Origin of the sequence: Flavobacterium undicola (assembly GCF_009909155.2) — a bacterium.
Classification (GTDB): domain Bacteria; phylum Bacteroidota; class Bacteroidia; order Flavobacteriales; family Flavobacteriaceae; genus Flavobacterium; species Flavobacterium undicola.
In genome coordinates this window covers 57,672-242,131 of record NZ_JAAAPM020000003.1, presented here as the reverse complement: position 1 = coordinate 242,131, position 184,460 = coordinate 57,672, and the positions used below count along the sequence as shown (strand labels likewise).

General features: G+C 34.2%; 145 protein-coding genes, 2 tRNA genes and 1 pseudogene. 86 read left to right on the top strand and 62 right to left on the bottom strand.

What is annotated here, in order from left to right; all coding sequences use genetic code 11:
* Nucleotides 1-120, top strand: a pseudogene (locus GTZ96_RS03325) (IS1595 family transposase); the annotation flags it as partial.
* 24 nt (nucleotides 121-144) lie between these two features.
* Nucleotides 145-1,095 carry an AbiH family protein gene (locus GTZ96_RS03320; RefSeq protein WP_161641161.1) on the top strand — a complete coding sequence of 317 codons (951 nt, stop codon included), beginning with the start codon at nucleotides 145-147 and terminating at the stop codon, nucleotides 1,093-1,095.
* Nucleotides 1,096-1,502: 407 nt separating this feature from the next.
* Here the strand turns inward: GTZ96_RS03320 and GTZ96_RS03315 are convergent, their stop codons facing one another.
* A complete protein-coding gene (locus GTZ96_RS03315; protein ID WP_161641160.1) occupies nucleotides 1,503-2,795 on the bottom strand; it encodes an aminopeptidase P family protein in 1,293 nt (430 codons plus the stop codon).
* Nucleotides 2,796-3,060: 265 nt separating this feature from the next.
* Nucleotides 3,061-4,422, bottom strand: coding sequence for a hydroxymethylglutaryl-CoA synthase family protein (locus GTZ96_RS03310; RefSeq protein ID WP_161641159.1), 1,362 nt, complete (start codon nucleotides 4,420-4,422; stop codon nucleotides 3,061-3,063).
* Nucleotides 4,423-4,791: 369 nt separating this feature from the next.
* Between GTZ96_RS03310 and GTZ96_RS03305 the strand changes: the two genes are divergently transcribed.
* The 4 genes from GTZ96_RS03305 to GTZ96_RS03290 all read left to right on the top strand — a co-directional run bounded on the left by GTZ96_RS03305 (nucleotide 4,792) and on the right by GTZ96_RS03290 (nucleotide 9,133).
* Entirely contained in the window at nucleotides 4,792-5,457 is a 666-nt protein-coding gene (locus tag GTZ96_RS03305) for a succinate dehydrogenase cytochrome b subunit (protein ID WP_161641158.1), read from the top strand.
* A 12-nt stretch (nucleotides 5,458-5,469) separates the two neighbouring features.
* Nucleotides 5,470-7,470, top strand: coding sequence for a fumarate reductase/succinate dehydrogenase flavoprotein subunit (locus GTZ96_RS03300; protein WP_161641157.1), 2,001 nt, complete (start codon nucleotides 5,470-5,472; stop codon nucleotides 7,468-7,470).
* A gap of 53 nt (nucleotides 7,471-7,523) precedes the next feature.
* Entirely contained in the window at nucleotides 7,524-8,270 is a 747-nt protein-coding gene (locus GTZ96_RS03295) for a succinate dehydrogenase/fumarate reductase iron-sulfur subunit (protein ID WP_161641156.1), read from the top strand.
* A gap of 98 nt (nucleotides 8,271-8,368) precedes the next feature.
* Nucleotides 8,369-9,133: an amidohydrolase gene (locus tag GTZ96_RS03290; RefSeq protein WP_161641155.1), complete on the top strand. Its 765-nt coding sequence runs from the start codon at nucleotides 8,369-8,371 to the stop codon at nucleotides 9,131-9,133.
* Here GTZ96_RS03290 and GTZ96_RS03285 read toward each other — a convergent pair.
* Nucleotides 9,130-10,743: an Ig-like domain-containing protein gene (locus GTZ96_RS03285; protein ID WP_317168872.1), complete on the bottom strand. Its 1,614-nt coding sequence runs from the start codon at nucleotides 10,741-10,743 to the stop codon at nucleotides 9,130-9,132. The two genes, GTZ96_RS03290 and GTZ96_RS03285, sit on opposite strands and share 4 nt — an antisense overlap.
* Nucleotides 10,744-10,936: 193 nt before the next feature.
* On the opposite strand from GTZ96_RS03285, the gene mce reads away from it, so the two are divergent.
* From mce to GTZ96_RS03270, 3 genes are all read left to right on the top strand, one after another.
* The gene (gene mce / locus GTZ96_RS03280; protein ID WP_161641153.1) at nucleotides 10,937-11,335 is read left to right on the top strand and encodes a methylmalonyl-CoA epimerase; all 399 of its coding nucleotides are present in this window, start codon (nucleotides 10,937-10,939) and stop codon (nucleotides 11,333-11,335) included.
* Between the two features lie 140 nt (nucleotides 11,336-11,475).
* A tRNA-Ile gene (locus GTZ96_RS03275) sits at nucleotides 11,476-11,549 on the top strand.
* A 164-nt stretch (nucleotides 11,550-11,713) separates the two neighbouring features.
* On the top strand, nucleotides 11,714-11,926 hold the full coding sequence (locus tag GTZ96_RS03270) for a hypothetical protein (protein WP_161641152.1): 213 nt from the start codon (nucleotides 11,714-11,716) through the stop codon (nucleotides 11,924-11,926).
* A gap of 19 nt (nucleotides 11,927-11,945) precedes the next feature.
* On the opposite strand, the gene GTZ96_RS03265 is transcribed toward GTZ96_RS03270, so the two are convergent.
* Complete coding sequence (locus GTZ96_RS03265; protein WP_161641151.1) at nucleotides 11,946-12,536, bottom strand: riboflavin synthase; 591 nt, start codon at nucleotides 12,534-12,536, stop codon at nucleotides 11,946-11,948.
* 56 nt (nucleotides 12,537-12,592) lie between these two features.
* Here GTZ96_RS03265 and pdxA point away from each other — a divergent pair, with 56 nt between their 5' ends.
* The 6 genes from pdxA to accC all read left to right on the top strand — a co-directional run bounded on the left by pdxA (nucleotide 12,593) and on the right by accC (nucleotide 17,593).
* A complete protein-coding gene (pdxA, locus tag GTZ96_RS03260) occupies nucleotides 12,593-13,636 on the top strand; it encodes a 4-hydroxythreonine-4-phosphate dehydrogenase PdxA (RefSeq protein ID WP_161641150.1) in 1,044 nt (347 codons plus the stop codon).
* Nucleotides 13,637-13,726: 90 nt separating this feature from the next.
* Nucleotides 13,727-14,269: a YceD family protein gene (locus GTZ96_RS03255; protein WP_161641149.1), complete on the top strand. Its 543-nt coding sequence runs from the start codon at nucleotides 13,727-13,729 to the stop codon at nucleotides 14,267-14,269.
* 9 nt (nucleotides 14,270-14,278) lie between these two features.
* Nucleotides 14,279-14,476: a 50S ribosomal protein L32 gene (rpmF, locus tag GTZ96_RS03250; protein WP_073242095.1), complete on the top strand. Its 198-nt coding sequence runs from the start codon at nucleotides 14,279-14,281 to the stop codon at nucleotides 14,474-14,476.
* A 176-nt stretch (nucleotides 14,477-14,652) separates the two neighbouring features.
* Entirely contained in the window at nucleotides 14,653-15,651 is a 999-nt protein-coding gene (locus GTZ96_RS03245; RefSeq protein ID WP_161641148.1) for a beta-ketoacyl-ACP synthase III, read from the top strand.
* Between the two features lie 24 nt (nucleotides 15,652-15,675).
* Nucleotides 15,676-16,155, top strand: coding sequence for an acetyl-CoA carboxylase biotin carboxyl carrier protein (accB, locus tag GTZ96_RS03240; RefSeq protein ID WP_161641147.1), 480 nt, complete (start codon nucleotides 15,676-15,678; stop codon nucleotides 16,153-16,155).
* 91 nt (nucleotides 16,156-16,246) lie between these two features.
* Nucleotides 16,247-17,593, top strand: coding sequence for an acetyl-CoA carboxylase biotin carboxylase subunit (gene accC, locus GTZ96_RS03235; RefSeq protein WP_161641146.1), 1,347 nt, complete (start codon nucleotides 16,247-16,249; stop codon nucleotides 17,591-17,593).
* A gap of 65 nt (nucleotides 17,594-17,658) precedes the next feature.
* On the opposite strand, the gene GTZ96_RS03230 is transcribed toward accC, so the two are convergent.
* Nucleotides 17,659-19,512 carry a S9 family peptidase gene (locus GTZ96_RS03230; RefSeq protein WP_161641145.1) on the bottom strand — a complete coding sequence of 618 codons (1,854 nt, stop codon included), beginning with the start codon at nucleotides 19,510-19,512 and terminating at the stop codon, nucleotides 17,659-17,661.
* Between the two features lie 243 nt (nucleotides 19,513-19,755).
* Here GTZ96_RS03230 and mtgA point away from each other — a divergent pair, with 243 nt between their 5' ends.
* The 16 genes from mtgA to GTZ96_RS03150 all read left to right on the top strand — a co-directional run bounded on the left by mtgA (nucleotide 19,756) and on the right by GTZ96_RS03150 (nucleotide 49,948).
* A complete protein-coding gene (gene mtgA, locus GTZ96_RS03225) occupies nucleotides 19,756-20,499 on the top strand; it encodes a monofunctional biosynthetic peptidoglycan transglycosylase (RefSeq protein ID WP_161641144.1) in 744 nt (247 codons plus the stop codon).
* The gene (locus GTZ96_RS03220; RefSeq protein ID WP_161641143.1) at nucleotides 20,500-21,450 is read left to right on the top strand and encodes a lipid A deacylase LpxR family protein; all 951 of its coding nucleotides are present in this window, start codon (nucleotides 20,500-20,502) and stop codon (nucleotides 21,448-21,450) included.
* A gap of 128 nt (nucleotides 21,451-21,578) precedes the next feature.
* On the top strand, nucleotides 21,579-23,225 hold the full coding sequence (locus tag GTZ96_RS03215) for a DUF6377 domain-containing protein (protein WP_161641142.1): 1,647 nt from the start codon (nucleotides 21,579-21,581) through the stop codon (nucleotides 23,223-23,225).
* A gap of 257 nt (nucleotides 23,226-23,482) precedes the next feature.
* Nucleotides 23,483-25,597 (top strand): glycoside hydrolase family 97 protein, encoded by a 2,115-nt coding sequence (locus GTZ96_RS03210; protein ID WP_161641141.1) that lies wholly within the window; start codon nucleotides 23,483-23,485, stop codon nucleotides 25,595-25,597.
* 725 nt (nucleotides 25,598-26,322) lie between these two features.
* Nucleotides 26,323-29,280 carry a SusC/RagA family TonB-linked outer membrane protein gene (locus GTZ96_RS03205; protein ID WP_235972834.1) on the top strand — a complete coding sequence of 986 codons (2,958 nt, stop codon included), beginning with the start codon at nucleotides 26,323-26,325 and terminating at the stop codon, nucleotides 29,278-29,280.
* A gap of 17 nt (nucleotides 29,281-29,297) precedes the next feature.
* Nucleotides 29,298-30,887 (top strand): RagB/SusD family nutrient uptake outer membrane protein, encoded by a 1,590-nt coding sequence (locus GTZ96_RS03200; RefSeq protein WP_161641140.1) that lies wholly within the window; start codon nucleotides 29,298-29,300, stop codon nucleotides 30,885-30,887.
* 21 nt (nucleotides 30,888-30,908) lie between these two features.
* On the top strand, nucleotides 30,909-31,652 hold the full coding sequence (locus GTZ96_RS03195; protein ID WP_161641139.1) for a SusE domain-containing protein: 744 nt from the start codon (nucleotides 30,909-30,911) through the stop codon (nucleotides 31,650-31,652).
* 65 nt (nucleotides 31,653-31,717) lie between these two features.
* Entirely contained in the window at nucleotides 31,718-35,062 is a 3,345-nt protein-coding gene (locus GTZ96_RS03190; RefSeq protein ID WP_161641138.1) for an alpha-amylase family glycosyl hydrolase, read from the top strand.
* Nucleotides 35,063-35,065: 3 nt separating this feature from the next.
* Nucleotides 35,066-35,761 (top strand): glycoside hydrolase family 78 protein, encoded by a 696-nt coding sequence (locus GTZ96_RS03185; protein ID WP_161641137.1) that lies wholly within the window; start codon nucleotides 35,066-35,068, stop codon nucleotides 35,759-35,761.
* A 23-nt stretch (nucleotides 35,762-35,784) separates the two neighbouring features.
* Nucleotides 35,785-37,662: a glycoside hydrolase family 13 protein gene (locus tag GTZ96_RS03180; protein ID WP_235972832.1), complete on the top strand. Its 1,878-nt coding sequence runs from the start codon at nucleotides 35,785-35,787 to the stop codon at nucleotides 37,660-37,662.
* Nucleotides 37,663-37,753: 91 nt separating this feature from the next.
* On the top strand, nucleotides 37,754-38,818 hold the full coding sequence (locus tag GTZ96_RS03175; protein ID WP_161641136.1) for a formylglycine-generating enzyme family protein: 1,065 nt from the start codon (nucleotides 37,754-37,756) through the stop codon (nucleotides 38,816-38,818).
* Between the two features lie 78 nt (nucleotides 38,819-38,896).
* Complete coding sequence (locus GTZ96_RS03170) at nucleotides 38,897-42,904, top strand: hybrid sensor histidine kinase/response regulator transcription factor (RefSeq protein WP_161641135.1); 4,008 nt, start codon at nucleotides 38,897-38,899, stop codon at nucleotides 42,902-42,904.
* Between the two features lie 412 nt (nucleotides 42,905-43,316).
* On the top strand, nucleotides 43,317-44,654 hold the full coding sequence (locus GTZ96_RS03165) for a glycoside hydrolase family 43 protein (protein WP_161641134.1): 1,338 nt from the start codon (nucleotides 43,317-43,319) through the stop codon (nucleotides 44,652-44,654).
* Between the two features lie 17 nt (nucleotides 44,655-44,671).
* A complete protein-coding gene (locus GTZ96_RS03160) occupies nucleotides 44,672-46,024 on the top strand; it encodes a glycoside hydrolase family 43 protein (protein WP_161641133.1) in 1,353 nt (450 codons plus the stop codon).
* A gap of 233 nt (nucleotides 46,025-46,257) precedes the next feature.
* On the top strand, nucleotides 46,258-47,295 hold the full coding sequence (locus GTZ96_RS03155; protein ID WP_161641132.1) for an IS5 family transposase: 1,038 nt from the start codon (nucleotides 46,258-46,260) through the stop codon (nucleotides 47,293-47,295).
* Between the two features lie 184 nt (nucleotides 47,296-47,479).
* The gene (locus GTZ96_RS03150) at nucleotides 47,480-49,948 is read left to right on the top strand and encodes a glycoside hydrolase family 31 protein (RefSeq protein ID WP_161641131.1); all 2,469 of its coding nucleotides are present in this window, start codon (nucleotides 47,480-47,482) and stop codon (nucleotides 49,946-49,948) included.
* Between the two features lie 283 nt (nucleotides 49,949-50,231).
* On the opposite strand, the gene GTZ96_RS03145 is transcribed toward GTZ96_RS03150, so the two are convergent.
* The 3 genes from GTZ96_RS03145 to GTZ96_RS03135 all read right to left on the bottom strand — a co-directional run bounded on the left by GTZ96_RS03145 (nucleotide 50,232) and on the right by GTZ96_RS03135 (nucleotide 51,980).
* A complete protein-coding gene (locus tag GTZ96_RS03145; RefSeq protein ID WP_161641130.1) occupies nucleotides 50,232-50,987 on the bottom strand; it encodes a hypothetical protein in 756 nt (251 codons plus the stop codon).
* A gap of 22 nt (nucleotides 50,988-51,009) precedes the next feature.
* Nucleotides 51,010-51,657, bottom strand: a complete 648-nt coding sequence (locus tag GTZ96_RS03140; protein WP_181033129.1) for a DUF4145 domain-containing protein — start codon at nucleotides 51,655-51,657, stop codon at nucleotides 51,010-51,012.
* A 249-nt stretch (nucleotides 51,658-51,906) separates the two neighbouring features.
* Nucleotides 51,907-51,980 (bottom strand) — tRNA-Ala (locus GTZ96_RS03135).
* Nucleotides 51,981-52,081: 101 nt separating this feature from the next.
* Here GTZ96_RS03135 and GTZ96_RS03130 point away from each other — a divergent pair.
* From GTZ96_RS03130 to GTZ96_RS03120, 3 genes are all read left to right on the top strand, one after another.
* Nucleotides 52,082-52,849, top strand: coding sequence for an enoyl-CoA hydratase/isomerase family protein (locus GTZ96_RS03130; protein ID WP_161641129.1), 768 nt, complete (start codon nucleotides 52,082-52,084; stop codon nucleotides 52,847-52,849).
* A 169-nt stretch (nucleotides 52,850-53,018) separates the two neighbouring features.
* Complete coding sequence (locus tag GTZ96_RS03125; protein ID WP_071184587.1) at nucleotides 53,019-53,471, top strand: 6-pyruvoyl trahydropterin synthase family protein; 453 nt, start codon at nucleotides 53,019-53,021, stop codon at nucleotides 53,469-53,471.
* Nucleotides 53,472-53,550: 79 nt separating this feature from the next.
* Nucleotides 53,551-54,294, top strand: a complete 744-nt coding sequence (locus GTZ96_RS03120; protein WP_161641128.1) for a UDP-2,3-diacylglucosamine diphosphatase — start codon at nucleotides 53,551-53,553, stop codon at nucleotides 54,292-54,294.
* On the opposite strand, the gene GTZ96_RS03115 is transcribed toward GTZ96_RS03120, so the two are convergent.
* From GTZ96_RS03115 to GTZ96_RS03080, 8 genes are all read right to left on the bottom strand, one after another.
* The gene (locus tag GTZ96_RS03115) at nucleotides 54,291-54,647 is read right to left on the bottom strand and encodes a hypothetical protein (protein WP_161641127.1); all 357 of its coding nucleotides are present in this window, start codon (nucleotides 54,645-54,647) and stop codon (nucleotides 54,291-54,293) included. The two genes, GTZ96_RS03120 and GTZ96_RS03115, sit on opposite strands and share 4 nt — an antisense overlap.
* A gap of 90 nt (nucleotides 54,648-54,737) precedes the next feature.
* Nucleotides 54,738-55,784 (bottom strand): glycosyltransferase family 9 protein, encoded by a 1,047-nt coding sequence (locus tag GTZ96_RS03110; RefSeq protein ID WP_161641126.1) that lies wholly within the window; start codon nucleotides 55,782-55,784, stop codon nucleotides 54,738-54,740.
* A 154-nt stretch (nucleotides 55,785-55,938) separates the two neighbouring features.
* Nucleotides 55,939-57,222, bottom strand: coding sequence for an MFS transporter (locus GTZ96_RS03105; protein ID WP_161641125.1), 1,284 nt, complete (start codon nucleotides 57,220-57,222; stop codon nucleotides 55,939-55,941).
* A gap of 2 nt (nucleotides 57,223-57,224) precedes the next feature.
* Nucleotides 57,225-58,922, bottom strand: coding sequence for a single-stranded-DNA-specific exonuclease RecJ (gene recJ, locus GTZ96_RS03100; RefSeq protein WP_161641124.1), 1,698 nt, complete (start codon nucleotides 58,920-58,922; stop codon nucleotides 57,225-57,227).
* 57 nt (nucleotides 58,923-58,979) lie between these two features.
* Nucleotides 58,980-60,170 (bottom strand): ATP-binding protein, encoded by a 1,191-nt coding sequence (locus tag GTZ96_RS03095; RefSeq protein WP_161641123.1) that lies wholly within the window; start codon nucleotides 60,168-60,170, stop codon nucleotides 58,980-58,982.
* 133 nt (nucleotides 60,171-60,303) lie between these two features.
* Nucleotides 60,304-60,648 carry a HopJ type III effector protein gene (locus tag GTZ96_RS03090; protein ID WP_161641122.1) on the bottom strand — a complete coding sequence of 115 codons (345 nt, stop codon included), beginning with the start codon at nucleotides 60,646-60,648 and terminating at the stop codon, nucleotides 60,304-60,306.
* A 102-nt stretch (nucleotides 60,649-60,750) separates the two neighbouring features.
* Nucleotides 60,751-61,470: a 16S rRNA (cytidine(1402)-2'-O)-methyltransferase gene (gene rsmI / locus GTZ96_RS03085; RefSeq protein WP_161641121.1), complete on the bottom strand. Its 720-nt coding sequence runs from the start codon at nucleotides 61,468-61,470 to the stop codon at nucleotides 60,751-60,753.
* A 44-nt stretch (nucleotides 61,471-61,514) separates the two neighbouring features.
* Nucleotides 61,515-62,540, bottom strand: coding sequence for a hypothetical protein (locus GTZ96_RS03080; protein WP_161641120.1), 1,026 nt, complete (start codon nucleotides 62,538-62,540; stop codon nucleotides 61,515-61,517).
* 215 nt (nucleotides 62,541-62,755) lie between these two features.
* Between GTZ96_RS03080 and GTZ96_RS03075 the strand changes: the two genes are divergently transcribed.
* Both GTZ96_RS03075 and GTZ96_RS03070 read left to right on the top strand, forming a co-directional pair.
* Nucleotides 62,756-63,346 (top strand): thymidine kinase, encoded by a 591-nt coding sequence (locus GTZ96_RS03075; protein ID WP_161641119.1) that lies wholly within the window; start codon nucleotides 62,756-62,758, stop codon nucleotides 63,344-63,346.
* A 124-nt stretch (nucleotides 63,347-63,470) separates the two neighbouring features.
* On the top strand, nucleotides 63,471-63,899 hold the full coding sequence (locus tag GTZ96_RS03070) for a glycine zipper family protein (protein ID WP_161641118.1): 429 nt from the start codon (nucleotides 63,471-63,473) through the stop codon (nucleotides 63,897-63,899).
* A 76-nt stretch (nucleotides 63,900-63,975) separates the two neighbouring features.
* On the opposite strand, the gene rpoN is transcribed toward GTZ96_RS03070, so the two are convergent.
* Nucleotides 63,976-65,436 (bottom strand): RNA polymerase factor sigma-54, encoded by a 1,461-nt coding sequence (gene rpoN, locus GTZ96_RS03065; RefSeq protein ID WP_161641117.1) that lies wholly within the window; start codon nucleotides 65,434-65,436, stop codon nucleotides 63,976-63,978.
* Nucleotides 65,437-65,575: 139 nt separating this feature from the next.
* Nucleotides 65,576-67,009, bottom strand: a complete 1,434-nt coding sequence (asnS, locus tag GTZ96_RS03060) for an asparagine--tRNA ligase (protein ID WP_161641116.1) — start codon at nucleotides 67,007-67,009, stop codon at nucleotides 65,576-65,578.
* 770 nt (nucleotides 67,010-67,779) lie between these two features.
* Between asnS and GTZ96_RS03055 the strand changes: the two genes are divergently transcribed.
* A complete protein-coding gene (locus tag GTZ96_RS03055; RefSeq protein ID WP_161641115.1) occupies nucleotides 67,780-68,520 on the top strand; it encodes a hypothetical protein in 741 nt (246 codons plus the stop codon).
* Between the two features lie 86 nt (nucleotides 68,521-68,606).
* Here the strand turns inward: GTZ96_RS03055 and GTZ96_RS03050 are convergent, their stop codons facing one another.
* The 4 genes from GTZ96_RS03050 to GTZ96_RS03035 all read right to left on the bottom strand — a co-directional run bounded on the left by GTZ96_RS03050 (nucleotide 68,607) and on the right by GTZ96_RS03035 (nucleotide 76,349).
* Nucleotides 68,607-71,225 carry an MGH1-like glycoside hydrolase domain-containing protein gene (locus GTZ96_RS03050; RefSeq protein ID WP_161641114.1) on the bottom strand — a complete coding sequence of 873 codons (2,619 nt, stop codon included), beginning with the start codon at nucleotides 71,223-71,225 and terminating at the stop codon, nucleotides 68,607-68,609.
* A gap of 217 nt (nucleotides 71,226-71,442) precedes the next feature.
* A complete protein-coding gene (locus tag GTZ96_RS03045; protein ID WP_161641113.1) occupies nucleotides 71,443-72,654 on the bottom strand; it encodes an MORN repeat-containing protein in 1,212 nt (403 codons plus the stop codon).
* Nucleotides 72,655-73,072: 418 nt separating this feature from the next.
* The gene (locus tag GTZ96_RS03040) at nucleotides 73,073-73,909 is read right to left on the bottom strand and encodes a mechanosensitive ion channel family protein (protein ID WP_181033128.1); all 837 of its coding nucleotides are present in this window, start codon (nucleotides 73,907-73,909) and stop codon (nucleotides 73,073-73,075) included.
* Between the two features lie 16 nt (nucleotides 73,910-73,925).
* Nucleotides 73,926-76,349, bottom strand: coding sequence for an efflux RND transporter permease subunit (locus GTZ96_RS03035; RefSeq protein WP_161641112.1), 2,424 nt, complete (start codon nucleotides 76,347-76,349; stop codon nucleotides 73,926-73,928).
* A gap of 193 nt (nucleotides 76,350-76,542) precedes the next feature.
* On the opposite strand from GTZ96_RS03035, the gene GTZ96_RS03030 reads away from it, so the two are divergent.
* The 5 genes from GTZ96_RS03030 (at nucleotide 76,543) to GTZ96_RS03010 (ending at nucleotide 82,992) form a co-directional block, all read left to right on the top strand.
* The gene (locus GTZ96_RS03030) at nucleotides 76,543-78,813 is read left to right on the top strand and encodes a cation:proton antiporter domain-containing protein (RefSeq protein WP_161641111.1); all 2,271 of its coding nucleotides are present in this window, start codon (nucleotides 76,543-76,545) and stop codon (nucleotides 78,811-78,813) included.
* Nucleotides 78,814-78,815: 2 nt separating this feature from the next.
* Nucleotides 78,816-79,145 (top strand): DMT family transporter, encoded by a 330-nt coding sequence (locus GTZ96_RS03025; RefSeq protein WP_161641110.1) that lies wholly within the window; start codon nucleotides 78,816-78,818, stop codon nucleotides 79,143-79,145.
* Between the two features lie 21 nt (nucleotides 79,146-79,166).
* The gene (locus GTZ96_RS03020) at nucleotides 79,167-79,925 is read left to right on the top strand and encodes a sensor histidine kinase (protein WP_161641109.1); all 759 of its coding nucleotides are present in this window, start codon (nucleotides 79,167-79,169) and stop codon (nucleotides 79,923-79,925) included.
* A complete protein-coding gene (locus GTZ96_RS03015) occupies nucleotides 79,891-80,610 on the top strand; it encodes a LytR/AlgR family response regulator transcription factor (RefSeq protein ID WP_161641108.1) in 720 nt (239 codons plus the stop codon). Before GTZ96_RS03020 ends, GTZ96_RS03015 begins: the two co-directional genes overlap by 35 nt.
* Nucleotides 80,611-80,721: 111 nt before the next feature.
* Nucleotides 80,722-82,992: a cation:proton antiporter gene (locus GTZ96_RS03010; protein ID WP_161641107.1), complete on the top strand. Its 2,271-nt coding sequence runs from the start codon at nucleotides 80,722-80,724 to the stop codon at nucleotides 82,990-82,992.
* A 92-nt stretch (nucleotides 82,993-83,084) separates the two neighbouring features.
* Here GTZ96_RS03010 and GTZ96_RS03005 read toward each other — a convergent pair whose 3' ends face one another.
* The 4 genes from GTZ96_RS03005 to GTZ96_RS02990 all read right to left on the bottom strand — a co-directional run bounded on the left by GTZ96_RS03005 (nucleotide 83,085) and on the right by GTZ96_RS02990 (nucleotide 87,883).
* On the bottom strand, nucleotides 83,085-85,577 hold the full coding sequence (locus GTZ96_RS03005; RefSeq protein ID WP_161641106.1) for a DUF5686 family protein: 2,493 nt from the start codon (nucleotides 85,575-85,577) through the stop codon (nucleotides 83,085-83,087).
* A 115-nt stretch (nucleotides 85,578-85,692) separates the two neighbouring features.
* Nucleotides 85,693-86,256, bottom strand: a complete 564-nt coding sequence (gene frr / locus GTZ96_RS03000) for a ribosome recycling factor (RefSeq protein WP_161641105.1) — start codon at nucleotides 86,254-86,256, stop codon at nucleotides 85,693-85,695.
* A gap of 72 nt (nucleotides 86,257-86,328) precedes the next feature.
* Complete coding sequence (gene pyrH / locus GTZ96_RS02995; protein ID WP_161641104.1) at nucleotides 86,329-87,036, bottom strand: UMP kinase; 708 nt, start codon at nucleotides 87,034-87,036, stop codon at nucleotides 86,329-86,331.
* 61 nt (nucleotides 87,037-87,097) lie between these two features.
* On the bottom strand, nucleotides 87,098-87,883 hold the full coding sequence (locus tag GTZ96_RS02990; RefSeq protein WP_161641103.1) for a patatin-like phospholipase family protein: 786 nt from the start codon (nucleotides 87,881-87,883) through the stop codon (nucleotides 87,098-87,100).
* A 107-nt stretch (nucleotides 87,884-87,990) separates the two neighbouring features.
* On the opposite strand from GTZ96_RS02990, the gene GTZ96_RS02985 reads away from it, so the two are divergent.
* Nucleotides 87,991-88,617 (top strand): thioredoxin family protein, encoded by a 627-nt coding sequence (locus GTZ96_RS02985; RefSeq protein ID WP_161641102.1) that lies wholly within the window; start codon nucleotides 87,991-87,993, stop codon nucleotides 88,615-88,617.
* A gap of 13 nt (nucleotides 88,618-88,630) precedes the next feature.
* On the opposite strand, the gene GTZ96_RS02980 is transcribed toward GTZ96_RS02985, so the two are convergent.
* The 12 genes from GTZ96_RS02980 to GTZ96_RS02925 form a co-directional block, all read right to left on the bottom strand.
* Entirely contained in the window at nucleotides 88,631-89,113 is a 483-nt protein-coding gene (locus tag GTZ96_RS02980) for a hypothetical protein (RefSeq protein WP_161641101.1), read from the bottom strand.
* A 305-nt stretch (nucleotides 89,114-89,418) separates the two neighbouring features.
* Entirely contained in the window at nucleotides 89,419-90,120 is a 702-nt protein-coding gene (gene truB, locus GTZ96_RS02975) for a tRNA pseudouridine(55) synthase TruB (RefSeq protein ID WP_161641100.1), read from the bottom strand.
* Nucleotides 90,120-90,905: an undecaprenyl-diphosphate phosphatase gene (locus GTZ96_RS02970; RefSeq protein ID WP_161641099.1), complete on the bottom strand. Its 786-nt coding sequence runs from the start codon at nucleotides 90,903-90,905 to the stop codon at nucleotides 90,120-90,122. The genes truB and GTZ96_RS02970 overlap by 1 nt, the downstream gene beginning before the upstream one ends.
* Nucleotides 90,906-90,989: 84 nt before the next feature.
* Nucleotides 90,990-91,223 carry a DUF3098 domain-containing protein gene (locus tag GTZ96_RS02965; protein WP_161641098.1) on the bottom strand — a complete coding sequence of 78 codons (234 nt, stop codon included), beginning with the start codon at nucleotides 91,221-91,223 and terminating at the stop codon, nucleotides 90,990-90,992.
* A gap of 126 nt (nucleotides 91,224-91,349) precedes the next feature.
* Nucleotides 91,350-92,225: a cell division protein FtsX gene (locus GTZ96_RS02960; RefSeq protein ID WP_161641097.1), complete on the bottom strand. Its 876-nt coding sequence runs from the start codon at nucleotides 92,223-92,225 to the stop codon at nucleotides 91,350-91,352.
* A 105-nt stretch (nucleotides 92,226-92,330) separates the two neighbouring features.
* The gene (locus GTZ96_RS02955) at nucleotides 92,331-93,206 is read right to left on the bottom strand and encodes an ABC transporter ATP-binding protein (protein ID WP_161641096.1); all 876 of its coding nucleotides are present in this window, start codon (nucleotides 93,204-93,206) and stop codon (nucleotides 92,331-92,333) included.
* The gene (modB, locus tag GTZ96_RS02950; RefSeq protein WP_181033127.1) at nucleotides 93,203-93,880 is read right to left on the bottom strand and encodes a molybdate ABC transporter permease subunit; all 678 of its coding nucleotides are present in this window, start codon (nucleotides 93,878-93,880) and stop codon (nucleotides 93,203-93,205) included. The genes GTZ96_RS02955 and modB overlap by 4 nt, the downstream gene beginning before the upstream one ends.
* Nucleotides 93,873-94,277, bottom strand: coding sequence for a TOBE domain-containing protein (locus GTZ96_RS02945; protein WP_161641095.1), 405 nt, complete (start codon nucleotides 94,275-94,277; stop codon nucleotides 93,873-93,875). Before GTZ96_RS02945 ends, modB begins: the two co-directional genes overlap by 8 nt.
* 458 nt (nucleotides 94,278-94,735) lie before the next feature.
* Nucleotides 94,736-95,494 (bottom strand): molybdate ABC transporter substrate-binding protein, encoded by a 759-nt coding sequence (modA, locus tag GTZ96_RS02940; protein ID WP_181033126.1) that lies wholly within the window; start codon nucleotides 95,492-95,494, stop codon nucleotides 94,736-94,738.
* 25 nt (nucleotides 95,495-95,519) lie between these two features.
* Entirely contained in the window at nucleotides 95,520-96,914 is a 1,395-nt protein-coding gene (locus tag GTZ96_RS02935) for an alginate export family protein (protein WP_161641093.1), read from the bottom strand.
* 220 nt (nucleotides 96,915-97,134) lie between these two features.
* Nucleotides 97,135-99,702: a TonB-dependent receptor gene (locus GTZ96_RS02930; RefSeq protein WP_161641092.1), complete on the bottom strand. Its 2,568-nt coding sequence runs from the start codon at nucleotides 99,700-99,702 to the stop codon at nucleotides 97,135-97,137.
* Between the two features lie 143 nt (nucleotides 99,703-99,845).
* Nucleotides 99,846-100,193 carry a winged helix-turn-helix domain-containing protein gene (locus tag GTZ96_RS02925; RefSeq protein WP_161641091.1) on the bottom strand — a complete coding sequence of 116 codons (348 nt, stop codon included), beginning with the start codon at nucleotides 100,191-100,193 and terminating at the stop codon, nucleotides 99,846-99,848.
* A gap of 239 nt (nucleotides 100,194-100,432) precedes the next feature.
* On the opposite strand from GTZ96_RS02925, the gene GTZ96_RS02920 reads away from it, so the two are divergent.
* Together GTZ96_RS02920 and GTZ96_RS02915 are read left to right on the top strand one after the other, a co-directional pair.
* Nucleotides 100,433-103,918 carry a leucine--tRNA ligase gene (locus GTZ96_RS02920; RefSeq protein WP_161641090.1) on the top strand — a complete coding sequence of 1,162 codons (3,486 nt, stop codon included), beginning with the start codon at nucleotides 100,433-100,435 and terminating at the stop codon, nucleotides 103,916-103,918.
* Nucleotides 103,919-104,234: 316 nt separating this feature from the next.
* A complete protein-coding gene (locus tag GTZ96_RS02915) occupies nucleotides 104,235-104,924 on the top strand; it encodes a zinc metallopeptidase (protein ID WP_161641089.1) in 690 nt (229 codons plus the stop codon).
* A gap of 212 nt (nucleotides 104,925-105,136) precedes the next feature.
* Here GTZ96_RS02915 and GTZ96_RS02910 read toward each other — a convergent pair whose 3' ends face one another.
* The 3 genes from GTZ96_RS02910 to GTZ96_RS02900 all read right to left on the bottom strand — a co-directional run bounded on the left by GTZ96_RS02910 (nucleotide 105,137) and on the right by GTZ96_RS02900 (nucleotide 107,057).
* Complete coding sequence (locus tag GTZ96_RS02910; protein ID WP_161641088.1) at nucleotides 105,137-105,493, bottom strand: hypothetical protein; 357 nt, start codon at nucleotides 105,491-105,493, stop codon at nucleotides 105,137-105,139.
* A 128-nt stretch (nucleotides 105,494-105,621) separates the two neighbouring features.
* Nucleotides 105,622-106,371: a uroporphyrinogen-III synthase gene (locus GTZ96_RS02905; protein ID WP_161641087.1), complete on the bottom strand. Its 750-nt coding sequence runs from the start codon at nucleotides 106,369-106,371 to the stop codon at nucleotides 105,622-105,624.
* Nucleotides 106,372-106,385: 14 nt separating this feature from the next.
* Entirely contained in the window at nucleotides 106,386-107,057 is a 672-nt protein-coding gene (locus tag GTZ96_RS02900) for a DUF4271 domain-containing protein (protein ID WP_161641086.1), read from the bottom strand.
* A gap of 105 nt (nucleotides 107,058-107,162) precedes the next feature.
* Between GTZ96_RS02900 and GTZ96_RS02895 the strand changes: the two genes are divergently transcribed.
* The 3 genes from GTZ96_RS02895 to GTZ96_RS02885 are packed head-to-tail and all read left to right on the top strand — an operon-like array spanning nucleotide 107,163 to nucleotide 109,804.
* Nucleotides 107,163-107,888 (top strand): polyprenol monophosphomannose synthase, encoded by a 726-nt coding sequence (locus GTZ96_RS02895; protein WP_161641085.1) that lies wholly within the window; start codon nucleotides 107,163-107,165, stop codon nucleotides 107,886-107,888.
* Between the two features lie 11 nt (nucleotides 107,889-107,899).
* Nucleotides 107,900-109,240 (top strand): dihydroorotase, encoded by a 1,341-nt coding sequence (locus tag GTZ96_RS02890; RefSeq protein WP_161641084.1) that lies wholly within the window; start codon nucleotides 107,900-107,902, stop codon nucleotides 109,238-109,240.
* A 3-nt stretch (nucleotides 109,241-109,243) separates the two neighbouring features.
* Entirely contained in the window at nucleotides 109,244-109,804 is a 561-nt protein-coding gene (locus GTZ96_RS02885) for a DUF4296 domain-containing protein (RefSeq protein WP_161641083.1), read from the top strand.
* Here GTZ96_RS02885 and GTZ96_RS02880 read toward each other — a convergent pair.
* Nucleotides 109,797-110,789: an NAD-dependent epimerase/dehydratase family protein gene (locus tag GTZ96_RS02880; RefSeq protein WP_161641082.1), complete on the bottom strand. Its 993-nt coding sequence runs from the start codon at nucleotides 110,787-110,789 to the stop codon at nucleotides 109,797-109,799. The two genes, GTZ96_RS02885 and GTZ96_RS02880, sit on opposite strands and share 8 nt — an antisense overlap.
* Nucleotides 110,790-110,953: 164 nt before the next feature.
* On the opposite strand from GTZ96_RS02880, the gene tyrS reads away from it, so the two are divergent.
* The 11 genes from tyrS (at nucleotide 110,954) to GTZ96_RS02825 (ending at nucleotide 136,203) form a co-directional block, all read left to right on the top strand.
* A complete protein-coding gene (gene tyrS / locus GTZ96_RS02875; RefSeq protein WP_161641081.1) occupies nucleotides 110,954-112,246 on the top strand; it encodes a tyrosine--tRNA ligase in 1,293 nt (430 codons plus the stop codon).
* Between the two features lie 361 nt (nucleotides 112,247-112,607).
* Complete coding sequence (locus GTZ96_RS02870) at nucleotides 112,608-116,279, top strand: hybrid sensor histidine kinase/response regulator transcription factor (protein ID WP_161641080.1); 3,672 nt, start codon at nucleotides 112,608-112,610, stop codon at nucleotides 116,277-116,279.
* A 170-nt stretch (nucleotides 116,280-116,449) separates the two neighbouring features.
* Nucleotides 116,450-117,043 carry a DUF4062 domain-containing protein gene (locus GTZ96_RS02865; RefSeq protein ID WP_161641079.1) on the top strand — a complete coding sequence of 198 codons (594 nt, stop codon included), beginning with the start codon at nucleotides 116,450-116,452 and terminating at the stop codon, nucleotides 117,041-117,043.
* Nucleotides 117,033-118,514 carry an ATP-binding protein gene (locus GTZ96_RS02860; RefSeq protein ID WP_161641078.1) on the top strand — a complete coding sequence of 494 codons (1,482 nt, stop codon included), beginning with the start codon at nucleotides 117,033-117,035 and terminating at the stop codon, nucleotides 118,512-118,514. Before GTZ96_RS02865 ends, GTZ96_RS02860 begins: the two co-directional genes overlap by 11 nt.
* 352 nt (nucleotides 118,515-118,866) lie before the next feature.
* Nucleotides 118,867-121,884 carry a glycoside hydrolase family 2 protein gene (locus GTZ96_RS02855; protein WP_161641077.1) on the top strand — a complete coding sequence of 1,006 codons (3,018 nt, stop codon included), beginning with the start codon at nucleotides 118,867-118,869 and terminating at the stop codon, nucleotides 121,882-121,884.
* 389 nt (nucleotides 121,885-122,273) lie between these two features.
* Nucleotides 122,274-126,347 carry a hybrid sensor histidine kinase/response regulator transcription factor gene (locus GTZ96_RS02850; protein ID WP_161641076.1) on the top strand — a complete coding sequence of 1,358 codons (4,074 nt, stop codon included), beginning with the start codon at nucleotides 122,274-122,276 and terminating at the stop codon, nucleotides 126,345-126,347.
* Nucleotides 126,348-126,861: 514 nt separating this feature from the next.
* Nucleotides 126,862-129,822 carry a SusC/RagA family TonB-linked outer membrane protein gene (locus GTZ96_RS02845; protein ID WP_161641172.1) on the top strand — a complete coding sequence of 987 codons (2,961 nt, stop codon included), beginning with the start codon at nucleotides 126,862-126,864 and terminating at the stop codon, nucleotides 129,820-129,822.
* A gap of 11 nt (nucleotides 129,823-129,833) precedes the next feature.
* Nucleotides 129,834-131,429: a RagB/SusD family nutrient uptake outer membrane protein gene (locus GTZ96_RS02840; protein ID WP_161641075.1), complete on the top strand. Its 1,596-nt coding sequence runs from the start codon at nucleotides 129,834-129,836 to the stop codon at nucleotides 131,427-131,429.
* Nucleotides 131,430-131,460: 31 nt separating this feature from the next.
* Nucleotides 131,461-132,606, top strand: coding sequence for a SusE domain-containing protein (locus GTZ96_RS02835; RefSeq protein WP_161641074.1), 1,146 nt, complete (start codon nucleotides 131,461-131,463; stop codon nucleotides 132,604-132,606).
* 12 nt (nucleotides 132,607-132,618) lie between these two features.
* Entirely contained in the window at nucleotides 132,619-133,692 is a 1,074-nt protein-coding gene (locus tag GTZ96_RS02830) for a glycoside hydrolase family 53 protein (RefSeq protein ID WP_161641073.1), read from the top strand.
* An 84-nt stretch (nucleotides 133,693-133,776) separates the two neighbouring features.
* On the top strand, nucleotides 133,777-136,203 hold the full coding sequence (locus tag GTZ96_RS02825; protein ID WP_161641072.1) for a DUF4982 domain-containing protein: 2,427 nt from the start codon (nucleotides 133,777-133,779) through the stop codon (nucleotides 136,201-136,203).
* Between the two features lie 225 nt (nucleotides 136,204-136,428).
* On the opposite strand, the gene GTZ96_RS02820 is transcribed toward GTZ96_RS02825, so the two are convergent.
* The 4 genes from GTZ96_RS02820 to GTZ96_RS02805 form a co-directional block, all read right to left on the bottom strand.
* Nucleotides 136,429-137,430: a LuxE/PaaK family acyltransferase gene (locus tag GTZ96_RS02820; RefSeq protein ID WP_181033132.1), complete on the bottom strand. Its 1,002-nt coding sequence runs from the start codon at nucleotides 137,428-137,430 to the stop codon at nucleotides 136,429-136,431.
* A 209-nt stretch (nucleotides 137,431-137,639) separates the two neighbouring features.
* Entirely contained in the window at nucleotides 137,640-137,978 is a 339-nt protein-coding gene (locus GTZ96_RS02815) for a T9SS type A sorting domain-containing protein (protein ID WP_161641071.1), read from the bottom strand.
* Between the two features lie 109 nt (nucleotides 137,979-138,087).
* Nucleotides 138,088-139,272, bottom strand: a complete 1,185-nt coding sequence (locus GTZ96_RS02810; protein WP_161641070.1) for a hypothetical protein — start codon at nucleotides 139,270-139,272, stop codon at nucleotides 138,088-138,090.
* Between the two features lie 191 nt (nucleotides 139,273-139,463).
* Nucleotides 139,464-142,259, bottom strand: a complete 2,796-nt coding sequence (locus tag GTZ96_RS02805) for a TonB-dependent receptor (RefSeq protein WP_161641069.1) — start codon at nucleotides 142,257-142,259, stop codon at nucleotides 139,464-139,466.
* 177 nt (nucleotides 142,260-142,436) lie between these two features.
* Here GTZ96_RS02805 and GTZ96_RS02800 point away from each other — a divergent pair, with 177 nt between their 5' ends.
* From GTZ96_RS02800 to phoU, 8 genes are all read left to right on the top strand, one after another.
* Nucleotides 142,437-143,123: a response regulator transcription factor gene (locus GTZ96_RS02800; protein WP_161641068.1), complete on the top strand. Its 687-nt coding sequence runs from the start codon at nucleotides 142,437-142,439 to the stop codon at nucleotides 143,121-143,123.
* 42 nt (nucleotides 143,124-143,165) lie between these two features.
* The gene (locus GTZ96_RS02795; RefSeq protein ID WP_161641067.1) at nucleotides 143,166-144,239 is read left to right on the top strand and encodes a sensor histidine kinase; all 1,074 of its coding nucleotides are present in this window, start codon (nucleotides 143,166-143,168) and stop codon (nucleotides 144,237-144,239) included.
* Nucleotides 144,240-144,483: 244 nt separating this feature from the next.
* A complete protein-coding gene (locus GTZ96_RS02790) occupies nucleotides 144,484-145,824 on the top strand; it encodes a porin (RefSeq protein WP_161641066.1) in 1,341 nt (446 codons plus the stop codon).
* A 32-nt stretch (nucleotides 145,825-145,856) separates the two neighbouring features.
* A complete protein-coding gene (locus tag GTZ96_RS02785; RefSeq protein ID WP_161641065.1) occupies nucleotides 145,857-146,690 on the top strand; it encodes a PstS family phosphate ABC transporter substrate-binding protein in 834 nt (277 codons plus the stop codon).
* A 77-nt stretch (nucleotides 146,691-146,767) separates the two neighbouring features.
* Nucleotides 146,768-148,009, top strand: a complete 1,242-nt coding sequence (pstC, locus tag GTZ96_RS02780; protein WP_161641064.1) for a phosphate ABC transporter permease subunit PstC — start codon at nucleotides 146,768-146,770, stop codon at nucleotides 148,007-148,009.
* 3 nt (nucleotides 148,010-148,012) lie between these two features.
* On the top strand, nucleotides 148,013-148,957 hold the full coding sequence (pstA, locus tag GTZ96_RS02775; protein WP_161641063.1) for a phosphate ABC transporter permease PstA: 945 nt from the start codon (nucleotides 148,013-148,015) through the stop codon (nucleotides 148,955-148,957).
* A gap of 44 nt (nucleotides 148,958-149,001) precedes the next feature.
* A complete protein-coding gene (gene pstB / locus GTZ96_RS02770) occupies nucleotides 149,002-149,760 on the top strand; it encodes a phosphate ABC transporter ATP-binding protein PstB (RefSeq protein WP_161641062.1) in 759 nt (252 codons plus the stop codon).
* A gap of 75 nt (nucleotides 149,761-149,835) precedes the next feature.
* Nucleotides 149,836-150,504, top strand: a complete 669-nt coding sequence (phoU, locus tag GTZ96_RS02765) for a phosphate signaling complex protein PhoU (protein WP_161641061.1) — start codon at nucleotides 149,836-149,838, stop codon at nucleotides 150,502-150,504.
* Nucleotides 150,505-150,903: 399 nt separating this feature from the next.
* Here the strand turns inward: phoU and GTZ96_RS02760 are convergent, their stop codons facing one another.
* The 3 genes from GTZ96_RS02760 to GTZ96_RS02750 form a co-directional block, all read right to left on the bottom strand.
* Entirely contained in the window at nucleotides 150,904-151,965 is a 1,062-nt protein-coding gene (locus GTZ96_RS02760) for a glycosyltransferase (protein ID WP_161641060.1), read from the bottom strand.
* A gap of 186 nt (nucleotides 151,966-152,151) precedes the next feature.
* Nucleotides 152,152-153,408, bottom strand: a complete 1,257-nt coding sequence (locus GTZ96_RS02755; protein ID WP_161641059.1) for an aspartate kinase — start codon at nucleotides 153,406-153,408, stop codon at nucleotides 152,152-152,154.
* 192 nt (nucleotides 153,409-153,600) lie between these two features.
* On the bottom strand, nucleotides 153,601-154,080 hold the full coding sequence (locus tag GTZ96_RS02750; protein WP_161641058.1) for a GNAT family N-acetyltransferase: 480 nt from the start codon (nucleotides 154,078-154,080) through the stop codon (nucleotides 153,601-153,603).
* A gap of 171 nt (nucleotides 154,081-154,251) precedes the next feature.
* Here GTZ96_RS02750 and fbp point away from each other — a divergent pair, with 171 nt between their 5' ends.
* Nucleotides 154,252-155,262 (top strand): class 1 fructose-bisphosphatase, encoded by a 1,011-nt coding sequence (gene fbp, locus GTZ96_RS02745; protein ID WP_161641170.1) that lies wholly within the window; start codon nucleotides 154,252-154,254, stop codon nucleotides 155,260-155,262.
* 80 nt (nucleotides 155,263-155,342) lie between these two features.
* Here fbp and GTZ96_RS02740 read toward each other — a convergent pair whose 3' ends face one another.
* Nucleotides 155,343-155,774, bottom strand: coding sequence for a TerB family tellurite resistance protein (locus GTZ96_RS02740; protein WP_161641057.1), 432 nt, complete (start codon nucleotides 155,772-155,774; stop codon nucleotides 155,343-155,345).
* Nucleotides 155,775-155,958: 184 nt separating this feature from the next.
* On the opposite strand from GTZ96_RS02740, the gene GTZ96_RS02735 reads away from it, so the two are divergent.
* The 4 genes from GTZ96_RS02735 to GTZ96_RS02720 are packed head-to-tail and all read left to right on the top strand — an operon-like array spanning nucleotide 155,959 to nucleotide 158,871.
* Complete coding sequence (locus GTZ96_RS02735) at nucleotides 155,959-156,552, top strand: HupE/UreJ family protein (RefSeq protein ID WP_161641169.1); 594 nt, start codon at nucleotides 155,959-155,961, stop codon at nucleotides 156,550-156,552.
* A 3-nt stretch (nucleotides 156,553-156,555) separates the two neighbouring features.
* Nucleotides 156,556-156,987, top strand: a complete 432-nt coding sequence (locus GTZ96_RS02730) for a deoxycytidylate deaminase (protein ID WP_161641056.1) — start codon at nucleotides 156,556-156,558, stop codon at nucleotides 156,985-156,987.
* Nucleotides 156,988-156,989: 2 nt separating this feature from the next.
* Entirely contained in the window at nucleotides 156,990-158,564 is a 1,575-nt protein-coding gene (locus tag GTZ96_RS02725; protein ID WP_161641055.1) for a S41 family peptidase, read from the top strand.
* Nucleotides 158,565-158,568: 4 nt separating this feature from the next.
* Entirely contained in the window at nucleotides 158,569-158,871 is a 303-nt protein-coding gene (locus GTZ96_RS02720) for a hypothetical protein (protein ID WP_161641054.1), read from the top strand.
* 17 nt (nucleotides 158,872-158,888) lie between these two features.
* Here GTZ96_RS02720 and GTZ96_RS02715 read toward each other — a convergent pair whose 3' ends face one another.
* Nucleotides 158,889-159,494 carry an FAD-dependent oxidoreductase gene (locus GTZ96_RS02715; protein WP_161641053.1) on the bottom strand — a complete coding sequence of 202 codons (606 nt, stop codon included), beginning with the start codon at nucleotides 159,492-159,494 and terminating at the stop codon, nucleotides 158,889-158,891.
* 6 nt (nucleotides 159,495-159,500) lie between these two features.
* Nucleotides 159,501-159,704 carry a hypothetical protein gene (locus tag GTZ96_RS02710; protein WP_161641052.1) on the bottom strand — a complete coding sequence of 68 codons (204 nt, stop codon included), beginning with the start codon at nucleotides 159,702-159,704 and terminating at the stop codon, nucleotides 159,501-159,503.
* Nucleotides 159,705-160,038: 334 nt separating this feature from the next.
* On the opposite strand from GTZ96_RS02710, the gene GTZ96_RS02705 reads away from it, so the two are divergent.
* The 6 genes from GTZ96_RS02705 (at nucleotide 160,039) to GTZ96_RS02680 (ending at nucleotide 165,836) form a co-directional block, all read left to right on the top strand.
* Nucleotides 160,039-160,617: a DUF3109 family protein gene (locus tag GTZ96_RS02705; protein WP_161641051.1), complete on the top strand. Its 579-nt coding sequence runs from the start codon at nucleotides 160,039-160,041 to the stop codon at nucleotides 160,615-160,617.
* Nucleotides 160,618-160,869: 252 nt separating this feature from the next.
* Complete coding sequence (locus GTZ96_RS02700) at nucleotides 160,870-161,847, top strand: ribonucleotide-diphosphate reductase subunit beta (protein WP_161641050.1); 978 nt, start codon at nucleotides 160,870-160,872, stop codon at nucleotides 161,845-161,847.
* 205 nt (nucleotides 161,848-162,052) lie between these two features.
* Nucleotides 162,053-164,440, top strand: coding sequence for a ribonucleoside-diphosphate reductase subunit alpha (locus GTZ96_RS02695; RefSeq protein ID WP_161641049.1), 2,388 nt, complete (start codon nucleotides 162,053-162,055; stop codon nucleotides 164,438-164,440).
* Between the two features lie 173 nt (nucleotides 164,441-164,613).
* A complete protein-coding gene (locus GTZ96_RS02690) occupies nucleotides 164,614-164,832 on the top strand; it encodes a hypothetical protein (protein WP_161641048.1) in 219 nt (72 codons plus the stop codon).
* On the top strand, nucleotides 164,829-165,113 hold the full coding sequence (locus GTZ96_RS02685; protein ID WP_161641047.1) for a type II toxin-antitoxin system RelE/ParE family toxin: 285 nt from the start codon (nucleotides 164,829-164,831) through the stop codon (nucleotides 165,111-165,113). Before GTZ96_RS02690 ends, GTZ96_RS02685 begins: the two co-directional genes overlap by 4 nt.
* Before the next feature lie 225 nt (nucleotides 165,114-165,338).
* A complete protein-coding gene (locus tag GTZ96_RS02680) occupies nucleotides 165,339-165,836 on the top strand; it encodes an RDD family protein (RefSeq protein WP_161641168.1) in 498 nt (165 codons plus the stop codon).
* Between the two features lie 5 nt (nucleotides 165,837-165,841).
* On the opposite strand, the gene GTZ96_RS02675 is transcribed toward GTZ96_RS02680, so the two are convergent.
* Nucleotides 165,842-167,590, bottom strand: a complete 1,749-nt coding sequence (locus GTZ96_RS02675) for an ABC transporter ATP-binding protein (RefSeq protein WP_161641046.1) — start codon at nucleotides 167,588-167,590, stop codon at nucleotides 165,842-165,844.
* Nucleotides 167,591-167,713: 123 nt separating this feature from the next.
* Between GTZ96_RS02675 and GTZ96_RS02670 the strand changes: the two genes are divergently transcribed.
* The 3 genes from GTZ96_RS02670 (at nucleotide 167,714) to GTZ96_RS02660 (ending at nucleotide 169,477) form a co-directional block, all read left to right on the top strand.
* The gene (locus GTZ96_RS02670) at nucleotides 167,714-168,001 is read left to right on the top strand and encodes an ArsR/SmtB family transcription factor (protein ID WP_161641045.1); all 288 of its coding nucleotides are present in this window, start codon (nucleotides 167,714-167,716) and stop codon (nucleotides 167,999-168,001) included.
* Between the two features lie 75 nt (nucleotides 168,002-168,076).
* Entirely contained in the window at nucleotides 168,077-168,826 is a 750-nt protein-coding gene (locus tag GTZ96_RS02665; protein WP_161641044.1) for an SDR family oxidoreductase, read from the top strand.
* A gap of 174 nt (nucleotides 168,827-169,000) precedes the next feature.
* Nucleotides 169,001-169,477: a hypothetical protein gene (locus GTZ96_RS02660; RefSeq protein ID WP_161641043.1), complete on the top strand. Its 477-nt coding sequence runs from the start codon at nucleotides 169,001-169,003 to the stop codon at nucleotides 169,475-169,477.
* Between the two features lie 244 nt (nucleotides 169,478-169,721).
* Here GTZ96_RS02660 and metE read toward each other — a convergent pair whose 3' ends face one another.
* The gene (metE, locus tag GTZ96_RS02655; protein ID WP_161641042.1) at nucleotides 169,722-172,046 is read right to left on the bottom strand and encodes a 5-methyltetrahydropteroyltriglutamate--homocysteine S-methyltransferase; all 2,325 of its coding nucleotides are present in this window, start codon (nucleotides 172,044-172,046) and stop codon (nucleotides 169,722-169,724) included.
* A gap of 155 nt (nucleotides 172,047-172,201) precedes the next feature.
* Here metE and GTZ96_RS02650 point away from each other — a divergent pair, with 155 nt between their 5' ends.
* From GTZ96_RS02650 to GTZ96_RS02640, 3 genes are all read left to right on the top strand, one after another.
* A complete protein-coding gene (locus tag GTZ96_RS02650; protein ID WP_161641041.1) occupies nucleotides 172,202-172,663 on the top strand; it encodes an Lrp/AsnC family transcriptional regulator in 462 nt (153 codons plus the stop codon).
* A gap of 78 nt (nucleotides 172,664-172,741) precedes the next feature.
* Nucleotides 172,742-173,218: an RDD family protein gene (locus GTZ96_RS02645; RefSeq protein ID WP_161641040.1), complete on the top strand. Its 477-nt coding sequence runs from the start codon at nucleotides 172,742-172,744 to the stop codon at nucleotides 173,216-173,218.
* Nucleotides 173,219-173,280: 62 nt separating this feature from the next.
* A complete protein-coding gene (locus tag GTZ96_RS02640) occupies nucleotides 173,281-174,627 on the top strand; it encodes a deoxyguanosinetriphosphate triphosphohydrolase (protein WP_161641039.1) in 1,347 nt (448 codons plus the stop codon).
* 4 nt (nucleotides 174,628-174,631) lie between these two features.
* Here the strand turns inward: GTZ96_RS02640 and GTZ96_RS02635 are convergent, their stop codons facing one another.
* The gene (locus GTZ96_RS02635) at nucleotides 174,632-175,702 is read right to left on the bottom strand and encodes a DUF3078 domain-containing protein (RefSeq protein WP_235972830.1); all 1,071 of its coding nucleotides are present in this window, start codon (nucleotides 175,700-175,702) and stop codon (nucleotides 174,632-174,634) included.
* A gap of 29 nt (nucleotides 175,703-175,731) precedes the next feature.
* Nucleotides 175,732-177,522 (bottom strand): 1-deoxy-D-xylulose-5-phosphate synthase, encoded by a 1,791-nt coding sequence (locus tag GTZ96_RS02630; RefSeq protein WP_161641038.1) that lies wholly within the window; start codon nucleotides 177,520-177,522, stop codon nucleotides 175,732-175,734.
* Between the two features lie 38 nt (nucleotides 177,523-177,560).
* Here GTZ96_RS02630 and GTZ96_RS02625 point away from each other — a divergent pair, with 38 nt between their 5' ends.
* Complete coding sequence (locus tag GTZ96_RS02625; RefSeq protein ID WP_161641037.1) at nucleotides 177,561-178,004, top strand: nucleoside deaminase; 444 nt, start codon at nucleotides 177,561-177,563, stop codon at nucleotides 178,002-178,004.
* Nucleotides 178,005-178,007: 3 nt separating this feature from the next.
* Here GTZ96_RS02625 and GTZ96_RS02620 read toward each other — a convergent pair whose 3' ends face one another.
* From GTZ96_RS02620 to GTZ96_RS02605, 4 genes are all read right to left on the bottom strand, one after another.
* Entirely contained in the window at nucleotides 178,008-179,525 is a 1,518-nt protein-coding gene (locus tag GTZ96_RS02620; protein ID WP_161641036.1) for an ArnT family glycosyltransferase, read from the bottom strand.
* A 2-nt stretch (nucleotides 179,526-179,527) separates the two neighbouring features.
* Nucleotides 179,528-179,905: a GtrA family protein gene (locus tag GTZ96_RS02615; RefSeq protein WP_161641035.1), complete on the bottom strand. Its 378-nt coding sequence runs from the start codon at nucleotides 179,903-179,905 to the stop codon at nucleotides 179,528-179,530.
* Nucleotides 179,906-180,610: a phosphatase PAP2 family protein gene (locus tag GTZ96_RS02610; RefSeq protein ID WP_161641034.1), complete on the bottom strand. Its 705-nt coding sequence runs from the start codon at nucleotides 180,608-180,610 to the stop codon at nucleotides 179,906-179,908. It abuts the gene before it with no gap.
* Nucleotides 180,611-180,726: 116 nt separating this feature from the next.
* The gene (locus tag GTZ96_RS02605; protein WP_161641033.1) at nucleotides 180,727-181,572 is read right to left on the bottom strand and encodes an AraC family transcriptional regulator; all 846 of its coding nucleotides are present in this window, start codon (nucleotides 181,570-181,572) and stop codon (nucleotides 180,727-180,729) included.
* A 129-nt stretch (nucleotides 181,573-181,701) separates the two neighbouring features.
* On the opposite strand from GTZ96_RS02605, the gene GTZ96_RS02600 reads away from it, so the two are divergent.
* Nucleotides 181,702-182,868, top strand: coding sequence for an MFS transporter (locus GTZ96_RS02600; RefSeq protein WP_161641032.1), 1,167 nt, complete (start codon nucleotides 181,702-181,704; stop codon nucleotides 182,866-182,868).
* A gap of 10 nt (nucleotides 182,869-182,878) precedes the next feature.
* Here the strand turns inward: GTZ96_RS02600 and GTZ96_RS02595 are convergent, their stop codons facing one another.
* Together GTZ96_RS02595 and GTZ96_RS02590 are read right to left on the bottom strand one after the other, a co-directional pair.
* Entirely contained in the window at nucleotides 182,879-184,102 is a 1,224-nt protein-coding gene (locus GTZ96_RS02595) for a type II toxin-antitoxin system HipA family toxin (RefSeq protein WP_161641031.1), read from the bottom strand.
* A 2-nt stretch (nucleotides 184,103-184,104) separates the two neighbouring features.
* Nucleotides 184,105-184,383, bottom strand: coding sequence for a helix-turn-helix domain-containing protein (locus tag GTZ96_RS02590; RefSeq protein ID WP_161641166.1), 279 nt, complete (start codon nucleotides 184,381-184,383; stop codon nucleotides 184,105-184,107).
* Nucleotides 184,384-184,460: the final 77 nt, after the last annotated feature.

Below are 184,460 nucleotides of genomic sequence, written 5' to 3'. Positions count from 1 at the left end.
TTTTGTTTTAGGATAAACCGTTCTCAATTTAAAACAAGTATTTTTCATAAATCCATAGAAAGAATGGTGAATGCAAAACCGATTTATCAAAAAAACATAAAACAGATATTAAGTGTATAACTCAAAAAATTAATAAGTGAATTTTTGGAAACTAATCTTTGGTATAAATATTTCAAAACTGTTTTAGAAATAGATACATGGATTGATTTTGAAATAGAAATTGAAAATATCTTAAATGAATTAAAAATTTTTAATAAATATGATGATAAAGGCGTAGTTGCAAAAAATGCCTTTCAGGATTATCTGATTGATTATACTGATTTTGATTTGTTTGATTTGATTAGCTTTATTAATCCAAGAGCCGCTTTCAAAATAAACGAAAAATATATTAATAAACGAAAAGGTTTTATTGATATTAAAAAAATGCTTGAAGATTTAGCAAAATCATTTGAAGATTTTATTAAAATTTTTAATCGCTATTTAGTTGATATTGTTAGTGTTTTTTATGCTGAAATAAAACAAAAATCAGTAATTCCATTTCATTTAATGAATGAAATTTATACTTTTAATTATACTCCTACTTTCGAGAATATTTATAATGTTGACAAATCGAAAGTGGTTTATTTGCATGGAGGAATAAATGAAGATTGTGAAAAGCAGAATTTAGTTCTTGGAATTAGCGAAATTTCAGATGAAATTAAGCGGTTTAAAGCCTACGATTTTACTAAGTATTATCAAAAAATTAAGAGAAATACTAATCAAAAATTTGTTAATTTTCCTAAAGCAAATACTTTATATGATGAAGAAACTTTTTTTTATATAGTTGGGCACTCTTTAGATAAGTCAGATAAAGAATATATTTTAGAGTTATTTAGATTTTTAGAACAAGACAAATTAAATAAATCTAAAATATGCGTTTTTTATTATGATAATAATGATAGAGATGCAAAAATTAAAAATTTGCTAAATATTGTGGAAGAGAAAATTATTTCAAGAATGAATAGAGAAAATAGACTTTGTTTTGTTGAATTGAATAATGTTAATCTTGAAAAAGAGTTTAAAGAAATTTTATATAAACATCAAGTTGTTTACTGATATTAAGATAATAATCTTGTGATATTTTGAGGAACGAGAAATCACATAAAGGTTTTTGATAATAGATTGCTTTACAAGTTCGCTTCGCTTTTGTTCTCGTTCCCTTTAATGGATAATATTGCGAGTAAAACTCCTTTAAAACGCTCTTTTACATAAACCAAAACCACCTAGTTTGTCTTTCCGACGAAGGAGGAATCTCCTCAATATTTTTCCGTCCAGATGGTGAAATTTGTAATTATAAGACATGACAATAAGCAAATAGAAATACTTTGTCGAATTACTTACTGGATGAGATTCCTCCTTCGTCGGAATGACATTTCCGAGAGTATTTGAGGTTAAAACAAAAACGGCTCACATTCCTGCAAACCGTCTATTATCTTTATTCTGTTTTCTATTCTCTAAACAAATCAAGAATTCATCAAACTCTCAATTTCCTCAACTTCAATTGGAATGTTTTTCATCAAATTGAAAGGCTTAGCTGTTGACTGAATGACTACATTGTCTTCCAGACGGATTCCGAAACCTTCTTCGGGAATGTAAATTCCGGGTTCTACGGTAAAAACCATGTTGGCTTGCATGGGTTCGGTCAGAATTCCGTAATCGTGGGTGTCGAGTCCCATGTGGTGCGAAGTGCCGTGCATGAAATATTTTTTGTAAGCCGGCCATTCCGGATTTTCGTTTTGTACGTCGGCTTTGTCTAAAAGTCCCAAACCTAATAATTCGGAAGACATGATTTTACCAACTTCTGCCTGATATTGTTTCCAGAGTGTTCCTGGTGTTAGCATTTGAGTAGCTTCATTTTTTACTTTTAAGACGGCATTGTAAACTGCTTTTTGTCTTTCGGAATAACGACCTGAAACGGGAATAGTTCTGGTTAAATCGCTGGAATAATTAGCATATTCTGCAGCAACGTCAAGCAAAATCAAATCGCCTGCTTTGCATTCTTTGTTGTTTTCGATATAATGAAGCACATTAGCGTTATTCCCCGAAGCAATAATTGGTGTATAAGCAAAACCTTTGGAACGATTGCGAATGAACTCGTGAATGAATTCGGCTTCGATTTCGTATTCCGTTACATTGGGTTTTACAAACGAAAGAATGCGTCGGAAACCTTTTTCGGTAATGTTACAGGCATGTTGAATCAAATCGAGTTCCTCTTTTTCTTTTACTGAACGAAGGCGTTGCAAAATAGGATTGCTTTTGGCAACAGCATGTGCCGGGTATTTGTCTTTCCACCATTTGATAAAACGGGCTTCGCGGGTTTCGGTTTCTACGTGCGAGCGGTAATGTTCGTTGGTGTTGATGTACATCGTATCGGTGTAGGTCATCATTTCGAACAAGACTTTTTCAAAATCCTGTAACCAATGCACGGTTTTGATTCCGGAAACAGCAAAAGCTTCGTCTTTGGTTAACTTGGCACCTTCCCAAATAGCAATTAATTCGCTGGTTTCCTTTAAGAACAATATTTCTTTTTGGTGCTCGTAAGGTGCCTCCGGACACAGCAATAAAATACTTTCTTCCTGATCGATTCCGCTTAAATAAAAGATATCGCGATGTTGTGCAAACGGCAAAGTACTGTCGGCGCTAACGGGATAAATGTCGTTTGAGTTGAAAATCGCAATACTTTTAGGCTTCATTTGAGCCGTAAATTTGCTGCGGTTTTTTATAAATAAATGGCGATCAATCTGATGGTATTTCATTTGAAAAAGTTTTGAAATACAAATCTAAACAATCCAGCTTAAAAACACTATAGCGTAGTTTGTGATAAGAGGTAAATGCGATTAAAAATATTAACCGCAGAGTTTTTAAAGGTTTTTCGCAAAGTTCACAAAGATAGCCCACGGATTGTACTGATGCTACGGATAATCATTAGTTTTAAATTCTGAAGATTCTAAAAATAGTAGTGAATTAGTTAAAAAAATATGCGAACCTGCCTGTGAGCAGACAGGTCTGCGGTGTATATTTTTAGTCAATCCATTTGTAATAACGCGCACCAATAAGATTTGGATTTTGGTTTTCGATTCGGTCTAAAATCCATTCGTTTTTTGGTGATTGAATACTTTGTTTTTGTTCTTTTTTATGAAGTTTTTCGTAAGTGTCAAAATCAATTTCGAAACTTTTCTCCAGGGTTTCAAAAAGGTTTACATTGGCTAAAGCTGCTTTCCATTCGTTCTGAATAATTCCTTCGAATACTTTTGATTTCGAACCGCTTCCGTAAGCAAGGAATCCAAAAGTGTTGCCTGCAATTTCTTTTTTCGAATCATAAAAATGAGCTAAAGTTGAAAGGAATCCCATAAAAACAGAACCTGTATATAAATTTCCAATTAGTGAAGAAGCTAATTCGGCAGGCATTAATTTTTCTTCAACAAAGTTTTTGTATTCCGGAGTTTTGCTGGTTTCCTTTAACTTATTTTGGTATTCAGCCGGGGTTTCTTCTCCTGAAATAATCGAATTTTCGGCATCCAAAGCATAGATTTCAGACAACATACGACGGCCTTGAAATGAATAAGGCAGGTGCATGATGATGCTGTTCCAGCTTTGGTATAAAGTAGCCGAAGTTTGTTTTAGCTTTTTGAATGAGAAATAAGCATTTCTGGTTCTGTCCATGTAACATTGATTCGAATATTGTCCGTCAAAAACCGGTTGGTCTTTGTGAATTTCGATTTCGGCTTCCAAATTATCAAACCAGGCTTCGTTGTTTGTGTTTCCGGTTATGGCTTCTTTTGAAATTGTTCTATGAGGTTTAAAAAAATCAAAAACGCCTTTGGTATTGGTTGCCCAATTATTTTCGAAAGCAATAATTCTTGGATTCGAGGTAATTAACATGGCTGTTGCTCCAGCACCTTGGGTGTATTCGCCAGTTGAATTCAAATCGTATTTGGCAATATCAGTAGTTACAACAATTGCTTTTTTGTTTGGATTTAATCGGATAAAGTCAATGCAATTTTGCATAGCATCAACACCGCCAATACAGGCAAAAGTAAAATCGACTACATCGCATTCGGCTAAAGTATTTTCGCCAAATTTTTGTTCCATCAAGTCAACTAAAAATGAACCAATAGGTTTTGCGTTGTCAATGCCGCTTTCGGTGCCTACATAAATACGCGCAATTTCGTTTAAGTTAATTGAGTTGTCCTGAATCAATTTGGTCAAAGCGTTTGCAGCAAAAACCACGCTGTCTTGATGTGCATCTGGCAAAGTCATTTGGATTAATCCTAATCCTTTTTCTAGTTTTTCAGGTTCTATGTTTCTGGCTTCTGCCAGTGTTTTTATGGGTAAATGTAGCTTGGCTACGTCAAATGATATTGCGTCAATTCCTGTTTTCATTTTCATTTTTTTTGAATTCACAAAGATAAAATGCCGCTTTGGAATTGCTGTTTCTTTAACTACACAAAATAGTCTGTTTTTGTGTTTTTTGTTGATTTAAAAGCATTTTATTCTAAAAATTATTAAATGTGTATTTTTTCGGCTTTTGAATGGTAATAATTAATTTGCTTTTCTTGTTATTTTTGTTAGTTTTTCCTGCTGTTTTTTATGTATAATATTGAAAATCAATGACTTATTTCTTGTTTATTATCCGTTTTTAGCAGTTTTTGGTAAAAACATTATAACGTTTCTAAATAAGAACGAAAAGGTTGTAGTTCGTTACTAATTACTCTATTTTTGTGTACTTTTTAAATTATATTCTAAAATATTATGGCAAAATCTGGATTATTGAAATCGTCAATAGCAAAAAAAGTAGCTATGGCACTTTCAGGACTTTTTTTGATGTTGTTTCTAGCACAGCATTTTTTAATCAATATGACTTCGGTAATTAGTGCCGATGTATTCAATGCGATTTCTCATTTTATGGGAACAAATCCTTTGGTTCAATTTGTTATTCAGCCGATTCTTATCGTTGGAGTAGTTTTTCACTTCATTATGGGGTTTGTTTTGGATATTCAAAACAGAAAAGCTAGACCTGTAAGTTATGCAAGTTATAATGGTGCTGCCAATGCAAGTTGGGCGTCTCGTAACATGATCATTTCAGGTTCAGTAATTTTAGCTTTCTTAGCTTTACACTTTTATGATTTCTGGTTCCCAGAGATGGTTTATAAATATGTAGAGTTTAATCCAGCTGATGAAACTCGTTATTTTCATGAGTTAGCTGAAAAATTCGTAAACCCAGTGCGTACTGGTTTATACAGTTTGTCATTTGTGTTGTTGTCTTTACACCTAAGACACGGATTTAGTTCTTCTTTCCAATCAGTAGGACAAAATAATAAATACACAAAAGGAATGAAGAATTTCGGATTATGGTTTTCTGTAATCGTTCCTTTAGGATTCGTATTTATTGCATTATTTCATCATTTCAATCATTAATATTCAATTATAATGGCATTAGATTCAAAAATTCCACATGGTCCAATTGCGGACAAATGGACAAATTATAAAGATCATATTAATTTAGTAAACCCTGCTAACAAACGTAATTTAGATATTATTGTTGTTGGAACAGGATTAGCTGGAGGTTCTGCTGCTGCTACTTTAGCAGAATTAGGATATAACGTAAAAGCATTTTGTTTTCAGGATTCACCACGTCGTGCGCACTCTATTGCAGCACAAGGGGGAATCAATGCGGCAAAAAATTATAAAGGAGACGGTGACTCAGTTTACAGATTGTTTTATGACACTGTAAAAGGAGGAGATTACCGTGCTCGTGAGGCAAACGTACACCGTTTAGCTGAAGTTTCTACTAATATTATTGACCAATGTGTGGCTCAAGGGGTGCCATTGGCTCGTGAGTATGGTGGATTGTTAGATAACCGTTCTTTTGGAGGAACTTTGGTTTCTCGTACATTTTATGCACAAGGTCAAACAGGACAACAATTATTGTTAGGAGCTTATTCTGCAATGAACCGTCAAATTGGTCGTGGAAAAATCAAAATGTACAACCGTCACGAAATGCTTGAATTAGTAATTATCGACGGAAAAGCAAGAGGGATTATCGCTCGTAACCTGGTTACCGGAGAAATCGAAAGACATTCAGCTCACGCTGTTGTTATCGGTTCTGGAGGTTACGGAAACGTTTTCTTCTTATCAACTAACGCAATGGGTTCTAATGCTACTGCAGCTTGGAAAATCCACAAAAAAGGAGCTTTCTTCGCAAACCCTTGTTATACTCAAATTCACCCAACTTGTATTCCGGTTTCAGGAGATCATCAGTCTAAATTGACTTTGATGTCAGAATCGTTACGTAATGACGGACGTATCTGGGTTCCTGCAAAATTAGAAGATGCGCAAGCTATTCGTGAAGGAAAGAAAAAAGCAACTGATTTAGCTGAAGCAGATAGAGATTATTTCTTAGAAAGAAGATATCCAGCTTTTGGTAACTTGGTTCCACGTGACGTAGCTTCCCGTGCTGCAAAAGAAAGATGTGATGCTGGTTTTGGTGTTAACAAAACAGGAGAAGCAGTTTACTTGGATTTTGCTGCAGCAATTAAACGTTATGGTACTGAAGCGGTTTATGTAAAAGGTTTAGATGCTAATGATACTAAATTAGTAACTAAACTAGGTACTGAAATTGTAAAAAGTAAATACGGGAACTTGTTCCAAATGTATTATAAAATTGTAGATGAGGATCCTTATACTTCACCAATGATGATTTACCCTGCGGTTCACTACACAATGGGTGGAACTTGGGTTGATTATAATTTGATGACTACAATTCCTGGTTGTTTCTCTATTGGAGAATCTAACTTCTCTGACCATGGAGCTAACCGTTTAGGAGCTTCTGCTTTAATGCAAGGTTTGGCTGATGGATATTTCGTATTGCCTTACACTATTGGAGATTATTTAGCTCCGGATATCAAAATGGGAGAAATTTCTACTGATAGACCTGAGTTTGATGAGGCTGAAAAAAGTGTAAAAGAATTGATCGCTAACTTTATGAATAATAAAGGAACGCATTCAGTAGACCACTTCCACAAAAAATTAGGTAAAATTATGTGGGATAAAGTAGGTATGGCTCGTAACGAAAAAGGATTAAACGAAGCTATTGTTGAAATTGCTGCTTTACGTGAAGAGTTTTATAAAGATGTAAGAGTACCTGGAACTGATAAAGGATTCAATCAAGAATTAGAAAAAGCAATTCGTGTTGCTGATTTCTTAGAATTAGGAGAATTGTTTGCTAAAGATGCTTTACACCGTAAAGAATCTTGTGGAGGTCATTTCCGTGAAGAATACCAAACCGAAGAAGGTGAGGCTTTACGTGATGACGAAAACTTTGCGTACGTAGCTGCTTGGGAATACAAAGGAAAACCAAGTGATGCTGTTTTACACAAAGAGCCATTGGTTTACGAAAACATCAAACTAGTTCAAAGAAGTTATAAATAAGAGTTAAGAGTTAAAAGCGTTTAACTCATATACTTATAACCCATAACAAAATTATGAAACTTACATTAAAAATATGGCGTCAGAAAAACGCCCAAGATAAAGGAGCAATGGTTGATTATAAAATCGACGGAATTGAACCTGATATGTCATTCCTTGAAATGCTTGACGTATTCAACGAACAACAAATCAATGCTGGTGAAGAGCCAGTAGCTTTTGACCACGATTGTCGCGAAGGAATCTGTGGAATGTGTTCTTTATTCATCAATGGAGAAGCACACGGACCAGACAGAGGAGTTACAACTTGTCAATTGCACATGCGTATGTTTAAAGATGGTGATACTATCACTATCGAGCCATTCCGTGCAGCTGCTTTCCCGGTAGTTAAAGATTTAGTGGTTGACAGAAGTTCTTTTGACAGAATCCAACACGCAGGAGGATTTATCTCAGTAAATACTTCAGGAAACACTATCGATGCAAATACAATTCCGGTAAACAAAAAAGACGCTGATGCTGCTTTTGACGCTGCAACTTGTATTGGATGTGGAGCTTGTGTAGCTACTTGTAAAAACTCTTCGGCTATGTTATTCGTTGCTGCAAAAGTTTCTCAATTTGCGCTATTGCCACAAGGTCAGGTAGAAGCGGTTGATCGTGTATTGAACATGGTAAGCCAAATGGACGATGAAGGTTTTGGTAACTGTACTAACACTGGAGCTTGTGAGGTGGAATGTCCAAAAGGAATTTCTCTGGAAAACATTGCTCGTATGAACAGAGAGTATATGTCAGCAAGTTTGAAAGGATAATATTTTTTCAATATATTTATAGAAGCGCATTCATTGATTTGAATGCGCTTTTTTGTTGGAACAAACTTTGCGTATCTTTGTGAAACAACTTTTTTTTTATGAAAATCGCACTAATTCAATCTGATTTAATTTGGGAAAACCCAAAAGCCAACCGGGATTCTTTCGAAGAAAAAATTAATGGAATAAATGAGTCTGTTAATTTGATTGTGCTGCCTGAAATGTTTTCTACAGGTTTTACAATGAATCCTGGCGCTGTTGCTGAAACGATGCAAGGCGAAACGGTGTTGTGGATGCAATCTTTGGCGAAAGCCCAAAAAACGGCTATAACAGGAAGTGTAGTTGTTGAAGAATCAGATAACTTCTATAACAGAATGTTGTTTGTTTTTCCTTCGGGGGAAATCCAGTTTTATGATAAAAGACATTTGTTTACGCTTGCGGGCGAAGAGAAAGTGTATACGGCAGGTGACCAAAAATTAATTGTGGATTATCTGGGTTGGAAAATTTGCCCAATGGTGTGTTATGATTTGCGCTTTCCGGTATTTTCCAGAAATACCGAAAATTACGATTTGCTTTTATATGTTGCGAGTTGGCCAGAAAAAAGAATCAATGCCTGGGATGCATTACTCAAAGCACGTGCAATTGAAAATATGGTTTACACTATTGGAGTAAATAGAATTGGTGTTGATGCAAATGGACATAATTATCCAGGACATTCTCAGTTGATAGATTACCTTGGTGATTATTTAGTGGCTCCAACGGAGTCAGAAAATGTTTTTATAGTTGAATTAGATCAACAAAAAATGATTTCTGCCAGACAAAAGTTGGGTTTTTTAAATGATCTAGATTCGTTTAAGTTGCTCTAGAGTTGTTTTTTCTTCTTTTTATCTTTATTATCTTTTTTGACAGGAGGAGTGTAGGGAATGCTTAAGTCGAAAGTTTGCTCAACGTCCCAGTTGGTTCTCACATCAATTTCTCCAGATAAGTAAATGACTTCTTCCGCATATTTTTTCTCCAAGTAATTTCCAGAGTCGAATCGGTTGTTTTTATTGTTGTCATAGATAGCGCGAAGTGTGAACAAGGCGGGATCTAAAAGATTGAAGTCTATTGCGGTGTCTTTTTCCAGATATTCGCTCGCGACAATTTCTCCGGTTGATTTTAGCAATTCGACAATGACAGGAAAAGATTTTACGTTTTCGAGTTTTACTTTTAAATTCCCGTATTCCGTTAATTCTTTGGTGCTAATTTGGTAGTTTAAGGTATCATTTGTGGACTCGTAAAAGTCAGTCAATGCGCCAGGTAAAATGGTAAAACTATATTTCTTAGCAGGCTCTTTTTTGAAATCTAAATATAATTTTTGGTTAAATTCATCATAGGTTTTGGTGAATTTTATCGCGGTCGAATCTCCGTCTATTAATTTGATTTTTGTTTCGTCAAATTTAATTAGAGGTCTTGAGGCTTCTAATACAAAGCGATCTTTAAAGTTGGCTGGATTTATTGAGCTGATAGTTAAGCTGTCCTTTTTTTGATTTTTGGTTTTAAGTGTAAAAACCTTTTCGAATTTATCATGAGTTATGGCTATTTTTAAAGAATCGGTTTTTAAAGGTTTGTACCAAATTTGGAGTGAATCTTTTTTAGGAAGCTTAGTTACTATACTGCTTAGTATTTCGTTGTTATTTTTTAAGGTGATTTTAGGTCTTGAATTCGTTTCGGTTAAATCTCCTTCGTAACCCATAAAAAGTTTGTTTGCTGACTCTTGAGTTGGCTTGAATGCTTTAAAAGCGCTTGTTTCTTTGAAAAGTTCTATTTCGTAAATAGTGTCATTTGGAATGCTGATAAAATCTTTTATGAATCCTATTTTTTCAGTTTTAGGATCGAATTTATTGTTTTTGTTAAGGTCTTTTAAAGCAACTAAAAAGTATTTTCCTGCTTTTAAATTTTCCAGGCGAAACGTTTTCAGGCTGTCTAAAGTGTTTGTGATGTATCTTGGACTTTCTTTGTAAATAATGGAGTCATTGAAAGTGTCGTTTACTTCATAAAGCATTACTGAAATAAAGGATTCGGCTTCCTTTTCATAAGCATATTTTACTTTTCCGCCAAGAGCTAAAGAATCGATATAGCTGCCTGTGGAAAAAACATATTTAAATTGGTTTAAAGGATTTCCTTCGTTATTATCAGTTATACTTTGTCCAAAATTAAAACTATAAGTTGTGTTGGGTTTAAGAGTGTCTTTTATTTTTATGGTAATATATTTGCTGGCAGTTGTAGGGATAATTAGTGGCTCATTTTTCATAGGAGGCGAAATCACTAATTGTTTACTTAAGGTTTTAAGGATTACAATTTCATCAAATTCTAATTTGATTTGTTTTTCGTTGAAATTGCTGCTAAAATTTTCAGGAAAACTCATTTTTAAACTAGGAGCAATGGTGTCTTTTAGTCCGCCGGTAATACTACCTCTTTTGGCACAACTTGCCATGATTATTATTAATAGTATAAAAATGTATTTTAATTTGCCTTTCAACATGTAATTTAAAATTTAGAAGTACAAAATAACGATTATAATTACTGGAATTAAAACTTTTTATGGAATTATTAAGGTTGTAAAGACGTAGAATATTTATCTTTAGAAATAGTTTTGTGCTTTGTTGTGTTTAAAATTTAGAAATGGGATGAAAAAGATTGATCATATAGGAATTGCGGTAAAAGATATTGTTGCATCAAATACTTTGTTCGAAAAATTATTGGGTGTTCCGTCTTATAAACAGGAAGAAGTAGAAAGTGAAGGTGCTTTGACTTCTTTTTTTAGAAGTGATACCAGTAAAATTGAACTTTTGGCAGCAACTAATTCTGAAAGTCCAATTGCTAAATTTTTAGAAAAAAAAGGAGAAGGAATCCATCATATTGCGTTTGAGGTTGAAAATATTCAGGAAGAGGTTCAAAGATTAAAAAAAGAAGGTTTTTTTGTTTTGAATGAGATTCCTAAAAAAGGAGCCGATAATAAGTTGGTTGTTTTTTTGCATCCTAAAAGTACTAATGGTGTTTTGATTGAATTATGTCAAAGTATTTAGCTTATTTTGTTGGAGCTTTATGGTGTTAGTAATCAGTAGGTTTCTGTCGCTAATTTTTTCAATATGAATGATGGTTTGAAAACTAAGTAAAAAAATTTGGAACAACCAAAAAATAGTGGTAATATTGCAGCCTCTTAACTGGTCCTATAGCTCAGCTGGTTAGAGCACCTGACTCATAATCAGGTGGTCCCTGGTTCGAGCCCAGGTGGGACCACAATCGACGAAAACCCTTTAAAATTAACGTTTTAAAGGGTTTTTCTTTTGTGTGAAATTCATCTAAATGGTATACCTTTGTTCTTTTGATGTTTGGTTTGTGCTAATTTGATGTTTTAAGTTGGTATCAATTAAGTTGTTTTTAAATGAGGTTTCTTTTAATTTATGAGAAAAATATTAAATAAATATAGTTATTGTGTTTTTTTCTTCTTTGTGGGAGGTTTTGTGGTTTTAGCGGATCCTCCTGTTGATCCTCCTTTTCCTGTAGATCCTCCTCCTGAATTTCCAATAGATGGTTGGCTTGTAATATTGTTTGGTGCTGCCTTGTTGTTGGGTTTTTATAAAATTTATATGTTAAAAAAGAAACACTCGATATAATCGGGCGTTTCTTTTGTTTTTAAATTTTGTTAGCATATAGCTTAGAAACGTATTTGCCGATAACATCAAATTCTAGATTAATTTTTGACCCTATTTTAAAATTTTTAAAATTAGTGTGTTCGTGAGTGTAGGGGATAATCGCTACGCTAAATTGATTTTTCTTAGAGTTTACCACGGTTAGGCTTACTCCGTTTATAGTTATAGATCCTTTTTCGATAGTTAGGTTGTTTAGTTTGTCATCGTATTCAAAGGTGTAAAGCCAACTTCCGTTAGTTTCTGAGATTGCGATACAGGTTCCTATTTGGTCAACGTGGCCTTGAACAATATGACCGTCTAAACGGTCTCCTAATTTCATGGCTCTTTCTAGATTAACTAGGTCTTTTTCTTGCCATTCTCCTAAATTTGTTTTTTTTATGGTCTCGTCAATAGCGGTTACAGTGTATGTGGTGTCATTTATAGCTACTACGGTTAAGCAAATTCCGTTATGTGCTACACTTTGGTCTATTTTGAGTTCGCTTGTAATCGAAGAGTTGACCGTTATATGGATATTGTCTTTTTCTTTTTTTATTTCTTGGATGGTTCCAAGGGTTTCTATGATTCCTGTAAACATTCTTGTTTTATTTTACTAAATTTGCACTTCAAAATTAGCAATAAAAACTTGTGGATATGATTAAAAAAGCAGAAAATATTATCGTTGGAATTTCTATTGGAGATTTAAATGGTATTGGAAGCGAGGTTATTCTAAAGACATTCGAAGATCCTCGAATGTTAGAGCTGTGTACGCCAGTTATTTTTGCTAATGTAAAGATTTTGTCTTTCATAAAAAGAAATTTAGATTCGGCAGTTGTTCTTCATGGTATAGATAAAATAGACCAAGTTATTATTGGAAAGATCAATGTGTTGAATGTGTGGAAAGAAGGTGTTGATTTGAATCTGGGTGTAAATGATGACAAGGTAGGGGAGTATGCTATTAAGTCTTTTGTTGCTGCTACAAAAGCTTTGAAAGAAGGATTGGTGGATGTTTTAGTGACGGCGCCAATAAATAAATACAATATACAGTCGGAAGATTTTAAATTTCCTGGGCATACAGATTATTTAGATCAGGAATTAGAAGGTGATGCTTTGATGTTTATGGTGCAGGACAGTTTGCGAGTAGGTTTGTTGACGGATCATGTGCCTATTAATGAAGTGGCTTCTCGATTGACGGAAGATTTGATTGTTAAGAAAATAGAAACAGTAAAACGTTCTCTAGTTCGTGATTTTAGTATAAGAAATCCAAAAATTGCTGTTTTAGGATTGAATCCGCATTGTGGTGATGGAGGGGTTATAGGAAAAGAAGATGAGGAGTTGATAAAACCGGTTTTGAAAAAAATATTTGATAAAGGAACAATGGTTTTTGGGCCATTTGCTGCTGATGGATTTTTTGGAAGCGGACATTATGAAAAATTTGATGCTGTTATTGCGACTTATCATGATCAGGGATTGGTGCCTTTTAAAACCTTGTCTTTTGGGAAAGGAGTTAATTTTACAGCTGGTTTGAATAAGGTGAGAACTTCGCCAGATCACGGTACGGCTTACGATATTGCGGGTAAAGGAATTGCGGATTTTAATTCGTTTAAAGAAGCGGTATATTTGGCTATAGATGTCTATCGTTCAAGGATTCAGTATGATGAAATGACCGAAAAGCCGCTAAAAGTTAGAGAAAAATAAATGTAAATAAAAAAAGATTAATAACGTTATTGGTTTTATAATAATTTTATATCTTTGCACTCCCGAAGTTACGGGCAAAATTTTGTTGAAATGAATAGGACAAAAGAATTTTTAATTCCTTTCGTAGGGTTAAAGCTGGGAAAACATCATTTTGAGTATCAAATAAATAATGCGTTCTTTGAGAACTTTGAGTATGACGAATTTCAAAATTCGGATATCAAAGTGACTGTAGTTTTAGATAAGAAAAGCAATATGCTTGAGTTAGAGTTTAAGCACAAAGGGACGGTTAATGTTCCTTGCGACTTGACGGGTGAGGATTTCGATTTGCCAATTAAAGGTAAAATGAAATTGATAGTTCGTTTTGGGGAAGTGTTTAATAATGATAACGAAGAGTTATTGATTTTGCCTTTCGGCGAATTTGAAATAGATATAATACAATATATTTATGAGATGATTGCGCTTTCGGTGCCTTTAAAACGAGTTCATCCAGGGGTTAAAGACGGAAGTTTAAAGACGGAAGTTTTAGATAAACTGAATGAATTGCAAGTCAAAGAAGTAGATGAAAAAGAGAATAAAGAAGAGAATATAGACCCGCGTTGGGACAAATTAAAGCAACTATTAACGGATAAATAATATAGTAAAATGGCACATCCTAAAAGAAAAATCTCGAAAACAAGAAGAGATAAGAGAAGAACACATTATAAAGCTACAGTAGCACAAATCGCTACTTGTCCTATTACAGGAGAGGCGCATTTGTACCACAGAGCTTACTGGCATGAAGGGAAAATGTACTATAGAGGACAAGTGGTTATTGATAAGTCAGAAGCTACTTTCGCATAATACGTTTTTATAGATAATACGAGAACTCTCACAGTATGTGAGAGTTTTTTGTTGTTTGTAATTTCTGCTAAATAAGAAGTTTTTAAAGATAAAGGGTTTAGATTTTTTTTGTATTTTTAACCCCTTTTTAAACGTTTCCTTTTGTGTCGATATAAAAGGGAAAATATTCGAATAAAATGAATAAAATTACGGCCGCAATTACTGCAGTTGGAGCTTATGTTCCAGATTTTGTGCTTTCAAACCAGGTTCTTGAAACAATGGTGGACACAAACGACGAATGGATTACTTCGCGTACAGGAATAAAAGAAAGAAGGATTTTGAAAGATGCTGATAAAGGAACCTCTTATTTAGCAATAAAAGCAGCTGAAGATTTAATCGCTAAAGCCAATTTAAATCCCTTAGAAATTGATTTGGTTTTAATGGCAACAGCCACACCAGATATGCAAGTTTCAGCAACAGGAGCTTATGTTGCAACCCAAATAGGTGCTACAAATGCCTTTGCTTACGATTTACAAGCCGCTTGTTCCAGTTTTTTATACGGAATGTCTACAGCAGCAGCATACATTGAATCAGGAAGATATAAAAAAGTATTATTAATAGGTGCCGATAAAATGTCATCTATTGTTGATTATACTGATAGAACTACATGTATCATTTTTGGAGATGGTGCAGGAGCAGTTTTATTCGAACCTAATTTTGAAGGTTTAGGATTGCAGGATGAATATTTAAGAAGCGATGGTATAGGTCGTGATTTCTTGAAAATTGATGCTGGAGGATCACTTCATCCTACAACTATTCAGACTGTAGAGGAAAAAAGACACAATATTAGACAAGATGGGAAAACAGTATTTAAGTATGCTGTAACCAATATGGCTGATGCAAGTGAGCAAATCCTTAAAAGGAACAATCTGACTAACGAAGATATTAACTATTTAGTTCCTCATCAGGCAAATAAGCGTATCATTGATGCTACTGCAAGCCGAATGAATTTAGAGGAATCTAAGGTTCTAATGAATATTGAAAGATATGGAAATACCACATCAGCAACCTTGCCTCTAGTTTTAAATGATTTTGAACATTTGTTTAAAAAAGGAGATACTATTATTTTTGCTGCATTTGGAGGAGGATTCACTTGGGGGTCTATTTATCTAAAATGGGCATACAACAAAAAATAAATTTAAACTAAAATCACAAATATTATGGATTTAAAAGAAATTCAGAACCTAATCAAATTTGTATCCAATTCTGGTGTTGCCGAGGTAAAGTTAGAAATGGATGATGTTAAAATTACCATTAGAACAACCTTGGAAAGCAGTGCTCCAGAGCCAACTTATGTGCAACAAATGCCAGCTCAAGCACCAGCACAACAAATTATAGCAGCGGCTCCAGTTGCAGCAGCTACACCAGTTGCAGCAGCACCAGTAGTTGAGGACTCAAAATTCATTACTATAAAATCGCCAATGATTGGTACTTTCTATAGAAAACCTTCTCCAGACAAACCAATGTTTGTTGAAGTAGGTACTACTATTTCTAAAGGAGATGTACTTTGTGTTGTTGAAGCAATGAAATTATTTAACGAAATTGAATCTGAAATTTCTGGAAAAATCGTTAAAATATTAGTTGATGATATGTCACCAGTTGAATTTGATCAACCATTATTCTTAGTAGATCCATCATAAAAAGTTAGAAGTTAGAAGTTAGGAGTTAGAAGTTTTTCTTTCTTTTTAATTGTCTAATTGACACCTTGTCTAATTATCTAATTTAAAAAATATGTTTAAAAAAATATTAATTGCAAATAGGGGGGAAATTGCACTTCGTGTAATTAGAACTTGTAAAGAAATGGGCATTAAGACAGTAGCAGTTTATTCTACTGCCGATGCAGAAAGTTTACACGTAAAGTTTGCTGATGAAGCTGTTTGTATCGGACCTGCGCCAAGTAACCTTTCTTATTTGAAAATGTCAAATATTATTGCTGCAGCCGAAATTACAAATGCTGACGCAATTCATCCAGGATACGGATTCCTTTCTGAAAATTCTAAATTTTCAAAAATCTGTCAAGAACACGGTATAAAGTTCATTGGAGCTGCACCTGAAATGATTGACAGAATGGGAGATAAAGCTTCTGCAAAATCAACTATGATTGAAGCGGGTGTTCCTTGTGTTCCCGGTTCAGTTGGGATTCTAGAATCTTATGAACAAGCTTTAGAACTTTCTAGAGAATTCGGTTTTCCTGTAATGTTAAAAGCTACCGCTGGTGGTGGAGGTAAAGGAATGCGTGCTGTTTGGAAAGAAGAAGATTTGCTAAAAGCTTGGGAAGGTGCTCGTCAAGAGTCAGCTGCTGCTTTTGGTAATGATGGTATGTATCTTGAAAAATTAATTGAGGAACCACGTCATATCGAAATCCAAGTAGTAGGTGATGCTTACGGAAAAGCTTGTCATCTTTCTGAAAGAGACTGCTCAGTACAAAGACGTCATCAAAAATTAACTGAAGAAACTCCTTCGCCATTTATGACTGACGAATTACGTCAGAAAATGGGTGAAGCAGCAGTAAAAGCAGCCGAATATATTAAATATGAAGGTGCTGGAACGGTTGAGTTTTTAGTGGACAAACACCGTAATTTCTATTTTATGGAAATGAATACGCGTATCCAAGTTGAACATCCTATTACAGAGCAGGTTATTGATTACGATTTAATTCGTGAGCAAATTATGGTAGCAGCTGGAATTCCAATTTCAGGAAAAAACTATTTACCACAATTACACGCTATCGAATGTCGTATCAATGCCGAAGATCCTTATAATGATTTTAGACCTTCGCCAGGAAAAATTACTACATTACACATGCCAGGTGGTCATGGTGTACGTTTAGATACTCACGTGTATTCGGGCTATACTATTCCACCAAATTACGATTCGATGATTGCTAAATTGATTACTACTGCTCAATCTCGCGAAGAAGCAATTAGTAAAATGAGAAGAGCATTAGACGAATTTGTAATTGAAGGAATTAAAACAACAATCCCTTTCCACAGACAATTAATGGATGATCCTCGTTATATAGCGGGTGATTATACGACTGCTTTTATGGATACTTTCAAAATGAACGAACCAGAATAAAAGTTTATATTTAATTCAAACCTCACTGAAAAGTGAGGTTTTTTTTGTTTCTATTTGGTTTGGGATTATACCGTTTCCTTCAACCATTTAAAAAACTCTCTTTGCCATACTTGTGCATTTTGAGCTTGCAATACCCAATGATTTTCTTCTGGAAAATAGAGAAAACGACTTTTAATTCCGCGCAGTTGAGCCGCTTGAAAAGCTTCTTGTGCCTGACCGATGGGTACCCGAAAATCTTTTCCACCTTGGATAATTAAGATGGGGGTATTCCACTTTTCTACAAAATTCATCGGGTTGAATTGAGTATATGCTTTTTGCGCAACGGCATTGTCTTTTTCCCAATACCCACCGCCAAAATCCCAGTTGTTGAAAAACACTTCTTCGGTAGTTCCAAACATACTTTGTGTGTTGAAAACACCATCATGTGCAATAAAAGTTTTAAAACGATTATTGTGAATTCCAGCTAAATAATACACCGAATAACCGCCATAGCTAGCGCCAATACAGCCCAAACGATTGGTGTCTACATAACTTTCCTGAGATATATTATCAATAGCAGAAAGATAATCGTCCATCACTTGTCCGCCCCAATCTTTGCTGATTTGTTCGTTCCATTCCACTCCATGACCTGGCATTCCACGACGATTAGGTGCTACAATAATGTAATCATTGGCAGCCATTAATTGGAAATTCCATCTATAAGAATAAAACTGACTCAATGCACTTTGTGGACCACCTTGGCAGTATAATAAGGTGGGGTATTTTTTTGAAGAATCAAAATTAGGTGGAAAAATAACCCAAACCAGCATTTTTTTGCCATCGGTGGTGGTTACATATCTTTTTTCGGCGTTGCTTAAAGCTAAAGATTGATAGATTTCAGAATTGATATTGGTTAATTGTTGCCAATGTTTTTCAACTAAATCATAAGAAAAAATTTCTGCAGCATGGTTAGTATCTTCTCTTGTTACTATGATTTTTGTATCATTAAAACCAATCAAATTTGTAATATCAAAATAGCCATTTGTAATTTGTTGTACCAGAGGCTGCATCTTTGTAAGTCCGGGAAAATGAACTTCAAATAGCTGTTTGGTGCCATCAATTGGTGCGATAAAATATATTTTTTGGCTGTCTTCACTCCAAAGAAAACTATCCACAGTTCCGTCCCAATGGGCAGTTAGGTTAAACTTTATTCCTTGGAAAAGAACAATAATGTCGTTTTTGTCGGCTTCATAACCGTCGTGTTGCATTTGCAACCAAGCCAAAATTCCCGAATTTGAAAATTGTGGAGCAACATCATAACCCACATTTTCTTCGGTAAGATTAGTGGTTTTTGCAGTTTCTAATTCGTACTGAAAAATATTGCTATTGGTAGAAATGGCATATTCAGTCCCAAATTTTTTCTTGGATACATAAAGAATACTCTTGCTGTCTGGTGACCAAATGTAATCTTCATCAGCTCCAAAAGGTTTCTGCGGACAATCAAAAAGTTCATTTTCCATAATGTCCGTTTGCGGAGCATCATCTTTATTCTCTTTATAAAAAACATGGTTAAATTTGCCTTCGTTCCATTTGTCCCAGTGACGGTAATTTAAGGAATCATAGATTTGTACTTCGGCTTTTTCAAGTTCAGGATAGAAATCTTCGCCTAAAACGTTCTGCAATTTCACTTCTTGATGGGAAAGCAGGTATTTGCCATCGGGCGATAGTTTTTTATTGGTTAAAATACTATCGGTGTTTTCAATTTCGGATGGGTTTCCGCCGTCTATTGGAATAAAATAAAATTTAGTATTCTGTTTGTTCTCTTCAATCGAAGGTGTATTTACTTTGTAAACAATATTTTTTTTGTCATTGGATAATCCCAGTGCTGTTATTCGACCTAATTGCCATAGCAAATCGGCTGTCATTTTATTTTGAGTCATTGTCTTTAAGGCTACTATTGTTTTAGGAGTATAAAAATAGTTAATTTAAAATTGCTTATTTCTCTTCTTTCAAGGATAAAAATGATATAAGAGAAAGCAGAATTTTAAACGATTTAGAAATAAGAATAAATTCATTGGATGAATAATTAAAAAAAGTATTTTTACTTCCTATAAAATTCTAATAGATTATAAGTGTTAGAGTTTTTAAAATCTTTTAAAAATAGCATAAAGAGCATACAAAGAATGGCAACAAAAATTACTTCAAATTCAGCAAACAAAAGACCCGTAAAAAAACAATCTCATGGTTTTATAGCTCAATTGAGGATAATTCTATTTAAAATGATTTTGTGGTTTATTGGGCTTTCTTTGTTTTCAGTAGTCTTTTTTAAATTTGTTCCAATTCCATTTACCCCTTTGATGATTATTCGTGCTATAGAAAATAAAGCGGCTGGTAAAGCGGTTTATTTTAGTCATGATTGGGAACCTTTAGACAATATTTCGGTTAATTTACAAAAAGCGGTTATCGCCAGTGAAGACGGTTTGTTTTTAACGCATAATGGTTTTGATTTTAGAGCCATGCAAAAAGCCTATAAAAACAACGAAAGAGGCCGAAGAATAAAAGGAGGAAGTACTATTTCGCAGCAAACGGCTAAAAATGTTTTTTTGTGGCAGGGTCGAAGTTACATTAGGAAAGGTTTAGAGGCTTATTTTACGGTTTTGATTGAGTTGATTTGGGGAAAAGAACGCATTATGGAAGTCTATCTCAATAGTATCGAAATGGGTGATGGAGTCTATGGAGCGCAAGCAGCAGCAGAACATTGGTATCGAAAAGATGCAGCCAATTTAACTAAAAAACAAGCAGCCGGAATTGCAGCTATTTTACCTAATCCTAGAAAATATACGGCAACCAGTTCATCTTCTTCTGTTAATCGAAGAAAAGATAAAATTATGCGTGTCATGCGTACAATTGGGAAAATTGAGTATTAGATGCAGTCAAAAACAGTACTTTTTGTCTATTTGTTGCTGTTGTTTTCAGTTACTCTATCGAGTCAGAATTCCAGTGTTGAAATAGGGATTGTTACCGATAATGATTTGTATACTTCATCTAAAAACGATCAATATTACACCAATGGTTTAGAAGTTTTTTACCGCTATTTGTCTAAGAAAAATAAACCACAGCTTGTAAAAAAAATAAATCAGATCCGATTAGGGCAGTACATATATAGTCCTCGCAGTATTTATAAGAATCAGGAAGAAATGTTCGACAGACCATTTGCGGGTTATCTTTTTGGCGAATTTGGAAATACTAATTTTTATACGAATCAGGCTGTTTTAAAAAAGTATGTCCAAATAGGTTATGTCGGCCCTAATTCTTTTGCGAACGAAGTGCAATCGGAGACGCACCGTTTGTTTCATTATAAGGCTTTTGAAGAATGGGATTACCAAATTAAAAATACCTTGGGATTGCAAACTTATGCAATGTTTGCTAAACCTTTTTTTAGCGGAATAAAGAGCCGAAGAATCGATTTTCAATGGCAATCGGAAGTGAAATTAGGAACGATATTTACTTCTTTGTCAACAGGTTTTGTTACCAGAATTGGGATAAAAAGATTAGTTCTTCTTTCGGATTCCAATTCTTACGGTGGTTCATTAAAAGCAGATGTGAGCCCATTAGAGAGTGAGTTTTACTTTTATATGACACCTTCTTTTAATTATCAAATCTATGATGCCACTATACAAGGAAGTCTTTTTAATGATAATAGTCCTGTGACTTTTGATATTACACCTTTTCGCTTTAATGGAGAAGCAGGTTTGAGATATCGAATAAACAATCTGAATCTTTCTTACGCATTTGTTTACAGAGGAAAAGAATTAAAATCAGATAGAAATATAGGCTATTTTTATGGTTCTGTAGCGGTTTCGTATCTTTTTAGATAATAAAAATAGAGAATACAAATTAAGATTATTTTATCAAATAAGGATTTTTCAGGGTTTAAAAAAAAGTACTTAAATATGGAATGTTTGATAAATTAGTTTTAACTTAACATTAAACTAAAAACTTTACAATGCTTAAATTTTGGACTTCAATCCTTGTTGTTTTTTTTCCATTATTTCTTTTTTCTCAAGTTGAAATAGATTCGTTATTGAATGAATTGGATTCCACTATAGATAAAAGTGAATTTTATCATAATAAGAAAGAAACCGAAATAAATAAACTCCGCAGTCTGCTGAAATTAACGGCTATAAATGTTCAGAAATATGAGATTTATGAAAAATTATATGGAGAATATAAATTTTATCAATCGGATTCGGCTTTAAATTATGCGAGAAAAAGTATGAAAATTGCAACTGAATTAAAAGATTTAGCAAAAATAAATACCTCCAAATTAAACCTAGCTTCCACCATGGGAACTTTAGGGATGTATAAGGAAGCAACTGATATCTTAAATAAAATTAATATCAAATCGACACCTGAAATTAAAGGTGCTTATTTTGGAGCATGTAGCACGCTTTATCTCTCCATGTCTGATTTTGCGGCAACCTCACAAGAAAAAAATGATTACTTAAAATTAACGCAACAATATAGAGATTCGAGTTATCATTTTTATCCTGAAAAATCAGAACCATTTATAATTCATCATTCCAACAAGCTTTTTGAGAATAAAAAATACGACGAAACTATTCGTTTATTAAGTGATTATTTTTCTAAAATTGATAAAAATAATCCTGATAAAGCAGTAGTTGCTTATATTATTTCGCAAGCGTATCAACACAAGAAAGAGTATGAACAAGAAAAAAAATGGTTGATTTTGTCGGCTTTATCTGATTTGCAATTAGAAAAAAAAGAATACATTTCACTCCGTTCTCTGGCTTATATTATGTATGAAGAAGGTGATATCGATCGTGCCTATAAATATATGAAACGTACTCTTGAAGATGCGCTTTTTTGCAATGCCCGTTTAAGAACATTCGAAATTTCAAAGATGATGCCTATCATTAACGAGGCTTATCAAAAACAAAATGATACTAATCGCAAACAGTTAGTTATGTTTTTAGTTAGCGCTAGTATTTTATCGCTGTTTTTGATGGTTGTTTTGTTTTTGTTGTTCAAACAAATGAAAAAATTATCTAAAGCTAAACAGGAAATTAGCTCAACAAACTCTCAATTAATCACGCTTAATAATGAATTACATCTGTTTAACGAAAAGCTGAATGAAACCAATAATACGCTGAAAGAAGCTAATCTTGTAAAAGAAATATACATAGGTCGATACATGGATCAGTGTTCTGTTTATATCAGAAAATTAGATGAATACCGACGAAAATTGAATGTAATTGTAACAAGTGGAAAAACTACCGAATTGGTAAAAATGATTAAGTCAAAAGAATTTATTGAAGAAGAACTAAAAGATTTTTATCATAATTTTGATCAGACTTTCTTGTTACTTTTTCCTAACTTTATTGAAGATTTCAATAATTTGTTGACAGATAATGAGGACATTAAATTGAAACAAGGAGAGTTAATGAATACCGAGTTGCGAATTTTTGCTTTGATTCGTTTAGGAATATCTGACAGTGTGAAAATAGCGGAATTTTTACGCTATTCTCTATCTACAATTTACAATTACAGAACTAAATTAAGAAATAAAGCTTTAGGACCTCGTGATGAGTTTGAGGCAAATGTGATGCGGATAGGATCAATAAATAAGTAATTTACTTTTTTTGCTGCTAGTATCTATTCTCTTTTTGAGGATAGATGTTGATTTTTAAACTACAGATTTACTACTTTTTTGATTTTTAAAAAATGCTATAATTTATTGTAAATCAAGTAATTGAGTTGTTTTTGTGTTGTTTTTGTATTGTTTTTGACTACCATTTTTTATCAATAAAAATTAGTCGGATAAAATCAATATAAATTTGGTTATCGAATGCTTTTATAAGCAATTTATTAATCTATTAATATAACCAAATGAAGAATTTCTATTTATTAACTCTGCTCTTTATTGCATTAGTTAATACAACTATTGCACAACAGTTAAAATCGCCCAATCAAAAATTCCAAATGGAGTTTTCTTTGCAAAGTGATGGAACACCAATTTACAGTTTGAATTACAAAGGAAAAGTTGTTGTAAAACCAAGTAAATTAGGATTAGAATTAAAAAATGATGCGAAATCATTACTGAATGATTTTACAATTACAGATTCAAAGACCAGTACTTTTGATGAAATTTGGAAACCGGTATGGGGCGAAGTAGCCTCTATTCGTAATCATTATAACGAATTAGTGGTAACCTTAAATCAAAAAGTTACCGAAAGGCAATTAATCATTCGTTTTCGTTTGTTTGATGATGGTCTTGGATTTCGTTATGAATTCCCATCACAAAAAAACCTCACTTATTTTGTAATTGAAGAAGAGCGCACACAATTTGCTATGGCAGGAGATCATACTGCTTTTTGGATTCCGGGGGATTATGACACTCAGGAATACGACTACACTACTTCAAAATTATCTGAAATTAGAGGCTTGACTAAAAAAGCAACTACTGAAAATGTATCTCAAAAATCTTTTTCTTTAACAGGTGTACAAACTTCTTTGATGATGAAAACCGCAGATGGATTGTATATCAATTTGCATGAAGCGGCTCTAATCAACTATTCTTGTATGCACTTGAATTTAGATGATAAAAACATGGTTTTTGAATCTTGGTTGACTCCTGATGCTAATGGAGATAAAGGCTATATGCAAGCTCCTTGTTATTCTCCTTGGCGAACCATTATGGTTAGTGATGATGCCAGAGAAATTTTGGCTTCAAAAATGACCTTAAATTTAAATGAGCCATGTAAAATTGAAGACACTTCCTGGATAAAACCGGTTAAATATGTTGGTGTTTGGTGGGAAATGATTACAGGTAAAAGTACTTGGGCTTATACCGATGAATTTCCAACGGTAGAATTAGGAGTAACTGATTATTCTAAAGCGAAGCCAAATGGTAAACATGGAGCGAATACTGCTAATGTGAAAAAATACATTGATTTTGCAGCGACCAATGGATTTGATGCTGTTTTAGTAGAAGGTTGGAATGAAGGTTGGGAAGATTGGTTTGGAAATTCAAAAGATTATGTTTTTGATTTTGTAACTCCTTATCCCGATTTTGATGTAAAAGGAATTCATGAATATGCAAAATCAAAAGGAATAAAAATGATTATGCACCATGAAACTTCAGGTTCTACTCGAAATTATGAGCGCCACATGGATAAAGCGTATCAGTTTATGAAAGACAATGGTTATGATGCTGTAAAAAGTGGTTATGTAGGGCCTATTCTTCCACGTGGTGAGAATCACTATAATCAATGGACTGTAAACCATTATCAATATGCTATTGAAAAAGCAGCCGATTACAAAATTATGGTCAATGCGCACGAAGCGATTCGTCCTACGGGAATTTGTAGAACGTATCCGAATTTGATTGGTAATGAAGCCGCAAGAGGAACCGAATATCAGGCTTTTGGAGGGTCGAAACCAAATCATGTTACTATTTTACCATTCACCCGTTTGATTGGAGGGCCAATGGATTATACGCCAGGTATTTTTGAAATGGATATCAGTAAGATTAACCCAAGTAACACTTCACATTTAAACAGTACTTTGGCAAACCAATTGGCATTGTATGTAACCATGTATAGTCCTTTACAAATGGCTGCCGATTTGCCGGAGCATTACAATCGTTTTGCAGATGCTTTTCAGTTTATTAAGGATGTTGCAGTAGACTGGAGTGATAGCCAATATTTAGAGGCAGAACCAGGTGAATACATTAGTGTTGCCAGAAAAGCCAAAGGAACTAATAATTGGTTTGTTGGGAATGTAAATGGCGAAAAAGCTCGTATTTCAACAATTAAATTTGATTTTCTTGAAAAGGGTAAAAAATATGAAGCCACTATTTATGCTGACGCAAAGGATGCTCATTATAAAACAAATCCGCAGGCTTATAGTATTCGAAAAGTAAAAGTAAATAACAAATCAACATTAGCACAGTTTACTGCTCCTGGTGGCGGTTATGCTGTAAGTGTTATTGAAATTAAATAGATTTCTTTTTAGAAATTCATAAAACACTTTAATAGTAATTAATTCAGTAAAGTTTGGTCATTTGGTTGGTTAGTTAATGTGTTACCAAAATGGTATTTATTATTATGGTGAAGTCCCTTAAAGCAATTTAAGGGGCTTTTTTTATGGTTTTATGTTTTATTTAACGGATATAAATTAATTGTGTTTTGCATATTTCTGTTGAGAAACAGCAGCGTTTCTATTCGTTATTATTTCTATTAGGCTATTTAAATAATCGGTTTTTAGTTTAATTATTTTAAAAACCAAGTTCACATTCATTTTATAGTTTCTTGATGCCCTTTTTTGGAGTAATTTTTCGATTAAAAATTTTTCTAATAGTGTATTTATTAGTAACTTAAATTATGATTTATGTAAATCATGTAATATATAATTGTTAATAATACAATTATTTGATTGTTAAATTGACTATTTGTCAATAGGGTTAAAAATAACTGAGATCCAGTTTTTTTACTACATACTCACTACTTTTTTTAAAGTCAAAATAATGCACAAATACTTGATTTTAAAGGATTTTAAGGTAAAAAAACCACTCGTTTAACTACATTTTTATTGTTGTTAAAATTGAGGGTGTTAAATCCATATAATTTTACATTATCGAAATCGAAATAATGTTTTTTAACGATGACTTTAAAGAGTATATCGATTTTGTAAAACCAAAATTATTAACAACCAAAAACAAAAAAATTATGCTCAAAATGAAAAACAGTATGTATTACATTCTAATATTATGTAACATGCTATTTATTATGCCAAGCCTAGTTGCTCAAACTGCAACTAACAAGATTTCCGGTCTCGTTGTAGATCAAAAAGGAGAACCGCTAATTGGAGCAAGTGTCTTAATTAAGGGGACAAATATTGGCACAATTACAGATGTAAATGGTGCATTTACTTTGCCTTCATCAGCTAACTCTCCGGTATTGATGGTTTCTTTTATCGGATTTATTTCTAAAGAGGTTCCAGCTAATGGGAAAAATCTTCGCATTGTATTGACTGGGGACTCTAATGAATTGAAAGAGGTAGTCGTACAAGTAGGTTATGGTACGGTAAAGAAAAAAGATGCAACGGGTGCAGTAACAGTATTGACAACAAAAGATTTTAATAAAGGACCAGTTACCTCTGCGGATCAAATGATTCAAGGTAAAGTTGCTGGTTTGCAAATCATTAATGGAGGTGGTTCTCCAGGAGAAGGTGCAACAATAAGAATCAGGAGTGGTTCTTCATTGTCTGCTAGTAATGATCCTTTATATGTAATTGACGGTGTTCCGGTTGCAGCTGGTGGTATCAATGGAGGAAGAAACCCATTGTCAACAATCAACCAGAATAATATCGAATCTATTTCGGTATTAAAAGATGCTTCAGCGACTGCTATCTATGGATCTCGTGCTTCGAATGGGGTAATTATTATTACTACCAAAAAAGGTAAAGCAGGCGATATGCAAGTGAGTTATAACGGGAACCTACAGGTATCTGAAATCACTAAAAAAGTTGATGCTCTGACACCTGTCCAATTTAGAGATTTTATTACCGCTCATGGTACGCCAGCACAACAAGCTTTAGTAGGTGCTGCGGACACAGATTGGCAAAATGAGATTTACAGAACAGCTATCGGTACGGATCACAATATCGCTTTAAGTGGAGGTGCTGATAATGTAGTTTACAGGGCTTCTGTTGGGTATGCTAATTTAAATGGAATCTTGAAAAGAGATAACATGCAGAGAACGACTCTTGGAGTTGGTGTAACTGGAAATTTCTTGGACAAACATTTGAAAATTGAATTGAATAATAACACTTCCTTAATTAAAAATAATTACAGTAATCGTGGTGCAATTGGTTCTGCTATTAGTTTTGATCCTACTCAAGTTGTAACAAATGCTGATGGAACTTATTTTCAATGGTATACTACGCCAACGCAAATTAATCAACTAGCAGGTAGAAATCCATTATCGATTATAAATCAACAGAATAATTTTGGAACTTCTTGCCGAAGTATTGGAAATATTCAAACGGAATATAAAATGCACTTCTTACCAGAATTGAAAGCAGTAGCTAATTTTGGTTACGATCACTTAAGCGGAAGATCTTATGGGAATACAGATGCTAATTATCTAAATGGACTTTCAGGTTCTGGATATAATAATTCATATGAAAATACAGGTTCAAGAAATAATAAATTGATGGATTTGTATTTGAACTACAATAAAAAAGTAGAATCAATTAATACGCAAATTGATTTGACTGGAGGTTATTCGTACCAAGATTTTAGAGATATTAATGACGGTTCTTCTTATAATTTTGAAAATAAAATTTCAACACCTGGAGTTCCGGTTCCATCACGTGTCAACTTGCAATCCTTTTTTGCGAGAACAAATATTACCATTGCTGATAAATACTTATTGACTTTGTCTTACAGACGCGACGGTACTTCTAGGTTTACAGAGTCAAATCGTTGGGCAAATTTCCCTGCAGTTGCTGTAGCTTGGAAATTAAATGAAGAAAGTTTCTTAAAAGATGTGTCTAGTGTCTCTACCTTAAAACTCAGAGGAGGTTGGGGTGTAACTGGACAACAAGATATTGGAGTGAGTTACCCATCTATTCCTTTGTATTTAGTGTCTAATAGTCAAGCACAATACCAATTTGGCAATACATTTTACAATACATTCAGACCACAACCCTATAACAGTAATTTGAAATGGGAAGAGACTACTACTCTCAATGCAGGTCTTGATTATGGTTTTTTTAATAATAGAATTAATGGTACTGTTGATTTATATAAAAGAACCACTAAGGATTTATTATTGTACACTCAAAACCCATCTTTCTTTGGATTCTCTAATTATGACAATTATAATGTAGGAACTATAGAAAATAAAGGTATTGAACTATCAGGTGAAGTTATTCCAGTTCGTACGGATGATTTAGAATGGAGAATAGGTGGAAACGTTACTTTTCAAGATTCTAAAATTACTAAGTTAACTACTACTTTGCCAAATACGCCAGGTATTAATGTAGGAGGTTATGAAGGAGCTACAGGAAACACGATTCAAAATCATCAAGTTGGGTATGCGCCAAGTTCGTTTTATGTATATGAGCAAGCTTATGGAGCTGATGGGAAACCAATTGATGGTGTATATATTGACAGAAACAAAGACGGAATCATTACGGAACAAGACAAATACCGTTTTCACAAGCCAGCGGCTGATGTATTTTACGGTTTCAATACAAGTGTAACTTACAAAAATTTTGATTTTGGAATGAACTGGAGAGGATCTTGGGGTAACTATAATTACAATAATGTTGATTCAAGCAAAGGTTCTTATCAAAACATATTATTAAGAGAAACGGATTTATCAAATGGAGTTGCTAATATCTTAGAAACAGGGTTTACTACTCAAGACACTAAAAGATACGAATCGGATTATTACATTCAAGATGCAGCTTTTATTAGATTGGATAATGTTAGCGTAGGATATACTTTTAATCAAAAACCTAATTCTACTTCATTAGTTAAATTAACCTTAGCGGCTCAAAATGTTTTGTTGATTACTAATTACAGTGGATTAGATCCAGAGATTTCTGGAGGTATAGATAATAATTTATATCCAAGACCAATTACTTTCACGTTAGGTTTAAACGTTAATTTCTAATACAAATAACAAGAAAAATGAAAAAGACACAAATAAGATTATTGGGTATTACTTTGTTACTGTTGGTGCTTATATTTCCATCATGTACCAATGATTTAAACCAAGCTCCTGAAAGCACTAATGCGATCCCTGGAGATGAATTTTTTAGCACACCAGAATCCTATAAACAGAATTTAGCTAAATTATATGCGGGATTTGCTACCTCTGGTCAAACTGCCGCTGGTTCTCCAGATATTTCTGGAATAGATGAAGGAGAAAGTCAGTATGTTAGAGGATATTGGTTGTTACAGGAATTGACTACTGATGAGGCGCTTATTGGTTGGAATGACGGAACAATAAAAGATCTTCACTCACAAACCTGGACTTCTTTAGATCGTTTTATAACGGCTGTTTTTGCACGTTACTCTTTCCAAATTGTAAACTGTAATGAATTTTTACGTCAAACTACGGATGAGAAATTAGCGGCAAGAGGTATTGATGCTACTTTGAAAGCAGAAATTGCAACTTACAGAGCAGAAGCCCGTTTTTTAAGAGCAATGACGTATTGGCATTTAATCGATATGTTTGGTGGGGGTTCTTTGGTAACTGAAGATTCTCCTAGTACTTTCTTCTATCCAGAGTATGCTACAAGAGCGGAGTTGTACAAATTTGTTGATGATGAATTAACGGCGATTACTCCATTATTGAAAGCACCAAAAACTAATGAGGCGTATCGTGTGGATCAGGCTGCTGCTTGGATGTTGCAAGCTAAATTGTACATGAATGCAAAAGTATATACTGGTACGGATCATTATGCTGCCGCTGTTCCGTTAATTACAAAAATCATAGGTTCAACGTATTCATTGCACACGAATTACAATCAATTGTTCTTGGCTGATAATGATAAAAATGGTGCTCAAAACGAATTTATTCTTGCAATAGCATTTGACGGTCTTCATACACAAACGTATGGTGGAACTACTTTTTTAACTCACGCCCCAGTAGGCGGTAGTATGAAGGCAGCCGAATTTGGAATCAATGGTGGATGGGCTGGTATTAGAACGACTGCTGCATTTGTTGATAAATTTGATGCGAACACTACAGATACACGTGGACAATTTTATACAGCTGGTCAAACCAAAGAAATTAAAAACATTGGTTCTTTCACAGATGGGTATGCGATTCAAAAATTTAGAAACGTAGATAAAAACGGTGTTCAAGGTTCAGATAAAGCAGGTAATTTCTCAGATGCTGATTTTCCAATTTTTCGTTTGGCAGATGCATATTTAATGTATGCGGAATGTGCTGTAAGAGGCGCAGGCGGAAGTATAGCAACAGCTACTACTTATGTTAATGCATTACGAACAAGAGCAAAAGGTGCTGCAGTAAGTCAAGGAGATTTAACTTTAAATTTTATTCTTGACGAAAGAGCTAGAGAATTACACTGGGAAGGACACAGAAGAACGGATTTAATTCGTTTTGGAAAATTCTCTGGGGGTAGTTATTTATGGCCTTGGAAAGGTGGAGTAGCAGGCGGATCTCCAACACAATCGTACAGAGATTTATTTCCTATTCCTGCTACAGCTTTAGCCTCAAACAATAAATTACAACAAAATCCTGGATACTAATAATTTAAAAAATTAATAAAAATGAAAAATATAACTAAATCAATAATTGCTTTATTTGCGGTAGTTGCCTTGTCTTGCAGCGTAGAGGATGTACAAAACAGACCTGTTATCGAAGGAGTTGACTCTCCAGTATTAACTGCTCCTTCAACTGGTGCAGCTTATGTACTAACAGCTGCAACTGCAACTGCACAAGCAGAACGTTTCACATGGAAATCGGCAAACTACGGTGGGGATGTACAAGTTACGTATGCCGTAGAAATAGATAAAAAAGGAAATGAATTTAAAACTCCACAATCTATAGGGTCAGTAATTTCTGAGAATCAAGTTTCTGTAACTATAGAACAATTAAACAATGCTGCATTGTCATTAAAAGCAACTCCTTTTGCACCGGGTGAATTTGAAGTAAGAGTAAAAGCTAGTGCTGGAGCTTTAGTTCCAATGTATTCTAATATAGTTGGAATTGTTGTTACACCATTTCCATCTTGGCCAAACTGGGGTATCATTGGTGACGCAACACCAACAGGTTGGGGATCTGATACTAATTTGGATTATGATTTAGCTACACAGAAATATTCAATTACAATCCATTTGACAGCAGCACATTTCAAATTTAGATTAAATGATTCTTGGGATGTAAATTATGGTGACGATGGTAATAATGGTACTTTAGAAGCTGGTGGGTCTGATGTTCCAGTTGCTGCTGAGGGTGATTATAAAATTGTGGTAGATTTTACTGCAAAAACGTATACTATTACTAAACTTTAGTAAAATGCAATTAACTAAAAAGGCTACTAGATTTGGTAGCCTTTTTTACCTTTATATTTTTTATCATGAAAAAAAAATATTTATTTAGTTTATTGGTCGGCTTTTTGTCTCTTTTTACTTATTCACAAATAACCATTACGCCTTCTGCGTTTAATGCGACAGACCAAATTACGATTACGGTTTCATTTGCGAGTGCAACTTGTAATACTATGGGAACAAGTCCTGCAAAAGTATATATGCATGCGGGCGTAGGAGATGATACAAATGCTTTTGGGATTGCAGCTGTCGGGAATTGGGGAACAGATGATGGTGTTGGTTTAATGACAAACAACGGAAACGGTACTTGGAGTAAAACTATTACGCCCAGCACTTATTTTGGATTGAATGCAACTCAACAAGCAAATGTAACCAAGCTGGGAATGGTATTCAGAAACGCAGATGGCACACAAACATTGAAACTCGCTCCCAGTTGTTCTGACTTTATTTTTAATGTTGGATTGTTTCAAGTAACATTGACTTCTCCGGCAGCAAATAGTTCGACAATAATCAGTTCTGGAGGGAGTTTGAATATACAAGCTGCCAATACCAATGGAAATGCCAGCTATAATTTGAAATCTAACGGAGTTAGTATTAATAGTGCTTCAAGTATATCTACATATTCTTTTAATCATACTAATATCACGGCTAATCAAAGCTACGAATTGGAAGTAACACAAGGGACTACAACACTCACAAAAAAATTCACCGCAATTGTAAATTCGGGAGTAATTTCTCAGGCTTTACCGGTAGGGGTCGAGGATGGAATAAATTATAATTTGGCTGATGCAACAAGAGCGACTTTGGTTCTTGATGCACCCGGAAAAGATTTTGTTTATGTAGCAGGAAGTTTCAATAACTGGCAACCAGATGCAAACTATGCCATGAAGAAAGATCCTGCAACCGGAAAATTTTGGTTAGAACTTACGGGTTTAACATCGAGTGTGAACAATACGTATCAATATTGGGTTGTAGACGCAACGCCACTTGTGGGTTCGCCAGCTTTAGTGAAAACAGCTGATCCGTATTCGACTTTGGTTTTATCGCCTTTTGATGACCCAGGTATCCCTGCGGCTAATTATCCTAATCTCCCGGTATCTCCCGTTGGGCAAGAAAGAGAAGTGACTGTTCTGCAAACTGGGCAGACAGCTTACTCTTGGAGTGCTGCAACAACTAATTTTGTGAAACCTGAAAAGGAAAAATTGGTGGTTTATGAATTGCTGGTTCGGGATTTTGATGCGCACAAAAATTTTCAAGATGTCATTAATCGCATAGATTATTTTAAAAATTTACATATCAATGCTATCGAATTACTGCCTGTCATGGAATTTGAAGGCAACGAAAGTTGGGGGTATAACACCTCCTTTCACATGGCTTTGGATAAATTTTATGGGACTTCGGAAAAATTAAAAGAGCTCATTGATTTATGCCATCAAAACGGAATTGCAGTAATTCTTGATGTTGCTTTGAATCATGCTTTTGGACGGAATCCTATGAGCCGAATGTGGATGAATGACCCTGATGGCGATGGTTGGGGAAGCCCTTCCTCTGAAAACCCTTACTTTAATACCGTTGCGAAACATTCCTATAGCGTCGGGGAAGATTTTAATCATCAACAACCCAGAACCCAATATTATGTTCATCGCGTAATCAAACATTGGATTGAAGAGTATAAAATTGATGGATTTCGTTGGGATCTAACCAAAGGTTTTACGCAGGAATGTACCGCAAATGACGAAGCCTGTACCAATGGTTACCGGGCGGATCGTGTGGCCGTATTAAAATCCTATGCCGATTATTCCTGGAGTTTAGACCCAACGCATTATACTATTTTCGAACATTTAGGAACCGATGCCGAAGAGCAACAATGGGCGAACTATAGAATCAATGAAACGCCAAGTAAAGGCGTGATGCTGTGGGGAAAAATGGTCAATGAATACAATAACCTTTCAATGGGCTATACTTCGAATATAGCAAGAATGAATAGCAGCAGCAGAGGGTTTACCAAAAACAGATTAATGGGCTATGCAGAAAGTCATGATGAGGAACGTTTGATGTATAAAAATTTACAATTCGGGAACAGCACCAATACTTCCCACAATGTAAAAACCCTAAATACCGCATTATCCAGGATGTCGGCAATTGGAGCCGTTTCTTTATTGATTCCGGGGCCTAAAATGATTTGGCATTTTGGAGAATTAGGTTATGAGGACTCCATATTTACCTGCAATAACGGGATTGTAAACACTCCAACAGATGCTAGTTCGGGCGACTGTAAATTGGATACGAAACCACAAAATCAATGGATAAATAATTGGTTGGATAACGATAACAGATATAAAATTTATGCTGATTGGGCCAAAATAATCAAGCTAAAGACCGAAGAAGCGGTGTTCTCGGGCACGGTAACTATGACAAATTCAAGTTCATTATCCCAAAACATCAAAATCACCAATGCTTCCCTGCCCGATAATACGTTGAAACAGGTTTTGATAATCGCCAATTTTGATGTAACAACCCAAAATGTAGCCACTGGATTTCCTTATGCCGGAGAATGGTTCAATCTTATGGATAACACAACATTGAATGTAACCAATGTAAATGCCCCTATTGCAATTCCAGCCGGTCAATTCAGGATTTATGGCAACAAACCTGCTTTCTCAGCAAATGTTCCATTTGCATTGCCCTCGGATAATTTTACTGTTGAATCTAAATCGGAAACTTGCGTCAACAAAAACAATGGTGAAATAATCATTACAGCCGCCCAGACTTATAATTATGTTGCCCATATTAATGGGGCAAATTACAATTTTACAAATAGCCTGACCGTTCCAAATTTGGCTTCAGGAAGCTATCCGGTTTGTATAACCATTGACGGGAAAACTTTTGAGCAATGCTTTACCGTGACCATCAATAAAGGCACTACTTTAAACGGGAAATCAACATTTTCTTCCGATAAGCTTACAGTAGAGATTACCGAAGGGACGCTTCCTTATCAAGTTTTTCTTAATGGCAGCCCGCAATTTGAAACCGATTCGGCAAATTTTACAGTCCAAGTACAAAAAGGGGATTTGTTGGAAGTAAAGTCGGCTAAGCCCTGTGAAGGAGTTTATACCAAAAGCATTGTCGGCGATTTAGGGAGTATTGTAGGCTATCCGAATCCCACACATGGCCTATTTGAAATCGCAGTGCCAACTTCCGATAAAGAGGTCACTATTGGGTTGTATTCTTTGAGCGGACAATTGGTCTCCAAAGGAACTTACCCTGTACAGAACCAAAAAGTACAGCTCCATTTAGAGAAAGAATCGGCAGGGGTTTATGTACTGAAAGTGTGTTTAGAAAATCCGGTCAGTTTAACAATCATAAAAAGATAAATCATGAGAAAAATTATCTATTCCCTTTTTATTGGTTTCTTATTGCTATCCTGTAGTGGTAATGATTCATCTCCTACACCGGAGCCCCAAAATACGGCACCGAGTGTTCCGGCATTGGTATCCCCAGCGAACGCTACACTTTGTATTGACAATGTCGTCAGTTTGGAATGGGGTGCCTCGACAGATGCTGAAAATAATCCGATTAGCTATCAGATACAAATTGCGACCGACAATCAATTTACACAAGTTGTAAAAACGGCCGAAGGCGCTGCAATTGGGCAAACAATAACTTTAAATAAAGGAACAGCTTATTATTGGAGGGTAAAGGCAACCGACAATAAAAACGCCTCCAGTAATTATTCAGCGACCTATAGTTTTTATACCGAGGCGGTGGCGGTGGCAAACTATCTGCCATTTTTACCCCAATTGGTTCAGCCGGAAATTAATTCTTTTATTAATCCGGCAACAGCAATCTTGAAATGGACAGCAACGGATGTTGATACCAATAATGTTCTTACCTACGATGTTTATCTTGGAACCGCAAATCCCCCTATCGCAAAAGTAGGGGACAATTTGGCATCAACTTCTTTAGGGGTAAACCCGTTGCAAGCTGCCACAAATTATTATTGGAGAGTTGTGGTAAAAGACAATAAAGGAGGAGAAACCATAGGTCAGGTATGGTACTTTAAAACCAATTAAAGCAACCATTTAATACTAAAAACATGAATTTAAAAGAATATAATAAAAAGGCATTTGAACAATTATTGAAAATAAAATTCATAATGTTATTTTTATTTTCGTTGCACGCAAACGCTCAAATACAAAGGGTAGAACCTCCTTTTTGGTATGCCGGAATGCATAATCACGAAGTGCAGATTTTATTTTATGGCAAAAATATCGCCGAAAATGAAGTGGCCGTTTCGAATGCGATTTCCATCAAAGCCATTCAAAAAACAGAGAATCCTAATTATCTTTTTGTAACTATTGACACTAAAAATGTGTCCGCTCAGGATATCCTTTTTTCTTTTTCGAAAAATAAAAAAGTGACGTTTACCAAGAAATATGCTTTAAAACAGCGCAAAGAAAATTCGGCTTCACGCAAAAGCTACGATGCTTCCGATATGATTTACCTGATAATGCCCGATCGTTTTGCGAATGGAAATCCCAAAAACGACAGCGAAAAAATGCTTGCCGAAAAAGCTGATAGAAATAACCCAAGCGGAAGACATGGAGGTGATATTGAAGGAATAATTCAAAATCTGGATTATATCAAAGAATTAGGTGCTACGGCACTTTGGCCGACACCGCTTTGCGAAGACAATGACCCTCAAGGTTCTTATCACGGATACGGACAATCGGATGTGTACCGCATTGATCCGCGTTATGGAACCAATGAGGATTACCTGAGATTGGCTGCCGAATTGCACAAAAGAGACATGAAACTCATCATGGATTATGTGACCAACCATTGGGGAACGGCGCACTGGATGATAAATGATTTGCCTACCTATGATTGGATTCATCAATTTCCGGGTTATGCACAAACCAATTACCGCATGACGACCCAATTTGATCCCAATGCTTCCAAAATTGACGCTAAAATGTGCATGGATGGCTGGTTTGTAAAATCAATGCCGGACTTAAATCAGTCAAATCCTTTGGTGTTAAATTATTTGATTCAAAATGCCATTTGGTGGATAGAATATGCCGATTTAGATGGGTTTAGGGTAGATACCTATTCGTACAATAATAAGGAAGGTATCGCAAAATGGACGAAAGCCATCACCGAAGAATATCCTAATTTTAATATTGCAGGCGAAGTTTGGATGCATGACCAAGCACAAATGGCTTATTGGCAAAAAGACAGTAAACTGGCCGCCATTCAAAATTACAATTCCTATTTACCCAGCGTAATGGATTTTACTTTAATGGAAACACTTGCTAATGTATTTAAAGAGAATCAATCGGCATGGGATAAAGGAATTATTAATGTTTATGATAATTTCACCAATGATTTTTTGTATCCCAATCCAAATAGTATAATGACTTTTGTCGAAAATCACGACACCCAACGTTTTAACGAGATCTATAAAAAAGGTTTTAAAAAGTACCAAATGGCCATGGCTCTGATTGCTACTGTCCGTGGTATTCCACAACTCTATTATGGCTCTGAAATTGGCATGGCCGGAAATAAAAATGAAGGTGACGGAGCAATTCGCTTAGATTTTCCAGGCGGATGGAAAGGCGACACCCACAGCGCCTTTACTAAATCGGGAAGAACCGCGGCAGAACAGCAATTCTTTGATTTTACTGCTAAATTATTCCAATGGAGAAAAGAAAATGAAGCTGTACATTTCGGAAAAATGACCCACTATATTCCAGAAAATAATGTCTATGTTTACTTTAGGTTTACCGATAAAAAAACTGTGATGGTTGTTGTGAATAATGGATTGACTACAAGAAATATCGAAACAAAACGCTTTCAGGAAAATATAAAAGATTTCAAATCAGGAAAAGATGTTTTGTCTGGAAAACTTATTGATTTAAAAAGTGAATTTATGATTGAAGCACAATCGGTTTTGCTACTAGAATTGGAATGAAAAAATAGTAGCTTTGTTTGATTCTAATTTTTAGGTTTCTATAAGCGTTTCTTAGCTTTTTAGATAAATTAAACGAGTAGCTACAATTTGTATGAAAATAAATAAATGGATTCTTGGTTTTTTGTTGGTCGCCCTTTGTTCTTGCAATAAAAAACAGACTCTTATTAAAGAACAGCCAGAAGATGTGGCTACACCCGCAAATATGGTTTGGGTGCCTGGAAACACGTTTACTCAAGGAGCAAAAACAAACGACAGATTAGCACTCGAACATGAAAAACCAGCACATAGTGTTGCTGTTGATGGTTTTTTTATGGATATCACCGAAGTTACCAATGCCAGTTTTAAAAAATTTGTAGGCGAAACTCATTATGTCACCACTGCCGAAAGACCTATTATTTGGGAAGAATTTAAAAAAACTTTGCCTGAAGAAACGCCTAAACCAGCCGATTCTTTATTGCAACCTGGTTCTTTGGTTTTTAATGATAAAGTAAAAAATGTTACGGATTATACTGATTTTAGACAATGGTGGAAATGGGTTACAGGAGCTAACTGGCGTCATCCTGAAGGGAAAAAATCCAATATTATAGGAAAAGACAATTATCCGGTAGTGCATATTTCCTTTGAAGATGCTGAGGCTTATTGCAAATGGGCGAAACGTAGATTGCCAACGGAAGCCGAATGGGAATTAGCAGCTATGGGAAATTTAAAAAACAGCATTTACACTTGGGGAAATGATAAGTCAAAAATAGATAAAGAAGCCAATACCTGGCAAGGTAATTTTCCAAATTATAATAGTAATCAAGACGGTTATGCTGCTTTGGCTGCCGTAAAATCATTTGCTCCAAATTCATTAGGAATTTATGATTTATCTGGAAATGTCTGGGAATTTACGCAGGATTATTACAATGCAAATTATTATCAGGAATTGTTTTCGAAAGGAGAAACAACACGCAATCCGCAAGGTGCTGCCGAAGCTTTTAATCCAAATAATCAATTTGAAAAAGAAAGAATAATAAAAGGAGGTTCTTTTTTGTGTAACGAATCCTATTGTTCTAGTTTTAGAATTTCTGCCCGAATGGCATTGGCTGAAGGTTCCAGTTCCAATCATGCCGGTTTTAGAACGGTAGCCGATTTAAAAATGCTTCAACGAAAGTAATCTAAATTATAATACGGTTTTTTTGTAGTTTCGTCATTGACTATTTCCGTTTTGGATTTAGACAGATTAATAGAAATTATGAATAGCAATTTTCGTCGATATATTTTACTTGGGTTGTTTTTGTGTTTCTGTGTATTTCTAAATGCGCAGCAGTCTTTCGTATTTACCTCCATCGATTCTAAAAATGGACTTTCGGAAAATAGAGTACGTACTATTTTGCAGCTTCAAGATGGGCGAATGGTTGTCATTACCGAAGGGGTTACCAATATTTATGATGGAACTTCCTTTAAATATTTACATTTAGAAGGCAATAATATTTCCCGTCTCACTGGCTATTCAGGATTTCACCACGGCTATGTGGACCAAGAATATGTCTGGATAAAAGACAAAGGAAAGTTGATGCTTCTTGATATAAAACAGGAACGTTTTGTGTCGAAACCAGATAGCGTTTTATTTAAAATGGGAATTCGAGAACCCATTGCCGACTTTTTTCTTGATGCTTCTCAGAATTATTGGGTGCTTACTTCTTCTGATAAGTTGTTATTTCGAAATGCCAAAAATGGAAAGACTTCAATTTTTCTTAAAAATGTTTCTACTCCCAATGGATCAAAAGACCAATTGTATGATGTAGCTGTTATACGCCAACAACTTTTTCTTTTTTATAGAAACGGATTAATCGTTTGTTATGATTTGAAAACAGCCAAAGAGTTGTATAAAACCAATTCTTTGTCGAATGAAAATCCAACGAAATATGGCAACACGCTGATGGTTGTTCAGTCGGAGAATTCATTGTATCAGATACGAAATGGAGGAGGAGGTATTATGTTAGGGTATGATATTAAAAAACGGACTCATACAAAAATACTTCAAACCGACTATTGGCTCAATACGATTTCTGTTGATAGTAAAGGCAATTTATGGGTGAGTTGTGCCATCGGATTGTGGTTGATTGACAAGAACCTGAAACAAAAACAATTTATTCCATCGTTTAAGTTGGTTGATGGAACCGAAGTAAATACCGAAGCAAGTACGCTTTATAACGATTCCCAAGGCGGACTCTGGATTGGGACATTCAATCACGGATTGTTGTATTATCATCCCGACCGATTCAAATTTAAGAATGTTGGGAAAACGTTTTTTGGGACACAATTAAAAGATATTGATGTAACTTGTTTTGAGCAAACGGCACAAAATACGATTCTGGTTGGAACAAAAAAGGGACTGTACAGCTATTCGCCCAAAACTTCGAAACTTTTCATTTTTCGCGAATTACCTGCCGATGTAGATTGTCTTTCGATGACAAAAGACTCCCAAAATCGGATTTGGATTTGTACCAGGAATAAAGGAGTGTATTGTTTGCAAAACAATCAGCTTAAACATATTGATGGGCTTGGTGGAAATTGCCGTTCCATTGCGGAGAAACCGGATGGACAATTTTTAGTTGCAACATCTGATGGATTAGCTAATTTTAATCCTGTGAGTGGAAAGTTTCAGTCACTTCAATTGACATTGAATGGCGAAGCATTAGGTTCCGTTTCTCAATTGATTCCTTTTGACAAACAATCTTTTTTGGGAAGAAGTAACACTGGATTGTTTGTTTATAATTATAAAATGAACAACATCCGCCAACCGCTGAAAGAACTTTTGAAGAACGAAAACCAAAATTATACAGCTATTTTTAAGGACAGTCGTGGGATTGTGTGGATTGGAACTCAGGATGGATTAAGTGTTTGGCAGCCATCAAAAGCCGAATTGCATACGCTTTTTACCGATGATGGTTTGGTTAATAACAGCATTAAAGGAATTGTAGAAGATAAACAAGGACTAATATGGATTACCACAGCGGGAGGTGTTTCCCGTATTGCGGTAAATAATAAAGGAAAACAGCTTCGTTTTTCTATTGCTAATTTCAATCATTATGATGGGGTGATTGAAAATGAATTTACTCCTTCCGCTACTTTTGCATCAGATAAGGGGCAGCTCTTGATGGGCGGTGTAAATGGGTTCAATATCATCGATTTGCAAAAACCTTGGTCGTTTAAACAATTGCAAAAACCATTGTTTACTGGCTTGATGCTTTTTGGAACTAAAGTAAAATCGGGTGAATCCTATGATGGTAATACCATATTGAAAAATGCAATCGCTACAACTAAAAGTATAGCTTTAAACTATAATCAGAACTTTATAAGTGTTGATTTTTCGGCATTGAATTATGTCAATCCCACGCAAACGTATTACCGCTATCGTTTGGAAGGTGTTGATGATAATTGGCGTGAAATAGTGGCGCAAAACGGAACTGGAACTGCCACTTATACTAATTTGGCTTCAGGAACTTATGTGCTGAAAGTGAAAGCAGCCAGCAATAGTAGAGAATGGTCGAAGGAGTATGCCGAAATCAGCATTGTTGTTAATCCGCCTTTTTGGAAAACGCCGATCGCTTATGTTTTGTATCTGGCAATCGTCTTGCTGTTGCTTTATTTGTCGTTGTCGTATTATAAAAAATGGACCAATCAGCAATTAATGCGAAAGAATGAAGAAAAACTGAATCAAATGAAGTTTAGTTTCTTTACTAATGTCAGTCACGAATTCCGCACACCGCTTACGTTGATTATTACTCCGTTGGAATCCATATTGAAAGAAATAAAAGAGACGGCTATCGAATCCAGGATTAAATTAGTGCACCGTCATGCGTTAAACTTACAGCATTTGGTAAATCAATTATTGGATTTTAGACGCTTGGAAATTTCGGGTGAAAAACTGAATCTAACTTTTGGCGATTTGGTAGATTTTGTAACGCAATTCGAAGATTTATTTGGCAAACTAGCTCAGGAAAAACAGATTGAGTTTTCGATACAATCCGAAAAGCCAGAGTCATTTATGTATTTTGATAAAGACAAATTATATAAGGTAATCAATAACCTGTTGTCGAATGCTTTTAAATTTACTCCAGCAGGGGGAACAATTACAGTCCAACTTTCGCAACCAATGGAGAATCAAAATTTGGATTTTGTTCAGCTTAAAGTTATCGATTCAGGTTCGGGAATCTCAGAAAACGATTTACCTAATGTATTCAATCGTTTTTATCAGGCTTCAACAACTCAGGGTGGAAGTGGTATTGGATTGCATTTGGTGAAAGAATATGTAGCATTGCATTCGGGAGATATAATTGTGGAAAGTGAACCCAATGTAAAAACGGTATTTGCTGTTACAATTCCAACAAATCTTGTTCCTCAAAAAATAGATTTTGAAACTCTTCTTGTAGTTCCTGAAGACACAATCGGTAATCAGATTATTGCAACACCATCAAAAAAAGAAACCCTTTTAGTAGTCGAAGACAATGACGATTTAAGGCATTTTCTGGTAACGGAGTTGTCTCATAAATACGAAGTTTTTGAAGCTGCTGATGGTGAAGAAGGAGAACATTTGGCTTTGTCAAAATCTCTCGATTTGATAGTAAGTGACGTGATGATGCCCAAAGTCGATGGCTTTGAACTATGCAAACGCATAAAATCGAATGTACAGACTTCGCATATTCCAGTAATATTATTGACTGCTCGCACATCCGAAGAGTTAAAAATGACTGGGTATCAATCGGGAGCCGATGAATATTTGGCTAAGCCATTTAATTTGGAAATATTATTACTTCGAATAGATAAATTGATTGCACAGAAAAATCAACGGCAATCAACCTTCTCGCAAAAATTAGAGGTGAATCCAAAAGAGATTACCATTACTTCAATTGACGAACAGTTAATCGAAAAAGCACTTGGCTACATGGAAAAAAACATGGATAATCCCGATTATTCCGTTCAGCAGTTTAGTCAGGATTTGGGAATGGATCGAACGGTTTTATATAAAAAAATGCAATCCATAACTGGGCTTGCCCCTTCGGAATTTATTCGTTCCATTCGATTAAAACGCGCCGCACAACTTTTAATTCAGGGGCAGTATCCCGTAGCCGAAGTAGCCGAGAAAGTGGGTTTTAATACGCAGAAATATTTCAGTAAATATTTTAAGGAAGCTTTTGGAGTCAGTCCTTCAAAGTATGCTCAAAATGAAAAAAATGCGGATAATGAGCTGTTATAGATGAATAAACAACGAAATGTACCAATGAAAACAACATATCATACCCATTCGTTTAAGTGAATAAAAATAGCTTTGGTTCTTATTGATTAACTTAAATTAAACCAAATGAAAAATGCATTTCTGAATAGAAATCACCAGTACATTCTGTTACTTGTGTTGTTTTCTTTTACTTCATTAGCAGCTCAAAATTATCAAAAAACAACCTTAAGGGTAAAAATTAAATTGCAGTCCTACAATAAGGATATATGGTTTCCTTAAAAAGGAAAAATCTTAAAGTTGATGTTAATTGAAATCGGACAAGATATCTTATCATACACTTGCTAAATTAGAAATTTTTAATTATTGCAACTTATTTAAAGTGAACTCTATAAACTTTCATTTATTCAGTGATGAAAACAAATAATAAAAACAAATGATAAAAAGTAAATTTAAAAAATTTGCTGTAGTAGTATTCATTAGTCTAACCTCACCTATTGGTTTTGAATGTCTTGCACAAAATCCAATTATTCAAACAAGATATACTGCAGATCCTGCTCCTATGGTGTACAACAATACTTTTTATGTATATACGGGGCATGACGAAATTACTAAAACAAATAAATGGTTTAATATGAAAGAATGGAGATGCTATTCATCAACAGATATGTCAAACTGGACAGATCTCGGATCACCAATGAACTTGAAAACATTTAGTTGGGGAAATGTTGATGCATGGGCTTCCCAATGCGTTTACCGAAACGGAAAGTTTTATTGGTATGCTTGTATCAGACTAAAAAAAAACAGGTTTGGAATTGGAGTTGGAGTATCAGACAGACCTGAGGGACCTTTTACCGATGCAATCGGAAAACCATTGATTACAGGTGATAACTATCTTGATCCAACTGTGTTTATAGACGATGACGGTCAAACCTATATGTATTTTGGTAACGGGAAACTTTGGCTGGTGAAATTAAATCAAGATATGATTTCCACTTCAGGCCCAATAATAGAAATTCCCCAGACAGCAGCATCTGTTGATAGCTATCTTGAAGCTCCTTGGTTATATAAGCGTAACGGATTATACTACTTGACATATGCTGGTCAGGTACCTGAAAGAGAAAACATCTGTTATAGTACGAGTTCAAGTCCAACTGGTCCTTGGGAATATAAAGGTGTCATTATGCCAGAAGAAGGTGCCAGTTGGACAAACCATCCAGGAATAATTGATTATAAAGAAAATTCTTATTTTGTATATCATAATGGTGCATTGCCAGGAGGAGGAAATAGTTGTCGTTCAGTATGTGTGGATCAATTTAAATATAATGCAGATGGCACAATACCGCTGATTAGGATGACAACAACAGGTTCGGAACAGATTGGAAATCTAAACCCATATATCAGGCATCAGGCAGAAGAAATCTGTTGGGAAGAGGGTATTAAGACCGAAACAAGCAGCAAGATTGGTGTCTTTGTTACGTCTATTGACAATGGTGATTACATTAAAGTGAAAGGTGTTGATTTTGGTAAAGGAGCGAAAGCGTTCAAAGCAAGTGTGGCTTCTGCTTCTAAAGGAGGAAAAATCGAAATTCATATTGATAGCGCTTTGGGTCTTTTGTTAGGAACCTGTAATATTGAAAATACTAATGATTGGAACAAGTGGATTACTAAAAGATGTAAACTAATTAAAACAAAAGGAGTGCATGATGTGTATTTTGTTTTCAAGGGCGAAGAAGGTAAGTTATTCAATTTTGATTACTGGAAGTTCAAATAAATATAAACATAAAACAAATGAAAAAAAGTAAATTCAAAAAACTTGCTGTAGTAGCATTCATTAGTCTAACTTCTCCAATTGGTATTAAATGTCTTGCACAAAATCCAATTATTCAAACAAAATATACTGCAGATCCTTCACCGATGGTTTATAAAGACACGGTATTTCTTTATGCCGGTCATGACGAAGATGATGCCAAAGGTTTTAAAATGTATAATTGGTTACTTTATACCACGACGGATATGGTAAATTGGACTGACCATGGGATTGTTGCATCTCTAAACATGTTTAGTTGGGCTGCCGAAAATGGAGCATGGGCTCCTCAATGTATAGCCAGAAACGGTAAGTTTTATATGTATTGCCCTGTGGCCAAGAAAAAAGGCTCAATGGCAATTGGCGTAGCAGTTTCAAACAGCCCTTATGGACCTTTTATCGATGCGTTAGGAAAACCACTGATTGAAAACAATAGTACTGGTGACATTGATCCAACCGTATTTATAGATGATGAAGGACAAGCTTATATGTATTGGGGAAATCCAAACTGTTTTTATGTAAAGTTGAATACTGATATGATTTCATATTCAGGTGATATTGTAAAAATTGATTCTAAACCAGCAAATTATCAGGAAGGACCATGGTTCTACAAGAGGAACGGACATTATTATTTAGCTTACGCATCGAAATGTTGTCCCGAAGGAATGGGTTATGCAATGAGTAATAATCCAACAGGTCCTTGGGAATATAAGGGAATGATTATGGATCCTAACCACTTATCATCAGGAAACCATCCAGGTATAATAGATTACAAAGGTAATTCGTATGTTTTTGGTTTTAATTATGCACTTTTATGGGCTAAGTCTAATACTCATTACGAAAGACGTTCAATATGTCTGGAAAAAATGACTTATAATGCTGATGGCACCATTCAAAAATTGCCTTTTTGGTCAACAACAGGGCCTGAACAGATTGGCACTTTAAATCCTTATCTTAGAAATGAAGCAGAATGCATTGCATGGGAATCTGGTGTGAAAACAGAAAAAAGTGATCTTACTGGAGTATACGTGACTGATATTGAAAATACTGATTACATTAAAGTAAAGGGAGTGAATTTTGAAAATGGAGCAAAATCACTAGAAGTAAGCGTGTCTTCCGATACAAAAGGAGGGGAAATTGAAATTCACGCCGATAGTCTTTCTGGTCCTTTACTAGGAACATGTTTGGTACAAAATACAGGTCATTGGCAAAAGTGGGTTACTAAAAAATGCGCAATAAGCAAAACAAAAGGGATACACGATCTCTATTTTGTATTTACCAGTGGTGAAGGCAAAATGTTTAATTTTGACTGGTGGAAATTTTCTACTAAAAGATAAAAAGAACTAAACCACTCTTTATTTTCAGTGCAAAGATTTGTTTGATAAGAGACTGAAAGCCTCAATTTTGGAAACTTTTTATCAATACTAAAAAATCGAAGATTATATTTTTACATTACTAAAATACTGCCATAAATTGCAGGGTTTTAGACCCGGAACAAATAAATAAACATAAGGGTACCTTAAAAACTCACGAATTTGAATAAGTGTCCAAGAATGCTTAAATTGCTCTGATGAAAAAATTTAAGAGACATAGAGATTACGGTTTTTTTGACCAAGATATTCGATTATCAAAATTGAGCAAATTAGGAGATCCTTTAGAGAAACTAAATGCACATATTGATTTTGAGATTTTTAGAGATTTATTAGAAACTAATCTTTCAAAAATTGCCAAAGGTAAGGGAGGAAGAAAACCCTATGATTATGTTTTGATGTTCAAAATTTTAATCCTTCAGCGTTATTATAATGTGTCGGATGACCAAATCGAATATCAAATAAATGACAGAATGAGCTTTATGCGCTTCTTAAATTTGACTATAGCAGATGACATTCCTGACAGTAAAACAGTTTGGAGTTTTAGAGAGCAATTGATTGATCTAAAATTAGTTGACGAATTATTTGCTTTGTTTTTGAAAGAGTTGGAGCAACTAAATTTGATAATAAACGAAGGAAAAATAATTGACGCTAGTTTTATAGAAGTTCCAAAACAAAGAAATAGCAGGGCTGAAAATGCTGAAATTAAAGCTGGAAACACTCCGGAATCGTTCAATGAAAATTCGAATAAAAAATCTCAAAAGGATTTAGATGCAAGATGGACTAAAAAGAATAATGTAAGTTATTATGGTTATAAAAATCACGTAAAAGTAGATGCTAAAAGTAAATTAATTGTAAAATATGAGGTAACAGATGCTTCTGTACATGACTCACAAACGCTAGAAAGTCTACTCGATGAAAATGATTCAGATGAAGATTTCTATGGAGATTCTGCTTATAGAGGTCAAAAGCAACAAGATATTATATCTCAAAAAGAGATGAGCGATAAAACCTGTAAAAAAGGCTACAAAAACAACCCGTTAACCGAACAAGATAATGCAATTAACAAAGAGAAATCAAGGGTTCGCTCAAGGGTTGAGCATGTTTTTGGTTTCATGGAAGGAAGTATGAACGGAATGAATTTGTATGCCATTGGACTAAAAAGAGTTGAAGGACTTATTGGGTTGATGAATTTGACCTACAATATGTTTAGAAAAATTCAAATTCAAACTATTTAATGGGAACGTGCGCATAGTTACCAATACAAAATATTACAACAGCCTTGGTTTTTAGGTATTTAACCGAGAGATGGTTCTCAAAATATGAAAACTTAAAAACTACTTTCTGTTTTTTAAAAACGCTAAGAAGCAATTAGAAATACTGAAAGTAGTTTTTAGAGATTACCATAAATACAAACATAATATGAAAAAAATCTATTTAATTCTATCATTTTTAATAGTTTTTGCTATTAATAGTCAGGCACAATCGTATCAAAAAACAAATTTGGGTATAAAATCTAAAATCAATTCAATAGATATCGAAATTCAATTTTATAACCCAAACATTGTTCGTATTTTGAAATCACCTGAAGGAGTTGCTTTCAAAAAAGAAAGTCTTTCCGTAAACAAAAAACCACAGGATACAAAATTCACAATCCAACAAAAAGGAGATATCATTTCGTTGAAAAGCGAAAAACTGAAAGTTGATGTTAATTTGAAATCGGGTAAAATATCTTATTATACACTTGCTGGAGCAGCACTTTTAAGTGAGAAAGAATCGGGTACAACGTTTACTGATTTTGATGATGCAGGATCTAAAACCTATAGCATCAATCAATTATTTACACTCGACAAAGACGAGGCTATTTATGGTCTGGGGCAACAACAGCGAGGCAAATTATCGCTGCGTAACGCAAAAATCAACATGGTACAAGGCAACCTCGATGATTATGTTCCTTTCCTTGTTTCTACAAAAGGTTACGGATTGTTCTGGGATAATTATTCTCCTACTACTTTCGAAGATAAGCCAGAAAGTACTTCATTCAAATCAGAAGTTGGTGATTGCATTGATTATTATTTTATGGTTGGTGGAAATATTGACGGTTCCATTGCAGGTATGCGTGAACTTACCGGACAAGCTCCCATGTTTCCATTATGGACATTTGGTTATTGGCAAAGTAAAGAACGTTATAAGAGCCAAAATGAACTGGTAGGCGTAGTGAGTAAGTATCGTGAACTGGGTGTTCCACTTGATGGAATTATTCAGGATTGGCAGTACTGGGGGAATAATTATTTGTGGAATGCTATGGACTTTCTTAACCCCGAATTCCCTAGCCCAAAGAAAATGGTGGATGATATTCACAACATGAATGCACACGTAATTATTTCTATTTGGAATTCATTTGGACCACAAACCAAGCAATTCAGAGAAATGCAACCAAAGGGCATGCTTTTGAATTTTGGTACTTGGCCACAATCTGGATTGGATACATGGCCGCCAAACCGTGACTATCCATCAGGTGTTCAGCCTTATGATCCATACAATCCAGAAGCTCGTGATATATATTGGAAGTATTTAAACAAAGGTCTTTTCTCGTTGGGAATTGACGGATGGTGGATGGATTCGTCCGAACCAGATCATCTAGACTTTAAACCTTCCGATTTTGATTTAAAAACGCACCTTGGTTCATTTAGAAAAGTGCGTAATGCTTTCCCGTTGATGACAGTAGGAGGAGTTTCAGAACACCAACGTGCGGCAAGTTCTGACAAGCGTATCTTTATCCTTACCCGCTCAGCATTTGCCGGACAGCAACGTTACGGAGCAAATACATGGTCGGGCGATGTGAATTCATCTTGGCAATCCTTGCGCAATCAAATTCCTGCAGGCCTGAACTTTTCTATGAGTGCAATTCCTTATTGGAATACGGATATTGGTGGTTTTTTTGCAGGTGCTTATAAAAAAGGATGGGGTGAAGGAACCAAGAATCCATCATTTCAAGAATTGTATGTTCGTTGGCTTCAGTTTGGGGCATTTACGCCTATGATGCGTTCGCATGGTACAGATATTCCTCGAGAAATATATAATTTTGGAAAAAAAGGCGAAACAATCTATGATGCGATAGCCAAAACAATTGATTTGCGTTATTCACTGTTGCCCTATATTTATTCTGCTTCTTGGGATATTACAAATAATCAATCTACTATGATGCGTGCTTTGGTAATGGATTTTAATGATAAGAAAGTGGTAGACATGAACAATGAGTATCTATTTGGTAAATCAATATTGGTTGCGCCAATTGTTAATGCCCAGTATACTCCGGAAACTATTGTAAAATCAAACGAAGAAACAGGTTGGGATAAAAATAATGATGCCAACAGTACAAAAGCCCAAGCTGTAACTTTTACCCAAGTTAAATCAACAAAAGTGTATTTGCCGGAAGGAACAGCGTGGTATGACTTCTGGACAAACGAGAAAATTAATGGAGGTAAGGAAATTGAAAAAGCAACAACCATCGATGAAATCCCTTTGTACATTAAATCAGGAAGTATTATTCCTTTTGGTCCAAAAGTGCAATATGCTACGGAGAAAAAATGGGATAAATTAGAAATCCGTGTTTATCCTGGAGCTAATGGCGAATTCACTTTATACGAAGATGAAAACGACAATTACAATTATGAAAAAGGAGCCTATTCTACTATAACTTTTAAATGGAATGAGCAAACCAAAACATTAACTGTTGGAAAAAGAAAAGGAGACTTCAAAGGAATGATAAAAAACAGAACGTTTAATATTATCCTTGTAAGTAAGGAAAAAGGAACTGGAATGACTGGTACAACTAATTTCGATAAAACAATTAGCTACGACGGAAAAGAAAAATCAGTGAAATTGTAAAATTTTCATTCTTTAGAATAAATAAAAAATCCTTAAACAGTGATGTTTAAGGATTTTTTGGTGGAGAATACCGGATTTTAATTTAATAAAATCTGGTGTTTTTTTCATTTTTAAAGCCTTGATTATCAGTGTTATTGTTTTTAAGAATTTCTAATTCGTAGTTCTTTTTGAAACAAATTTGACACAGGTCAGCAGAGGGGAGCGATTATGGCCATTGAGAATTTCGCAATTTATTATATTTTACTTTTTCAATCATAAATCTGTTTATACTCAAATGCAATATTTACTCAAATTCATTATTTGCTATTATTTTATATATGGCTTTCCCTTTTGTTGTCCATTTGTAGCTATAATTATTAGTACTAACAATTATATCATTTGAAACATAAAATCTTAAAATATCAGCTGTAATTTCTCGTTCAGTCCTTAAATCATTATCATTCCTTCTTCCAAGTATATGATCTTCTATAATTTTAAATGCATTTTTTAGTTTTTCATTTTCTGTTATTTGTTTAACTAAGTTCTGTGTATCATCATTAGAAGTTCTATCACCAATATCTGGGATATTATTATTTCGAGTCTGTGAACTTTCTATAATACCTTTTAATTGTTCAATTTCTTTGTTTTTATCTGCAAGCAATGTATCAAAACGTTTTTCACTTGTAAGTAACAATTCCCTTAAATTAATCGAGTCTTCAATTGTCAAAAGTTGTTTGCTTTCCACAAAATTCTTTTTGTTAACTCTCCACTTATTGAAAATTAAGTCAAGCCAGTAAGATCCATTTGTTACAAAGGGAAGCAAAAGCAAAATAGCTGCAGTCGAAATCAAAGGGTAATATACAAGATGCCATGTATCATTACAATTTTCTAGTATATAATCAATTTTGTTTCCAGTGATATTATTCTCACTAACAAAAAATGTCAGATAAATAATTTTCCAGTTCCAAATAAGCCAAGAGATAATTAATGTTCCATAAAAAGGACTTGTTAGCCTTTGTGAAAGTATAGATTCTACAGATTTTTTCGTTTCATCAAACATTTAAAGTTAATTTATACAGTTACTATGAATTGTCTCTATTTTGTATGGCGTCTAAATTTCCTTGCGGCAATGAATTATACATTTCATCTATTTCTTTTGGCTCGGATATTAATTTAGTAGCAATAAAATTTACTAGCTTGAATAGCGTATTAGCAATTTCACGATTATCGTTTAAATTTAATTCACCTGGATGAACAGATTCGTTGCCAATTACTCTTACAGTATCTAGTGCTTTTTGAACTTGGGCAGGTAAACCTTTTGCAACTAAATTTTTAATATCATTATTGATATTTTTACCAGGTTCACCTAAATGTTTACATAATTTTTGAATTGCAAGTCTTAACAATGCAGCTGAACTTCTTGGTGATATATTTAGAACATTTGCAGCTTCATTATAATCATTAATTATATAATCAGGAAGATCCAAATTTGCTGGTTCAACAATCGTATTTTGAGGATAAATTATATTTTCACCTTTCCAAATTGTATTACCACCACAACTTGTGCAATAGGAGACATTAAATTCTTTATTATAATAAATATGTGAATTACTAGCAGTAAGCTTTTGAGCACATTGCATTTGAGACCAGTCTTGTTTAGCATAAACGTGGCATTGCGGGCAATTAAAGGCTCTTAATCCTAATTCTGGAGCTATGTATTGTGTTTTCATCTATTTTTGTTATTAATTGTCTCCTTGTAATGACAAAGTTGATTATTTTTTGAAATTACCAAAGGATAATTGTAGTAAAAGTACAACAATTGTATTGATTAAAAATAGTAGTTATGTATGTTTATTTAACTGATAAAGAAAACTTGAAAAGGACTAATTTGCGTAAATAATATTGACACGAAATTGACACAGATAATTTATAAAAAAAACCGCTAACCTCAATGTTTATAGAAGTTAGCGGAAATTATGTGGAGAATACCGGATTCGAACCGGTCACCCCTTGCCTGCCAGGCAAGTACTCTAGCCAAATGAGCTAATCCCCCAAGTTCGGCAAATATAGTATTTTATGGGATTCAAAAAAAACAACTTTTGAAAAAAGTATTGTTTCTGTCGAATATTTTTAACTTTACCTAAAAACTATTCAATGGATATGCAAAGTTCTAAAGGCTCATTAATTACAACTATTGAAAATAATATTGCTACGGTTGAATTTGGACATCCGGCGAGCAATTCTTTTCCTCGTTCCTTATTGGATTTATTGACTTCCGAAATCAATACTTTAAGTGGTAATGATACCGTTAACGTGATTGTTTTAAAGAGCAAAGGAACGGCTGCTTTTTGTGCTGGTGCTTCTTTTGATGAGCTTTTGGCTGTTTCAAATCAAGAAGAAGGATTGGAATTTTTTTCTGGATTTGCTCATTTAATTAATGCCATGCGTCGTTGTTCTAAATTGATTATTGGACGTATTCACGGAAAAGCAGTTGGAGGAGGAGTAGGCATTGCAGCAGCTTGCGATTATGTTTTTGCAACAGCAAATGCTTCTATAAAATTATCTGAATTAGCCATCGGAATAGGTCCTTTTGTGATTGAACCAGCCGTGAGTAGAAAAATAGGTAAAACAGCGATGACCGAAATGACTTTGGCAGCTCACGAATGGAAATCGGCGACTTGGGCACAACAAAAAGGATTGTATGCTGCCGTTTTTGAAACTGCTGAATTATTAGATAATGCTATTGCCGATTTTAGCTCCAAATTAGCTTCCTATAATCCCGATGCTTTATTGGAAATGAAGAAAGTTATTTGGGAAGGAACTGAAGATTGGGAATCACTTTTATTAGAAAGAGCAGCAATTACGGGACAATTGGTTTTGTCTGATTTTACTAAAAAAGCTTTAACCCAATTTAAAAAATAATTTTTTCAGGAGCTATTCCCGTCATCCACTATATCTTTTATCTCTTTTTGAGAAAGAGATAAAAGGATGCCGTTTCTACCGGGGCTAAAATCGACGAAATTTCAAACAAACAATTTTCAAGTCATTTCTCATATCAATTCATTAAATTTGCAGTCAAAATAAATCCACGATGAGTAATATCAGAATTACAAAACAATTTAGTTTCGAAACAGGTCATGCCTTATACGGTTACGACGGAAAATGTAAAAACGTACATGGTCACAGTTATAAATTGTCTGTAACGGTTATTGGAAAACCAATTACAAACCGTAATGATGTTAAATTCGGAATGGTAATCGATTTCTCGGATTTGAAAAAAATTGTCAAAGAAGAAATTGTAGATCAGTTTGATCATGCGACTGTTTTTAACGAAACTACGCCACATGTTGAGTTGGCTCAAGAATTAAAAAACCGAGGACATCACGTAATTTTAGTAGATTATCAGCCAACCAGTGAAAACATGGTTGTTGATTTTGCAGAAAGAATAATCAGAAGATTGCCTGAAAGAATCACTCTTTTTTCTTTAAAATTGCAGGAAACAGAATCTTCATTTGCAGAGTGGTTTGCGAGTGATAATCTTTAAAAAAGTTGTACGTTATAAGTTAGATGTTAAGTAAATCTCTTAACTTCTAACCCTTAACTTCTAACCCTTAACACATCGAATGAAAAAAGTATATTTTGCTTCTGACCAACATTTTGGAGCGCCAACAGCCGAATTAAGTTTTCCAAGAGAACAAAAATTTGTCGCCTGGCTTGACGAAGTGAAAAAAGATGCCGAAGCTATTTTTCTTTTAGGGGATTTATTCGATTTCTGGTTCGAATACAAAACTGTTGTTCCTAAAGGTTTTGTACGAGTTTTAGGAAAGCTTGCCGAAATTCGCGACAGCGGAATTCCGATTTATTTCTTCGTAGGAAATCACGATTTGTGGATGGATGATTATTTAGAAAAAGAATTTAACATTCCAGTCTATCATGACAATCAGGAATTCACTTTTAATGGAAAAACTTTTCTTATTGGACACGGAGACGGAAAAGGTCCTGGCGATTTAGGATACAAACGCATGAAAAAAGTGTTTACCAATCCGTTTTCTAAATGGCTTTTTAGATGGCTTCATCCTGATATTGGGGTGCGTTTGGCACAATATCTTTCGGTAAAAAATAAATTGATTTCTGGTGAATCTGACGTGAAATTTTTAGGTGAAGAGAACGAATGGTTAATTTTATATGCCAAACGAAAATTAGAAACCAAACATTATAATTATTTGGTTTTTGGTCACCGTCATTTACCAATGATTCATCCAGTTGGCGAAAACTCCGACTATGTCAATCTAGGCGACTGGATTTCGTATTTCACTTATGGCGTTTTCGATGGAGAAAACTTTGAATTAAAGAAATTCGAAAATTAGTTCTTTCCTTCACCGTTTAAATAACTTTCCATATTTATTCTAAACAAAGTTCCGTTTACTAAATCTTTTATCTTATTTAATTCGTCCATAGATACGGACAAATCAATTTGATACAAAGGGGTTTTTAGTAAAAATTTGCAATTACCGTTTTTTAAGGCACAGTCTTCGCAACAGCGGTTTTTGACTATACTTTCATCAATTAAATACTCAAATTCCCTAAGTTCAGGAATGGAGAAAAACAATCCAATTTCCTTAAATATTAACTGAACTCTGTTTGGAATAATGCCTTCTCCCTTTTCCCAATAAAAAGCAATGCCAAGACTGTTTAAATAGATTTGCTGTATTTGTTCCATAATTTCTAAAGTATGAAACAAATATAATTATTATTTATATTAGTTCTAAATAAAAATAATAAAAAAATAAAACCAATAAAGGCTTTGTTGTTAATTGAGATGAGTTTTAATAATGTCAATCATTGATTCTAAACTGCTAACTTTGGTGTCAATGGCGATACTGCCATTACCATAAGGTTCGTATTTTTCAGGATTGGTGATAGCAAAAAGACCTAAAACGGGCGTTTGTGATGCACAAGCCAAGTGCATAATTCCACTATCGGCACCAATAAAAAGGGATGTATTGGCAATAAAAGCAGCTATTTCTCGAATGTCTTTACTGTAAAATGATGGTGCTTTGAAATTGATTTGAGAAACATTTTCTACTGGTAAAACTTCGACAATATTATAATCAGGAAAACTATCTTTTAATTTTTCATAAAAAGGATTCCACCATTCGGGAGAATAACATTTATCGCCAGTTGCAAAAGTAAAAATGGCAATCGTTTTTTTTGTATTAGGAACAATTTGGTCTAAAACTAATTTTGCATCTTGAAGTTCTTTTGCGCTCAATTTGATGTTTATTGAGGGAACTGTCTTTTGTTGTTTTGGATGTCCAAGTTGATTTAAATAATGGCGAAATTCATAAACTGGGTACTTTGCCATGTGTTCATAGTCAGCATACTCTTGAATTATTTCTTCGTTTTCTTCTCCAAAAAATTTGGATTTAGCATTTGCAAACTGAGTAGACAAACGTCCTGAAGAAGAGCCTTTGTCTATATTAATGACTAAGTCGTATTTCTTTTCTTTTATTTTAAACCAAACTTGAAAATATTTAATGAGGTTTTCAAAAGGCTTTCGAGGTAAAATAATATAATTTTCTACCGATGGATAATTTTCGAAAATGATAGGAGCTAAATTTCCTTTTACAAATAAATCAATCTTGCAATCAGGGAAAACGGAGTTAATTTCTTGAACAAGAGGAGTTATCAATAACAAATTACCCAAACGATGGTTTGGACGGTTGATTAAAATATTTTTAAAGTCTATTTTTAAATTGGAATTATGGTTTTTGTCCAATTTATTACTTCCAATGTTTTTAGTCAGGCTATGTGTGATTTTCCTTCTGACAACATTAATTTCGGATTTGAAGCTCATATTGTTTTTTTTAAGTGTGAATTTAGTATAAAAAAACAGAATAAAATTAAATTATCGTTAAGTGTCATTTTTTGCTTAAACAACAATTATTTTATTAAGAAAAATACATCAATTGTTTTGGATTGAATTTTTTTAAACTTGGAGTAAGTGGATGTTATTCTCCTTTTTCATGTTCCTCAATATCTTTAGTTAAATCTAATTTTCTAAAAGATGGAGAGATAATACCAGTAGTTAAAACCACTAAAAGTGTCATGCTTCCGCCAAAAACAACGGCTGTTACCGTTCCCATCAATCGGGCAGTCAATCCACTTTCAAAAGCACCTAATTCATTTGAAGAACCAACAAACATGGAGTTTACAGCCGAAACTCTTCCGCGCATGTTGTCAGGAGTTTTAATTTGTAAAATAGTTTGACGAATGACTACCGAAATACCATCGAAAACACCACTGAAAAATAAAGCAAAAAGGGAAACCCAGAACAAGGTTGAGAGTCCAAAAACAATAATACAAATACCGAAACCAAAAATGGCAGCTAATAATTTCATTCCTGCATTTTTGCTCAAAGGAACATAAGCAGTAATGAGCATGGTCAGGAAAGCTCCAACGGCAGGCGCTGCTCTTAAGAATCCAAAACCTTCTGGCCCTACTTTTAGAATATCCTGAGCAAAAATAGGTAATAAGGCTACGGCACCTCCAAAGAGAACTGCAACCATATCCAGTGTAATTGCTCCCAAAACGGTTTTATTATTAAAAACAAATTTGATTCCCTCGGCTAGACTTTGCATTACGGGTTCTCCAATTTTTGGATTTAAAATAGGTTTTTCACTTATTTGGGATAAGGCTAGCAAAGCCATTATAGAACAAGCAAAAACTAAGCATAAAGACCAATGAACTCCCATTAAAGTAATCGAAAATCCTGCAACAGCTGGGCCTACAACGGAACCAATTTGCCAAACGGTACTACTCCAGGTAGCCGCATTGGGATAGACTTTTTTAGGCACAATTAAAGACAAAAGAGAAAAAATAGTTGGTCCAAGAAAGGCTCTAACTAATCCACCTAAAAATACCAGAAAATAGATGGAATATAATATGATTTGTTTTGAAAATCCTTCAACTACAACTGGCCAAGTCAGTAAGAAAAGACCAAAACTAATTATCGAAAAGCCAAAGATACATTTCATCAATAATCCTTTCTTCTCTTTCTGGTCAACGATATGTCCTGCAAATAAGGCTAGTGAAACGGCAGGGATTACTTCCATTAGTCCGATGATTCCCAGTGAAAGGGCATCTTTAGTAATGCTGTAGACTTCCCATTCGATAACGATAAATTGCATAGACCAGGCAAAAACCATGGCAAAGCGAAGGAATAAAAAAGTATTGAATTCTTTGTAACGCAAGGCAGCGTATGGGTCTTTTTTGTGTATTTTTTTTGAAGTCATTATTATTGAATGCTTTTTAGTCGTAATTGTGTTGAAACTTTGCCATTCCATTCATTTTCATCAATGCAATATGCAGCTTGAAATGTTTTTTGATTTGTAGTTAAATCGATTTTGTTCCCTAATCCAAAACCTATTGCGGCAATGCCTTCGGTCCCGTTGCTTCGGGATTGTTTTACAAAAAGTTTTAGATGTTCCTCTTCTGAACCCAATTTTTTAGCATAACCCGTATCGATAACATTTTTGGTTAAAAAAACTGGTGTCATATTCATAGGGCCAAAAGGTTCGAATTGTTTCAGGATTCGGGTGAGTTTTGGTGTAATGTCCGAAAAATTGATTTCGGCATCAATCTCTATTTCAGGAATAAGTTGGTCAGGATGAATCGTTTCTTGTACTTGTTTTTCAAAAGCTTCTTTGAAAATGGGATAATTTTCGGCTTTTAAAGTCATTCCTGCAGCATACATGTGTCCTCCAAATTGCTCCAAATGTTCGGAACAGGCTTCCAACGCATTATACACGTCAAATCCTTTTACCGAACGAGCCGAAGCAGCATATTTATCGCCACTTTTTGTAAAAACCAAGGTAGGACGATAATAGGTTTCTATTAATCGGGAAGCTACAATTCCGATGACACCTTTGTGCCAGTCTTCTTGAAAAACCACGGTTGTAAAACGTTCTTGTTCCTGATTTTGTTCGATTTGCTGAAAAGCTTCTTTGGTAATGTGTTTGTCTAAATCTTTTCGATCGGAGTTGTATTGTTCTATTTCTGAAGCAAATTGTTGTGCTTGTTCAAAATCAAATTCGCTTAACAATTCTACTGCATGATTACCATGCTTGATACGTCCAGCTGCGTTGATTCTGGGCGCAATTATGAAAACGACATCCGTAATGTCTAATGTTTGTTTTTTAATTTGGTGAATCAAAGCTTTGATTCCCGGTCTTGGATTGTTATTGATGACTTGCAAACCAAAATAAGCCAATACTCGGTTTTCACCTGTCATTGGTACTATATCAGCAGCAATGGCGGTGGCAACTAAGTCTAAATAAGGAGCTAAATCTTCGATGGTTTGATTTCGATTCAAGCCCAAAGCCTGAATTAATTTAAAACCAATTCCGCAACCGCATAATTCATCATAAGGATAGTTGCAATCGTTTCTTTTTGGGTCGAGAACCGCAACGGCTTCAGGTAATGTTGTTCCTGGTCTATGGTGATCGCAAATAATGAAATCGATGTTTCGTTCTTTGGCGTAAGCCACATGGTCAATCGATTTGATACCGCAATCCAGAGCAATAATTAATGAAAAACCATTATCATCAGCAAAGTCAATGCCTTTAAAGGATACGCCATAACCTTCGTCATAACGATCCGGAATGTAAGTGGCGACATTGGGATAAAAACTTTTTAAATACGAAGAGACCAGAGAAACAGCCGTAGTTCCATCGACATCATAATCGCCAAAAACGAGAATACGTTCTTGGTTTTCGATGGCGATTTCAATGCGTTCAATTGCCTTTTCCATATCTTTCATCAGATAAGGATCATGCAAATGGTCTAAAGAAGGACGAAAAAAATGCTTTGCCTCTTCAAAAGTTTCAATTCCGCGTTGCACTAACAATTGGGCAACAAAATTTTCTACATTTAAGGCTTGCGCCAATTGTTTGATTTTGTCTTCCGAAGGTTTGGGTTTAAGAGTCCAGCGCATTGATTATAGTTTTGATTCCGATAGTTTCGGGATTGTTTTTTAAAAGTTACTCCAAGATTAATACATGAAACCAAATAGCCAAACGGGAATAATATTTCCAAATCCTATTTCTATGTTGTCTTTGGCTATAAAGGATTCATCGATGTTCGCAATTTGTTTTTTAGTCTTGTTTTTGCCCCCAATTTCAAATGTATATTTTTTATCTACAATAAAATCTGATTTTTCGGATAAATTGATCTCTCTTAATCCTTTGAATTGATTTAAAAAGAAAGTTTCCCTCACATTTCCGATATTAATGTTTTCTTTTGCTAAGACATACATTAAATTCGTATTATTCAAAAACAATTTTTCGGGTTTTGTTAAAACTCCAATTCCAGTTGTATCTTTATATAATTCGCCTACTAATCCTGCACGGTCTAAAATTTTGATGGCCTGGATGAGTGTGTTTCTTGAAACACCAATTTTTTCACTCAGTTTGCTAATGTTTGGGGTAAAGGGAGCACTGGTTGCTACTGTTATTAAAAGTTTTTTCAGTTTTACCAAAGTTTCATAATTTAAATCTTCCACTGCATTGATATCGATTTCAATAATAAGATTTATGGTATTAAGTAATTTTTGAGGGTAATCAGCTTCACTTTCTTTAAAGTAAGGATAAGCACCCATTTGCAAATATTTTGAAAATAATGGCAAGGGTTTTATTTCTTCAAGAATTTTGAGTGTTATCTCATTATGATTTTTCAGAATGTCTTCCAAAGGCAAAATTGGAAATTCTTTAGCCGTTTCGAGCGAAATAAATTCTCTAAAAGATAATTCTTTCAAATTGTAAGAAACTGCTCTTCTGCTTAAATCCGATTCGGCTTTGTAAATTTCCAACATGGAAGAGGAAGTGAAAATTACGTTTAATGAAGGGAAATTATCGTAAATCAATTTTATTTCTCTAGACCAATTGGGATATTTATGTACTTCATCAAGCAATAAATGCTTACCTCCAAAATTGGAGAACTGTTTCGCTAAATCATACAGTTTATTTTCAAAAAAATAAATGTGATCTAAACTTACATATAAGGTGTTTTTTGCGTTGAGCATTTTCTTTGCAATCTGCAAAATCAATGTTGTTTTTCCCGAACCTCTTGCTCCTTTTATAGCTATTAAGCGATTGTTTAAATCAATTTTATTTATCAAATACCGTTGAAACGTTAACGAAGTAAAGGAAAGTTTTTGATTAAATTCAAATAGTAAATCTTCCATTTTTGATAATTATTTGTAACAAATATACAAATTGTTAATCATAAACAACATAATTTGTTATTTTTTGTTGTTTATGATTAACGATTAATGTATAAAATTGTTGAGTGAAGACAACATTTTTTGGTTTTTGCTTCTATTCTAGATCCAAAGCTTCTCCTTCAAATTGGATTCCGTCCCAACCGTGAATCATAAAATTTCGGATATTTTGGTGATTGGTTCCTTCAGGATCTCCCAATACTTCATCGCGATAAAAAGCACCAAAACAAGCTAAGGTCTCGGCTTGAGATAAGTTTTGCAATTTTGCAAAAGCAAATAATTTACAAGAACCTGAATTTGTTCCTGCCGGATTATGGGTATTCCCGTTTTGAAAAGCTGTTGGAGTAAAAAGGTAATTTTCTTCGATTAAAGCTATAGTTTCAGGAAAAGTTATTGTTTCGGGTGTTTGTTTTAATTTTTCTAAAAAGGTTTTGATAATCATGATTTTAAATTTTATTGTTATCTGTTTAGCAGATTTATTCTGTTTTTTTCCACAGATTTGAAGATTATTAAAGGATTGTGAATCTTTGAAATTGGACTAAATTTAATCTTCTTCGTCCTTCGAAAATTTACTTTTCTTGGCTTCTTTAATGATTGTTTTTCCTGCTACAACCACAACAATTTCGCCACGAGGAGCTGTTTTTTCAAAGTGAGCTAAAACTTCTTTTGCTGTTCCTCTGCGGTTTTCTTCGTGTAATTTAGAAAGTTCTCTCGAAACACATATTTGTCGGTCTTCGCCAAAATAAGTCACAAATTCAGCAAGTGTTTTTACTAATTTATGTGGAGAAACATACAGAATCATTGTTCTGGTTTCTTCGGCTAGTTCTAAATATCGGGTTTGACGCCCTTTTTTCTCAGGTAAGAAACCTTCAAAAATAAATTTATCATTCGGTAAACCACTATTCACCAAAGCAGGAACAAAAGCGGTAGCACCTGGAAGACATTCTACTGCAATTCCGTTTTCGACACAAGCACGCGTTAATAAAAAACCGGGATCGGAAATAGCAGGTGTTCCGGCATCCGAAATGAGTGCAATATTTTCACCAGCTTTGAGTCGGGAAATTACATTTTCGATGGTTTTGTGCTCATTGTGCATGTGATGACTGTGCATGTGGGTGCTAATCTCAAAATGCTTTAAGAGTTTTCCGCTGGTACGTGTGTCTTCGGCTAGAATCAAGTCGGCTTCTTTTAGAATTCTAATAGCTCTAAAAGTCATGTCTTCAAGATTTCCAATGGGCGTGGGAACGATATATAATTTTGACATAAGTAATTTTAAAACTTTAAACAGTATTTACTGTTTGTGTGTTTTTAAAGGAATTTTTTTTCAATTATTTCCATAAAACGTTCTTCGTATTCTTCTTTTCCTTCCCAGTTGTTGTAATCTGGTTTTACCATTTCGTCGATAAAACTTTTGGTTTCGAAAAAATTATCATAGGTAATTAATTGATTCATCACACGATTGTAATCTTCGTTGCTGTTGCCAAAAAGATGTTTTACAAATGCAATGCGATCATTCAAATCGATTTCAATTCCTTTTTTTGCTAATTTATCATTTAAAGAAACTGTTTTTGAAGGTGTTTTTTCAGTAGTTTCTATCTCCTTTTGTAGTGGAGTTTCTGTTTCTGTTTCTTCTTCAACAGCTTCAAAAACAATATTTTTAGCAGGAACTACTGCATCCTTATCTACTTTTATAAATTCTGGTTCGTTATAATTTAAACCTAATAAATCTTCGAATGAGATTTGGACAGCTTCGGTTTTTTTAGCTTCTTCTATTTCGGTTTCAACTTTTTCACTAAGTTCAAAGGCTGGAATGAATTCTTTTGTTTCTTCTACTTCATCAGCAATTTCTTCTTCTGTTTTCTCCTCAATTTCTTCTTCCTCAATTTCGATTTCAGGTTCTTGTTCTTGAAATTCAGCGTCGTTGTTTTCCATTTCAGCTTCTTCAACAGAAATTATTTCTTCGGAAGGAATTTCGTCATCAGGGTTTTCTACGTCGATTATTGCTGCTTCGGTTTCAGGAACAACTATTTCAGGTGTTTCTTCTTTTGTTTCGACAATTTCAGTTTCTTGAGCTAAGTTACTTTCTGTTATTTCCGTTTCAATTGGCAAAGAAGCTTCTTTGTCGTAGATGTTTTCAATCTCTTTTTCAATTTCGCTATAGTTGCCAATTGTAGGTTTTGCATCAGCATAATTCTCCTCTATAAATTTTAAAACAGACAGTTTTTCGTATAGTTTTTGGGTTTCCAAATACAATTGATTAATATCAGATTTATCCTTGAGTTGTAAAATTCTGTGAGCGATACTAATTAAATCGGCTTCTAATCTTTTTTTCATAATGGTTAAATTATAGTATGTATTTTGGCGAATGTCTTTTTGTTTATTGAACAGAGAAGAATTTGAACGTTTACTTTTAATAAAGCATTCACAATCCCTCGAATTGCTAAAAATTTTCTACTTTTGAGAAAGTGTAAAAGTATAAAATCTTAAGCCGATTTATAAGTTTACAAAGTAATAAAAACTATTCATTTTTTAAGTTAGAAAAATACAAAATGTTTCTCGAAAATACAGTAAATCATAAAGAGCAATTTGGGTGGATTGAAGTTATTTGCGGTTCAATGTTTTCGGGTAAAACTGAAGAATTGATTCGTCGATTAAAAAGAGCGCAATTTGCCAAGCAAAAAATAGAAATTTTTAAACCAGATGTCGATACCCGCTACCATCAAGATATGGTGGTTTCTCACGATGCCAATGAAATTCGTTCAACACCAGTTCCTGCTGCAGCTAATATTGCCATTTTGGCTCAAGGCTGTGATGTGGTTGGGATTGATGAAGCACAATTTTTTGACGACGAAATTGTGAGAGTTTGTAATGATTTAGCTAACCAAGGCATTCGTGTAATTGTAGCTGGATTAGATATGGATTTTAAAGGAAATCCTTTTGGTCCCATGCCGGCGCTGATGGCAACAGCAGAGTATGTAACTAAGGTTCATGCCGTGTGTACCAGAACGGGCAATTTAGCGCATTATAGTTTTAGAAAAACAGCTAATGACAAATTAGTATTGTTAGGGGAGACTGAGGAATATGAACCTTTAAGTCGAGCGGCTTATTTTGATGCAATGCAAAAAAATCAGGAAGAGTAGGGTTTTTGTGCAAACAAAAATTTCAATTCTTTAAATTTTATAAAAAATTAAGAGAATCATATAAGGCAGATTGAATGCTGTTGGTCGTATCTTTGTATAGTATTAATTTTTAAAATTGTAAGTCATGAAATATATTTATGTAATGTTAGCTTCTTTAATAATGCTTGTTTCTTGTAAAAAAGCAGAAACTGCAGGTGTTGTGGACGATAGTCAGGCAAGGATTGATTCTATGAAGATGGAAATGGTCAAACAAAAAGCGATTGATTCCATGAAAATAGAAATGGCAAAACAAGAAGCAGCACAGGCTACTAAGGAGAAAGAAAAAGAAGTGGTGATTGTGAGACAAACTACACAAGCAGCTGCTCCAGCTCCAGCAGCTAGAAAGAAATGGAGTAGTACAGCTAAAGGTGCCGTTATTGGTGCTGGAGTAGGTGCGGTAACAGGTGCTGTAATCAGTAAGAAAAAAGGCGAAGGTGCTATTATTGGTGGTTTGGCTGGTGCAGGTGTTGGTGCAGGTACAGGAGCTATTATTGATAGTAAGAAAAAAGAATAAATTTTTTTTATAAAAAGAGAAAGGCTGTTTCAAATTGATGAAACAGCCTTTATTGTTTTCGGAATAAACGAAAGTATTATATTTTCTTTCGCATTCTTGCTACCGGAATATCGAGTTGTTCCCGGTATTTAGCAATGGTTCTTCGGGCGATAGGATAGCCTTTTTCTTTTAATAGTTCGGCTAGTTGATCGTCAGGAAGTGGTTTTTTCTTGTCTTCTTCTTCGATAATATTTTGAAGTATTTTTTTGATTTCCAATGTGGAAACATCTTCACCCTGATCGTTTTTCATCGCTTCCGAGAAAAATTCCTTAATCAGTTTTGTACCATAAGGCGTTTCTACATATTTGCTATTGGCAACACGGGAAACAGTCGAAATATCAAGACCTACAATATCAGCAATGTCTTTTAAAATCATGGGTTTTAACTTGGTCTCGTCACCATCAAGAAAATATTCTTCCTGATAATGCATAATAGCGTTCATGGTAACAAAAAGCGTTTCTTGACGTTGTTTGATAGCGTCGATAAACCATTTGGCCGAATCTAGTTTTTGTTTGATAAACTGAACCGCTTCCTTTTGAGAATTTGACTTATCCCTTGAAGCCTTGTAGGTTTGCATCATTTCCTGATAATCCTTAGAAACGTGTAGCGAAGGAGCATTTCTTCCGTTTAAGGTTAATTCTAATTCATTATCAATAATTCTAATAGCAAAATCAGGGACTACATTTTCGGTTACTTTATTGTTTCCTGTAAAACCTCCTCCTGGTTTAGGATTCAGTTTTTCTATTTCGTAAATGGCTTTTTTAAGTTGTTCATTCGAAATGTTGAATTTTTGAATGAGTTTGTCATAATGCTTTTTGGTGAAAGCATCAAACTGATTTTCGATAATAGCTGCGGCTAATTCAACTGAGTCAGTCGGAGTTTTGTGCTTAAGTTGTAACAATAAACATTCTTGTAAATCGCGAGCACCCACACCCGAAGGTTCTAATTGATGGATGACTTGCAACATGCGTTCTACCATGTATTCATCGGTATAAATGGCTTGGGTAAAAGCCATATCATCCACAATATCAGGAATGCTTCTGCGGATGTAACCCATGTCGTCAATACTACCCACTAAAAATTCGGCAATTTCTCTTTCGTGATCGTCTAGGATAAAGGTATTGAGTTGGTTGATTAAATCTTGGTGAAAACTAATAGGTGCCGCTAATGGCGATTCGCGGGCTTCATCGTCGTCACTGTAATTGTTTGCCTGAGTTTTGTAATCAGGCGTGTCATCGTCACTTAAATATTCGTCGATGTTGATGTCGTCTGCATCAATACTTTCAGAGTCATCGTAATCATCGTAATCTTCATTTTCATATTCGTCTTTGTCATAATCCTCTTCGTCTTTTCCAGTTTCTAAGGCTGGATTTTCATTCATTTCTTCTAAAAGACGTTGTTCAAAGGCTTGCGTAGGCAATTGAATTAACTTCATCAGCTGAATTTGCTGTGGAGATAATTTCTGTGATAATTTTAAATTTAAGAATTGCTTTAGCATATTTTGGGTTATGAGTTTTGAGTTATAAGTTATGAGTTGAGATTTGACATTTAACTCATACCTTTTTACATCTAACTTTTTTTATTTTTAAGAACGAAATTTTACCACTTAACTTTAACAAATAACAAATAACTTTTTCCTAGAATTCTGCACTTCCCGGTGTTCTAGGAAACGGAATTACATCACGAATATTGGTCATCCCCGTTACAAAAAGTACTAATCTTTCAAATCCAAGTCCAAAACCGGAATGTGTTGCCGAACCGAATCTTCTGGTGTCTAAATACCATGATAATTCTTTTTCGTCAATTCCTAAGGCTTTCATTTTTTCAACCAAAACATCAAAACGTTCCTCTCTTTGTGAACCTCCTACGATTTCTCCGATTCCCGGGAAAAGGATATCCATGGCGCGAACTGTTTTTCCGTCTTCGTTCAAACGCATGTAAAACGCTTTAATATTCGCAGGGTAATCAAATAAAATTACGGGACATTTAAAATGTTTTTCTACCAAATAACGTTCGTGTTCCGATTGTAAATCGGCGCCCCATTCGTTGATGATATAGTTGAATTTTTTCTTCTTATTTGGAGTGGATTCTCTTAAAATATCTATTGCTTCGGTATAAGAAACGCGTTTGAAGTTGTTTTCTAAAACAAAATTCAATCTCTCCAGCAAAGTCATTTCGCTTCTTTCCGCCTGTGGTTTTGATTTTTCTTCTTCTAAAAGTCTTCCTTCTAAAAACTTCAAATCGTCTCCACAATTGTCCAAAGCATATTTGATTACGTACTGAATAAAATCTTCAGCCAAATCCATATTGTCATCCAAATCATTGAAAGCGACTTCAGGCTCAATCATCCAAAACTCAGCCAAATGGCGAGAAGTATTGGAGTTTTCGGCTCTAAACGTTGGTCCAAAAGTATAAATCTGTCCCAAAGCCATCGCAAAAGTTTCACCTTCCAGTTGTCCGGAAACCGTTAAATTAGTATGTTTTCCGAAGAAATCTTTTTTATAATCGATAGTTCCTTCTTCATTTTTTGGCAAATTATCCAATGGCAACGAAGTTACCTGAAACATTTCTCCAGCTCCTTCGGCATCAGCTCCAGTGATAATTGGCGTATTAACATACACAAAACCTTTTTGTTGAAAATAGTTGTGCACCGCAAACGACAATACCGAACGAATACGCATAATCGCACCAAAAGCATTCGTTCTTACACGCAAATGTGCATTTTCACGCAAGAATTCCAGCGAGTGTTTTTTAGGTTGCATCGGGAATTTCTCAGGATCTGAATCGCCAAGAATTTCTAATTTCGCTACCTGAATTTCATATTTCTGCCCCGATCCTTTACTTTCTACCAAATTTCCAGTAACCGAAACCGCAGCGCCAGTAGTGATTCTTTTTAAAATTTCGTCAGCAGTATTTTCAAAATCGACTACACATTGTATGTTGTTAATGGTGGAACCATCATTCAAAGCAATAAATTGGTTGTTTCTAAAAGTTCTCACCCAACCTTTTGTATTTACTTCCTGAAGCGTCGTGGTACTATTTAGTAAGTCTTTAACTTTGGTGTTCCTCATTTTATGTATAGAGTTAATTTTAAAATTCCTCTTGTTCTTAATTGCAAATATAAAGGATTTGTTTGGAAATGCCATTGCCGCTAACCAAGCAATCGGGAGCTGTTATTGTTGTTTTTTGAAGCTAATCCCGCTATCCATTTCAATCTTATTGTTTTTAAAGAAAAAACAATAAGGATTTCCATTTCTATCGGGGCTAGAGTGTAGGAATTATGGTTTTTCAAGAATGTGTTTTTATTTCACAAAGATGCGCAAAGGAAACGCAGAGATTCGCGAAGATTTATTTATCGTCTCTACGGGACTTTCTAATGAATATCAACATTGTTTTCCCCGAAATAAATTTCGGGGCTACAAAATGTGTAGTTCCTAAGGAACTTTACTGTGTTAATCGGGTATAGAAATTCAATTCATTTTATAGAAGCGTGTCAAAGAGTCGTAGGCTCGGTATAATTGTAGGGTTGGATTTCAATCCATCCAAAAATGATGGTAAGATGTTGGAGTGCCGTAGGTACGGAATAAAAATATTTTTAGCTAGTTAAGTTTGGATTACCCGCGTTGCTAACGCTATGTTTTATCTTTTAATTTAAGTAGGTACTCGATGCAATCGAGCACCAGTTGGTTTACAGGTATGGATCCAAGTATACCGTAAGAAATATTTTGTATTTTTGGGATAAAATAAAAAAATAGATGCTCTTTTGTTGTTTCCTGACTCCTTAAACGAAATTACGGAAGAACAGTTTAGTAAAATTATAGATCAAATTAAAGGTAGTTTTATGGCTATAATCGAATATGAGTTATTTTTCAAAATTGAAAAAGAAATATTTTATAGTGGGAGTATCCGAGTTAATCCCGATAATCTAGAACTTTATTATCATTATCCATGGGGTAGTAATTCAAAAACCGAAGTTGGAAATCCACAAAACAAAGATGTTATAAATGGATATTTACATGATCATATCTCATTTCATAAAGATGGGAACGTACATGCTAAAGCAAGAGATGGTAAAAAGAAAATAAAATATTTTAATAAAACAAACCCTGGTTTTAATGTTTTCAATTTAAAAATGAAACATTATCTTCCATTTTTTATTGACTCTATAAATATTTCTAAAAAGGAATATATTTATAAAAGGTTTGAAAAAAATGAATATTTTGAACCCTTAGGTCCAAATAGTTTTGATGTATCAAAATATAATTCATTTAGTATTGTACTTATTAGTTATTGCGAGAAAGTATCTATTGAATATATTTTTCAAGATGAAGTATTAAAAAAATTAAATATTATTTCCTCATGCAACATAAATGGAATATTCACAAAAGAAGATAAAAAAAGAAACTTTAAAACTCATTCAGGTTTTGATACAAACTTATTGATTTTAGTTGTTGAAAACGTTTGGGGGAATTTTGAAGAAATAACTCATCCTATTACTAAAGAGAAAGGAATATTGTTTTCTAATTGTGTGTGTGTACCATCAGAAGAAGATATGATTAAAAACATGATAAATCTTAATTAAACATGCTAGTTTTTAACTAAAAAGAAAAAATCCTGTCACGTTCCTAAAAACGAGACAGGATTTTTATGTGATTTTCAAATAACAATTTAACTATTCTTCTCTAATTCCAAAATCAAATTAGCAATAAGTGCCGTCCAACCTGTTTGATGTGAAGCACCAAGTCCTTTACCGGTGTCTCCGTCAAAAAATTCATAGAAGAAGTGCTCGTTTCTAAAATGCTCATCTTTGGCAAAATGCTTTTCATGGTCGTCAGCATGGTATTGAAATTTGCCTTCATCGTTTCTTTCGAAGAGTTTGATTAGTCGTTTGCTTAGTTCGTTTGCAATTTCTTTTAAATTCAATTTGTTTCCGGAACCCGTTGGGAATTCATACACATAAGTTGGACCATAAAAAGTATAATATTTACGCAAAGATTGAATAATCATATAATTCAATGGCATCCAGATAGGGCCTCGCCAGTTCGAATTTCCGCCAAACATAGCCGAACGACTTTCGCCGGGTTCATACTGAATTTGGTGTGAATTATTGAAGACAAATGGATGGTCTTTGTGGAACTTAGAAAGCGAACGAATTCCAAACTCTGATAAAAACTCATTTTCATCCAACAAGCGTTTTAATAGATTTTCTAACCTAAAACCACGCATAATGGAGAATAGAAAATTACCATCTTCATTGGCATTTTCTAAATTAGAAATTAACGATGCCAGGTCAGGACGTGTTCTTATAATCTCGTTGGCTCGTCTTCTAAAATCTTTTAATTCTTCAAATAAATCTTTATGCATGATTTCGACAGCAAACATTGGGATCACGCCCACTAAAGAACGAACTCTTAAACGATCCGTTTTTCCATTTGACATTTCGACAACATCATAATAGAAATTGTCTTCGTCATCCCAAAGCGAAATGTCTTTTTTACCAATGTGATGCATGGCCCAGGCAATATTTAAAAAGTGTCTGAAAAACTTAGCAGATACTTCTTCGTAGATTTTGTTGGTTTTTGCCAGTTCGAGTGACATTCGAAGCATATTTAACGAAAACATAGCCATCCAACTTGTAGCATCGGCCTGTTGCATTTTCTTAATTCCTTCCGGCATGTGATTTCTATCAAAAACCCCAATGTTATCCAAACCTAAAAACCCGCCTTCAAATAAGTCGGTACCACTGGTATCTTTTTGGTTTACCCACCAAGTAAAATTGATAAGGAGTTTTTGGAATGCTTTTTCCAGAAATGGGGTATCGGCTTTGCCAGTGCGAACTTTGTCTTTTTCGTAAACATGCCAAACTGCCCATGAATGAACAGGAGGATTCACATCGCTAAAATTCCATTCGTAAGCAGGAATTTGACCATTAGGGTGCATATAACTTTCCTGCAAAACTAGCAGTAGCTGTTGTTTGGCAAAAAAAGGATCGATTTCGACAAAAGAGGCCATGTGAAAAGCCAAATCCCAAGCAGCATACCAAGGATATTCCCATTTGTCAGGCATAGAAATAACGTGGCGGTTATTAAGATGTTGCCAGCTAAAATTACGTGGATTGCTTCTGTTTGCCGGTGTTTCCTCGGTGCCACCAAATAGCCATTTGTGGATATTGAAATAGTAAAATTGCTTCGTCCACAACAAGCCTGAAAAAGCACTTTTTGCAATCGCTCGATGTGCTTCGGGTATTTTTTCGTTTATGGTTTCGTTATAAAAAGCTTCACATTCCTGTTTCCTTTGGTTAAAAAGCGTTTCAAAATCGCCCCAAGGATTTTCTAAGGCAACATTGCTCAGGCGTAGGTTAATGCTTTTTTCTTCACCAGCTTTTAAGTCTAGTTTATACCAAATAGCTGCTTTAGTTCCAATTTTGTTAGTATTTACAGTCGATGCTCCATTTACTACATGATTGTTAATTCCATCTTTGACATAGTCATATTCGCTAGGAACATTGTAAATACGCTCGTTATTGGTTTCATTTTCACAAAATAACTGTTCGCCATGTTCATGATAGAAATAATAGTCTCCGTTTCGGCTGCTTTTAGAAAGTATCGTATTATTAGCAACCGACTCCATATTAGGACGTGGATGTCTGGTGTTGTGTTTCCAAAAATTGCGAAACCAAAGGTGAGGTAATACGTGGATGCTTGCATCATTTGCTCCTCTATTTACCACGGTAACTTTCATCAGAATATCATCAATACCGGCTTTGGCATATTCGATATAACAATCAAAATAAGCATTGTCTTTAAAGGCGTTGCTGTCCAGTAGTTCAAATTCGTTTTCTTCCCGGCTTCGCTTATTGTTGTTGACCAAATCACTATAAGGAAATTCGTTTTGTGGATATTTGTACAGATATTTGTTGTAAGTGTGTGTGGGCGTAGAAAGCTGATGGAAGTAGAGTTCTTTCACGTCTTCACCATGATTCCCTTGGTTGTTGGTAAGACCAAACAAACGTTCTTTTAAAATAGGATCTTTTCCATTCCAAAAGGCAGGAGCCAGGCACAAAATCTCACGTGAATCGCAAAAACCACCGATTCCTTCCTCTCCCCATCGGTAGGCGTTGCTGCGTGCTTTTTCGTGATCAATAAATTCCCAGGCTTCTCCATGTTCGCTGTAATCTTCACGAACGGTTCCCCACTGTCTTTCGGCCAAATAAGGCCCCCATTTTTTCCAATTTTTATAGTTATTAGGAACGGATAATCTTTCTGTTTCTGAATTGGTATGCCCCATATTGTTTGTGTGCTAGTTAGTGGTATTTAGATGCTAAGACCTGTTTTTAAAAAACTCATTTTCAATGTAATTTTCTAGTCGGTCATTAGTAAAAATAAGATTTTTTTCCACAACTGCCCATTCGATGAAGGAGTATTGCCTAATTGTTTGTATTGTTAAGAATCTTTTTGCTTTTCGAAAAAAAATATGTTATTTTTTTGATGAAGTAGTATTCGTTTTATTCTATTAAAACACCATCGCGATAGCTGGATTTTTGTTCTCCATTGTTTTTGTAAAGAATTCCATTAAATTCTTTACTGTCTTTCCATTCACCAACAAATTTTTCGCCATTTGCATAAGTCATAGTACCTTGGCCATTTTGTTTGAAGTTTACAAAAGAACCAATATATTTATCTCCATTAGGCCAAGTATAAGTTCCTTGTCCTGTTCGATTACCTTCTTTCCATTCACCGGAATATTTTTCTTTATTGCCATAGATTATGGTTCCTTGACCATTTTTATGACCATTTTTAAAATCTCCTATGTAAGTTTCATTTGTAGAAACATCTGTCAATGTACCTTTACCTTCCCATTTATTTTCTTTCCATTGTCCACTATATTTAGAGCCATTTATAGAATATAATATTCCTTGTCCATTTTGTTTACCCTCTTTAAAATCTCCAGTATAAATAGTTGTATTTTGGTGTAATCTAATGCCTTTTCCATTGAATTTTTCGCCCGTTAATTTGAATTTTTCAGGGTGTTTTGGGTCTTTTGCAAATGTTCTGAATTGTGGTTTATTGGTGTTGTATTTTGTCCATTGGATAGAAAACTTGTTGCCATTTGGAGTGTAAAAAGTGCCAATACTATCTAGATTAATATTTTTCCAATTACCAATATATTTGACTCCATTTACAAAAGTCATTGTCCCCTGACCATTAATTTTGCTTTCCTTCCATTCCCCTGTATATTTATTCCCATTAGCAAAAGAATAAGTTCCATTTCCATTTATTTTATCTTCTTTCCATTCTCCAGTATAACTATCACCATTGTCAAATGTTATATTCCCTTTTCCATCGAATTTATTATTTTTCAATTCACCAATATATTTATCTCCATTTTTAAATATTTTACTTCCCTTTCCGTTTAGTAAGCCATCTTTCCACTCGCCAGAAAGTTGGGAGCCATTTTTAATTTTGTATGTTCCTTGACCATTTAATTGATTATTTTTCCAATAACCTTCTGCAATATTCCCTCCTAAATTTGCTCTGCCATTTCCGTTTGCTTCTCTGACTCCATTGTTATCGGTTATTTCCCCTTTGTAGTAACCACAGTTTGTTGGAAAAGGACAAATTAATATGGAGTCGTTTTCGGTTGTAGTAATTGTTGTGTTTTGCGCATCGCAAATAATACTAACTAATAGAAAAAGAAAGACTAATTTTTTGGTCATTTGGAATTGGTTTTATAATTCTAATCAATTTCAAATATATTCATTTATAAAATAGCTTGTAAGAAAAAACTATTTTTAATAGGCTACGCAAAAATAGCCCGCTCCTACGGAGCTTCGATTCTAATGGACTATAACTTCTACAAACATTTCGCTCCTAACGGAGCTTAATCTGGTTGTAATTTATGTTCAACTGAGCCACAGAGTAGCGTAATGTTTTTAGTGAAAAATATTTGGCGGGTTTATAGCTCCAGCGGAGCGAAATGTTTGTAGAAAACAGTAATGATTAGTTAAAAGCTACAGCTGATCGAGCTATTTTTTTTCTTAAATTAATAAGATAATGATGGTTTTAAAACAAAAAACTTCCCGTCTTCAATAAAGAGGGAAGTTTGTATGATGAATAAGAATTTTAAAATAGTTCTTATTTGGTGTTTTTGGTTTGAGTATCCGTTTGAGGAAAAGGGATGTTGAGGTTGTAGTCTGAAAATTTAGTGTATACTTTTTCATTCATGTCAAAGAATACATTCCAATAATCGGGACTTTTAACCCAAACTCTTACGGTGAAATTAACAGAAGTTGCTGCAAGAGCCGAAAGTCCTATAAAGGGAGCAGGGTCTTTTAAAATTCGAGCATCTTCGGAAATAAAATCATTCAGTGCTTTTTTGAAATTTTCCACATCATCGCCATAGGAAATTCCGAATGTCCAGTCCACTCTTCGTGTAGATTCGGCAGAGAAATTAGTCAGAGCACCTGTTGAAAGTGATCCGTTAGGGATTATGACTAATTTTTTATCGGCGGTGTTGAGTAATGTTGAAAAAATAGTAATCTCCTTTACTGTTCCCGAAAATCCCTGTGCTTCAATAGTATCGCCTATTTTAAAAGGTTTTAGAATCAGGATAATGACACCACCGGCAAAATTTTGAAGTGTTCCTGATAATGCCATACCTACTGCCAAACCAGCGGCTCCAAGGATAGCCACAAACGAAGTCATTTGGATGCCTATCATTCCCATTACGGTGATGGCAACTAAAACTTTTAGGGTGATGTTTGTTAAGCTTCTTAAAAACGGAATCAGGGATTGATCAATTTTTGATTTTTCTAATGATTTACCCACTCCCTTAGTGACCAATTTAGTAAACCATAAACCAATTATAAGAACTATAATTCCTCCTACTAATTTGGGTGCGTATTCAAAACCAAAATCGATTGATTTTTCTATGTACTTATTTACTAGTGTAACCTGTTGATCTATTAACATTTTAATTGTTTTTCCTTTATAATAGTTTAGTTTTTTTCAAAGCATCGATTTCTTCATCGCTATGCTCGATGATGTCAATTTTTGGTTCGATAAATTCCTGTTCGTTTGCCAATGTTTTGTTTAGGGTTAAAACCAAAGCAGGTAATAACATTAAATTAGACAGCATTCCGAATAATAAAGTCAATGAAATCAATCCGCCAAGGGCGATGGTTCCACCAAAACTAGAGAGCATGAATACAGAGAATCCAAAGAATAATACGATGGAAGTATAAAACATACTCAAACCGGCATCGTTAAAAGTAGCATAAACTGACTTGCGGATTTTCCAGTTGTTTTTCTTCAATTCTTCGCGGTATTGTGCCAGGAATCGAACGGTATCGTCAACCGAAAGTCCAAACGCGATTCCGAATACCAATATTGTGGATGGTTTTAACGGAATGTCTAAAAAGCCCATAATTCCTGCGGTTAACAATAAGGGTAATAAATTTGGAATGATAGAAACCAAAATCATTTTGAACGAACGGAACATAAATCCGATTAAAAGTGCCGTTAAGAAAAAGGCAAAAACCAATGAAGAAAGTAAGTTGTCCAGTAAATAACCAGTTCCTTTTTGGAAAACCAATGCTTTTCCTGTAATAGTTACTTTGTAGCGGTCTGGTGGGAAGATTTTATCGGCTTCTTTGCGGACTTCAGCTTCAATTTTTTGGATGGCTCCTCCGTTGTCATCTCGCATAAAAGTAGTGATTCTGGCAAACTGACCAGTCGAATCCACATAACTTTTCATCAGATTTTCTTTGGAATTCTTGGTGGCATTTTTAGCATAGGACAAAATGAATCCTTGTTCCTGAGAAGTAGGTAATTCGTAATATTCGGGATTTCCGTTATAGTAAGCTTGTTTGGAATATTTAACTAAATTGACAATCGAGATAGGTTTAGATAATTCAGGAATTTCATCGATTGCCTGTTCTAATTCGTCCATTCGCTTTAGCGTAGACAACTTCATGACTCCTTTTTTGTGTTTGGTGTCAATCATAATTTCCAGTGGCATTACACCGTCGAATTCATTTTCGAAGAAAATAATATCCTGAAAAAAGGCTTCTTTTTTAGGCATGTCTTCTATTAGACTGCCAGAAATACGCATTTTGTAAATTCCGATGATACTAATAACTAGTAGTGAAATAGCAACAACATAGATAGAAAAACGGCTGTGTTTTACGTTATGAAGAATCCAATCCATGAATCTTTTTACCGAGCCTCGGTCTAAATGCTCAATGTGACGGTCTATTGGTGCCGGAATATAACTATGGAAAATAGGTATTACTACAATGCACAAAAAGAACAATAACATAATGTTAATGGAAGTCACATTTCCAAATTCTATCAGTAATTTGTTATTTGACGAAATGAAGGTGAAAAAACCAATGGCTGTGGTAACATTAGTCATCAAGGTAGCCATCCCAATTTTGGTAGTTACCCTTTGTAACGCTTTGACTTTATTGCGGTGTACTTTGTATTCCTGATGGTATTTATTGGTAAGGAAAATGCAATTTGGAATCCCAATAACAATAATCAACGAAGGTACTAAGGCCGTTAAAACGGTGATTTCGTAATTTAATAAGCCTAAAACACCAAACGACCACATGACACCAATAATCACAATGATAATCGAAATTAAAGTGGCTCTAAAACTTCTGAAAAAGAAGAAGAATAACAATGAAGTTACTAATAATGAGGCTCCAATAAAAAGACTTATTTCATCGGTAATGGTTTTAGCATTGAGGGTTCGGATGTAAGGCATACCCGAAACGCGCAAATCAATATTGGTTTCTCTTTCAAATTTTTCTATAGCCGGTACTAATTTCTCCAGAATATATTCTTTACGGGCTTTAGTGTTTACAATTTTCTTGTCCATGTAAACGGCAGAACGAATGCTTCCGGATTTTTTATTAAACAACAATCCTTCATAAAAAGGCATGTCATTAAAGAGCTGCTTTTTTATATTTTGAAGATAGGCTTTGTCAAGGGTTTTGTTTTGGTCAACAAAAGGGACTAATTCAAATTTTTGGAGCGAATCGTTTTTTTGAAGTTTTTTTAAATCGTTTATCGAAATTACTAAATCGATGGCTTTGTCTTTTTTAAGACTATTCATCAACGTACTCCAGGCGGCATACGCTTTTGGAGTAAAAAAAGTTTTGTCTTTTACACCAATGATGATCAGATTTCCTTCTTCGCCAAATTTATTCAAGAACGCATTGTATTCTACATTGGCAATATTGTCATCGGGTAACATATTGGCTTCAGTAAAAGTGAAATGGATGTATTTCCATTGCATTCCTAAAAAAACAGTTATCGCAACAATAATCGACAACATTAAAATTTTATTTCGAAGAACAACACGAGCAATTAACTCCCAAAATCCTAAACTAAACCACTTGATCATAACTGATGTTTAAAGGCTGCAAATGTATTAAAAACAGAAGTAAAGGTTTGATTTATTTGTAAAATTTAAATTAATTTTAGGGTTTTTAGGTTTTGTTTTTATAGGTTGAAAGTTAATTTTAGGAATGTGGATACTATTAAAGAATTTAGCATCTTTGTGTAAAATTTAAATCAATTGATTTTGAGCTATGGTTTTGAAAAAATATAAGAATACCTTGTTTTATTTGAGTGTTACGGGAGTTTTCTCGGCATTGATTTATTGGATTATTGGGAGAGGAAAATTACTCGAATTAAGAAAGCCTAATCTGGTTGTAAATGTGGGTAATGATTCGTTTGCTGATTTTATAAATTCGATGTTGCATAATTTTCAAGATCCTTTGGCTATTCTTTTGGCACAAATAGTCATGATTATTTTAGTGGCTCGAATTTTTGGTTGGTTTTTTAAAAAAATTGGTCAGCCAACAGTAATTGGAGAAATTATCGCAGGAATTGTCCTCGGGCCTTCTTTATTAGGGATGTATTTTCCGGAATTCTCAGCAGCATTATTTCCTGTGAAATCTCTTGGGAATTTAAAGTTTTTGAGCCAGATAGGTTTGATTCTCTTCATGTTTGTTATAGGAATGGAACTCGATATAAAAGTCTTAAGAAATAAGGCTAGTGAGGCTATTGTAATTAGTCATGCAAGTATTATTATTCCTTTTTCTATGGGAATTGGTTTGTCTTATTTTGTGTACAATCAGTTTGCTCCTGAGGGTGTAGAATTTCTTTCTTTCAGTTTGTTTATGGGTATTGCCATGAGTATTACGGCTTTTCCTGTTTTGGCTCGAATTGTACAGGAAAGAGGAATTCATAAAACCCGATTAGGATCTATTGTGATTACTTGTGCAGCTGCCGATGATATTACTGCCTGGTGTTTGCTTGCTGTGGTGATTGCTATTGTAAAAGCGGGCGATTTTGTGGGTTCTTTTTATGTGATTTCTTTGGCTTTGTTGTATGTTTTAGCCATGATTTTTATTGTAAAACCCTTCTTGAAACGAATAGGCGATTTGTATTCTGAAAAGGAAAATATTGGAAAACCAGTGATGGCTATTTTCTTTTTATTGTTAATTATTTCTTCTTATGCTACTGAAGTTATTGGTATTCATGCGCTATTTGGTGGTTTTATGATGGGGGCTATTATGCCGGATATCACCAAATTCCGAATGATATTTATCGAAAAAGTCGAAGATGTTTCGGTGATATTATTACTGCCATTGTTTTTTGTTTTTACAGGTTTGAATACGCAGGTAGGTTTGATTAATGATGCTTATTTGTGGAAAGTTACCGGAGGAATTATTGCAGTTGCTGTGATAGGGAAGTTTTTAGGGAGTGCGTTGGCCGCCCGATTTGTGGGACAGAATTGGCATGATAGTTTAACTATTGGTGCTTTGATGAATACCCGTGGTTTGATGGAATTGATTGTGTTGAATATTGGTTTAGAATTAAAAGTATTGACTCCCGAAGTTTTTACCATGATGGTTATTATGGCTCTAGTAACAACTTTTATGACTGGACCCGCTTTAGATTTACTTGGTTTTATTTTTAAAAATAAAAATGAAACAGAACATATTGAAACTATAGATGAAAATAAATACCGAATTCTTATTTCGTTTGGTAGTAATGAAAAAGGAAAATCTTTGTTGCGCTTGGCCAATAGTTTGACCAAAAAGCAAAAAACGGCTTCGGTAATTACAGCGATGCACTTGTCTCAAAGCGATGAATTGCATTCGTTTAATATGGAAGAAATCGAAAAAGAGACTTTTGAACCTATTTTTGATGAATCCGACCATTTGGGAGTTAAGTTGCTTACTGTTTTTAAAGTAACAAATGATATCGAAGCTGAAATTGCTGAGGTGGCTAATAATGGAGATTACGATTTGCTTTTAGTAGGCGTAGGGAAATCTATTTTTGAAGGAAGTTTGCTGGGCAAAGTGCTCGGTTTTACTACCCGAATTATCAATCCTGACCGATTGATAGATAAATTCAAAGGGAAAGAAGGTTTGTTTGAAAATTCGCCTTTTGATGAAAGAACAAGACAAATTGTAGCCAGAACTAAAACTCCTTTAGGAATTTTAATAGACAATGATTTTGAAGAATTGAATCAGGTTTTTGTGCCAATTCTAAAATCGGATGATGCTGCTTTGATTGATTACGTTCAGAAAATGATTTACAACAACAATTCTAAAATTAATGTTTTAGACATGAATGGCTTTTTGAAAAATAATTTTGTCATCCAAAGTGCTGTGGCGATTTTGCTGCAAAAATTCCCTAATAACATCAATGTAATTTCAGATAAGGAATTGAACACTGCTTTTCTCAAACAACAAGATTTAATGCTAATCACATTAGAAAGTTGGAAATGTATTATTGATGCTAATACGAATTGGCTTGTGGATGTTTCATCTGTTTTAATAATTAAGTCATAAATATGAGTTGGATTTTGTTGATAATAGGCGGTTTGTTTGAAGTAGCTTTCGCTTCTTGTCTTGGCAAGGCCAGAGAAACGGCAGGAGGGGAATCAGCTTATTGGATGCTTGGTTTTTTGTTGAGTTTAACAGCAAGTATGTTTTTTTTATATAAAGCCACTCAGGAATTACCCATTGGAACTGCTTATGCAGTTTGGACAGGAATAGGCGCTGTAGGTACTGTTTTAGTTGGAATTTTTGTGTTTAAAGAACCGGCTGGTTTTTGGAGGTTGTTTTTTATAATGACATTGATTGCCTCTATCATCGGATTAAAGTTTGTGTCGAGCCATTAATGAATTTACAAGCTTAGTATCATGCAAGAAAGCAATAACATTACGTATATCTTTTTAATCATCATTTTACTTTTGGTTGTTATTATTGGTTTTATGGTTTACCAATTAGTACAAGTCAGAAAAGCGAAAAATGAGGTTGATAAGAATTTTTATGCGCTGGAAATGAAAGTCAATGATTTGCAGTTAGAGACTTTAGAGTCTAAATTAAATCCGCATCTTTTTAAAAATATTTTAAATTCGATACAGTCACATGCTTATCAAACCTATTTTGCGTTAGATAAATTAGCGAATGTTCTGGATTACATTTTGTACGAGAGCAAGAAGAAATTTGTCACGGCTAAAGAAGAAATTGATTTTGCACTGAATTTAATCGAAATCAACAAAATCAAAATCAGTCCGCTTTTCGAATTGAAGATAAAGAAGAATATCGATGTAGACGATAAATTATACGAAGAGCCTTTGCTTGCTCCGTTGATTTCTATTGATTTGATTGAAAATGCTTTTAAACACGCCGATTTACAAAGTCCGGATGCTTTTATTTCGGTTATTTTTGAGTTTAAGGACAATGCTTTTGCGATGACGGTTTCGAATAAGATTTCGGATAAAAAAGTATTGAAAAAAGAACGAAGTGGTATAGGAAACACCACTTTAGAGAATCGTTTGCGAATTATTTATAAAAATAATTTCAAGCTCGATAAGTTTGTAGAAAACGATATTTATATAGCCCATTTAAAGATTAACTTACTTGAATACAAAACTGAAATGTTTACTTCTAGATGATGAGTTACCGGGATTAACGTATTTGAAAATGCTTTGTGAACAAATTCCTGAAGTAGAAATCGTAAAGACGTTTAATAATCCTGAAAAACTGCTGACTGAAATTCCAAATCTCGACTTTGATTTATTAATCTCAGATATCGAAATGCCCGGAATTGACGGCTTGCATTTGGCTGGTTTATTAAAAGATAAATTAGTTGTTTTTTGTACGGCATATAAAGATTATGCTGCCGATGCTTTTACTATTGATGCAGTCGATTATATCACAAAACCGGTAAAATTAGAACGTTTGCAAAAAGCCATTTCTAAAGCTTTTGAACGTTTTGAGAATGCCGCTAGTGCTAAAAGATTTATTCATTTCAATACCGATAAGGGGAAGAGTTTGTTGTATTTTAATCAAATTCTATACATTAAAACCGCTTTGGGCGACAGCCGTGATAAAACCGTGCTTTTGACTGATGGCAGTTTTTTGAATTTGAAAAATGTTAAATTTGATACGCTTTTGAATGAATTGCCGGAAGCTGATTTTTGTCGCATCAACAAGAAAGAAATAGTGTCTTTAAAGGCGATAAAGTTTTTTAATCATAACGAAATTGTGTTGCATCATTTAGATGAAAACGATAAAAATACCAGTCTTAGCCTGAGTGAGACCTATCGCGCCGACTTTTTGAAAAAGATAAAAATATAACTTATTACAAAGTTTTTCCCTCTTGTTACATAGATTAAAAATTAGCTTTAAAATTCTTTTTTAGCTTAGAAATCAGTTCTGATATTTGCCAATAAATTTAAAAAATGGCGTATGACTAGTATTAAAAATTCTTTGTTTTATGTTTCTGTTATTGGTGGTTTCACAGCATTAATCTATTGGGTAATTTCTCAGGGAGCTTCGCTTGAAATAGGTCGTCAAATTGTTCATAGAGAAATAGAAAGCGATCATTGGAATGATTTTCTGCATTCTATGGTCGAAAATTTACAACATCCTTTAGCTATTTTATTAGCTCAAATCGTAACTATTATTTTAGTGGCACGTTTGTTTGGTTGGCTTTTTAGGAAAATTGGACAGCCTTCAGTAATTGGAGAAATGATTGCCGGAATTGTTTTAGGGCCATCATTGGTCGGGATGTATTTTCCTGAATTTTCAGCGGCTTTATTTCCAAAAGAATCTCTGGGAAATTTGCAGTTTTTGAGTCAGATTGGTTTGATATTTTTCATGTTTGTCATCGGAATGGAATTAGACTTGAAAGTACTTAAAAACAAAGCCCATGATGCGGTTGTAATTAGTCATGCCAGTATTGTCATCCCGTTTGCCTTAGGATTAACGTTGGCTTTCTTTATCTATCCAATTTTTGCACCGATGGGAGTTGAGTTTTCTTCTTTTGGATTGTTCATGGGAATCGCGATGAGTATTACGGCATTTCCTGTTTTGGCACGAATTGTTCAGGAACGTGAAATGCAAAAAACTAAACTCGGAACTATTGCCATCACCTGTGCAGCTGCCGATGATATCACAGCCTGGTGTATTCTGGCAGTAGTAATTGCTATTGTAAAAGCGGGTTCATTTGCCAGTTCGCTATATGTAATTGGTATGGCCGTTTTGTATGTGATTATCATGTTGAAAATAGTTCGTCCGTTTTTAAAACGTGTTGGCGATTTGAATTCAACCCGTGAGAGTTTGAACAAACCTGTAGTCGCTATTTTCTTTTTGACTCTTTTGTTCTCTTCTTATGCTTCCGAATTAATAGGGATTCATGCTTTGTTTGGAGCATTCTTAGCCGGAGCAATTATGCCGGAAAACAATAAGTTCAGAAATATTTTTATCGAAAAAGTAGAAGACGTTTCTATCATTGTTTTGTTGCCATTGTTTTTTGTGTTTACAGGTTTACGTACACAAATAGGTTTGTTAAACGATCCGTATTTATGGAAAGTTACGGGATTAATTATAGCAGTTGCAGTCGTTGGGAAATTCTTTGGAAGTGCCTTGGCAGCCAAGTTTGTGGGACAGAGTTGGAAAGATAGTTTGGCTATTGGAGCTTTGATGAATACCCGTGGTTTAATGGAATTGGTGGTTTTAAATATCGGTTATGATTTAGGTGTTTTGTCTACCGAAATTTTCACCATGATGGTCATTATGGCTTTGGTAACCACTTTTATGACAGGGCCAACCTTGGATTTTCTTAACTATATTTTTAAAGATAAGGCAACAGTGGTTCCGCTGGAAATTGGAAACAAAAGCAAATACAAGATTTTGTTTTCGTTTTCTACTCCCGATAAAGGAAAGAAATTGTTGAAGATTGCCAATAGCTTGGTTAAAAAACAATCTGATAGTTCGATTGTTGCTGCGATGCACTGTTCTTTAAGTTCCGAAATACATTCTTTTGATGTAAAAGATCATGAACGAAAAATGTTGACGCCTATTCTTAAAGAATCACAACTGCTGAATCAGGAAGTGCTGAGTGTTTTTAAAGTAACTAACGATATTGATACTGATATTATTGATACGGCTAATCAAGGCGAATACGATTTGTTATTAGTAGGATTAGGGCGCTCAATTTTTGACGAAACTTTTCTGGGTAAAATTTTAGGTTTTACCACTCAAATTGTAAATCCCGATCGATTGATAGATAAGTTTACAGGAAAAGAAGGCTTGTTTGAGAACTCTCCTTTTGATGAGCGAACACGTCATATTATTGCCAAAAGTAAAATGCCTGTCGGGATTTTTATTGACAAGGATTTAGAGGATATTGATCAGGTTTTTATGCCTATTTTCAGTAAGGAAGATGCTTTTTTAATTGAGTATGCTAAAAAGTTAATCAATAATAATGGTTCTCAAATTACGGTTTTAGACGCTGTTGGAGAAGTAAAAAAGACGCGTGATATTGAAGAAACGATTCGTTCTATTGAGCAGATTGCTCCAAATCATATCATGATTATGAATGATAGAACTATTAGAAAAGAGTTTTTACAAAGTCAGAACTTAATGATTATAAGTTTAGAAAGCTGGAAACACATTATAGATGCTGATACTGATTGGCTGGTGGATGTTTCCTCTGTTTTGATTATAAAACCATAAAGATAATTGCAGATTTTTAATTAACGATTTTTGATTTCAGATTTTTGTGTTAGTATATAAAAATCTGAAATCAAAAATCGTTAATCTGTATTCTAAAACCCTAAGTTCAAAACATAACTTAGCTTGATAGCAATATTGTCTTCAAATTTTGTTAATTGATTTGGTCCGTAACGGAAAAAAGTAGTCAGTCCTAAGCCATTGAAAATTTGATTTAACTCAATTCCCGATTCGAAAAAACCATTGTTCAAGGTTTTGAAATTAATCCCTACATGTTGCTCAGGATGTTCTAAATCTCCCCAGGCCATTCGGGAAACTAAAACTAAAGAAGGTTTTATTTTTTTGAATAAGGTTACTCTGTTAAAAGCGTGCTTGAATTGGAAAAAAGCATATTTACTGGAGAAAAACTCATTGAAATACATGGTTTCAAAACTGTTTTTTCCTCCAAAGGTAATTCTTTGAATAATTGTTTCTTTAGTAATATTGTTGGGAGAACTATTGTATAAATGGGTTAATGGAACATCGCCAAGGGTATAACCAGCCTGAAAAAGCAAGGAGGTTTTTTGACCATTCAAATATTTTTTTTCATATTCAGTTTTGAAGTCAAACTTACTAAAATCAAAATCGTTGTCCCACAATCTACCTAGCGATTGAGTGTATTGAAAGCTGAATTTAGGAAAGCGTTTTTCTATCTCAACTTGTCCAGTTGGTGTTTGCATAAAATCGCTAAAAGGACTCCATTGCAGCGAAACCATAGCGGTTGTCATGGTATAATTGGTGTACAACTTATTGTTTTTATTGAATGCGTAATCAAATTTAGGTTGGATTTCAGAATGCGCAATTTCCCAGATGCTTTCTGTTTTTGGAATTTGGTTGGTTTCAAAATAGCTTTTCCAACTTGCATAATTGTAAAAAGTACTAATGTTGATGGGTCTGGGATCGTATATTTTGAAGGGCTTTTTTTCGATTGTAAAAGAAGTACTCGCAATTTCCCGAACATCATCAGTATAGGAAATTCCAAGCCATGAATTAGCTTGTTTGTCAATTTTCGCTGCAGCGCCTATACTGCCTTTAAAAAAGCCATCTTTAGTGCCATAAGCATAGTAACCTTCAATTCGAAAATTTTTAGAAAGACGTTCATTGGTTACACCGCCTAATCCCAGACGGAAACCTTCGTAGTTGTTGTAGCTAAAGATTTTTCGCAAATCCATGTCGAAAAAACCAATAGGCAAGTAGCCGTTGATGATTTTTTTTCCAATGCGAACGCGATTGGCGATCTTTTTTCTAATAGCTATGCTGTCTAGCTCGCTATAGGTTTTTTTAGAGCGAATATCAAAGCTGTCTTTTCGATAGCTTTCCCAAAAAGATTCGTCTTTATTGAAGGCATTTTTCTCAATTTCGACGGCATAAGATGGGTTTTCAATAGCGAGTGTGTTTTTTTGGATGTCAAAAATATGACTCTCAGAACGAAGATAAATATAGTCTGAAGGTTGTTTTTTTCTGGTGCTAAGATTTTGTTCCATGTCGCCATCAAACTGGATTGTACCACCAAAAATATTGATGTCATCGTCATTTTGACCTTTGATGATTTGAAAGGTTTTATGAACAGGAAACCAGATATTTTCTTCGGGAAGATATTCAAATTCATGATTTGCGCTGATGTTGAGCAATCCTCTAATGCGCATAATGGCTTTAGAAATGGCAAAATTACTTTGGTCAATGTATAAGATGCCTTCGAGTCCTTTGGCTTTACTTTTCTTCTTGTTTTTAAAGTAAATCATATAAGAATCCCGACCATTAATGGCTACTGTGTCCAGCAGTTTGTAGTTGTATTCTTTGGTGGCATCATCAGCTATTGGGCTGTTGTATTTGGTTTCGAAGAGTTCGTATTTTGGATCGTAAATAGAAAAAGATTGCAGGTTGAAAGCAATGATTTCGTATAACGGCTGTTTTAATCCCGCCATTTTTGTTCCCAAAATAGTTTCTTTTAGTTTGTTGTCACTAAATTGATATTGAGATACTTTTTCGGTTTGAAATAAGTGGCGTTTGTTTACCGTAGTTTTAAATTTATAATTGGTAGAATCAATTTTATAATAAATTCCTTTTCGGGTTTTTCTAACAATAATAGAATCTATTTGGCTTGAAATCGAGTCAGGATTAGCCGAAACAATTAGTTTGTTATAGTTTTTAAATGCAAAACTATGGAGTCTTTTTTGCGGATTGTTATTGTCTTTGAGCGCAATTGTTTTCTTGATGATGGATAAGGCAGCGTTTTCAGTAGCAATTACAACTTCGTTCAGATTGTCGGTCGATTGAGTCAATTTCAGATTGAAAAACTGATTGTCTTTTTGAACATTGATTTTTATTTTGGTGTAACCAATGTAAGAAACGTAGAAAGAAGAAATCGGTTTGTTTGAACTAATGTTGAATTTTCCATCCACATCAGTAATGCTATTTATGCCGTTGTTAGTGGTAATTGTAGCAAATGCTAAGGCTTTGTTTGAGTTGTTTTCTTTTACAGTTCCAGTGATGCGAAATTGAGCTTGAAGCGAAAGCGTGAAAAGGAAAAATAGAAAGAGATGCTTCATGGTTGCTGTTTGAATCAAAACGCTAATAAAAACAATTTGGTATGGCAAAAGTAATAATAAAAAATCCGTCCCGATAAACTATCGGGACGGATTTTCAAGATGTATTTTTTGAAAGTTATACTTTCATTATTTCAGCTTCTTTTTGAGCAAGAAGTTCATCAATTTTTTTGATAAATGTATTCGTCAAAGTTTGGACTTCTTCTTCGGCACTTTTACAAATGTCTTCCGAAGTTCCTTCTTTTTCTAGTTTTTTGATGTCAGTATTGGCATCTTTTCTAGCGTTTCTGATCCCTATTTTAGCATCTTCAGCCTCAGATTTAGCTTGTTTTGCTAATTCGCGACGACGATCTTCTGTTAAAGGCGGTACGCTAATGATAATTAAATCACCATTATTCATTGGGTTAAACCCAAGATTAGCAATCATGATGGCTTTTTCGATAGTATGCAACATGTTTTTTTCAAAAGGTTGCAAAGTAATGGTTCTAGCATCAGGAACACTAATTTTTGCCACTTGGTTAAGAGCAGTTGATGAACCATAATAATCTACAAAAACACTTCCTAACATTGCAGGAGATGCTTTTCCAGCACGAATATTTAGAAACTCTTTTTCAAGGTGAGCAATAGAACCTGCCATAGATTCTTGCGTGCTATCTAATATAAATTCAATTTCTTCAGTCATTTTTATTTCAGATTATAGATTTCAGATTATAGATTTCAGATTTCCTGCTATCTGTAAACTGCTGTTTGCTATTTATATGTTTACTACAGTACCTATGTTTTCTCCATCGCAGATTCTTTCCAGATTTCCGCTTTGGTTCATATCAAAAATTAGGATAGGTAATTTATTTTCCTGACTTAATGTAAAAGCGGTTGTGTCCATTACATTTAATCCTTTTTTGATCACATCATCAAATGAGATGAAGTCAAATTTTACTGCCGAAGCATTTTTTTCAGGATCCGAATCATATACACCGTCTACACGAGTTCCTTTTAGAATCACATCAGCATTGATTTCGATTCCACGTAAAACAGCTGCTGTATCAGTAGTGAAATAAGGATTTCCTGTTCCTGCTCCAAAAATTACGATTCTTCCTTTTTCTAGGTGACGATCGGCTCTTCTTTTAATATACGGTTCAGCAATAGACTCCATTTTTAAGGCCGTTTGCAAACGTGTTTTCATGCCTTTTTCTTCAAGAGCACCTTGTAATGCCATTCCGTTAATAACCGTAGCAAGCATTCCCATGTAATCTCCTTGCACTCTATCCATTCCGTTGCTTGCCCCTGCAACTCCTCTAAAGATGTTTCCTCCACCTATTACGATGGCAATTTCTACTCCTTTGGCGTGAACTTTTTTGATTTCTTCAGCATATTCAGCTAATCGTTCAGGATCTATTCCATATTGACGATCTCCCATTAAAGCTTCTCCGCTTAATTTTAGAAGAATTCTTTTGTATTTCATGTGTTTGTTGCGTTGATTGGTGCAAATATAGGGATATTCTTTTTTTCTGAAATAGGACGACTTAAATTTTATAAATTTTGTTTTCGTAACTGTATTTTGCCGCTTCATAGCCCAAATTGAAAATAGCATCCATTTTAATTTTATTGGTTTCAAAGGTGCTATAAATGCTAAGTTCTTTGGGTTGAATAATCCAATCGCATTGCGTGAATTTGGCAACATTCGAATTTTCTGAAAGAATATCAAAAGCTCTGGTGGTCACGGCTCGGATAGAATTTAAATCTTTCGCTTCAATTTTACTAATGGGACTCACGTAAACGCCAATAATCATATCGCAATCGTCTCTTAGTAAATCGGTTGGGAAATGATTCAAAATTCCACCATCGCTGTAATGATTTCCCTTGATTTCATAAGGAGAAATAATGCCCGGAAAGGAAGAAGAAGAAATAAGTGCATCGACAATTTTTGTTTTGGGTTCGAATATTTTTAATTCGCCTTTAATCATGTCGGTGGCGGTAATTTGGGTTGGAATTTCCAAATCAGAAAGCCTGGCATCTTTAAAAACGGCATGAAAATAGTCTTTGAAAGATTCTGAATCAATCAATCCTGCCTTAGTAAAAGTAATGTGTCTCCAATGAAATAAATAAATCGATTTGAAGAAGTTCAGGATTTCTTCAGGCGTTTTTCCCCAGGCATACATCGCACCCACAATCGATCCGGCACTGGTTCCGGCAATTTTATTGGGACGAATGTTTTTTTCTTCTAAAAATTTAATAGCACCCGCATGGGCTAAACCTTTTGACCCGCCACCCGAAAGTGCTAAGCCAATTGATTTTGAATTTAAGTTCATCTTTCTGCAATTTTTATAAAAATACACTTTTTACTGATTTGGGAGTGATTTTTGTTTTGCTTGATGGACGATATTTATCTTAACTTTACTTAAAACATTTAGAAAACATGATTAAATCAATTGCTCATGCTTTGTTCAATAGTTATTCTTATTCAGAATATAGAAAATTAGTTACAGATTTATTAAAAGAAGGAAAATCAACAGGAGACGAACAATCAGAAGAATTGACGAATTATAGCAGTCTTAACGAAACACGCATGAATCGTTTAGAGAAGACGATGAAAATTTCGGATGAAAACACCAATAAACTAAAGTCATTAAACAATGAGTTTATTTGGTTAGTGATTTCTGAAGGCTGGTGTGGAGATGCAGCGCAATTGTTGCCTATTTTTGAAAAAATGAACCAAGCTGCTGAAGGGAAAATTGATATTAGAATTGTGTTAAGAGATGATAATTTAGATTTGATGAATCATTTTTTAACAAATAAAGGAAGAGCCATTCCTAAGTTGATTGTTATTAATAAAAAAACATCGGTGGCATTAGCACATTGGGGACCAAGGCCAAAAGGAGCGGCTGATCTTATTTCTAATTATAGAAAAGAGTACAAAGTTTTTGATGAAACCATAAAAACCGAATTGCAATTGTGGTATTTGCACGATAAAGGAATTACTACCCAACAAGAAATTATGGATATGATGCTGGATTTAGATCAAGAGATTGTTGAAAATGAGTAATAATTGGATTGAGTTAGAAATTGGATTGTTTACTTTTAATTATTAAGTTGGCAAGGCTAAAGTTTAGTTTTTCGCCTTTGAGACTTTTTATTATCCTACTATTATAGATTCTATAGGTGCAATATGTAATTCCTATAAAAATGAAAAATCCTAAAATTAAATATTTAATTTGGTTTCTTTTATAGGCTTCCGTAAAATCACATTGATCATTGGAATCACATACAAATCGTTCGTCGTATGTATAATACATTATGCCTCTTAAAAGTGTTTTACTTTTTAGTTTTTTAACAAGATCTACGGTTCTTATGCGATCATTAAAAATATCGGTGAAAATTTGTTTTTGACGATTAGTTTTTTCTTTAAGTAATAAACTAATCGTTTTGCCAGAATCTTTAAAATTAATATAATGTGAATCTCCATTTCTATTACCAGCATTGGAGTATCTGTAAATGGAATCTATTTTAACGTTTCGCATTAAAATATATTTATTTGTCATATAAATATTTAATTCTTGTCTATATATCAAAAGAAATAGTATTAAAAAAAAGCTATATAGAGTTATAACAATTCCTTTGAAAAAGGTGTGTTTTGTAATCATATCAGGTTATAAATTGAATTCAAAATCCGAACGCGCAGATTTACTATAAATGTTAGCGAAGATATTTATCAGTAATCGCATAGGTTTTTAAACAAATCTAAGAAAAAACAGAAATCAATAATTGTTTTTGTAGTATTTTTTGTAAAACAAAAAAAGCTATGAATTGAATCATAGCTTTCTATATTTTGTTGTAAAAACAATATTTATTCAGAATCTAATCCCAAAGACTCTTCAAACAGCGTAACATCAATGGCGTTTTTTACGTCGAAATCGCCAATTTTTGTTCGACGTAACGCGGTCAAGTGTGAACCTGAATTCATGGCTTTTCCAAAATCAAAAGCTAACGAACGAATGTAAGTTCCTTTGCTGCAAACCACTCTAAAATCAATTTCAGGTAATGCAATTTTGGTGATTTCAAATTCGTGAATGGTAGTTTTCCGGCTGGCAATTTCAACTTCTTCACCCGCACGAGCGTGTTCGTACAAACGTTTGCCGTCTTTTTTTATCGCAGAAAAAATAGGTGGTTTTTGGTCAATTTCGCCTAAAAATTGCTTCACGGTTTCGTGAATTAAGGCTTCATCAATATGTGCTGTTGGAAAAGTAGCGTCGATTTCGGTTTCTAAATCATAAGATGGAGTAGTGGCTCCAATATAAAAAGTACCTGTGTATTCTTTGGCCTGTCCTTGAAGTTCAGCGATTCTTTTTGTAAACTTTCCAGTGCAAATTAATAATAATCCAGTCGCTAAAGGATCTAAAGTACCGGCATGACCTATTTTGAATTTTTTTGGCAATCCTACTTTGTTTATAAGCAGGTATTTTAATTTATTCACCGCTTGAAACGAACTCCATTTCAATGGTTTGTCAATTAATAAAACTTGTCCTTCTAAGTATTCTTCGGGCGTCATTAGATTACAGTCAGTGGGTGAATAAAATAATGAATAATCAATAGTATGATTCCTGCAGCAATACGGTAATAGCCAAAAAGTTTAAATCCTCTTTTGCTTAAAAAATCAATAAAAGATTTGATTGCTAAAAGAGCGACTGCAAAAGCGACAATGTTTCCAATGATTAATATGTTTATCTGGTCGTGTGTTAATACGTATCCATCTTTATAATAATCGTAACATTTTTTCACTGTTGCACCTAACATGGTAGGAACGGCTAAGAAAAAGGAAAATTCGGCAGCTGAAGTTCTGAATAGTTTTTGGGACATTCCGCCCACAATAGATGCGCCACTTCTGGAAACTCCGGGAACCATGGCTAAACATTGGAACAATCCAATTTTGACTGCTTTAGTATAAGTGATTTCAGTTTCTTCCGACTTGTTGAACCAGTCGTCTACTTTTAATAAAATGATTCCGCCCACTAATAATGAGACGGCTACGGTAACTGGATTTTCTAATAAGGCATCTATTCTTTTGCTGAAAAGCAAACCAAAAACAACTGCGGGAATAAAGGCTACCAATAATTTGAAATAGAAATCAAAAGACTGGAAAAAGCGTTTGTAATAAAGTATCAAAACCGAAAGGATAGCTCCTAACTGGATTACAATAGTAAAAAGCTTGGTAAAATCGTCTTGTGCAATTCCGTAAAAAGAAGAAGCAATAATCATGTGTCCGGTTGAAGAAACAGGAAGAAATTCAGTAATTCCTTCTATTATAGCCAGAACAATAGCTTGTAATGTATTCATTTTTTAGTATTCAGGGTTCAGTCTTTTAGTATTCAGTTTAATTAGATTTGCTTTTACTGCAAACTTACCACTGAACACTGCAAACTATTTCTTAGGATTTTTTAAAATAGCATAAACTGTGATTCCAAAACCAATTAAAACAGTCGTTGGAGCTAATCGGATTCTTCTAAAGTCAAAAATAGCATCGCTATACACTTTAGGATCATCGCTTCCGCCACCAGACATTAGTATGAACCCAAATACAATTACGCCAATTCCAATTAATAGAATTTTATAATTGATTTTGTCGAATAAGAATTCTTGTTTATCGTCTTTCATCTTTTATTGTGAGGAACGACTTGTCCGCCGTGGCGGAAGCAATCTCCTTCCTATATTTTAAAGTTTTTATTCTTTTAATATTGTTCTTTAATGATTTACTGAACACTTATAACTGTAAACTGAATACTAGTATAAATCGTCAGTTCTTAAGTTTAAGAAGCGTTGCGTAGCAAAATGGGTACTCAACCAGGTGATTAAAACTCCAAATCCAAAAACTGCTGCAAAAACAAGCAAGATAAGTGCTTTGTCGTCTAAGATTCCTAAATCAGGGAAGTGGGAGTTGACATAAGATAAAAGTCCGATTAATGCTAAGATGGCCAATGCAGATCCAAGCATTCCCAGTTTTACACTTCGCATCACAAAAGGTTTTCTAATAAACGATTTTGTTGCACCCACCATTTGCATGGTTTTAATGATAAATCGGTTAGAATAAATAGAAAGACGAAGCGAACTGTTAATCAATAACACAGCGATAAAAGTCAGGAATCCGCTGATGATTAAAATCCACATACTCACTTTTTTGATATTGTCGTTTACTAAATTCACCAATTGTTTGTCGTAAACAATGTCCGAAATCATAGCGTTTGTCCGTAATTTTCGTTCAATTTTGGCTACGCTGTCTTTTTCTACATAAGCCGCTTTGATATGAATATCATAAGAGTTTTGTAGCGGATTTTCTCCTAAGAAAGTTAGGAAATCTTCACCAATAATATCAGTATGTTCCTTAGCTGCTTCATCTTTGCTTACATAAACAATAGATTTTGCAAAAGGGGCTTTTTTTAATTCGGTACCAAAACTTTTCAGAATAGTGTCATTGGCCTCATTCTTAAAGAAAACAGTCATGGCGATTTTTTCTTTAAAGTCGTCAGCTAATTTTTTAGAATTAATAATGAAAAGTCCTAATGTTCCCAGTAGAAATAAAACCAGGAAAATACTTAAAACTACCGAAAAATAAGAGGAAATTAACCTGCGTTTTTGAAACTTATCAAATGAAGAACTCATAGTTTACTTTAATTATGGGGTAAAAATAATAAAGAATTTCTTTATTTAAAGCTAATAACGTTCAAAGTTTCAACTTTCGTGTTACAAAATGCTGCTTTTAAAGCATTAATCGATTTTAGTGATGATGGGATTGAACGCTTTTGATGCTATGAGGACTTTATTGCCAATGTTTAAATCCCTTATTTCTTCCTCCATCGCAATTATTTTGACCACATTGTTGCCTATCAAAACCACGACGATATAAATAAAATTTTCTTTTTCGATTTTTAAAATTTCGCCCACAAATTGAAATTTGCCACTTACTAATCGGCTGGAAAATACTTGCTCAGGAGTTCCTTGCTTACTTATTTTGCCATTTTCAAGTACAATTACCTTATCAGACATTTTATAAATTTCGGCAATATCATGACTGACTAAAATCGTAGTGAGTTTGTATTTGCGATGTACCTGAATAATATAATCTTGCAATTTCACACGCATTTCATGATCCACCGCCGATAAAGGCTCGTCGAGAAGTAAAATATCAGGTTGGCGAACCAAGGCTCTTGCCAAGGCGACTCTTTGTTTTTGTCCGCCCGACAATTGCGCTGGTTTTTGATGTTGCAATTGTTCTAATTCCATCAAGGTTAACAGCTCTTCGATAATGGTTTTGTCTTGTCCTTTTTCGAGTGCATAGCTTAAATTTTCTCTCACGCTCATATTGGGAAACAAAGCATAATCCTGAAAAACATAGGCTATTTTACGTTTTTGCGGAGGAAGTTGGATTTTTTTATCGGTGTCTAGCCAGGTTTCGTTATTGATAGTAATTATCCCTTTGTCGGCTTCTGATAAACCGGAAAGTATTCTGAGTGTTGTGGTTTTGCCAGAACCCGATGAGCCATACAAAGTCACGAATTCATTTTCTTTGATTTCGAAATCAAGGTTCAAAAGCATTTCGCCCGATGCTGATTGGAGTTTCTTTTGGATTTTAAATACAATCATTGTAACGGATTGGTTTGGCTAAAACGATGGTTAATACTGTAAACACACAAAAGCACCACAAATGCAAAGGCAAATAAAATCCCTGCGTAAACATTAGCATTGTGGTAATTCATGGCTTGTACTTCGTCATAAATGGCAATCGATACTACTTTAGTTTCGCTGGGAATGCTTCCGCCCACCATTAAAACTACACCAAATTCGCCAATGGTATGTGCAAAAGTGAGCACAATTCCGGTAAGAATTGCTTTTTTTATATTTGGGATTAACACTTTAAGTAAGGTCTCGGTTTTGCTTTTTCCTAATAAAAGAGAAGCTTCCATCAATGATTTCGAAAGTGATTTAAACCCATTTTGTATGGGCTGAACCATGAACGGCAAACTGTACAAAACCGATGCAATGACTAATCCGGGAAACGTAAAAACAAGTCGAATGTCAAAATACTGATCGAGAAATTTCCCAAAAGCATTTTCGGGACTAAAGGCTAATAACAGATAAAATCCTAAAACCGATGGTGGTAAAACTAGTGGTAAACTCACGATGGCTTCAACAATTACTTTCGATTTCAATTTGCTATAAGCGAGCCAATACCCCAAAGGCAAACTGAGCACTAACAGTATGATTGTGGTGCAAAAAGCCAGTTTGAGCGTGAGATATATCGGTTCGAAATCAATCATGAGTAGCCAAGCTTATTTCATTTGTTTTTATCATCGCCTGTACCAAATCGTTTTCCTGAATATCGAGTTGGTCAAAAGCATTTCGGGTAATTACTGATGCTATTGTAGTATTTTGGAAATTTAATATGATTTTGCAAAGTAATTTTCCTTTTTCGAAAGAATGAACGCTGCAATCTAATTTATTTTGAAGACTGATTGCTCCCGAAAACGCTTTGGCCAGAACCACCTCGGTTTCTTTGAATAGAATTTTTACAGCATTTCCGATAGCTAAATATCCGGCACTTTCAGGTGTGTCAATCACGATAGAAGTAATCGGGCAATTTTGCACCATTACTTTTACTAAGGACAAAGAGCCTTCGGTTTTTATTTCTGATATTTTGCCTTCTAATAGGTTCATTTTATTAATTTTCTTTTTTGCTTGATCAAAAAAGAAACAAAAAAATATTCATGTGTTCTTATTGTTTTTTTGGTATTCATGAATCTTCGATTTCAAGTCTTACACTTCCTCGTCGGTCAAATTAGTTTTCGAATACTAAAAGAAAAGAACTCTCCGCCGCGGCGGATCAAACAGCTTTTCTTTTTACGTATTCTTTAAACATTTGACACTCGACTGCGGAAGTTAAGGACAGTTGAGTCTCTAAAACAAAAGCATTTTGATTTATAGGCGAATATAAATATAAAGATCATTTTTTAAAGTATAAAATTATACTTCGAACTGATGAAAATTATCATCAAAAACTAGTCTCCCCCAACTAGTTAATTTACTCTAAAAAGATCAAAAAAACTTAAATTCACTTCTTTTTTAACTCCAAAATAGTTACAAAAACTTATATGACTTATATGTTTTAAAAAGACTTATTTTTGAGAATAACCGTAATATTTTAAAATAGCGACCGCTTTATCAGACGAAATATAATCATAAAATCTTAAAGCAGTTGCATTTCCTTTAGCGTGTTTTAAAACCACACAACCTTGTTCTAAAGGAGCATGATTTTCTTGCGGAATTACATAATATTTTCCACGCTCTTTTTTCATTGCCGGAGACAATACATCAGATAAGGCGATGATACCGATATCGGCTGCGCCAAAAGCAACAAATTGCGCTGCCTGAGCAATGTTCTCGCCGTAAACCAAATTACTTTTTACTTTGTTGTAAATTTTAGTACGTTTCATACTTTCAACCGCTTTGGCTCCGTAGGGTGCAGTTACAGGATTGGCAATCGAAATTTTCTTCACTTTTGGATCTAATAGCGAATTCATTTTCTGGGTATTTGGATCTATTTTTTTACTCCAAATAGCAATTCTTCCTATCGCATATAATTTAACTGTCGAAATACCAAAGTGGCTTTCCTTCAATTTGGTTGGGTAGTTCATGTCGGCTGAGAAAAAAACATCAAAAGGAGCTCCATTGACTATTTGCTCATAAAATTTTCCCGAAGCACCATAAGAGATTTGGATGTTATCAGCAGGATTTCTTTGTTTGTAATCCTTCGCAATCGAATCCATCGCTGTTTTTAAATTGGCAGCAACTACAACTGTTGCTTTTCCCTGAGCAAAAAAAGTGGTGGTGCTAAAGAGAATCACAATAAGTAGCAGGCATTTTATAATTTTCATCATCGGATGTTTTAGTAGTAATTAATTATTTTTTGAAGCTAAACAATTCAGGCTTGAAGGTGATCATGACGTAGCTCCACACAGGAATGATATTGCTGTTTCCTGTTTTAAGTGTTTCCATACTTTTTTCGGCAGCCATATAAGAGAATCCAAAATCGGCAGTAATAAAACTATTACACTTGTATTTTACCGACAAATCGTTTTCGAAACCTAAATAAGAATTGATAGTATTGCCTAAATCGTTTTTTGTCTTATTTCCTAAATAAAATAAGTGAAAGTCAGAACGCAGTGCTACTTTTTTGTTCAAATCGTAAATAAAGAATAAATAAGGATTAAACAATCCGCCTTTTTTTACATCGGTAGGGAAGGTGGTAAAATAATCCATATTTCCCATAAATTTCCAGGCCACTCCATAGAGCGGTACAAATGATTTAGAAAAGTCGCTTACTTTTTCGGCATTTTCACCACTCATGAACTCGGCACCTAAACGAGTTGTTAATTTCCCGTTTTTCAGTTGGATTTCCGGTTGGAAATAATAAGCCGAAACTCGTTCTGCTGTTTGCAATTGTCCATATTGGTAATATCCACTCAGGGTTACGTACAAATTGCCTTTTTCAAAATCCAATCGCCCTCCAGAAGTTCCTCTGGTATATAAGGTTCCCGAAGTGGTTTTGCTTTGATAACTATCGGCAGCATTTATAGTGGTCAGGCTAAAATGCTCGTTTAATTTTGCTTTTAGGTAATGTACATTCAGCAGTTTATAATTGGTAAATGTTGTTGGGGAAAAATCAGTATCAAAAATACGTTCGGCTGTTTGGTTGAAAGAAGTAAAGAATTCTGAATGAATGCTATTGTTGTCATAGATTAGATTAATTCCATCATGTGCTCTTCCTGCCTGACTCCAGTTGGCCTGCGAGAAAAGTCTTCCGTTGTCCAAATCTACTTTTTGGCGACCAATTCGAACAAAAAACTGATCTGTAATATCAGCATCTACGTAGGCTTCAAATACATTCAATGAACCCGATGTTGAGGTTTGACCGTATTGTCCCAATACGCGGATGTCCTGAATAGAAGTATGGAATTTAAATTTAGGCTGGCTATAGTTAAAATCCAATCGGCTTCTTTGAGTTGTGAAAAAAGCGGCTTTGGTATCGGCTGTTCTCAATTGTCTGTAACCATCGCGATATTCGGTTCGGGGTCTAAATTCTAATCCTATAGAAAAGTTTTTGTTTTCAGAATTTACTTTTTGGTTAAAAACATTTAAAACACTTAAAGAGTCAGCTTCACGTTGCGTGATAATCTTTTTTTCGAGTAATAATTTAGTAAGGTTGCTATCGATTTGCGCTGTCATATTTTGGTTAGAAAATAAAGCCAGGATTGTTATTGCAGCCAGATAAAGCGTTTTTTTTGTTTTTTTCATTATAATAATTAATATTGTTTTTGTAATGATTCTCTTTTTAATCGTTATTAGAAAGTGAGTCATTTTCAAGTATTTAATTTTTTGCAAATATAGCTTGGTTTTTTTAGTTTTTATACTTTGTGTATTTTATGATATTTTTTTATTTAGTATGTCTAAAATAAATACTGATAGTTGCTGGATTATTATAATGATTTTGTGTGTTTTAAAAGGAATGTTGGTATTAAAGTTTACCAACATTCCAAGTTAATGACACATAATAGAATCCTCCAATTTGAGGGCCTCCTAATATGGAATTATAAGATTTGTTTAAGAAATTAGTTCCTCCAAGCTTGGCAATTACTCCCGGTTTTTCGAAATTATAATTGATTTGCGCGTCCATTGACCAGTAAGAAGGTACAGAACCGCTAACAAGGAAAGAAACATAATCGTATTTGCTTTGTTGACGATAAGTAACACTTGCGCCAAGGTTTTTCCATAAATTTTCGGCTACGATTGTTCCATTTGCGATAATTTTTGGAGTGTTAAAACCATCTTCCAATCCGTCTTTATCGTCAGTTCGGTCTAATTTAGCATAAGTCACATTTCCTAAAAACGAGAACATTTCGTTGTAACGGTATTTTAATCCTAAACTACCTCCGTAATTGTATATTTTACTTTTAGAGTTGGTCCACAAACGGTAACGGCTTTGTGTGTTTTTAGAATAAAGAGCCGTTGGTATTTGTGCTGGATCTGCGGTGTTAGGGATACTTGCTTCCACCTGTGCAATAAAGTTTTCATAAGAGTTGTAATAAAAATCGGTGTCGATAAACAAACTCTTGTTTAGGGCAAGTCCTCTGAATCCAAATTCGAAAGAACGTACAAATTCAGGTTCTAAATAAGTATAAGGATTTTTTTGAATTATTCCTTTGTTTTTGTCAATGGCCTGTGCCTGTGTTAAACTAAGTGTGTTGATATCGCTGGTAACCTGTGCCTGGAATTTGTCGATTGAGGCTTTAGTGTAGGAGTTTTCAAAAATTCCGTCAGACATGATTCGCAATCCTCCCACACGTTTAACACCACCACTGTTTACGTTAGAAAATCCTTCGAAAATACTTGGGAATCGATAACCACTTTGATAAGAAGCCCTGAAGTTGATTTCTTCTTTTGGAGAAAATACAGCGGTAAAGCGGGGAGTAAATTTCACATCAAAATAGTCTGCTTTGTCTGCACGGATACTTGCGCTTAAACGTAATCTTTTGTCAAATAAATCCTTGCTTAACTGGGTAAATCCACCTGTTTTTCCATAGGTCAGGTTTTTGCCATTATTTTCCGGATTGATAAAATAATTTCCGTCAGGAACAATAATGTAAGTTCTGTAATCAAAACCACTTAAGAGTTGCAGGTCTGCTTTTTTGAAAAAGTCAACAAAAGCTTTGTCCCAATTGAACAAACCTTCGGCATGCACTAAAGAGGATTTTACACGTAAAGCGGCACCAATATCCCAGTTGTTGATGTTGATTAATTCTTCTTTCTTTTGATTATAAGCATCGGTTCCGGGAATAAATCTTCCTTGATCAGAAGTTGTTCTGGCTATTCTATGGGCGTCTGCAACAGTAGATCCATTGGTTACTGCATTGTTATAGGCTGTGGTATAATTGGTAAACCATTGGTCGTCTGATTTAAAAGCACGATCCATGTTTTCAGCCAAAGAACGCATATTGTATGATTTTCCCGTGTTTTCCTGAGTTAAATAAGCACGTATTTGAAAAATATTAGTGTGATAATCAATCGCATATTGGCTTAGTTTATAATCCTCTAATCTAAAACGGTTAGAACGCTGATAAACGGTGTTGATTAAGGCTCCTTTGTAAGTTACTGCTAATTCGTGCCCTTTTTTTGGACGAAAGTACACACCGGCATCCCATTTGTAATTTTCAATATTGTAATCGGCAATGTCAGTTTCTCTGTATCCTGTTCTGGAAACTACATATTTTTTGCCGTTCAGGGTTAATGTTCTTCGGTTTGCCGATTCGTTCCCGTAGCCATTAACTTCGTCAAAAGCAGGGTTGTCAGCTCCGTATAAATTGACGGAAGAATTTATGTTTGGAGCCAAATCGGTTCTGTCATCGGCAACCCAGTCCGTTCCGTTAGTAAGCGAACCGTTTACTTTGAAAGCTATTTTCGAATTAATTGCTTTGGCGTAACGCAAATTAGTTGTGGTAAAAAGTTGTGGAGAAAAACGGTCAACTTTTCCGGTATGATTCACAGCCGTTAATTGTTGAATACTCAATCCTTGGTATTCAAACGGGTTTTTGGTTTGGATGTTTGCCAATCCATTGATAGCATTCATTCCGTATAAGGCAGAAGCTGCTCCGGGAATGACTTCAATTTTATTGATGTCCAAGTCGTTTGCTCCAAGTGCATTGGCAATAGGCGCTCCCAAATGTGGTGCCTGATTGTCTACACCGTCTACTAATTGGGCAAAACGGACGTTAGTTGTATTGGCAAATCCTCTGGTGTTTATGACTTTAAAACCTAAACTCGGGCTGATGATTTGTACGCCTTTCAGGTTTTCCAGGGCCTCAAAATTAGATGGAGCCCCCATATTTTTGGCATCGGCAGCTTTTAATTGCTCGATACTTATTGGAGAACGCAGGAAAGTTTCCTTCGTACGTGAAGCGGTAACAACTACTTCATTAAGGATTTCTTTTTTGATGCTGTCCTGAGTTGTTTTAGAATTTTCTTTTTGTGATTGGGCAAAGTTTTTTAAACTGAGCAGTAATAGAATTAAAAATAATTTGGATTTCATATTGGGTAGTTTTATTCAGTGTGTTTTAAAATGAATACTGATAATTGTGTTTAATTTATGTGATTATTAATTTTTGAAGTTCATATATTGGGTTATTTTGTTTTCAGTATGTTTTAAAATGAATACTGCTAATTAAAAAAATGCTAGAATTTTAAATTTTGGGTTTCCTTTTCAGCAAAATCTTTAATGCGTTTTTCTACTTCGTGAAAAGTCTGAATGGCTTTTTCTCCTGCCTCGGTCAAACGTGCGCCTCCGCCACCTTTTCCGCCAAGCAATTTTTCAACTAAAGGACTTTCAGCACGTTGATTCATTTCTTTTACTAATTGCCAGGCTTGGCGGTATGCCATTTTCATCTCTTTGGCAGCATTGGTAATAGAGCCTGTTTTTCGGATATTTTCGAGTAGCCAGATTTTTCCAATACCTAAAAAAGGCCCTTCGGTTTCTTCAATCCAAAGTCGAACTTCTATGTTATATTTTTTATTAGACATCATGGGTGTGTTTTTTTAAGCACAGTGCAAACATACGTATTTTTACTTATTACGTACTTATTTTTGGATTTTTTTTATTGTAAATAAATTATTTTCGTAGCCCGCACAATAAATGTAAATTTGCGACTTCATAATTTTATTTATTAAAACTTAGAAACTCAGCTACTTTATAGCTTAGCAACTCGAAAAATGACTTGAGCGTGCGAAAGCATGACTCCATTAAAAAACAATATAAAAGAGGAATGAAATACAATCCGAACGAAATTGAAGCCAAATGGCAAAAATACTGGGCTGATAACAAAACTTTTGCAGCATCCAATACTTCCGAAAAACCAAAACATTACGTTTTAGATATGTTTCCTTATCCTTCGGGAGCGGGATTGCACGTGGGGCATCCACTGGGGTATATTGCTTCGGATGTATATTCTCGTTTCAAAAGACATCAGGGTTTTAACGTGTTGCACCCAATGGGTTACGACAGTTTTGGATTGCCAGCTGAGCAATATGCTATTCAAACAGGTCAACGTCCGGAAGATACTACCCGCGTGAATATTGACGGTGGTGTGGATAAAGAAGGAAACCAAATTGCGGGTTACAGAAAACAATTAGACAAAATCGGATTTTCATTTGATTGGGACAGGGAAGTTCGTACTTCAAATCCGAATTATTACAAGCATACGCAATGGATTTTTATCCAATTATTCAATTCCTGGTACAATAAAGATTCAGATAAAGCAGAGGACATTTCGACTTTAATTGCCCTTTTCGAAAAAGAAGGAAATGCTAATGTCAATGCCGTTTGCGATGAAAATATCGAAGCTTTTTCAGCTACTGAATGGAATGCTTTCGCAAAAGAACAACAAGAGAAAATCTTGTTACAATATAGACTGACTTATTTAGCAGAAACCGAAGTAAACTGGTGTCCAGGCTTAGGAACGGTTTTGGCAAATGACGAAATCATCAATGGCGTTTCAGAGCGTGGAGGATATCCGGTAGTTCGCAAAAAAATGACACAATGGAGCATGCGTATTTCGGCTTATGCTGAGCGTTTGTTGCAAGGTTTGAATGCTATTGACTGGAGCGAAAGTATCAAAGAAAGTCAGAGAAACTGGATTGGGAAATCAGTTGGAGCGATGGTTTCGTTTGCTGTGAAACCTCACCCCCAGCCCCTCTCCAGCGGAGAGGGGAGCCAAGCTGTTGAGAAGGGATACATGACAGCTGATGCTTCCATTGCAACACAATTAGTAGCTAATGCAAGGGAAAACCGTAAGAATCTAACGGAAGCTGAAGATGTACTTTGGCAAGAAATTCGAAATTCGAACCTAGGATATAAGATAAGAAGACAGCATTATATTGGGAGTTTTATCGCTGATTTTGTTTGTTTAGAAAAAAAGTTAATCATTGAGGTTGATGGAGGTTATCACTATACAAAAGAACAACTTGAATTAGATGAACAGCGAACATTAGAGCTAGAGCAAAAACATCTTTATAAAGTAATTCGTTTTACCAATGAAGAAGTTTTAAACGACATCAAAACAGTTTTATCGAAGATAAAAGAAGAATTAAGCCTGCGAAATTCTTTTAAAACGAATGATACTCAAGCTCCCCTCTCCGCTGGAGAGGGGTTGGGGGTGAGGTATATAGACGTTTTCACAACCCGTCCTGATACTATTTTTGGAGTTACCTTTATGACTTTGGCACCAGAACACGAATTGGTAGCTCAAATTACCACTCCGGAACAAAAAGCAGCAGTTGAAGCATATATCGAAAAAACGGCAAAACGTTCTGAAAGAGAACGTATGGCGGATGTAAAAACCATTTCGGGAGTTTTCACTGGAGCTTATGCGGAACATCCGTTTACCAAAGAAGCGATTCCGGTTTGGATTGGGGATTATGTTTTGGCCGGTTACGGAACTGGTGCTGTAATGGCGGTTCCTTGTGGTGATGAAAGAGATTATGCTTTTGCCAATTTCTTCAAGGGACAAAACGGAATGCCTGAAATCAAAAATATTGTAGATAAAGACATTTCGGAAGCGGCTTTTGGAGGAAAAGAAGGTTTTCAATTAGTGAATTCTGATTTCTTAAATGGCATGGGTTACAAAGATGGAACTCAAAAAGTAATTGCCGAATTGGAAAAAATTAATCAAGGTTACGGTAAGGTAAATTACCGTTTACGTGATGCGGTTTTCTCTCGTCAAAGATATTGGGGAGAACCATTTCCAGTGTATTATGTAAATGGTTTGCCACAGATGATTGATGCACAACATTTGCCAATTATTTTGCCGGAAGTAGAGAAATATTTACCAACTGAAGACGGATTGCCTCCATTAGGAAACGCTGCGGTTTGGGCTTGGGACAGCGTAAACAATAAAGTTGTCAATACAGATTTAGTTGATAATGCTACTATTTTTCCTTTAGAATTGAATACGATGCCAGGTTGGGCGGGAAGTTCATGGTATTGGATGCGTTATATGGACGCGGCTAATGAAAACGAATTTGCCAGCAAAGATGCATTGAAATATTGGGAATCTGTGGATTTATATATTGGCGGAAGCGAACACGCAACAGGACATTTATTGTATTCCCGTTTTTGGAACAAATTCTTAAAAGACAAAGGTTTTGCTCCAACAGAAGAACCGTTCAAAAAACTGATCAATCAGGGAATGATTTTGGGAACGAGTGCTTTTGTTTATAGGGTAAAAGGATTAATTCAATCTAGCGAAGGATTGGATATATCAGATCCAAAAATTTCAAGTTTTTTTATAACAAAATCTAAACATGATAAAATTCAGAAAGGAGATCTTACAGAAAAAGAATCAGCAAGAGAATTTTTTATAAATGGATTGAAAAGATATTTTCCAAGTGTGGAATTTATTAATGTGTCTATTGATGATCTTGAATTAACTCCAATTCATACTGATGTTAATTTTGTTAATGCTTCAGATGAGTTGGATGTGGAAAAATTTAAAAAATCAAGAGAATATTATGCTAATGCTGAGTTTGATACTGATGACAATGGAAAATACATTGTAGGTCGCGAGGTTGAAAAAATGTCGAAATCAAAATACAATGTAGTTACTCCAGACAATATTTGTGCTGAATACGGTGCGGATACTTTACGTTTGTATGAAATGTTTTTAGGGCCTTTGGAACAGGCAAAACCTTGGAATACGGCAGGAATTTCAGGGGTTTTTGGTTTCTTGAAAAAACTATGTCGTTTGTATTTTGATGACAATGGTTTGATTGTTACGGATGAAGAGCCAACCAAAGACAATTTGAAATCATTACACAAAACCATCAAAAAAGTAGCGGAAGATATTGAGAGTTTCTCTTTCAATACGTCGGTTTCTCAGTTTATGATTTGTGTGAACGAATTGTCTACGCAAAATTGTCATTCACGTGCTATTTTAGAGCCATTGGCCATTGTGATTTCGCCTTATGCACCACACATTGCAGAGGAATTATGGAGTTTGTTAGGATATAGCGATTCGATTGCCACCGTTACTTTTCCAAAATTCGAACCAGCTCATTTGGTAGAATCTGACAAGGAATATCCGGTTTCTTTCAACGGAAAAATGCGTTTTACGATTAATTTGCCTTTGGATTTAACCAAAGAACAAATCGAGGAAATTGTAATGAAAGACGAAAGAACTCAAAAACAATTAGACGGTAGAACACCAAATAAGGTGATTATTGTTCCGGGGAAAATCATTAATTTGGTTGGATAACCAAAGTAATTACAATTACAATTTCAAAATTCAATAGCAATGATGAAGTTGAAGTGAGTAAATAAATCCCAATTTTAAAATTCCAAATTTCAATGACTGTAGTTTATTGAAGTTTGGAATTTTTTATTGTCATTGTTTTATTTTTTAAAATTGGTCATTGCTATTGCTATTGAATTTTGCTATTGCTATTGATTTTTTGAAATTGTCATTGCCATTGAAATTGTATTTTTTTTAACAGCTGTCAAATTGACGTTTTTGGAATTTGGTTTAGAATTTGCTGCTTATATTTAAAATTTAAACAAATAAATAAAAAGATATGGGAAGTGGTTATTTAATTCTTGCAGGAGCAATTATGCTTTTCAGTTGGTTGGTAAGTTCAAGGTTAAAGAGCAAGTTTGAACATTATTCACAATTGCATTTGCAAAATAATATGAGTGGTGCAGAGATTGCACAGAAAATGCTCCAGGATAACGGCATTTACGATGTACGTGTGATTTCGACTCCGGGACAACTAACGGATCATTACAATCCAGCGGATAAAACGGTCAATTTGAGTGAGTCGGTATACAATCAACGAAATGCAGCAGCTGCGGCAGTAGCGGCACACGAATGTGGTCACGCCGTACAACATGCGATGGGTTATGAGTGGTTGAGTATGCGTTCTAAATTGGTTCCGTTTGTAAATGTGGCTTCTTCGTATATGCAATGGGTTTTGCTGGCGGGAATTTTAATGTTGAGAACCTTTCCGGGTTTGTTGTTAATTGGAATTATCCTGTTTGCGGCAACTACTTTGTTTTCGATTATTACTTTGCCAGTAGAATATGATGCGAGTAATCGCGCTTTGGCTTGGCTAAAAAACAAAAATATGCTTAATCCGGCAGAATATGCAGGAGCAGAAGATTCTTTGAAATGGGCGGCTCGTACGTATGTTGTGGCGGCTTTGGGTTCTATCGCTACCTTGTTGTATTATCTGTCTATTTATTTGGGAGGTAACAGGAGAAATTAAAGAAATCAATAACAATATCAATTTCAAAAATCAATTGCAATTGTAATGATTGAATTGAGGGGGGAAATAAATTCCAAAATAAAAATTCCAAATTCCAATGACACTTCGATTAGCTTAGTGTAATAATTGGAGTTTGGAATTTTTTATTAAATATTGACATTACTATTGGCGATTGTAATTGAAAATTGCCATTGCCATTGATTTTTGATGTTTTATTGAGGCATATTTTGTTGTTGCCATTGTACTAAAAGGGCAACTTGAGCATCAGTTAAAGCTGGTTTTTTATTCACAGGAGGCATGAATTTACGATCCTCTTGTGGTAATTTAACACGTGAAATTATCGAAGCAATATTTTCTTTTACATGGATGTAGTTCTCTAATGGTTCTTTTCTTCCTTGAGGCGGCATGTGACAAGGCGTACAGCTAGTTGCAATAATAGGTTTTACATCAGTTTCGTAGCTTAGCTTTTTAGCTTCAACATATTTTGATTTGTCTTTTCTTGCCGAGCTACAATTAACCATTAGTATAGATAAAGGGATGATAAGGGCAATTAAGTGAATTTTTTTCATATTTTTTTTATTTCAGTTGTCGACCAAAAATAGTAAAAAAAAGATATGATTTGTATGGAAATTTTCAAGCATAAAAAAATCCGTCTCGTTTTTTAACAAGACGGATTTGAATTAGTATGTAACTAGGATTATTTCCCTTTATTTGCTTCTGCTATGTATTTTTCTAATGCCATAGTCATCGATGGTGTTCCTGGAGCAGGAGCCATAATGTCTACTCTTAATCCGTGATCGAGTGCTTCTTTTTGAGTAGTACTTCCAAAAACGGCAATTCTGGTATTGTTTTGTTCAAAATCCGGAAAGTTTTTGTACAATGATTTAATTCCTGTTGGACTAAAAAAGGCTAAAACATCATAATAAACATCGGCCAAATCAGACAAATCACTCATTACAGTTTTGTAAAAAGTAGCTTGAGTCCAATCGACTTTTAAATTATTTAAAACTATAGGCGCTTCGGCATTTAATTGGTCTGAAGCCGGTAACAAGAATTTCTCGTCTTTGTATTTTTTAATCAATGGAGATAAATCAGCAAAATCCTTTGGCCCAACATAAATCTTACGTTTTCTGTAGACAACATATTTTTGCAAATAGAAAGCTACTGCTTCTGATTGACAAAAATATTTCAATCCTTCAGGAATTTTAAAACGCATTTCTTCGGCCACTCTAAAGAAGTGATCTACAGCATTTCTACTGGTTAAAATAATAGCAGAAAAATTGTTAAGATCAATTTTTTGAAGTCTAATTTCTTTCGCATTCACTCCTTCTATATGTATAAAAGGACGGAAATCAATTTTGATTTTATGTTTTTGTTGGAGTTCAAAGTAAGGTGAATTCTCTACTTTAGGCTCTGGTTGTGATACCAAAATTGTTTTGACTTTCATATTTTAACATTTATCTAAGCGCTCCCTTTTGTAAACAAATAATACATGAAAAAATAAGGAGCTATTTCGAGAGTGCAAAGATATAAAATAAAATAAAACAACTTACTGAATATTAAACTTTGATATTTTTTTATTGAAAGGGAGTAAGTTAGTATGCTTAAGACTAGTATTATGGCGATTATCGCTATAGGAATATTCTGAGATACAGTATTATAGTAAAACAAAAGAATATTAATAGGTAGGATGATTATTCCAATATAAGTTCTGTAAGTGATTTTTTGGAGGTTAAATTGCTCCATAAACTCCTCAATATTGAAGGTTGTGGCGATAATTTTTTCGATTAAATACTTCGATAAAATAAAAAAGATAAGAAAAGTGATAATTTGGATGTACAAGATCCAATCGGTTTTTGAGGCATAGCCAAAAATGCTTAAAGAAATTTGGATAAAAAACGCAAAAGAGATTACCTGAACAAAGAATAATGAAATGGTAAAACTACTTTTGAGCTGGCTGCTATCGCGATAGATTTTAGAATATTTATCGGAAAAAATAAGATTGGTAAAATCGCCAAATCGATTGCCAAAAACCGATTTAATAACGGCAATAATAGCAAAGGCAAAAACAAATAAAAAGGTTGCCCAGTCATTGTTTTCGGTAACTCTCGGATGTAGCAGATATTCAGTCATAGCGGAAGCAAAATTAGTAAAATTTTATATCAATATTTTTATTATACTATTATTATGAATCAAATGGCATAAAAAGGTTACTTTTGCGTTGAAATTTCTAGAAATATGAATAATTGTATTGTTATAATTCCAACCTATAACGAAATTGAAAATATCGAAAGCATCATTAGAACGACGCTTTCTCAACACAAGCATTTTCATGTTCTTATAGTGGATGATAATTCTCCAGATCATACGGCTGATAAGGTTAGGCTTTTGCAAACGGAATTTGAAGGGCGCTTATTTCTAGAAAACAGAAAGCAAAAATCAGGTTTAGGAACGGCTTATGTACACGGTTTTAAGTGGGCATTAGCTAACGATTATGAGTTTATTTTTGAAATGGATGCCGATTTTTCACACAATCCTCATGATTTAGAAAAATTATACAATGCCTGCCATTTTGGAGATGCCGATTTAGCTATTGGTTCGCGTTATGTTACGGGAGTTAATGTGGTTAATTGGCCTTTAAATCGGGTATTGCTTTCTTATTTTGCTTCGGTTTATGTTAGGATGATTACCGGAATGGAAATTCATGACGCAACAGCTGGTTTTGTTTGTTATAAACGATCCGTTTTAGAAAAGATAAACCTGGATAGGATAAAATTTGTGGGTTATGCGTTTCAAATAGAAATGAAATATCGCACTTTTTGCAATAATTTTATAATTACAGAAGTTCCTATTATTTTTACCGATCGTACCAAAGGTCAGTCAAAAATGAGTAATTCAATAATAGTAGAAGCGGTTTTTGGGGTAATTTCGCTTCGATTAAAAAAATTAGTAAATAGATTATAATAAAAAGAACAATGAATAGGGTTTTAATTAAGAATGCCAAAATAGTAAATGAGGGGGTAATTTTTGAAGGCGATGTTTTAATTGAGAATGACTTAATTGTTGAGATTTCAGAAAGCATTAGTGCAAAATCATCCGATTGTAAGATTGTGGATGCCGAAGGAAATTATTTAATTCCTGGTGCCATCGATGATCAGGTGCATTTTAGAGAACCGGGTTTAACGCACAAAGGGGATATTGAGTCGGAGTCTAAAGCTGCTGTTGCTGGTGGGATTACGTCATTTATCGAGCAACCTAATACGGTTCCTAATGCGGTTACTCAAGAAGTTTTAGAAGAAAAATACCAGTTGGCTGCCGATAAATCGTATGCGAATTATTCGTTTATGATGGGTGCAACCAATGATAATTTAGAAGAAGTTTTAAAAACCAATCCAAAGAATGTAGCTGGGATTAAGATATTTTTAGGTTCTTCAACCGGGAATATGTTAGTGGATAACGAAGCAACGCTTGAAAAAATATTCTCAAGTACGCCTATGTTAATTGCAGTACATTGTGAAGACGAAGCGACTATTAGAGCTAATTCAGAAAAATACATAGCCGAATATGGTGATGATGTTCCGGTAACAGTGCATCATTTGATAAGAAGCGAAGAAGCTTGTTATTTGTCTTCTTCAAAAGCAATTGCTTTGGCTAAGAAAACAGGTGCTCGTTTGCATATCTTTCACCTTTCTACTGCTAAAGAGATGGATTTATTTACCAATAAAATTCCATTGGAAGAAAAGAAAATTACGGCTGAGGTTTGCGTGCATCATTTATGGTTTACCAATGATGATTATGCTACCAAAGGCAATTTTATTAAATGGAATCCAGCGGTAAAAACAGCAAATGACAGAGATGCTTTGTGGAAAGCATTGTTAGATGACAGAATCGATGTTATTGCAACGGATCATGCGCCACATACCTTAGAAGAAAAAAAACAATCTTATTTAAAAGCACCATCAGGAGGACCGTTAGTTCAACATGCTGTTGTGGCTATGTTTGAAGCTTTTCATCAAGGCAAAATTAGTGTAGAAAAAATTGTGGAGAAAATGTGTCACAATCCGGCTAAGATTTTCAAGATTGAAAAACGCGGTTTTATTAAAGAAGGTTATTATGCCGATTTAGTAATTGTGAACTCAGGTTTGCCTTGGGGAGTTAAAAAAGAGAATATCTTCGCTAAATGCGGATGGTCTCCTTTTGAAGGATTTACTTTTAAATCCAGAATTACACATACTTTTGTAAATGGACAGCTAGTATATAATGCTTTTAAAGTAAAAAATATTCGTGCTGGAAAAAGACTCTTATTTGATCGATAAGCAATGAAAAACGCGGTATTTTTTTTAGTTGTAATAATGTTATTCTTTGGTTGTAAGGAGGAGACGGTAAAAGAACCGGATCATCTTATAGATAAAGAAGTAATGCAAAACATTATTTATGATTTGTCGCTTTTAGAAGCGATAAAATACAATGAACCTAGTACTACCGAAAATTACAGGGTTAATCCTAAAGAGTTTATTTATAAAAAATATAAAATAGACAGCGTGCAATTTGCACAAAACAATGTTTATTATGCTTCTGATTTTGATGAGTATAAGGCGATGTATGATACTGTTATCAAACGAATAGACGGTAAAAAAGCTGTTATTGATGCTGTTATCAAAAAAGTAGCTAAAAGAGATTCTTTAATTGCTAAAAAGAAACGAACGGATTCTATCCAAAAAGTTAAAAAAATAACTTTGGCTAGAAAGAAAGATTCGCTTCAAAAAATTAAGAAAAAAGATAGCTTGCTTTTATTGAAGAAAAAACCAAAAAATGCAAAAAAGAAGATTTCGACAACAATAAAATCAAAGGTGATTAAAAACGGAGTTAGGGTTAAATAACGCTAAAATTCTCTTTGATGTATTGATGTACATCTAAAAAAGAAGTGTTTAAAGCTGTTCTAATTTTGTCATTTGAATAGTCATTTTTGCTAATAGAAGAACGAAGTGTATCCTTAGATATGTTGTTGCTTTTTCGAGAAAAAAGACTCAAAATCCAATTCACTCTCCAGGTGATTTCTATCATAAAAGGCTTGGCTTCTACGCTAGGCCTTTTTACTTTTAGGGTATCGGCAATGGTATTGAAAAGTTCTTTAAAAACGATGTTTTGAGCAATAAGAATAAAGCGTTCGTTGCAAATAGTACTTTGAGTTAATTGGTACATCATTCGTACTACATCGTCTACCGCAACAAAACCAGTGCTTCCTGATGTGTAAAATAGCATGCCATCGGCTATTTTTTTAATGAGTTGGCCGCTGCCTTGGTCTTCAAATCCAGGTCCAATAATAATACCGGGATTGACAATAATAACATTTAAACCTTCTTGTTGTCCACGCCAAATTTCCATTTCGGCACCGTATTTAGAAATAGCATAATCACTATGATGTTTCTCCGGATTCCATTCGGTTTCTTCGGTTTTTATAGTTTCGTGTGGGGCTAAATCGCCAAGAGCAGCAATAGAACTTACATAACATAACTTCTGGATTCCTTTGGCAAGACAAAAATTAACGATATTCGCTGTTCCTTCAATATTGATTTTTCGAAGTGAATTTTCGTCTTTTGGATCAAAGGAAATCAATGCAGCGCAATGATATACTTGTGAGCAATTGATAAAAGCATGTTCTAATGAAGGAATGTCAAGAATGTCAGCTTGCACCCATTCGATAGCATCAAACAAAGAAGATTTGTTATAATGCTGAAACAGCAATTTTGTTTTCTGAATGTTGTTTTTCTTGCGATAAATAGCACGAACGTTTTCTCCATTTTCTAATAAATGAAGTAATAAATGCGCGCCAACTAAACCGGTTCCTCCTGTAACTAAAATCATAAATACAAATGTAACAATTTATCAATTTTATAAGGTAACAATTAGCATTTTAGATATTTTTTTCAAATTGGTACATTTTCAAATTTTCAAATTGTGTAATTAAAGTTATCTTTGCGCACTCGAAGCCTGAAAGGCTGAACTGACGAAGTAAATTGATTAAAAACATGAAGAATTTTATTGAAGAAGTAACTTGGAGAGGAATGCTCCACGATGTTATGCCAGGCACCGAAGAACATTTGATGGAACAAATGCGTGCGGCGTATGTGGGGATTGACCCAACTGCAGATTCATTACATATAGGACACCTAGTTGGAGTAATGTTATTGAAACATTTTCAAATAGCTGGACACAAACCTTTAGCCTTAGTAGGTGGAGCAACAGGAATGATTGGTGATCCATCAGGAAAGTCTAACGAAAGAAATTTATTAGACGAAACTACTTTGCGTCACAATCAGGAAGCGATAAAAGGACAATTGGCTCGTTTCTTAGATTTTACTTCCGATGCGCCAAATGCTGCGGAGTTGGTGAATAACTACGATTGGATGAAGAATTTCTCCTTCTTGGATTTCATCCGTGATGTGGGTAAACACATTACTGTAAATTACATGATGGCGAAAGATTCGGTAAAGAAACGTTTGTCTTCAGAATCTGCTGAAGGAATGTCGTTTACTGAGTTCACATACCAATTAGTTCAAGGTTACGATTTCTTGCATTTGTACAGAGAGAAAAGCTGTACACTACAAATGGGAGGAAGCGATCAGTGGGGAAATATCACTACCGGAACGGAATTAGTACGCAGAATAGCAAGTGGAAAAGCGTATGCTTTGACTTGTCCATTGATTACAAAAGCGGACGGAACTAAATTTGGAAAATCTGAAGGAGGAAATATTTGGTTGGACTCAGCTAGAACATCTCCTTATAAATTTTACCAATATTGGTTGAATACGTCTGATATTGATGCTGAAAAATACATCAAGATTTTTACCTTTTTATCGAAAGAGGAAATAGAAGATTTAACTGAAAAACATAGAGAAGCACCGCATTTGCGTTTGTTGCAAAAACGTTTGGCGGAAGAAATTACCGTAATGGTGCATTCGGCGGCTGATTTAGACAATGCGATTAAGGCTTCGAATATTCTTTTTGGAAATGCCACTGCCGAAGATTTGAAACAACTGGACGAAGCGACTTTCTTAGAAGTTTTTGACGGAGTTCCGCAAGCTGAAATTGCAAGAACTGAAATTGAAGCTGGAATTAATATTGTAGCTATTTTAAACGAAAAAACAGGCTTTTTTAAATCGAATGGAGAAGCAAGAAGAGCTTTGACTGCTAATTCTATTTCGGTAAACAGAGAAAAAGTAAAAGAAGATTTCTCGCTTTCGAACAAAGATTTAATCAACAATCAGTTTGTTTTGTTGCAAAGTGGAAAGAAAAATTATTTTGTGGTGAGAGTACTGTAACTTTCTTTTTTGCTTGATCAAAAAAGAAACAAAAAAATCAAGTCTTACGCTTCCTCGTCGGTCAAATTAGTTTTCGAATGCTAAAAGAAAAGAACTCTCCGCCGCGGCGGATCAAACAGCTTTTCTTTTCACGCATTTTTCAAACATTTGACACTCGATTGCGGAAGCTAAGGACAGCTAAATCTCAGAAATACCAGTATTTTGATTTATAGATAAATATAAGTGTTATTTTAGACAATTATACCTAAATTTAAAAACCTGATGACATAATGTTATCAGGTTTTTCCGTTTTCTAATGGATGTTTTTCTATTTTTGAATTTTAGAAATTGCTATGAAAAGAAACTTATTTATCGGAATTGTATGAAAAAGCAACAAATTTGGTTTTGTGTAGTTTCTTTTTTTGTGCTTTCTTTCTTGTCTTTATCAGGATTGAAAGCGCAAAATCTTTTTTTCGAAAAAATATCTGGTCGGGATGCAAATCCTGTGACTCAAATTCATGGAATTGCTAAGGATTCTATAGGTTATGTTTGGTTTGGAAGTTGGAATGGCGCTTATCGCTACGATGGAAAAACATTCGACTTTTTTTATCACAATCCAAAAGACAAGACCTCATTACCCAATAACCGAATACGCAATCTTGTTTCTGATAAAAAATTAGGACTTTGGTTTTTAACCTTCGATAGAAAATACGTTCGGTTTAATTATCAGCTGAATTCTTTTAAAATTGTTGCTGATACTAAAGTTCCTAAAATTATAATTGACAAGTTGGCTAGAAATACCAGTGAGTTAAATAAAAACCGAATTGTAAATGGGAAAAGGTATTCTTTGTCTTCCCATTTATTTACTGCTGAGGATATAAAATCAGGCGAGAAATATCATTATACGGCTAACATCAATCATCCCGGACAATTATTAGATGATTACATCACCGATTTTTTTATAGATGATGAAAATATTATTTGGCTGGGAACCAGAGGAGGCGATGTATATAAGGCAAATCCAAGCAGGAATCCGTTTGAATTGCATTACAGCTATAGAAAATCCAGCGAAAACAGCAAATTAGCTACGGTTAAAGGTATTTTAAAAGTAGATAATGAAATATGGTTAGCTACTGATGAAGGAATACTAATTTACAATAAGGAAGGCTTAGATTATAATCATCCTTTTTATAAATCGAATAGCCAAATTAAGAATGCGCGCAGTTTTTTCAAGGACAACAAAGGTCAAATTTGGATAGGCGGCCGTAACGGATTAGAATGCTACAATCCTAAAACCAATCAATGTAAGGTTATAATCAATAGAACTTTAAGTCCTAATTTAAGCATTTGGTCTGTTTATGCTTTAGAAGCATCGGGGAATAATTTGTGGGTTGGTTTGTATAATGGCATTGCTTGTATCAATTTAGCCAATGATAAAATTAGCTTTTATGATTTAGCCGATACAATCCATAATGGAAGTGTTATGGATGTCTTATGTGTTAACGGTCGTGAACTGTGGTTAGCAACTGAGGGAAGTGGTGTTGTTCGGTTAAAAATAAATAATGCGGGGAAGATATATGATAAATTAGTGCTAAATACTTTTGATAAGCATCTTGAAAACCAAATTTCAGGAAATATTATTTATGCTTTGCATAGGGACAAACGAGGAGCAATTTGGGTTGGTTCTAGCGAAGGATTGAATAAAATCTACACGAATGCAAATCCGATGCGAATTGAAAAAGTACAATTGCAATCGGAAAGTCCTAATATTTATATTTCATCAATCACTGATGATTTTAAAGGAAATCTTTGGATTGCTCATAAACAGGGGCTTTCGATGATTGATATTGTCACGAATAAAATTTCCAATTATAGAAGAGAAGATCAGTTTGGGTCATGGACTTTTTCAGAAAGAGCATTTTATAAGGATGTAGCCAATCAGAAAATATATTTTGGAGATAAAAACGGTTATCTCTCTTTTCGTCCAATTGAAATCAAAATGAATCTAGTTAATGATAAGTTGATTTTTAAAAGCTTGTATTTGTCGAGTGAAAAAGTGATTCCGATGGATACAATTAATGATCAAATTGTTTTGACCAAAGATTTGTCGCAAACCCAATCGATTCAGTTGGATTATGATAATAGAAGTTTTACAATAGAATTAGCTTCGTTTAATTATAGGAATACGAATAAGATGGTCTATGAGTACACTTTAGAAGGCTATGAAGACAAATGGATTAAGACCAATAGCAGTAAAATAACCTATAATAGATTACCTCCGGGTAATTATGTTTTTAAGGCTCGTGTAGTTTCGCCAAACGATACAAAATCGCCCATAAAAGTATTGGATATTGATGTAAGTGCGCCTTGGTATGGAACCTGGTGGGCTAAAATATTTTTTGTCGCTTTCTTAGCAGCAATAGCTTTTTGGCTTTTTAAAGCCATGTTGTACCGAGATCGTTTGAAAAACGAAATCAAACTGGAACGATTGAATACCGAAAGACAAGAAGCTTTAAACAAAGAAAAAATAGAATTCTTTACCAATATTTCCCATGATTTAAAAACGCCATTAACCCTGATTGTGGATCCTTTAAAACGCATTCAGGATGATAAAGTGGCTGCAGGAGACAAAGAAGTTTATTTTTCGATAGTCAATAGAAACATCAGTTATTTGACCAAGTTGATTCATCAGATTTTGGATTTCCGTAAATCAGAAATGGGGAAACTGAAATTAAATCCTACGTTTCAAAATTTTAATTTGTTTATAGAAGAATGCTATACTTCGTTCCAATTTATAGCTGTAAAACGAAATATAACGCTTCAACTTCAGGTTGAAAAAAAGCCTTTATACTGCTCTTTGGATTTTGAAAAAGTACAACAGATTATTGTGAACATAGTATCTAATGCTTTTCAATATACCGCAGACGGAGGACTTGTGATACTTTCTGCGGCTCTTAATGAGGGGAAATCTAATTTGGAAATTACAGTTGAAGACAATGGTATTGGAATCAATGCCGCCGAATTAGAAAAAATATTCGAACCATTTAATACTATTGGCCCTAGTCCGTATCATGGCTATTCTTCTGGAATTGGATTGTCCTTAACACGAAATTTAATCGAACTTTTAAAAGGAACTATTGCAATTGAAAGCACGCCTGAAAAAGGAACTAAAGTATTGATTAGCCTTCCTTACGAAGCCGCCACAATGGAGGATAGTACTGTTGTTAAAGTAGAACAGCTTCATCAAAATAAGGATTATGAGGATAATCAGGAAAAGGAGCGAGAACAAATTTCTTTTGAAAGTGCCAAACCTACGCTGCTTATTGTAGAAGACAATCCGGATGTGCAAACCTATTTGAATAAAGAATTATCTAAAGAATATACTTTGATTCAGGAGTATGACGGAAAGAAAGGGCTTGAGGCTGCGATACAATTCATACCGGATATTATTGTTTCGGATATTATGATGCCCGAAATGCAGGGAACTGAATTTTGTAGAGAACTTAAAGGCAATGAAAATACCAGCCATATTCCGCTTATCTTTTTAACGGCAAAAGGTTCTGATGAAAATCAAATAGAAGGATACAATCTGGGAGCAGAAGCCTATGTCATGAAGCCGTTTAATGTGGATGTTTTAAACGCACAGATAAAAAGTGTGTTAGAAAACAGAATCATTTTGCAAAACAGGCTTGCGGGCATCAAAAAGATAGACCAATTGCAACAGGAAGTACCCGATCAGGATAATGATTTTCTTGAAAAAATAATTGAAAAAATCAACCTCAACATTGAAGAAACTGATTTTAATTCGGATGAGTTGGCGCAAGCTTTAGGCATTAGCCAAAGACAGCTGTATCGAAAATTAAAAGGAATAACAGGAAATACGGTTCATGAATTTATTACCAAAGTAAAAATGAATCAGGCCGAAGAATTGCTTAAAAATTCAGATTTGAGTATTTCCCAAATTGCTTACAAAGTTGGTTTCTCAGAACCATCTAATTTTTCACGTACGTTTTCTAAACATTTTGGATGTAGTCCTTCGCAGTATGTGAAATAATTTTTGGTTAAACAGCATGACAGTGTTTTTGTGAGATGTTTTCGTTCAAATTATTGTTATCTTTAACTCAGCGAATAATGTATCAGAATGCTTGATAGTAAGTCATATAAGGGTTCAGCGTTAGGGGAGAAAAAATAAAAGGATATAATTCTAAATGATGAAACTCAAAAATGAGTAAAGTAAAGAATAGGATAAAAATAATGGTTGGTTCAACTGTTTATGGATTTGAAGACCAAATCTCACAAATTGTTGCACAACTTAATACATTAGGTTATGAGGTGCTGAATTCTCATTTTGGAAGTATTAAGGTAAATCCTCACTTGTCTAATTTGGATAACTGTTTGAATGCAGTTACTGAATGTGATTTGTTTTTAGGGATTATTCGTCCCTACTACGGAACAGGTAATATTGGTGATAAGAATATTACATTTGAAGAAATAAAGAAGGCAATCGAATTGAAAAAGCCTTATTGGTTTTTGGTTCATCGTGATGTTGTTTTTGCACGCAATCTTTTTAAGAAAATGAAATTGAAAAGTGGTGATGAAATTGTAATTGAGGATAACAAACTCTTTGATAAACGCTGTATTAACGTGTATGAATATGTAATAAAGAACCACGTTAAAGATTTGGCTTTAAGAAATGGTAATTGGGCACAGGAGTTTTATCGCTTAGATGAAATGATGGTATATATCAATGCGCAATTTACCAACAAGAATTTTATTAATGAAGTAATCAATCAAACAAATAGCAACGATGGAAAATAGTTTTATAATAGAAAATCTGTTGCAACAAAAAGAAGGTGTTCGTTTGGAATTTAAGGCAAAACCAAACATTGATGCAATCGCAAAATCCATTACCTCTTTTATTAATACACAAGGCGGTGATTTAATTGTAGGAGTTGATGACGGTAAAAATATAGTGGGTGTTGAGAATGTTTATCTACAATCAGTTAGAATAAAGAATGCTTTAGTAGAATTTATAAAACCAACTGCTCCCATTTCTGTAGATGTAATTAAATACAAAAAAAATGATGTTATCTTAATTAGTGTTTGGGAAGGCGCAAAAAAACCATATCAATACAAAGGTATCATATATAACAGAATTGGTCAGACAACAAAAACTACTAGTCCTGAGAAATTGACTAATCTTATTTCAGAAAGAAAGCAGGCAGATTTCCATTGGGAAAGAATGCCTTTATTAGGTGCGGAATTAACCGATTTAGATACAGCAGAAATAAGACAAACAATTAAACTGTATAAAGAATATAAGAAAGAGGCTAAAATTGAAGACGTAGAAGATTTTTTGATTCAAGTTGGATTACTTCAAAACGGGAATATAACCAATGCTTGTATGGTATTGTTTGGTAAAAACCCAATACGTTTTATTTCTCAATCGAGAATTAGACTCACACTTTATCCTTCAAAAACATTAGGAAATCAATTTATTGATGATAGAATTTTTGAAGGTAATATTTTTAAAAATATCACTGCAATATTTGAATATATTGATGTTGTATATGGGAGAAATTATACTGTTAAAGGGCTTCTAAGAAAAGATAAATTAAATTATCCTGAATTAGCTTTACGAGAGGGTATTTTAAATGCTATTGTACATAGGGATTATAATTCAGTTGAAGGTTTTCTTCAAATATCTATTTATCCTGATAGAACAGAAATAAGTAATTATGGTAAATTACCAGATGGAATTACTATTGAAGATTTGAAGGTAGAACACAATTCTATTTTGCGTAATCCTGATATAGCCCAAATGTGTTTCTATAGGAAGTATATTGAAATGCTTGGAAGCGGAACACAAAGAATGATTAGAGATTGCAAAGAAAATAAGTTTAAGACACCTGTTTGGAAAGAAAAAGGAAATATAACAACTGTTACTTTTCCTGATGTTGCACATAATAGGAATAGTGAGGGAATAACTAAGGGAATAATTGAGGGAATAAGTAAAGGAGTTGTTGCTAAATTTGAGGGAATAATTGAGGGAATAACTGAGGGAATAACAGTAGATGTAAAAGATAAGATATTAAAGATTCTTTTAGTGCTTCATAAAGAAGGTGGAGTTAGAACAGTAGATATTGAAAAACGTATTGAAATACCTGCTAAAAGTTTAGAAAGATATATAAAGCAATTAAAAGATGGTGGTATAATTGAATTTAAAGGAGCAAATAGGACAGGAGGATATTATTTGACCAAGGAAGTGGAAAGTAAGACACAAAAATAGAAAGCAAAAGGCAATTATCCAGCTGTCAACATTAATTAAAATCTTTGAAATCGGCTTATTAAATAAAAGAATTGGTTTGGCTTTCTTGTAAACAGAAAAGTTAGCTGATAGCAAGTAATATAAATAAAACCTCGTTTGTCCCAATTTATAGGGAAAACGAGGTTTTATTTTTTAGAAATCTAAATATTCACGAGTCATACTTCGCCATTTTATATCATATCCAGCCAAATGGCAATCTATGAATGGTTATGGCAATCCATGATAATTAAAAATAAAGCGAGGAATCTACATTTGTAAAGCATTAATGTTAATGCCGATAATACAAAGAATAAACCCTAATAACTATTAAGCGATGAATTTGAAAAGAGTTTTGTACACACTCAGTTTTGTAATGCTGTTTGCAAGTATGGCAAATGCACAGCAAAACAAATCAGAGAGAGAAAAATACAATTTCAATTACGGTTGGAAATTGAATGTTGGTGCTGCTGAAGAAGCTGTAAAACCAGAATTTGACGATCAAAAATGGACTGCTGTCAATCTTCCTTTTGCATGGAATCAAGCCGAGGCTTTTAAAAATGACATTACTCATTTATCTACAGGAATTGCCTGGTATCGCAAAACATTTCAATTGCCGAAAGATTCAGGAGACAAGAAAATTTTTATCGAATTTGAAGGAGTGCGTCAAATGGGAGAAGTCTATTTGAATGGAACTTTTATTGGACGACATGAAAATGGAGTAATGGCTTTTGGTTTCGATTTAACGCTTTATGTAAAACCTTTTCCTCAGGAAAATGTAATTGCGGTTAAAACAGATAATGATTGGAAATACAGAGAGAAAGCAAGTAACTCAGGATTTCAGTGGAACAATAATAATTTCAATGCTAATTATGGCGGACTTCCGAAAAATGTATTCTTGCATATTAAATCTAAAGTATATCAAACCCTTCCTTTGTTCTCGACATTGGGAACAACAGGTACTTATGTGTATGCAACAGATTTTAATATAGCCGATAAAAAAGCGGTTATTAATGTGTCTTCACAAGTAAAAAATGAACTTTCAAAACCAGTTAATGCGCAACTGAAAGTAACTGTGGTGGACATGCAAGGGAAAGAAGTGGCTTCGTTTTTAGGCGATTCTTTCACTGTAAATCCAAATGAAAAAAAGGATTTGAAAGCGTCTAAAGCTTTAAATAATTTGAATTTTTGGAGCTGGGGTTATGGCTATTTGTATACAGTTTCCAGTGAAGTTTTGGTAGACAATAAACCAGTAGATAAGGTCAATATTCAAACAGGATTCCGTAAAGGAAAGTTCGAAAAAGGAATGGTCTATTTGAATGACCGAGTGATTATGATGCACGGATATGCACAACGTACCAGTAACGAATGGCCTTCTGTGGGAATGTCAGTTCCGGCATGGATGAGTGATTACAGCAATAGTTTGATGGTAAAGAGTAACGGGAATTTGGTGCGCTGGATGCACGTAACGCCTTGGAAACAAGACGTAGAATCCTGTGATAGAGTTGGTTTAATCCAAGCCATGCCAGCAGGAGATGCCGAAGCTGATGTTACAGGCAGAAGATGGGAACAACGTACGGAGTTGATGCGTGATGCCATTATATACAACAGAAACAATCCGAGTATTTTATTTTACGAATCTGGAAACGAAAGTATTTCGGAAGAACACATGAAAGAAATGCTGGCTATCAGAAACACTTATGATCCTTATGGAGGACGCGCCATTGGAAGTAGAGAAATGTTAGACAGTAAAGTAGCTGAATACGGAGGCGAAATGTTGTATATCAACAAAAGCGCAAAGCTTCCTTTTTGGGCAACGGAATACAGCAGAGACGAAGGTTTACGTAAATATTGGGATGAATTCACGCCACCTTACCATAAAAATGGAGTAGGTGGAACCACTCATGAAAATGTAAATGGAACAAAAGTAGCAGATGCGAGTGCTTACAACCGCAATCAGGATACGCATGCCGTTGAAAATGTAGAGCGTTGGTACGATTACTGGGAATCCCGACCAGGAACTGGAGAGCGTGTTAGTTCAGGTGGAGTGAATATTATTTTTAGTGATTCGAATACCCATTACAGAGGACAGGAAAATTATCGTAGAAGCGGGGAAGTAGATCCTATGCGAATTCCTAAAGATGGTTTTTATGCGCATCAGGTAATTTGGGATGGATGGGTTGATACCGAAACGCCTAAAGCACATATTGTAGGACATTGGAATTATGAAAAAGAAGTAACTAAAGATATCACTGTAATTTCGACTGCCGATGCAGTAGAATTGTTTATCAACAAAACGAGTCTTGGAAAAGGAATACAAAGCAAAAAATTCTTGTTTACTTTTAAAAATGTGCAATTCAAACCAGGAACGATCAAAGCAATTGGTTATGATAAATCAGGAAAAAAAGTTTGTGAAACTGAAATTCGCACAGCTGGAAAACCTTACGCACTTAAGTTAAGTACGATTGAAAGACCTAGAGGAACTTTGGCTAATGCTAATGATTTGGCTATTGTACAAGTAGAAGTTGTAGATGATAAAGGAAATCGTTGTCCTACAGCATTGAATATGATTGATTTTGAAGTAAAAGGACAAGGTACTTTTGTTGGCGGAATTGCGCAAGGACCTGATAATTATATTGGAGCCAGCAGTCTTCCGGTAGAATGTGGTGTCAACCGAATTATGGTGAGATCAACTGAAACAGAAGGATTGATTAACATCAAAGCAACTTCTAAATTGCTTAAAGGTGATGCTATCACGGTGAAAACAATTAAGACTGATTTAGGGAAATTGTCAACGAATATGCCAAATGAAAATTTGCCGTCTTTTACAGAAAAAGGGCCAACTCCTGCAACACCATCTTTCAAGAGAACTAGATTACCCATAGCGATTATTGGAGCTAAAACCAATTCGAATCAAGCTGATGCTTATAAAAGTTATGATGACAACGAATTGACACAATGGTCTTACGGTAAAAATGACAAGGCGACGATTGAATATGAATTAGAGCGTGAAGCTACTATCAATCAGGTAGTGTTGAAGCTTGCCGGATGGAAAAGTAAAAAGTATCCAATTCGAATTTTTGTAGACAATAAAAAAGTGTTTGAAGGGTCAACACCTACGAGTTTAGGATATGTGACTCTAGATGTAACTCCAACCAAAGGTAAAAAAGTCCAAATAGAACTATTGGGCTCTGCCAAAGACAGTGATGCTATCAATCTGGTTGAAATTACCGGAAAAGTGGACGATGCAGGTTTAAAAGAAGGAGATAAAACCATACAACGTTTACCAATAATCGAAGTAGAATTTTACGAGCCAATCGATACATTAAATAATAAGTTAACAACAATTAAATAGGTTTGGTTACGGTTAGTTAGTCGCCTATCTAAGTTTCCTGTTTTCGAGATTATGCACTGAAACTTAGAGAGCATAAAATTTGAGAAGGTAATTACTAATGGAATGATTTAAACCACGAATATCCGAATTATCAAAAAATCCCAACAACTTGGCTACTGGCAGATTGTTGGGATTTTTTTGTCTTAAAAAAAACGGCTTTATTTGAGTAAATTCTGTTTTTGAAATTTGATCTAAATAATAGACCTTAAAATTCATTATTAATAAAATAATTCGCGTACAGGATCCAAATGCATATATTTGTTAATTAGAATTAGCTTTTAAGAAAGTGTGTTTTCTAAATAATATATTTCAATATCTTAATCTCAGGGAACTCCTAATTATATTTTGCTTTGAAAACAAAACGAATATTTTTTCTGTTAAGTCTTTTTGTACTATTTGCTTCTATATCTTGTTTCAGTCAGTCACAAGTTGTATTTAATAAAATAAATCAAACGAATGGATTATCTACTGACCGGGTTAGAAGTATTGTAAAGGAGAAAAATGGTTTTGTCTGGATTGGTACCGAAAACGGATTGAACCGCTACGACGGTAACAAAATAAAAACATACAATAAGCAAAATAGTGTCTTAAGTGCCAATGACATCTCTGATTTACTAATAGATCATAAAGGGAAAATTTGGATTGCCACATTAGGAGGTGGTTTGAATTTATACAATCCTTCGAACGATAAATTTGTTACCTATAAAAATATTTCCAACGATGCTAATTCGATTCCTTCCAATGAATTGAACACTCTTTTTGAAGATGCTAAAGGAACAATTTGGCTGGGAACCAAAAATGGACTTTGCTTTTTTAATCCCCAAAAACAAACCTTTAAAACCTATAAGTTTCAGGCCAATAATGAAAAATCGTTGAGTCATAATGACGTTAGAAGTATTTATGAAGATGCGAATAAAAATCTTTGGATAGGGACTTTTGGCGGTGGTTTAAATAAATTCAATCCTAAGACTGGTCAGTTTGTACGCATCAATTCTTCGAGCAATACCTCACCAGATTACATTCATTCTATTAGCGGTTTGAATAAGAATGAACTTCTAATCGGTACAAGCGGAAAAGGATTATTGACCTTAGATGTAAACCGATTAAGTTTTCAAAAAAAGGCATACGGTATCAATAAACCGGTTTCTATTGTGCGGTGTATTAAAAGAGGGAAAAATGGGGCTTTATGGATTGGGACGGATGGTAATGGAGTTTTTAAAATAACCAATATCAATAGTGTAAAGCCAATAGTTGTTAACTATACTAATGATTCCCAATTAGAATCTTCCATTTCCAGTAATGCCATCTATGATCTCATGGAAGACGAGAGTGCTAACATTTGGTTGGTAACCGCCTGGAATGGTGTCGATGTGCTAAGTTTTAACAAAGACTACACTTTTTTACCCAGCTCAGATAAGGGAGAAGCACCCATCTCAGTATTGTCAGTCTATAAAAATAAGGATGCTTTTTTTATGGGATTAGACGGAAAAGGATTGACTGTTGTGCAAGAAGGGACAAAAGCCGTAAAGCATTACAATAGCGAGCGAAAAAATTCTATTGGGGACAATTATATTCAGTACATAAAAGAAAGCAGTAACGGAAATCTTTGGATTGGAACTTTTGTAAATGGTCTGGTGTATTTTAATTACAAAACAGGCGTTGCTACACAATTCAAACAAGAGGCTGGGAATCCAAAATCCCTTAGTTATAATGATGTTCGTTACACGGTTGAAGACGAAAAAAAGAACATTTGGGTAGCTACCTGGGGAGGTGGGCTGAATTATTTTGATACAACCACCAAAGAATTTACAAGTTATAAAAAGAAATCGGCTGATCCTTTTTCTATCAGTAGCGACAATGTAATCTCACTCCAAAAAGACGGTAATTTTATATGGCTGGCTACTTTTGGGGGTGGTGTTGATCTTTTGGATACCAAAACCAAGCGTTTTAAAGTGTATAAAAGTTCAGTGAACAATCAAAACTCTATCAGTAGCGATTATGTGTATAGTATTTTAAAAGATTCCAAAGGGAATTTATGGATTGGAACCGCCGGGGAAGGAATTAATTTATTAGATAAAAAAACCAAAAAAATTAATCGTTTCGAAAATTTTAAAAATGTCCGTTATCAGACCGTGACTGCCATTATTGAAGACAACAGGGGATTGATCTGGTTTAGTACCAAACAGGGGATTTTCAATTACAATTATACCACAAAAACCTTTAACAGCTTTTCAAATCTTAAAGGGGATTATCATATCAATTCCTGTTTTAAAGACGCCAAAGGAATGTTGTATTTTGGTTGTTCCAAAGGGGTAGTTGAGTTTAATCCCAAAACCATCAAAACCCAAAATATCACGCCTAAAGTAAAGTTTACCAGTTTTAAACTTTTCAACAAAGAAGTAGCAGTTGGGGAAGGCGAAATATTAGAAAATGATATTGCTTTTTCTAAAAATGTAACTTTAGAATACGATCAGGATGTCATAACTTTTGAGTTTGCAGCCATGCGATTTCCATCTTCAGCCAATTGTGAGTACCAGATTAAAATGGATAATTTTGATAAAAATTGGCGTTCGATAGGTAAAGACGGTACGGCAACATATACCAATCTTTCTCCGGGTAAATATCTTTTCAAAGTGAGGAGTAGAGAACTGGGAGATGATTGGGTAGATAAGTATACAGCTGTAGGGATTACAATATTAAAACCCTTTTGGCTGGAATGGTGGGCTTTTTTGATTTATACTCTTTTGATTGTTCTAATCTTATATGTTTTTATAAAATACATCATTTCATGGGAAAAAATGAAAGCGGATTTGAGATTCGAAAAATTCACCCATGAAAAAGACATCGAACTTTATAATTTAAAACAAGATTTTTTCACAAATATCTCTCATGAAATAAGAACTCCGGTAACGCTTATTTTGAGTTCCATCAATAAATTATTAAAAACCAATGATTTTTCTGAGGCTCATCAACAAAATCCTTTTGGGACAATTAAAAAAAATGGAGAATATTTACTGAATCTGGTCAACGAACTTTTGGACTTTAGAAAGCTGGAGCACCAACAAATCAGTTTGAAAGTGGTGCAAGAGGATTGGGTTAAGTTTAGCAAGGAAATTTACTTGTCGTTTAAAGAATTTGCCCATCAAAAAGATATCAAGTTTGAGTTTGAATCTTCAACTGAGATGATCGAATTGTGGTTTGATAAAAACCAGATGGAAAAAGTACTCTATAATTTATTTTCGAATGCGTTAAAATTTACAAATGCTGGGGGCTCCATAAAGCTGTCGATAACAGAAACGGATAAAAAAGTACAATTAGAACTGGTAGATGAAGGAATCGGGATTTCGAAGAAACACCTTTCGAAAATCTTTAATCGGTTCTATCAGGCTAACGATACTACGAATGTCAACGGGACTGGTTTTGGGCTCGGTTTAACTATTTCAAATGAAATTATAAAGCTGCATCATGGAGAAATCACTGTTAAAAGTAAAAAGGGTTCCGGCAGTACCTTTATTATCACATTGAAAAAAGGGAATTCTTTTTTTAATGAGGACGAAATTGGCGGAAATGAAACCAATGAAGAACTTATCGAGAATTATTTTACCAGCAATAAAAATAAAGAACAAATAACAGAACAGCGTATTGTAGCTGTTGATGATGCTTTAACGAAAGAGCAAACCTTGCTTATTGTTGAAGATAATCCGGATATCTGTAATTATATTGTCGAACTTTTTTCAGACGAATTTATTGTTTTGCAAGCCGCTAACGGGAAAGAAGGATTGGAAATTGCTTTAGATAAAATGCCGGATCTTATTGTGAGTGATGTCATGATGCCTGTTATGGATGGAATTGAGTTGACTCATAATTTGAAATCAAATTCTAGTACCAGCCATATTCCGGTTATTCTTTTAACCGCCAGAGCTTCTTTTATACACAAAATGGCAGGATTTGAAACCGGTGCAGATGATTATATTACGAAGCCTTTTAATGAGTCGCTTCTTCGTGCCAGAATTAAAAACATTTTAAAAAACAGGGCACGCTTACATGAGATATTCCGTTCGGAGGATTTTATGCCTATTGGAGAATTGACAACGAACAAATCAGATCAGGAATTTCTTCAAAATCTGGGGAATTTAATCGAGGAGAATATTGACTGTAATGACTTTTCTGTAAATATAGTCGTTAAGCATTTAGGCATGAGCCATTCGGTTATCTATAAAAAACTCAAAATATTGACTGGAATGTCCTTGGTAGAATATATTCGGGAATATAAATTAAAGAAAGCAAAACAACTGCTCTTGAAAAAAGAAAATACAGTGGCTGAGGTTTGTTATTTAGTTGGGTATTCTGATAGAAAATATTTTAGCAAATTATTCAAAGAACGTTTTGGAGAAAACCCTTCTTCGTTACTAAAAGAGAAATAAGTATCTGCAACTCTTTCGATGTAATTAAGTATACTTCAATTTAAAAACTAGGTATAATTATTTAAACCATACTATCATTTATCATTTCGAAAATGAAAATTGATGGTAATCTTTTCCATGTTTACTCCTTTCTAATTTCTCTGAATTTTAATTTTTATGCACTAATATTTTAGTGTTTCCGTGTGAAATATTTATAGACAGTAAAAGTCTGTTGTTTCTTTCAAATAATAATAATACTATTTTAAGGCTGTTTTTTTTCTTGAATGGCTGATTTTTACCTTGTTTTACTAGGGTAAAATGATTTAGACTACCTAGGTTGATGAATTATTTCCCCTTTGATTCTTGATAGCGGGGCTAAATTGCAACGTATTAAAACTACATCAATCTCTAAAACAAAATTTAATTAAAAACAACCAAAAAGTAATTATGAAAAGCTAACTCAAATTAATTTTAAAAAAAAACTAAAATTTTTAATGCAAAACCAAACTATAATATGAATTCAAAACCAAAGAAAATGAGAACTCTGATAGCTTTTAAGTTATACTGTTCGATGATAATTTTTTTAACACCTATTCTATTTTTCGGGCAGAAAGCAGTTGTTAAAGGAACTGTTGTAGATGAAGTAACAAAGGCAACACTGCCTGGTGTAACAGTAATACTAAAGAATAATGTTAGTTCTACAATAACAGATGCCAATGGGAATTATCAGATTAATGCAAATAATGGTGATATAGCAATTTTTTCATCAGTAGGATACGGAACAATCGAAAAGAAAATCACAGGGAATGTCTTGAATATATCTCTTCGTGAAGAATCAAAAACACTAAACGAAGTTGTGGTTATTGGTTATGGTAGCACAAAAATTAAGGATGCTACAGGATCAGTAACTTCAGTAACTGCAAAAGATTTTAATAAAGGGAATATAGTTACTGCCGAAAATCTTTTAACAGGTCGTGTGGCAGGTTTATCCATTACAACCGGCGGGGATCCGGGAGCAGGATCGACTATTAGAATTCGTGGGGGAGCATCATTAGGAGCGTCTAATGATCCTTTGATTGTAATTAATGGAATGCCTGTAGATAACAATTCAATAGGAGGCTCACGTTCTATATTGAGTTCGATTAATCCAAATGACATTGAATCTTTTTCTGTTTTAAAAGATGCTTCGGCTACGGCTATATATGGTTCCAGAGCGTCAAACGGAGTTATTATTATTACCCTGAAAAAAGGAACTAAAACCTTTTCTGCCAGTTTAGATATGAGCATGAGTGTAAACACACTTGCAAATAAAATGGATGTCTTTAGTGGAAATGAATTAAGAGAATTGGTAAGTGTACAAGATCCAACTTTGTTGCCCTTATTAGGAACAGCAAATACCGATTGGCAAAAAGAAATTTATAGATCAAGTATCTCTTCAAATACTAATGTTTCGGTAAACGGAATGTTGTTTGACAAAATTCCATCGAGAGCTTCTTTTGGAAGAACATTACAAAATGGTTTGATGTTAACTTCAGAATTTGAGCGTAACACGGGTTCTGTAACCTTAAACCCAAGTCTATTTGATAATCATTTAAAAATTAGTGTTAATGCTAATGCATCTTTGGAAAAAAACAGATTTGCTTCGGGTCAACAAGGCAATGCTATAACTTTTGATCCTACACAGCCTGTTTATGATGCCAATTCTGTTTTTGGCGGATACTTTCAATATTATAGAGACAATCATGACGGTGTTATTAATGAGAGTGATTTAACAGAACGCGCTCCATTGAATCCGGTTGCTGAGTTAATGCAACGCAATAGTAGGAGTGAAGTGAAAAGACTGTATGGTAATGTGAAATTAGATTATAATTTCCATTTTTTACCTGAATTAACCGCGGTGTTAAATTTAGGTATGGATAAAAGTACAGCCGATGGTTTTACAAGAGTTTCCAATAAAAATCCGCTTTCTCAGGCTGATGGACGTATTATAGGATCTCATTCGGAATATTCTAACGAGCAGAGTAATTATTTACTGGATGGATATTTCGGTTATAAAAAAGAATTCGGGAAACTAAATTTTGAAGCTACAGCGGGTTATTCTTATCAAAAATTCACCAATGAAAGATACAATACGAATGAATTATTAGACAATGGTGTTGATAGTGCTCCTGTTTTAAATATAGATCCAAATTTGGTTTTAATTGGATTTTTCGGAAGAACTAATCTTTCATTTTATGATAAATACCTCTTTACAGTATCTTATCGTAGAGATGGTACATCCCGTTTTAGCGAATCAAATCGTTGGGGTAATTTTCCTTCTGCAGCCTTTGCCTGGAAAGTTAAGGAAGATCTGTTTCCAGAGTCTAAAACGCTCTCTAATTTAAAATTAAGATTAGGGTGGGGAGTAACCGGGCAGCAAGATATTGGGCAAGCTAATTTAGACTTGTACATGTCAAGATATAGTACAGGTTTGCCAACTTCCCAATATATTTTTGGAAATACGGTAACTACTATTGCCATACCGCAATTTAGAAATGAAGATTTAAAATGGGAAGAAACCACAACGTACAATGCGGGTCTTGATTTTGGATTTTTTAATGACAGAGTAACAGCTACTGTAGAAGGTTTCTATAAAGAATCTAAAGATTTGCTTGCCAATGCAGCTATTTCAGACGGTTCCAATTTTAGTAATTCCGGATTCCAAAACATTGGTAATTTTACTTCAAAAGGGCTTGAGTTTTCTGTAGGTGCCGATATTATTAAAAATAAAAATGGGTTGAAGTGGAATGTTAATTTCAACAGCACTTTTATAAAAACAGAAATTAAAAGTTTGGCATTAGGTCAGGATCAGTTAGTAGGTACAACCGGTGCTGGTGCTGGTGGCGGAACTACTGCTCAAATACACAGAGTTGGTTACACTCCTTTTTCATTTTATGTATATAAACAAATTTATGATACCAATGGTAAACCAATTGAAGGTGCTTATGCCGATTTGAATGGTGACAATATCATTAATGATGCCGATTTATACATACACCATAATGGTATGCCAACGGTAACTATGGGATTTGCATCAAATATTAATTATAAAAACATAGACCTTTCTTTTAATATGAGAGCGAGTTTGGGTAATTACGTCTATAATGGTGCTAATGCTACAAGAGCGCAATACAATTTATTAAGAAACAGTTCGGTGGTGTCAAACTTACCAACTTCAGTTTTAGAAACTAATTTTAAATCTACCGAAGACGTATTACTTTCTGATTATTATGTTGAAAATGCTTCATTTTTAAAAATGGATAATGTAAGCCTTGGATACACATTTGAGGATATATTTAACTCCCGTTCCTCCATACGTTTGTCTGCCAGTGTGCAAAATGTATTTACTATTACAAATTATTCAGGTTTAGATCCTGAGGTATTTTCTAACGGAATTGATAATTCAATAACTCCCCGACCTAGAACTTTTCTGGTAGGAGCTAATGTGAAATTTTAAAAAGAAACAATATGAAGAATATAATAAAAAATAAAACAATTTACATTCTGGGTATGCTGTTCGTACTTTTTGGATGTACAAATGATCTTAATATTGATGCTAAAGACCCTAATGTACTTTTGGTTGATGATTTCTATTCTAGTCCGGAATCTTATAAAGAAGGATTGGCGGGAGTTTATGGAAATTTGTCTTTAACAGGAGCATCAGGACCGGGTAGTTCTAATATATCAGGTTTAGATGCAGGAACAAGTCAATATGGAAGAGGTTTTTGGAACTTACAGGAATTAACAACTGATGAGGTGAAATGGTGCTGGGAAAATGATCCGGGTCTAAGAGGCTTAAATCGCAATACATGGACTTCAGATAATGTGGTTATTAGAGGTTTTTTTGGAAGATGTATGACAGAGGTTGCTTTTGTCAATGAGTATCTTCGTCAAACATCTGATGCTAAGTTGGATAGTAGAGGGGTTAGTACCGAATTGCGCAACGAAATTAAAACCTATAGAGCCGAAGCCCGATTTTTAAGAGCATTAGCCTATTACCATTTAATGGATTTGTTTGGTAAAGCAGGGTTTGTTACCGAGAATGACCCCGTAGGTGCTTATCAGTCCCCAGAATATGGACGTCCTGAGTTATTTGCATTTATAGAATCAGAATTAACAGCGATAATTCCGGATTTGAAAAATCCACTTCAAAATGAATATGCCAGAGCAGATAAAGCTGCTGCCTGGATGTTGTTAGCTAAAATTTATTTGAATGCTGAGGTTTTCATTGGAGAAAAAAAATATGATCAATGTATTAGCTATTGTAAAGATATTATTAATGCAGGATTTTCATTAACACCGGTATATGCAAACAATTTTAAGGCAGATAACCATACTGGTGCTGCCAGAAACGAAATTATATTCCCTATTGTTTCTGATGGAGTTGTGACTCAAAATTATGGTCCAACGACTGTAATGGTTAATGCTCAGGTAGGATCTTTAGAACAAAACGGAGCTGATTTTGGTGTTGCAGGATGGGCAGGAGGATTGAGAGTAACGAAACAATTTTCGGAAACAATGCTAAATGGAGACTATAATGATGACAGAAATACCATTATCAGTAAAGATAGAACTATTGAAATGACCAGTATGGATAATTATGGAACTGGTTACGTCACAGCAAAATGGTCTAATAAAACATCTACAGGGGCAAACGGTTCAGCTACTGAAATTGTAGATACCGATTTTCCTATGTTTAGATTGGCCGATGTTTATTTGATGTATGCTGAAGCAGTTCTCAGAGGAGGTAATGGAGGTTCATTGACTACAGCAAAAGATTATATTAATCTATTGCGTAGCAGAGCTCATAATACCAAATTGATAACTGTTAGTAACCTCAATTTAGATTTAATTCTGAATGAACGAATGGTAGAACTCTATGGGGAGGCTCACAGAAGACAGGATTTAATCCGTTTTGGGAAATTTACCGGAGGAACCTACAACTGGTCTTGGAAAGGAAGTGTGGTTAGTGGTATTGCAATTAGCGATATATACAAGGTATTTCCAATTCCGAGAGCAAGCATCGCTGCTAATCCAAATCTTAAACAGAACACAGGTTATTAAAAAATAGATAAAAAAATTAAAGATATATATAATGAAAAAACTAATCATACTATTCATAGCATTTATAACATTAGTAAGTTTAAATGCTTGTTCAGACGATAATTCACCGGTTTTTGTTGCAAAACCAGATGTTGATGGTATAGCATTTACAAACTCTTTTTCGGCTAATTATTTATTGTCAAAATCTACAAAAGAAAATGTAGCGGATCGATTTATTTGGGAATCGGCAGATTTTGGTGTTCCAACAAATATCTCTTATGAACTTCAGTGTTCTATTTATCAAAACTTTTCCACTTTTAAAGTTATTGGTGCTACAAGCGAAAATAATTTGGCGGTTACCGTTGCTAAGTTGTTAGAATTTGCTGAAGATTTAAAACTTGATGATGACCCATTAACGACAAATACAGATGGTTCGGCAAATAATACCGGTCAGGTATATTTTAGAGTAAAAGCTACTGCTGGTACTACTGGTGCTAATGAAACCTTCTCTGCCATACAGCCAATAAGCATTAAATGGATCGAAACTGTTGCTGCAGGAAATACTTGTCCATCACTTTTTGCAGTTGGAGCAGCCTTGACTGATATCGGTTGGAATTTTAAACCTACTGGTGAAATGAAATGTAATAATAATGTTTTACAGGCAAAAGTTAGGTTGACTGCCGGTAATTTTAGATTTTTTCAAGAATCAGGAAATTGGTCATCTGGTTTAAAATACTCTTACTATAAACAACAAGGATATACTATCGATGCTAATTTAGCAGACGCCCTGGATCAGGAAAACTTTAAATTTGTTGGAACTCCGGGGATTTACACCATAACTATTGATAATACCAAAAAGACAATTGTATTAACAGCATCCAGCTCTCTTTGGGCAGTAGGAGGAGCTGTACCTGGTGGCTGGAATTTTAATGCAGTTAGTACTATTGAATTTGTTGAGGCTACTCCAGATATCTGGTCAGCATCTATTACACTATCAAATGATGTTTTCCGATTCTTTCATGCTTTCAATACCTGGGATACTAAAAACAATTATGCTTATTATAAAGATGCCGGTTTTAAAATCAACGCTAATTTAGTAAGTGATGGAAGTGGTGATGCCAATTTTAAATTTACAGCTACACCTGGGAAATATAAATTAACGATTAATGGAGTTGATAAAACAATTACTTTAGAATAAATTTGACATCCGATGAAAAAAACAATCAAATTTTATATCAATATACTTACAGCTCTGGTTTTCTTTAATTTAGCATCTTGTCAAAATGATGCTGGAAGTACAGAAAAAGATCCTGTAGTAACTGTACCAATTACCGAAAATGGTTCTTTTTCAAAAGGAGCCGATGTGGGTTGGTTGTCACAAATGGAAGCAACAGGCTATCAATTTTATGATGCTGATGGAAGCAAAAAAGATTGTCTGCAATTATTGAAAGACCGAGGAATAAATACCATAAGATTACGTGTTTGGGTAAATCCTTCCAATCATAAAATAGACGGACATTGTAGTCCGGCCGAAACCGTTACGATGGCTGTTCGTGCTCAAAAATTAGGAATGCGCATCATGATTGATTTTCATTACAGTGATTCCTGGGCCGATCCCGGAAAACAAACTAAACCCGCTGCCTGGGCAAACCATTCTTTTACGGAACTATTAAATGATGTTTATAAACATACTTTTGATGTTTTGACTTCACTAAAAACGGCTGGAGTAACACCAGAATGGGTGCAGGTGGGTAATGAAATTCCTGACGGTATGTTGTGGCCGGAAGGGAAATCGGCTAATTTTGGTCAGCTTGCACAGCTTTTGAACAAAGGTTATGAGGCTACAAAAGCAGTGAATTCAGCCATCAAAGTAATTGTTCATCTTGATCAGGGAAATGATAATGGAAGATTCAGATGGTTTTTTGATAATGCTAAAGCAAATAATGTAAAGTATGATGTAATTGGGATGTCTTATTATCCATATTGGTTAAAAAGTGATTATAAAGCGACCATTGCCGAATTGCAAAATAATCTAAATGATATGGTTTCCAGATACGGAAAAGAAGTTATGGTTGTTGAGGTTGGTGGTGATTATACCTTAGCCCAAAATACCAAGGATATGTTGACGGCCGTAATTAATGCGGTTAAAAATGTGCCTAATAATAAAGGATTGGGAGTTATTTATTGGGAGCCAGAAGGAGAGAAAAGTTGGAGCGGTTATCAATTGAGTGCATGGCAGTCTAATGGGAAACCATCAACGGCCTTAGATGCTTTTAAAGAATAATTTATTGATAGAATAGCTTAATAAAGTTACATTGAAAAAAGATGAAAATCTTTTTATAATATTAAATAATTAGACAGATTGATAATGAATAAATTGATAAATATTCTAATTGTATTTTTAACAATTACACAAATTTCCTTCTCTCAGGTGAGGACAGTGAGGGAATTGGACGCTAACTGGAAGTTTCAAAAAGGCGATTTCGAAAATGCTCCCCAATCCAATTTTAATGATTCAAAATGGGAAAAAGTGAGCGTGCCTCATGATTGGGCAATTTATGGTCCTTTCGATAAAGAAATAGACAAACAGAGCGTAGCTATTGTTCAAAATGGTGAAAAAGTAGCTTCCGAAAAAACAGGAAGAACAGGTTCTTTGCCTCATATTGGGACAGCCTGGTACAGAAATAAATTTACGATTTCGGCTGCCGAGAAAGGAAAGAAAGTGATTCTGCTTTTTGAAGGTGCCATGAGCGAACCACAAATCTATTTGAACGGGAAAAAGGTGGGCGAATGGGCTTATGGTTACAGCTATTTTTATTTTGATGTAACTGATTTTATCTCAACAGGAGAGAATACCTTGGCAGTAAAATTAACCAACAAGGAGTTTGCTTCACGTTGGTATCCGGGTGCTGGTTTGTATCGAAAAGTAAGCCTTATCATAAAAAATAAGGAAAGTATTGATCAGTGGGGAACTTCAATTACAACACCATTTATTAGCAAGGAGGTTGCTAAAGTAAATGTAAAGACAAAAGCTACTGGCGAAAACGGCTATTTGGTGACGACTATTTTTGGTGCCAATGGGCAAAAACTAAGTTCAGACAAAGTAACTACAAAATTCGGGAATGAATTTGATCAAAATATCAAGGTCGATAATCCCAAGTTGTGGAGTCCTGAAAGTCCTTATTTGTATAAGGCCGTTTCTCAATGGTTTGTTGGAGACGAATTAAAAGATGAGGTTACTACCCGTTTTGGGATTCGCGACATAAAATATGAAGCTAATAAAGGATTTAGCTTAAACGGTGAAGTTAGAAAATTTAAAGGAGTTTGCCTGCACCACGATTTAGGCCCTTTGGGAACAGCAATAAATGTAGCGGCTTTACGTCGTCAATTGACTATTTTAAAAGATATGGGCTGTAATGCTATTCGAAGTTCTCACAACATGCCCTCATTGGAACAACTGGAATTGTGTGACGAAATGGGATTTATGTTTTTAGCTGAAAGTTTTGACGAATGGGCAAAGCCAAAAGTTAAGAATGGATACAATCGATTTTTTGAAGCTTATGCGGAAAAAGACTTGGTTAATTTAATTCATGCCACCAGAAATCATCCTTCTATTGTAATGTGGAGTTCCGGAAATGAAGTTCCAGATCAATGGGGAGAAGCCGGGGTTAAACGTGCCAAATGGTTACAGGAAATTTTCCACAGAGAAGATCCAACAAGACCTGTAACGGTAGGTATGGATCAAGTTAAAGCTACTATGGAATCCGGTTTTGGAGCTTTGTTAGATGTTCCGGGCTTAAATTACAGAGTACATTTGTATGAAGAGGCATTTAAAAAATTTCCACAAGGATTTATTTTAGGTTCTGAAACCGCTTCAACCGTGAGTTCAAGAGGGATTTATAAGTTTCCTGTGGTAAAAGAAAAAAACAAACAATATCCTGACTTCCAGAGTTCATCTTATGATCTGGAAGCCTGTAGTTGGTCTAATGTACCCGATGAAGATTTTGTGTTACAGGATGATAAACCTTGGGTTATAGGCGAATTTGTCTGGACAGGTTTTGATTATTTAGGGGAGCCTACTCCTTATGATGAGAGCTGGCCTTCACGCAGTTCTTATTTTGGGATAAACGATTTGGCAGGTTTGCCTAAAGACCGATTCTATTTGTACAGAAGCCGTTGGAATAAGGAAAAAGAAACCTTGCATATTTTACCACATTGGAATTGGGAAGGACGCGAAGGTCAGGTAACTCCGGTATTTGTGTATACCAATTATGACAGTGCAGAGCTTTTTGTAAATGGTAAAAGTATGGGGATTCAAAAAAAGAATAGCACAACATCTCAAAACAGATATCGTTTAATGTGGATGGATGTTAAATACGAACCCGGAACGCTGAAAGTAGTTGCCTTTGATAAAGACGGAAAAGCAGTTGCCGAAGAGGAAATTCATACTGCCGGAAAAGGGTATCAAATTGTGCTTAACGCTGATAGAAAAACAATACAGGCAGATGGTAAAGACTTGTCTTATGTAACTGTTTCGGTAGTGGATAAAAATGGTATTCCTTGTCCCACAGCAACAGATCAATTGCAATTTAAAGTGAAAGGAAAAGGAGTTTATAGAGCAGCTTGTAACGGGGACGCCACTTCACTGGAACAATTTCATTTGCCAACAATGAAACTATTTAGCGGGAAATTAGTAGTGCTGGTTCAATCGTTAAAAGAAGCCGGAAATATGGAATTAACGGTTAGCGGAAAAGGATTAAAACCAGCCATTTTAAGTATTAATTCTACTAATTAGAATTGATTCATAAAAATTTTAGAACCCCTCTTTTCAGGAATTGGAAAGAGGGGTTTTTTGTGTATCGCTATTTCAGGACTAGACAATTTAAAGAGTCCAATAATGCTAACCGCTTCAGGGGCAAATTTAGAAACGGGAACTATAAAGATTAAATAAGAAATAAAGAGAATTACTAAGTTCACTAAGAAAGTACAACGTACGCAAGATTTCTACTTTTTTGTGGGCTTAGATTACCATCAAATTACAACCACGAATATCCGAATTATCAAAACGTCCCAATACCTCGAAAGAGCCTGCCGGCAGGCAGGCAGGTTGTTGGGGATATTTTTTGCCTAAATCTTGCGTAGCAATAAACGAACAGGAATTGATATTGGCCAAATCGATTACGTTGATTCCGCCAGTTTTTCCTTGTGGAATATAAGTTAACGCATCTTCGGTATCGCGAATTAAGATTTGCATCCAGGAAGGACATTCAAAGACGCCTTCTCCAAGGGAATAAGCTTGCGAAAGCAATTCGGTCATGCCGTACTCCGAATGGATGGCTGAAACGCCAAAACCATTGCGCAATTGTTCGTGTAGTTCTTCACGAATCATTTCTTTGCGCTTGCCTTTCATACCACCAGTTTCCATGATAATGGTGTTTTGGAGGTGGAATTTTTGTTTTTCGATTAAATCGAGTAGAGCATAAGTAACACCAATTAAAATGACATTTTGTCCTGATTCATCTAATTCGATTAATTTTTTAATCAAATCGTCATGATTGTGGAGATAGAAACCACTTTCGGGATGATTGGAAAGTTGGATTAAATCTTCGACCATATAAATCAACGAAGAACCTTCTCTTTCCAAATAAGATGGAAGCAGCGCCAAGACAACATAGTTTTCGATATTTCCATAAAATTCAGCAAAGCCTTTTCGGTAGCTTTCTTCGTAAAGAGTTACGTCGGTTACAAGATGTTTACTGGTAATCATGCCCGTAGTTCCGCTACTGCTAAAGGTAGTTTGAATGGGATTAGTATTAGAAACTACATTGTGGCTTTTGAAAAACTGAATGGGTAAAAAAGGAATTTGTTGTATAGATTTTACCCGTTGTACATCTGTTTTCAAGAAATCGCAAAATTCTTTATACACCAAGTTGTTCTCATATTGAAAACGGAATACTTTCAAAGCTATTTTTTCAAATTGCTTTTGACTCGAAATAGTAAATATATCAGTAGCTGTAATCAAGAATTTTTTTAGCAAAGGTATAAATTATACCGTTTGTTATTTCAAATAAGTCCAATGAAAATTGGACTTAATGAAATATACAACGGCATTATACCACAACAATCGAATTAAAAAACATATTGAAAAACGGTATTAAATGCTTTTTGTTTGGAATAAAAAAAGCTTCAAGTGTTAATTGAAGCTTTTAATGTTATTTTAGGATTTGTATTTTATCTTACAATAAGTTTGCGTGTTGCTGTTGCATTTCCCTCATTAATCTTGATGATATAAACACCAGGCATTAGATTAGATATGTTCAGCTCTCTGGAATTGAGAAGGGTTTGAAGTACTTTTTTTCCCAGAAGGTCAAAAATGATGATTTCTTTTTCGCCATCATTTTTAGTTGAGATGCTTACTCGACCATTGCTTACGGGATTTGGGTACAAATTCAAGCCCTCAATAACAGAGGGAGCGTTGAGGTTAGTTTGCGGCTTATTTTCCTGAGCAGTGATGCTTAGGGAGCAGAAAAAAACCATTAAAATGATACTATAAAAGTAATTTTTTTTCATTAGCTTGATTTTGTGTAGTAAATATACAAAAAATCAAATAGTATGCCAAAAAAAACACCTCTTTAAAAAAGAGGTGTTTGATTAAGTAAAAGAGTTTATCTTTTATGAGTTATTGTATCAAATTTATTCCACCAACAGTAGCCCAAGCTCCTGTAGTAAGTGTTGCTCCAGTTGCAGTTGTACTTGTAGTAAAATAACCAACTGGGAAACTTACAACAATTGCAGAAGTAGCACCAACAGGAAGAGTTTGTGTAGTATTTGTAATTTTTACGTTAGTAAGTTTAATTCTACTAGCATTTACTTGATCAGCATTTGTTGCAGCATCTTGAATTTTTACAGCAGCTCCTTGGTAGATAGTTGAACCTTCAGTGTAGTTTCCATATCCATCGATAATGATATTGTTGTATTCTCCATTTCCTTCTTTTTTAAATTGGAAACAGTCAACTTGTACATCACCAACTACTTCAGGTGTACATCCAGCAATTCTTTTAAGGGTAATTCCGTCTACTTTTGGACCAAAAGCATTATTGTTACTAGAAGCTTCGATTTCCATTCCAAAGTTTCCTTTTGTAACTTGAAGACCATACCAGTTAGTATTTAATTGTCCTCTCCATCCATCTTGCCAGTCAAAAGCATCATCATAATTTCCGTAAGAAATTGCGTTTGTCATACTTACTGTACCACCAAAGAATTCATATCCATCATCAGCTCCTTTGTAAGAAACTAAGTGATCTAATGTTGTTCCTGTACCACAAGCATAGAAAGTGAAACCGTTGTTTTCTTTGTTACCATCTGCTAATTTAGAACCAGCATATTCTACTCTTACATATTTTAATGAACCACCATTGTGAGCAGTATTAGTACCACCATAGTTTAATGAATTTCCATCTTCTGACAATAAACTTGTAAGTCCACCAGCACCTGTTATAGGAGCATCTCCATACATGATAATTCCTCCCCATGATCCTGGAATACCTGATTTTTCAGTAAAAACAATTGGTTCTGATGCAGTACCATTCATAATTGCTTTTCCACCATTTAATACTACAAATGCATTGTCTCCAGTTGCTTTGTCAGCTGTGATAGTAGATCCAGCGTCAAATGTAACTGTAACTCCAGATGCAACTTTTACAATACCTTTTAAAGTATATGTTCCTTTTGCAAAAGTTTTATTGGCTGTAATTGTACCAGTTATTTCGCCTACAACAGGATCTGCAGTTGATGATCCATTGTCATTTGTACAACTAACAAAAATAGTTGATAAAATTGTTAAGCTTAAAATTAATTTTTTCATTTTGTTTTTGTGTTTAAATTTAATAGGACAAATGTATAATTGAGGAAGCAATCTAAAGTTAGCTAATGGTTATACTATAGTTAGTAAAACCTAAATTTTAGATAAACATAATGTTAACTATGTTAATTTAATAAATGAAAAAAGACTGCTTGTTATGGCAGTCTTTAATGATATTATGAGGATGTGTCTGTTTAGAATGTGTATCCGAAGTTTAATGAAAAACCGACTCCTTTTTTGTATTCTTGAATTATATTAGAATCTGCAATAAAGTTTATATTACTATTGTTATTGCTTCCAATGATTTGCTTTCTATTAGGATTTAATATATTGTTTACACCAAATTTTAAAGAATATTTATCAGATATTTTACTTGTCCATACAAAATCGAGTTGTTGTACTGGAAGTTCATAAATATGGTCTAATCCTAAAGAGCCCACACTATAAATTCTTTTTCCGAAAACGGAGTAAACAAGATTTGCAGTGTTGCTCCAATTTTCAGTAAAATTAAATTCATATTTTAAATCGGCATTTGCCAGCCACTTAGAAGCACCTTGTAGTTCTCTTTTTTGATGTGTTTCAGCAGATTCTATTGGATTTCCTGTAGTTCTATCGATAGTGATTGGGTTTACAGTAACATCACTTTTCATTATTGTTGTGTTTAAGCCGATAGAAAATTGATCTAAGCTTGAGCCTAATCTTCCTAAGTCAAGAATTCCTTCAATTTCAATACCGTATAGGTCAGCTTTTTTAGAATTAAGAAATGTCGTGATGTTTCCACCTGCTTCACCTCTAAAAGTTCTTTCGATTGGGTTATCCAGATGTTTAGCAAAAGCACTAATTACAAAAAGCTCTTTACTTGTAGGGAAAAATTCATATTTTAAATCAAAATTTAAGTTGTCGCTATTTACCAAGAAAGGATTTCCTTGTACACTTGTTCCATCACCATTGATGTAAGAAATAGGAATAACTTCCATTGTAACTGGCTTAGTGTAATTTTTAGAAGCTGCAAAACGAAGATTTGCTCTTTCTACTAAAGCATATTTTATATTAATAGCTGGAAGGAAGTAGTTTTTGTCAAATTTCTTTTTGTCAAAAGGATCAGAAAAAGAACCATTAAAGCGGTAATTGATGTCTCTGGTGAATTTTTCAAAACGAACACCACCATTGATTTCCCATTTCTCATTTATTTTGAATAAAAGATTCGAATAGGCAGCATTGGTGTTTTCGTTTAGTTTCGTTTTATAACTAGCATTAGAGTTTTCTTGATAGTTGAAATTTCCTGCTACTAAATCAGATTCTAGTATGCTGTCAATGTCTGAATTTATGTAACCGTTTACAGTTTTATTTGAGTTACTATTTGTCTTTATAAATCGGTACGAAGTACTAGTGTTTGATAAATTTCCGTTGTATCCAAATGAAATCGCATTTTGAGCTTCTTTTCCAAATTTTAAATTATATTCTAATAATCCGGAAACGAATGAATTTCCGTCAATGTCTAAATATTGTCTAATGAAGTTGTTTCCTCCATAGCTCACACTTATATTATTGTTTGAGTCTAAGTTTGATTTAAAAAATTTTCTATCAGGCTGTTGGTAAGATGTTGTTGCAAATGAAACGCCAGCTTTTAGTTTTTGAGTTTCATTATTTCCAATTTTATAATCTGCCAATAATTGTGAGTTAATGTAATCTGATTGGTCTAATTGATTCGTTCTTACTAATACATTTTTATTTTCTAATAATCCGCTAAAAGCTCCTTTTTGATCTTGGATTAAATTATCGGTAGAACGTAAGTAAAACGTGTTAGAGACTAGGTTTAATTTAGTCGTTTTATAGTTTAAATTTAATAATGAAGATACAGCTGTTTTATAATGATACTCTGAATTTATAGTATTGTTGTTGTAAGTTCCATTAGTGTCAAAGGTATTGCTGATACCTTTTAGAATGCTATAGCTGTTTTCTGCATTTAAAGATAATAAATAAGAAAAATGCTTACCCTCGGTCAGATCGAATTTTTCAGAATGTAAGAAATTAATACTTGTGTTTAACGGATTCTTTGTTTCTGAAACGTTCCAGCCTGATTTTAAAGTTTCTAAAGATTCATTTGTAGTTAAAACATGATTAGAAGGAGTGCTTCCTAATGCACTAGATAAGCTTCTGTCGTCTCCTGATAAACCTAATAAGCCTTTTGTGTTTTTGATGTCAGAAGCTAAAAGAAAAGGAGATAAGTTATTGTTTGTGGTATACCCAAAACCGATGTTAAGTTTAGTTTCACTTTTGCTGGTTGTTGAAGTAGCTATATTGAATGTTGCTCCTGCAAAATCTCCTGAAATATTAGTGTTGAAAGTTTTGTAAACATCAATAGCTCCAACAATATCAGTTGAAAATATATCTAAAGGAAGTATTTTTCTATAAGGATTGTTTGAAGGTGCGCTTAGGTTGTTTACTAATAAGTTGTTATAGCGGTCTTCTAATCCTCTAACAAATATACCTCTTGATCCTACTTTAGTTACTCCAGTGATTTTTGTTAATCCTTGCTCCACATTGCTAACTCCTTTTCGGGACATTTCTTGTGCACCAATTGATTGCTTAATCTCCACTGCATTTTTTTGTTCTAATAATAAAGCAGTTTCTTTTTGTCTATTAACAGTAGCTTTTACCACAACATCTTTAAGGGTGAATGCTCCTGAAGACAAAGCTTGATTTATAGTTAGTTTAGCTCCTTCGATTACTTTTACAGGGATTTCTTTAGGTTCGTATCCTACAAAGCTAAACTGAATAATGTAGCTTCCTGGAGTAATAGAAATAGAATATTTTCCGTCAATATCTGTAGTGGCATTAAATTTTGTTCCTTTTATAAGAACATTTGCAAAGGGTAATGTCTCATTATTAGAATCTTTGTCTGTTATTACCCCTGAAATTGTACCTTTACTTTGAGCAAAGCTAATTGTAGTGATAAAAAGTGTTAGAATGAATAATCTAAGTTTCATAATTGATTAAATTTTTTGCAAAGAAATAGCAGCTTTGTAAAGTTCGTGTTAATCGGTTGTTATGATTATGTTGCTCCAGCATTACTAAATTGTTATCTCTTTAAATTACGGTTAACACGGCTTTTATGCTGTTTTTTTATTGTTACATTTACAATCGCAAAAGAAAATTTGCTAGATATGAAAAAGAAAAACACAAAGATCTTATTGGTAGATGACGAACCGGATATTTTAGAGATTGTAGGTTATAACTTAACTCAAGAAGGCTATCAAATTGTAACGGCTTCTAATGGTCGAGAAGCTATTGCTAAAGCCAAAAAGGAATTACCTGATTTAATTATTATGGATGTCATGATGCCAGAAATGGATGGTATGGAGGCTTGTGAAAACATTAGAAACATTCCCGAATTAAGAGACGTAATTATAACATTCCTGACTGCAAGAAGCGAAGACTATTCTCAAGTAGCCGGTTTTGATGCAGGAGCCGATGATTATATTACTAAACCTATTAAGCCAAAGTTGTTAGTAAGTAAAGTGAAAGCCTTGTTGCGAAGATTGAAAGAAACAACAGGGCAAGACAGTGAAACGCTAAATGTAGGAGGAATTGAAATTAATCGTGAAGAATATAAAATAATAAAAGACGATATCGAGATTTCTTTGCCTCGAAAAGAGTTTGAATTGTTTTATCTTCTTGCTTCAAAACCTGGAAAGGTATTTAAAAGAGATGAAATTCTGGATAAGGTTTGGGGTAACGAAGTAGTTGTAGGCGGAAGAACTATTGATGTGCATATTAGAAAACTTCGTGAGAAAATCGGCGATGATCTTTTTAAAACCATTAAAGGAGTAGGTTATAAATTTGAAGTATAGTATTTTTATTCTATTATACTTTAAACATCAAGAAATAAATAAATGAAAATTAGCTTTAAAAAAACCTATAAATTTGCCATCAAATCGGCATTTTACATCAGTCTTTTTTCTACTGGTTTTGTTGTTTTCTTGGCGATAATTATTTTTAAAGCTCCTATTCAAAGTTTATGGGTTTTTGGTATTGTCTTTGTTTTTGCTATTTATCTTTTTTCTTTTTTGGTATTGCAATATCGTGTAGAACGCTTCATTTATAGAAGAGTCAAAAAAATATACGATGATGTTTCTTTATTAGAATCCAGTACTCTAATCAATCAGCCCATTACAACTGATATGGAAACTTTAACCAGAGAAGTTAAGAAGTTTGCAACCGATAAGAAATTGGAAATTGAAATGCTGCAAGTTCGTGAAGAATATCGAAGAGAGTTTCTGGGCAACATTTCACACGAGTTAAAAACACCATTATTTACAGTTCAGGGTTATATCTCCACTTTATTAGATGGAGCGATGGAAGATAAGGCTATTCGAAAAAAATATTTAAAACGTGCCGATAAAGGAGTGGAGCGTCTTATATATATTGTAGAAGATTTGGATATGATTACTAAGTTAGAATCGGGAGATTTGAATTTAGAGATAACCGAATTTGATATTGTTGAATTGATTCGAAATGTATTTGATTTGTTAGAGATGAAAGCCGATAAGAAAAAAATCACTCTGAGCTTTGAAAACGAATATATCCGTCCCAATTTTGTCAAAGCGGATAAAGACCGAATTCAACAAGTTATCGAAAACCTAATTGTGAATTCAATTAAGTATGGTAAAAAAGAAGGTGCTACAGAAGTGGCTGTGGTGAATTTAACCAAAGAAAAAGTTTTAGTTCGAATAAGTGATGACGGCGAAGGAATAGAACAGCAAAATATCCCAAGGCTTTTTGAACGCTTTTATCGTGTGAATAAAAGTGGTTCCAGATCCGAAGGGGGTTCAGGATTAGGACTGGCCATTGTGAAACATATTATCGAAGCTCATAAGGAGAAGATATATGTTGAAAGTGAATTTGGAATTGGTTCTGAGTTTTCATTCACGATTGAAAAAGCAATGAAGGAAAAAGAAATTATATAAGAATTAATTGATGTTTTTTTAGTTTTTAAAGCTTTTAAAAGCTGTGAATTCAAAAAAAAATATAATTTTAGAAATAAAAAAATAAGTTTTTTCTTGTTTATAAGTAAACGATTTAATCACAATTAATTAATATATGGGGTTTTATTCTTACGCAAACATTAATTTATCATCAACATAATGTTGTGTTAACATTAGCTTAACATAGCAAACTGAAATTTGCAAAAAAATTAATCATATAATAAAAATGAAAAAAATTTTATTTGCAGTTTTAGTGATGACATCAGTTTGGACTAATGCGCAAGAGGTTACAAGTGATACTGTTAAAACAGAAAGTGTTGATACTTTGAAAACAGTGGATATCAATCAATTAAAAGAATCTGTAGATGATCATTCAATGAAATTAGCAGGCTTTGAGGAGAAATTTTCGGCTGTAGAATCAGTTGTTAATGAATTATCAAAAATTAAAGTTTCTGGTTATATACAAGCACAATATGAAATGTACGATTCATGGGCTTCTGACGGAACTCAACATGGCGTACTAGTAACGGGATCAGCTTATGAAGACAACTCATTTTACATCAGAAGAGCAAGGATTAAATTTACATATAAACCTATTGATGGTGTGAATTTTGTTTTGCAACCCAACTTTGAAGCACATCAAGTTACTTTAAAAGATGCTTTTGTACAGTTGAATGACCGTTGGTTAAATACCTTCTCTTTATGGGTTGGTCAGTTTAACAGACCAACATATGAGATAGAATATTCTTCTGCATCGAGAGAATTTGCCGAAAGAACTTTGATGACCAGAACGCTTTATCCTACTGAAAGAGATCAGGGAGCTAAATTAGAAGCTGATTTTGTTACAAATTTCGAAATTCCTTTAAAACTACAATTTGCAGTGTTAAATGGTAATTTTGGTGAAGGAGCTTTAGCTAATCAGGCAAAAGACGTTGATAATGGAAAAGATATAATGGCTAGAGCGGTTTATTCTTTGAAATTTCCAAGTAAAGGATTGGGTATTGATTTTGGAGCACATACATATCTAGGAAATACTACTGTAATTGCTCAAACAACTCCTACTCCAACAGTGTTTTCAGATGTGAATAATAACTCATTTACTCCTAATGTAGGAGATAAAATGAAGAAAGAATTGTTTGGTGCAGAGGTACAGATGTATTATGATTTCTTGGGAGGTTTATCTTTAAAAGGAGAATACATTAGAGGAACTTATTCAGGAACAACAAATACTGCTCAGGTTAACACCTTGTTCAATGCTAACAAAGTAAGAAATGTAGAAGGTTATTATGTTTCATTAGTTAAAAATGTAGGTAAGGTAAATGAGGTTTCTTTGAGATATGATGTTTTTGATCCGAACACTAAATTATCAGGAGATGGAGTTAAAACAAAGGATGATTTGAAATACAATACATGGGCATTCGCATGGCAATACTATTTCAATGATTACATTAAAGTAATGGCTTGTTATACATTACCTGTTAATGAAAAATCTCTAAATGCCGGAGCAGATTACATAAAAGATAAACACGATAATATTTTTACACTTAGATTACAGGCTAGATTTTAATAAACAAGAATAATTAAAAAAAAAACAAATAGATGAAAACAAAAAATTTAAAAATCGCAGCAATTTTATTAGTTGTGATGACAGTAGGTTTTTCTTTTACAACAATTAATAAAGTGACCGTAAAAGGGTCTGATACCATGGTTATTTTATCTCAAAAATGGGCTGAAGTATACATGAAGAAAAATCCGGGAGCTTCTATCCAGGTTACTGGTGGTGGATCAGGAGTAGGTTTAGCAGCATTAATTAATGGATCTACAGATATTGCTAATTCAAGTCGTCCTATCAAGTCTTCTGAAGTAGAAAAATTAAAAGCAAGATACAATACTCTTGGTGTTGAAATTCCTTGTGCTAAAGATGGTTTGTCAGTATATTTGAATAAAGCCAATCCAGTTGCATCTTTGACTCTTAAACAAATTGGACAAATTTTCGCTGGTAAAATTACCAACTGGAAAGAAGTAGGTGGTCCAGATGCTTCTATTAAATTATACGGTAGAGAAAGTAGTTCAGGAACTTTTGGTTTCTTTAAAGATAATGTAGTTAAAACAGATTTCTCACCAACTTGTCAAACATTGCCAGGAACAGCTGCAATTGTAAATGCTGTAAAAAAAGATAAATATTCTGTTGGTTACGGTGGAGCAGCTTATGCTGAAGGCGTGAAAGATTGTGCCGTTAAGAAAGACGATAAAAGTCCTGCGATTTTGCCAACAGCAGCTACAATCAAAAATCATAGTTATCCAATTACAAGATACTTGTACATGTACTTGAAATCAAAACCAACTGGTGAAACCAAAGCGTTTGTAGATTGGATTTTGAGTCCTGCAGGTCAAGGTCTTATTGCTGAAGTCGGATATTACCCTTTAAAATAAGAACAAATAAAGTATCCCTCATTTTTTTAAGTGAGGGATATTTGTGTTTATACTATACGAATTCCTAAATAAATAAGATGAATTCCCAATTACCCATCAAACAAACTTTTACCAAGGAAAGCTTAAAAAAGCAATTCAGACTTTCTGAATTTCTAGCCGAAAAAATCATATCGTCGGTAGCTTTTTTGTCTATTGCGATAATTTTCTTGATTTTCTTTTTCGTTTTCAAAGAATCATTGCCATTGTTTAGTTTTGGAAATGATGCTAAAGCTAAAACAGAAATTCAAACCACAACTGGTGATAAACCCGAATCATACGGAACAATTACGGAGGATTTGAAACCTGAATCCTATGGTTCAGAAACAACCGAAGAATTAAAACCCGAATCATACGGAACGGAAACTACAGAGGAATTAAAACCTGAGTCTTATGGTTCTGAGCCTGTTTCTAATGATGATTTGAAACCGGAAGCCTATGGAGATACACCAAAAGAAGATTTGTCTGTTGCTTCATCTGATGAAACAATGGATGCTGTTTCTGAAAATGTAGATGGGGCAGATAGAACCTGGGATACTTTTCTTTCTACAGAATGGATTCCTGTGTCAGATAATCCGCGTTTTGGATTAATGGCTTTATTAATTGGTACTTTAAAAGTAACTATAATTTCAATGCTTATTGCGGGGCCACTAGCTATTTTAGCAGCGGTTTACACTTCTTGTTTTGCTTCTAATAGAAGAAAGGAAATCATAAAACCGATTATCGAAATGCTAGCTGCTTTTCCATCAGTGGTAATTGGATTTTTTGCCATGATGGTCTTGGCTACTTTTTTTCAGGATGTTTTTGGATATGATTCAAGATTGAATGCTTTTATTGGTGGTGTGGCGATGGCATTGGCAGCGATTCCTATTGTTTATACAATTTCAGAAGATGCCTTGTCGGCAGTTCCGAAAACCTATTCAGAGGCTAGTTTAGCACTTGGAGCAAGTAAATCACAAACTGCATTTTTGGTAACTTTACCAGCGGCAACTCCCGGAATATTTGCAGCTTTGTTATTAGGTGTCGGAAGAGTTTTTGGAGAAACTATGATTGCTCTTATGGCAACAGGTAATGCAGCTTTGGTATCTGTAAATCCATTTGAGAGTGTTCGAACTTTTGCGGCAACTATCGGTTCAGAAATGGCTGAAACTGTTTTTGGAGAAACACATTATAGTGTGTTATTTTTCATTGGTTCTTTACTTTTTATTTTTTCTTTTGCATTAAATGCAATTGCAGAATTTTATGTTAAAGGCAGATTAATCAAAAAATTTCAAGGTAAATAAATCATGAATAAAGTAATTAGTGACTTAGAAAATTCTTTTTTTACATCTAAAAAAAGGAATGAAGATATAAAAGGGAAATTGGTTATTGGACTGACCCAGATAGCGGTTCTTTTAATCATTGCCATCTTATTTATAATTCTTGGAATTATTATTTATCAAGGTCGTGAAAAATTCTCATGGGAATTTATAAGTTCCTTTCCAACGGATGGAATGACCAAAGGAGGGATTTTCCCCGCTTTGATAGGAACTTTTATTTTGGTTGTTGTCATGTCGATAGCGGCAGTTCCTTTTGGAACAATAACTGCTATTTATTTGACGGAATATGCACGCGAAAATTCTAAGTTTGCTGCAGCAGTTCGTTTTTCTATACGAACTTTAGCAGTAGTGCCGTCTATTATTTTTGGTCTTTTCGGATTGGGATTTTTTATTCAATTTGTTGGAGGAGGTATTGATAAAACTTTTAATGGAGGAGAATTGCATTGGGGACAACCTAATATTATTTGGGCAAGTCTTACAATGGCATTGCTAACTTTGCCGGTTATTATTGTTTCTGTTGAAGAAGCCTTGAAAACAATTCCAAGAGAATTACGCGAAGCCAGTTTAGCTTTAGGTGCAACAAAATGGCAAACCATTAGAAAAGTAGTTTTTCCGGGATCTATTTCAGGAATTATGACTGGAACTATTTTGGCTGTTAGTAGAGGAGCAGGAGAAGTAGCACCAATCTTGTTTACCGGAGCGGCTTATTATTTAGCCACTTTACCAAAATCTTTAAGTGATCAATTTATGAATTTGGGTTACCATGTTTATATTATGTCAACCCAATCTTCGGATGTTGAGAAAACAATGCCGATTCAGTTTGCTACTACATTAGTCTTATTAATTCTGACATTATCATTAAATTTAGTAGCTGTAGTAATCAGATCAAGAATTAGAAGAAGAGCAAAATAATTTTATTCAACAAAAAATATTATTTTAGAAGTAACAAAAATAAAATGAAAGATATAAAAATACAGGTTAATGATTTGTCATTATACTACGGAGAAAAAAAGGCATTAAAAGAAATTTCGATGCAGATTCCAGCCAATAAAGTGACTGCTTTGATTGGGCCTTCCGGCTGTGGTAAATCTACTTTTTTGAGATGTATAAACCGAATGAATGATTTAATTCCGAGTGTTTCCATTACAGGAGAGATGCTTGTGGAAGGAGTGGATATCTATGATAAGAATGTAGATGTGGTGAATATTAGAAAAAAGATTGGGATGGTTTTTCAAAAATCAAATCCTTTTCCGAAATCTATTTATGAAAATGTAGCCTATGGTCCGAGAATTAATGGATTAAAAGATAAAGGACAATTAGACGAAATAGTGGAGACTTCTTTGCGTCAAGCGGCTATTTGGGATGAATTAAAAGACCGATTGGATGATTCAGCTTTAGGCCTTTCGGGAGGTCAGCAACAACGTTTGTGTATTGCTCGAACTTTGGCGGTAAGCCCGGATATTATTTTGATGGATGAGCCTGCGAGTGCATTAGACCCTATTTCTACTTCTAAAATTGAAGAATTGGTTCATGAGTTGAAAGAACAATACACCATTATAATTGTTACCCACAACATGCAACAAGCAGCTAGAACAAGTGATCATACCGCTTTCTTTTATATGGGTGAATTGATTGAAATGGGAAAGACAAATGATATTTTCACTAAACCGGAGAAAAAACAAACGGAAGATTACATCACAGGTAGATTTGGATAATATTTTAAATTGGTATAAATTCATATTATCATAATTAATTATATCCATTTACTTTTAAATTTTAAAAATATAAATATGGCATCACACTTTGAAATAGAACTTGAAAAACTTAAAAATGTAATTATAAAAATAGGGAATCTTGCTGAAAATCAGTTAGGTGAGGCGGTAAAGGCATTGCTTTATGAGCCAGCAGCTGAATCCAAAGAGGTGAAGAAGACGGAAGCTAAAATTGATAAATTGGATGTTAAAATTGATGAAATTTGTCAAAGTATTTTTGCATTACAGCAGCCTGTTGCTTCCGATTTACGATTCATTATGGCTTCGATGCAAATTAGTAATGAGATCGAGCGCATTGGAGATTTGGCTATTAGTGTAATCAAGAACTCAAAAAACATAAAAGAGAAACATGACTTAATTGCTAAGTTTAGTATTGCTGATTTAGCCAGACAAGTTGAGATTATAACTGTGAAAATGAATGAATGTTTTATCGATAGAAGTGAAACTACTATTGGTGAGATTTTTGTTTTGAATAATAGTATTAAAACTAGTAGTGACGATATTATTCATAATCTTATGAATGAAATGAAAATCAATTCTAAGGTTGTGGTTTCAGGTATGAATCTAGTCTTGGTAATAAAACATTTAGAGCGTATTTCTGAGCATTGTACTAATATAGCTGAACACATTCATTTTATGATTAAAGCTAAGATTATCAAACATGAAAAGTTTGATGATAGACAGTAGTAGTTTAATGTGTTAATTAAAAAAAGCTAGATTTTTCAATAGAAGAATCTAGCTTTTTTGTGAATAGGAAAGTGGTTCTATATCTCTATTCCTGAATTTGTATTTTAAATTTATAGGTACTTACTGTTGTAATACCATTTAGAATTATAAAACAGTTTTTTGTTTACCTCACCCCAGCCCTCTCCACACGAGCGAAAGCGAACTGGCGAAGCAAAGGAGAGGGAGTTGGAAAATCGGAAAATTTTATATTTCTAAATGGTATAGTTGAATGCTTAGTTTGTGGGCTATTTCAATGTTTCCATCTCCTTTGACTAATATCCGAAATTCCTCTTAGATAGTTTATCCAAAAGATTCACACTAATTGACCATATTTAGTCATGGTTGGTTAGTGTTTCTTTTTTAAAATACATTGAATATTTCGGACCAATTTAAATTGGATTTTATTTCAGAAAGTCCTTTGTAACTGCTTATTTCATTTAGATCATTAATTGAAAAACGATCTTGTTCAGCAAAAGGGACAAGGCCTTCTTTTTTTAATTTTTTAGCTAAATATTCTTGTTCGTATTGTCCGGGTGTAGGAATGAAAAAAGCTTTCTTATTCAATTTTGATAAATCCATAATAGAGGTGTATCCTGAACGGCAAAGGATGATATTGCTTTCATTGAAAGCCTGTTCTAGCTGACGACTGTGCATGAAATTATAAAAAGTAACAGAGTCTATTTGTTCCTTTTTCTGCTCTTTTTCTATAATTCCTTTTACAAAAATAATGTTCCCATTGTAAAGAGCAATCTCTTTTTTTAGTTTTTCTTCCAGCATTCCTCGTTGCGGTTCAGGTCCCGAAAGAATAATCATTAAGTCGTACTTTTTTTCAAGCTTCTTAGAATGCATTCGACTCAATGGGCCAATGTATTTTATGTTTAAATCATGATTTTTTAAATGACTTAATTCACCCGCTAAATTAGGAGTGTCCGCAGTGTCGGGAATCCAACATTCGGTATACTTTTTAATAATGTTTTGATGTAAAAGACTGCTTAACCAGGTGGTGTTTCCAGTCATTACGTTAAGTTGGTGAGTAATAAATATCGAAGGCACTTTTTTATTGTATACTCCAAGTCTATTGTCAGAAATGATGCCGTCTATATCGTGTTTCTTAATCCATTTTTTCACTAATTTTTTTTCTTCTAAAATGGCTTCAATCATTTTTGGACAATTCTTGAGGAGTTTCCATTTGAAATTTTTACCGTTTTTGGCATATTCTATTTCGTAGGATGGTAGTTCAAGAAATTTTAAATAAGGAAATTCTTTTTTTAATAAGTCCAAAGCAATTCCGTCTGAGGCAATAATAGGGATAAAATTATTGTCTTGTAAGGCTTTAATAATGGGGATACAGCGCGTTGCATGTCCTAAACCCCAGTTTAATGGAGCGACTAAAATTGTTTTGCTAGGAGAATTTAAATTCATTTTTTTTAAATCATTTTAATGATAAAAATAACTAAACAAAGTTTTTGCAAACTTGCCTATGAATTATTAAACTATTAAGTTATTATTTCCTAATGTAATAATTAAAAAGTGATTAGTAAAAAAAAAAGACACTGTCGTTTATTGTTAAACAACAGTGTCTTTTATGAAAATATTTAATAGAAAAACTTAGTTCTCTTTGGTAACAATTTGCATAGTTTCAGTACCTAATTGTTTCAATAGAACTGTTTTTCCTTCAACAACTGTTTGAGCAGCAGTGTCATTAAAATGTCTAATAGTGTATAAAGTAACATTTTCGTTGTAGCCTACTTTGAATTTTTTTGCTAAAATAGCAAGAAGGTCTTTATAGTTGCCAAATTTGTCTTCAACACATACAGAAAAACTGATAGCCGAGTTTTGAATTAAGTTTACCTTAATTTTAAATTCGTGAAACAAACCAAATATTTCACTGATGTTTTCTTCCATAATGAATGAAAAATCAATAGAAGAAAGTGAAATCAATAATTGCTCTCTTTTAACAATGAAACAAGGCATGAATGGCTCCAGAGTTGCTCCTTTACTTACAACAGTTCCTTTTAATAAAGGGTTGATAAATGATTTTACGTGTAAAGGAATTTCCTTTTTTTGCAGTGGTTGTAATGTTTTTGGGTGGATAACCGTTGCACCGTAAAAAGCTAATTCAATTGCTTCTCTGTATGAGATTTGGTTTAACAAACTAGCGTTTTCAAAATACCTTGGATCAGCATTCATTACTCCAGGAACATCTTTCCAGATAGTAACACTTTCGGCATTTAAGCAATAAGCAAAAATAGCTGCAGTATAATCAGAACCTTCACGACCTAAGGTTGTAGTGAAATTGTTTTCGTCAGAACCTAAGAATCCTTGTGTGATGTGTAATGTTTTTGATTTGAAATTGTTAGCAATATTGCTTTGAGTCAATTCCCAATCTACTTCTGCATCTCTATAATTAGCATTCGTTTTAATGTAGTTACGCACATCAATCCATTCTGTTTTAATGCCCATGAAACTCATAAAACGACTTAAGATTGTAGTCGAAATCAATTCACCATAACTTACAATTTGATCGTAAACAAAGTTGTAATTTGGAGATTTGTTATGCGATAAAAAATATTCTAAATCAGTAAAAAGATTGTTTACAGCTTCAAATACCTCATGTTTATCGTCTTCGAATAAATCTAATAAAATTTGATTGTGGTATTTTTTAATTTCTTGTACTGATGCGTTAAGTTCAGCCGATTTTTCAAAATAGTTTTTAATTACTAATTCCAGCGCATTGGTTGTTTTTCCCATTGCCGAAACCACTAATAATACATCCTCATAACCTGCTTTTTGTAAAACGTCGTATACGTTTCTTATTCCGGCAGCATCTTTTACTGATGCTCCACCAAATTTAAATACTTTCATTTTAAACTAAGATTTCAGACTTCAGATTTCAGATTTGTCGCTGAAAACTTTAAAGTCGTTATTTATATTTATTATTTTCTAATTTTTATTTTTTGGATGTGAAAGAAGCCTACGCATTTCCAGTTTCGTCTCTCTCTCCTTTGCTTCGCCAGTTCGCTTTCGCTCGTGTGGAGAGTGCTGGGGTGAGGATTTTTACTTCAATTTATTCTCGATGAAATCGGCAATTCCTGCTTCATCCATTTGAGCAACGTGCCATTCTTTTAACACTTTGGCTCCTGTTTTTTCGTAAAAATCAATTGCTGGTGTATTCCAGTCTAGTACATTCCAATCAATTCTTCTTAGCTTGTCTTTTTGAGCTTGCTTGATAATCTCAGAATATAAGGCATAACCCACTCCTTTACCTCGCATATTGTTTTTGACTACCAAATCTTCGAGATGGATTATCTTTCCTTTCCAGGTAGAATATCGGTAATAGTAAAATGCAATTCCTACAATCTCTGAATCTATCTCGGCAACAAAAACGTGAAATAATGGTTGGTCTCCAAAACCATCTCGAATCAAATTTTCCTCTGTAACTTTGACAGCATCGGGCTCTTTTTCAAATTCTGCTAACTCTTGAATTAGACCTAAAACGGCCTTCATGTCTTCCTTTTCACCTACTCTAATATTCATATATTCGTATTATTAAGGTTTAAAATTTAACAATAAGGCTTTTTGAAATTCTATTAAGCTGCTAATTGTTAGCAAATATACAATACTGACAAACTTAGTAAGTTTTATTGAGTCATTATCACAAAAAAAACGATATTTGTGACTTCAAATTCAAATTATATCGATTTCGTAATGGAAGAAAGCAGTAAAACCTTAGGAGAATTTATTATTGATAATCAAAAAGCATTTCAATATTCATCTGGTGAGTTGTCTCGAATAATTAACTCAATACGTCTAGCGGCAAAAGTAGTTAGTTACAAAGTAAACAAAGCAGGTTTAATTGATATTACAGGAGCAGCTGGTGAGCAAAATATTCAAGGGGAAGATCAGCAAAAATTAGATGTGTATGCTAATGAGGTTTTTATCCAAACTTTAAAAAACCGTGAAATTGTTTGCGGAATTGCATCCGAAGAAAACGATGATTTTATCACTGTCGAAGGAAATGATAAAAGCCACAAGAACAAGTATGTGGTTTTAATGGATCCTTTAGATGGTTCGTCTAATATTGATGTGAATGTTTCGGTAGGAACAGTTTTTTCGGTTTACAGACGTGTTACTCCAGTGGGAACACCAGTTACAATTGAAGATTTTCTACAACCTGGAACCATGCAAGTGGCAGCGGGTTATGTAATTTATGGAACATCGACAATGTTAGTTTATACAACAGGACATGGGGTAAACGGTTTTACTTTAAATCCTGCTATTGGAACTTTTTATCTGTCGCATCCTGACATGAAATTCACTAAAGACGGACATATTTATTCTATTAACGAAGGAAATTATATCCAGTTTCCTCAAGGTGTTAAAGATTATATTAAATATTGTCAATCCGAAGAAGAGGACAGACCGTATACTTCAAGGTATATAGGAAGTTTGGTTTCGGATATTCATAGAAACATGATAAAAGGTGGAATTTATATCTACCCTACAAGTTCAAAAGCGCCTAAAGGAAAATTGAGATTATTGTATGAATGTAATCCAATGGCTTTTATTGCAGAACAAGCAGGTGGAAAAGCATCGGATGGATTTAAAAGGATAATGGAAATTAAACCAACTGAATTGCATGAACGTGTACCGTTTTTCTGTGGAAGTTATAATATGGTAACTAAGGCAGAAGAATTTATGCTTAAGGCTGGTAAGTAAATAGTCTAAATTTATTGGTGACAAAAAAGCTCTTGATGTTCAATTCAAGAGCTTTTTTTGTGCTATTTTGAAAAGTAAAATTACTTGTGCATGTTTTGCATTTCGTAAGCAAAAGTGTCAAAATCTACTTTTTTGTCAACTAAAGACAAGGCTTTTGCTATAATATAATTAACGTTACTAGGTGTGAATCCTAAACCAATAGCAATTTTCTTTAAAACAATCTCTTGTTTGTCACCTAATTGATGGTCAACATGTACCATTCTGGCTAAGTCATATAGACGCTCTATTCTTTGAGTGTATAAATAAGGAGGGTTGATTGGGTGAATTGCCGGGTTTTCTAAAATTTCATCGTATTCTGAAGGTGAAATTTCAAGTTTTGTAGCTAGTTTGTCTAAGAAGTTTTTTTCTTCTGGAGCAACAATACCATCAGCTAGAGCAACACGAACAATCGCAGAAAAATGTCCCTTATTTCTTTGTTTAAATTCGCTATCAAATAAATCTGAAAATGACATAATTATTGGGTTTTTTTATGGAACAAATATAATTCAATTTTTAAATTTTTAATTTTCTTTTAAATTTTATTTAACGAGAAATGTAATTTAGGTTAAATTTATTCTAAGGAATTGGTGGATTGGATTGAGGAGTTTGAAAATTAATCGTAAGTTTACATTCCTTTATCAATCAAATAGCATAATGATGTCCCAATTTTTAATCTACTTTCAATTAGGATTAAAACATATTTTAAATATCTATTCCTACGATCATATTTTGTTTTTAATTGCACTTGTAATTCCGCTTTCGTTTAAAGACTGGAAACGAATTTTAGTGCTGGTAACTACATTTACTTTAGGGCACACCATTGCTTTATTATTGTCAATTTATGGAATTATTGCTGTCAAAGTAGCTGTGGTAGAATTATTGATTCCCATTACAATTTTAATAGTGGCCTTATTCCATCTTTTTACGGCAGGAAAGTCAGGAAAGAAAGAAAGTATCAATTTAGTTTTCTTTATTACGCTTTTCTTCGGAATTATACATGGTTTAGGGTTTTTGAATGCTTTTAAATCCATTCATCACGGCACATCGACTTCTAAGTTATTGGCTATATTGGAATTTGCATTGGGTATCGAAACGGCTCAATTAGTTGTGATTCTTATTGTTTTAATTATAGCTTATATTGTGCAGACTGTTTTTAGGTTTTCTAAAAGAGATTGGACTTTAGTTATGTCGGCATTTATTATTGGAGTAGTTTTGCCAATTATTATTGGTAATGAAATTTGGTTAAGATAGATTATGGAACAAAAAAAATTAAATAAATACGATAAGGCTTATCTGCGTATTGCTAAGGAATGGGGACTTTTGTCTTATTGTAAACGCAAGCAAGTAGGGGCTATTATTGTTAAAGATAGAATGATTATTTCCGATGGTTATAACGGAACGCCTTCGGGTTTCGATAATTGTTGCGAAGACGAAGAAGGCTTGACAAGATGGGATGTGTTACATGCTGAAGCAAATGCAATTCTTAAAGTGGCGCGATCTACTCAATCTTGTGAAGGAGCTACGCTTTATATAACCCTTTCTCCTTGTAAGGAATGCAGTAAGTTGATTCATCAATCAGGAATTAAAAGAGTAGTGTATCATAACGGCTATCGTGATGATTCTGGGCTTCAATTCTTAATAAAAGCAGGTGTAATTGTGGAGCATATTCCGGAATTAGAAGACTAAAAGTGAAAATAGATAGTAAATACATTCCCATTTATATTAGCGCCATTTTGGCGATAGGAATATTTATTGGTAGTTTGTTGGATTTTTCAAGTCAAAATCATTTTTCGACAGCTAATGATTCGAAAACAAAACTCAATAAATTAATTGATTTTATTCATAACGAATATGTCGATGATCTTGATACGGATTCCATCGTGAACAAGACCGTCGATAATATATTGTCGCAATTAGATCCGCATTCGGTTTATATTCCTGCCTCTGAACAAGCTGAAGTTGCTGAAAATATGAAAGGTGATTTTGTGGGTATTGGAGTCCGATTTTATATTTATAAAGATACAGTAGCCATTATTCAATCTATAGAAAATGGTCCTTCGGCAAAAGCAGGAATCAAAGCAGGAGATCGAATTTTGTATGCCAATGGCGCAAAATTGTTTGGACGAAAATTACCTACAGATACTTTATTTGCTAAGCTTAAGGGAAAAGAAGGGTCTGAGGTAGCTCTTACCGTTTATAGAACCTCCGAAAAGAAAAAGATAGAATTTAAAATTAGGCGAGGAGTCATTCCGCTAAAAAGTGTAGATGTTGGCATGATGTTAAATCCGACTACCGCTTACATTAAAATCAATCGTTTTGCTGAAACTACTTTTGAGGAATTCAAATCCAATTTAAGTCGACTGAAAAGTGAAGGAGCAAAATCGCTGGTAATTGATCTTCGCGATAATGGTGGAGGTTATATGGAAGAAGCAATTGATATTGCCGATGAGTTATTGGCTAACAAACAATTGATTGTTTTTACAAAGAACAAAAAAGGGAGAATTGAGAAAACCTACGCTACTAAGAAAGGTGATTTTGAAACGGGTAGATTGTTTGTTCTGATAAATGAAAATTCGGCTTCAGCTAGTGAAATTCTTGCAGGTGCGGTTCAGGATAATGACAGAGGAACTATTGTGGGACGTCGTTCTTTTGGGAAAGGATTGGTACAACGGGAAATGGATTTTGATGATGGTTCGGCAGTGCGACTAACGGTGGCGCGCTATTATACACCAACAGGCAGATCGATTCAGAAACCTTATTTGAAAGGAGAAGAGCAGTATTTTAAAGAATCGGAATCGAGATTTAAAAATGGCGAATTGTACAGTAAAGACAGTATAAAAGTATCGGATAGTTTGAAATTTAAAACTCCAAAAGGAAAAATTGTGTACGGCGGCGGCGGAATTGTTCCTGATGTTTTTGTACCTCTCGAATATGAGAATGCTGATGAGGCCACGGCCTATTTAATGGAGTCTGGATTTGTGGGGAATTTTGTTTTTGAACAATTAGATAAAAAAAGGAGTTCTTTTAAAGGGCTTTCGTTCGAGCAATTTTTAAACAAGATGAATACGACTGATGCGTATTTTACCGTTTTTGAAAAGTTCCTTTCGAAGCATCTTACAGGAATTCGATTAGATAAAAGTAGAGCAGTTGTAAAACGCTATCTAAATGCAGAATTTGCAAGACAATTGTATGGTGAAAAAGCCTATTATGATATTGTTTTGAAAGATGACGTTATGGTTAAGAAGGTTTTAAGTAAGAAATAACAATATGAAAAAGTTTTTGAGTTTGGTTTTTTTAGTGAGTTTGATTGTTTCTTGTGCTTTGGTGAAAGATAAAAATCAGTTAATAGGTAATGTGGAGGCTATAGAATACGGTAAAGACGGTTATACGGCTAAAATTAAAACAGTTAAAAACGAAGTTTATTTAGCAACTATTAGTAGAATTAATCTTGTGGATTCTAAAGATTATAAAGTCTTTAAAATAGGGGAGAAAGTTGCTTTAAAAGGTGAATTTTGGAAATCCGATACTGAAAAATATATAAAAGTTACTGATATAGTTACGGTTAACTGATAAGAAACTTTTTTTGTTTATCGAATGCTGTCGTGAGCGTGAGTTTGAGTGCCGTTATTCCATAAGGTAAGAATGTCTGTGGCAACAGCAGCGCCGCTTCCGGCAGCAATGGCAAGTTGGCTTCTCCATCCTGCTAATGTGCCAATGACGTAAATGCCTTCGGTTACTTTATGGTCACTGTTTTTTAATTGTATTCTTTGTTTTTCAGGAAGCGCTTTTTGATGCGGAATAACGTATTGTGTTAATCCTTCGATTGCAAATGTATTTGCTGATCCGATACCTACTACAATAGCTTTAGTTTTGTAACTGCTTTTATTGGTAGTTATCGTGAAATTAGGAGCTTCACCTTCGATACGAAGTACTTTTTCGTCTTGAATTTGTGTGATATGAGGATAGGTTTTACTCAGGTGTGCGACACTTTCGCTAAGTAATTCTGAGCCTAGTTTCCCTGAGGGAATGCCATAAGCATTATTGAATAAGGCTTCTTGTAATGAAGACGATTTTTGGTGAGAGAAGATTCCGACTTTTTTTTCGATTGCAAAACTTTTGTTTTTGGCTGAGCCAAGAACTAAAGCGCATGACATTCCGGAAACTCCACCTCCAATGATTAATACGTCAAACATATAATTTTATAGTTTGTCGTTCATTTTATCTTCTATTTTTTTAGACAATCTAAAAATCAATAGAATTAGGATGGCGCAACAAGAAGCAGCTATTCCAATAAAAGCTACTGCGTTATCTCCTCCGAACAGATTGCTGAAATCTAATTGGGTGATATTGAAAATAACAAGTGCTGATGCTAGAAACACTAAGATGTTAGTAAAGATTTTCATGGTATTTTTTTTGGCTTGTAGATTAGATTCAAATTGCTTCTACAGGCTTAATTACGGGAGTAAAATTATAAAAAAAATGTTTAGAGCAATAGACCTTTAACATAAGGAGCTTATAATTTAACAGCGATGCATTGGGAATTTTATTTTAAGTTCTTGTTTTTTAATTTGTTACGGTGTTTTTTGTTGGTATTGGGGTATTCTAGGTTAGTGCTTGTTTTTTTTGATTTTAAATAGGCTTGGATTTAGTTAAAGTAGGTATAAAAGAGCTTTTGTTTGATAGTGTAAGTTAAGGATTGATTATCTTTGCATTTTATAAATTATAGTAAGTTAACTCATGTTTCAATTAGGGAAAACCATAGTTTCGGAAGACATTTTAGAAAAAGATTTTGTTTGTAATTTATCGGCATGTCATGGTGCTTGCTGTGTTGATGGAGACGCAGGTGCGCCATTAAGCGAGGAAGAAACTAAAATTTTAGAGGAAATATATCCTAAGGTAAAACCTTTTTTACGCAAAGAAGGGATTGCTGCAATTGAAGCTCAGGGTACCTGGGTAAAAGGTACTGATGGTGATCTTGAAACGCCACTAATTGATAATAAGGATTGTGCTTATGTAATTTTTGATGGAAAAACCGCGCTTTGTGGTGTTGAGCAAGCCTATAACCAAGGAATAGTTGATTGGAAAAAACCAGTTTCTTGTCATTTGTATCCTATTCGGGTGAAGGATTTTACGGAGTTCGCAGCCGTTAATTATGATAAATGGGATATTTGTGATGATGCCTGTTCTTTAGGTAAGGAATTAGAAGTTCCGGTGTATAAATTTGTCAAAGAAGCCTTGATTAGAAGGTTTGGTGAGGATTGGTATTTAGAGCTTGAATTAGTAGCTCAGGAATGGAAAAAAACGAAGTTAAAATAAAATATTTTTTTCTTGTTTTATATTATTTAAATCCTATATTCTACGGTATTTCACGCGATTTTTCGGTTTTTAATTTATTGATATTTAATTAGTTGCTTAATTTGTAAAAAGAAGACTAGTTTTTTGTCTTTGTTAAAAACTAGAGGGTATTGTGAATAAGTTTGACTTTTAATTCCCGCAATATTTCACAATCTTTGTAAAGCTTCAAAAAGCAGAAAATATCTAAAATCTCATATAAAAATAACAATAGTAATGTCGCAAATAGAACCAATTTTACAAGAGAATAAAAATCGTTTCGTAATATTTCCTATCAAGCACCATGATATCTGGGAATGGTATAAAAAGATGGAGGCTAGTTTTTGGACAGCTGAAGAAATCGATTTGTCTCAAGACTTACATGATTGGAACAATAAATTGAATTCGGATGAAAAATATTTTATCAAACATATTTTAGCTTTTTTTGCGGCTTCTGATGGAATTGTAAATGAGAATTTGGCTGAGAATTTTGTGAATGAAGTGCAATATGCTGAAGCTAAATTTTTCTATGGTTTCCAAATTATGATGGAAAATATTCATAGTGAAACCTATTCGCTTTTGATTGATACTTATGTAAAAGACGAAACGGAGAAAGACGAATTGTTCAATGCATTAGACGTTTTTCCAGCAATTAGAAAGAAAGCGGATTGGGCATTAAAATGGATTGATTCCGATTCATTTGCGGAACGTTTAATTGCTTTTGCAGCAGTAGAAGGGATTTTCTTCTCAGGAGCATTTTGTTCTATTTATTGGTTGAAAAAACGTGGTTTAATGCCAGGATTGACTTTTTCTAACGAATTGATTTCTCGTGACGAAGGAGTTCACTGTGATTTTGCAGTGCATTTACACAATCATCACTTGGTAAATAAAGTATCTAAAGAAAGAATTAGAACGATTATTGTTGATGCTTTGAATATTGAAAGAGAATTTATTACAGAATCATTACCAGTGAGTTTGATTGGAATGAATGCTGTCTTGATGACGCAATATTTAGAGTTTGTTGCTGATAGACTTCTAGTGGAGTTAGGTTGTGAAAGAGAATATAATACTGCGAATCCATTTGATTTTATGGATATGATTTCGTTGCAAGGAAAAACGAATTTCTTTGAGAAAAAAGTAGCTGAATACCAAAAATCAGGTGTGATGAATACGGATAATGATGCTCAGAAAATTAGCTTTGACGCTGATTTTTAATTAATCTGCCGCGAAGACTCTAGACGCTAAGAAAAAATGTGATTTAGGATTGTTGCTGCAAAATTTATAAAAATAAAACATTAAAAAAACTTTGTGCCTTTGTAGTAAAAGCATAATTAATACGGGATTAGTTTCCCAAAATAAATTAACAAATACCCAAAAAATAGAAAAGGGATTTTCTGTTTTTTAAAAAACAATCGAGCTTATGTATGTAATTAAAAGAGATGGTCACAAAGAACCAGTAATGTTTGACAAAATCACAGATAGAATTAAAAAACTATGCTATGGTTTGAATGATTTGGTTGATGCGGTTAAAGTAGCAATGCGTGTTATTGAAGGACTTTACGATGGAGTTTCTACATCAGAGTTGGATAATTTAGCTGCAGAAACAGCGGCTTCAATGACTATTGCGCATCCAGATTATGCTCAATTAGCAGCTCGAATTGCTATTTCGAATTTACATTCGAATACAAAAAAATCGTTTTCTGAAACGATGGATGAAATGTATCATTATGTAAATCCAAGAAATGGACAAAAAGCACCTTTGTTGTCAGAAGAAGTGCATAAAGTAATACAGGAAAATGCGGCATTTTTAAATTCGCATATTATATATAACAGAGATTTTAATTACGATTATTTTGGTTTTAAAACATTAGAACGTTCGTATTTATTGAAAATAAACGGAAAAATTGTAGAGCGTCCACAACACATGTTGATGCGTGTTTCGGTAGGGATTCACTTAGGCGATTTAGATTCAGTTTTAGAAACTTATGACTTGATGTCTAAAAAGTTCTTTACGCATGCAACGCCTACGTTGTTTAACTCTGGAACGCCAAAACCTCAGATGTCTTCTTGTTTCCTTTTGGCAATGAAAGATGATAGTATTGATGGGATTTATGATACTTTAAAGAATACAGCCAAAATCTCTCAATCAGCAGGTGGAGTTGGACTTTCTATTCATAATGTTCGTGCTACAGGTTCTTACATTCGTGGAACTAACGGAACTTCAAACGGAATTGTTCCAATGTTAAGAGTATTTAACGATACGGCGCGTTATGTAGATCAAGGTGGTGGAAAACGTAAAGGTAGTTTTGCAATTTATATCGAAACTTGGCATGCTGATATCTTTGATTTCTTAGATTTGAAAAAGAATACCGGAAAAGAAGAAATGCGTGCCAGAGATTTATTCTTTGCAATGTGGACATCGGATTTATTCATGAAGCGTGTACAAGAAAATGGAGATTGGACGTTGATGTGTCCTAACGAATGTCCTGGTTTGTATGATGTATATGGTGAAGAATTTGAGGCCTTATATACAAGTTACGAGAAAGCGGGTAAAGGAAGAAAAACCATCAAAGCACACGAATTATGGGAGAAAATTCTAGAATCGCAAATTGAGACTGGAACACCATACATGTTGTATAAAGATGCAGCCAACCGTAAATCGAACCAAAAGAATTTAGGAACGATTCGTTCCTCTAACTTGTGTACCGAGATTATGGAGTACACTTCTGCAGATGAGGTAGCGGTATGTAACTTGGCTTCGCTTTCGTTACCTATGTTTGTAGAAAACGGTAAGTTTGACCACGAAGCATTGTTTAATGTAACCAAACGAGTAACTAGAAACTTAAATAAAGTAATTGACAGAAATTACTATCCGGTAAAAGAAGCAGAAAATTCTAATTTACGTCACCGTCCAATTGGTCTTGGTGTTCAAGGTTTAGCTGATGCTTTTATTATGTTGCGTATGCCTTTTACATCGGATGAGGCTAAGAAATTAAACCAGGAAATTTTTGAAACCTTATACTTTGCTGCTGTAACTGCTTCGATGGAAATGGCAAAAGAAGAAGGTCCTTATTCTACATTTGAAGGTTCGCCAATGTCTCAAGGAGAATTCCAGCATAATTTATGGGGAATTCAAGATGAAGAATTGTCTGGTCGTTGGGATTGGGCTTCTTTAAGAAAAGAAGTAGTGAAAAATGGTGTTCGTAACTCATTGTTAGTAGCGCCAATGCCTACTGCCTCTACTTCGCAAATTTTAGGAAACAACGAAGCATTCGAACCATATACTTCTAATATTTACACAAGACGAGTACTTTCAGGTGAATTTATTGTTGTAAACAAACATTTACTACACGATTTAGTGGAGCGTGGTTTGTGGAACGAAAGTTTGAAACAAGAATTAATGCGAAATAATGGTTCGGTTCAAGACTTGAATATTCCGCAAGACTTGAAAGAATTGTATAAAACTGTTTGGGAAATGTCTATGAAAGACATTATCGATATGTCGCGTCAACGTGGTTATTTTGTGGATCAATCACAATCGTTGAACTTGTTCATGCAAAATGCCAATTATTCTAAATTGACATCGATGCATTTCTATGCTTGGCAATCAGGATTGAAAACCGGAATGTATTATTTGAGAACAAAAGCAGCAGTTGATGCAATCAAATTTACATTGAACAATGATAAAAAAGAACAACCCGTTGCCGAAGAGGTAAAAACAGAAGCAATTGATATTAACGAATACAAAGCCATGATTCTACAAGCTCAGGCAGGTGGTCCAGAGGATTGCGAAATGTGTGGATCATAAACCTAATTAATTATTAATTCAAAATAATTGTTGAAACAGCCATCGTTTAGATGGCTGTTTTTTTTATATTATTAAATGAAATTTAAGGAACTTCAATGAATTTTTAATTCTTGATTTGGCTAACTGTTTAGTAATCAAAATATTTTGTAATTTTACAATTCAATTTTATTATTATGGATATTTCAGTCGAAAAGAAAAATATAGTTCAATGGATTCAAGGAATTGATGACGAAAAAATTATTGAAAAAATCCTAAGTTTTAAAGAAAAAAACGAGGTTTCATTTTTCGAAAATCAGTTAATTCAAAAAGGATTGAACGACGTTTCATCAGGAAATGTTAGTTCTCACGAAGAGGTTAAAAAACGTTTTGAAGCAAAATTTGCTAAAAAATGAAAATAGTTTGGACTAAAACTTCGGAGTTAACTTTAGATGAAATTATAGAATACATTAAAAACGAATTTGGAAATTTAGTTGCCGAGAAATATTATTTTGATGTTGTTAAAACGGTCGATGATATTGGGATAAATCCTGAATTATTTCCAATTTATCAACATAAAGCGAAAGTTAGAAAAGCAGTAATTAACAAAAAGACCATTTTGTATTATCAAATTCAAGAAGAAAATATTAATCTTCTTGCTTTTTATGACGTTCGAAGAGGAATACACAAGTTGTAACTTGTTTTTAAGATTATTCTTTTTGGGCTTCCCGTTCTCCTAAAATTGGTCTAAAAGATTACGACTATAAGTTAAAATCAAATTGTTTGATAGAATATAAAATCAAAGAGGCTGCCTGAAAAGTATTTTAGAGCAGTCTTTTTCTTTGTTTATTAGTGTATAATTCCTTATATTTGAGAGTGTTAAGTTGTTTTGGTTTTCTTTTAAAAATTAAAACTGATGGCTATGAAAAATGAAGGATTTACTGTAACAGATACTTTGCAAGCAACGCAGTTTCAACGTTTTCTTAATCTAAGCATTGATTTAATGTTTATTTATATCTTGGTACTTAGTTTAGGAACAACTATTATTTTGGTTGCTTTGTCTGCTAATAATTTTGCGCTTTCTAATTGGGTAACCAACTTAAGTGCTGTCGAAATTGCTTTCTACACAGCAATCGTTGCCTTTTTGTATTATTATATTACTGAGGTGTATTTTTCCCGTACTATAGCTAAATTGTTGACCCATACTATCGTTGTCAATGCTGATGGAACCAAACCCTCTAAAAGAAGTTTTTTTATTCGAACCTGCTGTCGTTTTATCCCTTTCGAAGCTTTTTCTTTCTTTGGCTTAGTTCCAAGAGGATGGCATGATACTTTTTCGAATACTTATGTGGTTAAAAAACGTAAGCTGAATAAAATGCGAAAACATTCTAATACTTTGACGGATGTGATTGAGGCTTAGTTTAACTATTTTCTCTCCCCAATTTGCTGTCTCCACATGGCATAATACAAGCCCTTTTCATCCAATAAATCCTGATGTTTGCCTTGCTCGATAATTTGTCCTTGTTCCAAAACAAATATTTTATCGGCATGCATAATGGTCGATAAACGGTGGGCAATTAATACCGTGATTTGATCTTGTTTAGAGGATATACTTCGAATGGTTTTGGTGATTTCTTCTTCGGTAATCGAATCTAATGCCGATGTAGCTTCGTCAAAAAGCAATAAGTGCGGATTTCTAAGCAAAGCTCTGGCAATAGATAAACGTTGTTTCTCGCCTCCCGATACTTTAATTCCGCCTTCGCCAATAGTGGTATTCAAACCTTTTTCGGCTCTTTCGAGTAAATTTTGACAAGCCGATTTTTGTAAAACATCATTTATTTCTTCGTCAGTTGCATTCGGTTTTACAAATAACAAATTGTCTTTTATAGTTCCCGAAAACAATTGAGCATCTTGGGTCACAAAACCAAGTTGTTGTCTTAATTCATTGATGTCAATATCCTTGGCGTTTTTTTCATTGTAAAAAATAGCACCTTCAGCAGGATTGTACAATCCGACAAGCATTTTTACCAAAGTCGTTTTTCCGCTTCCTGATGGACCAACAAAAGCGATGGTTTCGCCAGCTTCGGCTTCAAAAGAAATATTTTTTACAGCATAGGTATTCGCACTTTGGTGTTTGAAGGAAACATTTTTAAAACCTAAATGATTGATAGCACCAATAGTTTTTGGGTTTTTAGGAGTTTCTTCGCTTTTGGAATTCATCAAATCGGCAAAATTATCCATAGATGCTTTTGTCTCATTATAAGTGGCAATCACATTCCCTAATTCTTGCAACGGATTGAACAAAAAGAATGAAAAGAACATTAAAGTAATCAAATCTCCCGGTTTGATGACGTCATTAAATATGAACATATAAAGCGCAAAAACCAAACTGGTGCGCATAAAATGAACTGTTGTACCTTGTATAAAACTCAACGAACGAATGAAACGCACTTTTTTGAGTTCTAATCCAAGGATTTGGATGGTTGTAGCATTCAGTCGATTGACTTCTTGTTCGGTTAAGCCTAAACTTTTTACGAGTTCAATATTTCGTAATGATTCGGTTGTAGCTCCGGCCAAAGCGGTAGTTTCACCTAAAATTTCTCTGGAAACTTTCTTGATTTTTTTGCCCAATAACGAACTGATGTAAGCAATAATAGGAACAGTTGCCAGGAATATTGGTCCCAAAAGCCAATGAATAGTGATGGCATAAACCACGACAAACACAATACCAACTATCGATTGAAATATTAATGAAATGGATAAGGTGATGAATTTTTCGCAATCAATTTTCACTTTTTGAAGTTTGCCTAAGGTTTCTCCGCTGCGTTGGTCTTCAAAATCTTGAAAAGGTAGTTGTAACGCTTTTTGAATACCTTCTGTATACATTTGCGCCCCGGTACGCTGAATGATAATATTGGTAAAATAATCCTGAAAATTTTTGGCAATTCTGGAAACCATTGCCGCACCTAATGACAAGGCCAACCAGCCTAAAACTGCTTTTGTAAAGTTGAAGTGATTGTGATTAAAGTTAGCTACTCCAACACCACATTGGTTAAGTAGCTTACCAATTATTATTGAATCAAATAAAGAAAAACATTGATTTATAGTAGCTAAAAACAGCGCGATATATAAAAGAGTTTTATGTTTTTTGATGTAAGAATATAAAAGCTGCATAGAGTTTTTTTTTAGAAAATAATTCAAATCAAAATTTGTAGCTGAATTATAAGTTGGTACAAATTTAGAATATAAATATCGAAATATTTCGATATATTAAAAATATATTTTTATCTTTGCCTCATGATTACCGAATTGAACATAAAACAAGTTGAGAAAATTTCTAAAGCACTAGGAGATCCATATCGTTTGAAGATACTGGATATGATTAGTAAACGAAAGGATTTTATGCAATGTTGTGAAGTTTCAGAATCTTTTAATTTGGCACAGTCTACCATGTCTCACCATTTGAAACAATTAGTAGAAGCCGAATTGTTAGTAGCTGAAAAGGAAGGACGCAATTTGAAATTTGTTATCAATAAAGCAATGTGCGATGCTTATAGTCGTTATATTTCTAATCTAGGCTTTTAGCCTTTTTTTTAATTAAATAAATCGAAATATTTAGATATTTAAATACTTACAATAATTAAATTATTATAAAAAAAAATGAAAAAATTAGAAAACAAAGTAGCTGTTGTCACAGGAGGAAACAGCGGAATCGGATTAGCAACAGCAAAATTATTTGCAGAACAAGGTGCCAAAGTGGCGATAACAGGACGTAATAAAAAGACAATTGATGAAGCGGTTTTCGAAATTGGGAATGCTTCGATTGGTTTGGTAAGCGATGTTTCGGATATAAACAATATTGACACCACCTACGGAACGGTTAAAGATACTTTTGGCAAAATTGATGTATTGGTAGTGAATGCCGGTGTATTTATTGCGGCACCTTTAGCAGATTATACCGAAGAAATGTTCGACCAAACCAGCGATATCAACTTCAAAGGGGTTTTCTTCACAATTCAAAAATCCTTGCCGCATCTAAATGATGGCGCTTCAATTATTATTACGGCATCTACAGTAGCCCATAAAGGTTTTGCAACTACTGCAGCTTATTCTGCTTCAAAAGCAGCCGTTCGTTCGTTAGCCAGAACCTTATCAGCCGAATTATTGGATAGAAATATTCGTGTGAATGTACTTTCGCCTGGGCCAATTGACACACCCATATTTTCAAGAGGAGGAGCTTCAGAAGAAGAAGCAAACGGAACAAAAGCCTATTATGCTTCAGGCATACCGGCAAAACGTTTAGGAACCTCAGAAGAAATGGCAGCAGGATTCCTTTATTTAGCTTCTGATGATTCCAAGTTTATGATTGGTGGCGAGTTGTTATTGGATGGAGGAGCAGCGACCTTATAAATAGTTAGTGATATTTTTTAAAGCAGAAACCCTGGTTGAACTTAATCGACCAGGGCTTCTTTGTGTATGATAAAAAGTGTAAGAAAAAATGAATATATTTGAAAACAAAACTTTGATAATCTGCTGGGGAATCTTTTGATAGATTTAAGCGTATTGTGTTCTAATAAAAAAAGTATGAAAAGAATTTTTGCTCTAATATTAATTTTATGTTTTTCGTTATTCTCTTGTTCAAATGATGGTAAAACTGATCAAAAAACAGAAATTCCAAAAGGAATAACAGTCGAAATTAATGGAGTCACGAAAGTCTTTAACGAAGTTAGTGTAGAAAAATATGGGCAAACGCAAGGAGGATATGTAGATCTAAGTTTGATCTTATCTGGTAGAATTGAAAAAAACAGTATTGAAAGAATTGTTTTTTCGATAACCAATAAAGGAGAAAATGGAGATAATAAAGTAAACCAAGTGATGTATGTAGATCAGAATGATAATGAATATTATTATGATCCAAGCACTAATCAAAATTTTTCTGTAGACGTAATAGAAAATGATTTAATGTTTATACTTAAAGGAAGGTTTTCGGGAATATTGTATCAAAACAAAGGTGGAAATAAACTTTCTTTTAAAAACGGTAGTTTTAATGTTCAATATTAAAGAATTGTTTGTTGACGCTGTATTTTGGTTCTTTTAAATGTTTAGTGGTTGTCTCAATTTTATATTGTGAATTTTAATCAAATCGATATAAAAACTATGTTTGATTTTTATGTAGATTCATATTTTTAAAAGTATTGAGAAGCTAGTAAATAAATTATTTAAAAGCTTCTCGATACAATTTTTATATTGAGTAAATTACTTGAAGTGACTATTTGTTTGAGACGGTATAATTAAGCGTTATGTTTTAAACTGTTGCCAAATGAATTGCTGTAATACGCATTTGCTGTGCGGCAGCTACCATTTCGATTAAAGCTTTTTTAGTTTCCTCCCAATGACGGGTTTTCAAACCACAATCAGGATTTATCCATAATTGATTGGCAGGAATTACTGCTGCCGCTTTTTCCAGTAAATGAACCATTTCGTCGCTCGAAGGAACGCGTGGCGAGTGAATGTCATATACCCCGGGACCAATTTCGTTTGGATATTTAAAATCGGCAAAAGCATCCAGTAATTCCATTTGCGAACGCGAACATTCTATGGTAATTACGTCAGCATCCATATCAGCAATATTTTGAATGATATCGTTGAATTCACTGTAGCACATGTGTGTATGAATTTGGGTGTCATCGGCAACACCACTGGCAGAAATTCTAAAAGCTTTAATTGCCCAGTCTAAATAAGCAGCCCATTCTTCTTTTCGTAACGGCAATCCTTCTCTAACAGCCGGTTCGTCAATTTGGATAATTTTAATTCCGGCTTTTTCTAAATCTACTACTTCATCACGAATGGCAAGTGCAATTTGAGTACAGGTTTCTGAGCGCGGTTGATCGTTACGAACAAACGACCATTGTAAGATAGTCACAGGACCAGTAAGCATTCCTTTTACCCATTTTGGAGTTAGGGATTGTGCAAATTCAGCCCATTTTACAGTCATCGGATTCGGACGGGAAACATCACCATAAATAACCGGCGGTTTTACGCAACGGCTACCATAACTTTGTACCCAGCCTTTTTTAGTAAAGGCAAATCCGTCTAATTGTTCTCCAAAATATTCCACCATATCGTTACGCTCAAATTCGCCATGAACTAAAACATCAATTCCTGATTCTTCTTGAAAACGAATGGTTTCTTCGGTTTCCTTTTCCAATAAAGTATCGTATTCGTATTGCGATAATTCTCCTTTTTTAAACTTAGCTCTCCAGCTTCTTACTTCGGCAGTTTGTGGAAAAGAACCAATAGTTGTTGTTGGGAATAAAGGAAGTTTTAAAGCTTCAATTTGTTTTTCTCTTCGAATAGCAAATGCATTTTTACGGTGATCGTCTCCGTTTGTAATACTGGCTACACGGTTTTTTACCGCTTCGTTGTGGATTAATTTCGAAGTTTTTCGGTTCTCGTTAGCGATGGTGTTTTCCTGATAATTAGCCTGGTCATTTTCGGTGATTTCTCCTGAAGCTAAATTGCGAAGCACTACTACTTCTTCAATTTTTTGTTTGGCAAAAGCCAGCCATTGTTTGATTTCAGGAGTTAGCGTTTTGTCGTTTGTTTCCAAATCTAAATCGCAAGGCGAGTGGATTAAGGAACAAGAAGGTGCAATTAAAACACGGTCATTTCCTATTGCAGCTGCTGCTTTTTCGATTAAAGCGAAAGATTTTTTGAAATCATTTTTCCAGATGTTTCTACCGTCAACAACTCCCAACGAAAGTTTTATGTTAGCAGCTAATTTTCCGGATTCTAAAATATCGTCTAATTGCGAAGGACAACGTACTAAATCCAGGTGTAGAGTATCAACCGGCAAAGCCAAAGCAGTTTCCAGATTTTCTCCAAAACAGTCAAAATAGTTTGCCAGAATTACTTTTAAGTTTGGAAAACGTTGATTGATTGCGTTGTAAACTTTTGTATAGGTGTTTCTTTCTTTATCGGTAAGATTAAGGGCTAAAAAAGGTTCGTCAAGTTGGATGTAAGTTGCACCTTGCGCTTCTAATTTCTCTAAAATTTCGAAATAAACAGGCAATAATGAATCGATCAGGTCAATACGGTTAAAGCCTTCTTCTTTTTCTTTTCCCAATAATAAATAGGTGATTGGCCCAATTAAAACCGGTTTTGTATGAATTCCTAATTCCTTAGCTTCAATGAATTCGTGGATTATTTTTTCTGAAAACAAAGAAAACTGTTGGTTTTTAGTGAATTCAGGAACGATGTAGTGGTAATTGGTGTCAAACCATTTGGTCATTTCCATTGCAACAACGTCTTGTCCGTCTTTTTGCGAACCTCTTGCCATAGCAAAGTATAAGTCTAAAGCCGGTTTTGTTTTAGCAATTTCAGCATAACGTCCGGGAATAGCTCCTAATGTTAAAGTCAAATCCAAAACCTGATCGTAAAAAGAAAAATCATTTGACGGAATCAAATCAATTCCAGCTTTGGCTTGTAATTGCCAATTTTCTTTTCTGATTGTTGCGGCTGTAGCCAATAGTTCTTCAGCTGAAATTTTTCCAGCCCAGTATAGCTCACTAGATTTTTTTAATTCTCTATTGCTTCCAATTCTAGGATAACCTAAATTATTTGTTTTCATTTTTATCAGTATTTATTACTGTGCAAAGGTATGTTTGTAGGTTTTAATACTTAAATTTGTGTCTTAATTAAGTGAAATGAATTGTTTTTGTGTTTTATTGCAGTTTTTTATTCTTGCAATGATTCGCAAACACAGCTTTAGCAGTAAAATATTCTATGGAAAATTTAGACAACACCGATTTACAGATATTAAAGCATCTTCAGCAGAACTCAAATATTAGTATAAAAGACCTGGCTGCTAAATTGTTTTTGACAGCGACTCCCGTTTATGAGCGTATCAAAAGATTGGAGCGCGAAGGCTATATTATGAAATATGTGGCTCTTTTGAATAAAGAAAAGTTGAATCGCAGCATGATTGTTTTTTGCAATGTGCGTTTGAAAGAACATGCTAAAAATGTGGGTGCTAATTTTGTAAAAGATATTGTGGCGCTTCCCGAAATTATAGAATGTTACAATATAGCGGGAGATTATGATTTTATGCTTAAGATTTTAGTTGCTGATATGGCAAGCTATCAGGATTTTGTAATGAATAAATTATCGACTATTGAGAATATTGGGAATACCCAAAGTGTTTTTGTAATGGGCGAAATTAAGCATAGTACTGAATTGAGTTTTTGATTTTACATTTTTAAATAAGTAATTATAGTCGCTGTTTTCTTATATTTGGAGATAAATATTTAGGAAACTATACTATAAATGGGACAATTTAAAATTGCAAATTATTTACTGGCGTCAAAACAAAAGCGAGTTTTAAATTGGATTATTGACATTATAATAATGCGGTTTATTGTTTATTTAGTATTGACTTTTATGAATTCTTCAGCTATTTCAAATAGAATAAATTCGTTCGACATGATTGAACATTATTTATTCTGGAGTATTATCATTTTTATTTATTTTGGAGTTACCGAAGCTTTTCTTTCCCGTTCTCTAGCTAAATATTTTACTAAAACAATTGTTGTTATGGAAGACGGTTCAAAACCATACACAATAACGATTTTAGTTAGAACTTTGGTGCGTATTTTTCCTTTTGAACCTTTGAGTTTTTTGAGAGGACGCACTTTGGGTTTGCATGATGAAAAATCAAGAACTTTTGTTGTTATGAAATCCAAACTCGAACAGCGAATGAAAGAACATCTTGTGTTAGAATCTTTGGAGAAAGTCCTAAAATAAAATGTATTTTTGGTTTTTAAAATCTAAAATCATAATTCGTTAATCTTCAATCAGAAATCAACATGAACTGGGAACAACTTTTATCTTTAAAACGTCAAGGTGATACAAGCAAACGATTACGAATAGAGCAGGATGACACCCGTTTAGGATTTGAAGTAGATTATGATCGTATTATTTTCTCGGCAGCTTTTAGAAGTTTACAAGATAAAACACAGGTTATTCCACTTTCTAAGACCGACTTTGTGCACACGCGATTGACACATAGTTTGGAGGTTTCAGTTGTGGGACGTTCTTTAGGGCGTTTGGTTGGGAAAAAAATTATTGAAAAATATCCTCATTTAAAAGAAGTTCATGGTTTTCAGATGAACGATTTTGGAGCCATTGTCGCAGCGGCTTCTTTGGCACATGATATTGGGAATCCACCTTTTGGACATTCGGGAGAAAAGGCTATTGGAGAGTATTTTGCTATTGGTAAAGGAAAAAAATATCAGGAGTTTTTGAATCCAAAACAATGGCAGGATTTAATTGATTTTGAAGGAAATGCCAATGGTTTTTCGGTAATGACATCGAGTAGACCAGGGATTGAAGGAGGACTCCGAATTTCGTATGCTACTTTAGGTGCTTTTATGAAATACCCAAAAGAAAGTTTGCCTAAAAAGCCAACCAGAAATATCTCAGATAAAAAATACGGTTTCTTTCAGGCTGATAAGGCATTTTTTGAAGAAGTGGCAAAAGATATGGGCTTGATTCCAAATAAAAGTGGAGAAGATATTGGTTTTGAAAGACATCCTTTGGCTTATCTGGTTGAAGCAGCAGATGATATTTGTTACACCATTATTGATTTTGAAGACGGTATTAATTTAGGTTTGGTTTCCGAAGATTTTGCTTTGGAATATCTTATCAAACTAGTGAAAGACAGTATTGATACTTCAAAATATAAAACATTAGGGACCAAAGAAGATCGAATCAGTTATTTGCGTGCTTTGGCAATTGGTAGTTTAATTAATGATGCTGTAAAAGTGTTTGTTGCTAATGAAGAAGCTATTTTGCAAGGGAAATTTCCTTTTGCATTAATGGATAAAAGCAAGTACAAAGCGCAGATGGATGATATTATCAAAATTAGTGTTGATAAAATCTACCAAAGCCGAGAGGTTATCGAAAAAGAATTAGTAGGCTACCAAATTATACAAACCTTATTGGAAAAGTTTATTACGGCTTACGACAATAAATTCAATGGAACAGCCTCTAATTACGACAAGCTAATCTTGAAATTATTGCCGGAAAGACACGATTTAGAAAAGGAAAACCTTTACGATCGTTTGTTGCATATTTGTCATTATGTGTCCTTGCTGACTGATGGGAATGCATTGGAATTATATGAAACGATAAATGGTAGAAAGAAAGGCTAAGCTGTTAAAAAGCATAGGTGATTCCAACTCCTAATACCTGTTTTAATTGGGTTTTAGGGCCTTCGGTTACTTGTACGCCGGCAACTTCGGTTTTGTTTTTGATGTCGTCATCATATAAAATTCGAGTTCCTATGTTGGCTTTTACGTATTGGTTTACAACCAAATTTAAACCGAGGTCACAGTCCACATCGACGTTTCCAAAATTATTTACATAGTCCGAATAAAGACTTAAATTATTTACAAAAATCACATTTTTGTATATCTCTTTTTTGTATTGATTGGTAATTAAAAAACCTAATTCGTTTTTAGATCTTTTTCCTTTTGTAATTATATTTCCATCTTTGTCATAAATGGCTTTTTCAACTCCAAAAGCTCCTTTATCAGCCAAAGTTTGATCCCAAACAAAGGTTGCTTTGTAAGTAAAAGGAGAAAGATATAAAACATGACTTTTGGATTTTGTAGTGTTTTCAGCACCTACACCTAAGAACATATAAGCTGGTGCAAACAGTCTGGAAATAGGGTTGTCTTTATTTGGATATTTGTATCCATTGGTCAATTGCGTATTGAAATTTAGTTTAGCCGAATGAAACCAAGTACTTTCCGGATCTTGTCTATGACCAAAGGTAGAGTTGAATCGGAAGGCATCGTCGGTTTTACGAATTTCAATTCCGTCTTGTTTGTTCATTCCGTATCTAATACTGAGTTCGTTGACCCATTTCACCAGTTTTTTTTCGTAGGTTCTATTAAAATCAGCTTTGAATAATCCTGAAATAGAGCTGGTTCCCCCAGCACTCCAGTTGACAAATGCAATTTCAGAAATATCAAACCCCAGTATGTTTTTTTTACCCCAACAAGATGGAAGTTTTTTTTCAAATTCAGGAAGGGCAACTAATTTGGCTAGGGTATATTTTAATTTAGCCGGAGGCATTTTTCTATAGAAGTTGTCATTTAATACCGGAAGAATAATTTTCTTTATGGTATCCGTTTGGATTGTATCCTTAGCCGACTGTGAAAAAACAGGAATAGTAATAGTGAATAAGAATGTAATTATAAGAAGACTGAGTTGTACTTTCATTAGTAAATTGAAATTTTGGGTTGCGCAAATTACTCGTTTATATAACTAAAAAAAAGTGATTTTAGTGTTTCAACGTCAATTCCGCAATATTGTTGCAATTGATTTACAGTTCCTTGCTCAATAAATTTATCAGAAATCCCCAATGTTTTAATCTTAGTTTGATAATTGTTGTGAGCGGCAAATTCGAGAATTCCACTTCCAAAGCCACCAATAATTGTGCCATCTTCGATGGTGATGATATTTTTGAATTTTTTGAATATTTCGTGAAGTAATTTTTCGTCTAATGGTTTTACAAATGCAAAATCATAATGTGCAATTTTTTCTGGATTTCCCATTTCGTCCAGTGCTAGATTTACATTGTTTCCGATGGTTCCATTGGATAAAACCGCTACTTCAGTTCCGTTTTTAAGACAAGATGCTTTTCCGATTTCGATATTTTGGTAGTGACCAAAATGTTCTTTTTTCCAATCAGCAATAATACCACGACCGCGTGGATATCGGATAGCAATTGGTAATTCTAAACCTAATTGAGCGGTATATAATATGTTTTGTAACTCAATTTCATTTGCGGGAGCATAAATAATAAGATTAGGAATGCAACGCAAATACGCAATATCAAAAACACCGTGATGGGTTGCTCCGTCTTCGCCAACGAGTCCTGCTCTATCTAAACAAAAAATTACCGAAAGTTTTTGTAAAGCCACATCATGGATAAGCTGATCATAGGCTCTTTGTAAAAAAGTAGAGTAGATATTGCAAAATACAATCATTCCTTGGGTTGCCATTCCCGCGGCTAAGGTTACTGCATGTTGTTCGGCAATACCCACATCAAAAGCGCGTTCCGGCAAGGCGTCCATCATGAATTTCAGTGAACTTCCCGTAGGCATTGCAGGTGTGATACCTACTATTTTTTTGTTTTTTTGTGCCAAATCCAATACGGTCAAGCCAAAAACGTCCTGGTATTTTGGAGGAAGATTTTCTTCTGATTTTGGGATAATTTCCCCTGTTGTAGCATCAAATTTCCCAGGAGCATGATATTGCACCTGATTTTCTTCGGCTTGTTGAAGTCCTTTCCCTTTAGTGGTGATAACATGCAGGAATTTAGGGCCTTTTAATTTTTGTAAACGCTTTAATTCTTTTATAACAGAAAAAATATCATTTCCGTCAATGGGTCCTGAATAATTAAAATTCAAGGACTTAATCATATTGTTTTGCCTCGGATTTTTACCTTCTTTTACTGCGGTAAGATAGTTTTTTAAGGCACCAACACTCGGGTCAATCCCGATAGCATTATCGTTTAGAATCACCAATAAATTAGCATTGGTTACTCCAGCGTGATTTAATCCTTCAAAAGCCATTCCCGATGCAATTGATGCATCACCAATTACTGCAATGTGTTGTTTGTTGAAATCACCATTTAAATTAGATGCAATTGCCATTCCCAAAGCGGCCGAAATAGAAGTAGAGGAGTGGCCTACGCCAAAAGCATCATATACATTTTCACTTCTTTTTGGAAAACCAGAAATTCCGTTTAGTTGGCGATTTGTATGAAAAACTTCTCGTCGTCCTGTTAGAATCTTATGTCCATAAGCCTGATGACCAACATCCCAAATTAATGCATCATCAGGCGTGTTGAAAACATAATGCAGCGCAATGGTTAATTCGACAACGCCTAAACTGGCTCCCAAATGCCCTTCTTTCACCGATACAATATCGATAATAAAATCACGTAATTCCTGCGCTAGTTGAGGAAGCTGGGCTTCGTCAAGCAGGCGTAAATCGTCTGGCGTTTGTATGTTTGAAAGCAAATTTTCTGGCATGAGGCAAATGTACGAATTGAATGCTGTATTTTTGCTTCATGGAAAATATTTTCACCGATGACTATTTTATGAAAAAAGCTTTGCAGGAAGCCGAAATGGCTTTTGAAAAAGGCGAAATCCCTGTAGGCGCAGTTATTGTTGTTAATAATACGGTTATTGCCAGAAGTCATAATTTAACCGAAATGCTGAATGATGTTACCGCCCATGCCGAAATGCAATCCATTACGGCTGCGGCTAATTATTTGGGCGGAAAATATTTGAAAGATTGTACGCTTTATGTCACTTTAGAGCCATGCCAGATGTGTGCGGGTGCTTTGTATTGGAGCCAAATTACTAAAATCGTTTTTGGAGCTAGTGATCCCCAACGTGGTTTTGAGAAAATGGGAACACAATTGCATCCTAAAACTACTGTGGTTCGTGGAGTTTTGGCTGATGAAGCGGCTGATTTGATGAAGCGTTTTTTTGCTTCGAGGAGAAAGTGATTTTCAGTTTTTAAATCCTTCCATCAAATACACCAACATATTTCTCACGGGTTTCCCTCCCCGATATTGCTTGATGATAACAGGAGAATTTATTTTTTCAAAATCATCTTTATAGATTTCATTTGGATCGCTAAAATTATTCGAAACGGTAATATAGTAGGCGTTATCTCCTTTTTGAATGGGTTTTCTGAATTGATTCAGCCAATGGTAGGTATGGATATCTTCCAGTTTTCCAATGGCAACAAAATTAAGATGAAGAGGTGCTGCAATATAATTATCAATATGTGCCCCCGGAAACCATTTGTTGTTGATGATAAAATTGGTGTTGGTTTTCTTTTCTAATTTATTCTTCTGAATTATTTTATTAACTTCAGTTTTGAAAAAATCCCAATCGTACATATCTAAAGTTACATCTCCTTTACCTAAACTGGTTTCATCGGTTTTACCTAAGGTTCCGGGGTAAAATGATAGTACTAGAATTCCAAGAAAACTTACACCTACAATTAAATAATTAGCATAATAGACTAATTGGGGCAGTCGGGAATTAATTTTTAAATCAGATAAATAACAGGCGGCAAGTAATAATAAAGCGGTGAATCCCGGGCCAGACCAGTGTGGTAAAGTATCTCTAAACAACGAAACAAACAATAAAATTCCAATCAAAGGCAAGCTCATTAAAAGCAAGAGTCTAATATGATTAATTTGGATATTAATTCTTCTTTTCCAACAGGCAACTAAAGTAATTATGACTATAAAATAATTGATTGGATTATTATATGCTAGTCCGCCAAAAAACTCCCGAATAAAGCTATTAGGATTGATTCCCCGATTGATGCTTACCCGATTACTATGAAAAGTGTAAGTGATAAAATTATTTTCTATATTCCAAAATAAAATAGGTGAAATCACTAAAAGCGTCAATAATACCGATAGGTACAGATAGCCGTTTGAAAGTAGCTTTCGATTGTAAATAAGAATATACAGTCCGAATCCAAACCACAAAAATACTCCGTGAACCTTACTCATCACGCACAGACCTGTACTTAATCCAAACAATATCAAGTACAAATTTGATTTTTTTTTATTCTCTGGGTTAGTAATTAAATGTACTAAAAAGTAGAGACTTAAAATCCAAAAAAACAATTGTGGTGCATCAGGCATAATAAAAATACCTGCAATAATACTTGCATAAATGGAGGAAGTATAAAGTAAAGCAGCAATGAAACCGGCTTTTTCATCTTTGATTTTTTTTCCAATAGCATACATCAAATAAGTATTGGCGGCAGCTAAAAGAATCGGGCCTAATCGAATGAAAAAATCAGACGTTAGCATCAAATTAAAAGTGGTTAACCGGATTAACAAAGCAACCAAGGGTGGATGGTCAAAATAATTCCATTGCAAATGCTGAGCATAGTTAACATAATAAACTTCATCATTTCCTAAACCTATTGAAAAAGCAATAATGCAGCGAACTATCGTTGCAAGCAAAATGAGGCTTGCTACTTTATTTTTAAAGGACATATTTAGCTTTTAAAAGTGTAAAAAGTATTCGCGCCAAAATTCCAAATAAATACAATTGCAGTCACGATGATTTTACAAACGTAAAAATTGATTTTGGTCTTTTTTTGCAACGAATATAAAAAGCCCGTATTGATACTAAAACCAATTACAGCGATAATTAAAAAACTCAGAAATTGAAGTCCTATTTCAGGATTGTGATTGTCAAAAGTGAAGTATTTATTCAAGAAATAATTATTTGTAACGCCAAATAGAAAGCCAAAACTATTGGCAACATATTTATTAAATCCTAACTTTTCTTTACAAATCCAGGTGATTCCAAAGTCAATAACAAGTCCTGTAAAACCGACTAATCCAAATTTAAAAAACTTTAAAATATCCATTTATTGTCCGCTTAATGTTGGATTTGAAAAACTCGGGGAAGGATGTTTTAAAGAGTTGATTTTCTTTTTCACAAAGGGATTTTCCATGATTTTATTAAACCAAATTACAGATAAAGAACCAAAAACGACTCCAATTACGGCTCCAACAAATACATCCATCAAAAAATGATGTGCAAGGTAAATTCTGGAATAACCTACTAAAATACTCAATAGAAGTAAAGATGCGCAAACGTATCTTCTTTTGCAATAATTAGATAGTACAGTTGCCAAAGCAAAAAAAGAAGCCGTATGCCCCGAAGGAAAACTATTAAAACCGATTCGACTTGAGGCAAAAGTATCCAGATAATATTGATAATGATGCAATTCGAAATAGACCTTTGGCCGTGGGGCTGCTATGATATTTTTTATAATTTGAGCAAAAATCCCAGAACTGATGTAGGAAAGCAAGATGATGATGGCTAATTTTCGATGCTTTTTGACAAAAAGTAAAATAAATACAGACGAAACAATAATAAACCAACCATCTCCAAGAAAGGTGATGCTTTCGAAAATAAGATTTAAAATAGCGGTATGAAATTGATTCAACCATATAAAACCATCGGCTTGAGAAAAGGAACATAACAACAAAACAACCGCACTTATCAGCAGTAAATTAAGGCCGTAAAAAAAACTATTTTGAGTAATTACTTTTAGAATAGAATTCATTATTACAAAAATTAAATTTTTGTAAAGCTAGTGGTCAAAGCTATATTTAATGTAAACTCAGTTTTGTAAAAACGAAATCAAATCTTTATTAAGATGTTACGAAAGGTCAATTAATGTTAACTAGAGGGGTGTAATTTCTTAACCTCACTGGGTTTTAAATTTCTTTGTTTTTTGAAATAATTAGAAAGGTGGCTTTCGTCGGTGAAACCAAATTCATAAGCGATTTGCTTCATTGACAGCTGTTTGTTTAGAATCCTTTTTTCTATTAATTGGGTTCTTAGTTTGTTATTGTAATCTCTATAACTTATCGAAAAATTACGCTTGAAATACGTTCCAAAATAAGTCGGAGAGATATTAAAATGTTCTGAAATAGTCTTAATTTGAACCAATTTTGGTTTGTAGATATTCTGATGGATATAAGAGATAATCTGGTCGTTGTCTATTCCTGATCCGGTGATTTTTATATTCTGTTGTTGTAAACTTTCTTTTATCAGTCCAAAGATGGATAAGATTTGGTAGAAGGCAATTGGCGAAGTAGAAATATTGGCTTTGCTGTTGTAGGCTCTGATATTGTCAATGGTATTTTTTAGTATGCTTGCACAAGTTGGATCCAATTTTAGTACATTTTCTTTTAGTGATTTATCGCGCATGAAATTCTCGGGAGTATTAAGCAGAAATTCGTCGCAAGCCAGTTTTTTATTCGAATTAAAATAAGTGTCGGTGAATTTTATAAAGAAAAACCGAGTTGTTTTTTTTATGTCAAAATAGTGCTCATCATCAGTGGAAAGCACAAATAAATCTCCTGTTTTGTACTGAAGTAGGTTTTTGTTTAATTGATGAATTCCGCTTCCTTTTACAATGTAAATAATCTCGTAATAGGTGTGACTATGTCTGGGAAGATGATATTGGTCTTCCTCAAATTCATCAATTACTAAGGTGTCAAATTGATTTAATTTTTTCATAACCTAAAGTTGCAAGTTTATGTTGTAAAATTACAATTTCTTTGCAGCAGTTATCAATAAATTTGCAAAGTAAATAAGCATTGCTGTTTCAATGACACAATGTTAGTTAATAATCTCTTTTATAATAAAATGAAAAAAAGTCTGCTTTCACTCGCTTTGGGTGGTTTGACAATAGGAATTACCGAATTTGTGATGATGGGAATATTGCCTGATATTGCTAAAAATTTAAATATTAGCATACCCGTTGCGGGACATTTAATTTCGGCTTATGCGCTTGGAGTAGTTATTGGTGCGCCTTTGTTGGTGATTATCACGCGAAATTATCCGCCTAAAAAAACGCTTTTGATTCTGGCGAGTATGATTACTGTGTTTAATACGCTTTCGATTATAGCGCCTAACTATGGATTTTTATTTGCAGTACGATTGCTTTCGGGATTGCCACATGGTGCTTTCTTTGGAGTTGGTGCGGTAGTTGCGAGCCGGCTTGCTGATAAGGGCAAAGAAGCTCAGGCTATATCGGTTATGTTTGCAGGTTTAACTATTGCTAATCTTGTGGGAGTACCTATTGGGACTTATATTGGGCATAACTTTTCATGGCGTTATACTTTTATTATTATTGCCATTGTTGGAACTCTTACGGTCTGTTCACTTTATTTTTGGATGCCTAATATCGAGGCTAAAGCGAGAGAAGCTATGAAAACGCAGCTGTTGTTTTTTAAGAAAGCCGAAGCTTGGTTGGTTATCCTAATTACCGCTATTGGTGCTGGAGGCTTGTTTTGTTGGATTAGTTATATTGCGCCATTGCTAACAGATATTTCAGGTTTTGATGGTGGCGATGTGCCTTATATTATGATGCTGGCTGGTTTGGGAATGGTTCTAGGGAATTTTATTGGTGGAAAATTAGCCGATCGTTACTCTGCCGAAAAGACGATAATCGTGTTGCTTTCGGTTATGGCGCTCGATTTGTTATTGGTGTTTTTCTTTTCGTCTAATCCTTATGTAAGTTTAGCATTAGTGTTTTCTACAGGTTGTATTTCTTTTGCCGTTGCTGCGCCAATTCAGACTTTGATGATACAAACTGCGGTAGGTGCCGAGATGATCGCTTCGGCGGCTATTCAGGCGGCTTTTAATACTGGAAATGCTTTGGGAGCTTTTCTTGGTGGATTGCCTTTAATTGCTGGATTTAGTTATGCTTCTCCTAATTTAGTTGGTGTAACGATGTCGATTATAGGAGTTTTATTTACAGTGGTGTTTTTACAAAGAAAACGACGTGTTTTAAAGTTGCAAAGGATTTAAAGTTTTAGTTTTATTTGAGTCTTAAATTACTGCTTATTAATTTTATGGAATCTTTACTGATTCCATTGTTTTTTGCTAACGAATCGAATTGAGAAATCACTTCTTGTACTTTTTCAAAAGTGGAATTAGGATTTTTAATTCCGAAATGTTTGGCTAAGGTTGTTAAGTGTTTCAATGTTGGATTTTTACTTTCGCCAGCAATAGTTGTGCTGTGAAAACCATAAGATGAATTGGAGAATGTTAAATCATAAGCAGGGGCTAATTTCCAATGTCCGTTTTTGTCCATTAAAAAAGAAAAGTTTTTGCTGTGGTCATCTCGGTTGTGGGCTAAAACATTAAAAGTGGCTAATTGGAGAATTTTATTAAAGGCATTAAAGTCTTTTTCTAATGTAAAAGCACAATCCATAAGATGTCCGTAGTCTAAAGTGCTCATTCTGAAATTATCATGAAGTAATCCTGCTGCTGAGTGTAGATGAAGTTTTTTATTTTGAATTCGGTCAAATCGTTTACTTCCGAAGAAATATTGACCTTTTTTACTTTTAAACAATCGGAATTCATTGACTTCAATGCCGGCAGCTTGCGCCATTTGGTTGTAAGTGTATTCTATTAAAGCAATGTCGGTTAAATCATTGGAAGACGGGAATTTTATTATCCAATGTTCAAAACCTTCCGGTAAATCAGATTTTCCATAAAGTAATTCTTGGGTGTTTGGGTTAAATCCAATCAATACTTTTGGTCTTGCACCGCCTGATGAGCCGCCAAGATGGAAAAGTTCTTCAATTACATCTTCTGAGGTTCCGTTTAGAACAGTTTCAATTTCATTGGAAATTTGGTCTAAATCTACGACATTAAAATTAGTGAAGTTGTTTTCATATTCAGGTTCGTAAGAGATTGCTCCAGTACAGTTTTTATCTATATAAGTCAATCGGTCTAACGGAGTAATCTCGTTTAAGTTGACTCCCATAGAGAGTAATTTTCTGTCTAATAATAATCTTCCCCAGCCATCTGGGATAGAGTCTGAAAAAACGCCAAAAAGTCCCTCTAGATATGTTTCTTTTGGTGTCAAAATTTCGTTAGACAATCTCATTTTAAAAGGAGATATTTCTAATCCACTTGAAATAAAATCCGGGTCGTATTTGAAATAGATTTTTCCTTGGTTTTCTACCATAGTTCCAATTTCGACTTTAGTATCGTTCAGATTTAGAAAAGCTTTTATTTTTTGAATTTCCGCCATAGTTATTCTTTAAATAATTTCTCTATTTCTTTCAAATTTTCATTGATTTTAAAAACGGTATCAAAATCATCTAATCTGTCAAAAAGATGCGCCAGTTTAAGTAATGATGCTAATGATATTTCACCAGTATGTTCAAATCGTTTGATACTTCCTAGTGAGACCCCCGATTTAGCAGCTAATTCTGATTGTGATATTTTTTTGTCCTTCCTGATTTCCCGTAATCTTTCAGCTAGTTCTGTTTGAACTTGTGAAGGAGTTTTATTGATAGAGTAATTTTTCATTTTGGCTAAAATATTAGTCAAATGTATGGTTTTTAGTTATAAATAGCTAATATAATAGCTGTAATTTTTATTGTTCG

Bases quoted from the DNA above. Each gene is read 5' to 3' on its own strand.
- GTZ96_RS02790 (WP_161641066.1), top strand. From the start codon at position 144,484: ATGAAAAAAATTTTATTTGCAGTTTTAGTGATGACATCAGTTTGGACT.
- GTZ96_RS02920 (WP_161641090.1), top strand. From the start codon at position 100,433: ATGAAATACAATCCGAACGAAATTGAAGCCAAATGGCAAAAATACTGG.
- GTZ96_RS02845 (WP_161641172.1), top strand. From the start codon at position 126,862: ATGAGAACTCTGATAGCTTTTAAGTTATACTGTTCGATGATAATTTTT.
- GTZ96_RS02800 (WP_161641068.1), top strand. From the start codon at position 142,437: ATGAAAAAGAAAAACACAAAGATCTTATTGGTAGATGACGAACCGGAT.
- mce (WP_161641153.1), top strand. From the start codon at position 10,937: ATGAAAAAGATTGATCATATAGGAATTGCGGTAAAAGATATTGTTGCA.
- GTZ96_RS03070 (WP_161641118.1), top strand. From the start codon at position 63,471: ATGAAATATATTTATGTAATGTTAGCTTCTTTAATAATGCTTGTTTCT.
- GTZ96_RS03170 (WP_161641135.1), top strand. From the start codon at position 38,897: ATGAATAGCAATTTTCGTCGATATATTTTACTTGGGTTGTTTTTGTGT.
- GTZ96_RS03155 (WP_161641132.1), top strand. From the start codon at position 46,258: ATGAAAAAATTTAAGAGACATAGAGATTACGGTTTTTTTGACCAAGAT.
- GTZ96_RS02635 (WP_235972830.1), bottom strand. From the start codon at position 175,702: ATGAAAGTACAACTCAGTCTTCTTATAATTACATTCTTATTCACTATT.
- GTZ96_RS03185 (WP_161641137.1), top strand. From the start codon at position 35,066: ATGAGAAAAATTATCTATTCCCTTTTTATTGGTTTCTTATTGCTATCC.
- GTZ96_RS03020 (WP_161641109.1), top strand. From the start codon at position 79,167: ATGCAAGAAAGCAATAACATTACGTATATCTTTTTAATCATCATTTTA.
- GTZ96_RS02785 (WP_161641065.1), top strand. From the start codon at position 145,857: ATGAAAACAAAAAATTTAAAAATCGCAGCAATTTTATTAGTTGTGATG.
- GTZ96_RS02960 (WP_161641097.1), bottom strand. From the start codon at position 92,225: ATGAGTTCTTCATTTGATAAGTTTCAAAAACGCAGGTTAATTTCCTCT.
- truB (WP_161641100.1), bottom strand. From the start codon at position 90,120: ATGACGCCCGAAGAATACTTAGAAGGACAAGTTTTATTAATTGACAAA.
- GTZ96_RS03265 (WP_161641151.1), bottom strand. From the start codon at position 12,536: ATGTTTACAGGAATCATAGAAACCCTTGGAACCATCCAAGAAATAAAA.
- GTZ96_RS03230 (WP_161641145.1), bottom strand. From the start codon at position 19,512: ATGACTCAAAATAAAATGACAGCCGATTTGCTATGGCAATTAGGTCGA.
- frr (WP_161641105.1), bottom strand. From the start codon at position 86,256: ATGACTGAAGAAATTGAATTTATATTAGATAGCACGCAAGAATCTATG.
- pstC (WP_161641064.1), top strand. From the start codon at position 146,768: ATGAATTCCCAATTACCCATCAAACAAACTTTTACCAAGGAAAGCTTA.
- fbp (WP_161641170.1), top strand. From the start codon at position 154,252: ATGGAAGAAAGCAGTAAAACCTTAGGAGAATTTATTATTGATAATCAA.
- GTZ96_RS02915 (WP_161641089.1), top strand. From the start codon at position 104,235: ATGGGAAGTGGTTATTTAATTCTTGCAGGAGCAATTATGCTTTTCAGT.
- GTZ96_RS02830 (WP_161641073.1), top strand. From the start codon at position 132,619: ATGAAAAAAACAATCAAATTTTATATCAATATACTTACAGCTCTGGTT.
- GTZ96_RS02675 (WP_161641046.1), bottom strand. From the start codon at position 167,590: ATGCAGCTTTTATATTCTTACATCAAAAAACATAAAACTCTTTTATAT.
- rsmI (WP_161641121.1), bottom strand. From the start codon at position 61,470: ATGTCAAAATTATATATCGTTCCCACGCCCATTGGAAATCTTGAAGAC.
- GTZ96_RS03180 (WP_235972832.1), top strand. From the start codon at position 35,785: ATGAATTTAAAAGAATATAATAAAAAGGCATTTGAACAATTATTGAAA.
- GTZ96_RS02600 (WP_161641032.1), top strand. From the start codon at position 181,702: ATGAAAAAAAGTCTGCTTTCACTCGCTTTGGGTGGTTTGACAATAGGA.
- GTZ96_RS02905 (WP_161641087.1), bottom strand. From the start codon at position 106,371: ATGAAAGTCAAAACAATTTTGGTATCACAACCAGAGCCTAAAGTAGAG.
- GTZ96_RS02885 (WP_161641083.1), top strand. From the start codon at position 109,244: ATGAAAAACGCGGTATTTTTTTTAGTTGTAATAATGTTATTCTTTGGT.
- GTZ96_RS02705 (WP_161641051.1), top strand. From the start codon at position 160,039: ATGTTTCAATTAGGGAAAACCATAGTTTCGGAAGACATTTTAGAAAAA.
- GTZ96_RS03315 (WP_161641160.1), bottom strand. From the start codon at position 2,795: ATGAAATACCATCAGATTGATCGCCATTTATTTATAAAAAACCGCAGC.
- asnS (WP_161641116.1), bottom strand. From the start codon at position 67,009: ATGAGGAACACCAAAGTTAAAGACTTACTAAATAGTACCACGACGCTT.
- GTZ96_RS02865 (WP_161641079.1), top strand. From the start codon at position 116,450: ATGAGTAAAGTAAAGAATAGGATAAAAATAATGGTTGGTTCAACTGTT.
- GTZ96_RS02640 (WP_161641039.1), top strand. From the start codon at position 173,281: ATGAACTGGGAACAACTTTTATCTTTAAAACGTCAAGGTGATACAAGC.
- GTZ96_RS02990 (WP_161641103.1), bottom strand. From the start codon at position 87,883: ATGAACTTAAATTCAAAATCAATTGGCTTAGCACTTTCGGGTGGCGGG.
- GTZ96_RS02795 (WP_161641067.1), top strand. From the start codon at position 143,166: ATGAAAATTAGCTTTAAAAAAACCTATAAATTTGCCATCAAATCGGCA.
- GTZ96_RS02890 (WP_161641084.1), top strand. From the start codon at position 107,900: ATGAATAGGGTTTTAATTAAGAATGCCAAAATAGTAAATGAGGGGGTA.
- GTZ96_RS02620 (WP_161641036.1), bottom strand. From the start codon at position 179,525: ATGTCCTTTAAAAATAAAGTAGCAAGCCTCATTTTGCTTGCAACGATA.
- GTZ96_RS03040 (WP_181033128.1), bottom strand. From the start codon at position 73,909: ATGTTAATAGATCAACAGGTTACACTAGTAAATAAGTACATAGAAAAA.
- GTZ96_RS03080 (WP_161641120.1), bottom strand. From the start codon at position 62,540: ATGAAAAAAAGATTAGAAGCCGATTTAATTAGTATCGCTCACAGAATT.
- GTZ96_RS02625 (WP_161641037.1), top strand. From the start codon at position 177,561: ATGGAAAATATTTTCACCGATGACTATTTTATGAAAAAAGCTTTGCAG.
- GTZ96_RS02900 (WP_161641086.1), bottom strand. From the start codon at position 107,057: ATGACTGAATATCTGCTACATCCGAGAGTTACCGAAAACAATGACTGG.
- GTZ96_RS02615 (WP_161641035.1), bottom strand. From the start codon at position 179,905: ATGGATATTTTAAAGTTTTTTAAATTTGGATTAGTCGGTTTTACAGGA.
- GTZ96_RS02970 (WP_161641099.1), bottom strand. From the start codon at position 90,905: ATGAATACATTACAAGCTATTGTTCTGGCTATAATAGAAGGAATTACT.
- GTZ96_RS02670 (WP_161641045.1), top strand. From the start codon at position 167,714: ATGATTACCGAATTGAACATAAAACAAGTTGAGAAAATTTCTAAAGCA.
- GTZ96_RS03270 (WP_161641152.1), top strand. From the start codon at position 11,714: ATGAGAAAAATATTAAATAAATATAGTTATTGTGTTTTTTTCTTCTTT.
- GTZ96_RS03195 (WP_161641139.1), top strand. From the start codon at position 30,909: ATGAAAAATATAACTAAATCAATAATTGCTTTATTTGCGGTAGTTGCC.
- GTZ96_RS03295 (WP_161641156.1), top strand. From the start codon at position 7,524: ATGAAACTTACATTAAAAATATGGCGTCAGAAAAACGCCCAAGATAAA.
- GTZ96_RS03200 (WP_161641140.1), top strand. From the start codon at position 29,298: ATGAAAAAGACACAAATAAGATTATTGGGTATTACTTTGTTACTGTTG.
- metE (WP_161641042.1), bottom strand. From the start codon at position 172,046: ATGAAAACAAATAATTTAGGTTATCCTAGAATTGGAAGCAATAGAGAA.
- pyrH (WP_161641104.1), bottom strand. From the start codon at position 87,036: ATGAAATACAAAAGAATTCTTCTAAAATTAAGCGGAGAAGCTTTAATG.
- GTZ96_RS03215 (WP_161641142.1), top strand. From the start codon at position 21,579: ATGCTTAAATTTTGGACTTCAATCCTTGTTGTTTTTTTTCCATTATTT.
- GTZ96_RS03110 (WP_161641126.1), bottom strand. From the start codon at position 55,784: ATGAGCTTCAAATCCGAAATTAATGTTGTCAGAAGGAAAATCACACAT.
- GTZ96_RS02860 (WP_161641078.1), top strand. From the start codon at position 117,033: ATGGAAAATAGTTTTATAATAGAAAATCTGTTGCAACAAAAAGAAGGT.
- GTZ96_RS03310 (WP_161641159.1), bottom strand. From the start codon at position 4,422: ATGAAAACAGGAATTGACGCAATATCATTTGACGTAGCCAAGCTACAT.
- GTZ96_RS02590 (WP_161641166.1), bottom strand. From the start codon at position 184,383: ATGAAAAATTACTCTATCAATAAAACTCCTTCACAAGTTCAAACAGAA.
- GTZ96_RS02825 (WP_161641072.1), top strand. From the start codon at position 133,777: ATGAATAAATTGATAAATATTCTAATTGTATTTTTAACAATTACACAA.
- GTZ96_RS03220 (WP_161641143.1), top strand. From the start codon at position 20,500: ATGCAGTCAAAAACAGTACTTTTTGTCTATTTGTTGCTGTTGTTTTCA.
- GTZ96_RS02595 (WP_161641031.1), bottom strand. From the start codon at position 184,102: ATGGCGGAAATTCAAAAAATAAAAGCTTTTCTAAATCTGAACGATACT.
- GTZ96_RS03145 (WP_161641130.1), bottom strand. From the start codon at position 50,987: ATGTTTGATGAAACGAAAAAATCTGTAGAATCTATACTTTCACAAAGG.
- GTZ96_RS02955 (WP_161641096.1), bottom strand. From the start codon at position 93,206: ATGATTGTATTTAAAATCCAAAAGAAACTCCAATCAGCATCGGGCGAA.
- GTZ96_RS03140 (WP_181033129.1), bottom strand. From the start codon at position 51,657: ATGAAAACACAATACATAGCTCCAGAATTAGGATTAAGAGCCTTTAAT.
- GTZ96_RS02895 (WP_161641085.1), top strand. From the start codon at position 107,163: ATGAATAATTGTATTGTTATAATTCCAACCTATAACGAAATTGAAAAT.
- GTZ96_RS02805 (WP_161641069.1), bottom strand. From the start codon at position 142,259: ATGAAACTTAGATTATTCATTCTAACACTTTTTATCACTACAATTAGC.
- GTZ96_RS02810 (WP_161641070.1), bottom strand. From the start codon at position 139,272: ATGAAAAAATTAATTTTAAGCTTAACAATTTTATCAACTATTTTTGTT.
- GTZ96_RS03035 (WP_161641112.1), bottom strand. From the start codon at position 76,349: ATGATCAAGTGGTTTAGTTTAGGATTTTGGGAGTTAATTGCTCGTGTT.
- pstB (WP_161641062.1), top strand. From the start codon at position 149,002: ATGAAAGATATAAAAATACAGGTTAATGATTTGTCATTATACTACGGA.
- GTZ96_RS02740 (WP_161641057.1), bottom strand. From the start codon at position 155,774: ATGTCATTTTCAGATTTATTTGATAGCGAATTTAAACAAAGAAATAAG.
- GTZ96_RS03150 (WP_161641131.1), top strand. From the start codon at position 47,480: ATGAAAAAAATCTATTTAATTCTATCATTTTTAATAGTTTTTGCTATT.
- GTZ96_RS03050 (WP_161641114.1), bottom strand. From the start codon at position 71,225: ATGGGGCATACCAATTCAGAAACAGAAAGATTATCCGTTCCTAATAAC.
- GTZ96_RS02660 (WP_161641043.1), top strand. From the start codon at position 169,001: ATGAAAAGAATTTTTGCTCTAATATTAATTTTATGTTTTTCGTTATTC.
- GTZ96_RS03005 (WP_161641106.1), bottom strand. From the start codon at position 85,577: ATGAAGCATCTCTTTCTATTTTTCCTTTTCACGCTTTCGCTTCAAGCT.
- GTZ96_RS03025 (WP_161641110.1), top strand. From the start codon at position 78,816: ATGAGTTGGATTTTGTTGATAATAGGCGGTTTGTTTGAAGTAGCTTTC.
- GTZ96_RS03130 (WP_161641129.1), top strand. From the start codon at position 52,082: ATGGATATGCAAAGTTCTAAAGGCTCATTAATTACAACTATTGAAAAT.
- GTZ96_RS02760 (WP_161641060.1), bottom strand. From the start codon at position 151,965: ATGAATTTAAATTCTCCTAGCAAAACAATTTTAGTCGCTCCATTAAAC.
- accB (WP_161641147.1), top strand. From the start codon at position 15,676: ATGGATTTAAAAGAAATTCAGAACCTAATCAAATTTGTATCCAATTCT.
- GTZ96_RS02605 (WP_161641033.1), bottom strand. From the start codon at position 181,572: ATGAAAAAATTAAATCAATTTGACACCTTAGTAATTGATGAATTTGAG.
- GTZ96_RS03125 (WP_071184587.1), top strand. From the start codon at position 53,019: ATGAGTAATATCAGAATTACAAAACAATTTAGTTTCGAAACAGGTCAT.
- GTZ96_RS02835 (WP_161641074.1), top strand. From the start codon at position 131,461: ATGAAAAAACTAATCATACTATTCATAGCATTTATAACATTAGTAAGT.
- GTZ96_RS02715 (WP_161641053.1), bottom strand. From the start codon at position 159,494: ATGTTTGACGTATTAATCATTGGAGGTGGAGTTTCCGGAATGTCATGC.
- GTZ96_RS02630 (WP_161641038.1), bottom strand. From the start codon at position 177,522: ATGCCAGAAAATTTGCTTTCAAACATACAAACGCCAGACGATTTACGC.
- GTZ96_RS03160 (WP_161641133.1), top strand. From the start codon at position 44,672: ATGAAAAAAAGTAAATTCAAAAAACTTGCTGTAGTAGCATTCATTAGT.
- GTZ96_RS03095 (WP_161641123.1), bottom strand. From the start codon at position 60,170: ATGGAAGATTTACTATTTGAATTTAATCAAAAACTTTCCTTTACTTCG.
- GTZ96_RS02935 (WP_161641093.1), bottom strand. From the start codon at position 96,914: ATGAAAAAAACAAAAAAAACGCTTTATCTGGCTGCAATAACAATCCTG.
- GTZ96_RS03075 (WP_161641119.1), top strand. From the start codon at position 62,756: ATGTTTCTCGAAAATACAGTAAATCATAAAGAGCAATTTGGGTGGATT.
- phoU (WP_161641061.1), top strand. From the start codon at position 149,836: ATGGCATCACACTTTGAAATAGAACTTGAAAAACTTAAAAATGTAATT.
- GTZ96_RS02735 (WP_161641169.1), top strand. From the start codon at position 155,959: ATGTCCCAATTTTTAATCTACTTTCAATTAGGATTAAAACATATTTTA.
- GTZ96_RS02680 (WP_161641168.1), top strand. From the start codon at position 165,339: ATGAAAAATGAAGGATTTACTGTAACAGATACTTTGCAAGCAACGCAG.
- GTZ96_RS02750 (WP_161641058.1), bottom strand. From the start codon at position 154,080: ATGAATATTAGAGTAGGTGAAAAGGAAGACATGAAGGCCGTTTTAGGT.
- GTZ96_RS02840 (WP_161641075.1), top strand. From the start codon at position 129,834: ATGAAGAATATAATAAAAAATAAAACAATTTACATTCTGGGTATGCTG.
- GTZ96_RS03045 (WP_161641113.1), bottom strand. From the start codon at position 72,654: ATGACCAAAAAATTAGTCTTTCTTTTTCTATTAGTTAGTATTATTTGC.
- GTZ96_RS02985 (WP_161641102.1), top strand. From the start codon at position 87,991: ATGATTAAATCAATTGCTCATGCTTTGTTCAATAGTTATTCTTATTCA.
- GTZ96_RS03010 (WP_161641107.1), top strand. From the start codon at position 80,722: ATGACTAGTATTAAAAATTCTTTGTTTTATGTTTCTGTTATTGGTGGT.
- GTZ96_RS02925 (WP_161641091.1), bottom strand. From the start codon at position 100,193: ATGATGTCTAATAAAAAATATAACATAGAAGTTCGACTTTGGATTGAA.
- GTZ96_RS02730 (WP_161641056.1), top strand. From the start codon at position 156,556: ATGGAACAAAAAAAATTAAATAAATACGATAAGGCTTATCTGCGTATT.
- GTZ96_RS03300 (WP_161641157.1), top strand. From the start codon at position 5,470: ATGGCATTAGATTCAAAAATTCCACATGGTCCAATTGCGGACAAATGG.
- GTZ96_RS02910 (WP_161641088.1), bottom strand. From the start codon at position 105,493: ATGAAAAAAATTCACTTAATTGCCCTTATCATCCCTTTATCTATACTA.
- recJ (WP_161641124.1), bottom strand. From the start codon at position 58,922: ATGCGCTGGACTCTTAAACCCAAACCTTCGGAAGACAAAATCAAACAA.
- GTZ96_RS02930 (WP_161641092.1), bottom strand. From the start codon at position 99,702: ATGAAATCCAAATTATTTTTAATTCTATTACTGCTCAGTTTAAAAAAC.
- GTZ96_RS03115 (WP_161641127.1), bottom strand. From the start codon at position 54,647: ATGGAACAAATACAGCAAATCTATTTAAACAGTCTTGGCATTGCTTTT.
- GTZ96_RS03120 (WP_161641128.1), top strand. From the start codon at position 53,551: ATGAAAAAAGTATATTTTGCTTCTGACCAACATTTTGGAGCGCCAACA.
- GTZ96_RS03090 (WP_161641122.1), bottom strand. From the start codon at position 60,648: ATGATTATCAAAACCTTTTTAGAAAAATTAAAACAAACACCCGAAACA.
- pdxA (WP_161641150.1), top strand. From the start codon at position 12,593: ATGATTAAAAAAGCAGAAAATATTATCGTTGGAATTTCTATTGGAGAT.
- GTZ96_RS03290 (WP_161641155.1), top strand. From the start codon at position 8,369: ATGAAAATCGCACTAATTCAATCTGATTTAATTTGGGAAAACCCAAAA.
- mtgA (WP_161641144.1), top strand. From the start codon at position 19,756: ATGGCAACAAAAATTACTTCAAATTCAGCAAACAAAAGACCCGTAAAA.
- GTZ96_RS02880 (WP_161641082.1), bottom strand. From the start codon at position 110,789: ATGATTTTAGTTACAGGAGGAACCGGTTTAGTTGGCGCGCATTTATTA.
- GTZ96_RS03245 (WP_161641148.1), top strand. From the start codon at position 14,653: ATGAATAAAATTACGGCCGCAATTACTGCAGTTGGAGCTTATGTTCCA.
- modA (WP_181033126.1), bottom strand. From the start codon at position 95,494: ATGAAAATTATAAAATGCCTGCTACTTATTGTGATTCTCTTTAGCACC.
- GTZ96_RS02815 (WP_161641071.1), bottom strand. From the start codon at position 137,978: ATGAAAAAAAATTACTTTTATAGTATCATTTTAATGGTTTTTTTCTGC.
- GTZ96_RS03055 (WP_161641115.1), top strand. From the start codon at position 67,780: ATGGCTATAATCGAATATGAGTTATTTTTCAAAATTGAAAAAGAAATA.
- GTZ96_RS02650 (WP_161641041.1), top strand. From the start codon at position 172,202: ATGGAAAATTTAGACAACACCGATTTACAGATATTAAAGCATCTTCAG.
- GTZ96_RS02695 (WP_161641049.1), top strand. From the start codon at position 162,053: ATGTATGTAATTAAAAGAGATGGTCACAAAGAACCAGTAATGTTTGAC.
- GTZ96_RS02690 (WP_161641048.1), top strand. From the start codon at position 164,614: ATGGATATTTCAGTCGAAAAGAAAAATATAGTTCAATGGATTCAAGGA.
- GTZ96_RS02945 (WP_161641095.1), bottom strand. From the start codon at position 94,277: ATGAACCTATTAGAAGGCAAAATATCAGAAATAAAAACCGAAGGCTCT.
- GTZ96_RS03285 (WP_317168872.1), bottom strand. From the start codon at position 10,743: ATGGCAAGTTGTGCCAAAAGAGGTAGTATTACCGGCGGACTAAAAGAC.
- GTZ96_RS02710 (WP_161641052.1), bottom strand. From the start codon at position 159,704: ATGAAAATCTTTACTAACATCTTAGTGTTTCTAGCATCAGCACTTGTT.
- GTZ96_RS02980 (WP_161641101.1), bottom strand. From the start codon at position 89,113: ATGACAAATAAATATATTTTAATGCGAAACGTTAAAATAGATTCCATT.
- rpoN (WP_161641117.1), bottom strand. From the start codon at position 65,436: ATGCTAAAGCAATTCTTAAATTTAAAATTATCACAGAAATTATCTCCA.
- pstA (WP_161641063.1), top strand. From the start codon at position 148,013: ATGAATAAAGTAATTAGTGACTTAGAAAATTCTTTTTTTACATCTAAA.
- GTZ96_RS02645 (WP_161641040.1), top strand. From the start codon at position 172,742: ATGGGACAATTTAAAATTGCAAATTATTTACTGGCGTCAAAACAAAAG.
- rpmF (WP_073242095.1), top strand. From the start codon at position 14,279: ATGGCACATCCTAAAAGAAAAATCTCGAAAACAAGAAGAGATAAGAGA.
- modB (WP_181033127.1), bottom strand. From the start codon at position 93,880: ATGATTGATTTCGAACCGATATATCTCACGCTCAAACTGGCTTTTTGC.
- GTZ96_RS02855 (WP_161641077.1), top strand. From the start codon at position 118,867: ATGAATTTGAAAAGAGTTTTGTACACACTCAGTTTTGTAATGCTGTTT.
- accC (WP_161641146.1), top strand. From the start codon at position 16,247: ATGTTTAAAAAAATATTAATTGCAAATAGGGGGGAAATTGCACTTCGT.
- GTZ96_RS03165 (WP_161641134.1), top strand. From the start codon at position 43,317: ATGATAAAAAGTAAATTTAAAAAATTTGCTGTAGTAGTATTCATTAGT.
- tyrS (WP_161641081.1), top strand. From the start codon at position 110,954: ATGAAGAATTTTATTGAAGAAGTAACTTGGAGAGGAATGCTCCACGAT.
- GTZ96_RS03205 (WP_235972834.1), top strand. From the start codon at position 26,323: ATGCTCAAAATGAAAAACAGTATGTATTACATTCTAATATTATGTAAC.
- GTZ96_RS03105 (WP_161641125.1), bottom strand. From the start codon at position 57,222: ATGACTTCAAAAAAAATACACAAAAAAGACCCATACGCTGCCTTGCGT.
- GTZ96_RS02700 (WP_161641050.1), top strand. From the start codon at position 160,870: ATGTCGCAAATAGAACCAATTTTACAAGAGAATAAAAATCGTTTCGTA.
- GTZ96_RS02870 (WP_161641080.1), top strand. From the start codon at position 112,608: ATGAAAAAGCAACAAATTTGGTTTTGTGTAGTTTCTTTTTTTGTGCTT.
- GTZ96_RS03305 (WP_161641158.1), top strand. From the start codon at position 4,792: ATGGCAAAATCTGGATTATTGAAATCGTCAATAGCAAAAAAAGTAGCT.
- GTZ96_RS03255 (WP_161641149.1), top strand. From the start codon at position 13,727: ATGAATAGGACAAAAGAATTTTTAATTCCTTTCGTAGGGTTAAAGCTG.
- GTZ96_RS03190 (WP_161641138.1), top strand. From the start codon at position 31,718: ATGAAAAAAAAATATTTATTTAGTTTATTGGTCGGCTTTTTGTCTCTT.
- GTZ96_RS03175 (WP_161641136.1), top strand. From the start codon at position 37,754: ATGAAAATAAATAAATGGATTCTTGGTTTTTTGTTGGTCGCCCTTTGT.
- GTZ96_RS02720 (WP_161641054.1), top strand. From the start codon at position 158,569: ATGAAAAAGTTTTTGAGTTTGGTTTTTTTAGTGAGTTTGATTGTTTCT.
- GTZ96_RS03210 (WP_161641141.1), top strand. From the start codon at position 23,483: ATGAAGAATTTCTATTTATTAACTCTGCTCTTTATTGCATTAGTTAAT.
- GTZ96_RS02965 (WP_161641098.1), bottom strand. From the start codon at position 91,223: ATGAAAGACGATAAACAAGAATTCTTATTCGACAAAATCAATTATAAA.
- GTZ96_RS02685 (WP_161641047.1), top strand. From the start codon at position 164,829: ATGAAAATAGTTTGGACTAAAACTTCGGAGTTAACTTTAGATGAAATT.
- GTZ96_RS02665 (WP_161641044.1), top strand. From the start codon at position 168,077: ATGAAAAAATTAGAAAACAAAGTAGCTGTTGTCACAGGAGGAAACAGC.
- GTZ96_RS02755 (WP_161641059.1), bottom strand. From the start codon at position 153,408: ATGAAAGTATTTAAATTTGGTGGAGCATCAGTAAAAGATGCTGCCGGA.
- GTZ96_RS02610 (WP_161641034.1), bottom strand. From the start codon at position 180,610: ATGAATTCTATTCTAAAAGTAATTACTCAAAATAGTTTTTTTTACGGC.